Raw genomic sequence first — 230,686 nt, 5'->3', positions numbered from 1 at the left:
ACGGCAAAAGGTCGGCTGGATTGTCAGTCGCGAAACCAGCCAAATGGATCAGCGCCAGATCGTCAGCGCCACGATAGAATCAATGCTAGAGAATGGCAACGACGCGGTCTTTGGCGCGCTGTTTTGGTTTATGGTTGGCGGTGCCCCGGCGGCAGTACTGTACCGCCTCACCGACACATTAGATTCAATGTGGGGCTACAAGAATGAACGTTTTCTTCAGTTTGGCTGGGCCGCGGCACGGCTGGATGATCTACTGAATCTTATCCCAGCACGGCTGTGCGCCTTAACCTACTGTGCTTTGGGTAACTTCAGCAGCGGCTGGCGTTGCTGGCAAACTCAAGCCAAACAGTGCGCCAGTCCCAATGGCGGGCCGGTGATGACCGCTGGCGCCGGTGCTTTAAACATTACCATCGGCGGCGATGCCATCTACCACGGTAAACTGGTCCGCAAGTCCACCATGGGCTGCGGCCACTACGCCAACACTGGCGATATTGAGCGGGCGATTAATCTGGTCAACCGTGGCCAACTGTTGTGGTTATTGCTGCTGCTCGCCGTTACCTCTTTGTTCTACTGGCTATACCCGATTACATGACCCAACTTCATCACGGCGGCCGCCTAAGACAGGCGGCTGCCCAGCATCACATTCCACTGGGCCAATGGCTCGATCTCTCCACTGGGGTTGCCCCATGGCATTACCCTGCCCCGGCCATTAAGCCGCAGTATTGGAACCGCTTACCAGAGCAACATGATGGCTTAGAACAAGCCGCCAAAGAATATTACGGTGGGGCGTTTGAGCCATTGGTGGTGGCCGGCTCACAAGCGGCCATTCAGATGCTGCCGCAACTGCTTGATGGCAAGGTGGTGGCATTACCATTGGTGGGTTACAAAGAACATCAAAAAGCTTGGCAACAGGCTGGCTGGCAGCTGCGATTTTATCAAGGTTCACCCAGCGATGAGCTGCTGGCGGAAGTCGATGTGCTGGTGCTGATCAACCCCAATAATCCCAACGGCCACCTACATCCGCGCCAGCGGGTTCAGCAATGGCATCAGCAGTTAGCACAACGTGGCGCCACCTTGGTGGTCGACGAAGCCTTTATGGATCTGTGGCCGCAACAGAGCATCACCAATTTCAGTGGCCAAGCTGGGCTGGTGGTGCTGCGCTCACTGGGTAAGTTTTTCGGCCTCGCTGGGGCTCGTGTCGGTTTTGTGTTTGCCTGGCCGCAGCTACTGGCAGCGCTTAACAATCAACTTGGCCCATGGTGTGTTGCCGGCCCTAGCCGAATTGTCGCCAAAGCCGCATTGCAAGATGAGCCATGGCAACAGCAACAGGCTGAGCGGATCGAAGCGATGGCGTTGGCAGTGATGAACGTGCTCAAGCCATTAGCTGGCGAACAAGTGGCGCGTGGGTTGTTTATTACCGTCAAACACCCCAATGCCCAGCAGTGGCATCACGCTTTGGCTACACAGGGAGTGTTAGTACGTCTGACCGACGAACAGGATGGTCTGCGCTTTGGCTTACCGGCCGACGAGGCGCAATTGCTGCGGTTGCAGCAGGCTTTAACGACGCTACGGTAACTGCCGCGATAAACACATTGTTGGCTACGGCAATAGCACCGTAGCCAACATCGTTATCTCAAGATCGAAGCAAGAATCACCAATCAACGCCCTTCTGGGCTTTAATCCCCGCTTCAAACGCGTGTTTGGTTGGCCGCACTTCGGAGACGGTATCGGCCAATTCAATAATGCGACGATGACAGGCACGGCCGGTGATCACCACATGTTGCTGCGGCGGTCGATTCTCAATGGCGGCAATTACCTCATCCAGATCCAGGTAGTCGTAACTGAGCATGTAAGTCAACTCATCCAGCAGGATCAGGTTGACACTGGGATCGCTAAAGGCCGGTTTAATCTCGTTCCAGACTCGCTGGGCGGCCTCGGTATCCGCTTGCCGGTCTTGGGTATTCCACGTAAAGCCGGTGCGCATCACCGCAAAGGGGACGCCCAGTTTTTCCAAGACGTTCCTCTCACCGCAATCCCACTGGCCTTTAATAAACTGCGCCACTTGGCAGTTAAGGCCGTGACCGACCGCGCGCAGCACCGTACCGAAGCCAGCGGTGGACTTACCTTTGCCGTTGCCGGTAAGCACCAGCAATAGCCCTTTGTCGGTATCAGCGGCGGCAACTTTGGCATCGACGGTTTGTTTTAGCTTTTGTTGGCGCTCTTTGTGGCGTTGTTCATTACGCTCTGTCATGGTCATCCTTGTAAATTCAGTGTCGCCAGCAATAGCACCGGCGTCTGTAGTTCCAGCACCTGTTGAGTGGCTCCCAGAGTATCACCGGTATAGCCCTGAATATGGCGGCGCATTAACCGCACCAGCCACCACAGTGCCAACAGCCACCCTCCCAGTACCGTGATGGCTGCCGTCAGTGACTGCCATTGTGCCAGCAAAATCAACAACATCAACGCCGGAGCAAGCAGCACCGCAAGGTGCCATCGATCCAGCCGCTGATCCTTTTGCGGCGTCTTAGAGTTGCCGTCAATGCGGGCATAAGGCAACCACAGCGGCAACAATCCCGCCAGCGACCGGCTGCCGCAGTGACTGAGCAATAACGTCAGTGGCACCAGAGCTGGCGGCAATCCGGTTAAAGTAATAATCGGCAGCCCCAGCGCCACAATCAATGCGATGACCCCGTAGCTGCCGATGGCAGAATCTTTCATGATCTCCAGTTTGCGCTCGGCCGTCCAACCGCCCCAAAATCCATCACAGAGATCCGCCAGCCCATCCTGATGCAGCGCCCCGGTAAGCATGATGCTGACGACAATCGTCAGCCCAGCAGCGACACTTTGCGGCAGTAGCAGCGCGGCCACACTAAAGATCATCGCCGCAATCGCCCCGATAACCACGCCGATCCAGCTAAACCAGCGACTGGCGCGGCCAACATCGGCGCCCGTCAGCCAAGGCTCAGGCACCGGGATTCGGGTCAGAAATGCCAACGCCAACGCCCATTCACTGCGCAGTTGGCGCCACCGCTGTTTCGCCGTTAACGGCTTAGCCATTAGCGGCCACCAAGCGCGCAATCAACTTATCCAAGTCGATATGTTGCTCAATGGTTTGCGCCAGCCGATCCAGTCCTTGTTGTTGCAAAGCGCGCAGATCCACCGCCGCCGCATCGGTTTGGCCTGCCCACTGCAGCAATAGATCCGCCGCTTCAGGTAAATCAAACAAGCCGTGCAGATAAGTGCCGAGCACCTGATTGTCAGCGCTGATGGCACCATCCGCTTGGCCATTAAAGCGAAACGGTTGCGGGCCGCTCACGTCGCTAACTCCGGCGTGGATTTCATAGCCACTAATGGCCACCGTTTGTCCACATAATGCCAAGCTGCCACTACTCTGTCTTAGCTGTTTTTGCGGCTTTAGCACCGTAGTCAGCGGCAGAAACCCAAGGCCTTCGGAACTGCCTGGCTCGCCTTCAATGCCATCGGGATCGCTGATGGTTTGCCCCAGCATCTGTAACCCACCACAGATCCCGAGCACCTTGCCACCGTAACGCAGATGCTTAGCAATTTGCTGATCCCAGCCCTCGACTCGCAGCGCCGCCAGATCAGCCCGCACGCTTTTAGAGCCGGGAATGATGATCAGATCCGCCGCCGGCAACGGCTGACCTGGCCGGACAAACTGCAGATCTACCTTAGGATTAAGCCGCAGCGCATCGAAATCGGTGTGATTGCTGATCCGTGGCAGCCCCGGCACCACCACCTTAAACTGCTGGCCCACCGCGGTTTGGCTGGTTTCAATGGCGTCTTCCGCTTCGATATACAGCCCCTTCAGATAGGGCAACACCCCCAGCACCGGCACCCCAGTTTGCTGCTCTAACCATTCAAGGCCGCTGTCCAGTAACTTCGGATCGCCACGGAAGCGGTTAATCACAAAGCCTTTAACCCGTGCCTGTTCGCTTGGCGACAACAGCTTCAAGGTGCCGTACAGATGGGCAAACACACCGCCGCGATCGATATCGGCGACGATGATCACCGGGCAATCCGCCGCTTCGGCAAAGCCCATATTGGCGATATCTCGATCCCGCAGATTGATCTCCGCTGGACTGCCCGCCCCTTCAATCAGCCGGACATCGGCGATCTGGTGCAGTTGCTGGTAGCTTTCTAGCACTTTGGCCAGCAATTTCGGTTTGTGTTGGTGATACTCCTGCGCCTGCATATTGGTCAGGGCTTGGCCTTGCACTATCACCTGCGCACCAACATCGCTGTTGGGTTTTAGCAGCACCGGATTCATGTGCACCGTCGGGGCGATGCCACAAGCCACCGCTTGCGCCGCCTGAGCGCGGCCAATCTCGCCACCATCAGCGGTTACGGCACTATTCAGCGCCATATTCTGTGGCTTAAACGGCGCGACCTTATGGCCGCGACGCACCAAGGCTCGGCACAATCCCGCCACCAAGGTGCTTTTGCCGGCATCGCTGGTGGTGCCTTGCACCATCAAATCAAATCGTTTCATCGAACTCGCCATGGAGATAGTGTTCGGTCGCTGCATCCAGCGCCGTCATAATTTGTGAGTCGCTGCAGCCCAAATGCTGGCTTAGCCACAGCATCGCTCCGAGGCCGCAGCCTTCAACCACTTGCCCCTGCTCGTAACGGTGCAAGGCGTTGTGGCGCGACTGATAAAAATCGACTGTGGGCAGTTGCACCTTGCAATCGAATGCGAGCGCAAACTGTTGCTGCACTTGAGGGCTGCGCCACAGCCACTGAGTGGTCGCGAACTGAGTTGGGCAGCGGCCGGTTTGCGGCTGACACGCTAGCAGTGGCGCTAACAACATGATGCCGCCGGCCAATATCGGCAATGGCCGCACACTGGGCCAATGCGTTAACAGATGGCACAGCGCCCACTGCAGCGGATCATGGGCGTCTGGCTCGGTTAACATCCGCGCCAACTCAAAGCCCGCGCTCAAATGCTGTTTATCAAGCTCGGCTAACCGCCGTTGCCGACTGACCAACTTCTGCGACTGTAGGGTCGAGCTCGGCAGTTGCAGCGACGTGCCGGCCAGACCACTGAGCCACAAACTGGCCATGATCGTGCCGCCGACGCCGCATTCGGCCAACAGGCAATAGTCGGCTTGCTGTTGCAACAAGCAGTCAAGTAACTGTTGTGAAAGCGCCGCGGTATCGGCCTGCTCGCCGCCATAATGGCTTATCAGCCATGGAACCGGTTGATTAGTGGTTTTTGGTAGCGGCACGCCAAAGTTAAAACTGCGAAATTCCAGCTCGATGCCATGGCGATGCAATAGCCGAAACAGCCCATGCACCAACACCGCTGGCGAAACAGCGCCGTTACTAAGCAGACCATGCTCGCCACTTAGGGTCAGCGGCCGACCATAGAGGATAATTTCACTGTCTCGTGCCGGGGTTAACCGCATCAACCCCGCCCCAAGGCCGGCATCGGAGAGTCGATGCAAGTCATCAAGTGGCGCTATGGTGTTGATGATATTGAAGCAAACTTTAGTCATCGCGGCCGCCGCTTGGCGTCGGCAGCAGTGCCAACAACTGCGGCCACAGCGTGCCGTCATCATCACGAAACAAGCTAAGCTGCAGCTGACTGGCGTAGCCCAGTTCCAGCCGCGACAGATGGGCGTTGCCATCAGTTTGGCCAAACAGCCATGCCATCACCACCCGCAGCACGCCACCATGACAGATCACCAACACGCGCTCGGCGCTGTGCTCCGCTAATTCGGTCAGCGCCGCCACCACCCGCTGTTGCAGTGCCAACGTCGACTCGCCATTGGGTGGCGTATTGGTAAACGGGTTGTGCCAATAGCTGGCAAAATCGCCGTGCTGACCCTGCCATAACTCGGTAAGAGGCATTCCATCCCAGTCGCCGAAATCCAGCTCAGCAAAACGCGGCTCGGTGTGCACTAACAGTTGCTGCTTGGCGGCATAAACCTCAGCAAATTGCTGACAACGCTGACGCGGTGAACTGACCAGCAGATCAAAACGTTGACCCACCAATGCCTGTTGGCACTGACTAAAGCCCAACTCGGTCAACGCCGGATCGGCACGCCCCAGCAACAACTGACTGTGGTACGGCTGGCCATGACGCAACAGCGTGATAACGGTTTGGCGGCTCATCGTTGATCAGATCCGGCTTTCAATTCGGTGGCAAAGCCGCCAACGCACCAATGCACCTGATCGGCTAGCGCCGCAATCGCTTGATGCAGTTCGCCGGCGGCGACCACAAAGGCTTGGCTTAACGGGTCATCTGGGATCAGGCTGTGACCCACTTCGGTTGTCACCAACAACACCGAAGCAGGCGTTACCGCCAACGCGGTTAACAGCCGCTGTTGCTCCAGCGCCAGATCGGCATCCGCCAGTAGCTGATTGGTTAGCCACAAGGTCAGGCAATCAACCAAAATCACAGCGTTGGCATTGGCCTCGGTAAGCAGTTGTGCCAACGCAAGTGGCTCCTCAACACAGCGCCAAGTTAGCGGCCGCCGCTGTTGGTGCAGGGCGATCCGCGCCGCCATACTGCGGCTGGGGGTGGCGGTGGCCACATACACCACCTTCATTCCCTGCTGCTCAGCCTCAATTGCCGCCGCCTCCGCCAGCGCCGACTTGCCACTGCGGGCGCCGCCCAAATACAGCGCTAGCACGCCGGCGTCCTTGGCGGCCACTGCCCTTTCAACGCAAGAGGTTGGCCAGCAATGGTCATCAGCACGTTATCGCAGCACTGCCCCAGCGCTTGCAGCAGCCAGCCGTTTTCATCAACGAAACGGCGGTTGTCCTCGCCCAGCGGCACCACCCCTTGCCCTAGCTCATTGCCAATCAGCACCACTTCGCCCTGTCGCGGTTGTTGCAACAGCGTCACCAGCTCGGCTTTGCCTTGAGGATAATCGCCAGCAAACAGTTCATTGCACAGCCATAGGGTTAAGCAATCGACTAACAGCAATCGCTGGTGCTGATCGTGCTCGGCCAGCACCTTGGCTAACTCTCGGGCCGTTTCGACGGTCAGCCAATCCTGCGGCCGCTGCCGTTGGTGATGAGCGATCCGCTCTGCCATCGAGCCTTGACCGTGATGATTTTCGGCGGTGGCGATCACCACCACTTGGCCACCGGTTTGTTGTTGCCAAGCCAAGGCGTATTGCTGCGCCAAACGGCTTTTGCCAGAGCGAGCGCCGCCGATGATTAAGGTTTTGCTCACAAGTTGCCTCGACGTTTGAGTAAAAACAGTAAAAAGAACAGGCTGCCAAGCAGCGCAGTGATCACCCCCACCGGCAACTCTTGGTTTGGCAGCAAACGTCGCGCTAACAGATCCACCCACACCATCAGCAGTGCCCCAACCATGGCGGTGATCAACACGTGACGAACGCCACCGCTGCCAACCAGCATCCGCACAATATGCGGCACCATTAGGCCGACAAAACCGATGCCGCCACAATTGGCCACCAAAATGGCGGTCATCATCGCGGTTAATAGCAGCATCGCCAGTCGCAACGATTGCACCGCTACCCCTTGGGTATGCGCACTTTCATCACCCGCCATCAGCGCCAGCAGCGGCCGCTGTTGCTGACAGATCACCACTAGCGTCAACAGCAACATCAACGCCGGAGCCGTCAATGCCGACCAATCAGCACGGGCAAAACTGCCCAAGGTCCAAAACAGCACCGCCTGCACGGCGCGGGGATCGGAGAAATACAGCAGCAAATTGGATAGCGAACCAAGCAAGAATGACACCGCCACCCCAGCCAAAATCAAGCGTTCCACCTGACCATCGCGCGCCATGATCATCACAACCGCGACCGCCACCAACGCCCCAGCAAAAGCGGTAAACGGCAGCGCCAAGGCGCCAAAGCCAACGGTGATGGCCACCACCGCGCCCAAAGAGGCACCGGAGGAGATCCCGAACAGGTAAGGATCGGCCAAAGGATTGCGAGTCACGCTTTGCAGCACCAATCCGCTAAGCGCCAAACCGGCACCGCAGATCATCGCCATTAACACCCGCGGCGTCCGCAGTTCGATAACAATCCGCTCACCGACGTTTTGCGGTTCATGGCCACTGAGCAGATTCAGCAGCGCTTGCACTACGGTATTCAGCTCCAATGACGCACTACCACTGGCGATTGCCAACAGCGGCGACAGCAACAGCAGCGGCAGCAAGCCAATTAACAAACCGGTTTGATTAACGCGCATCGGCGTGACCCTGATAACTGAACGACACTCGCGGATGGCAACCGAGCGGATGGTTATCCACTTGGGTGTTGATGCCATACACCTTGGCGATGTTGGCCTCGGTCAGCACCTGCTCTGGGGTTCCAGCGGCAACGGTTTTGCCGTTATCCAACAGCAACAACTGATCGCAAAATGCCGCCGCCAAGTTGAGATCGTGAATGGTACAGATCACCGTGATCCCAAGCTGCTTTATCAGTTGCAGCACCTCAATTTGATAGCGCACATCCAAATGGTTAGTGGGTTCATCCAGCAACAACAGCCGTGGCCGTTGTAACAGCGCCCGGGCAATCATCACTCGTTGCTGCTCACCGCCGGACAGATGCTCAAAGCGTTGCTCGGCAAAGTCAGCCAAGCCCACACGAGCCAGCACCTCGGCGATGGCGATACGGTCAGCGCTGGGATCGGCCCATTGCCACAGCAACTTTTGCGCCAGTAAACCGGTGCTTAACACCTGCTCTACCGTCAGCGCAAAACCATCGGGCGCATGTTGCAACACCACCGCCACTTCGCGGGCAAACTGGCGTTGGCTCAGGCTTGTGCTTTGCCGTTGGTCGAGCAAAATTTGCCCATGACTTGGGGTGAGATAGCGGTACAAACAGCGCAATAAGGTGGATTTGCCGGCGCCATTTGGCCCGAGAATGCCGACCATGCTGCCCGCCGCGGCACTGAAGCTAACGTTATCGACAATAGCCCGGCCTTCACAGTGCCAGCTCAGCTCATGGACGGTGATCGCAGTCGCGGTGTTGGGGATGGTCATTCGGGATCGGTTAGCTCGGTTTATTGCCATTGGTCGGTGAACACAGCTCTGCGTGGCGAGTCGCTCAAGCCAGCGTGAGTTATGGCTGCGACGATACCACCCTTTGCATAAAATCTCAGTGCTTGCGTCGGTTACGGCGGTTATTCGCTGATAATCACAGCACTGGGCATTAGCCAGATGGCTGTAACTCAGGCCACTGGCAATGACGCAGCCGTTCAATAAACCACTGTGCTGCTTTGCCTAACGGTTCATTACGCCAAGCGATATAGAGGGTATTGTCCGGTCGTGGCACCGCGCACGGCCGTGCCACCAAACGTCCCGACTGCAGATAAGGTTTGGCAATATGCTCCGGCAGAAAACCGATCCCAAGCCCCATGGCCTGGCACTCGGCTTTAGTGGCCATGGATTCGACCCGCAATGTCTGCCGACTGACAAACAGGCCACTGTCACGACGCGGTAACCCTTGCGAACTGTCGGCCACCACCACCGCCGGATAATGGCGCAGATCAGTGGCTTCAATGTGGCTCTTGGTTGCCAGCGGGTGATCCGCAGCCACCACAAACTGATAACGCAGCTGACCAATCGGATGGGTGTGAAACAACCCCTTTGGCAATTCCCCGGAAACGCCAATAGCGATGTCGGTCCGGCGACTGTGCAAGGCATCCCAACCGCCGCCAAGCACTTCGCTACTGAGATCAATATCAACCGGTTGTGCAAGCTCGGCAAATTGCGCCAATAAGTGCAGCAACGGTTGACTGTCGATGACCGTATCGCGGGCGATCCGCAATTGCCGCTCCCAGCCACTCTCTAACTGCTGCAGATCATCCTGCAATCGCTCAGCCGCCAGTAGGATCTCCCGTCCTTGTTCAAGTACCAATTGCCCAGCATCGGTTAACACCGCCCGTTGTTTGCTGCGATCAAACAAACTGAGACCAAGTTGCTGTTCAAGGGTTTTGATGGTGTAGGTCAATGCCGATGGCACTTTATGCAAACTTTTGGCGGCAGCGGCAAAGCTGCCACAACGAGCAATCGCATCCAGCGCAGTAAGCGCTTCAAAACTGATCGGTTGAGTCACGACAACCACCTAATTCAAATTGTTTGAATATTGCCCTCAAAATGTTCCGATTTTGTTGCCGCAAAGGCAACCCTACACTGACAGTTAACCGTTACCCAGTCATAGGCACAAAGATGATCACCATTCACCCGGCCGCCGCTCGTGGCCGCGCCCAACTCAACTGGCTCGATAGCCGCCACAGTTTTTCATTTGGTTACTACTATGATCCCACGCGCATGGGGTGCTCGGCGCTGCGGGTATTAAACGACGACATCATCGCCGCGGGTACCGGCTTCGAGCCCCATGGCCATCGAGATATGGAGATCATCAGCTACGTTCGCGCCGGTCAGATCGTCCATCGCGACAACCAAGGTCACCAACAAACCATCACTGCCGGCGAATTTCAGTTGATGTCAGCAGCACAAGGCATTGAGCACAGTGAATTTAATGGCTCGGACAGCGAACCCGCGCAGATCCTGCAGATTTGGATAAAACCGAACCAATTGGGCGGCCAACCACACTATCAACAACGGCATTTCGGCCAGCAACAAGGACTAACCACCATTGCCAGTGGCGATGGCCAACAAGGCAGTTTCACCATCAAACAAGACGCCAAGCTGCAGCAGTTACATCTCGCACCGAACACCGCGATTAGCGTAACGCTGGCTGCCGAGCGGCAACTGTATCTGCATCAAGTCGATGGCGAGCTCATCGTTAGCGTTCCGGATGGCCTTCACTACCTAAGTGATGGCGATGGCGCTCAGATCAGCGAAGAGGCTGAAATCACCTTAAGCAACCACGGTTCGCAGCCGGTTATGGCGCTGCTGTTCGAACTGGCCAACGACTAACCTCAGACAATTCAAACTAACCGCATCATAAGGAGAATGAACATGGGATTATTAATTGACGGCCAATGGCACGATAAGTGGTATGACACCAGCAATACTCAAGGCCAGTTCCAACGGGAAGCGGCGCAATTGCGTAACTGGATCACCGCCGATGGCAGTGCCGGACCAAGCGGTGATGGCGGCTTTCATCCGGAATCTGGCCGCTACCACCTGTATGTCTCGCTGGCCTGTCCGTGGGCGCACCGCACGTTAATTTTCCGCCAATTGAAAGGCCTGGAAAGTCACATTGGCGTGTCAATCGTTAGCCCCGATATGCTCGAACATGGTTGGAGTTTCGATAAAGCGCAGCACAGCAGTGGCGATCCGCTCTATCAAAGCGAGTTTTTGCATCAGCTCTATAGCCGCAGCAACCCCAACTACAGCGGCCGAGTCACCGTGCCGGTGTTGTGGGATAAGCAACAACAGCGGATCGTCAGCAATGAATCGGCGGAGATCATCCGCATGTTTAATTCGGCGTTTAACTCGCTAACCGGTAACCAGCTGGACTTTTATCCGGCGGCGCTGCGCAGTGAAATTGATCAGCTTAACGACTTCGTCTACCACAACATCAATAACGGCGTTTACAAAGCCGGTTTTGCCACCAGCGAAGGCGCTTATCATCAAGCCTTTGAACAGTTGTTTAGCGCCTTAGATCAGCTGGAAACTCGATTAGCGAAGCAACGCTATCTGGTTGGCGATCAGCTTACCGAAGCCGATTGGCGCCTGTTCACCACCTTGATTCGATTTGATTCGGTGTACGTTGGCCATTTCAAATGCAATCTGCGCCAGATTGAACAATACCCCAACTTGGCTGGTTATCTGCGTGAGTTATATCAATACCCAGGGATCGCCGGCACCGTTGATTTTTACCATATCAAGCGCCACTACTATTTTAGCCACACCATGATTAATCCAACTCAGGTGGTGCCGCTAGGACCAGAAATTGATTATCTCAGCGCTCATGGTCGCGACCGATTAGGCCGCTAACTGGCGAAATCGATAGCGGTGCAATCACACGCGACATTGATAACGCGACATTATGAAAATCATTAGCAAAGGTCATTTCTTCCCAGTTGCCGCCATCACTACACTTAAGGCAATTTTGCATAACCAACTTGGTGTACCCCATGGATTTGAAACTTAACGATAAAAAAGTACTGGTTACCGGCTCGACCTCTGGCATCGGCAAAGCAATCGCTGCCGCTTACCTGAAAGAGGGTGCAGTGGTTTACATCAATGGCCGCAGTCAGGAACGTTGTGACGCCATCGCCGCCGAGTTAACGCAGCAGTTTGATGCTGCGGATCGCGTTAAAACCGCCGCCGCCGATCTGGCCGATGGCGTGGCGGCTGATGCACTGGTTGCCAAGTTACAAGCCGAGGGTGGCATCGACATTCTGATCAACAACACCGGCATCTTTGAGGTGAAGCCGTTTGAGCAGATCACCGATGCCGAGTGGATGGACTACTTCAACGTCAACATCATGAGCGCCGTACGTCTGTCCCGTGCGCTGCTGCCAACCATGCTGGAAAACGACTTCGGCCGCATCGTCAACATCTCCTCTGAGTGTGCGATTAAGCCGCTGGGTCAGATGGTTCACTACAGCGTCACCAAAACCGCGCTGCTGAGTCTGTCGCGCGCGCTCTCTGAACTAACCAAAGGCAAGAACGTAACGGTTAACTCAGTACTGCCAGGGCCAACCTGGACCGAAGGGGTTGAAAACTACTTCGACACCCTGTCAGTTAAAGAAGGCAAACCGGCCCAGACTCTGATCGACAACTACTTTGCCGAGCACGAGCCAACCTCGCTGCTGCAACGCTTTGTCTCTGTTGAGGAAGTGGCCGAGGCGACCGTATACCTGACCAGCAACCGTGCCATGAACGGCCAATCGCTGCGAGTGGAAGGCGGCATCATCCGCGCTCTGTAATCGCCAAAGCCATTACCACGGCAGCGAGCAATCGCTGCCGTTTTTGTTTGCGCCGTTCGCGATTCCTATTCGTGGCTGTGATACAGTCTCGCCCCAAATTTTCCATCGCACTAACGCCACCGCCGTCAGTGCCAGCAGTTGGAGCCAAACCATGGCCGTTGAACATGTAGTGGTTGTTGATGAACTTGGACAAGTTCTTGGCACGCAAGAGAAGATGGCCGCCCACCGCAGCGGCGTGCTGCACCGCGCCTTCTCTATCTTTGTGTTTAACTCCCGTGGCCAACTGATGCTGCAACAGCGGGCGCTGCACAAGTACCATTCCGGCGGGCTGTGGACCAACACCTGCTGTAGCCACCCCCGCCTGCATGAAACCTTTAAGCAAGGCGCCGTGCGTCGACTGCAAGAGGAGATGGGCTTGGAATGTGAACTGACCGAGGTGTTCCAGTTTACCTACCGCGCTGAACTGGATCAGGGGATGATCGAACATGAATTTGATCAGGTGCTGTTTGGCATTACCGATCAGCTACCAAAGCTCAACCCCGAAGAAGCCGCCAGCTTCCGCTTTATCAGCTTGGATGAACTGGATCAGCAGATGGCGCAGCAACCACAACAGTTCACCGCCTGGTTTCAAATTGCCTACCAACAGGTACGCCAGCACTGGTTGGCAATGACTGTCGCAGCCTGATCACCAACACCGATGATCATTGCAGTTTTTCACGACAGCAATGTCAGATCGCAAAATCAAATCCATTTGCGAACGGCATTTCATAATCGACTGGCGAATGTATCGGTTTAGTTAATCAACTGCGGTTGCTTTGCTATTAACCAGTTGCTGCTAACACCTTTTAAAACGCTTGCGCAAGCGTTTACATGCAGCGACGACTCAAAACTGATAACGGATTAACAATCTTGGACATTTGTCCTTAACCAAGTCGACACCTCGAAGTAGACTGCCGCCCCAAATTGCAACTGGCAAACTCCCCTTCGAGGAACACCCATTAATGAATGTGCTCGTAATTGACGGCCATCCGGATCTGACTAAGTCCACTGCTAACGCGGCGATTTGCCAACGTTTACAACAACACACTGACTGGCAGATCAATCATCTGGGCAGCGGTGCCTTCGATGTAGAGCAGCAGCAACAAGCGCTGCTGGCTGCCGATCTAGTGGTAGTGCAGTTCCCGCTGTACTGGAGCGCTTTCCCGTGCAACCTCAAGCGCTGGGTCGATGAGGTCTTTACCTACGGCTTTGCCTTTGGCCCACAGGGCAGCAAATTGGCGGACAAGAAGTTGATCTTCTCGGTAACCGCTGGCGCTAAAGGCCATTCATACAGCTATGACGGCTTTAACCTGATGCCATTTGCCGAATACCAAAAGTCTTTCGAGCACGCCTTTCGGGCGGCACAGATGCACATTTTGCCGACCCACATCACTTTTGAGATGAACGCTAACCCGAATGAGGGGGGCGATCTTCAAAACTGCCTGCAACTGGCAGAAATCCACGCGCAACAGTTGATCGAACAGGTCAACGGTTCTTTGTAAACACCCACAGGAAATTCTGATGTTTCAATCACTACTGGGCATTATTGTCCTGCTAGCCGTAGGCTACGCCTGCTCTGAAAACCGCAAAGCCATTCAATGGCGTGCCGTTGGTGGCGCTTTCGTCATCATTCTGGCCGTTGCTGGTTTCGTACTGGCCACCGACATCGGTGCTGGGGTTCTGCTGGCTATCTCCAACACCGTTGGTCAAGTATTTGCCTACGGTTCTGAAGGCATCAAATTCGCATTCGGTAGCTTGGTAAACTTCTCCGTTGAAGGCGTAGGCTTCATTTGGGCACTGCAAGTTCTGCCACAGATCATCTTCACCGCATCTCTGACTGCGCTGCTGTACTACCTGGGTATCATGCAGTGGTTCGTTAAGATCATCGGTGGTGGTCTGCAAAAGCTGCTGGGCACCTCTCGCGCCGAATCCATGAGCGCTGCCGGTAACATTGTACTGGGTCAAACCGAAGCTCCGCTGCTGGTTAAGCCTTACCACCCAGTGCTGACTCGTTCACAGCTGTTCGCGGTAATGGTTGGCGGCATGGCCTCCATCGCCGGTTCCATCCTGGCGGGTCTGGCTGGCATGGGCATTGATCTGAACTACCTGATCATGGCGTGTTTTATGTCTGCGCCAGCGGGTCTGCTGTTCGCTAAGCTGATGCTGCCAGAAACCGAAGAAACCATCGACGAAGTACCAGAACTGGAAGGCGACGAGAAGCCAACCAGCTTCGTCGACGCGATTGCCAAAGGCGCAATCTTGGGTATGAAGATTGCTGCAATCGTTGGTGCGGTAGTAATGGCAAGTATCGGTCTGATCGCTATGCTGAACGGCATGCTGGGCGGCATCGGTAACCTGGTTGGTTTTGAAAACCTGACCATCGACACCATTCTGGGCACCCTGTTCTACCCTGTTGCGTGGTTGATCGGTGTATCCGCTGATGAAGCGATGGCAGCCGGTTCTTTCCTGGGTCAGAAAATTGCCCTGAACGAATTCGTAGCATTCGCTAGCATGAACGCCATCGAACTGTCTGATCGCACCACTAGCATCATGACCATCGCCCTGTGTGGCTTCGCTAACATCGGTTCTGTAGCGATGGTAGTAGGTGCAATGAGCCAGATGATCCCGACCAAAGCGGGCGTTATCGCTGGCCTGGGTATGAAAGTACTGCTGGCAGCGACTCTGGCTAACCTGATGAGCGCAGCGGTTGTTGGCTTGTTCGTGTAAGCGAACCGAATAATCATCCGGCAACAAAGCCTGCTCAATTGAGCAGGCTTTTTAGTGAGAACAATAATGACCCTACAACCTCATATTTTGGTTAGTGCCGACCAGGTTAGTGACAAAGTCGTAGTTTGCGGTGAACCAGCTCGCGTTGATCGTATTGCCACCCTATTGGCCGATGTTGAGTTCCTTGCAGAAAATCGTGAATTTCGACTGCTTCGCGGCCACTTTAACGGCCACAACATTACCGTTTGCAGCACCGGCATTGGTGCACCATCGGCGCTAATCGCACTCGAAGAACTGGTGGCTTGCGGTGCCAAGCAACTGGTTCGAGTTGGCTCTGCCGGCGCTCTGCAGCAGCACATTGATCTGGGCGATCTGGTGATTGCCGAGGCGGCGGTACGTGACGAGGGCGGTTCCCACGCCTACGTTGGCGGCAACTACCCGGCCTACGGCGATATCGGTTTAACCGCTAAATTGATTCAGCACTGTCAGCAACAGCAGCTGCCATACCACAGCGGCGTAGTGCGTTCTCACGACAGTTTCTATCGTGATGACGAACTGGCGATCTGTGAGCAGTGGCACCGCAAAGGGGTGCTGGCGGCAGATATGGAAACCGCGGCGCTAATGACCGTTGGCCGCTTGCGTGGAGTGCAAGTGGCAGCGATTTTGGCCAACGTGGTGCGTTATCAAGCCGACGTAAAGGCCGGCGTGGCTGAATACGTTAATGCCGATCAACTGTTGGCGACGGCAGAACAAAACGCCATCAAAGCAGCACTGTCTGCGTTAACCGCATAACTTCGGTTCGAATACTGGTTAAAACGGTCGCAGTTGCGACCGTTTTTTGTTGCACATCATAGTCACAAGCGTTGCTTACGAGTAAGGTGATGGCATTGTTAATGGTTCACCTTGTTGCATGCGTCTAACCCCCTACCCTGATACCCGCTTTAGCGAGCACCTACAAAAACTCTATCCAGCCCTGCGCAGTGCCATCGAAGCCTGCGTTGTGCAAAGCAAAACCGTCAAACGGGGTGAGCCCTTATTGGAGCAAGGCCAGCGTGTCAGCCAATTGGTGCTGGTCAGCCAAGGCAAAGTATCGCTGCATACCAGCACCATTAATGGCCGCCGCTTCTTTCTAGGCGAAGTACGTTGCAACGACGATCTGTTTGGTGAAATTGAGTTTTTGACGGCCGATCCTTGTCAGTGGAGTGTGATAGCCGCAACGGAAGCGGAGATCCGCATTATCGATGCCAATAAGTTGCAGCAACAGTTGATGCAACAGCCAATGCTGTCGCTGTTTTTCTCCGCCGGCTTAGCGGTTGATTACCATGAATCACTGGCGATCTACACCAGCCGCTTACTGCACCCTATCGCCTACAACATCGCCTTTGATCTGTGGCAGCGCCACCACAATCCTGGCAATCTGGAAGCCTGCAACAACCTAGAGCAAGAAGCCGAGCGCTTTGGTACTTCCGCAAGAGCCTACCGGCGCGCGCTAAAAACCTTAACCGATGAAGGCATAGTGGAAAAATCCGGCCGCACCCTGACGGTGCCATGCTGGCAGAAACTGCAGCAATACCTGTCCCGCGCGGATGTGGATTAAGTTTCATTGCCCATTCAGCAGATACTAAAAAGGCGCTCTTATGAGCGCCTTTTTGCTAGCCAATGACCGCGAGCTTACTCGTGATCGTCAGAGATTGGCTTACGCAGCTGTACTGGCTCCACTTTGCCTTTGCGCAAGCGCAGGTTCAGCAGTTCCACAACCACAGAGAACGCCATCGCGAAGTACACGTAACCCTTCGGAATGTGAACGTCAAAACCTTCGGCAATCAGGGTCATCCCCACCAGTACCAGGAACGACAGTGCCAGCATCTTCACGGTTGGGTGGCTATCAACGAACTCGCCAATCGCTTTGGCAGAGAATAGCATCACACCCACCGCGATAATGATCGCGATCGCCATTACCATCAACTGATCGGCAAGACCGACTGCGGTGATCACCGAATCCAGTGAGAACACCACGTCCAGAATCGCAATCTGCACCAGGATCATGCCAAGGTTAGCGGCGCCAGTGGCACCCGTTTGCGCTTCCTCTTCGCCTTCAAGGCTGTTGTGGATCTCATGGGTGGCTTTGGCCAACAGGAATAGACCACCGCCAATCAGAATGATGTCGCGGCCAGAGATCGCCTGCTCCATCACAGTAAACAGCGGATCGGTCAGGCCCATTACCCAAGACAGGGAGAACAGCAGCGCTAAGCGAGTCAGCATCGCCAAGCCCAAACCAACACGGCGGGCGAAGTCACGCTGATGCGCCGGCAGACGGCCAACCAAGATTGAGATAAAGATGATGTTGTCGATCCCCAGAACAATTTCTAGGGAGGTCAGAGTCGCAAGCGCAATCCACGCTTCCGGTGAATAGATCCAATCAAACATGGAGAAAAACCACCGCCAATAAAAAATAGGGGCTAATCGTAATCGCCAAATGTGATTTCAGCACGGATTTTCGAGCAATAACCACGAAAAAACCGTCGTTGTTAGCGACGGTTCAGGTAAGCGTGGTGCAATAATCGCCGTTAGTTCAGATTTTGCCCGAATAGGCCGGATCCCAATCTTTCCACACTGGCTGCATCCCAATCGCTTTAATCGCCTCGGCCACCGCCTGTGGGCTGCGGTTATCGTCGATATCAAACTGGGCCAAATCGTCATTGGGGGTGGCATAACCACCGGGACTGGTGCTAGAACCGGCCGAGGCAGTAGTGACCCCCAATTGGAAAGCATTATCGCGAAAACGGGCGGACTCGCGAGTCGACAGCGACAGATCCACTTCTGGGGCAAACAACCGCAGTGCACAGATCAGCTGCAGTAACTGCCGCTCACCTACCGGCGATACCGGCTCAATGCCGCCGGTACAAGGCCGTAGCCGCGGGAACGACACCGAATAGCGGGTGCGCCAGTAGGTGCGTTGCAGATAATCCAGATGCGCCGCCAACAGCGCCGCTTCCACCCGCCAGTTAGCCATCCCCAGCAGCACACCGATCCCCACTTTATCAATCCCCGCCTGACCTAACCGTTCTGGGGTCGCCAGCCGATAGTCAAAATTGGTCTTGTTGCCGCGAAGATGGTGCTCGGCGTAGGTGCGACGATGATAGGTCTCTTGGTAGACCATCACCGCATCCAAGCCTAGGGTTTTCAGCTCGGCATACTCTTCGGTATCCAGCGGCTGCACTTCCATCATCAGATAATTAAAGTGCGGCTTGATCTGCGGCAAGGTACGGCGGAAATAGTCGATGCCTACCTTGGTTTCATGCTCGCCGGTCACCAACAACAAACTGTCAAAGCCCAGTTTCTTGATGGCGCCGATTTCGGCGCTCAGTTCATCATCGGTCAAGGTATGCCGCTTGAGCTTGTTGCTCATCGAAAAGCCGCAGTAATCGCAATCGTTGGCACACAGATTGGACAGATACAGCGGCACATACAGGCCGATATTGCGCCCAAAACGCTGCTGGGTCAGGCGTTGGCTGTTGATCGCCAGCGGCTCTAGGTAGCTGTCCGCCGCCGGTGACACCAGCGCCAGAAAATCCTGCCAATCCCGTTTCGGTTTGGCCAACGCGCGCTCGACATCGGCTGCGGTCTTACTGTTGATGGTCAGCGCCAGCTGATCCCAATCCAGCTTGGCAAGCTCAGCGGCAAAACTCATGACAGGCTATCCAAAAAGCCAGACAGTGGGCTGGAGGCATTGGCTTCGGTAGTTACTGCCCCCAAACCGGCTTCATAAGCGGCGCGGCCAATCTCAACCGCTTGACCAAAGGCGCGCCCCATCGCTACCGGATCGGCGGCAACGGCGATGGCGGTATTCACCAGCACCGCATCGGCGCCCAGTTCCATCGCTTTAACCGCGTGGGATGGCGCACCAATGCCGGCATCGACAATCACCGGCACCTTCGCTTGTTCAATGATGATCTTTAAAAACGCTTCGGTTTGCAGACCTTGATTGGAACCAATCGGTGCCCCCAGTGGCATTACCGCCGCACAGCCAACCTCTTCCAAGCGCTTACACAGCACCGGATCGGCGTGACAGTATGGCAGCACCACAAAACCCTTTTGCACCAACATCTCGGCGGCTTTAAGGGTCTCAATCGGATCCGGCAGCAGGTAGCGCGGATCGGGGTGGATTTCCAGTTTGAGCCAGTTGGTACCCAGCGCTTCGCGCGCCAACTCGGCAGCATAGACCGCCTCTTGCGCAGTCTTGGCGCCGGAGGTATTTGGCAGCAGCTTAACGCCCATGTTGTACAGCGGCGTGAACAGATCGCCATCGGCACCAGACAGATCAACCCGCTTTAGAGCCAAGGTGGCCATCTGCGAGCCGGAAGCGGCGATCGCTTCGGTCATCAGTTGGTTGTTGGCAAACTTACCGGTGCCGGTAAACAGTCGCGATGCAAAAGTGGTATCAGCAATGGTCAGCATGGTTAGCCTCCGGCAATCACAGAAAAAATATCGATTCGATCGCCAGCGGCGAAGCTGGTGGTGGACCAATCACTGCGACTGACAATCGCATCGTTCTTGGCCACCGCAACGCCCGGGCGGTCTTGCTTCAGTGCCGCAACCAGCGCCGCAATATGGTGATCGTCGCCGACCAGTTCAGCAGCGTCGGTTGGCTGCTGATTTAAGATGATGTTCATCGCGTTCTCTTAACACACTATCGAAAATTTACTGTCCACAAACCGGACAGGCGGCCGCAGGCGCCAAGCCGAAACCGTGCCAGCGCAGGCTGCGGCCATCAAAGCGGTGCAGCAAGGTTGGTACCTCGAGCCCCAGCAGCAGTCGCAGCGCCATCAGCACCTGCATGCTGGCAACGGTGCCAAGCACTGGGCCAACCACCCCGGCTTCACGGCAGCTTTGCGCTTCACTACCCCGCTCGCCATCAATGCAAGCAAAGCAAGGACCATCGGCGAGGATCGGCAGCAACTGCCCTGACCACCCCACCGCAGCCGCGCTTATCAGCGGCAGCTTGCGCCCTTTACAAAAACGGTTCAGCAGGTAGCGACAAGCAAAGTTGTCGGAGCAATCCAGCACCACATCGACGCCGGCCAGCAGCAACTCAATGTTGTCTTGGCTTAGCTGCTCGGCCACCGCGGTTACCTGAATATCCGAGTTATGGCCATTCACCCAGGCTTTGGCGGCCAGCACCTTGGCCTGTCCTACTTGCTCTGGTCGATACAGGATCTGCCGGGGCAGATTCGACAGCGACACCGTGTCGCCATCGATCAGGGTGATCCGGCCAACGCCAGCGCCCGCCAGATATTGCAGCGCCGGACAACCGAGGCCGCCAACACCCACAATAGCCACCTGCTGATTAGCAAGGCGCAGTTGCCCCGCCTCGCCCCACTCGGGCAACAGCAGCTGCCGACCGAAACGCAGGTATTGCTGATCGGTCAGCGCGGTTAACTTAGCCACGAGAGCTATCCTTGCGGGGGGCGTGCTCTCGGTAAGCTTGCTCCAGCGCCAACAGTGCCGCTTGCGGATCCTCAGCTTGAGTCACCGCTCGCACCACCGCAATGCTGCCAATGCCGGTGGCCGCCACCAATGGCGCACGGTCGATATCGATGCCGCCGATCGCCACCGTAGGGTAATGCGGCTGCAGCAAGGCGGCGTAACGCGCCAATCGCGCTAAACCCTGCGGCGCCGATGGCATATCTTTGGTTGGGGTTGGGAAGATATGCCCTAACGCGATGTAGCTTGGACCTATGCCATGAGCACGGGCGATCTCATAGTAACCGTGAGTCGACAGCCCCAAACGCAAACCGGCCTGTTGGATCGCCGCAAGGTCTGCCACCGCCATATCCTCTTGGCCAAGATGAACGCCATAAGCGCCATGCTTAACCGCCAGCGGCCAATAATCGTTGATAAACAGCCGCGCCTGATGCTGATGACCCAGGGCAATCGCCGCAGCGATATCGGCTTCAACCTCTGCCAGCGCCTTATCTTTGATCCGCAGTTGCAGGGTTTTAACCCCCATCTGCAGCAACCGTGCAACCCACTCTAGGCTATCGACCACGGGGTAAACGCCAAGCTCATGGGTATCGCACTCGGCAAACCGCTCGACCGGCAGTTTCGCCTCAGCGCAAATGCCGTAGGCGTTAGCCAGATCGGAGTTTTCCAGTGGGATGATTGGCAGTGATGACAACTCAGTTGGCCAACCGGTACGCGCCAGCGGCCCCGGGCCTTGGCCCAGTTGCTGGGATGCGGTTAAGCCGTTGGTCAGATAACCACGGGTAACGGTAAAGCCATCGAGCAGATCGTACCCCAGTGCCAAGGTGGTCGCCCACGCCGACGATAAGGTACAGCCACTGCCGTGGGTGTTGTTGGTAGCGATGCGCTTGCCGGCAAACAACTGCCGTTGACCGCCCGCCACAGGCTTAGCATGATAGAGCAGATCGACACATTGGTCGCCGTTAACGGCGATATGGTCAAAGTGGCCACCTTTGGCCAATACCGCATTGGCGCCGCGTTCTACCAGCTGCGCACAGGCCGCCAGCACCGCCTCTGGTGAATCAATCACCATCCCGGTTAGCGCTGCCAGTTCATCCCCATTTGGGGTGATCACCGTGGCAAATGGCAACAGTGGTTCAAACTGAGTCGCGGCGTCGGTGGCGCACAGCATGGCGCCGGAGGACGCCACCATCACCGGATCAAGGATTACCGGTGGCAGTGCTTGTTGATGTTTGGCAAACCACGCTGCCAGCGCGGCAATTTGCTCATCTCCCGCCAGCAGGCCAATCTTGATCGCTTTCGGCGGCAAGTCTGCCCACAGGGTATCAAGCTGAGCAATAAAGCCTGCGGTTGAGATCGCTTCAACGTGGTCAACCGCCACGCTGCTTTGCGCGGTAATCGCGGTGATCACGCTGCAACCGTGACCACCCAAATCGTGGATGGTCAACAGATCCGCTTGAACGCCTGCGCCGCCGCCGGAATCACTGCCGGCGATGGTCCATACAATCGGACGAGTAGTCTTGCTCATGGCAAGCGATTCTCCTAATTAGGGCGGCTAACCACAGCGGTTAACCGGCCCAAGATTGATATTACTTAATTGTCAGAATGGACAGTGTGATAGAGCTCACCGCCACTTTGACGAAACTCTTCGGCTTTAGCCTGCATCCCTTCACGGGCGCTGTCGTGCGCGCCAATCTCAATCGCTTGGCCATCGGCAAAGTTCGGATGAGCCGCGGCAAATTCGCGCACCTCTTGGGTAATCTTCATCGAGCAGAACTTCGGTCCACACATCGAGCAGAAATGGGCCACTTTGGCACTTTCTTGCGGCAAGGTGGCGTCGTGATACGCCTTGGCGGTTTCCGGATCGAGCGCCAGATTGAACTGATCTTCCCAGCGGAACTCGAAGCGCGCCAAGCTCAAGGCGTTATCGCGAATTTGCGCGCCGGGATGGCCTTTGGCGACATCGGCCGCATGCGCTGCAATTTTATAGGCAATAAGCCCCTGTTTAACATCTTCTTTGTCAGGCAATCCCAGATGTTCTTTGGGGGTCACATAACAGAGCATGGCGCAGCCGTACCAGCCGATCATCGCCGCGCCGATGCCGGAGGTGAAATGGTCGTAACCAGGAGCAACATCGGTGATCTGTGGCCCCAAGGTGTAGAACGGCGCTTCAAAACAGTCTTCCAGTTGTTTCTCCATATTGATTTTGATCAGATGCATCGGCACATGACCTGGGCCTTCGATGATGGTCTGAACATCGTATTCCCAAGCGATCTTGGTCAGCTCACCGAGGGTTTCCAGCTCGGCGAACTGGGCCCGATCGTTGGCATCAACAATCGCCCCTGGACGCATGCCATCACCCAGGCTTAACGACACATCGTAGGCGGCACAGATCTGGCAAATTTCGCGGAAGTTTTCATACAGGAAGTTCTCTTGATGGTGCGCCAAACACCACTTGGCCATGATCGAACCACCACGGGAAACGATGCCGGTCACCCGCTCGGCGGTCATCGGCACATAGCGCAGCAATACCCCAGCGTGGATGGTGAAGTAATCGACCCCCTGCTCCGCTTGTTCAATCAGGGTGTCGCGGAACACTTCCCAGGTCAGATCTTCCGCCACGCCGTTGACTTTCTCCAGCGCCTGATAGATCGGCACAGTACCAATTGGCACCGGGCTATTGCGGATGATCCATTCACGGGTTTCGTGAATATGACGGCCGGTGGAGAGATCCATCACGGTATCGGCGCCCCAGCGGCAAGACCACACCAGCTTTTCGACCTCTTCCTCAATCGAGGAGGACACCGAGGAGTTACCGATGTTGGCGTTAACCTTAACCAAGAAGTTACGGCCGATAATCATCGGCTCAGCTTCAGGGTGGTTGATGTTGGCGGGGATAATCGCCCGACCAGCGGCCACTTCTTGACGAACAAACTCTGCGGTGATGTTTTCTGGCAGGTTGGCGCCGAAGCTCTGACCCGGATGGGCTCGCAATAGAATCTCGTTGCGAACGCGCTCACGACCCAAGTTTTCGCGGATCGCCACGTACTCCATCTCTGGGGTGATGATCCCTTGGCGGGCGTAGTGCATTTGGGTAACGGTTTTGCCAGCAACCGCTTTGCGTGGTTTTGGCAGATGCTCAAAGCGCAGATGGTCAAAACCACCGTCCGCCAACCGTTGCTGGGTAAACTGCGAGCTCACATGAGCCAGCTCGGCGGTATCTGCACGCTCGGTAATCCAGTCGCGGCGCAGTGGCGCTAGGCCCATGCGCACATCCAGCTGCGACTCGGGATCGGAATATGGACCGGCGGTGTCATACACAGGGATCGGATCGTTATCGCGGGTAATTGGCGCATCTTGGCTGCCACCAATCACCGATGGCGATAAGGCCACTTCGCGCATACCAACACGAATGTCGCTGCGACTGCCCTCAAGGTACAACTTGGATGAGTTAGGGAATGGATGACCTTTGAGGTTATCCAGATAGGCTTGGGCATCGGCCCGAACTTGGCGTCTGTTCGACATAACAATCTCCTGCCATCAATGGCGTGCCCTTATGGGCGTGAATGGGAAATTGCCTGTCGGACGTGCATCCTGACAACAATGGCGGTGGGGCAATCAATTGCCAACACCTAATTAAGATGGGTACATCGTGTACCGTTGCGGCTTGGCCGCGCTCCTAACGTTACTTGTTTTCCTACGCCGGCATTACCCGGTTCAGGTTCCACGGATCCCGCTGATAGCGATCTCAGCCTCTACTGCAAATTTTGAGGCACTCCGACAAGACCGCAGCAGTATAGCCAGCGCTAAGACCTGGTCGCAACCGTGGCTTAAGTTATGACGCTTGCTACGATGGCAAGCCATTGCTACCGTTAGCAAAAATGCAACAATGGTTGGACGTATGAACATCATCAAACGGATGATCACCGACGAGTCGAGCACCGCGGGACGTATCTTCAACATCACCATTCAGCTGTTAATTGTGCTGTCGCTACTGGGTTTTTCGCTACAAACCCTGCCGGATCTGACGGTTCGCCAGCGATTGTTATTAAGAGCGTCAGAAACGGTCATCGTACTGATCTTCACCGCGGAATACCTGCTGCGCATCGCCTACGCCCCAGATCGGCGCAAGTTTATCTTCTCATTCTTTGGCATCGTTGATCTGTTGGCGATCCTGCCGTTCTATCTGATGCTCGGTATTGATCTGCGGGCGATACGGACCTTGCAGCTATTACGAGTGGTGCGGATCTTAAAACTGGCGCGATACAGCAAAGCGATGCAACGGTTAAGCCGCGCTTTTAAGATTGCTAAAGAGGAACTGCAGCTGTTTTTGTTCACTACCTTGGTGCTGTTATACCTGGCTGCTGTTGGCATCTACTACTTTGAAAACCCTGCCCAACCGGAAGCCTTTAGCTCCATATTCGATGCCCTATGGTGGTCGGTTATCACCTTAACCACGGTCGGCTACGGTGACATCTACCCCATCACCGCCGGCGGTCGCTTTTTTACCTTTATGATGTTGATCATTGGCCTCGGGATTGTCTCACTGCCAGCCGGTCTTATCGCCTCGGCACTCAGTGAAGCGAGGAAGATGGAAGATTAATCAAAAGCGACAACAACAAAGGCTGCTTAAAGCCCGCCACGCTGCTAAGAGCCATTGCACTAAAGACAAACACACTGCTACTCTTCGCACCCCGCTATTTTGGAGTTAGCTTGTGACCCCGTTGCTTGAACGCGATGTCTACCTGTTTGACCTCGATAACACCCTCTACCGCCCGCAAGAACAACTGATTGAGCAAATTGTTACGCGGATGACCGATTCCGTTGCCCGTCACCTGTCGCTTTCTGGCGAGCAGGCGTATCAATTGTGTGACGATTACTACCTCAAGTATGGCGGCGCCCTGCGCGGCATTCAGCTGCATCACCCAGAAGCGGATCTGGATGCCATCACCTTTGAAGCTCACAACGTTGATTTAGCCAACGTCGGCATCGATTCGATGTTGCAACGGGCGCTCGCGGATAACAGCAAGACTCGGTATGTGTTCACCAACTCGCCGCGGTTCTACGCCGAACGAGTGCTGGATCATTTGGGCCTGGCGCAGTACTTCGATGGCGTGTTTACCGTTGAACAAACCGGTTTTCAGATGAAGCCGGATCCCCATGCGTTTATCGAGATCAGCAAACACTTTGGTTTTAACGCCGATAATGCGGTGATGTTTGACGATCAACCGTCAAACCTGCTGACCGCACGCAATCTGGGAATGCGCACCGTATTGGTGAATCGTGATGACATTGAAAACCACGATGCCTGCTACCGCACCGAAACCCTGCCGGCCTTCTTAACCCATTTGAATCGCCGCTAACCAAATAAAACGGCTGCCGTTACTAGCGGCAGCCGTTGCTGATTAATCGCTTGGGTCATTTAAGCGACACGATGTACTCCACCAGCGCCGTCACTTCAGCATCGGATAATGGCATCGCTGGCATTGCTGGGGCATAGCCAGCAACAACTTGAGCATTGGGGTTAACGATCGCCACCCGTAGGTACTCGTCATCAGCAATGGCACTGGTGCCATCGGTAAATTGCCGCTCGCTGCCGGCGATCCCACCCCAGCCAGGGCCAATCATTTTCGCATCGGTGGTTGCATGGCAGGCAACACAGCCTTTGCTGCTGGCCAGTGCCTTACCATCAAGTCCGGTGGCCGCTTTGGCACTATCAAGCAGTTGATTGGCACCAGCGCTGGCTTCATCAACCACCTCTGAGACCGCTCCACTGGCTTGTTCGCCCAGTTGCGCGGCACCGTCTTTGACCGTGGCGACCGCTTGGTCAACTTGCGCACTAGCACTATCGACCACTTCGGCCGCTGCACTTTTGACCTCAGCGCTCAGTTCGGTTGAAGCGGATTTAGCTTGCGCGACCACCTCGGCGCCCTGCTGTTTCACCGTTGCCGCAACCTCTTGGCTCTTTGCCTTGGCATCCTCTAGTGCGGCATTGATCGCCGAGGGCGCTTCGCTCTCTTCCGCTGGCTTTTCAGAACATCCAACCAACGGCGTTAACAGCGCCGCCAGCAGTGCCGGCATCACAATCTGTCGTTTCATTCACTCATCCCTAACTTGAAATGGTAATACGATCAAATCCATCAAACCGCGTTGGACTACTGCATGATCAGACTCGCCCATCGCCAGCCTTAAAACCAAAGCTAACCAAGTTATCGCTTTACCGCCAGTTATCGGCTTATTGAGACCACAAAAAAACGCCGACTCCCAGAGACTTGGGAGTCGGCGTTGAAATAAACCTGCGGTTGCTCAGGCGCGGATCACTTCACCGTGTACTTGGCGAATGCTGCTTCGGCTTGCAGCGGCGCCATGGTGCCTTTTAATGAGAAGCGATAACCGCACAGTTGGAAATTGCCACGCATCGCCACGTCATACACCAAATCGGCGGTATCCAGTGCCGAGAAATAGGCCGAATAGATATCATCACCGGCAACGGTAACGGTGATTGGCCGGTAGCGATTGCCGTTGTTAAACACCACCTCAGCGCAGCTGCGCTCGCCAACGCCGCTCAGTTGCGACCACAACTCACCATGCGGCGCCGGATCGGCCGGCCAACGGATCAATAAGCTGTTACCCGCCAGCGCCAAGCTGAAGCTATCGGGCAACGTCACTTCACTATCGACGTCCGGTAATGCCGAACCAACCGGATCTGCTGCTGCCGCAGCTACGGCGACATTCGGCGCTTCAGTGACCTCGGCACTATCTTGCGGCGAACGGTTGGCAAACAGCGACAGCAGCACAATAACCAGTAACAGAACGACTGCGGCAGCACTTGCAAGCTGCCACCGTGCTTTAAGCTGGGTTAACCCTGCCTGCACCAAGGATTGCCAATCGACGCTGGCATCCGCCGCAGGCGCCGACGGCTGCCATTCCGGCGCACTGGTATCGGTTGCCAGGGTGATTGCCACCTGACCATCCAGTGATGGCTCAACCCGTGCGGCACTGACCGTCGCCACCAACGCCGGGCCACTGTAGCCCCATTGCCGCCGGAAGTTACCAGCACGATTTGGCAGTAGCAGCAGCGGCAGCGAACTTAACAGCGGCAGCAACAAGCCCCACCACGCCCAATTGCCGGCGAACAACTGCAGTGGCAGTTGGATAAGCCACGCCAGCAGCAATGGATACAGTAATCGCGCCGATTGTCCGGCTTGGTTTAAGCGACGTTTGCCGCTCAAAGTAGCGACGATGGTTGCCAACAGCGCCGTTAATGCGGTCGATGCCGCTTGCCAAGCGCTGCCATAAAACAAGCCAGCAACAATGATAACCACGCTGACCGCGGCCAGTTGAATCGCGATCAGTCGAGCGGGGGTATCCTGCCCTTGGCGGCAGATTAAAGTAGTAAACAGCGACATCCAGTGCCCTTATGTTGTCAATTCAGGATGGCGAGCTAATCTTCGCGAATTTGCACGGTAAAGGTGGGAACCGGCACCACCACCGATTGCACTGCGCGGTGCAACCACACCAGTTCACTTTTGTAACTGGCGGCCGAGGAGAAGTAGCACAGCTCTAATTCAAACTGACCGTCGTGATAGCCACAGGTGACGATTTCGGTTTGCACATCAGGGTGATCGACATACACCGACAGCGCATGTTCCACCGCATCAACCAAACTGCTGTCGAGTTCAAAGCTGACATCCAGTCGCATTAGAGAAAATGGAGCCGGTGCTTTGCCTTTGTAGTGCCCTTGCATGGTGCAGATCCTTAACGAGAAACTGCGGTCAGTCTACCCTACCCGAGGTAGTGGTAACACCGCCTTCGCCGTCATAAAAAACAGATTTTCTCTTGATTTTTTGGCAAGCCACAATAGCTGTTTGTTTCTCAAACACTCTCGCAAAACCACATCGAATTACTGCAATTTTTCGTGGAAACCACCGCATCAATTCATTAGACTCTGCGCCCCTTGATATAGGTCACAGACTCGGCATGCTTGGTGAGGCAGTTACATGAAAAAACAGTTTGAATTGGTGGCAGTGGAAGGCAACATCGGTGTGGGTAAATCCACTCTGGTGCCGAAACTGGTAGAGCACCTAAACCGCATGGATGATCGTCCTTGGAAGATGATCCTAGAGGATGTCGACACCAACCCAGAGTTCAAACGTCTACTGGCTGAGTTCACCCAAGATCCAACCAAGCGCATCAACTTCCAGCGTTTTATTACCAATCATCGCGCTGAACTGTGCGCCGATCTGGATCCAAACTACAACTACGTGCTGGAGCGCTCGTTGTACTCTGATCTGGTGTTCTGTCAGGCCAACCTGCAGGAAGCTTGCCGTCCAGACGGTGAAGATCTGACCTACTACTACGACATCTGGGACAAGTTGGACGCCTACCCACGAGTAACCTCGGTGATGTACCTGCGCTCCAACCCAATGATCGCCTTTAACCGGATGATCAACCGCGCTCGTGATGCTGAAAATGGCACCCCGCTGAGCTACATCAAGTTGATCTCCGACTGCCACGATACTTTCCTGCCGCACATTTGCGAGCGCAAAGGTACCCTGCTGCTGACCGAGCAGTGGGACAACTTCGGCGACTCCGAGCGTCTGGCCAAGCGCATTCTGCACAAGCTGTAATTCGCTTTAGGGTAAAACAAAACCAGCCACTTGGCTGGTTTTGTTGTTTCTGGGCAAGGCTACTGCAGTGGCAGTAGCTGCAGCGGCACTTGATGGGCGATAAGATGTTCTTGAGTGCGAGTTTGCCGATGTTGGCCCATGATTTTGAACGCCTTACTTGCCCAATCAGGTATATCCCTGTTAGAGGCAAAAGCGCCGAAATCTTGATATTGGTTTTGCCAGCGTTCCTCAAATCCCTCAAGATCTTGCCAGTTAGGGTTGCAGATCTCGTCCCAACGGGGTTCAGCGGGAAACAAGGCAAAATCAGCATGGCTGGTTAATGCAATTCTCAAACCCGCAGGGTCAAAATCGGCAAACACCACTTTCATTGGACAGGCCAGCTGCTTAAAGGCGTTGCTGGCCGCTTGGGTGCTGACATCCTTAATGTCACCACGATAGAGAAACAGCGCCTCGTTAAGCGCCTGTGGCAGTTGCAACCGTGACAGCGCCGCCATCACCGCCAAATTTTCCACCAACACCAATGCCGAATGCTCTACCGAATCGATTAAGCGATAGTCGAGCATCAGCCCGGCGCCAACAAACGGCAGTTTGGGGTAGCACTGTCCGTTAAGCTGCAGCTCGCCCAGGCTATTCACCAGCACCATATCAGCACTGATTTTGGCGCTGCCGCCCTTTTCGTCATTAAAGCGTCCGGCTTGAGTAATGCGATCGAGCGGCATGGTCATTACGACAGTCCTTTAGCGAAAACCGACGGTGATATTGCTGTAGGTGAAGTTGTTGTTGGTGCCATCCACCAGCGCTTCTTCCAGATCCAAATCCAAACTGCGCTGCAAGTCGATGCTTAGGCTGCAGTAGTAGCCAAACACCAGTTCAATCCATGGCTCTGGCGCCAACTGCCAGCCTTCGCTTTGCCAATGGTGTTGGCGCTGCTGCCAGAAGCTCAAGGCACTGATTGGCTGCTCGGCCGCCAGCGCCTGTTCAAAGTACAATTCAACCTCATCCAGCGCCCAATCGCTGATGTAGTTGAGTACCTCCAGCACCTCGGCCTCAACCTCAACACCATCACGGCCGCGGGTTTCATTGCTGGTTTGGGTTAATTTGCGCAGCTGCTGCACAATCCCCACCAGCGATTCCTCTTGGGCGGCGCTGCGCACATCCGGATAACCGCCGGTGGCCATCGCTGGTGCCAGCTTTAACTCCTGCGGCAGATCGTCGGCAAACGCCAGATCCGGCGCTAACTGATATTCCGGATGCTGACGCAAATAGCGCGCCATCCCTTTCAGCTGATTGGCCTGTTTTACTTGGCGGCGCAGACGGAACAGGCTTTGCCGCATCTTATCAATCACGTGTGCCAAGCGTTTTAAGGCATCGCGGTACCAACGGACGAAACCGGTAACCTTGCGGGCGAATTCGGTTGGCGCGGTATCAAAGATCCAGTCGTAACAGACTTCCGGCTCAATCTGCTGCAGCTCATTCAACAGCTTTTGGGCGTAGCTAAGCGCCTTTTCGTTTTCCCGTACCTTGGCGTTCAAGGTGCCGACAAAACCAAACTGGCTGGAGATGGCGTAGTGCATGTTATCCAAGCTGTTGTTAAGGCTATCGCGGGCCTCAAACACCAGATCATCAAACTGATCCAGATAGTGCTCGGCGTCGTCCCACTGCTCAGTCTCAAACGAATGGCGGTAATCGTGGATGGCATCTTCCAACGCCTCCATCACCTTGCCCATGTCGGTCAGCTGGCGATAGCTGCTTTGATGACGCAGCAGTTTGTTCAGCAGTCGCTTAAGATCCGCCGCCAAGCGATAATCGCCAAGCTCCTCCTCTGGCCGCAGCAACTTGGCTTTGTGCAGCGCCCGCAACTGACTGTCGTTGTCGCTGCCGGCGCTGACGCTGCCATCGACATAAGCGGTACTGAGCAGTTGGTCGGCCTGACCAATCTGCCGCAGTAGCGCCGCAACGATGTCTTTATCGTAGGCACTCATTACAGCAGCAGCTCCGCCTGTTGCTCCGGCTCTGCCACCTCAGGCAGTTCCAGTTTTTCGCTGTCGTTCAAAAACTCAATCAGCAGATAGATCAGATCAAACTTAGCGGTGGCGTAGTAGCTGTTGCTGCCTTGGGCGTGGCGCACCAGATAACCAAGCTCTTCCAAGCGGCTAAATACCGTGCCCAGTTGATCTCGCAGTTCAACCCGGCTGGTTTTAAACGGCGGCATGTTAGTCAGTCGGCGCAGCTGCTCAGCCAAGGTTTGGTCGTGCTCAAACACCTCTAATAGCGCGGTGAATTTGATGCTGTCTTTGGCTCGCAGAGGCGTATCGGCGCCGGTGGCTTGCAACAACATATCCAGCCACTCGACTAATGGCCGGAAGTGACTGCGCATGCTGGAAAACAGCTCGCTGATCTTTTGGCGGTTGCTGTCATCCACACTGTTGTAGGTGCAATAGAAGGCATCGGCGGACTCAAAGTGGGTCAGGCTGCGATCCAGCTGCTGTAAAAAGGCATCCACCTGAGCGCGGTTGGCTGGCACTTGCAGGTATTCAAACTGGTCGTTAAACGCGGTTTGGCAGATCACTTTGCCGGCCAGCAGGGTTTCAACGGTGTGCTTAAACATGAGAGGCCGCCTCGGTTGCATCGGTAGTGACTGACGGCTTGGCAGCGCGCGCCGCCATCAGTTGCTCCAGCTTCGACATCGGCACATGGGCCTGATAGATCTTGCTGTCTTTGAGCTTGTAGTGGTTTTTGTAAAGCGCCAACACTTGGCGATCGGTGGCAGGCGATGCCGACAAAATCTGAATCGCGTTGTCGTCGAACATGGTCAGCAGCAGCTTGATGTTCTCTGCCGCCAGTTCGCCCAGTTCATCCACCGGCAAAATAATGGTGCTGGCGCGCTTGTGGCCATCGTTACTGTCGCCGCGTAGCATCGCCAACAAGCCGGCAAACAGCGACAGCATCGCCAAGTAAGACAAGCCGGTGGAGCTGACTTTTTTCAGCTGACGGGCATTACGGGCTCGTTTTACTTGGCCTTTTTCAGTAATGACAAATTCCAAGTCGAACAGATCGTTGTGCTCCAGCAGCACCCCTTCGGATGGCAGCACCCGCGCCAGCGATTGCATCGCCGCGATTAAGTCGTCTGGGATCTCTTCGTTGATGTCCTGCAGCTGATCTTTGGCCATCTCGTAACATTCCGAGAAGCGCTTCAGCGGGCTCCAGTACTCCAGCTGATCCAACTTGGTGACGGTGCCAACACTGATCTCGGCAAAGGCTTCAAACTGCGCCAGTTTGGTGACTCGCTCCGACAACTTACGACCGACGTTCTTGATGCGGCGATCGAAGTTCTCCAAGTGCTGGTAGAACTCATTGATCATCGCCGAGTTGGTCTGAATTTGCAGACTGGTGGAGGCCTTTAACTGCCCTGCCCCAGCCAGCAAATCGCCGATTGGATCGCGGTATTTCAGCACCGCTTCGCTGCCTTGGTAGTGATCGTTATCCGCCACCAGCTTGACCCAAGATTCGTACAGGCTGCTCTTGCTGTGTTTGCTGCGCAAGGTGCTGGCAAACGCGCTGATCTCACGATTCAATGACTTTTCCAGTGCACTGAACTTATCGTGATTTTGCTTAACAAAATCCGCCAGCAGCGCCGCTTGATAATCCGGTAACTGCGGATCTTGTGCCGGGGTCAGCTCTAACGCTTCACAGGCTGCGGCGGCGCGCGACAGATGCGCCAGCAAATCTTCGATGCGTTGCAGCTTCTCTTTCGCTTTGTCCAGATCGCCGCGCTGCTTGTTGCTGCCGCTGTCGTAGTCGCTCTTCAGCTTGCTTTGGCCGTTCTCCAAACTGGTGACCTGCTGCTGCAGCTCCATCAGCTGCTGACCCAGTTCATCACGCAGATGGTATTGCTGGGTCATAAAGAAGCGGTAATCGTTGGCTTTTTGCTGGTATTCGCTGCAGGCCACCAGTTTGGCATTAAGCTGTTTGCGCAGTTGATGGCAACGATCGATCTCGCCATCGGGATCGACTTTATCCAGCGCCTGTTTTTGCTGGCGCTTGTAATCGCTGCGGCGTTCGCTGCTGCGCGATTCTAAGGTTTCCAGCTGGGCTTTTAAGGTATCAAGCTGGCTGTCGCGATCAGTCTCGACATCAGCGCGGGCCTCCAGCGACAGGTTATGCAGCTCGTGCTGCTGCTCTTGTGCCAGTTCGGTTTGGGTTTGCTGCTGCTGGGTTAACTGGGCTATGCGCTTACGCAGTGCCTCGGCTTCGCTGTCGAGCTCGACCAATTTGCGCTTAACGCTGTCATCGCGCAGTCGCAACTGTCGCTCTAACTGTTGTTGCAGTTGGTCGATTTGACCGGCAAAGCGTTTCTCTTGCGCCTGAGCGCCGCTGTGCTGTTGCCGTACCGCCGCGATGGTCTTCTCTTGCTCTTTCAGTAGCTGCGCCAATTGGCTTTCCAGCTCAGCGTGCTGCTGAATTTGCGCTTCGAGCTCGGCTAACTGCTCCCGCAGCTGCGCTTCATTGCGTGCCAGCGGGTTGTTGTGCTGCAGCGGTGCCAAGTCGAGCTTAACCCCATACAGGCTTTGCAGGCCGTCACCAAGCCACTCTGGGCTTAAGTCGGTACGAGACAGCAGCTGCGGCGACAGCAAACTGCCGATGGTCTGTTTCCAATCGGCAATCTCACTGTCATCCAAAAACTGCTGCAACGAACCGGCTTTTGGGTTCAGTTGCAGCAACAGGGTGTCGTGCGCGCTCTGCAGTTCATTACGGCGTTTGCTTTCATTGCTTTGGCGGGTCAGCAGGTGATCCCGTTCCCGCTCCGCCTTGCCCAGCTGTTCGGTTAGCTGCGACAACGCCAACAGGTGTTGGTTACGGCCAGACTGAGCATCAGCAAGTTGCTGACGGCACAGTTGCAGCGCGGTTTCCTGTTCGATATCCGCTTGCGGGTTGGCGCGGGCGTCACTGTTGATCTTGAGTTGATGCTGTTCGGTCAGCAGTTGCTCTTTCAGATCCAGCAAGATCCCATCTTGCTCTTGCTCCAGCTTACGGCGCTTTTGCTGGTAGTTATCGTTGATGGTGGTTAAACGCGCCGCCGCCGCATCACGAACCTCGCTCATCTGGCCATTGAGTTTGGCGCGCTCATTAGAGAGTTCTAGCTCGAGCTTATGCAGCAGCTCGCGATATTTATCGGCCACCTTGGCGACGTCGCCTTCAAGGCTCGACAGCAGCTGCTCAACGTCTTGCAGCTCGGCATTAAAGCGCGACTTCTCATCGGCTTTTAATTGGTAACTGGCGGCGTCATCGGCATCGAAGTCGGCTTTTTGATCGTCTAATCGGTCGCACTGGGCTTGTTTGGCCATCAACTGATCGCGAGCGTCGGTCAGCCGCAGTTGCAGCTGTTCACGCTCATCACGGTAGGCTTTTTCCAGTGCTTTGAGGCTATCACGCAGCGCTTTGATGGCGTGCTCTTGCTCGGTTTGCTGGCCGCTTAAGCTGGTTTGTTCGCGATTGAGCAATGCCAACAGGTGGCGCAGTTGCGCCAGATGCTGTTCCAGTTCGCTAAATTCACCCTGCCAACGAGTGATTTTGTCGCTAATGGCGTGCACTTCACGGCTGGCTTGTATATCGCTAAGCCAACTGCCGATCTCATCTTTATTCAGCTGCATCGGCTCGCGATGATCGCCGCCTTGACCACGGGCAAGGTAATCGGCAGTAATCGCCACCAACATCCGTTTGACCGCATCAAAATCGAGGTTTTTCTCGATGGTGCCGTTGACCACTTTATCGACGTGCGGCATCGGCACTTGGCTAAAGGCGAAGCGGCGCTGCAGCTCCCGAATGGCGGCGCTGGTGCGGCCTTCGCGCAAGTTTTGGATCACCTGACGATATTGGGCCACGTTCAGATAATTCGACTTATAGACGTTACGGCCGTAATTACGCTCGACTTCGCTGACCTTAAATGGCCGGTGATCACGGCCAATAAAGCAGTCCTGCTGATAGGGCGCATCAATCAGTTTGTATTGAATGGTACGGCCGCCGCTGGAGCTGGCCACCATGCAGCAGATCTGTTGCTGATATTGGTCAACCCGCTGGTATTCATACACCAGCAAACTGGATTCCCGCGGCAGGTAGTAATCGACGAAGTTTTTCGCCTGATCGACTTTCGATACGATGTCGCCTGGGCGCATCCCATAAAACAGCGGCAGCAATCGCATCAGCGAGGTTTTACCCGCGCCGTTGGTGCCCTCTAACTGGGTGTGGCCATCAAAGTTAATCTCGTTAACTTTGCCCTTCCAAAAGCTGTCGATGACGATGATACGACGCAGTCGAAACGTCTCTTGAGCCATGCAAAATCCTTACAAACCGTGGCGATGCCAAGCCCAGCACCGGGCGGCATAAAAGCAGATAGGTGAATCAATCAAGATTACCCTGCACGCTTGGGCCAAACAACCGCCCAACTGGGCTTAAAAAGCACGGCGCGAGACTTTGCCGAAAATAGCAGCAAGGATGAATCAAGCTCGTGACCAAGCAGGCGAATTTGCCAGCAACTTGCGCATAAAATCGACCAGCGATCGTCATCGCATCACGGTTATTACCCGCAACGGCCTTTTGGCAGTTGAGAAACTGACGCACCGCGTTAATATGGGCGATTCTCAGGGGATCTTGAGAGCCTCGGCTAAGCTGAGGTATCGGTAATTTCGAACTCGTTGGAGAACATTTCGAACATGACAGTGGCAACCATTGTTGAAGTCCTAAAAGGCGACCACGCGGTCGGCGCAGAAGTAACGGTACGCGGCTGGGTCCGTACTCGCCGTGACTCTAAAGCTGGCATTTCCTTCCTGGCCGTGTACGACGGCTCCTGTTTTGATCCAATTCAGGGCGTGGTACCTAACGAACTGCCTAATTACAACAATGAAGTGCTGCGCCTGACTGCCGGCTGCTCTGTTGAAATGACCGGCGAAGTGGTTGAGTCCCCAGGACAAGGCCAGCAATTTGAGATGAAAGTGACTGCCGTTAAGGTGGTTGGCTGGGTTGAAGATCCAGACACCTACCCAATGGCCGCTAAGCGTCACTCCATCGAGTACCTGCGTGAAGTAGCGCACCTGCGTCCACGCACCAACATCACCGGTGCGGTGATGCGCGTACGTAACTCATTGTCGCAAGCGATCCACCGCTTCTACCACGAGCAGGGCTTCATTTGGGTATCTACCCCAATCATGACCGCTTCTGACTGTGAAGGCGCTGGCGAGATGTTCCGCGTGTCCACTTTGGACATGAACAACCTGCCACGCACCGACAAGGGCGACGTCGATTACGACAAAGACTTCTTCGGTAAAGAGACCTTCCTGACCGTATCTGGCCAGTTGAACGCCGAAACTTACGCCTGTGCCCTGTCTAAGGTATACACCTTCGGGCCAACCTTCCGTGCGGAAAACTCCAACACTTCTCGCCACTTGGCAGAGTTCTGGATGGTTGAACCAGAGGTGGCGTTTGCCGATCTGGACGACGCCGCTAAGCTAGCTGAAGGCATGCTGAAGTACTGTTTCAAAGCGGTACTGGCTGAGTGCATGGACGATCTTAAGTTCTTTGAACAGCGCGTTAACAAAGAGGTGATCACTCGCCTGCAATCCTTTGTTGAAGCGGACTTTGCTCAGGTGGATTACACCGACGCGATTAAGATCCTGGAAGAGTGCGGCCGTGAGTTCGAATTCCCAGTATCTTGGGGCATCGACATGTCTTCCGAGCACGAGCGCTACTTGGCGGAAGAACACTTCAAAGCCCCAGTGGTTGTGAAGAACTACCCGAAAGACATCAAAGCGTTCTACATGCGCCAAAACGACGACGGCAAGACCGTTGCGGCAATGGACGTACTGGCCCCTGGCATCGGTGAGCTGATCGGTGGTTCCCAGCGTGAAGAACGTCTGGAGCTGCTGGACAAGCGCATGGAAGAGATGGGTCTGCCAAAAGACGAGATGTACTGGTACCGCGATCTGCGCCGTTACGGCACCGTGCCGCACGCCGGTTTCGGTCTGGGCTTCGAACGCCTGGTGTCCTACGTGACTGGCGTTGCCAACATCCGCGACGTGATCCCATTCCCTCGTGCACCACGCACCTGTAACTTCTAAGCGTTCGCTTGGAAGCAAAAACCCGCCGTTTGGCGGGTTTTTTGTTGGCCAATTACATCAAGTTAGTTAGATCGCTTTAAAGGTAATACTGAGCTTATCTTGGTACTTGCCCGCCCGCGGATGCGATTTGGGCTGAGTGCTGATTTGCAGGCGTACATCATTACTTAACAGCGGCCGCCAATAGGCGCTCTGTAAGGGATACGGCATTTTGTTAATGCTAATCCGGTAAGCGAAATACTGCTGTGACAGTGTGTCGTGCACCAGTTTTCCCCGGTTGTCGCTGTGCACCCGCATTAGCACCATGCTGTTGCTGCGCACTTTGAAGTCAATCTCTTTGGTTACCCCGTGCGTTAGCTCGCCTAGTTCGACTAGATATTGACGATGGCTGCCGCTGATCCACGGTTTCGGTAACACGGTAACCTCTACGCGTGGTGGCACGCGGTAGTGTACTTGCTGCTTTTGCACGCGGTTATCAACGCTGGCGGTAGCGCGAATAATCTGGCGGTAGTCCCCGGCCTCAGCCTGTCCGGCAGTTGGCAACCGCAACCAAAAGAGCGTAAGCCCAGATGGGTCTAAAGGCAGCCGATAGCCGCCGTTACCGGCAATCGGCAATTGCCGGTACTGATCATCCAGCAGATCCGCCGGTAACCGATGGCCGCGGCTAGTTAGACTTAGAGGGCGGCGATCCTCTGCCGATAAATTCATTGCCCGCAAACAGTCACGGGCGGACTTATCAACGTTGACACTCCCTTGCAGCAGCACCTGTTCGGAAGTCGTTAGCACAGTAGCCGATGCCGTTTCAAAATGCAGCCGCCAATTGCCCTGGCATTGCTCGCCCGCTAACAAAGGCAATGGCAACAACGCCAGTGCCCACAACATCGATTTAACGGTTTTCATGGTTGAACTCCTCAAAACGAATTAGCGGCAAGCGCATCAGCACCGGATCGGTTTCGTTTACCGTTAGCGTGGCGCGGTAATGGCCAAATTGAAGTTGATAGCGGCCAGCGGCAAGACCGTCTATCACAAAGCGACCGCCGCGATTGGTAAACAGCGAAGCCACCGCCTTGCCATCTTGGCTTAACTGGCCAAGCTGCCCAGCAATCGGCTCGTCACTGGCATTCACCGCAGTGGCAATCACCGTACGAATGGCGTCCGATCCCACCTCGATGTGATGCACGGTTAAACTTCCCGGCTGGATCTGTTCAACACCGGCGCCAAGGCTGTACCCCAGCGGCGCATTGGGGGCATCGACGGTGACAATGTTTTGCTCATGGGGGCGGCTTAGTGGGATCACCCCACCAATATTGGTGGTGGCCAATGCCTCGGCACCGTTCGCGTCGCCGTTGATCTCGACCACCGTGTCGCCCAAGGTGAGATGGGCACTGATCACCAGCGCCGGCCCATTACTTTCGCGGCCCCAACCCCACGCCCCATCGGCAAACACCAAACTGCTGTTTACGCTGCTGTACGCTTGATTGCTGTGCCGGTCGCCGCTGCGATCGTGCTGAAGCTCGACGGTGCCGCGCCAACGATTGGCGTTGTAGTCGGCAGCACTGCGGTAATGCTGTTGATTGTCTTGCCACTCGGCCGCCAGTTCATAACCCAGCTCACCAACGCGGTTTTCACTGAAACGGTCAAGCTGGACACGATTCAGCTCGTTATCGCCATCGTAGCTGTAGGAAAGGTTATGGCGGTTATCGATAAGGTCGAAATTCAGTTCAAGGTTGACGTAAAACTTATGATCGCGCACGCCATCCAACCGTTCCTGTTCAAGGTAGGCGGTTAGGTTTAGGCCGTCGCGCCGCCACGCGACACTTACGTTGGCGCGGTAGCTGTAGTTGTCGCGTTGATGACCTTCGTAGTAGCTGTACAGCCCAAGTTGCCACTGCTCTGATATTTCCCAGCGATAATCCAGCGCCGCCGATTGCATCTGCTCTAACACCGGATCCAACCACGGCGTATCAACAAAATCGTCGCTCCATTCATAACTTAAGCGCAGATTCGGCGAGCCATAGCCGCCACTACCAAACACTTGCTGCTGATAATCGATGCTGGCTTTGCTGCCGTTCACCTTAAGTGGATCGTACTGGCTGGCGCTAACGCGCAGCGCCACGTTACCCCAATCACTGCCAACAACCTGTGTAGTACCAACCACTGCGCCCAATTGGTGATATAAGCCATTGAACCCCAGCGTCCACCCATCACTTACGCCGTATTCCCAAAAGGCCGTGGCGGCTACATCGTCGTAATCGATGTCGTTTTCTAACTGGCTAGAGGTCGCCCCCAGATAGACACCAAAATCGCTGATCCCCTGCCGCAGCAACTGCGCGTTGTAAAACTGGCTATAACGCAGGGTTTGTTTTTCGCCGGAGTCGTAATCAATCTCGATGCGGATGTCATTGGCGCCATCATTAAGCGGCAGATCGCTTAGGTTGTAGCGGCCCGCCGTTAACCGAAGCCTATCGATATAGATGCCGTTAACGTAAATCACTACCGCCGCCGAATGGCTTAACTCAAAGAATTGACTGCCGTCGTTACGCAGTTCTTTATAAGGTTGCAACTGTTGATACAAGCGTTCCCAGCCAATACCGCCCAAGGCCACACTGGCCAAGTGGCCGCCACCGCCGGTATCCACATCCCCCAGCGTTACTCGCCACGGTTGTTCGGGGTTGTCGATATACAGTTGGGTGCTGGTGCGATACAGCTGCTGTTCGCTGTTGTCATCGCGGTAGTGCAGCCCATATTGCAAATTGATGCCGCGCTCGCCATACAAATTGACGGCGCCAAGCAGATCCGCGTCTAATTGGCGCAGGTCGTCGTTAAAGCCATGTTGATATCCCACATTCAGATTGTGCTGAATGCCCACGGTTGCTGCGGTTGAATAAACCGCGCTGTGGCCATTGCTGCTGGCAAAACCAATGTTGCGGGTGCGCTGCGATTCCGACGCCAGCGCTAATTGCAGTTCTAGCGTTTGCGGATCCAAACGAATATCAATGCCACGCTGCGCCAGCTGGATTGGGGTTACCTGCGCTTGCTGCGCCAGCCAGTCAAGCAGCGGTTGTGGCAAATGATGCCGTAACGTTTGCGCCACCTCTGGCCCCGATAACTGCTGCAACGCCATGCCATCGGTGGTGGCTAGCACCTCACCAACGGCAATGCCCTGCTCTTTGATCGGCAAGGCAATTTGCCACTGCGCCGCCACCACTGGTGCACAAAGCAGCGCCATCAACGCAACGGGTTTCATAACGGCTGTATTGCCACCGAATCCACTGCGGTTAACTTAGCGGGCACCACCGCAGTTAACGGCAGCAGTAAAGGCAGATTGGGCAATACGTAGTTGGCGGGGCTAACCGGAGAGATTTCTGACCACGGCAATTGAACTGTGTGGCCTTGATGGCCAAATTCAAACTGATAGCCATCTAGCGGTGCAACGCCATTACCAAGGTTATCAATTCGCAGTTTGCCATCAACAATCGACGCCGACAGGTTTAGCGCTGGTTTAGGCGGATCAACAAACACCAAGGTGGCAAAGTTAAACAGCATCTCCACCCCAGATTCAGTTGGTTTGTTATCAAGCGACACTTGCTCAAAACTGATCCGATACGATTCACTGGCGCTTAAGCCTGGCTCGCCGATGTAACGCACCCGAAACGATTGAAACTGCCCCGGCGGCACCATCGCTTGCGGCGGCAACACCATAAAATCATCGCTGGCAACCAGCTGTTCTTGATATTGCCCATCAACAAGTCGCTTGCTGATCACCACTTCAACCGCAAGCGGCTGGTCACCGGTGTTTACCACCCGATATTGCCCTTGGGATTTGGCGCCGGCCGATTCAAGCAGTTGCACCATCGGTTCGACTTGAAAGGCCAAGACTGGTAAACAAAACAGAATAGAAGCAAGCAAAGTAAATAGACGCATAACTGAACGCTCTAACTAACCAATGTCTGTTCCAGAAGGATGCAGAAACTGAAAAAATTTGATCTTGCGTCAGCGCAAAAAAAGCGTGCATTGGCAATGCACGCCTTTTATTAATAGTTATCATTTGGGGGTAATTGTTGCCGTGATCACATCAGAATAAATACCTGCAGCGGCGGTTGCAGCTGTACCAAGGGGTTTTATCTTGAATGATTTAGTTTGATGACCTACGTTCACATTTCCACTAATTTGAGAAATCATCTGTGGTGTTTTTAAAAAGAAGGATTTGCCATCGATTTCAGCTTCATATTCGATTTTGTCGCCGGCATCATTTAAAAAGAAACCATTATTTTCTGAAGTATATGTAACATTATTAGTGCCAGATTTATTATTACACCAAATAGTCACACTTGCAGTTGTTTGGAATGAGTTATCTACCAAATTTAATGAAGTGCTGCGATCGCCACCATCGTAAGTTTCCAACACACAACGTTCGTCGACCTGACCGCCAATTTTCCAATCGCTAGTATCACCACCATTTTCGTAATCAAACGCCATTGCCGAGCCGGCGACTGTGGTTAATACGATTGCTAATAGTGCCTTTTTCATGGTTGTTACCTCTCCGTCATTAATCAATTGCGACTCGTACATGAATGGTGTCGCGGTATGTTCCTGCTAATTGCCGACCATTGAGCGCAGGCGTGATGGAAAATTTGGTGTTTTGGCCACTCTGTTGCATTACCGAATGCCACTGCTTATCATCAATATCAAACTTATTACCGGCGATATGTGCAGTGTAATGAATCAGATTATCGCTACTGTCATCGTGGCGTAATCCGCCATTTTCAGAGCGGTATAAGGTTTCAATTCGGTCGCGACCATCATTACAAACAACCGTTATTTTTGCGGTTGCTTGGCGCTTTCCTTTGCTGCCATCAAGAGTTAAGTTGTCATGGTCTTTAATTGGCGTAACTTGTAACTGACAGCTTGCTTTAACGGTGCCAACAATTTCCCACTGTGAATGATGACTGTCACTGTGATCATGACTTTGCGCAGTCGCGCAAGTTGTTAGTAATATCAGTGCAAGCCATCGTTTCATCACGTTGTTAATCCGTGAGCAAAGTTGATGGCTAAAGTTTATAAACTGCGGTTATTGAATGGATCGGCCATGAGCATGATTTGCCAAAGCGTTGTGGGATGATAAAACCTAGCCGTCATTACAACTTTGTAACCCAATGCAACTTTGGCTTTACTTAGTGGGTTTCATATTGCAAAAGTTCTTTTATTAAGCCTTGGCGCGACTCAACCCCAAATTTAGCCAATAACTGCGATACGTGGCTTTTTACCGTATGAACGCTAATAAACAGCGTATCGGCAATCTCTTGATTACTTTTTCCTTGCAATATCTGTTGCACCAATTGTTTTTGTCGTTTGGTTAAATCCATTTGCGACAGCATAAACAACATGGTTTCAGGGCTGGATGGCGTTGATTGCTGGTAGCGCCGAATGGCAAAGGCGGTGACTTGCCGCGAAAACCAGATCTCACTTTTAATCAGACCACGCAGCACCCGTGGGTATCTGTCCAGCGGCATCGATTTGGCCACCACCCCAGCATAACCATCCAACAACATTTGGATCTGCACCTCATCTCCATCGCTATCGCATACCGCCAACCACTGCCATGCGCAGGTTTTAAACTGAGTCAGATCGACGGTCGCCAAGGTGCTGCAATCCACCACTACTATGTGATTGTCAGGACATTGGCGAAGGGCTTGTAACACAGATAAGTCTTGATGACAGTGGCGGCGTAGCTCCGGCATGCTGCCAGTAAGCACCATCTGCAGGTGCTCTAGCCAATAACGATCACTGGAAAACAGGTGAATAGAATGCAGCATGTGAAAGCCTTTTCACTTGGTCACATAAGCGTCTATGCAACAGTATCCAACTCTGCCTCGGCCAACATTGCGTTGGCGCAAGCCTAAGTTGTTAGAACCAATCCACTAAAAGCCAACAGGATCACACTTTTGTTATTTGCCATTGAACTTGAGCCACTTGCAATTTGATTCTGCCAAACCGGATCTATAGACTCGCGCCGCAAATTACATCCGCCGAACCACTGAGTTTTTCAGAGGTTCGGTTTTTTATATTTGCTCGCTTGCGTCCCCAGAGGAAGAGTTCATGTCCAAACCACAAGCATCCCACGCTGATTGCAACTTCAGCGCCAAACTCGACCAATTCTTCCAGATCTCCCTGCGTGGCAGCACTGTCCGCCGTGAAGTGATCGCCGGTCTGACTACTTTCCTCGCGATGGTTTACTCGGTCATCGTTGTTCCTTCGATGCTTGGTGCTGTGGGCTTTGATAGCACCTCAGTATTTATCGCCACCTGTTTGGTTGCGGCATTCGGTTCACTGCTGATGGGCCTGTGGGCCAACCTGCCAATGGCGGTTGGTTGTGCGATTTCCCTAAGTGCCTTCTTGGCGTTCAGCCTGGTGGCTGGTCAAGGCGTCGCTATCCCAACCGCACTGGGTGCGGTGTTCGTTATGGGTCTGGTGTTTACCGCCATTACCGTGACTGGCGCCCGTCAATGGATCCTTAATAACCTGCCAGCCGGTATTGCCCATGGCACCGGCGTCGGTATCGGTCTATTCCTGCTGCTGATCGCCGCCAACGGCGTTGGCCTGATTGTCAAAAACCCACACGAAGGTCTGCCGGTGGCACTGGGTGACTTCACCTCGTTCCCAGTGATGATGTCACTGTTTGGTCTGGCGGCGATTCTGGGCCTAGAGCAGCGCCGCGTCCCTGGCGCCATCCTGCTGGTGATTGTGGCAATTTCTGCCATCGGTCTAGCGGTAGATCCAAACGTGACCTTCCACGGCATCTTTGCCATGCCAAGCTTCTCTGCCGAATCTTCACTGATTGGTGCGATGGATCCGATGGCAGCGCTGGATCCTCTGGTACTGCCTGCGGTACTGGCTTTGGTGATGACCGCCATCTTTGATGCCACTGGCGCCATCCGCGCATTGGCTGGCCAAGCGGATCTGATCGACGATAAAGGCCAGATCATCAATGGCAACCAAGCCCTGACTGCCGATTCTGCGACCTCCATGGTAGCCGGTATGGTTGGCGGCTCCCCAGCGGCGGTTTACATCGAATCCGCGGCCGGTACTGCTGCTGGGGGTAAAACCGGTTTGACCGCGGCGATCGTTGGCGTGCTGTTCCTGCTGATGATCTTCCTGTCACCACTGAGCTACTTGGTACCAAACTACGCTACTGCACCAGCCCTGATGTACGTCGGTCTGTTGATGATCCGCAGCATCGCTAAGCTGGATTTCAGCGATTACGCCGATGCCATGGCAGGTCTGCTGTGCGCGGTATTTATCGTGCTGAGCTGCAACATTGTTACCGGCATCATGATCGGCTTTAACTGTCTGGTGATTGCCCGTCTGTTCTCCGGTCAATGGCGCAAACTGAATGCCGGCATCGTGATTTTGGCGGTGGTGCTACTGGCGTTTTATGCCGGTGGCTGGGCCATCTAAGCCGTTTACAACCTCGGTGACTCAACGATTGTCCTGATTAGAGAACAGTGTTATCGATCACATTTTAAGGATCGCTTGCCACCAAGCTCATCCAGTTGAGGTTTAATCGCTCGCCCGCCGGTGCTGTCACTGGCGGGTTTTTTATTTCTGTTTCAGAGCGAATCCGATGAAAGCCTCTCCTATCGCTGCCAAAGCGCGTAAGTCTGATAGTGAATATCAGCCAAAATCTTCATTTGGCCAGGCCCTTAACCGACTATTCGGCTTAACCGCCAACCGCACCACTCCATCCACCGAAGTGATTGCCGGCTTTACCACCTTTATGACCATGGTTTACATCGTCTTTGTAAACCCACAGATCCTTGGCGCTGCCGGCATGGATACCCAAGCGGTATTTGTGATCACCTGTCTGGCGGCAGCCATCGGCAGTTTATCGATGGGGTTAATCGCGAATTTGCCAATCGCCTTAGCGCCAGCGATGGGCTTGAACGCCTTTTTTGCTTTTTCCGTAACCCTTGGCCTTGGCGTTAGCTGGCAAGTGGCGATGGGCACCGTATTCTGGGGCGCCGCCGTATTCGCGATTATCTCCCTAGTGGGTGTTCGTCAATGGCTGTTGGAAAACATCCCAACTGGCCTACGCACCGGTATTCCTGCCGGTATTGGCCTGCTGATCGCCCTGCTCGGTTTTAAAAACACCGGCCTAGTGGTTGCCGATCCGAATACTTTGGTAAAGGTTGGCGATCTGACCTCACTGCCTGTGGTACTGGGCTCTTTGGGCTTCTTCCTGATCATCATTCTGGCCTACCGCGGGATTAACTCAGCGGTACTGATCGCCACCCTGGCTGTTACTCTGCTGGCGGCACTGTTTGGTGATGTTGAATACCACGGCATTGTGTCGATGCCACCGGCAATTGGTCACGTATTTGGCCAGCTGGACCTTAGCGCCATTTTTGACATCAGCTTGGCTGGAGTGATCTTCTCGTTCGCGTTGGTCAGCATGTTCGACAGCTCCGGCACCATGATTGCGGTAACCGAGCGCTGCGGCTTTAACGACAGCAAAGGCCGTTTCCCGAACATGGGCAAAGCCTTGAAAGTGGACTCTCTCTCATCCGTTGCGGGCGCCTACATGGGTACCTCTAGCGTAACCGCTTACATCGAAAGCTCTTCTGGTGTAGCCGTGGGTGGCCGTACTGGTCTGACTTCAGTAGTGGTCGGTCTGCTGTTCTTGGGAGTTATCTTCCTGTCACCACTGGCTGCGATGGTGCCGCCATACGCCGTTGCAGGCGCGCTGATCTACGTTGGCGTAATGATGACCGCGGGTCTGACTAAAGTTGATTGGGACGATCTTAGCGAAGCTGCACCAGCGTTTATTACCGCAGTGATGATGCCGTTCACTTTCTCTATCACCGAAGGTATTGCCGCTGGCTTTATCAGCTACTGCGTAATCAAAGCAGGCTGTGGCAAATGGCGTGATATTCACCCATGCGTACTGGTTGTGGCAGTGCTGTTTTTAATTAAATTCATCTTTATTGATGGTCATTAATTAACACTCTGTAAGTCACTGATAACAACGCCGTCGAATCGCCTTCGACGGCGTTTTTTTACGCTTAATTTCCGCATCAAGCTGGGTTGTTGCCGGCGTCGCCTTTGCCACAGGGGAGCTGCGCATTGGTCATCAATGTTTTCGATAGCGGTGTCGATGGATTGACTAAACCGAAATTATTACTCGGTATTTTCGAGTTGTCGCCGCGTTTGATTCGGGCAAACTGAAGTTAACCGAAACGATTAACATTTTGCTCACAAATTCAATGACTAATCGGAGTGAATCGACAAGCCTAAATAGCGAACTCGGTGGGTTTATTAGCAACATTGCAGTGCAACTCGCTGGCTTAAGCCCGAAAACGCCTATCGTTACCACTTGTCGCCGTTAACCGTTACACACTTTTGCCTAGCTACAGGCTCTGACGAGGAGAACTCCTATGAAAACACTCGCACTTGCCCTAACCGCATCGGCAATGATGATGGCACCGACTTCCGACGCCGTAGCGGTTAATAGCCTAACCGCCCAGCAACTGGCTGAGCACTGCGCTTATTACCCAAATGACACCGACAGCTTGCATGGCGAATTCTGTGCCCGTTACATCCAAGGTTTTGTTGATGGCGCCGCCGCCGCCGATGACCGGGTACTGCGTAGCATGGAAGCGGAGAGCAACCGCAGCTCCTTCGCTGACCGAGCGCTGCGCACTCGAACCCGCTACACTGCGGCATCGCGCTACGCTGAATTTTGCTTTGGCCAACCGGTACCGTTGCAACAGGTCGTGCTGACGGTGGCAACAGATCTTACCTCACAAGGTAATATCAGTGGCAGCGCCCGCGATGCGGTTTATCAGTCGCTAAAAACCCACTTCCCATGTCGATAGTAAAACTATTCAGCTAACTATTAGCCTCGTTAATTAGCAAAAAGCGGCAGACTCCTAAACAGAGCCTGCCGCTTTTTAATGGTACCGATAGTCTAGGGCGTGTTGACCTTTGCTGTATATTTTTGCGCCCATTGTTGGTTGTTTTTGACAGCGCATTGCTAATGGTCAGTTAATTTTGCTGCTCAGAGATCACTGAGGGGCGCCTTGCAGGGTCGGACTAGCGGCTGTCACTCTTCGTCATACGATTTCGACGTAGAGCCTCTATGCCTTCAATCGCAATCCTCGATTGACAGCCGCTATCCTCGACCAAATTCTGAACACCAAACGTCAACACGCCCTAATTACAACTCTAATTGTTGGCGCGTCATCCACACCGCCAAATTACCGTACATCGGCACCAACCATACGGCGGTCTTTTCATCTTGGTAAACTCGATAGAAATAGATTTCATTATCGAAAATCGAGTTTTTCCGTAGCATTAAATAGAAATCGGAAGCCGATTCACTCACCACATCAGGCTTAGTCAACTCTTTTGAGTCCAGCGTCACCTTAAACACTTCCACCTGTTTATCACCAATTTCGTGCATATAGCTCTTAAAGCTGCCACGAATATTGTATTTAACCGGCGTAGTGTCACAGCCCTGATCGCTTAGGCAAGTTGCAGACGAAAACTTACCAGAGGTGTCATCTTCGTACACCAACGACATACTGAAATCGGCCCGAACCAGCACCTTATTAGCAGTCGGGAAATAGATATTGCTGTGGTAGTAGTGCTCGGTTACATCGGAATCGTGACTGCGGCCCGCGATCTGAGGCAGGTTGTTGTAGTTGATCCGCCCCTCCATCAAATCACGGTATTGCAGAAAATGTTCGATGCTCAACTCCGCCGGCGCTTTGGTTACCGTCGAGATGTTGATCAGGTTTTCACCCGGGCAATAGCCAGTTTGATACTGCGGACACAACGCCATCGAATAGTTATTGCCATCGGTTGCTGCGAACCCTTTAAACGACGTCAAAAACTCAGGCGCGCGCTGGTTTGGCACTAGGTGCCGCTGCCACATATCAGAGCCGATACGACGGTGATCGCCATGGACGAACAGCTCGGTATCACCTGATACGCCGGCAACCTGTAAACTGAAGGCGTTGCCTTGGTGCCACGCTGATGAGTGCTGTAAGGCTCGATGCAGATCGCTGAAATACCATGCTAATAACGCCATCACTAGCAGTGTGCCGGCGACCAGCATCCACTTCGGCTGCGGTTTTTTTACCTTGGATAACGGCACATCCACTTCCGTGCCATTGACTTTAATTGGCGCCGGTTCTGTAAATTGCAACATGTAACCACGGCGCACCTCGGTACGCAGTTGCAACTCTTCAAACGGCTCAAGCTTCTTACGTAAGGTACTGATGCATTGAGTAATCGAACTGGACGCTACGACACAATCAGGCCAACCTTGGGCAAGCAGGGTTTGCTTACTGTGGATCACGTTTGGCTCGTTAATCAGAAACGCCAATACCGCCGCTTCTGCAAAGGTTAAGCCAATCTCTTCACCAGAACGGGTGTCGGTTAGACACTTGGTGGTCAAATCCAATTCTAGGTAAGCGGAAATCGGTGCCCTGCTCTCTCTCATGGTGCCTTACGTGGTTCGCTAAAGTTGCGATAGTTTTTGCGATCACGACAGTTATTTCTGTGAGCCATCACCCACATCACGCGACCGCATTAACTGAGTTTTCAATTTTTTGAAGCTCGTGAACTTTATTTGTGGCAATTATCCTGTTTTTTCATGCGAACTTAACTCATCTGCAATTTCATTGATGTTTATTAAGTAATAAAAAAGGCTGCGAGATAACTCGCAGCCTGAATATTATTCAGCGTCAATTGCGCTAACAATTAAGCTTAAATGGCGTTTAGCTGACCGGCGTACAGCAGGAACATACGCAGACACATCATGCCGCAAATAACACAAGCAGAGGTGGCGTACAGCGCGGTACGAGAATGAGCAAACTTGTGACCCAAGCCAAAGGCGAAGAATACCGGCATCACGAAGCCCAAGCCAACGACACCAAACCAGAACACGTTTGACCACACGCCTTCGCTGAAGGCACCAATCGCGGTTGCGCCGTCCAGACCACCAAAGATCAGGCCAGAGAACAGCATGAAGATAAACATCGCTTCTGCGCCCAGAATTGGCCATTCCGCTTTATGCAGGATGTTCATCTCTTCACTGTGCAGAGGTTCGTTGAAGAACTTAACCGCCAACAGTTTCGCTGCAGCAGCACCGGCTGACAAACCAGAAGCGATAAACAGCGCCGGCAGTACTGAAGTGTTGATCAGTGGGAAACGGATCAGCGCTGACACCAAGAAACCGGTGTAAGCACAAACCGCGATAGCCAGGATCAGGGTGGTCCACTCACATGGACGACGGATCCCCGCCAGTTTGTCCATAATGTCGTTTACCATCTTCATGATTGGCAGGCGAACAGACAGTACGGCGATCTCTTCACGCAGTGCCCAAGCGGCCAGCATCGCGGTCAGTGGGATAAACACCGACAGCGCAATTACACCGATGCTCATAACTGATTGGAAGTTGTAGAACACCAACATCTTCCAAAAGAACAGTGGGTTGGTTAAGTCGAATACCAGACACACCATACCCAGAGCGATGGTCACAAAGCCCAAAACGGTCGCCGCTTTTAGCAGCGGAGTGTTTTCAGTTTGGCCTTTGAAGAAGCGCATCATCAGCGCAATACACAAAGAACCGCCAGAGATACCGGCGAAGAACAGGTAAACTGCAATTGGCCAAGGCCAGGCGATGGTTTCACCCAAACCAGTAGTAAAGTCGATCATCGATTAGATCTCCGCCTTAGTGATGCTGATGTAACGCAGGCTTGGATCGGTGCCCAGATGTGGTTTGATCCGCTGGGAATCTTTCACTGCCAGGAACTTAGATACAAAGCTGTTGCTGTCGTTGGCATCACCGAAGATCAGTGCGCCATATTTACACGCTTGAACACAGCCAGGCAGTTCGCCTTTGGCCAGTTTGCTGTGCAGACAGAAGTCACAGTTGTCGGCAAAGTCAGTGTCTTTGTTGATCTGACGAACGTTGTAAGGACATGCAGTGATGCAGTACTTACAGCCAGCGCATTTGCTGCCGTCCATGCTAACAATACCGGTTTTTTCGTCACGGTAAGCGGCGCCAGTTGGACACACCATTACGCATGGCGCGTTTTGACACTGTTGGCAGGAAACCCGCACGTACTTACGGTCACAGTTACAATCGGTTTTGCCACAGGTAGGACACACTTCACCTGGAATGCGGTCAGATTGACGCTCCAGATTCAGGCGGGACATACCCTCTGGCAGATTGTTGGCTTCGTTACAGGCGTCTTTACAACGGCCACAACCAACGCATTTGGTTTGATCGAAAACCATTACGTAGTGCGGGCCTTGACCAGAGTGCTTCGGATCGGAGCTGCAACCCGCAAGGGTTACCGCTGCGGTAGAAGCAACCACGCCTTTAATAAATTGGCGTCTTGGTAACTCGATTAATTTCACTTTTTTACTCCATCATCATTCCCGCGACTGCTGGCTCTTAATAGCAGGGAGAGCCAGCAATTTGGGTTTATTGCGCCAGTCGGGTTTCGGCGTTGGTCTTGGCGCGTTCAATCGCGGACCTATCCAAGCCCGCTGGCGCTGCTGCCAATAACAGATCCCAATGGCTGATCGCCTTGGCGTAATCGCCACTGAGAAACGCCTGGTTGGCAAGCAGCATCTGGCTGTTCAGTTCCGCCGGCTCCAGCGCTAAAGCGCGAGCCACTAGCATTGAGGTATCGCCGATCATCAGGCGGCCATCGCGGTAGTACTGAAATGTGGCTAGTTGGCCAAGCCAATTGGCCTGTTCGCCATAGGTGTCGATCAGCAATGTCATGGTGATCGCAGCACCGGCGTAGTCACCAAGCTGTTGTTGCAGGCTAGCTTGGTGCTCTAAAGAGGCGGCAGTCTGTGGTTGCTGCGCCATCTGCTGCACTTGTTCACGCAGCAGGTAATCAAGTTGGTTGTTGACTTGGATGTTGTGGTGATCAGGGTAACGGCCTAGTACCGCATACAAACACCCACTGATCACCACAATGGCGGTTAGCAGCCACAGCGACATCCACGCTGATGGCGGCGTCTGAGTCGCACACACCAACCGCGACGCACCAGCGCCGGTAACCAGCGCTTGACGATATTGCCAAGCCATCAGCAAGCTGACGATGACTACGGTGGAGAGGAGACTCAGTAACAACATTTTTTGCTATTCCGCTTAAAGTAAAGTTTGGCTGTAGCCTTAGTGGCCCATCATGCCCATGTTCATGTTCATGCCGCCCATCGCGCCATGACCCATGCCCATACCACCGTGCCCCATGCCACCGGCACCTGGACGTGCGGTTTCCAGCAGTTCGATTTCAAATACCAGCGTGCTGTTTGGGGTGATCAGATCTTTACCTTCTGGGCCATAAGCCATGTGCGCAGGAATGGTAAAGCGGTAGGTAGAGCCCACAGGCATCAGCTGAATGCCTTCGTTCCAACCATCAATCACGTTGATCAGCGCCACTTGTGCTGGGGTATCGCCTTCACGAGAGTCGATAAATACACGACCTTCGATATCCATGCCCTTGAAGTGCACTTTCACCACTTCTTCTGGCTTTGGCTGAGCGCCATCACCTTGCACCAACACTTCATATTGCAGGCCAGATTCGGTGGTAGTTACGCCCTCTTTGTTGCCGTTAGCTTCCATAAAGGCGCGACCGGCTTCCAAGTTCTCTTTCGCCAGCGCTGATTTTTTCAGGGTTACTTTTTGGTTCAGCACTTCAGCGCGGTCATTGATCAGACCCACTAAGGTATCGTTATCCAGAGCCAGTTCGCCTTTCAGTGCTTCGGCGAAACCTGCTGCCACCATATCCATATCGGCGTTGACGCCCAGTTGCTGTTGGGTAGCCAGCTGGCCAGCCATGTATTTACCCATGCTGGCGCCAACGGCGTAGCTTTGTTTCTGCGCGTCGTTATCAAAGGTGGTCGCAGCCATAGCAGGCATTGCCAGAGCAGCGGCTAACGCTGCGGATACAACAGTGCGGGTAATGGTGTGTTTCATGGGACTTACTCTTAGTGTGTTAATACGAATCAGTGGGTGAGCGGTTAAGGCAGCTCGACTTTACGACCCGACATGCGCCAGCCAAAAATGCCATCGGGCATCTGGCGGACATTGGTGTAGCCCTTCTTCATAACCGCATAGGCGGCCAGCTCAGAGGCGTTACACAGACGGTTCGCACAGTAAAAAATCATCAGTTTGTTTTTGTCTTCTGGCAGCAGACGCTCCCAGTCTTCAACAAAGAAGTGGATGGCGTTAGGGATAAACCCTTCAGACCACAGTTCCAGAGTGTTGACGTCGTAGAACAGTACATCAGGGTTACCAACATATTGTTCCGCTTCGTGCATGTTGATGATGTTCAGCTCGAAGCGAAAATCATCGGCGGCGACCATTTCATCGCCAGCGCCCGCGTTAACGCTGCCACTAAAGGCAACCAACAGGCTAAAAATTAGAGAGATTGCAGTACGCATAGGGGATTCCTTGAAATCGCCTCGGTGGTTGCCCACCGAGGCGCATCAGGCATTAGCGATTACTTCTTGTCGTAACCAGCTTGGTCCATGGTTGCTTGCGCTTCCTGAACGTATACCCAAGCTTCGTTCATCAGACGCTTGGCCAGTGCAGGACCGTGAACACCCCAAGAACCGTCTTTGTCGATCTTGGCAACGTTGGCGCGGGCTTTATCAACCAGCATCATCACTTGCGCTTTGTCGGAGATAGACAGGCGGGTGATCAGCATCAGTTCGTCGATGCGAGCGATCTGCTTGTTCACCTTGGCGTGCAGTTCCTGTACCGGACCCTGCCACTTCATCACTTCACCGTAGATCTCTTGCTGATCTTCGAAGTGCAGGCCTTTATCCAGTTCAGATTGGAACTGAGAGTGACAGCCTTTGCCTTCCAGCACGTTGCGATCTTGGGCGGAAGTACGAGCACAAGACCACATCAGATCCAGGTACGCGTAGTTGTCTTCGTCTTTAGCAACGGTCCAACCTTTGGTGGTAGAAACACGCTCTTCACCCGCTGGCGGGTTCAGGGTCTTCTTGATTGGATCTACCTTGATGTTCCAGATGTGGGAAGCACGAACGTTGTCGAAGCCAGCCATGTCTGGGTACTGAATCGCGGTAAAGTTCTCACAAGAGCCCATGTTTGGCATGTGACAAGAAGAACAGGTGTTTTCGCCGTGAGGAGCAGAGGTCTTGTGGAACTCCAGCTGAGTCTCGTGACAGTCTTCACACTGCTGCTTCAGTTTTGGCTGAGACACGTGAGTCAGGTAGGAACCATCGGTCACTTCGTGTGGATCGTGACAGGTGGTACAACGCATGCCTTTCTCGTAGTGCGCAGAACCAAACATCTGGGAACCTTCGGTACCACAAGATGGGCAAGCAGACTTCATCTTCACGTTGAACGCGTCTTCTGGCTTAGCACCTGGGCCTTCTGCCAGTTCAGCAACGTAGTTGAAACGCTGGTGACAACGTTCACAGTTGGATGGCATACCGCCACCAACACCACCCTCTAGGTGAGCGCCAGCGCCGTGACACTCTTCACAAGAGATACCCTTGGAGATGGTGTGCTCACGCAGTGCTTGTGGGTTACCCAGGTCAGCGAAGAACTCTTCTTTGGTCTGGTAGTCGAACTTAAAGGTGTGACACACTTCACAGTAAGAGGAAGCTGGCTGGAACAAGAAGGACTTGTCCTGCTTAGCACCGTAAGAGTTCAGACCCCAAACGTTGGAACCAGAGTCACCGAAGTCTTCCATCTTAGTTGGGAAGGTTGGAATAACTTTCTGGATTTCAGCCGCTTTTTCTGGGGTGATGAAGGTCAGCCAGTTCACGGAGAACTGGTTAGAACCGGCGTGCAGGGTACCGGTGCCGTCTTTCAGCAGACCGCCACGAACGTGGTAAGAACCACGAACCAGCCATGCATCCAAGAAGCCGTACTTGGTACGTGGGGTACCAATTACTGCGTAGATGGAGTCCGCAGTGATACCTTCAGGCAGGATCGCTACGTCATTAGACAGGTAAGGCTTGGTCAGGTCGCCGCCCACTTCTTCCATCTCATCTGGGAAGCGAACCACTTTAGCGTGACGAGAGCGTTTCCACTTCTCGTACTGAACCGCGTGACACTCACCACACTTCTCTGGACCGATAAACTTGTTCGGGAAATCCAGAATGGACTTCGCGCCCAGACGGTACTGAACCGCAGAGATCTGACCCTCTTTGGAAGACCACTCTTCTGAGTTACCGGTGTGCAGGTACTCTTCACCACGGTCAGAAACGTGTGGCTTACCTACGATACGACCTTCTGGCAGGTAGGTCGTGAAAACTGGGTGGTTTTCAAACAGGTAATCCCACATCTCTTTTTCAGTGACGATGTAGTCGTGCAGGGTTTGCACGCCACGGGTTTCCATGGTGCCGGAACCTTTGGCGTAAACGCTTTGGGTCTGAGGGGACTGCTCATAACCCAGTGAGCTCTTAGCGTGACCTTCAGTCGCTTGCGCGCCGAAAGCAGCGGAGCACATCAGTGCAACTAAAGTTGCTTTGGTGTTCCAAGTTTTCATCATTAACTCCTAGTTAGGCGTAACCACTGTTGACCTGCTTATTTCAGTTGTAGGGACTGACGTCAGTTGGCCGACAGCAATCAACGGAGCAAATTGTGCCTCTGTGAATGATGAAAAGTTTGAGGGTGATCCACGTTTCTACCGCCCTTTACCGCCTCAACCGACGTAAAGAACCAAACCCTTTAAAAACAACAACTTAAAAACCACAAATTAAGTCATTTACGATAATTTCGCTGCGTTTTAGATATTTTTAGCTTTTGCGCCGTTGTGAAAAGCCAAAATGCGTGCGAGATCGCGCCATTTTTAGCGCCTTTGACCCCGTTCCAAAGCGTGTTTTACATCTAAAATTGGCAGCCGGTTTGGCCTTGCGATCTATCCAATTCGAGGTAGGACAAATTACCACCAAGGTGGTAATCAGATTCACTAGTTCTGACCACGACGGCTGATCAAACAACCACTAAATCGGCAGCAACATCGCCTCCCCTGCCGTCCTGTGGCAGATCATGAAACGTTGTTATCCGAACGACTTGGCTACAAAAAAGCCCGAGGGCAAATGCACTCGGGCTTTAGCAGTTTGCAGTTTGCAGTTTGCAGTTTGCAGTTTGCAGCGAAGAGCTTAGAAGTTCATGTAGCTGACGCCAACGTAGAACTCACGGCCAGGGGCAAAGTAGCCGTCATTGGTGATCGAGTCTTCATCGAGCAAATTATTGGCGTTAACTCGCAGCTGCCATCCATTAGCAAATGGGTAGCTAACGGACAGACCAACCAAATGATACGGGTCGAGTTCAACGCCGCCGTCGGTAGCTTTGCTTCGGAAGTTGTAACGGGCACCCAACTCAACTTGGTTCCATTGGTAAACGACTAACCCATTCAGGCTATGAGCAGCGCGGTTATCCAACGTTTTACCGGTTGAATCATCCGTGGCATCAAGATAGCTGTAGTTGGCATCAACAGACCAATTTCCTTGTGCCCATGCAACCCCAGTTTCAAAACCATCCAAAGAAGCTTTGGCGATATTTTCCGGCGGCCAGCCCGCAATCAAGTCATCAACATCCGTGGTATAGATACTGGCGAATGCACTCCAATTGGCTTGTTGATAGAGCATGTTGATTTCGCTAGAGCGAGAACGCTCGGCATTAACTGCTGGCCGATCTGGATCTAATCCTGGCCAATACAATTGATTAAATGTCGGCGCTTTAAAAGCCGTTCCGTGACTCACGGTAAAGCGCCACTCAGGCGCTAACTGATAGGCCGCGCTGAGGTTATAGGTGGTTTCACTATCAATATCACCCACCTCATCAAATCGGACTACCGCTTCGGTAGTTAGCTTATCAAGTGCATAAGCGGCTGAAGCAAATACGCCGTAATTATCGCGCTTGTCTTCCTCATAGGCCGAACCTGAAACTTGCTCTTGCGACAGGTCAAAACCGGTAGCCAGGGTTAGCGACTCTAACTTCGCCTGACCAATCCAGCTCAGCTGATCGCGTTCGGTAACAAAATTCGAATCCGCTACGCCGCTCTTGTAGGTCGTATTGTCATCCTGCATTTGTGAGATGGTTAAGCTGCTTTGCCAAATATCAAAACTAAAATGCAAACCCAGTTGATAGTGATAGTTCAAATAATCAGCAGCATCTGAGCCATCGTCATATGGCATGGAGCATGGCCAATCACTACTAAGGCAACCCTCCGAATCATAATCATACTCACCATCAGTCACTTGACCGACCCAGGTCATACGCCAAGCATCATTGAGGTGCTGTTCGCCATTAATTGCGAGCGACACTCGCTGATAACCATCTTTATCGAATTCAGCGTCGTCAGCGGCATCTATGCCATTACTGGTTTCACCATTAATACTTATGGTCGAGCTACCATCACCGTGACTGACACCAATCGCAGCCGTTAACCGTCCAAAATCGTTGCTGCCGGTCTCGCCACTGGCAGTCCACTCACCAGAGTGCAACTTCCGAGTAAATATTTGTACGACCCCGCCAATCGCATCACTGCCCCACATCGCGGCTCTTGGGCCGCGAAGCACTTCAACCCGTTCGATCATTTGTGGTGGTAGGCTAGATAAATCGGCACTGCCCGATGTCGCAGATCCAATGCGAACGCCATCTAACAACACCAACGTATGTCCGGTGTTTGCGCCGCGGATCGCTACCGTGGTGATCTGCCCTGCCCCGCCAGATTGCACGATATTAACGCTGGGCAAGGTCACCAATAGATCGGCAACAGATTTTGGGGCAATCCGTTCAATCTGGTCGCGATCGATCACTTCAATCAGCATCAACTGATCGTCAATCGATTGCTCAAAGCGAGAACCGGTTATCACTAGGGTTTCAATATCGTCACTGGCCAGCACTGGAGTGGCGCAACAACTTGCCACGGCGGCGGCAATTAGGGATTTGGTAAAGCGCATTCTTTTACTCTCTTAGCGTTATTTAAGAAGAGTCAACGCGCGGGAATGGGCGGCATCGTCGCCAACGTCCAGATAGATCAAGGCCGTTGGTGTCCGCCCACAGCAGACAGGCAAATTTAGAATAGCAGCCGTCAGCTCAAGTAACCCGCTTGAGTCAACTAAGTCGCTTCTAGGTAGGTCTCCTGGCTCTTTGGCATCCAGAGAGTGCGCCTTCCCAATCACCAAGGTGATCAGTGGCCTTGTGCGCTCTCGCTCCAAATTACAGTTGCAGGTACAGCCGCGGATTTACACCGCGTTCCCTGTTATGCGTGATTGCCCTTGCTAGCAGAGTGACAATCGTGCACCTAAAAGTCAGCGGCACTATAAACGACAAAGGGGGATATTGTATCCCCCTGTGCTTGAAATCTTATTGATGTATAAGCATTGCGTAATGGGCGACCGTCAACCGGACTGCTCCATCATAAAGGCGCGCTCGCCTACCATATTGAGCACTTCAGCTTCACCGCGCAGCACCGCGACAATCGATTTTCCATGACGAAAGGCATCCGGCAGGATTATCCGGCCGCCGGCTCCGGCGGGCAAGTTATGCAGCACCGCTTTGGAGAGCATCAGCGAATCATCATCAAAGTACAGAACAGTAACAGTATTAGACATAAGACCAGATCATCCTTAATCCCTGTGGATGCTTATAACCTTGCAACCTTATGATTTCAACGAATTAGTTACAAATTCACGATCTGGCGCGACAATTTAGGCAAACAAAAAGCAGCCGAAGCTGCTTTGACTTATCGATGCTAGAGACGCCGTTACGCCATCGCAACCAGACGTTTGGCAACCTGATAGCTGTCGACAAACGACGGTACCGGCAGGAATTCAAAGGCGCTATGGAAATTGTGGGCGCCGGTAAAGAAGTTCGGAGTAAATAACCCTTGTACCGACAGCGCCGAGCCATCGGTACCGCCGCGCATGGCGATGGTTTTCGCCGGGATGTTAAGCTCCGCTAGCGCCTGATAAAGGTTATCTAGGGCGCTGGTGTCGTCGCCCATCGCTTCGGCAATGTTACCGTAGGTATCGGTTAGATCCAGATCGATAGTCGCACGGGGATGTTTGTGCTGAAGCATGGTTAATACCTGCTGCAGATACGCCTTACGCGCTTGATAGCTGTGCTGGTTATGATCACGAATTTGCACCGTCACCTTAGCTTGGGTTTGGTTACCCTGAATGTCGATCACCCAGAAGTAACCTTCACGCTGCTCGGTGGTTTCCGGCAAGCCCCAGTCCGACACTAGATTGATCAAATCGTTGGCGATCAGGTTCGGGTTAACCAGCACATTTTTGGCGCTCATCGGATGGGCGGTAACCCCCTGAATAGTGAAGACCGCTTGGCCGGCGTTAAAGGTTTCGTACACCACTTCGCCGCGTTCGCAACAATCAATGGTGTAGCAATGGGTTACTGGGAACTTATCCAGCGGCATCACTTTAGAGCCGCGCAGCCCCACCTCTTCATCCGGTACAAAAGCAAAGTAGATGTCACCGTGGGATTCGCCGTTGGTTTTAAGTTGCTCGGCGAGGGTCATCATCACCGCAATCGCCGCTTTGTTGTCGGCGCCAAGCACACTGGTACCATCGCTGAACAGGATATCTTGGCCTTTATATTGCGCCAGCTCTGGCCGAGCCTGTTCATCGATGGTGATATTCAGCGCGTGGTTTAGGGTTAATGGCGCACCTTCATAGCGCAGCAACTGCGGTTTGATGTCGGCACTTAAGCCGACATCAACGGTATCTAGGTGCGCGACGAAACCTAAGGTTTTGGCACCGGCTTTGTTGCCCGGCAATTTGGCGATTAGGATCCCGTGTTCGGTAATTTCACTGTCGTGATAACCCAGTTGCTGAAGATCCGCTTGCAGCAACTTCGCCAGCTCTAGCTGACCGGCGGTGGTAGGCAAACAGCTCTGAGTGCCATCAGATTGGCTGGATACCGCAACATAGCGGCAAAACGATTGCACCAAGGCAGTGGCGATAGTCATAGTAAAAACCTTAAAAGGGGCCAATTGGCCCCTTACATTAAACAAATTAGTTGGCGCTGTAGGTGTAGCTGGCACCAAAGCCCAATGGGATCTCAAAGCCCCAGAACAGGAACAACATCGCAGTAAAGGCGATCAACAGGCCGATGGTGTACGGCAGCATCATCGATACCAAGGTTCCCACCCCGGCGGTAGTGCTGTAACGCTGCATGTAAGCGATGATCAGTGGGTAGAAGGCGAACATCGGCGTGGCCACGTTTACCGCACTGTCGGAGATGCGAAACGCCGCTTGTGTCAATTCTGGCGACAGGCCAACCATCATAAGCATCGGCACCAGTACCGGCGCCAAAATCGCCCACTTAGAGGAAGCTGAGGTGATGATCAGGTTGAGCATCGCCGTCAGCAAAATCACCCCTAGAATGGTCACCTGACCTGGCAGCGCCAGCGCTTTCAGCGCTTCCGCACCAGACAGAGCGATCAGCGCACCAATCTGCGATTGACCAAAACAGTACAGGAACTGCGCCGCAAAAAACGCAAACACGATGAACGAGATTAAGGTGGTGGTTACGTTTTCCATCGCCTTGGTGACGTCCTTCATGCTGCTGAAGGTTTTACTGACAAAGCCATACACTAAGCCCGGAACCGCGAAGAACAACAGCAACAGCGGTACGATCATCTGCATTGCCGGTGCTTTCGGGCTGGTTAGCGAGCCATCTGGGCCACGGAACATCGACGTCTCTGGCACCATCAACGCCACCAAAGCAACAGCAAAGGTGATGAAAGTAAGATTGGCCAGACGATACGCTTTCACTTCCAGCGCCGTTGGTTGTTCGCTGTGCTGATCGATCTGCTCTACGTCCACCGGCATTGACGCTTGCAGGCGTGGCTCAACGATCTTGTCGGTGATGTACCAACACGCTGCCAACACCGCAAAGGTCGACGCCACTGAGAAGAAGTAGTTACACAGCACGTTAACTTGGTAGCTTGGATCGATGATCTGCGCGGCGCTCTGGGTAAAGCCCGCCATGATCGGATCGATAATGGATGGCGTGTAGGACGCGGTAAAGCCGCCAGCCAAACCGGCAAAACCAGCCGCAATACCCGCCAGTGGGTGCTTGCCGGTCTTATAGAAGATGTAGGCCGCAACTGGCATCAAGATAACGTAGGCGGAATCAGACGCCACGTGCGCCAGAATACCGATCATGATCACCGACGGCGTCACCGCTTGTAACGGAACCACCGCCAACAGGCGCTGCAGAACGTTGCGAATGTAGCCAGAACTTTCGGCAATACCAATGCCTAAGGTGGCGGCAATGGTCATCCCCAGTGGTGGGAAGTTAACAAAGTTTTTCACCAGTGAAGACATCAATCCCATGATGCCACTGGCCGTCAGCAGGTTAACCACCGCAATCGGCTGTTGGGTAACCGGATGGATGTAATCGTAACTAAATAACGACAACAACCACGACAGCCCTAAACAGATTAGAGTTGCCATAAAAAACAGCATGGTGATGTCGGGCATTTTATTGCCGACATTCTCAATCTTATCCAGCAGCCCGCGCTTCTGTGGACTTTCTGCCTGCTTAACCATCTCTTCCTCGTTGTTTCTAACGCTTAGACACGTCTTTTTTAATATGCTTCACTACAGTAAGCGGTTAATAACCTTCAGTGAGTGATAGCAATCACAACTCAACAGCTTGAGATGATGGATTTAAGTCACATTGCAGTTATTTGCTCAAAAGCGCAGCAACTTTGCCGTCGCCAATAAAAAACGTCGCCTGATGGCGACGTTCTGTTGGTGGTGACAATTGCCCCTTAGGGCTGCTGCTCAACGTCGATGCGGTTGTCATCGAACTGATGTTTCTGCTGGGCTTTGCTCAGATGAATAATCTCGCCGTCGCGATTGATGGTTAGGTGATCTTGGTTGTCACCGTATTTGGCTTGCCACAGCATCAGCGCCTGCATCGCGTTTTCGCGCTGCTTTTCCGTTAACAAACTGCCATCTGGCCATTTACCGGTTTCCACCCCATCCTGCAGGCGCTGCAGCACCTCAGGGGTAAGACTGTCGATCATCTGCTGCAATTCCATTAGCGGCCTCTTTTATTCAATACGATACGAATACGGGTGACCAGGTAAAACACAAAACCCAGCGCCATCGAGCCAATACCAACTGGCTGGCGCCAATTATCTTGCGGCGCCCCGCCCCACCACCAAATGGCAAAGCCCGCCACGAACAACAGCAACGCCACAAAACTGTGATTCATTAACTGTTGTTGAGTCTTAATGGCTCGAATGCGCGCAGCCTGCGCCTGTTTTTCTGGATCATCAGAGATAGAAAAACCGCAATGCGGGCACGCCCCGGCCCGACTGGATATTTTTTTGCCGCAAGCTGCGCAGTGGATCAGCGCCATGAGTCTCTCCTTCTCTGTTACCGCTTCACTATACGTTGCCGCCAAATCCAGAACAAAAAAATCCAGCCACTTGGCTGGATTTTTGGTTCAAAAGCTGCGGAATTATGGCAGCACAACGCTGGTTACATTCAGCATCTTCTGCATCACCTGCACAACCTGACAGCTGTAGCCAAATTCGTTGTCGTACCACACGTACAGTACTGCACGGTCACCATCAACGATGGTCGCTTGCGAATCGACGATACCGGCAAAACGGCTGCCAACCAGATCGCTGGATACCACTTCAGTGGAAGCGGTGAAGTCGATTTGGTTTTGCAGATCAGAGAACAGTGCGGTTTGACGCAGGTACTCATTCATCTCTTCGCGAGTGGTTTCTTGCGCCAAATTCAGGTTCATGATCGCCATCGATACGTTCGGAGTTGGCACTCGAATCGCGTTGCCGGTCAGTTTGCCTTTCAGTGCAGGGAACGCCTTAGCAACCGCTTTGGCCGCACCGGTTGAGGTCAGCACCATGTTCAGCGGTGCGCTGCGACCACGACGCTCGGCGCTGTGGTAGTTATCGATCAGGTTTTGATCGTTGGTGTAGGAGTGCACGGTTTCAACGTGACCGTTGTTGATGCCGAACTTATCGTAAACCGCTTTCAGAACCGGGGTGATAGCGTTGGTGGTGCAAGAGGCCGCCGACAGGATCACGTCGGACTCTTCCACGTCGTTGTGGTTAACACCATACACCACGTTTTTGATGTCGCCGGAAGCTGGTGCAGTCAGCAGCACTTTGGACGCGCCTTTGGACTTCAAGTGCAGACCTAAGCCCGCTTCATCTTTCCAAATACCGGTGTTATCAACCACCAGCGCATCGTTGATGCCGTACTGGGTGTAATCGATTTCATCGGGTGAGTTGGCGTAGATCACCTGAATGTAGGTGCCGTTGGCGATGATGGCGTTGTTCTCTTCATCCACTTCGATGGAACCGTTAAACGGACCGTGGATGGAATCGCGACGCAGCAAGCTGGCGCGTTTTTCCAGATCGCCATCACGACCACCACGCACCACGATGGCACGCAGACGCATAGTGTTAGAAACGCCGGTGCGCTCAATCAGCAGACGTGCCAGCAAACGACCAATGCGACCGAAACCGTACAGCACCACGTCGCGCTGTTCCATATCTTTGCCAACCGCTGGCGCCAGTTGCTCGGCCATGTAAGCATCAATTTCTGATGCGTCACTGTGGTTGCGCCAGTAGTTGATCGCCAGCTTGCCAATGTCCACTTTGGCGTGCTTCACATTCAAGCGACCCAGCGCTTCAACGAATGGGAAGCTTTCACGCAGACGCAATTTGTCACCTTCATACTTAGCCACCAGACGGTGCGCTTTAGTGATATCGATAGTTGACGCGTTAAGCAGTGGGCGGCCGTAGATCAGTACTTCAACGCCTTGGTTGCGGTACAGTTTGCCAATGATGGGTTGCATCGCCTCGGCCAGCTCAAATCGTTCTTGCCAACTCTGAAGGTGTTTATCAGCGGTCATTATGCGCAGTTCCTACACTTGGGACCATGTGGCTTTCAAACATGGTCACATCCAATAGGTGAGATAGATTGTATTCGCTGCCGACCTTATCCATGACGGCAGCTGAAAGCGCCGCTATTCTACAGAAAAGTAATCTGTAGTTTCCAGCCAGCATCAACGACTCAATCTGTTGCAAAACAACAGTTTGAGCCGCTAAATTTGGCTTGAATGGTAATTTTATTTCATGAAAATCGTGCTGCTACTGGCGATAACTGTGACCATCTTAACTGGCTGCGACCGAACCCTAAACATCAACGAGATCTGTGCCAAACACCCCGCCCTCTGCGTTGAATTGCAGCAGAACGATCTTTGCCTGCGCGCCCGCTCTGACTTAATCCACGGCCGCCATAACTATCAGCAAAACCCGACAGTCGAGCTGCAATATCAGCTGCTATTGGATGCCGAGCGCTACCACGGCTGTATGGACAACGCCGCGCAAATGGTCGACCGCGATCACGCCACCGCCGAACAACGCAACCGCGGCCACTGGTTCCAGCAAGCGCACCAACTACTGCAACAATTAAAAGCAGAAACCCGCGACAACCCCTCGCCATTGCTTAGTTTGTACCACTGGCTTCGAGATAAAGACCGCGCGGCGCTCGCCCGCTTTTTAGCTGCCGAGCAGCAAGGCGCTATCAGCGGCAAAGCGGCCCTAACCCTTACCGCGAACTACTTCATCGACAGCGATCCCAACAAAGCACTGCACTACTTAACCCAGTTGATGGACAGGCAAGTGATTGATCCAAAATACGATAGACACATTTTGGAACTGGCGGTTAGCAGCCATCAACGCTTGGGACAGAATCAGCAGGCATTGTTGTTTGCACTTATTATCAATGACGATATTGACCAGCGAGCACTGGCGCAACACTACGCCATCAGCACCGATGTGATGGCCGCCATCGCCAGTCAAGCGGCTGAAGTAAAAACATTACTGATTGCTGGCGAATTCGACGCTAAGAGCTGGAAGTTGTAACTCAATTTCAATGAAAAAATTTGTGAAGCAGCTGTGCAAATTTGTTCACTGGGATCTGGTCAGCGTGGCCAGCAGATTGTTCTAGGGTTACTGTCTTGCGAAGCAAGTTAGAATTGTTGTTTTTTATCAATCAAAAGCCCGCTTAAGTCCTTGACTGAGGCGCTCTTTATTGTAATTTTACTACACAAACATCAGATCCAAAGGGATGATCACCATGATTAAAGTCGCGATTAACGGTTACGGGCGTATTGGCCGCAATATTGTGCGAGCTCTGTATGAAAGCGAGAAGGATTACCCAATCCAGATCGTGGCCATTAACGATCTGGGCGATGCCGCCATCAATGCACACTTGACCAAGTACGATTCGGTCCATGGCCGCTTCAACGCTAAAGTTGAGCACGAGCAAGGTGCCATCACCATCAATGGCGACCGCATTCAGACCTTCTCTGAACGTGATCCGGCGGCGCTGCCGTGGGCCGACTTAGGTGTTGATGTGGTATTTGAATGTACCGGCATTTTCACCACCAAAGAGTCCGCTTCTAAGCATATCCATGCCGGCGCTAAGAAAGTGATCATCTCTGCCCCTGGTAAAGACGTTGATGCCACCGTGGTTTACGGGGTTAACCACGACGTGATTACCAGCGACATGACCGTTATCTCTAACGCGTCCTGCACCACCAACTGTTTGGCGCCATTTGCCAAACCATTGCACGATGCCATCGGCATTGAATCTGGCCTGATGACCACCGTTCACGCCTACACTAACGATCAACGTTTGTCTGATGTTTACCACAGCGATCTGCGCCGTGCTCGTGCCGCAGCGGTAAACATGATCCCAACCAAAACCGGTGCCGCTGCTGCAGTTGGCTTGGTGATCCCTGAACTGGCTGGCAAGTTGGACGGCGGCGCGGTTCGCGTTCCAACCGTTAACGTATCACTAGTGGACTTGTCGTTTATTGCCGGTCGCGATACCACGGTTGAAGAAGTAAACCAGATCATCGAAAACGCCTGTGCCTCTGGTCCAATGGCTGAAGTGTTGGCGGTAAACCACGAGCCGCTGGTATCCATCGACTTTAACCACAGCCCAATGTCTTCCACTTTCGATGCCACTCAGACTCGCGTTGCCGGTCGTCTGGTGAAGGTGATGGCATGGTACGACAACGAGTGGGGTTTCTCTAACCGCATGCTCGACAACGCTGTGGTGTTGATGACCGCTAAATAATTCCTTTAGCAATTAGTAATAAACAAGCGCCGCTGGGAATCCCCAGCGGCGCTTTCGTTTGTCTGCTGCTGGTTACAGGTTAAGTGTCAGCCACAGCATATCTTGATGCTGAATGCCGGACTCCCAGATAGGCTCGGGGTAATTCTCGATAAAGTGATTTTTCAATACTTTATCTACCCTAAAACCGTGCCGCTGATAAAACGTCAATTGATGGCCAAATGTGCCAGTTCCCAGCTCAATCCGTTGACAGCCCTGCTGGCGCAAACTGGCGATCACAAACCGCAACAGCATCGCGCCAATGCCTTGCTGCTGATACGAAGGCGACACCGCGATATTTATCAGCTCGGCACTGGTGGTCGTTAATGGCACCGACACCGCTACCGCAACGGTCTCGCCGTTCAGAGCCACCCCATAACCTTGACCTCGGCTCAGATAACTGTTGATGTGTGCCACATCAGGATCCGCCTCTAACAGCAGTGCCAACGGCAACTCGGTGGCGGCAACGGCAAAACAGTGCAAGTTGTTCTTGTTCACTATTGGTTCCAACTAAAAAGCCTCGCAATAGCGAGGCTTAAACGTGCAAGCGACTTTAGGCAACAGCTTGCTGCGACAGCTCGGTAATGCGGGCCCAATCGCCCTGCTCTACTGCATCGGTTGGTGCCACCCAACTGCCACCAACACACTTAACGTTACTAAGCGCCAGATAGTCTTGATAGTTGCTCAGGCTAATGCCGCCGGTTGGACAGAAGGTCAAACCGGCCATTGGCCCAGACATCGATTTAAGTGCTTGCACACCGCCGTTGGATTCGGCGGGGAAGAACTTAACGTGGTCGTAGCCATGCTCCAATGCCACCATCATATCTGACACTGAGGCGACCCCTGGGATCAGTGGAATACTGCGGGCTTTGGCCGCTTGCAGCAGCGTCGGCGTGGTGCCAGGGCTGATGGCAAACTGAGCCCCAGCCTCGATCACTTGCTCCAACTGCGCCGTATTCAGCACGGTTCCCGCCCCCACCAGCGCTTCAGGCACCGCTTGACGGATAGCGCGGATCGCCTCCACTGCGCAATCGGTACGCAAAGTCACTTCCAAAATACCAATGCCACCGGCAACTAACGCCTTGGCCAACGGTACCGCTTGCTCCAGTTGGTTGATCACCATCACCGGCACTACTTTGCTGCGGGAGAACACCTCGGCGGGTTGCATTTGCCAGAGTTCGCTCATCATTAATCCTTATTTAAGTAGAGCCGATGCCCCGATACCAGGGCTTGCTAACAGAGTTCTAAACCGGGCGAACAGATCGCGCCCAGTACCAAAATCGTTGCCGGTCAGATCCGGCTGCTGTACCTGACGCCCAGCCAAAGTGGCCTCGTCAACCAGCAAAGTGAGTTCACCAGTGGCCGCATCCACCCGGATCATATCGCCGTTAGCTACCTTAGCTAACAAACCGCCATTGAGTGCTTCTGGGCTCACGTGAATAGCCGCTGGCACTTTGCCAGAGGCCCCCGACATGCGGCCATCGGTAACCAATGCCACCTTGAAACCGCGGTCTTGCAATACCGCCAGTGGCGGCGTCAACTTGTGCAGTTCCGGCATGCCGTTGGCTTGTGGGCCTTGGTAACGCACCACCACCACGCAGTCTTTATCCAATTCACCGGCACGAAACGCGACGTCGAGGCTTTGCTGATCTTCAAACACCACCGCTGGCGCTTCTATAACGTGGTGTTCACTGGCCACCGCAGAGACTTTCATCACCGCGCTGCCAAGGTTGCCACTGAGCAGTTGCATGCCACCGGTCGCTTGGAAGGGGTTGTCGATTGGTCGCAGCACGGTTTCGTCGCCAGACACCTGTGGGCCATCGAGCCACTGCAACTCGCCATCAACCATCGTTGGCACTTTGCAGTACAGCTCCAGACCTTCACCAGCGACAGTCTGAACATCTTCATGCAGCAGGCCACCGGCGCGCAGCTGCGCAATCAGAAACGCCATGCCACCAGCTTGATGGAAGTGGTTAATGTCGGCTTGGCCATTCGGGTAGACTCGTGCCAGCAGCGGGGTCGCTTGCGATAGCTCGGCAAAATCTTGCCAATCGACAATCACCCCGGCTGCACGCGCCATCGCCACTAAGTGCATGGTCAGGTTGGTCGAACCACCGGTCGCCAACAGCGCGACGATACCATTGACCACCGACTTTTCGCTGTAGATGTCGGCCATCCGGCCAGTGCCCTGCTGCGCCAAACGACACACCTGTTTGGCGGCAGCATCGGTCAAGGCGCTGCGCAGCCCATCAAAGGGTGGTACAAACGAGGAGCCCGGCAACTGCAGTCCCATCGCTTCGATCACCAACTGATTGGAGTTGGCGGTGCCATAGAAGGTACAGGTGCCGGGGCTATGATATGAGGCCGATTCGGCTTCCAGCAACGCGTCGTCATCGACTTCGCCTTTGGCGTACTGCTGGCGTACCGCCGCTTTCTCTTTGTTCGGCAATCCCGATGCCATCGGCCCCGCTGGTACAAACACCGTTGGCAGATGGCCGAAGCTCAGCGCGCCCATGGTTAGTCCGGGTACGATCTTGTCGCAGATCCCAAGCAACAATGCGCCATCAAACATGTTATGAGATAAGCCCACCGCGGTCGCCATGGCGATCACTTCGCGGCTCATCAGACTTAGCTCCATCCCTGGCTGACCTTGAGTGACGCCATCGCACATCGCTGGCACGCCGCCAGCAACCTGCGCCACGCTGCCAGCGTCACGACACGCTTTTTTGATCTGCTCAGGGTAAGTGGCATAAGGCTGGTGCGCCGACAACATGTCGTTATAAGCGGTGATGATGCCGATGTTGGATTTATTCAGCTGCTTTAGATCGTACTTATCACTGCCGACACAACCCGCGAAACCGTGCGCCAAGTTGCTGCAGGACAGCTGGCCACGCAGCGGACCGTCAGCTTGCTGCTGATCCATGCGCGCCAAGTATTGCGCGCGACTGGCTTTGCTGCGTTCGATGATCCGCGCCGTCACCTTAGCGATAGTTGGATGAATCATTACTGTTCGCTCCAGTAGACGTCGACAGGGGTGCGATGTTGATCCAAGAAAGCACGGATCGGCATCTGCATCACATCGCGACTGGTCAGTGCCTGTTCTAACACCGCTTTTTTCTCTGCGCCGCTGATGTGCAGATAGATCTGGCGGGCGTTCAGCAGCGCTTTTAAGCTAAACGAGATCCGTTGATGCGGAGCCGTGGTTGGGTGTGCCGCCAGCAGCAATTCGTCTGTACTGAGGCCGTCGGCTAACTGTTCGCTGCAAGGGAACAACGATGCTGTATGGCCATCATTGCCCATCCCCAAGATCACCACATCGAACGGTTTTGCCATGTGCGAGATCTTTTCCAGCGCCATCCCAAGCCCCTGCTCAGGAGTCGCGTGCATGGTCACCAGCCCAGCAAAATGGGCCGAGGCCGCTTTATTGGTTAGCAGATGTTGCCGCACCAAACGTTCATTGCTTTCTGGATCATCTGCAGGCAACCAGCGGTCGTCGGCAAGGGTAACGGTCACTTCGGCCCACTCAATGCCAATTTCACTGAGTTTGCGAAACAGCGGCAGCGGCGTGCTGCCACCACTGACCACCAACGATGCCCGTCCACGGGCATCAATGGCGTCTTGTAATTGCGCAGCGATCTTTTGTGCCAGCGTATCAACCAGTGCCTGCGCACCAGTAAACGACTTAAATACTGGCATGGCGATTGTAGTCATCTCACTCCTCCCAAGAGCGTCCATCTCGAGTGATTAGGGCGACAGAGGCAACCGGCCCCCATGTTCCCGCAGGGTAATTTTTCGGGGCTTCTCCGGTGCGTTGCCACGCACCAATGATTGAATCAACCCAGATCCAAGCGTGCTCTACTTCGTCGCGGCGGACAAACAGCGCCTGATTGCCGAGCATGCACTCTAGCAACAGTCGTTCGTAGGCATCGGCGATACGCTCGGTTTTAAAGGTGTCGCTGAAAGACAGATCCAGTTTGGTGGTTTGCAAACGGGTAGTTTGATCCAGTCCCGGCACCTTATTCATCATCTGGATCTCAACCCCTTCATGAGGTTGCAGACGAATGGTTAGCTTGTTCGGTGGCAACTGGCGATAGCTGTCGCGATATAGGTTGTGTGGTGGGTTCTTGAACTGCACCACGATCTCCGAATGTTTGGTTGGCATGCGCTTACCGGTACGCAGGTAGAACGGCACGCCAGCCCAGCGCCAGTTGTCGATGTCTACGCGCAGCGCCACAAAGGTTTCGGTATTGGAACCGCTGTTGGCGTCTTCCTCTTCCAAGTAACCGGGTACTTGGCCGCCTTTGAGGTAGCCGCCGGTGTATTGACCACGCACTGTGGTGTCGTACACGTTTTCCTGATTGATAGGGCGCAGTGATTTGATCACCTTTACCTTTTCATCACGAATCGAATCGGCATTCAGATTGACCGGTGGATCCATCGCTACCAACGCCAGTACCTGCAACAGGTGGTTTTGCACCATGTCACGCATCTGCCCGGCTTGGTCAAAGTAACCCCAGCGACCTTCGATCCCGACCTCTTCGGCAACGGTGATCTGCACATGATCGATGGTGCGGTTATCCCACTTGGAGGCAAACAACGAGTTGGCAAAACGCAGCGCAATCAAGTTCTGCACTGTTTCTTTTCCAAGGTAGTGGTCGATGCGGTAGATCTGCGACTCTTGGAAGTATTCCGCCACCTGATCGTTGATCACCTGACTGGAGGCCAGATCGCTGCCGATTGGCTTCTCCAATACTACTCGGGTATTGGCTTTGATCAGTTGATTGGCTTTAAGGCAACGGCAGATATCACCGTAAATTGAAGGCGGAGTGGCGAAATAGTTCACCATCACATTGTCGGGGTTGAGCTTACTGGCTAACTCGGCATAACCGGCAGGGTTAACAAAGTCGGTGCCGAAGTAACACAAGCGGTCACTAAAGCGTTGCCAGCAGCCCTCATCCAACGGCTCTTTGACGAAAGTTTCTAACGATTCACGTACTGCCGCCAGATAATCCTCTTGGCTACCAGATTGGCGGGCGATGCCAACAATGCGTGTTGACTGATGTAACAGACCGGCGCGATCCAGTTGGTACATGGCTGGCAATAGCTTACGCCGCGCCAGGTCCCCCTTGGTGCCAAACAGCACGAAATCGCATGGGGTGTCGGTCATATCGGAAATTGATGCCACTGTCCTCTCCTTAAACGGATTACTTCAGCCACCGATGTAATTAAACTACATTTAAATGAAAAATTGGGTTCAAAGCAAGGGCTTAGCGATCAGATCCCTAGCAAACTTTCAGTTTTGTTTGTAATATGTTCGCACCTGTTACGTAGACCACATTCACGCTATTTCACTGCCACCAGTATAGCGTTTGCCAGTAGGCAAACACCTTGGTCAGCGTCAACTTACAGCGAGCCGAACCGCGATGAACACCATTGATAAGATCCAAAAGAATCTAGCCAACTTCAGTAAGTCTGAACGCAAAGTGGCCGAAGTCATTCTAGCTGAACCGCAGATCGCCATTCAGTCCAGTATCGCGACCCTAGCCAAGATGGCAGATGTCAGTGAACCGACGGTAAACCGCTTCTGCCGCCGCTTGGATACCAAGGGCTTTCCCGACTTTAAACTGCATCTAGCGCAGAGCTTGGCAAACGGTACGCCTTATGTATCACGCCATGTTGAGGCCAGCGATAGCCCTGAATCCTACACCGGCAAGATCTTCGAATCGTCAATGGCCGCGCTCGACTCCGCCAAGCAGTCGATTGATCCACAACTGGTAAACCGCGCGGTTGACCTGCTCACCCAAGCCAAACAGATCCACTTTTTTGGCTTAGGGGCATCGGCAGCCGTAGCGCACGATGCTCAGAACAAATTCTTCCGCTTCAACGTGCCAGTGATCTGCTTTGATGATCCGCTGATGATGCGAATGAGCTGCATCAACGCCGGTGAAGGCACCGTGATGGTGCTGATCTCGCACACTGGCCGCACGAAAGCGTTGGTTGAGATCGCGGCGCTGGCGCGGCAAAACGATGCCCACGTGATCGCCATCACCACTAAAGACAGTCCGTTGGCGCGAGAATCCTCTATCGCTCTGACCATGGACGTGCCTGAAGACACCGATTTGTATATGCCAATGGCCTCACGTTTGGCACAAATGGTGGCGATTGATGTGCTGGCCACCGGCTTCACCTTGCGTCGTGGCGCCCGTTTTCGTGACAACCTAAAGCGGGTTAAAGAAGCGCTGCGAGAGTCCCGCTATGAAAAAGTGTCTCTGTAAGCTATTCAATTGCTTATAACAAAATAACGGAATCGCACAGTAATTCACGCAAGCCCGGTCGTTTGTTAAACGCTCCGGGCTTTGTTTTGCCAACTAGACTATTTCGTTAGCTAATGATTGATTCAAATAGCGTCAACGTGCTGTAATAAAATTACATTATTGTTCAATAATATCAGTTGGTTTTGGAGACTTGGTTACGGCACCCAGCGTAAACTGTCCCAAAACTGACGCCTAATGGAGAGCCTCATGCTTCGACGCACCAAGATTGTCACTACCCTTGGACCTGCCACCGATCGCGACAACAACCTCGAAAAAATCATCCTTGCGGGCGCTAATGTGGTGCGGATGAACTTTTCTCACGGCAGCCCTGAAGACCACATTGAACGCGCTAAAACCGTGCGCGCCATCGCCGCTAAACACGGTAAGCATGTGGCAATTCTAGGGGATTTGCAGGGGCCAAAGATCCGCGTGTCCACCTTTAAAGAGGGTAAAATTATCCTCGCCATTGGTGACAGGTTTGTGCTTGATTCGAACTTGGCCAAAGGTGAAGGAGACCAACAACAAGTTGGTCTGGACTACAAAGAGTTGCCCAAAGACGTGGTCAGCGGCGACATTTTGATGTTGGACGATGGCCGTGTGCAGCTGCAGGTAGAACGAGTCGAAGGCGATCGCGTCCACACCGTGGTGACTGTCGGTGGCCCGCTGTCAAACAACAAAGGGATTAACAAGCTCGGTGGCGGCCTATCTGCCCCCGCGCTGACCGATAAAGACAAAGCCGACATCGTTACCGCGGCGCAGATGCAAGTGGAATATCTGGCGGTATCGTTCCCACGCACCGGTGCGGACATCGACTACGCCCGTAAACTGGCGCAAGAGGCCGGTCTAAACGCCGCCATCGTTGCCAAGGTGGAGCGCGCCGAAGCGGTTGCCACCGATGAGGCGATGGACGATGTGATCCGCGCCAGTGATGTAGTGATGGTTGCTCGGGGTGATTTGGGGGTCGAAATTGGCGATCCAGAACTCATTGGGGTTCAGAAAAAACTGATCTCCCGCTCACGCCAATTGAACACGGTGGTGATTACCGCTACCCAGATGATGGAGTCGATGATCACCTCGCCGATGCCAACCCGAGCCGAAGTGATGGATGTAGCTAACGCAGTGCTGGATGGCACCGATGCGGTGATGTTGTCGGCAGAAACCGCCGCCGGTGACTACCCAGAGGAAACCGTCAAAGCGATGGCCAAAGTGTGTTTGGGGGCAGAAAAACACCCCCTAGTTAGCAACTCACGCCATCGCATCGATACTAAGTTCTCTGGCACCGAAGAGACTATCGCCATGGCGACCATGTACGCCGCAAACCATCTGCCTGGGGTGGCGGCGATCATCGCGTTGACCGAATCCGGTACCACGCCAACCCTGATGAGCCGGATCACCTCACAACTGCCGATCATCGCGCTGTCGCGCCACGCCCGCTCGTTGGCAAAGATGGCACTGGTACGCGGCGTTAACCCGGTACAGTTTGATTCCACCGTGTTCAGCGCCGAAGAGTTAGTCCCAGCGGCATTGGAAGCGGTCAAGCAAACCGGCGCCATTAACAGCGGCGATCTGGTGATCATGACCAAAGGCGACGCCATGGAAACCGTTGGTGGCACCAACACCACCAAGATTTTGCTGGTGCCGTAATAAGCAGCAGCGATAAAAAGGGGGCGAACCAAATGGTTCGCCCCCTTTTTTCTGTCCGGATTTTAGTTAACCGTCTCCGCCGGTTTATGGCTAAAAGCTGCTGCACGTTGCAATCGCTCTGGGGTTAACTCCACCGAATTCAGTACCTCGGTTAAACTGCGCTTTGCCAAAAACGGCTCTAACTCGGCCAGCATTGACTGCCAGCCCTGTTCGTCCATCGACGCCAGCACCTTAGCGACGGCACTGGCATGCTGCTCTAAAGGCAGGTAGTTGTGATACATCAGTACCACCGCTTTGAGCATATTCAGGTAGGGGCCAATATCTGTGGTGGTGGATAGCGCATCAGAATCGATCCAGCCGATGGCGGCTTTGTTGATGCGGTTTTCCCGTATTAGTTCGGCGCGCAGCAACAGTTCAATATCGAAGGCAAAGCGGTTCTCGATACGGTCGTATAACAGCGGCTCCAACACCGAGGCGCGAAACGCTTTAAAACCACACTGCGTATCAACAAGGAAATGCAGTTGCGGCAACATCTGTTTCCAAAGATAGATAAACAGCTTTCCTCGTTCATTGCGAGTACCTTGCTTTAGCACCACCGATTGCGGTTCTCGGCGTGAGCCGCAAGCGATATCGCAGTGACCGGCGCAGATTGGCTGCATCAACAAACCCACTTGTCCCAGATGAGTCGACAGATCGGCATCGGTATAACAGACGACATGGTTAGCACTGCGATTGCGCCGTGTCGCCAGCCACATGCCATAGGCTATCGAGCCGCCTTTTTGGCTATCACGAGCCTGCTGCATCCCCGCGCACACCGGCAACTGTGCTTTGATGCCATCTTCGAGGTAATGCACCCGGATCCGCCGCGATAACCCCATTTGATTGATCATTTCACGTGCCATCGCACCACTGCCATCGGGACAACCGTCATCAACAATATCGATGTACCACTGGATGTTGTCGATGCCATCAAATAGCCATTGCAGTTGCGCCACTTTACGGCGCAAAAAATCCTCGCCATGTTGATGGTTAGCGGCAGATTGCATCCGCTGCGTTTCGCCGTACATCGCAAACACCACGGTGAGTTCCATCGGCACCGAAATGGCTTCGACACAACGGCGTGAGATCGCCAATTTAAGCCCTAATTGCAGCCCCAGATGATTCTGAAAACGGGGATCGGATTCCTTTTCTCGCAGATCAAACAGCGAAAAAGGTTGCTCTAGTAAGCTTTGGGCGATTGCCGTCAATGCCGAAAGATCGTCTGTGCAGGTCAAGTCGAGCTGACTTTCCAACGCCTTGTACTTATTAATGAGATGGTTAAGTGTACTTTCCATTACTGTAACCCCGTCATTCGTCCATAATTGACTAGTACCAACGCTAGGTTAAATTAATAATTTTCGCCAAGGATGACGCGCACTTGCCTACCAAAATAAAAAGTTGTCTAGTTGTGTTTTATCAACTAACGATTAGCGGCCATTTAATTGCTAACGATGTTATGGCATCGCAATCTGAATATTATAAACATGCCGCAGAGCGCGCTCCGAAATCGCAATTAAATATGACTAATCGGCAAGCCTATTCGCGTTCATCTCGGCAAACCAATTCGGTTAACAGCAGTGAACAACTTTGGAATGGGGTCTCCTCCTCTTTCGCCCTGCCCCTTGAACAACTATTTGAACAAGACACTCCGTGGTATCAAGGGCTTTCAGGTAACTTCGCCCTAAATTGGCCGCTACGAGCCAGCGAAATAAGTGCTGACCCTAATAACAACAGTGGCGGGATCGAAGGGATCAATAAAAACCTCTCAGCCACGATAAAATACAATCCCATCGGCAACTGGTTTGCTACGGTGACCTTGACCCACTATCTCGATGGCGCCCTCCAGCAGCCTTGGGAACCAGACTATACTTATGTTTTTGGCTACAATGATTGGCGACCGTACACTTTAAGTTTGGTTTACGCTAACTATGGTGGTAATCGTTTTAGCCCAGAATCTGGACAGCGCTCGACCTATTTCAACCGTGGCACTTGGTCACTCGGTTGGAAATTTCCTGTGGCAAAAGAATGGATTAACTGGGCATCCTTATTTGATGATGCGGCATTAGGTTGCCAACTAGATTATAACTTCACCCCTGAGTATTTTGATTCGGCCAGTAGCCAATATAAAAAAGGCCAACAAAGCGTTCAACTAGGCTGCAAATATACTATCACCGGCAATTGGTACATCAACTGGGCGTTGTTTTATTATCCCCAAAAGTCCCAAAAGCAACCTTGGAGCCCCGATTTTACCTATGGCTTTGGCTATTTCGATTGGCGGCCTGGTACCTTTACCTTGCAATATAACAACTACAGCGGTAACCGTTTCCCTTGGAATCCTGATTCACCAGGTACAGGGCGCTTCAAAGATGGTGCTTTGATGCTCGCTTGGTCCTGGGCTTTCTAGTGATTGCTCCGCCAGCGCCACGCAGTAGTGGCGTTGATCGGCGCTTAGGGTGATCCAGCGATTAATGGTGGCAAACCCCGGCGTCGAAACACGCAGCAGATATTGACCCTGTGGCAATGTCATACCTTGAGTAAAACGCTCACGCACATTGAGCACCTCAACTTTGGCGTATTGCGGCAATGTACTGACTTGCAGCGCAATCAGATCCGCTGATTGCGGCGCCGACCGCATCACCGACGCTGCAGCTGTCGTCGATGTAGATTGGCTGGTCAGTGCCAGCAACTGCATCTTTTGGGTTGCTAGTTGATTGGTTTGCAGATCAACCCGCTGCTGTAGCAGCTGCAATTGTCGCTCCAGTGCACTGAGCGATTGGATAGCATCCTTGTGTAGGTGCTGCAGCTGTTGCAACTCTGCCAATAACCGCTGCGATTCAGTATTAGGCGTCACTACAGCTTTGTCATCCAACTGCGCTACGGTCTGGATAAGTTGTTGTTGGGTGCGGCTAAGCCGCTGTAACTGCGCCAGCAAACGAGTTCGGTACTCAAAGCTAAACGGAGTGCTGCTGGCCTCGCCTAACTGCCACCACTGCAACAGCAATTCGGCATCTTGTTGCCAACTTGGTTCTGCCTCAAGCTGGGCCACGTGCTGCCAATGCTCTATCTGTTGCCACGCGGCCGAGCGCGACGCTTGCTGACGCTGCTGCTGGTCTTGGCGAAGTTGGCGCTGCTCAACCATCACCACTATCAGCCCAAGCAGCAGCACCAACAACATCCATGTGATTGGCCGTCGCCACAAGGCAACATCCTGTTGCGCCATATTATTACCTCTGCACTCCTTTGCCACTGCAAGTGTAGTGCGCTTGCCAACAAGCGGCGTGGTCGAGATGCGGTTAAGGGCAACAACGTCGATAATTTGCCGGATGAAATAACCTCAACTAGCGTTACAGATAACTCAGCCTGTTCAGCCTTTAGGAAACGGATTTCCAAATGAAAGTTTTGCTGATCGAAGACGCCCGTGACGTCCGTCAAGTTCTAAAAGCGTCCCTCAGTCGCTACGGTTACCAAGTTTTTGACGCCGAACACGGCGCTGCCGGTTTGCAGTTATTGCAACAACATCCAGACATACAACTGGTGGTATCGGACGTGCTGATGCCGGTGATGGATGGTCACGAACTGTGCCGCGTGTTGAAACAGAAAGATTTTGGCCGTTTTGTCTATCTGATTTTGCTCTCCTCTCGCGACCAAGAACAGGAGATCATCGAGGGCTTAGAGCTAGGCGCAGATGACTTTTTGGCAAAGCAATCGCCACTGGCTGAACTGAACGCAAGAATGGGCGTTGGTCGGCGCATTATCGAACTACACAACGAGCTTAACCGGCAAAATGAAAAGCTCAATCTCGCTTACGACCAGATCAAAAAAGATCTGATGGTCGCTGCCGAAATGCACAGCAATCTATTGCCAACCCAAAAGTCATTTCCAGGCAGTCGGTTCGCTTGGTTGTGCAACTGCTGTGCTTTTATGGGCGGTGACATGTTCGACTACCAGCGTATCGACGAGCATGTAGTGGCGTTTTATCTGTTGGATGTTTCCGGTCACGGGATCCCATCGGCGCTGCTGTCATTCACCTTGAAATACGCGCTTTCCCCCAGCCATAAAGGCGCAAGCCTGTTAAAACGCTATACCGACAATCCCCCCAATTATGAAATTTTGCAACCGGTTGAAGTGGTCGCCAAGCTCAACGAGCGCTTTATGGCGCCAGGCAGCAGCAGCCAATACTTCACCATGATCTACGGCCTATTGGACAGTCGCAGTGGCCGTGTCACCGTGTGTCAAGCTGGTCACCCAGGCTTACTGCACCAACAACATCATGGCGACACCATTGAACGAAGCTGCAATGGCTTCCCTGTCGGCATGTTACCCGATGTCGAGTACGAACAATTTGAGTTTCAAATGACGCCAGGGGATCGATTATTTCTATTTTCTGATGGTGTGACCGAATGCTTTAACCCCGCCAAAGAGGAATACGGCACGGAACGTCTGATCAAGGTTTTGCAACAACACAAGGCGATGAGCATTGATCAGCAAGTTACCGAGGTGGAACGACAACTGGTGAGTTGGAACCAAAGCAACCAATTCGATGATGACGTATCGCTGCTCGCAATTGAGTGGCATGGACAATAGAGAAGGACGCTTCAAATGGAATTAATGACGGAACGAGTCGACGACCGAGTTGTAGTGCAAGTACAAGAGGCTCGGCTTGATGCCGCCTCGGCACCTAAATTTAAAGCCGCTATTGAAGCGGTACTGCAAGAGGGCGAAAAACGCATCGTGCTGGATCTATCACAGGTCAACTTTATGGATTCCTCCGGACTTGGCGCCGTTGTCGCCGTGCTGAAACAGTTGAACGGCGGAGAAATTCGAGTCGTTGGCCTGCAAAAAGCGGTTAAAGAGTTGTTTCGGCTGACCCGCATGGATCGCATTTTCCAATGCCATGAAGACCTTGAAAGTGCCATGGCAAGTTAAGGATCAACGATGCGAGGTATGATCCTAGGGGCGGGTAAAGGCACCCGTGTGAAACCCATCACCTTTAACATTCCCAAGCCGATGATCCCAATCTTGCGGCGACCGCTGATGGAATCGATCATCTTGCAACTGCGCAAGTTCGGCATCAATGAGTTGGTGATCAATACCAGTTACTTGGCACCGGTGCTCGAAAACTACTTTCGTGACGGGCTGCAGTATGGGGTCGATCTTTGCTACTCATACGAAGGGCAAAAGGTTGATGGCAAGCTGGTTGGCAAAGCTTTGGGCAGTGCTGGAGGCCTAAAGAAAGTCCAAGATTACGCTCACTTTTTTGATGACACCTTTGTGGTGGTTTGCGGTGATGCGTGGTTTGACTTGGACTTTGCTAAAGCGGTGGAGTTTCATCGGCGCAAAGGCGGTCTCGCGACCATCATTACCAAAGAGATGCCGGATGAATCGCTAAAGCACTATGGTGTGGTGGCAGTCGACGATATGGATCGGGTCGTTGGTTTTCAGGAAAAACCACCAGCAAATCGCGCCTGTTCTAATCAGGTCAATACCGGCATCTATCTGTTTGAACCAGAGATATTTAATTTTATTCCGGCCAATACGGTCTGGGATATTGGCGCGGATCTATTTCCAGAACTGGTGCGACTTGGCATTCCCTTTTACGCCAAAACTTTTGATTTTCAGTGGCTTGACGTCGGAAATGTCAACGACATCTGGCAAGTTACCGCCGATATTTTACTGGGTAAGGTGCATGGTTACCCGATCCCTGGCAAAGAGGAAGCGCCAGGGGTGTTCGTTGGCATCAACTGCCAATTGGACTTAGAACGGTTGGATATTCAAGGGCCGGTCGTGATTGGCAACGGCACCCGCATTGAAACCGGCGCGGTATTACGGGGGCCGCTAGTCATTGGCCAGAACTGTTACATCCAAGCTGGTGCCACCTTAAAACACTCCATCTTGGATGATTACACCTTCGTCTCTGGCGCAGCCAATGTAGATCAACGCATTTTGCATGGCGAGCACTGCATCGACCACCAAGGCAACCACTTCACCTTAGAGCAGATCGGCGCCAAATGGATTTTACAAGACACCCGAGAGCGCTACGTACCCGACCAAATAAGCCGTGAGTTTCTCCGAGCCGCTTCTGGGGTTGGTGACGACAGCATGGTTCAGAGGAACTCATGATGAACAAGGAATTGCAACTCTGCGGCGAAGCCAATTATGAAACCGTGGCCTTAATAGCCAAAGCGGTATCAGGGATGTATCACCTGACTGCCCTGCCCGCCGTCGACATCGATATGGTCGAACTGGCGGTGGTTGAAATTGGCAACAATGCCGTTGAGCACGCCTACGAAGAGCGCGCTGGCCATCAACTGTGGGCCGGTTTTAAGTGCAATGACAATCGGGTCACCATCACCATCTCTGACTGTGGCAGTTCAATGCCCAAGGAGATTGTTGAGGAGTTGCAGCAGCGTGATATCCCCGAATTGGATCCGGACGATCCCAGTACCTGGAACACCAGCGGCCGTGGCTTTGGCATCATCAACCAAGTGATGGATGAAGTGCTCTATTACCAAGAAGATGGCAAAAATCACTTTCGGATGATTAAGCACGTTACGCCCTAAATTTCCCCAACGATGTCGCAAGGATGCCAGCGCATGGGTTTTTATTTCGATAAGTTTGAACAACGTAAGCCACCAACACCACTGCCCTACAACCCCAAATTAGAGCTGCTTTGGCAATTTCTGATCACCGTTAATCTGGTGATCGGCGCATGGTACATCAGTTGGCGCTGGACCTCGTCACTCAATCCTGACGCCCTATGGTTTGCGATCCCGTTGGTGATTGCCGAAACCTGCGCTTACGTGGGTTTGGTGTTGTTCTCGATCAACCTGTGGAAGGTCAAAGATGTTCCCAAGCAGAGTCCACCAGCCACCATCAATGCCTGTTTGCGCCAGCCACTGGCAGAAGATCGGCCAATTCGAGTTGATATTTTCTTCCCCTCTTACGATGAGGAGGTGGAACTGGTACGACTTAGCATCGTCGATGCCCTAAAAATTACCTACCCGCATCAAATCGATAGCAAGATCCACATTCTCGACGACGGCAATCGGCCGGCGATGAAAGCCTTGGCTGCAGAGCTTGGAGTCAACTACATCACCCGCGACGGTAATATCGGCTTTAAAGCTGGCAACTTGCGCAATGCGATGGAGCAAACCGACGGCGATTTTATCGTGATCTGCGATGCTGATACCCGACCATTAGCAACCATCTTGCGTCACACCCTTGGCTATTTCCGCGATCCTGATGTCGCTTGGGTGCAAACCCCGCAATGGTTTTTTGACCTGCCAGAAGGCGAACCACTGAGCCACTGGTGCCACCGTAAGCTGGGCCGAGGCATCGCCAGCGTTGCCCGGACTATCGAGAAATTTTACGGTCCAATCATCATCGGCCAAGACCCATTCGTAAACGATCCACAGATGTTTTACGACGTAATTCAGCGTCGTCGTAACTGGGCCAACGCGTCCTTTTGCTGCGGTGCAGGCTCGATCCATCGCCGTGAAGCAGTAATGGAAGCCGCACTGAAGACCTATGCCGAAAACGTTGATAAGCAGCGCAAGCAACAGGACAAAGCGATCCAGAAACTGACTGGCGAACAGCAACTTGATGGCACCGTGACGGAGTTAATGGATCAACAAACGGTGCTCGACACCGAATTCACCCCCTATAAATTCCACGTTTCCGAAGATATCTATACCTCAATCGTGCTGCACGCCGATCCCGACGGCAACTGGAAGTCGGTATTGCACCCGCAAGTCGAATCGAAAATGCTGTCGCCGCAAGACCTGCAAACTTGGATGGTGCAGCGCTTTAAGTACGCCGGCGGCACTATCGACATCGCAGCTCACGATAATCCGGTGTTCCGCAAAGGGATGAGCCGTCCACAACAGGTAATGTACGCCGCCACCGTCTGGAGCTACTTTGGCGCCCTATGGAACATCGTCTTTCTATTGGCACCAATCATCTATCTGTTCACTGGTATCGCCCCGGTAGCCGCTTATTCGCAGGAGTTCTACCTGCACTTGTTGCCATTTATCATCACCAATGAACTGGCAACCATGGTAGCCACCTGGGGCATTGCGGGCTTTAAGGGCAAGTCCAATTATCTGGCCTTTTTCCCAGTCAACCTGCGGGCGATCTGGACCGTAATTAAAGGCGAGCAAATTAAGTTCCCATCGACCCCAAAAGACCGCCAAGAGGGTAACTTCTTCCATCTGGTGCTGCCGCAGTTCTGTGTCATGGTGGTCACCGCCATTGCGCTGCTGTGGGGCTGGTGCAATTACCATCTCAACTGGTACGGCGATCTCAATCTTTCTGGGCTGATTATTAACACCTTCTGGTGCCTAAATAACATCATTGCCATGGCAGGGATGGTGTTCTGTGCTTTTTGGCAACCACCCGCCGAACCACACCCGGCAACCGCACCGGTCAACGCCGCCACCACGTCCAGCTAAGGAGCTGCCACGATGTCGTTATCCAAAAACCTCATCAACGCCCGCCACCACCTAGTGTTTTTGCTGGGGCTTAGCGTTGCCTTTGGCATTGTCTTTTCTATCGAACAACGGCAATTTACCCACGATCTGGCGGCGGATCTGCGCTATAGCGAGCAGATCCCAGCGCCGAAGCCACGGCCGTTAACCGCCCAAGAGCGGCGCTGGGCCGAAGTCGCATGGCAGTATTTTGCCAACAACACCCAAGCCAGTGGCTTGGTCAATTCGGTCGATGGCTACCCATCAACCACACTATGGGACACCGCCTCTTATCTGATGGGATTAATTGCCGCCCGACGACTCGATTTGATCAACGCCAGTGAGTTTGAACAGCGTCTATCCAGCGCCCTAGATGCATTAGCGCAGTTGCCACTATATGACCAACAATTACCCAACAAGGCCTACGACACGCGCTCGTTAGCAATGGTGAATTACGACAACAGCGTTAATGAACGCGGCATAGGTTGGTCGGCCATCGATATCGGTCGACTGTTGGTGCCATTTAATATTTTGGTGTGGGACTACCCCAGCTACACCGATCAACTTAACCGTGTGCTGGCGCGTTGGGATCTGGCACCACTACTGCAACGGGGCTTGATGTATGGCGCCACCATCGCCAACGAACAAACCCAATATGTGCAAGAGGGTCGAATCGGTTACGAAGAGTACGCCGCCAAATCCTTAAGTCTGATGGGCCAAGACGTTTCCCAAGCACTGCGTTACACCGACTTTCTGGTATTTGAACAGATCGATGGCGTCGAAGTGCCGACCGATAGCCGCGATCCAAGCCGATATAAAGCCCATAACTATGTGGTCAGTGAAAGCTACATTCTTGATGGCTTGGAATTTGGCTGGGATCGGATCTCTCATGAATTTGCGTGGCGCGTCTACCAAGCCCAGTACGCCCGCTATCAACGCACCGGATTGCTGACGGCGGTCAGTGAGGACAACATCGACCGTCCGCCCTACTTTGTTTACAACACGGTATTTTCCGATGGCAAACATTGGAACGCGGTTGGTGACGATGGCAGCGACGCCGCCCAATATAAAACCCTATCGACCAAAGCATCGTTTGGCTGGTATGCCCTCTATCGCGATCAGTACAGCCAGCAGTTGCTAACCGAAGCCAGCAAACTGTTTGACCCAGATAAAGGCTGGTACTCCGGCAAGTATGAAAACTTTGATGAGATTAACCAAGCACTTACCGCCAATACCAACGGCATCATTCTCGAATCGCTGCTGTATATCCAACAAGGGCAACTGCTCAACATCGGCAGAATTGGCCCCGTGCAGCTTGCACAAAAAGAGGAGTAATCGATGCGATACGTTGTTGCCGCCAGCACGTTTATGCTCGCCCTTTCCGGTTGTCAAAGCCTAACGCCAATAGCCTCACCAGAGCGGCCGATTGAAGAGGGGGATGGCCTTGGGGTCAAGCGCGCTGAACCATCACCTCCGGATATTGGGGTACCGCAGCCGCGCCAAGGTCAACTTAGCGAACGGGAGATGGCAATGGCGCGCACCGCTTGGAAATACTTTGAAAATAACTACCAGCCAAGCACCGGTTTGGTTAATGCGGTAGACGGTTACCCATCTACTACCTTGTGGGACACCGCCTCCTATTTAGGGGCATTGGTTACCGCTAGGGAGCTTGCGATCATCGACAAGCTAACTTTCGATGAGAGGATGGTGCGATTTATCAAGACCCTAAACACCATGGATCTTTATCGCGGTGAGGTACCAAACAAGGCCTACAACACCCAGAATGCCGCCAAAGTAAACTACGCCAACCAACCCGGCGAGATTGGCTATTCGGCACTCGATATTGGCCGTTTCCTAACCTGGCTATGGATCATTAAAGAGCGTTACCCCGAACACGCGCCGGGCATAGACGCTGGCATTTTACGCTGGAACTTCTGCAACGTCGTAGATGAGTACGGCACCATGTTTGGTGCCTTGGCCGGCCCAGGCGAACCGACCCAATATCTGCAAGAGGGGCGCTTGGGCTACGAAGAGTACGCTGCCAAAGGCTTCCAACTTTGGGGCTTTCACACTGAACGAGCATCAAAACCCGACCCTTACGATGTGATCAATATGTACGGCTATGACATCCCTTACGACAGCCGCGATCCACGCAAGTTGGTGGCCCACAGTTACGTGGTGACCGAAAGTTACGTTTTAGATGGCATTGAGTTTGGCTGGGATCACCCTTGGGACAGCAGTACCAGCGAGACCGATTTCAGCCATCGCTGGGTCGCGGATTTTGCCCAGCGGATCTATGCGGTTCAAGAAGCTCGCTATATGCAAACTGGGATCATCACCGCCCGCACTGAGCACCAACTCGACCAAGCCCCGTACTTTGTTTACGACACCATCTATACCGATGGTTATGCTTGGAACACCATCTCAGAGAAAGGCGAGTATCTGCCGCAATACGCGGCGGTGGCCATTAAAGGGGCCATCGGCATGTGGGTGTTGTGGGATACCCCTTATACCGATCTGGTGTTTGAACACGTCGCCGATCTTTATAACCCCGACAAAGGATTTTACGAAGGGATCTACGAAAACGGCACCGGCCTAATCAACACCTATACTTCTAATAATAATGGGATTTTAATGGCCGCCCTACTCTACAAGCAGCAAGGGCAGCTGGTGGTTGAACATCCTTGGCATCCACCAAGTCGCTGGGAAGCGGTAATTAATGACGAATTTAGCCCGCATCTACGGCAGTGCTTGCCGTCTTCGCATAATTGCAGCAGTTGTCGTTAGCGCACTTATCGTTAGCGGCTGTGGGGTCATCAGTAAAAACACCAGTGACGGTTGGCAACGTTTTCGCAACTCATCGTTGTTCTGGTTTGGCCGTCATGGCGATCTGACTGAAACCGAATACGGCTGGGCGCAAACCGCATGGCAATACTCGGTTAACAATACCGATCCCAATACTGGATTGGTCGCGGGCATTGATCGCTACCCGACCGCCAGCATGGCCAATATCGCTGAAGCCTTGGCCAGCCTGCATGTCGCCTATCAGCTTGAAATGGTCGATGACCTTAACTTCGATGGCCGCTTGTCCGCCCTGCTGCACTTTCTTAACAGCATGGATCTGTTTGACAATAAAGTGCCCAATCGCAACTACCATACCCAAACCGGCAAGATGGTCACCCTAACCGGAGAACCCGGGCAAATTGGCTGGTCTGGGCTGGATATCGGTCGACTGCTGATCTGGCTTAACCTGTATAAACGATTTTACCCCGCCTATGGCGAGTACATCGATAAAGCGATCCTACGCTGGGACTTTTGCACGTTATTGGCCACAGACGGCACCATTCAAAGCGGCCGATTAAGCAACGGTCAGCTGACCGTCCGCCAAGATGGTCGTCTTGGTTTTGAAGAATACGCGGCTTATGGCTACGCCTTATGGGGATTTAACAGTAGCAAAGCGCAGCTACTACTGCCTTATCAAGTATTTAATCTGTACGACATTCCGTTTTTAGTTGATGGCCACGATCCCCGCGTCGATGGCGTTCCCAACCCCTTGGTGCCGACCTCCTTTTGGTTAGCGGGGATTGAGTTTAATTGGGATCTGGCCAACGATAATGACGATGATCACCATCACCACAGCGCCCCAGATCTCGCCCAACAAGCGGCACAGTTATACGCGCTGCAACAGGCACGATTCGAGCAAGACGCGCTACATACCGCGCGAGCCGAGCACATTCTTAGCAGCGCGCCGTGGTTTTTATACGATGCAGTCTGGGGCCATGGCAGCGCCTTCCCATCGATCGCCGATGACGGCAGTTTTCATGATCAACTGGCGTTAGTCTCCACCAAAGCGACCTTTTTAATGTGGGCATTGTGGGATACCCCCTATACCGACGAGCTAATGGTATTAGTCGAGCCTTTACACGACCCACAACGCGGCTGGTTTGAAGGCCGCTACGAACGCAGTGCCGGTTATGAAAAAGCGATCTCGTTGGCAACCAACGCTGCGGTGCTAAAAAGCCTGCTGTACAAGGTTCAGGGTAAGTTGATGCACCAACCCTATCCCAGCGCTCGGCTAGAGGTGGTGCGCAATAACGAATTTGAACATCCCGGCCGCTGCCAACCCCAGTGATAGCACAGCTACCACAAGCGTAAATCAGTGACCGTCAGTTCAATCGGCTCGGCACTGCTGTTTATCAGCACCAAATTGATTTCGCCAACCGCTTGCTCACTCCAGATAACCCCTTGTTCGCCTTGATAGCGGCGCCAGCCCTCAGCCAACTGTTGACTATCAAACTGCACCCGATAGTCACCCTCTTCGCCAATGGCATACGCCAACAAACGAGCACTGCGCATCGCGCCGTTGCTGTCGATTAACGCAATCTCAAGCTGGTCATCCAACGGCCGATCACTGCCAAGGGTAAAACTGGCGTGGCGAAAGCGCTGCAGCGGCGTCAACCACAGCTGTTGCCACTGCATTAACGATTTAGCGGCTGGCGCAAAGCGCGGATGGGAGATCCGCCCTATCGGCAATTGGAAGGAAGCGGTCTGCTGTTGCTGCTGCCACTGTAGTGATGCCGAAAAATTGCCGCCAACACCGCTGTAGTTGTCCCAAAATAGCGTGGCGCTATCGCCTGCCCCCTGCTGTTGCCACAAGACCTCATCCCCTTTGCTCACCCTCATCTGCCACCGCTGCCACCGATCAAAGTGAAACTGAAACTCGGCGCTACTGCGACCAGTCTGTATTTGAAATTCGGTTAATTGAGCGGGTTGCGCGTCCATCGAAGGCAGCAGCATTGGTGCCTCGGCAAGCTGCTGCCAGCGCTCAAACGCCAACTTGGGCTGATAGTTAGCATCGAGCAGGCCAAAGCTGGTCTCAGCATCTGCGAACCAGCCGATTTGCGCCGGTTCATCGACCGCGGAAAACCAGTTGATGGCGAACAGCCCGTACCCCCGCAGTTGTGGCAAGTAGGCTTGCAGCTTATCCAACTCCAGTCGCTGTCGGCGCTGCCAATTGGGTGCCGATGCGATAGCGGCATACGCCAACATCCATGGCTTGGCAAATCGTTGTTGCAGTTGTTGCCCTAACCTCAGGCTACGGATCCAAGGCGACCAATCGGGGTCGCTATGTGCCGATTCGGTGTAGTTGGCGATCATCAGCATCGAGCCAATAAAATCGCTTTGTTCAATGGTCATCAGTGACGTTTCGTATGAGCTTTGCTGACCAGTACCGTCCCAATCCCCCAACACCAAACCGACCTTCACGTTTGGCAGTTGCTGTTTTATCAGGGCCACCACCTGCGACATCCGTCGATCCCAATCTGGCCAGCTTTCAATGCCGTTTTTATTAAACTCCGGCTCCAGCAACAGGTAGGCTTGTGGCAAGGTGCGCAGCAATGGGATCAATCGCTGTTGGATCATCTCCAGATACGGTTGCCAATGCTCGGTGACAAACTCAGGGCTTATCTCATCACCGAAATACCACAGTGAAATCATCGGCGTATAACCCGCCTTGGTGGCCATGGTGAGCAGATCCGACTGTAACCAACGCCAGTCCGAGTGACGGGTGATCCACAGGGTTAAGCTTTGTCCGGCGAATTCAGTCAATGGCGGCTGTCGCCACAACGGCCGATGGTTGTGTCCCGATCCAGCCGGACGGTCGATGTTCAGCCGTGAACCGCTGCCCCAAAGCAGTGGCGTCAGCGGCTTTGCTGGTTGCTGCAACAACAGTTTGCTTGCGTCTAAGCGCAGTTGCCAACTGCGGCTAAGCAGATCGTCATTGGCAAACCAACCACCATCCAGCGCCTGCTGCATCGATTCCGCTTGTTTTTTTGCCTGCGATAATCGCCCAAGTCGATGCAAGCAGTAGATGGCGCCAAGGTGGGCGGCATAGAGATCATCACCTCGTTCAAACTCGGTTATCAGCTTTCGATATAACGTCAGCGCCGGTTTTGGGCGATTCTCCATCTCTAACAACGCGTGCGCCTGCAACAACCGCGCTTTGGCTATCAGCATCGGATCGGCATCACTGGCCAGAAACTGCCGCAATCGCTGTTGTAGTTCGGCTAAGTCGTCCGCATCGCGCAGGCGCCACAATTGGTAGTAATCAGCAAACCCCTGCCGCGCACCAAAGCGGCGCAAACTGTTAAATAGCGAGCGTGCCTTTAAACGGTGAACGTTGCTTTGTGGCAGTTGCAAGTAGTTGCGCAGCAGCTGCTGTCCGGCGCGATAATTGCCCAGGTCCAGCTGCACCAGCGCCGCCAAATAGAGCCAATCACCGCTTAAGGAATCGCGGGTCAGCACCTGTTGTTGCTGTGCCGGTGACAACTGTTGGGTGAATGCCGCCTGCATCAGTGGCGCCAGCTCTTGCGCTCGGCCTACGCTGGAGTGCGCCACAGCAACGGCAACCAGCGCCTTTAGCATAACCACCGCAACCTTAAACCAATTGGTTTTCATCGTCGGTTACCACCGTTTCAAACCAATCGAGGTTTTGCTTTATCACCTGTAAGCGCAGCTCAAGCTCAGTGTCTTGTTGCTGGCTATGCAGTTGCTCTAACGCTAGTAGATTCTCTTTAAGCCCCATCACCATAACTTGAATACGGGCACTGCAATCATTAATCGACTCCGCCAGTTCATGCATATCGTCGCCTTGACGCAACACCACCTCAGCTGCCAAATCGCCAGCAGCCAGACGTTCCAACGCGCGGCGAATAGCGTATATCGGCCCCGCCATACGACTAGTCAACCAGATCACCCCTGTTAGGGTGATCACCGTTTGACACAGCACCAAGGCCACCAACCAACCCGCCATCGCGCCATGCAATGACGGCAAACTGTTAGACACCAGCACTAACTCATCCGGCAACAGTTGCAGTGATAACGATTGCGCCAAGGTTGCCAGTAAGCGGTCGTAAAACAGATAAAACAGCGCGGTCGTTGCAGCCATCCCGACCACAGCAATAGCGCAAATACGCCAAACCAACCGCAGCGAAGAACCCTGCCGCAGTGAATCAAACCAATGAACTCTCCGTCGTTGCATGGCGTCCTCTCCTAGCTGATTAACATTGATGACCGACTGGCCCAGCAGCGAGCGCCAACAAGCCCCTATACTTGCGATGACGAGGTAATGGAGTACCAATCATGAAGTTGTTGGGCAAAGGCATCGCCCTGTTGTTTGCTGTCGGCCTAGTCGCTGGCTGCCAAAGCAACCACTCACTGTTCTCATCACTTGGCGGTAACGATGATTGCTGTTGCTGTAAAGCGGTAACCATTGGCACCACTGAACGCGACAGCTTATGGGCGCAAATGCAGCGTAATCGCGCCCAATCATTGGCTGCCCAGCCACAAGGCCGCGAATGCACCGCCAGGCGCTGTGAAGCTGGTGCCTGTCGCACTCGGCTATAGTCATTAGTTTCACTGCTTTGCTGCATCGCTAACTGCCGCCCCAGCGCGGCAGGTAGCGCTGCTGCGGATCAACCTGCTGCGGCGATAGCGCCTGTTGCTGCTGTGGCCCGTGGTATTCCAGCAGCTGCAGCTCTTCCACCAACCACTGCATCAACAACCAGCGCTGCCGCTGCTGACGGTTCAAGTGCTGACCGGCGCCGCTATTGAGCCATTGCCGCTGTTGTTGATATTGCCTACTAAGCGCGATTTGCCGTTGCGGCCAGCTTTGCTGCTGCGCCGCCATCAACAATTGTGCCTGTTGCCACGGCAGCTCTGGTTCAAGACTTAAACGACTGGCTATGATCAATGCCAAACTGCGATCGCCATCTTCAGTCAATAAGGCATATTGCTGCCACGGCGCGCTGGCATCTTGCTGGCTCAACCATAACTGCTGTGACTGCGCTGCGGTTTCCAGCGGTAGCCCCCACAGTAATGCGGCCATCAGGGTACCTAGCATTATTGCTGCGCCTGCTGCTGGCTAACGCCATCGGGATTGGCTAACAACGCGCCAAGGCCAATCGCTGCGGCGTTGTAGTCAATGGCGAACTCATTGACCGAATAATCTTTGGCGTCATCGACATAACTGCGCATCCCCAACGCTTTAGGGGCAAATCCCGCTTGCGCGTCTTGATTGGGGCCGCCAACCAACATCCCTGGCGGTACAAATCCGACGGCTCTGCCCCAAATGTGGTGCAAATTTTCAACCGCGTGTTCGCCGACACCGGTAACGTAGCTAAGGCCAAACGGGTTGATACCAAACAGATAGTTCCACTGACTCCAGGCCAAATTGAGGTACTCGGCATCGCCGCTTAGGCGATAGCAGTAGCCAAATAGAATCCCCTCCTCCGCCACCATTTTGTTAGAGCCCCAAATAAAGCGCTGATTAGCGACTTGGAACTCGCCGCGATAGGCATTTTGCCGCAGTCGCTGACAGTGACTGTTAAAGCGCAGTTGCAGCGGCTCAGTAAGTTCCCCTGCATGACCACTGATCAACAGATGCCACATTCCCAGCACCGACGGATCTTTCCACTCAAAAATGCTCACTACCGGCGGCAAATGCGTCTGCAGATAGCGGTAGTATTGACTGTCGTCGGTTGCCAGATAGAGCTCTACCGCGGCCCAGAAGCGATCGTCCTCATCGTGTTGCAGCGAACTCTGGGTATCCCATTGGTTATACATATAAGGGCCCGAGCCGCCATCATCGCCAGCCTGCCAGTCGATAAACTGCTGTGGCTGCAAAGCCAGCCATTGCCAACCTAATTGCGCTTGGCGCAGATAACGTTGTGACCGCTGTGGATCGTCATCCATCAACATCCGCGCCGCCTGTGCCAGCGCCGCCACCGCCTTGGCGCTGTCTGGGGTGGAAACCCCATAGACTAAACGCACTTGCCGATCTTGATGAGGCGGCACCAACGGCGGCCATTTTTCTGCGCCAATTTTGCGGTAAAAAGCGCCATCGGCACGCTGCATCCGTGCCAGCCAATCAAGGCCGATCAACGCCTCTTGCCGCAAGCGCTGTTGCAGCGTTGGCTGTTGACTGTCGACAGCAGCATCCAGCATCCGCGCCGCCGTAATCGCCGTGGTTGCCACATACTTGCCGTAATCGCCAGCGTCATACCAACCGCCACTGCCATCAAATCGATCGCCGGCTTGATTGATCTCATCATCACGGGCGATCACCCCATCATTTAGGTGGGCCGGCGGTCGCTGTACCCCAGAAACCACATCACGGATGGCAACCCCTGCGTGCTGATAGCGAAACGCCGCCAACAGCGTTGCGACGGTGTTATCCAGCACCGCGTCACTAACCTCAAACACCGCGGATTGCTGACTATCGCTGTGCAGTTGATACCAGCCCGCTGGCAACTGTTCTGGCAGATACAGCGCTTGATTGGCAGCGGTTACTTGATAACGCTTAATCACCTTGGCGCTGACCACATCAAGCAACTGCAATTCGCCCACCTGCGAGGGGTAAAATGCCTTCGTGCCATGACTTTGATAACCCGCTTGATTGACCCGAACCTGATACGCGCCGGCAACATCGGCAACCGGTTCAGCGGCCAACGCGCTGGCGGTTAACCACATCATTAGCACACTGCTGTACTGCCTTGCTTGGGGCTTAGTCATCGCTTACCTCAAATTCAAATTGTGCCTGACCTAGTAGCTTGCGGGCGCCATCAAACACTTTGGCCTGCAGCTGATAACGGCCAATCGCTAAGGCGCTCGGCACATAATCTGCCAGCTGCAAGACACTGTCGGGTTCAATCGCTACCGCTTCGCTGCGGCTATCGAGAAGCTCGCCATCAAAGCGAAGTTGCAACTGCAGCTGCGCCTTGGCAAAACCACGGGGGTAGTCATTAATCAGATACACCGGCAAACGGATCGGCTGATGGCGACTAAAACGCTGTTGATGGTGATAAATGCTCGGCAGGAGCGGTTGGTAGGCGGTTTGTAGCGCGTGGTAGCCACGCTTGGGGTTACGGTTAAAATCCAATACCCCCCAATTTGCCGATGGCCAATGCTCGACCAACATAAATTGGAAAATGGCACCGACCGGCTGATATTTCTGACGCCGATAACTCTCCGCAGCGTAACGGATAAGCTTTGCCTGATAGCGCTGGGTATTTTCAATCAGCTCTGGCACCGTTGCAGCGCGCTCGACTCCAGCGATATCAAAAGTCTCTTGTGGCTGAAAGTTGTGAAACTGCCACTGGCTGAAATCCTCAGGCAGCGCTAAATCATCAGCGATATCCACTACCGCCGCCCACACCGGAAGATCCGGCAGAGCCTGAGCGCCAAATTCGGTGATCAGCGCCTGCTCACTGGGCTTGCCGTAGTCTTGCCAACTGCCGCTATACCAACCAAGCCAGGGATGTTCTTTGGTTAGCGAGGCAACGAACGCCGGGCGACTGCGATCGACCGAAGTTAATGTGGCGTACAGGCCGAGATCCAATTGCCGATTTTGCTCTGGATGGTAATCGGGATACTTCCAACGCATCCAGTCGGCATCCCACGGCGGTTCGTTATGTGCCGCCCACGCCACAATCGCCGGATGATGGCCAAACTGATACAGCATCTGTTTCAGTTGCCGCTGCGCCTCGGCGTGAAATTCGGCACTGTCGATGTAACCCCACTGCAACGGAAAGTCTTGCCACACCATCATCCCAAGTTCGTTGGCAATTTGATAAAAGCGCTGCGGTAGCAGCATGGCGTGAACTCGAACGATATTGATATTGGCGGCAGCCATCAGCGCCAGATCGCGGCGGATCAGTGTCTCATCGACCTCGCTCATATACAGCGATGGGATATAGTTGGTGCCGCGCAAAAACAACCGCTGTTGATTGAGATACCACTGTCCTAACTGGCCGTCGTAATCCATCTGCCGAAAGCCGACGGTAAGCGCTTTACTTAAGTGGTAGTCACCGTCGATTTTAGCCTCGATCCGCAGCCGGTATTGATTGGGCTGACCATATTCCCGTGGCCACCACAATCGCCACGACTGCCATGGCAACAACAAGCTTTGGGTCGCACCGGCGTTAGCGGCAAACTCAAACTGTCGTTGCTGTTCAAAGCCAACGCCATTAAAGGTTAAGCGCCAGCCTTCGACGGAGCGGTTATTGTCGATACGAAACTGCAGTTGCCCCTGCGCCTGCTTGTCCTCAACCTCGGTGCGCCAGCGCAGTTCAGTTAGCGGCACCACAGGCTTGGCAATCAAGGCCACCTTGCCCCAAATGCCACCGCTATTGCGCTCTTGCCCCCGCACACTCCAAGCGCCACCAGGGCGGGTGTCATGATGACTTAGCACGCCCTTAATTAAACGCTTGTGCAGTGACCAACTGGCATCCGTTTGCGCCTCAAGAGGACTGTCCACCAACACCGCTAGAGTGTTGGTGCCAACAATAAGATGATCGGTTACCTCAAAGGAGAATGCGGCAAAGTAACCTTGGTGAGCCCCTAAGTACTGACCGTTTAGCCACACCTTAGCCTGATAGTCGATCCCCTCAAACGCCAGTTGCAGCGCTTGCTGCGGCTGTTCAGCTAGCTGAAACTGCTTACGAAACCAATGCTTGCCGTGGGTATCAAAACCATCACGATACCAGTTGCCCGGCACCGTGATCAGTGGCCAATGGCTATCATCAAATTCGGCGGTTAGCGGTGATAGATCCTCGCCGTCACTAACGGCCGCATCGAAGCGCCACTGACCGTTCAGCGACGGTAATGTCGAAAGCAAGGATGTTGCAGGAGTATTTTGACAGCCGCTCAGCAGTAACATCAGCGCCGCAGCCCAAAGCAGTGGTTTCATGCCATCCGTAGCAATAGGAACCTTGCTAAAACTGTAGGCCAACAAAACAAAAAGGGAGCTCAATGAGCTCCCTTTATCACCATTTACTGGGCTTAACCGATGTGGGTCAAACCGCCCATGTATGGTTGCAGCGCTGCAGGAACCGCAATGCGGCCATCAGCTTGCTGGTTGTTTTCAAGGATCGCCACCAAGGTACGACCCACTGCCAAGCCTGAGCCGTTCAGAGTATGCAGCAGTTCTGGCTTCTTAGCACCAGTGCGACGGAAGCGCGCTTGCATACGACGGGCTTGGAAATCACCCATGTTGGAGCAAGAGGAGATCTCACGGTACTTGTCTTGGCTTGGTACCCATACTTCCAGATCGTAAGTCTTAGAGGAGCCAAAGCCCATGTCGCCGGTGCACAGCAGCACTTTGCGGTATGGCAGTTCCAACAGCTGCAGCACTTTTTCAGCGTGACCGGTCAGCTCTTCCAGCACTTGCATCGAGTCTTCTGGCTTAACCAGTTGTACCAGTTCCACTTTGTCAAACTGGTGCTGACGGATCAGGCCACGAGTGTCACGACCAGCGCTGCCCGCTTCAGAGCGAAAACATGGGGTGTGAGCGGTCATTTTCACTGGCAGATCCGCTTCGTCGATGATCTCATCGCGAGCGAAGTTGGTCAGTGGCACTTCCGCGGTTGGGATCAGCGACAAACGACGATCGCTGTCTTCAGACAGTTTTTCGGTGTGGAACAGGTCTTCACCAAACTTTGGCAGTTGGCCAGTACCAAACAGGCTGTCGGAGTTAACCAAGTACGGTACGTACATTTCGCTGTAGCCGTGCTGCTCGGTGTGCAAGTCCAGCATAAACGCCGCCAGAGCGCGGTGCATGCGCGCTACTTGGCCACGCATTACGGTAAAGCGAGCACCGGACAGTTTCACGCCCATAGCGAAATCCAGACCGTTTAGGGCTTCGCCCAGATCAACGTGGTCTTTAACTTCGAAATCAAACTGCTTTGGCTCACCCCAAGTGGAGATCACCACGTTGTCGTTCTCGTCAGCGCCCTCTGGACACTCTTCGGAAGGCAGGTTTGGGATCGCAGCAGCGATCGCATCCAGTTCCGCCAGCAGTTCAGTCAGTTCGGTTTTCTTTTGCTCTAGCTGCTCGCCCATGTCGGACACTTCAGCAAGCAGCGGCGCGATATCTTCGCCACGGGCCTTAGCTTGACCGATGGACTTGGAGCGACTGTTTCGATCTGCCTGCAACTGCTCGGTTTCCACCTGCAGCGACTTGCGGCGCTCTTCCAGTTCGGTCAGGCGGGTTACATCCAGGATAAAGCCACGGGTGGCCAATCGTTGCGCGGTTTGCGCCAGTTCGGCACGCAAAAATTTGCTATCTAACATTGTCGCTCTTTTGATTAGCTGTTGGCTGAAACTAACTGCTGCCCTAGCACAACCATGCTAAAGCAGACGGTAACGTTCAGCAGTACGTTAAGTAACGCTTTGCCCCACAGGCCTTCTTGCATAAGAAGCACCGATTCATTGGCAAAGGTGGAAAAGGTGGTAAGTGCCCCAAGCAGGCCAACGCCGATAAACGCTTTCACCGTTGGAGACACATTGGCGGTCATGGTTAACGCGTACAATGCGCCCATGGCCAGCGAGCCAACCCCATTCACTATCAGTGTACCAAAGGGAAAGCCGGTTCCGAATAGCCGCAACGCTAATAAAGAGGTGCCATATCGCAAAGTTGCGCCTAAAGCACCACCTAAGGCGACCGCCAACAGGTTATTCATAGCGTTTACGCTCGCTAAGTTCGTCTAACTGACGCAAGTAACGCAGTTTTTCTGAGATTTTTTTCTCAAGGCCACGCTCAGTTGGCTGATACAAGGCGGTGCCGGCAATCGACGCCGGCAGGTAGACCTCGCCATCAGCATAGGCGTTGGGCTCATCGTGAGCGTAACGATACTCGGCGCCGTGGCCCATCTCTTTTAACAGTTGCGTAGGGGCATTGCGCAGATGGATTGGTACTTCCAGATCTAACGTTTCCCGCGCCAACTGCTTGGCCGCCGAGAACGCGGTGTAAACGGCGTTACTTTTCGGGGCGCAGGCCAGATACACCAAAGCTTGGGCAATGGCTCGTTCCCCTTCGGCGGGACCGACTCGATGGAAACAGTCCCAAGCATTGAGCGCCACTTCCATGCCGCGCGGATCGGCGTTACCCACATCTTCTGAGGCGATCGCTAATAGCCGCCGTGCCACGTACAGTGGATCGCCGCCACCGGCCAAAATGCGCGCGTACCAATACAATGCACCATCGGGATTAGAGCCGCGCACCGATTTGTGCACCGCTGAGATCAAGTCGTAATAGTGATCGCCTTTGTTATCAAAGCGCGCCACCGGCTCACCGGCCACTTCCGCCAGTTGCCCCAGAGTCAACTGCTTATCGGTGGTAAGTTCAGCCATCATCTCGAGTAGATTAAGCGCTCGACGGGCGTCGCCATCGACATGGCGGGCCAACGCCTCGGCCACGTCATCCGGCAACTGCAGCAGTTCTCGGCCTAGGCCACGTTCGCTGTCATTAAGTGCTTGTTTGAGGATCTGGACAATCTCATCGCTTTCCAGCTTCTTAATCAGGTGCACCCGCGCCCGCGACAGCAACGCGTTGTTCAATTCAAACGATGGGTTTTCAGTAGTGGCCCCCACAAAGGTCACGGTGCCATCTTCGATGTGCGGCAAAAACGCATCTTGCTGAGACTTGTTAAAGCGATGCACCTCGTCGACAAACAACAGGGTACGGCGACCGTGCATCGCCGCCACTTGCTTGGCTTGATCAATTGCCGCGCGGATCTCTTTAACCCCAGAGGTGACCGCCGAAATACGCTCGACATGAGCATTACAACTGTCGGCGACAATTTCCGCCAAGGTAGTTTTGCCGGTACCCGGCGGCCCCCACAGGATCATCGAGTGCGGCCGTCCAGCCTCCAAGGCACGGCGCAGCGGCTTACCTTCCGCCAACAGATGCGCTTGGCCGATATATTCCGCTAGGTTGCGAGGCCGCATTCGCGCCGCTAACGGGCGAAAATCCGGTGAGAAGTCAAACGACATCGAGCTCATTGCTGACGCCGATCATCCACAAAGGTGCCTTCCGGGGCGACAAACTCAAACGCCGTATCCTGCGGCGCTTCGTTGGTAAATTCACTTAAGGTCATCAGGGTGCGATTGCCTTGAGCATCAATCATCTGCATCGAGGCAATCTGCTCCCCCGCAAAACAGACCTGCATCTGCACACCATCGGCCTGACTCAGCGCAAAGCAATCATCTTGCTGCGCCACTTGCCACTTCGCCCACAACTGCGGATCTTGGCTGGAAAGCAGTGGCAGCGGCGTTTGCTCTAACACATCACTGATGGCATTGATGGTTACTTGCTCTACGTAAGGATCGTAGTACCACACCGCTTCGCCGTTTGAGGTTAACAGCAGTTCATCGTCGGCAGTTTGATGCCAACGAAAACGCAAAGGCGCTTTCAACGCCATAGTACCGCTGCTTTGCGCTACCAGTTGGTTATCAAAATCAAACGCTTGCTGGCTAAAGTTAGCGCTAAATTGCGGTAAGGCTTGCAGTCGTTGCTGCAGCTGTGCGGTGGCATCGGCTGCCAACGCCAGCGGTGACCACAGTGCGCTAGCGCACAGCAGTGACGACACTAATTTTTTCATTCGGATCTTCCTGGGACCAAAACTTCGCGGTTACCGTTGTGCGCTGGGCGACTAACGATCCCCGACTCTTCCATCTGCTCAACCAAACGAGCGGCGCGGTTATAGCCAACTTTCAGGCGGCGTTGCACGCTGGAGATCGACGCCTTGCGACTGTCGATAACAAAGGCAACGGCCTCGTCATACAGCGGATCTTGCTCACCATCGCTGGTTTCCGCCGCTTCGCCCGGCAGCAGTACCGCTTCGCCACCGCTTTCACCGGCCAAAATCTCATCGATATACACCGGCTTGGCGCGGGCACTCCAATCGGCAACCACTTTGTGTACTTCATGGTCATCAACAAAGGCGCCATGAACACGGGTCGGTACGCTGGTGCCCGGTGGCAAGTACAGCATGTCACCTTGGCCCAGCAACTGTTCGGCTCCTTGCTGATCCAAAATGGTACGCGAATCGATGCGGCTGGATACTTGGAAGGCAATTCGAGTTGGAATGTTGGCTTTAATCAAACCGGTGATCACATCCACCGATGGTCGCTGCGTTGCCAGAATCAAATGAATACCGGCAGCTCGGGCTTTTTGGGCGATGCGAGCAATCAGTTCTTCCACCTTTTTACCAACAATCATCATCATGTCGGCAAATTCATCGACCACCACCACGATTGCTGGCAGTTTTTCAAGCTCTGGCGCACTGGCGTCCATTGACGATTCGGGCGTCCACAGCGGATCGGTGATCGGCTCACCGCGTTCTTTGGCTTCCAGCACCTTGGCGTTGTAGCCCTTAAGGTTACGAACCCCCAAAGCCGACATCAGCTTGTAGCGACGTTCCATCTCACCGACACACCAGCGCAGCGCATTCGAGGCGTCTTTCATGTCGGTAACCACGTCACACAACAGGTGTGGAATGCCTTCATAAACCGACAGTTCCAACATCTTTGGATCGATCATGATCAGGCGAACGTCTTCTGGGGTCGACTTATACAGCAGACTCAAAATCATCACGTTCACACCAACCGACTTACCCGAACCGGTGGTGCCGGCAACCAGCAAGTGTGGCATCTTCGCCAAATCAACAATCACCGCTTGGCCGGAGATATCCTGCCCAAGCACCATGGTTAGATCTGAACCGGAGGCTTCAAAACGTGGATCACTCAGCACATCACGCAGGTATACGGTTTCACGGAAGTTGTTTGGCAACTCCAAACCGATCACGGACTTACCGGGGATCACCTCAACCACCCGCACCGACACCGCCGACAATGCCCGCGCCAGATCTTTGGCCAAGTTGGTAATTTTTGAAACTTTAATGCCCGGCGCTAAGTCCAGCTCAAAGCGGGTGATCACCGGCCCAGGGTGGACATCGACGACGTTGGCTTGAATGTTAAAGTCCAGCAGTTTGGCTTCCACCAAACGGGCGATGCCATCCAATTCCTCTTGGGTAATGGGATTTTGGCTCTTATTTGGGCGATCCAACAGTTCCAGCGTTGGCAGTGGTGTAGTTGGCACCGGCAAAGGTTCTGGCGCGTGGGGATTTTGTTTGGCCAGTGCTTCGGCTAAATAGGGTTCCAACGCCGCTTTGGGCTCGGCAGTGGTAGTCGTTGCACTAGGCAAAATGTCAGCGCTTAGCCGCTCATCGTTAACATCAATTTTCGGTTCGGCCGCCACGGCATCAAAGCCGGCGTCAGCGCTGCCAAAATAGGGTTCGTGAATGAAATCGTCCTGAGCCTCGTCATTACGGCTATCCAGCCATGGTGGCATAAAGGCTTCTTCCGGCGAACCCTGTGGCGCGCTTGCTGGCTCTGCCATTATCGTCGCCAGAGGTTGTGATTCAAGCTGCGGTGGTTGAACCTCGGATCGGCGTTTGCCGGTCTCTTTCTGCGGCGCTTGGAACTCCTCCACCACATCCAAAAACTCTTGGGTATCTTCACTGTCCGCCGGTTCACGATCAAACCGTGCTGGCAACGCCATCAGCCATTTGCCCGCAAAAATTACCCCTGCACCGATCACCTCCGCCACCGTGACCCAAGAGATCCCGGTAACTAAGGTGAAACCAGAAGCGATAAACGCCAACAGGATCAGTGTGGTGCCAATAAAGTTAAAAATTGGCAGCATCGCCTCGGCGATGATGTCACCGACCAATCCGCCAGCAGAGAAATAGTGGACATCATCCGCATTAAGGGTCGCAAGGGTTGCCACCGAACAGGCGATCAACAGAAAACCAACAATCCGCAGACTGATTGAAAAGTAATCCAAACTGTCAAGGTAACGCGCCTGATGAAAGGTTAACCAGCCCACCAGTGCCAACACAAATGGGATCACATAAGCGGTTAAGCCAAAGCCAAACAGCAGCACATCAGCCACCCAAGCCCCAGCCAATCCCATCGCGTTGAGGGTTTCAGTCCCCCACGCCACTTGGCTCCAACCTGGATCGGTTGGGTAGTAGCTCGCTAAGGCAAATAGGACAAACAAAGAGCCGACGGTAGTGGTAATCAAGCCCACATGACACAGTCGTTGTACCCAAGTGAGCGGGGTAAGTTTTGAATCTGACAAACGAATGTCCTGAAAAATGCGCGCCAACGGTTATCGGCTAACTCTATCAAAAGCGTTGGTCGGTTGCATCGACTTGCAGAGCAACTGCTTGGCAAGCAAACAAAAAGCGCCATAGTTGGCGCTTTATTGGGTTACTGAGGCGAGCGTCTGTTTAAGAGGCCACTTTCGAGGCAATCTGCACGCGACTGGTTTGCTTAACCTCTTCCATCACCACGTAGGTACGAGTGTCCTTCACCGATGGCAATTTCAGCAGCGTTTCTGAAAGCAAGCGGCGGTACGCGGTCATATCACTTACCCGAGTCTTCAGCAGGTAATCGAAGTCGCCAGAAACCAAGTGACACTCTTGCACGTCTTCTAACTGCATCACGGCTTGGTTGAAGTTGTCGAACACTTCTGGGCTGTCGCGATTGAGGGAGATCTCTACGTACACCAGCAGCGAGGCGCCAAGGTAATGGGGGTTAACTTGAGCGGTATAGCCGAGGATAAAGCCTTGACGCTCTAAGCGCTTTACGCGCTCGAGGCAGGGAGTTGGGCTAAGACCAACGCGCTTGGATAACTCTACGTTTGAAATCCGCCCATCCTTTTGCAGTTCATTTAGGATGTTGCGGTCGATTCGATCAAGTTCTTTCAACGGCTTTTTCTTGTTATACGCCATATTAACTTCCTTAGGCTTTAAGTGGCAGCAGTATAAAGTTCCGTATATACGCAAATATAGTGAGGGAAATGCTCCCCAACGCTGATTATACTGATTTCGCTGCTAACACCAAGTAAAACATCACAAAAATTACCCCAAGCAGTCACATACCGATAACGAACACTAAAAGGCAGGATGCTAGCGATGATTTTAGGCGTACCAAAAGAGATCAAAAACCACGAGTATCGAGTCGGCATGGTGCCAGCGAGCGTGCGTGAATTGACCCAACGAGGCCACCGAGTCATCGTCGAAACCCAAGCTGGGATTGGCATTGGCTGTAGCGATCAAGATTACCTGGACGCCGGTGCTGAAATCGCCGTAGACGCTGCCACAGTGTTTGCCAACGCCGAGATGATCGTCAAGGTCAAAGAACCACAGGCGATCGAACGCAAGATGCTGCGCCCAGAGCAGATCCTATTTACCTACCTTCACCTCGCCCCAGACGCACCGCAAACCGAAGACTTGGTCAACAGTGGCGCGGTGTGCATCGCCTATGAAACCGTCACCGACAACAACGGCGGTTTGCCATTACTGGCACCAATGTCTGAAGTGGCTGGGCGGATGTCGATTCAAGCCGGAGCGCAAGCGCTGGAGAAGTCCAATCAAGGCCGCGGCATGCTATTAGGTGGTGTTCCCGGGGTCGAACCCGCCAAGGTAGTGATTGTTGGCGGCGGCATGGTTGGACGTAACGCGGCATTGATGGCAGTTGGTATGGGGGCCGATGTCACCATCTTGGATCGCAACGTTAATGTGCTGCGTGCGCTTAATGCCCAATTTGAGAATCGCGCTAAGGTGATCTATTCCACCGCAGAAGCGCTCGAAAAACACATTATCGAAGCCGACTTGGTGATCGGTGGCGTATTGATTCCCGGCGCTGCGGCGCCAAAGCTAATCACCCGCGAGCACGTTCGCCAGATGAAGCCTGGCGCGGCTATCGTTGATGTCGCCATTGACCAAGGCGGCTGCGCCGAAACCTCGAAAGCCACAACCCATCAAGATCCGGTTTATCTGGTTGATGAGGTGGTTCACTACTGTGTGGCCAACATGCCAGGTGCGGTGCCACGCACCTCCACCTTTGCCCTGAATAACGCCACCCTCCCCTACATCATCGCCTTAGCGGAAAAAGGCTATCGCCAAGCGTTGCTGGACGACCAACATCTGCTTAACGGCCTCAACGTCATTGCCGGTCAGGTCACCTGTAAAGAGGTCGCCGAAGCGCTGAACTACCCGTTTGTAACGGCACAGGCGGCGCTGGCCTAAAGCAGAGCACAGCTATCAGCCTTATCGCTTTTATCGATAAAACGGGAGCCCTTGCTCCCGTTCCTTTTATTAGGGCTTTTCCTTACAATCCAGCCATGCCAATCGAACTACGGAGTAACCGATGAGCGACGTCAAACATTGCCAGCTATTGATTTTGGGTTCCGGCCCAGCTGGCTATACCGCGGCCGTGTATGCCGCCCGCGCCAACCTCAATCCGGTGCTGATCACCGGCATGCAGCAAGGCGGTCAGCTCACCACCACCACGGAAGTGGAAAACTGGCCCGGCGATGCCGCTGATTTGACCGGTCCGGCGCTGATGGAGCGTATGCAACAGCACGCTGAGCGCTTTGAAACCGAGATCATCTTCGATCACATCAACGAAGTGGATCTGCAAAATCGTCCATTTCGTCTCAAAGGCGACAGCCAAGAGTACATCTGCGATGCATTGATCATCTGTACCGGTGCCAGCGCCAAGTACCTTGGTCTGGAATCGGAAGAAGCCTTCAAAGGCCGCGGCGTGTCCGCTTGCGCCACCTGTGATGGTTTCTTCTACCGCAACAAACCTGTGGCCGTCGTTGGTGGTGGCAACACCGCCGTCGAAGAAGCATTGTATCTGTCTAACATCGCCTCTGAAGTGCACCTGATCCACCGCCGCGACAGTTTCCGCGCCGAGAAGATCCTGATTAAGCGCCTGATGGACAAGGTAGCCAATGGCAACATCGTGCTGCACACCGATCGCACCCTTGATGAAGTATTAGGCGATCAGATGGGCGTTACCGGCGCTCGCATCAAGGCAACCGACAGCGAACTGACGGAAGAGTTGACTGTAGATGGCGTATTCATTGCCATCGGTCACAGCCCCAATACTGATATCTTCAAAGGCCAATTGGAGATGCAAGATGGCTACATCAAGGTGCAAAGCGGCCTGAACGGTAACGCCACCCAAACCTCGATTGCGGGCGTTTTTGCCGCCGGCGACGTTATGGATCACACTTACCGACAAGCCATCACCTCTGCCGGCACCGGTTGTATGGCGGCATTGGATGCGGAAAAATTCCTCGACGCCTTAGCTGATAGCTAACCGTTAATTTCGGTCTTAGATAACGGGGGCTTCGGCCCCCGATTTTGTATGGATAAACACGCCCAACAGCGCAACTTGCGCTGGCTCAAACAGCACGCCTATTTAGGCCGTCGCTACCTGCTGCTGTCGGTTGTTGCCGGCAGCTTCAACGCCTTAATGATTGTCTTGCAAGCGTGGCTGCTTGCCGCCATGTTGCACGGGTTAATTATCGATAAACAGCCACTTGAGCAGTTCTATCCCAATCTGATCGCACTTGCAGCATTGGTCCCATTTCGCGCCCTAAGCTTGTGGGCAAAAGAGCATTTTGGCTTTACTGCCGGCGCCACCATTCGCCAACACCTACGGCGGCAACTACTGCAAAAAATCGCCCGCCTAGGTCCCGGTTACATTGCCACCCGCAACAGTGGCAGTTGGACTACGGTGCTGTTTGAGCAGGTGGAAAAACTCAACGATTACTACAGTCGTTATCTGGTGCAGATGCGGTTGGTGATGATCATTCCGCTGGCGATTGTGCTACTGATTTTGCCGACCAACTGGGCAGCAGTCATCGTCTTCGTATGCACTGCGCCACTGACCATTGTGTTTATGGCGCTAGTGGGGATGGGCGCAGCCGATGCCAATAAGCGCAACTTTATGGCATTGGAACGACTGTCTGGTCACTTTCTTGACCGATTAACCGGTCTGTCGACGATTCGTCAGTACGACCGCATAGAGGCAGAAGCCAGTAAGATGGATCGCGCTTCCGAGCTATTTCGGGTGCGCACCATGGAAGTATTGCGGATGGCGTTTCTCTCCTCGGCGGTGCTGGAGTTCTTCGCCTCGATATCGATCGCCTTAATCGCGGTGTACTTCGGTTTTAGCTACCTTGGTGAACTTAACTTTGGTCATTATGATCGTGGCGTCACCCTCTTCAGTGGCCTATTAGTGCTGTTTTTAGCACCTGAGTTTTTCCAACCATTTCGTGATCTTGGCGCCTACTACCACGCCAAAGCCGAAGCCGTTGGTGCCGCTGAACAACTGCAGCAATTTATGCAGATTGACGAAGCCGACGACAGCCAGCGACTGCGCCCTGCGGCGGCGACACAGATCGCCATTCGAGCTGACAACCTAGTAGTGCAAAGTGTCAACGGTACCCCGCTAACGGCGCCCATCAGTTTTGTTCTGAACAGCGGTGATTCACTGGCCGTTGCCGGCGTCACCGGCGCCGGTAAAAGTTCGCTTGTAAATGCGCTGATGGGCACCTTGCCCTACCAAGGCAGCTTGACCATCAACGGTGATGAGGTGCAGCAACTTGACCGAGCATGGCTACTTGAGCATCTGACTTGGCTTGGCCAAAACCCCAATTTGCAGAGCACCAGCATCAGGCACAACTTACTATTGGCCAAAGCCGATGCCGATGACAACCAGCTGTGGCAAGCGTTAGAGCGCGCCCATGCTGCGGAATTTGTGCGCCAGTTGCCGCAACAGCTCGATTACCAAGTGGGTGATGGCAGCACTGGCCTGTCGGTGGGTCAAGCACAGCGAATTGCCTTAGCCCGAATGCTATTAAAGCCCGCACCGCTAGTGCTATTGGATGAGCCAACGGCGAGCCTCGATGGTGCCAGCGAACAGGCAGTGCAGCAGACTCTGGCGCAGTTTGCCAAGGGGCGTACGGCGTTGATCATCAGTCACCGTCAGGGACAACTACAACAAGCGGATCAGCGCTTAACGCTGATCCCAGCCGAGGAGCCACACCATGGCTGAACTGTTTCTGCAACTACGGCCATTTTTACACCTCTACCGCCAACAGTGGCGGCGGATGGCGTTGGGGCTGGGCCTGGCAATTTTAACTCTGCTGGCATCCATCGGCCTGCTGTCGGTATCCGGCTGGTTTATCAGTGCCACCGCCGCCGCTGCACTGTGGATCACCCGCAGTGCCGATTTTAACTATCTGTTGCCCGCTGGCGCCGTGCGGGGGCTATCGGTGGCCCGTACCGCGTTTCGTTGGTGTGAACGGGTGGTAAGTCACGATGCCACCTTTCGGCTGCTTGCCAATCTACGTGGATGGTTTTTCCGCAAACTGGCGCCGCAACGAAGCCAGCAGCTAGGGCAACTGCGCCAAGGAGATCTGCTCAATCGGATGGTGGCGGACATCGATGCCCTCGATCACATCTACCTGCGGCTAGTGACGCCAATGATCGCCGCGGCAGTCACCATTGTCTTTGTCAGTGCTTTGGTCGGCTACTTCGCTGCCACGGCCGGGCTAGTGCTGTTTATCGTCCTAAGCCTGTTGCTGCTGACTGTGCCAGTGGTGTTTTATCGACTTGGCCAAGCCCCCAGTCGCGCCGTTGCCAACGAACAGCAACAGCTTCGACAACATCTGCTTGATTACCTGCAAGGTCATAATGAACTGCGAGTGTTTGCCGGCATCGACAAGCAGTTGGCGCGGATCTCCAGCAGCGAAACACAGCTGATTAGTCAACAGCGACGGATGGCCAGCCTGACCGGCTTGTCACAAGGGTTGATGATCCTCTGCAACAGCTATCTGGTACTGGCGTTGCTGGTACTTGGCTACCAAGCGTTTGCTGCCGATAACGCGGTTGGACCGCTGCTGGCGCTGGTCGTGTTCGCTACCATGGCCAGCCTTGAGGCGATAGCACCCGCCGCGGGGGCGTTTCAACATCTGGGCCACACCGCCACCGCAGCCAGCCGCTTAAACCAAGTATTGCAACAACCGGATCAGCTGCAATTTGGCACGCTTGCGGCCTGCAATCAGTTTGAACTGCAGATCCAGCAACTGCAATTTTCCTATCAGCACAATCCAGAGCCGGTACTTGTCGAGGTTAACCTAACCATCAAGCCTGGTGAGAAGGTGGCGCTGGTGGGGCAAACCGGCTGCGGTAAATCAACGCTGCTGCAACTACTAACCCGGGAGTTGGATGCTAGCGCTGGCACCATTAACCTCGCCGGCGAGGCCATTGCCGCTTATTCACAAACTGCATTGCGGCAGATGATCACCGTGGTTAGCCAACGGGTACATGTATTTAATGATTCACTTGCCAACAACTTGCGCATTGCCAACCCAGCGGCGAGCGATCAACAGTTAACCGCGGTGCTTGAGCAAGTGCAGCTGCACGGGCTGTTAAAAGGCGATGGCTTAAATCAGTGGCTTGGTGATGGCGGCCGGCAGTTGAGTGGCGGCGAACAACGCCGCTTGGGGTTGGCTCGCGCCCTGCTGCACCCTGCCCCTCTGCTGCTGTTAGACGAGCCAACCGAAGGCTTGGACGACAGCACTGAGGCCGCAATTATCGCTGAGCTTATCGACAACCAGCCGCAGCGCAGCATTCTCTACGTCACCCATAAACCCGCCGCACTGGCAAAGATGGATAGCGTTTATCAAATGGAGAACGGCACTCTGCAACCGCTGTAGGGCATCACTACCAACAACAACGGGATCAGCAACTGATCCCGTTTTTTATTGCAGGGGTTAACCGCTACATCGCCCGGTCTACCCGCACTTGCCCACCCTGCAGGTAAACCACTCTGACGGTGTTACCGCTGCTAAAGCGCATGCCAGCGTCACGCTGCTGCAGCACCATAAGTTGGCTACCATCGCTCTCCAAGCGGATCAGCAGTTCATCCAACTGCTGCACCACCACTTGCTGCGATGGGCTGTGGCGATTAGCAATTCCTGCCCCAGCAAGAGCACCCAGTACCGTCGCCACATCTTGGCCACTGCCACCACCAAATTGGTGACCAATTACCCCACCAAGTACGGCGCCACCGAAGGTCTTCCAACCGGAATATTGGTCGCGCCGGATCTCCTCAACATCAACTTGCCGTACCGAGATCACCTCACCATATTCAACCTTCTGCACCGGCACCGCTTGGTTGCGCGGGATTGCGGCATTCGCGTAGGTTGCTGCGGTTGCCGATACCAAAAATAGTGCCATGATAACTATCGAGCGGATAACCTTTGTCATACCATCTCTCCTGTAGAACCTGCCTTTGGCGTTGATAGTTAGAATACCATGCTGCAGCCGCAACAATACCTCGATCTTCATAATGGTGGATTTCCAAGCCACGAACTGGCGCTCACCGATCCTGACGGACTGTTAGCCGTTGGTGGCGATCTGTCACCAACTCGGCTGATCAGCGCTTATCGTCAGGGGATTTTTCCTTGGTTTAATGTCGGTGATCCGATCCTGTGGTGGTGTCCGGCCGAGCGCGCGGTGTTCGACCCACAAACAATCCACCTGTCACGCTCCAGCCGCCGTTTGGCCCGCAAACGGCAATATCGCTACAGCATCAACCAAGCCTTTAATGAGGTGATGCGAGGCTGCGCCGAGCCACGAGCCAGCCAAGCTGGTACCTGGATTTGTGCGCCGATGCAGCAAGCCTATTGGCAACTGCACCAACAGGGGGTTGCCCATTCGCTGGAGATCTGGGACGGCGAAGAACTGATTGGTGGGCTCTATGGGGTTGCCGTCGGCGGGGTGTTTTGTGGTGAATCGATGTTTCATCGGCAAACTGGTGCCTCAAAACTGGCGATCTATCTGCTTGGGCAACACGCCAATCAACTTGGGGTGCGGTTAATTGATGCCCAAATTGAGAATCCTCATCTAAATTCGTTGGGGGCAACCGTCATTAGTCGCCAGCAGTTTTTAGCGCAACTGCACACGCTTCGTGACCATGATATCGTCTGGCCATCATTAGGGATCCGTCGCATCGATGTCTAAGCAACAACAGATAAAAATCGGTTTAAGTAGCAGTTTCCCTTGCAGCTATTTGCCGGATAAAAGCGAAACACTGCTGCTGTGCTGTCAACCTATTGATGTGGTTCAGTTTGAACAGTTATTGGAACTGGGTTTTCGCCGCTCTGGCGATCAGATCTACCGTCCCCACTGCCAAGAGTGCCGCGCCTGTGTGCCACTGCGACTGCCGGTGCAGCGTTTTCAACCCAGTCGCTCGCAAAAACGGATTATCAGTAAAAACCGCGATGTGGTGTGGTCGCTGAAAGATGAACCACAAAGCGATTATCGCAGCCTGTACCATCGCTACATCAGTGGCCGCCACCAAGATGGCAGCATGTACCCCCCAAGCAACCAGCAGTTCGACCAATTTTTAATGAGCAAACAGTTGCCGGTACTCTACATTGAGGGTCGAATAGACCAGCAATTGGTGGCCGTCGCCGTTACCGATCTGCTGCTTACCGGCCTTTCAGCAACCTACACCTTCTTTGAGCCAACCATGGCGGCGCGCTCGCTGGGCAAACGGGCAATCCTAGAGCAGATTGAAGTGGCCAAGCGACTTAAGCGCGACTTCCTCTATTTGGGTTATCAGATCGATGCCTGCCGTAAGATGGCCTATAAATCGGAATTTCAGCCGCTACAACGCTTTGACGGCACACGCTGGCAGGATGATTCCTTTACTTAAGCGGCCAATTGCGGCATGATACCGCCGATTTTTCATAAGCAAATTACAGGATTTTTCCTCGATGGCAAAAGAAGACAGTATCGAGATGCAAGGCACCGTCCTTGAGACACTGCCTAACACCATGTTCCGCGTAGAACTGGAAAACGGACACGTGGTTACTGCCCACATCTCTGGCAAAATGCGTAAGCACTACATCCGCATTCTGACTGGCGATCAGGTAACCGTAGCACTGACCCCATACGATCTGACCAAAGGTCGCATCGTATTCCGTGCGCGTTAATCGGCTCTGCCACAAAAAAGCCCGAAGCTAAGCTTCGGGCTTTTTTGTCTCTACTTTAAATAAAGTAAAACCGGCATCGCTGCCGGTTTTTTGATGGTTATTTACGAGTGTTTACGCGTTGGCTGGTGCCTTGGCCTCGCCATAATCGAAGCTAAGCTTGCCATCGACCATGTCGATCTGCACGTTACCGCCCTTTTGCAAGCGGCCAAATAGGATTTCGTTGGCCATCGGCTTTTTGATCTCCTCTTGCACCACCCGCGACATCGGCCGCGCGCCCATATTGCGATCGTAACCCTTTTCTGCCAGCCACAACCGCGCCTCGGCAGACACCTCCAGTTGTACCCCGCGCCCATCCAACTGCGCTTGCAGTTCCACCAAGAACTTGTCGACCACTTTAGCAATCACCGACATATCTAGGTGATTGAACCAGATAATGCCATCCAAGCGGTTGCGGAACTCTGGGGTAAATACCTTGTTGATCTCGGCCATCGCATCAAAGCTACTGTCTTGCTGCTTAAAGCCTATCGATTGGCGCACGGTTTCCTGTACGCCGGCGTTAGTGGTCATCACCAAGGTGACATTGCGAAAATCCGCCTTGCGGCCGTTGTTGTCGGTCAAGGTGCCGTGATCCATCACCTGCAGCAGCAGGTTATAGACGTCGCTATGGGCCTTCTCAATTTCATCTAGCAGCACCACTGAGTGCGGGTGTTTCAGCACCGCGTCGGTCAACTGACCGCCCTGATCGTAGCCAACGTAACCAGGAGGCGCCCCTACCAAGCGACTGACACTGTGGCGCTCCATATACTCGGACATATCGAAGCGGATAAGCTCGACCCCTAATTGCCGCGCCAGTTGCTGGGTTACCTCCGTTTTACCAACCCCAGTTGGGCCAGCAAACAGGAAGCTACCGACCGGCTTGCCTTCGTTACCAAGGCCACTGCGTGACAAACGAATCGCCGAAGTGAGCGCATCGATGGCTGGATCTTGGCCAAACACCACCATCTTCAGGTTGCGGTCAAGATTCTCCAACACCTCTTTGTCGGTGGCCGATACCGACTTAGCTGGGATCCGCGCTATCTTGGCAACGATCTCTTCAATGTCACTGACCGAAATCGTCTTTTTACGTTTCGACGGCGGCAGCATCGCCATCCGTGCACCCGCTTCATCGATCACATCGATGGCTTTGTCGGGCAGATGACGGTCATTGATGTGTTTGTCCGATAGGCGCGCCGCAGCGTTCATCGCCGCTTGGGTGTAGCGTACCTGATGGTGCTCTTCGTAGCGGCTCTTAAGTCCCATCAAAATTTGGGTGGTTTCCGCCACGCTTGGCTCCGGCACATCGATTTTTTGGAAGCGCCGTGCCAAAGCGCGATCTTTTTCAAAGATCCCTTGGTATTCCTGATAGGTGGTCGAACCGACGCAGCGCAGTTTGCCAGAGGACAATAACGGCTTAAGCAAGTTGGAGGCATCCATCATCCCACCAGAGGCCGCACCGGCACCAACGATGGTATGGATCTCATCGATAAACAGCACCGCTTTGGGATCTTTTTGTAGCTGCTTTAACACCGCTTTGAAGCGCTTTTCGAAATCACCGCGATACTTAGTGCCCGCCAGCAGCGCCCCCATATCCAGGCTGTAGATGGTGCAATCGGCCATCACCTCTGGCACGTCGTCGTTAACAATGCGGTAAGCCAATCCCTCCGCGATGGCGGTTTTACCAACGCCCGCTTCGCCAACCAGCAGTGGATTGTTTTTGCGACGACGGCAAAGCACCTGCACGGTGCGTTCCACTTCGTGTTCGCGGCCAATCAACGGATCGATCTGCCCTTGCTTCGCTTGCTTGTTGAGGTTGGTGGCGAAGTTTTCTAAGCGCTCGCCCCCCTCCTCGGGTTTGTCCATCGAGATGCTGCCGCTGTCGTGCTCGTTATCTTCTTGGGCGTCGTTATCATCGCCGCCCTCTTTTTTAGATACGCCGTGGGCAATGAAATTAACAACATCAAGCCGTGTTACATCTGACTTGCGCAGCAGATAAACCGCTTGCGACTCCTGTTCAGAGAAGATCGCCACCAACACGTTGGCGCCAGATACCTCATTACGACCGCTGCTCTGCACATGGAACACCGCCCGCTGCAACACCCGCTGGAAACCCAAAGTTGGCTGAGTTTCTCGTTCACTGTCATCCTGTGGGATCAGCGGCGTTGTCTGTTCAATAAACAGGTCGACCTCTTGGCGAAGGTTGTCCAATCGCGCCCCACAAGCCAGCAACGCTTCTTGCGCCGACGGGTTGTCCAACAGCGCCAGTAGCAGGTGCTCCACGGTCATAAACTCGTGGCGATTGCGACGCGCTTGTTGAAACGCGTTGTTCAACGTGACTTCCAGATCTTTGTTCAGCATGTCGCTCTCTCCCCTATCAATTAGGCCAGCTCAATCGAACACAGCAGCGGGTGCTGATGCTCGCGAGCATAATCGTTTACCTGAGCGGCCTTGGTCTCAGCGATATCACGGGTGAATACCCCGCAAATCCCTTTGCCCTTGTAATGCACCGTTAGCATCACTTCAGTGGCTTTTTCGGTGCTTAACGAGAAAAACTTTGTTAACACTTCGACTACAAATTCCATTGGGGTGTAATCGTCGTTGTTAAGAACAACCTTATACAGTTTAGGCGGCGCTACACGCTGTTCTTGCCGCTCTTGTTCAAGGATGTCGTCGAGTTGAAATTGCCTACTCATGGTTTAAAGCTTAGCCATTGTTTACGTTTGCGGATTGAACCCAGATCCAATTATTCCTTGACCAAGATGTTATCCATTTGTTAATAGGTATTACACGGCAGACACACTGCCGGCAACGCTGCTCTGTCTAACTTAAGTTATATGGGCGTAGGTTGATGATTACAAGACACACGGGAAGGACTCAGAGGAAGGAAGTCGGGTTATGGCTCAAGGAACAGTAAAGTGGTTCAACAACGCAAAGGGCTTTGGCTTTATCTGTCCTGAAGATGGCGGTGAAGACGTTTTTGCGCACTACTCCACCATTGAGATGGACGGCTATCGGACCCTGAAGGCAGGTCAAGAGGTGCAATTTGAGATGGAACGCGGCCCGAAAGGGATGCACGCTTCTAATATCCGTTCCGCGGAATATTGATTCGAACCTACGACCGACAGTAAAAAAGCAGACTCGATAATGAGTCTGCTTTTTTATTTATTGCCACAATCGAAAAATCCGCTGCTTTGGCAGCGGATTTTTTAACATTGACGCTTACATGTTTTCGATGATCGCGTCGCCAAAGGCCGAGCAACTGAGCAAGGTGGCGTTATCCATCAAGCGATCAAAGTCATAAGTTACGGTCTTCGCCGCAATCGCCCCTTCCATCCCCTTAACGATCAGATCTGCCGCCTCGGTCCAGCCCATATGACGCAGCATCATCTCACCGGACAGGATCAACGAACCGGGGTTTACCTTATCTTGACCAGCGTACTTTGGCGCGGTGCCGTGGGTGGCTTCAAACAGCGCGACACCGTCACCAATGTTGGCTCCTGGGGCGATACCGATACCACCAACCTGCGCCGCCAAGGCATCGGAGATGTAATCTCCGTTGAGGTTCATGGTGGCAATTACGTCGTATTCTGCTGGGCGCAATAAGATTTGCTGCAAGAACGCATCAGCAATGACATCTTTTACGATGATCTGTTTGCCGGTTTTCGGATTGTTAAAGGCACACCACGGGCCACCATCCAACAATTCGGCACCAAACTCGCGCTGCGCCAACTCGTAACCGAAGTCTTTAAAAGCGCCTTCGGTAAACTTCATAATGTTGCCCTTGTGCACCAAGGTTAGAGAGTCACGGTCGTTATCGATGGTGTATTGAATCGCGGCGCGCACCAGACGCTCAGTACCCTCTTTGGAGATTGGCTTAATGCCAATACCGCAATTCTGCTCAAAACGGATCTTACTGGCGCCCATCTCTTGGGTAAGGAACTTGATCACCTTATCCGCTTCAGCAGTACCGGCCTGCCACTCAACGCCGGCATAGATGTCTTCAGAGTTTTCCCGGAAGATCACCATGTCGGTCAATTCCGGCTGCTTCAGCGGGCTCGGGGTGCCTTGGTAGTAACGCACTGGGCGCAAGCACACGTAAAGATCGAGCTCTTGTCGCAATGCCACGTTCAACGAACGGATGCCGCCACCAACTGGGGTGGTAAGTGGCCCTTTAATGGCGACCTTGTACTCACGCACTGCATCCAAGGTTTCCTGTGGTAACCAAGTATCGGCGCCATATACTTGCGTCGATTTCTCTCCGCAGTAGATCTCCATCCACTGGATCTGACGTTCGCTGCCATAGGCTTTGGCAACCGCCGCATCCAACACTTTGATCATCGGCGGAGTCACATCAACACCGATGCCGTCACCTTCGATGTAGGGAATGATTGGCTTATTTGGAACGTTCAGTGCCCCATTTTCCTCAACAGAAATAACTTCTCCGTTCACTGGGCGCTGGATCTTTGATTCCATAGGGTTCTCCTTGTTATTGCCGACGTCGGTCGGTTAAATCTCCATATGCGCAGCCATCTTAAAGCAATCATTGGTTAAGGGGAATTAGCCGATAAGTTACCGAACATTTACCACAGGTAACGTTTGGGTAAGTTCTGTTACAGCAACTGGGCCTGCATGCACCATGCTTACCACTACCAGCAACCGCTTCACGCCCCTATAATGGCGGGCATGAAAGTAAAGACATCCTTCAGCGCCAATCGCACCGGTGCTGGTGCTTCTGGCAGCAACAAACCTGGCGGTTACGATAAGCGCCGCCGACCAGCGGCTAACAACTACCGTACAGGCCAGGCCAAGGGCCTGGTAAACCAGCGCCAACGTAACGGTGCCAGCAAACCCGCGACGCGGCCCAAGGGGCCACGCCAGGTGCTGCTGTTTAACAAACCATTTGATGTGCTGACCCAATTCACCGACGGCGACGGCCGACAAACCCTCGCTGACTTTGTGCCAATCAAAGCGGTCTATCCCGCCGGACGCTTGGACCGAGATTCTGAAGGGTTGGTGCTGCTGACCAACGATGGTCAACTGCAAGCCAAACTGACCCAGCCGGGTAAAAAGACCAGCAAAACCTATTTTGCCCAAGTTGAAGGGATCCCATCTGACGCTACCATTGCCGCACTGTGCCAAGGGGTTGAATTAAAAGATGGTATGACCTTGCCGGCCAAAGTCGCCTTAGTAGCCGAGCCCGCTTGGTTGTGGCCACGTAACCCACCAATTCGCGAACGCGCCAATATCCCCACCTCGTGGTTGTCGATCACCATCATCGAGGGACGCAATCGCCAGGTACGGCGGATGACTGCCCACATTGGCCACCCGACCCTACGTTTGGTGCGCTACCGTATCGGCAACTGGACTTTGGATGGTCTAGCTCAAGGTCAATATCGCGTCATTGAGCAAAATACAAACAGCGATAATTGAAGCGCTTAGCAACTTTATCTCGGTGAAGCGTTGAAAATTTACCACAACGCCCCGAGATAGCCGCTATCACTGGGTTGGCGACGGCGAATACAGCCGTGGTAGAATGCCGACCCTCTAATTTCAAGCAAACACAACGTCAATTACCCTTATGACTGAAAACCGCAACAAAAAGGTGATCGTCGGCATGTCCGGCGGCGTGGACTCGTCAGTATCCGCTTATCTACTGATGCAGCAGGGCTATCAGGTAGAAGGCCTGTTCATGAAGAACTGGGAAGAGGATGACAACGATGAGTACTGCGCGGCAGCCAGTGATCTGGCGGACGCCCAAGCGGTGTGTGACAAGCTAGGGATTGAACTGCACAGCGTAAACTTTGCCGCCGAATACTGGGACAACGTATTTGAGTACTTCCTTCAAGAATACAAGGCCGGTCGTACCCCAAACCCAGATATTCTGTGCAATAAAGAGATCAAATTTAAAGCGTTCTTAGAGTTTGCCGCCGAAGCGCTGGGTGCCGATTACATCGCCACCGGCCATTACGTGCGCCGCCGTGTTAATGCCGATGGCAGCGTCGAGATGCTTCGTGGTCTCGATAACAACAAAGATCAGAGCTACTTCCTGCACGCATTGCACGAAGGTCAAATTGGCCAAAGCTTGTTCCCTGTTGGCGAACTGGAAAAGCCGGAAGTACGTCGGATTGCCGAAGAACAAGGCCTGATCACCCACGATAAGAAAGATTCCACCGGCATCTGCTTTATCGGCGAGCGTAAATTCAAAGACTTTTTGGCTAAGTACCTGCCGGCGCAACCAGGCCCAATCGAAACCACCGAAGGTGAAGTGATCGGCCAGCACGAGGGCTTGATGTACCACACCCTGGGTCAACGCAAAGGCCTAGGCATTGGTGGCATGAAAGACTCTGGCGCCGAACCGTGGTATGTGGTCGATAAAGACGTGGCGCGTAATGTTCTGATCGTTGGCCAAGGCGCCAAACACCCACGCTTATTCTCAAAAGGGTTGGTTGCCAACCAACTGTGCTGGGTTGACCGTAAAGGGCCACAGCAATCGGTACAGATCAGCGTTAAGACTCGCTACCGCCAGCAAGACGTGCCGTGCACCGTAACTCCGTTGGCGAACGGTGAAGTGGAAGTGATCTTTGATGCACCGGTTAGTTCAGTAACCCCTGGCCAATCCGCGGTGTTCTACCACGGCGACGTGTGCTTAGGTGGCGGTGTTATCGACCGCGTGATTCGTTAAGGTAAGCCATGAACCCATTACAACAACGCACAATGGCATTGGCAGGGATCTGCTATGCCATTGATCAGGTTCGTCATATTGCTCGTCACGGGGAAACCGACGAACACGCCTTGGCCATAAGTTTGGAATCGGTGTTGATCACCGATCCAGAACGTCCTGAGGATGTCTTTGCCGGTGCTGACTTAAGCGAGGGTTACCAGATCATCGTCGAGCAACTGGGCGATAAAAGCCGTAAAGACGTTGACCTAACCCGCTACCTAGTCGGTGTATTGGCGCTGGAGCGTAAACTTAGCGCCAAACCGGCTGCAATGCAGATGTTGGCTGAACGCCTTAGCCAGGTAAAACGCCAGCGCCATCACTACCAATTGCTAGATGAGCAAGTGCTGGCCAACCTGGCGTCGGTGTACTCTGATGTGATCAGCCCTCTTGGCACTCGCATTCAAGTGGTTGGCACCCCAGCGCAACTGCAAAATAAGCTGAATCAATATAAAATCCGTGCGCTGCTGCTAGCAGCGGTTCGCTCTGCGGTGTTATGGCGACAATTGGGCGGCAAGCGTCGACAATTGATGTTGTCCCGCAAAGCGATCGTCGAAACGGCCGCACGCGCTCGATAAATAACGATAAATAACAACTACCCTACTTTTCCTCAAGGAGCCTAGATGGAACTCTCAGCCCTAACCGCGGTGTCCCCGGTTGATGGCCGTTACGGCAGCAAAACCACCGAATTGCGTGGGATCTTTTCTGAGTTTGGCCTGATTAAATACCGCGTCCAAGTGGAGATCAGCTGGTTAAAACTGCTGGCGGCTTGCCCAGAGATCGCCGAAGTACCTTGCTTTAGCGAAGTGGCCTTAGCACGGTTGGATCAGATCACCGAACAGTTCAGTGAAGCCGATGCCGCGCGCGTCAAGGAGATTGAGCGCACCACCAACCACGACGTTAAAGCGGTTGAGTACTTCATCAAAGAGCAGATCGCTGATAACGCCGAACTGCACGCCATCAATGAATTTGTGCACTTTGCTTGTACTTCTGAAGACATCAACAACCTGTCCCACGGTTTGATGTTGCATGAAGCCCGTGAGCAAGTGCTGTTGCCATACCTGACCCAGCTTATCGACGCCATCAAGCAACTGGCGCGCGATAACGCTGCGGTACCGATGATGGCACGTACCCACGGCCAGCCTGCGACCCCAACCACCTTGGGCAAAGAGATGGCCAACGTGGTTGCCCGTTTGGAGCGTCAACTTAAGCAGATCCAGCAGGTTGAACTGTTGGGCAAGATTAACGGTGCTGTCGGTAACTACAACGCGCACCTTTCGGCTTACCCAAGTGTTGATTGGCACCAGCTGTCCGAACGTTTCGTCACCAGCCTTGGCCTGACTTGGAACCCGTGGACCACCCAAATTGAGCCGCACGATTACATCGCGGAACTGTTTGATGCCATCGCTCGCTTCAACACCATTTTGATCGATTTCGACCGTGACATTTGGGGCTACATCGCCATGGGTCACTTTAAGCAGCGCACCATCGCTGGCGAAATTGGCTCCTCCACCATGCCGCATAAAGTGAACCCAATCGACTTCGAAAACTCCGAAGGCAACTTGGGTCTGGCGAACGCCTTGTTCCAACACCTAGCGGCAAAACTGCCAGTGTCCCGTTGGCAGCGCGATCTGACCGATTCCACCGTATTGCGTAACTTAGGCGTTGGCATGGGCTACAGCCTGATCGCTTACCAGAGCACCCTGAAAGGCATTTCCAAGCTGGAAGTAAACGTGCAGAGCTTGGCGGACGAATTGAACAGCAACTGGGAACTGCTGGCTGAGCCAATCCAAACCGTGATGCGTCGTTATGGCATCGAGAAGCCATACGAAAAACTGAAAGAACTGACCCGAGGCAAGCGCGTCAACCAACAGATCATGGCCGAATTTATCGACGGTCTTGAGCTGCCAGACACCGTTAAGGCCGAGCTGAAGTTGCTGACTCCAGCAAACTACACCGGCTACGCCGCTAAGTTTATGGATAACTACTAAGCCAAGGCTTAAGCCACTGTTCTAAAAACCAAAGGCGCTCAAGTGAGCGCCTTTGTTACATCTGCGGCTTGTTGCTCAACTGAGCTTGCTTGGCATCTCGCCCCACAGGCGTTTATCACCGTGCATCTTCATCAGCGCTTCCGCTCGACTCACCATTAGCTGCGCCAACTTAACTTGGGTCTGATCGCCACTGCGTAGCAATTTTTCCGCCTTAAGCTGCCACAGCATCGAGAAATGATGCACTGCATCGCGGGCGTTTTTAGCAACGGACTCAGCAACGATATCGGTCGGCAAATCGCCACTTAAGACCCAGTAGCGACGGCGATGTGGGCTGGCATCTTCCATCTTCCAAACCGCCACAAAGGGCACCAAATAACGCGACTCTTTGAGAATCACCTTGCCAGGTAAAACCCCCTTCTCTGCCATATGTTTATTGGCTTTTTGATACTGGACACGGAGCCACTGCTGTTGCTGAGCTTGGATTTGCTCAGGAGTGGGTTGCGATCCGGTCGCTGCTGCGGTTTGCTCAGCCATACTGCTATCCCTGTAATGCGATTGTTATATCGTTGTTATTCATCAAAAACTGTCTATGACCTTGGCGCTTATGTCAAGCAGACGTGCCATTAGTTAACGTTTACGTAACCTCGGCATTTTTGCTAGAGCGCAATCACCACTGATAAGGTTGCGCCACACTTACACAGGAAATAACAAGCGGTAGCAAGCCGCGAGTGACGGCAGGGAGACAGCAGCGTGGCGATTTTTTCTCACCCATCTTACGACAACCATGAAAAGGTGTTGTTTGTCACCGATGAAGCATCGGGGCTCAAAGCAATTGTGGCCGTGCACGATACCACCATGGGACCGGCCGTAGGCGGCTGCCGGATGTGGCCTTATGCCTCCGACGAGGAAGCGGTCAACGACGTATTACGATTATCGCGGGGCATGACCTATAAAAATGCCCTCGCCGGGCTTGAATTTGGTGGCGGTAAATCGGTGATCATTGGCGATCCGCGCAGTGATAAATCGGAAGCCCTGTTCCGTGCCTTTGGCCGGGCCATCGATGCCCTTGGTGGCCTCTACTACAGCGCCGAAGACGTCGGCATTACCACCAGCGACATCATGATCGCCCATCAAGAGACGCCATACATGATGGGGCTTGAGGGCAAAAGTGGCGATCCCTCTCCCTACACCGCATTGGGCACCTTTCTAGGCATCAAAGCAGCAATCAAATACCAACGCGGAATTGACGATCTGCGTGGCATTAAAGTGGCGGTTCAGGGGCTTGGGCACGTTGGCTATTACCTTTGTGAACATCTGCATCGTGCCGGCGCCGAACTTATCGTCTGTGATCTAAACCAACAGCAACTGGAGCGAGCGCAGCAGCACTTGGGCGCCACCGTTGTCGACTTGGATGAGATCTACAGCCAGGATGTGGATGTTTATGCGCCATGCGCATTGGGGGCCACCATCAACGACCAGACGATCCCGCAGCTGCAAGCCACCATCGTCGCCGGTTGTGCCAACAATCAGCTTGCAGAAGCCCGTCACGGTGAAATCCTGCGTGACAAGGGGATCTTGTACGCGCCGGACTATGTCATCAACGCTGGCGGCATCATCAATGTCTCCTTTGAAAAGGATTACAACGCCGACGCCGCCGAGGCCAAAGTACGCAAAATCTATCAGACTCTACTGGATATTTTTGCCAAAGCCGAGCAAAGTGGCAAAACCACCGCAGTGGTCGCCGACGAGATGGCTCGGGCGATCATTGCCGCCAACAAATAACGCGGCGCACCAACATGCTAGTGTGGGGAGCTTCGGCTCCCCTTGTTGATCGCATTAAAGATGAAATTTTCCACCAAAAACGCTAAGGTGAGCGCCGTTGAATTAGTTACTGCGAGATCTCACTATGTCGACCCTACCGGTCCCCGATCACTCCACGTTGCAGTCGTGGCTAAACCAGTTTGAGATCGAATATTTCATGTGCGGCAGTTGTGAGGGCTTGCACCTGCCGATGCTGCAAGATCATCCGATGATCTACGACGCCAAGGTCGAAATTGAGGGGGACTTTGTTTACCTGACCTCATCAATTGAATTGAAGCCTACCGGTCTAATGCAGGCCTTTGCCGAGCTCAGTCGGCTTAATAGCCACTACCCGACGTTGAAAATTTTCATCGAAATGACTGACGATTCGCTGCCACGGCTGATCATCGCCCACAATCTGGCCTTACTGCCGGGGATCGCCATCGAGCAGTTTGAATTCTTTGTTCGAGATTGCGTTGACCAGATGCAACAACTCGCCAATGAGGTTGCCAAGTTGCAGATCAACTTCGTTGAGGATGGCATCGAAGAGATTGAGATCGAAACCGTGCCGGCACCGATGATGATGCACTGAGTTAGCCACTCGCATCGTGCCACTGACCCACAAAAAACCGCCGCTTCAGCTGTTGCTCAAGCGGCGGTTTTGTTGTGGCTACAGCGACTACAACGTACCGAAGTTGTGTTTCTTGCCGCAGTCCGACAGATGGCTAACGTCATCGCTCATACAACTAAAGAACGCCCGTACTTCACCGCGGCTACGCTGACACTCTTTTTCGGTCAACCGCCAGCCGATCTCCTGCAACGCCTGATTTAAGGTTTGGAAATTCTTCTTCGGAATATACCCTTTTTGGAAGTTCTTCTGATTAACCGAAATCATCTTCTGCAGCGAGGTTTTAGCGTTGTTGGCGGCGACCTTGCAATTTAAGCCATCATCAACGGCCAACGGCGTGCGATTGCCACTCTTAGCCACTTGTGCCGGTTGGCTTAGCGGCTTTTTGGTCACCGCTTGCGCTTTGTCGGTAACCGCCGTTACCGGCTGCTGGGACTCAGCCGGCACCGGCGTAGCGGTAGCCACCTCGGCAGGGATTGGCAATGGCTGCTCTTTTGCCGGAGCCAGTGCCGGTTTTTCGACGTAGCTGTTATCAAACAGCTGCTGTTGCCGCTGCGCGGCTTCCAATTTTTCGGTGGCAATTCGAGCGGCTTCCAACGCTTTGGCTTCCGCTTCGCGCGCTCGCTCTAGCAGCGCCATCATCTCTTCCCGTGCTTGGCGCAAATCTGCCGCCGCTTGCTGCTCCGCTTCCGCACGAGCTTTGGCGATACGCAGCTCCTCAGCCGCGCGCGCTTGTCGCTGTTGCTCGGCCTCGACTTTAGCTAACCGCTCGGCCTCCGCCTTAGCTGCCTTTTCAGCCTCGATTTGCGCTAACCGTTCAGCCTCCGCCTTAGCTGCCTTTTCAGCCTCGATTTGTGCTAACCGTTCAGCCTCCGCCCTAGCCGCCTTTTCCGCTTCGATCTGCGCTAATCGCTCGGCCTCCTCCCTAGCTGCCTTTTTCGCTTCGAGTTGCGCTAATCGTTCTGCTTCCGCTTTGGCCGCCTTTTCCACTTCGATCTGCGCTAATCGCTTGGCTTCGGCTTCAGCCGCTTGCTGCGCTTCAGCTTGCTGTTCTGGCTGGGTAATCGTGCGGGTTTTTACCACCTTGAATGGCTTTTGCTTATCCGAAGGTGACGGCTCAACCTTAAGGGTTTTGACCGCATTGGCTGGCTCTTCTTCGGTTTCATTGGTTTTAAGCACCAAACCACTGCGGCGCATCTCCAACTGATCACTTTTCTGGCTCTGCTGTGGTGGCTTTTTATCGGAATAGTGCACCTTGCCGTTGGCATCCACCCAACGGTACAACGCCGCTTCTGCAGGCAGAACCAACAGCGTCATTAACATCAGCATCCTTGCTTGCACGGCTATCTCCCTGATTGACTCTGCATTTGCGCTCGACTTAGCGAACCGCAACGTTAACAAGCGCGAAACATTTTCACTCTAGCTAAGAGGCCGCGCAATTAAAACCATTAATTCATATAAGTCAGCAAGTTAACTACATACAGCAATCACTTCATTCGAGTCTTCAACCAACCAAAATCCAATTGCCAGTACAAACAACTAAGAACGCTGGTCTCGCACACGGTTTCACTAGTGATTTGCGCAAGCCAAGCAACTGTCACTTTTCAAACCACAGCCCTACTACAAATAAGGATATTAACCACGTTTAACCTTGCGACGGTTAGAAAATGGGAGATAAACCATGCGGAATGACCGCCCAAACTGTTATTCTGATGTTGTTTAGTTGTTGTTTATAGAGGACTAATGGATCCGCTCACTATCACCATTCCGCTGCTGGCAGCTCTGCTGATCTCGGCCATTGGTCTGCCACCGCTTATCGGGTATCTGATTGCCGGTTTTATTCTGTTCGCCATCGGTATTGACCAACTGCAACTGTTACAACAATCCGCCGATCTGGGGGTTATGCTGTTGCTGTTTGCTATTGGCCTAAAACTCGATTTACGCAGCCTGTTGAAAGTGGAGGTCTGGGGGGTAGCCAGCGGTCATATGGCATTGACTATCATGGCGATGATGGCGCTATTTAAATTGTTAGCGCTAAGCGGCATCGGTATGGTTGGCGAGCTGGCAACCGAACAAGCTCTGGTGATGTGCTTTGCGTTAAGTTTCTCTAGTACCGTGTTTGCTATCAAGGTACTGGAACAAAGCGGCGATACCCAGTCACTGTATGGCCGCACCGCCATCGGCATCCTAATCATGCAAGACCTGTTTGCGGTGTTGTACCTTACCGCCAGCAAAGGAGCGCTGCCCTCACCTTGGGCGTTAGCATTGCTGGCATTGATCGCCGCCAGGCCACTATTTGTGTGGCTTTTAGATCGCTGCGGCCACGGCGAGATGTTGCTGCTGTTTGGATTAACGATGACGCTGATGCCTGGTGCGGCGCTGTTCGAGTTAGTCGGCCTAAAACCGGATCTGGGCGCGTTGGCGATGGGAATGCTGCTGGCTGGTAGTAGCAAATCTTCAGAGTTGGCAAAGTCGCTGTTTCTTTTCAAAGAATTACTGCTGGTGGCATTTTTCTTAAGCATCGGCCTGAAGGGGATCCCCACCTGGGCGGAGGTTGAAACCGCCATCGCATTGATGCTGGTGTTGCCGCTCAAATTTGCACTGTTCGCCGGCCTGCTGCTGCTCGCGCGGTTCCGGTTGCGCTCAGCGGTAATGAGTGCGATGAGTTTGGCCAACTTCAGTGAATTCGGTCTGATCGTAATGGCCGCGGCGATCGCCAGCGGCAGTTTGGATGACAGTTGGCTTCGGATCATCGCCCTTTCGGTAACCTTAAGCTTTGTCCTCGCAGCGCCGCTGATCCGTCTGGCACACCCAATTTACCAACTACTACATCGGCTGTTGCCTAACCTTGAGCGCCAGCGCTTACATCAAGAGGATCAGCCGATCGAAATCGGTCACCCAAAGATTCTGATCTTCGGCATGGGACGAATTGGTTCTGGTGCCTATGATGGACTTAAAGAGCAATATGGCGACGTGGTATTGGGAATCGATCACAAAGCGGACATCGTCGAGCGTCATCATCAAGAGGGACGCAATGCCATCATCGGTGACGGAACCGACAGCGACTTTTGGGCAAAGTTGGTGCCCAGTGACAGCATTGAGCTGATCGTATTAGCGATGCCATCCCACCAAGGTAATCTGAGCACCGCCGAATTGATTGCCGAAAGCCGATACCAAGGCAAGGTTTCCGCCATCGTCCGTTACGAAGATGAAACCACAGCGCTGATGGAGACCGGTGTGCACAACGTTTACAACATTTATCAGGCGGCCGGCACCGGTTTGGCAGACAACATCATTGAAACTCTGCCTCCGGATCTTGATCGGTTACGGTCGATGTAGGTGCCTCCATCGTGAGTGTCACCAGTGGCGTCGACTGCGACTGGCTTATCAATTGCTGGGCGGTCATTAGCCCTATCGCAGCTTGGCCGCTATCGGGTTTAAACTGCTGCAACTGTGCCAACAACAACCGCTGATGCTCAGGAAACTCGGCGGTGAAGGTGCGAGCGTGGCGGCACTGGGGCAATAACCAAAACGCCTTGTCACCAGTCGCGGCAGAGAACAGTTCGAAGCCACGTTGTGACGGGATTAAGCCATCGCTTTGGCAATGAGCAATCAGCAGCGGAATGTCGTCAAGTTGGGCAATTTGATCTTTGGGTGAATGTTGGTCAGAGACAAAGGTGCGAGCCATTGAGCTCAGCCAGCGCCCAAATGGATACCGACTAACCACATCTCCAGCCAGCAACGAGTACTGGTCGAACGAACTGTCGACCACCAGCAGGTCAAACTGCTGTTGTAATCCCGAGCTTGCGAGGGCGTCGACAACAACCGCGCCCCCCATCGAAGTGCCAAGTAAATATCGCTGTGAGTGCCTGACATCGGTCCAATTCACGACGTGGTTAAGTACGCTGATGCCATCTTGTCGCAATGCCTCGCGGCTCGCTCGGCCTTGGCTTTGACCGTAGCCGGAGTAATCGAACAGCAGCACGTCATAACCATGTTCAACCAACCACACTGATTTTTCCGCGGTTTTGCTTAGGTTGCCAGCGTTGCCGTGAAAGTGGATTAATAAACTGGGTTCGGGCTGGCTGCTGCGATGGTATTGCAGATGCAACGAGTTTCCGGAACTTGAACGTAGGTAATAGTCAGTGACCTGATGGGAATAATCTTTGGCAAGCATGCGGATCTCTTGATCCGGAGCATAAAACGGACTGCAACCTGCAAGCGACCACAGCGCTATCAGCATTAACCAGCGCATCACTACCTCAAACTTCTGCTGAACACCGAAATCATTACGCGACCTGCGCAGGAGTGATCAGTCAGAATGAGGGTAGTAGCTCTACAAATTGTTGCATTAATTTAACTTTATCCGAGACCAATGCCAGAGTGCAATCGGGTTCAACCTCGCCGACCCAGTAATACCACCCTGGTGCCAGCGTCATCAGGCGATAGGCCTGCAGTTGCGTCGGCCGAGTAACCAAACATCCAGCCTTAAAAGCCGCTTCGTAAATCGTCCAATAACGATAAAAGTCTGCTTCGTGGCAACGGTACATCTCTGCCAATTGGGTCACACTATGCCGTGATAGCTGCCACTGCACATCGATGCCTATCTGCCCCGTTTTGCTGTAGGCCAGCGCTACGGTTTGTTCGCTGTGGCTAATGGATAAGCCGCCAAGAGGCCAACACGGAACCAACGGACGCCCATCATCTCGTTTGTACCAACCCGCTAACGCCGGCTGCTTCAACGTCACTGCGCTGAGCAACTGCCGACTAACGTCAAACTGCCGTCGTTTATTTTGAACTCGCGAATCTTGCATCGCAAACTTTCCAATTAGCAGGCCGTATTGTTTTCTCGCAATATTTATTACCAAAGTTAAATCATTTGGTAATTTAAAATCACTATATTCTAAAGACATCTGACCGGATATATCACAAGCAACCAATTACATTACTAAGTTTAATTTCATTGTTACTCACAACAACCACAACAATCACCATAAACTTCAACAAAAACAAGGCAAAAAGACCAAGAATAAAATCATAGAAAAAAGTTTCGATCTGTCCCTGAGAACCTAAAGTCAACATCACAGCAACCATTCAGCACTTTCAAAACCACCGAGTAACTTATTGCACTATGTAATCTTACTGGTATTCTAACTTCCAGTAACACAGCACCAACCAACAATTCACGGATGAATTAATTGATGTCTACCATCTCTGTGCCGCTGCGCCAGTGGCGTTATTGGTACCCATCGTCGGCAACGGTTTTAGCGTCACCTTGGCAAGTCAAAACAGGTAAAAATCACCTGCCAGCACTGCCTTTTGTGGCACCAATGGCACGGCGACGGTTAACCCGCCTAAGCCAGATGGCATTGGCCGTGTCACAACCGCTGATAAATGACACACAAACAGTAACGGTGTTTGCCTCAACGCACGGTGAAGTCAGCCAAACCACTGAGTTGCTGTCAACCTTGGCGCAACGCCAACCATTATCACCAACCCGCTTTAGTCAGTCGGTTCATAACACTGCTGCTGGAGCCTTTGGTATTCAATTTCAACACACCGCAGCAGCCACCGCGATTGCAGCCGGAGAGCAAACCCTATTTGCTGCCTTGGTCGAAGCTTATGGCCAACTACTGCAACAACAGTCGCTATTGCTGGTGTTTGTCGACGATCCACTGCCAGAACCATTGCAACACTTTCAGCCGCCACTGAAACCACTGGCACTGGCGCTAGAGCTCGGTGCTCCTGCCGATTTTCAATTAACCATCAGCAAACAGGCAGTTGCTTCGTCCGATTGCGTCTCGTCACTGGCTTGGCAACTGCTTGATACCCTTAAACACGGCGGCGGTACCGGCCAATATATCGGTCAACATGCCCACTTTCAGTGGACGCTGCAGTGATGTTAGCGCACCTGTATTACGGCTATCGAATTGTCGCCACCGGCAGCAGTTTCGCGCTCTTTGGTATTGGTGGTCTGGTTACCGGCTTAACGTTATTCCCGTTATTAAACTGCTTACCTGGGGATCGTTTAACTAAAGAGCGACGTGCCCAGCGATTAGTGCATTTGATGTTCCGCGGTTTTGTTGGCTTTTTGCAACTGCTGTGGGTAGCCAAAGTCGAAGTACACCAGCAACAGCAATTGGCCAGAGCCACTGGCACGCTAATTATCGCCAACCACCCATCGCTGCTGGACGTGGTAATACTGATTGCCAGCGTACCGCACACCAACTGCATTGTTAAAGAATCGTTGTTTCATAATCCTTTTACCCGATTTGTACTTAAAGGCGCCGGCTATATCGCCAACAACGATCCAGAGCAGGTGATCAGCGCCTGCGAGCAACGCCTTCGTTGTGGCGACAATCTGATCATTTTTCCCGAAGGCACCCGCACCACACCTGGCCGCCCGCTTAAACTGCAACGGGGCACCGCAAGGATAATGCTTCGTAGTAAACCTCCGGTAATCCCCGTGATCATCGATTGCACACCAACGACACTAACCAAAGGCACCCCTTGGTATCAGGTAGCACCGCGCCGTTTTACGCTGACGTTGTCGGTCGCTGCGCCATGGCGATACCCAATCGCTCAACACCTACCGGAAAGCCGCCAAGTGCGCCAATTAACACGGGCGATTGCCACCAAATTCAATCAGGAGTTATCCATTAATGAATCAATTAGAACAACAAATTAAACAACTGATTATCGATTGTCTGGAACTTGAAGATCTCACCCCAGAGGAGATCGATAGCCACGCTCCGCTGTTCGTTGACGGATTGGGGTTGGACTCGATCGATGCATTGGAATTAGGCGTTGCCATTAAACGCCAATATGGCATCAAACTTGACGCCAACGCTGCCGATACTCGAGCCCATTTTGCCAATGTCGCTAGCCTCGCCACTTTTATTCGATCGCATCAAACCGCTGAGGTAGCCCAATGACTCGTGAACAACTGTTGAATCAACTGCGCGATATCTTGGTTGAAGAGTTCGAGATCAATGCCGCTGATATCCAACCGGGCACCCACCTATACGAACAACTGGATCTCGACAGCATCGATGCGGTTGACCTGGTGATCAAACTGCAACAGGTGACAGGGGTAAAAATTAACCCCGATGAATTCAAAGCGGTACGAACGGTAGATGACGTGCTTGATGCATTGGAGCAGTTGGTTAGCGCCTAGATGAAAAGGTTGATTATCCCATTGCTAGCGGTCGCCACGCTGGGGTACCCGTTTTTGGTAGTGGGAGCACTTAGCTATGGCCTTGGCGAATGGTTAGCAATGGTGATGCTTGCCCTATTGCTGCTGCGAAGCTGGCTACAACCACAACAGCGCCTGATCAGTTTGGCAGGGATGCTATTAATTGGTGCGTACGCCATTACCCGCAATGAGGTTTTGTTGCATTGGTATCCGGTGTTGATCAACGCGACCATGTTACTGCTGTTTGCCTTAAGTCTGCGCCAACAGCAGTCGATGATTGAATGCTTGGCACGGCTGCGTCAGCCAACGTTACCGGTTGCGGCGCGCCCCTATCTGCGCCGCGTTACCCAAGTATGGTGTGGTTTCTTCGTCATCAATGGCAGCATTGCCGCAACCACCGTACTGCTTGCTAATCAGCAGTTGTGGCTCTGGTACAACGGCTTTATCGCTTACTTGTTAATGGCGTTGCTGCTGCTCGCCGAATGGCTAATTCGGCCTAAATCGGAGCCCGCCAATGACCATTAAGCGTGCCTTATTGGCCAGCGACGAACAGCTATTATGCTTGACTGAATGTGGGCCGGTTAGCCGCGATCAGTTACGGCAGCAAGTCGCCGCTATGCAAGCCACTCTGGCTTCTAGCGGCCAACGAGTGCTGTTATATCACCCCTGCAGCTACCACTTTTTAGTGCAACTGTTGGCATTGCTCGGACTCGGTAAAACCATCGTGCTGCCAGCCAACGATGCCCCACAAACCCTTACGCAGCTGACACATAGTGTGGATCTGGTACTACATCGACAACCGTTACCAAAGGTGCAATCGCCGCGCCCACCACAGTGGCAAACCGGCGCTTCGCTGCAGATCTACACCTCTGGCAGCAGCGGCGAGGCCAAAGCGGTCGAGAAACAACTGGGACAGATAGAAAGGGAAATTTGCGCACTCGAATCCCTGTTTGGGCAACAGTTGGGAACCAGTCTGGTGGTGGCGACCGTCAGTCATCAGCACATCTACGGCTTGCTATTTCGGTTGTTATGGCCTTTTTGCGCTGGCCGCCCATTTTGGGCGACAACCCTGGCATACCCCGAACAGATTGCTGCGATCCAGCAACATTATGGCGCTATATCCTTGATCGCCAGCCCCGCTCTTTTGTCGCGGCTCGACCATGAAATCACGCTCGCACCACAGGTCACTTTCAGTTCGGGCGGGCCATTGCCGAGCCACTGCGCGATGCAGTTAGTAAAACGTTGGCGTAATGGCGCCATTGAGGTGTTTGGCAGCACCGAGACCGGTGGCATCGCCTGGCGTCAGGTGAGCACCGAACAGCCCTCACCACTGTGGCAACCGCTACCGGGAGTGATCATTGCCAGTCAGCAACAACGATTACAGATCCAGTCGCCGTTTTTGGCCGACAACAATCGATACCTGACCGACGACTTGGTCGAGCTTTCAGGGCAACACTTTGAGCTGCAAGGCCGCGCCGATCGCGTCATTAAGCTTGCCGAAAAGCGTCTATCGCTGGCGCAAATGGAGGCACATCTGCTCGCCCACCCTGAGGTCGAACAAGCGGTATTAGTGCCGCTTGCCCACGTCAGACCACAACTTGGCGCGATATTGGTACTTACCACAACAGGCCAACAACGACGGACGCAATTAGGTAACCATCGCTACGCGCAAAGCTTAAAACAGCATCTGCTGCAGTATTTCGATCGCACCACCTTGCCCCGGCGCTGGCGTTATTTGAATGCCCTGCCGTACACCGCCCAAGGCAAGTTGCCGCAGCAGCAGTTAAGAGAAATATTTGATGTTTAACCAAATTGAGCCAATCTGGCTGGATTACCAGCAGTCCCCCGGACGGTGGCATTTACCGCTGCGGATCCAACCGCAACTGGACTATCTGCGCGGTCACTTCCAGCAAGCCCCAGTGTTGCCAGGGGTGGTGCAGATCCACTGGGCTATCCAGCAAGCGCAATTACGCTTTGGCTTCGGCCGACAGGTGGCACAGCTAGAAAAAGTAAAGTTCCAACAGGTGGTACATCCTGATGAAACGCTGATTTTGGAGCTAGAGAGAATCGGTGATCGCCGCATCGGTTTTCGCTTCTTCCAAGACCAACGTCGTTTCTCCAGCGGCGTTATCCACTTTGTCGAGCCACGCCCATGAAATTGTGTGTCCTGATCCCCCACTTTAACCACAGTCAGCAACTCGCAGCGGTGTTGCCGCGGTTAGCGGCGTATCAACTGCCCTGCGTGGTGATCGATGATGGCTCAAGTGAGCATGAGCAGAACCGGCTGAAACTGCTGCTAGCAGCATACCCAACGGTTACCTTGGTACAACGCCCTTACAATGGGGGGAAGGGCGCAGCGGTAAAAACCGGGCTTCGTTGGTGCTATCAGCAAGGCTTTAGTCACGCGCTGCAGTTGGATGCTGACGGCCAACACGACTTAGCCGACATCCCCGCCCTTATCGCCACCGCCAATGCCAATCCCACGGCAATGATCACCGGGGTACCGCAATACGATGACAGTGTGCCAACGCACCGCTATCTCGCACGTTACCTGACCCATTTCTGGGTTTGGGTAGAGACCCTGTCACTGGAGTTGCAAGACACCATGTGCGGCTTTCGCGTCTATCCATTGGCCAGCACGGTGACGTTGCTGCAACAGCAACCTATCGGTGACCGGATGGACTTTGATACTGAGATCATGGTTCGGCAGTTCTGGCAGCAGGTGCCAATTATTCAACGGCCAACCGCAGTGATCTACCCCGAACAAGGGCGATCCCATTTTCGTGCCGTACAGGACAACTGGCTCATCAGTAAAATGCACACCAAATTGGTTTTTGGCATGCTGGCACGATTGCCAACGCTGTTACGCCAACGGCACCGCAGTCCACGTCACTGGAGCCGCACCAATGAACGCGGCGCGCTATGGGGATTAAAAGCTGTTCTATGGCTTTACGGCCACGGCGGACGACTATTGTGCCACGCGGTGATGCCATTATTAATTAGCTATTTCTATCTAACTGGGCGCGAGGCACGTACCGCATCATGGCAATATCTCGCCAAAGTGCGCGCCATAGATCCTAATCACCCACAATTATCTGGCGATGCAAATCACTTTGATAGCTATCGTCATTTTTTGCGCTTTGGTTATGCAACGCTGGCCAAATTGGATGCATGGAGTGGCCATCAAACCACCAACAATGCGCAGTTTCCAAACCGGCAACAGCTTATCGACCAGCTTGAAAGCGGCCAAGGGGCAATGATCATCACCGCCCACCTCGGTAACATCGAGCAGTTTCGTGCCAGCGCCCAGAGTCGCTACCGCCGCCGCATTACGGTATTGGCATTGACCCGCCATGCCGCCAAATTCAATCAAATCATGGCCGAGCTTAACCCTGAATCGCAGTTAGAGTTGCTGCAGGTTGATGATCTTGGCCCCGACAGCGCCATGTTATTGCAACAGCGCATAGACCAAGGCGAACTGGTGTTTGTCGCCGGTGATCGAACCTCTGCGGGAAACCAAAGCCGGGCCCATTACGCCAACTTTTTAGGCCATCCGGCGCCATTTTCAATCGGTCCCTATGTACTGGCGGCAGTATTGAACTGCCCCATCTACATCATGCTGGCCGGTTGCGACCATCGTGGCCAGCCGCTGCTGCACTTAGAACAGCTAACAGACCGAATTGGTGGGCCCCGTCAGCAGCGACAACAGCAGATCAACGACTGCATCGAACGTTACGCCCAAAGCCTGCAAACCCAGACACTGCAACAACCACTCAACTGGTTTAATTTTTACGATTTTTGGCAGCCGGTCACGGCGCCAGTTACAACCCGACCGTGCAAGGAAGCATCATGACTCAACCGTTGCTATCAGCATCCTCCGCCACCATCGCCCTAGGGGATAGGCCACTGACTATTAAAACAGTCAATGCCATCGCCGCTGGCGCTAAAGTCAGCCTAAGCGACAATCCCGCCGCATTAGCCCGGATCAAAGCCAGCGCCGACCTGTTAGACACCCTGCTGCGAGAGGATGGTGCCATTTACGGCGTCACTACCGGTTACGGTGACTCCTGCACCGTGGCGATCCCCAACCATTTAGTGGATGAATTGCCGCTGCACTTAACCCGCTTTCATGGCTGCGGCCTGGGCCGCCACTTTAGCCCACAACAGGGCCGTGCGGTATTAGCAACGCGCTTGGCATCACTGGTGATTGGTCGCTCCGGCGTAAGCTTAAGCCTGCTGCAACGACTGATAGATCTGCTTAATCACGACATCATTCCAATAATTCCAGAGGAGGGCTCGGTCGGTGCCAGTGGTGATCTGACGCCACTATCCTATGTCGGTGCGGTATTGGTGGGTGAACGCCAAGTTTATTACCAAGGTCAGGTACGCGATACCCAAGATGTTTACGCCGAGTTAGGCTGGCAACCATTGACGCTGCGCCCCAAAGAGGGGTTGGCATTGATGAACGGCACCGCAGTGATGACAGCTTTAGCCTGCGAAGCGTTCGCGCGAGCCGAATACCTAGCGCAACTGTGCAGCCGCTTAACCGCGATGTGTTCAGTGGCACTAAAGGGTAACCCCTATCACTTTGATCCACTCCTGTTTGCCGCCAAACCTCATCAAGGACAAGCGCAGGTAGCGCAGTGGATTTACAACGATCTGGGTGGCAATGCCGGCGAACGTAACCCCGAACGCTTGCAAGATCGTTATTCATTGCGCTGCGCGCCCCATGTGATCGGAGTGTTAGCCGATGCCCTGCCTTTTTTTGCTACCACCATCGAAACCGAGCTGAACAGCGCCAACGATAACCCCATTATCGATGGCGAAGCGGGCCGTATTCTTCACGGCGGTCACTTTTACGGCGGTCATATCGCTTTTGTCATGGATAGCCTGAAAAACACCGTCGCCAACCTTGCGGATCTGATGGATCGCCAGTTGGCACATCTGGTTGACGTTAAATTCAACAATGGACTACCGACCAATTTATCTGGTGCCACCGGTCCTAGAGCGGCCATCAACCATGGCTTTAAAGCGGTGCAAATTGGGGTGTCAGCTTGGACAGCGGAAGCGCTAAAACAGACCATGCCAGCCTCGGTGTTTAGCCGTTCAACGGAGTGCCACAACCAAGACAAGGTCAGCATGGGCACCATCGCCGCTCGTGACGCGCTTCGGGTATTAACACTAACCGAACAGGTCGCCGCAGCACTGCTGTTAGCCAGCGCCCAAGCCGTACAACTGCGGCAACGATTAGAAGCCAACACCCAATTAACCTTGCCACTCCAAGCGTTGTTAACACAGGTACAACAGCGGATGGATCTGCTGGTAGAGGATAGACCGCTTGAGATGCTGCTGCGACAAACCTGCGAAGCGATCATCAATCGTCATTGGGAGGTAGCGCCATGGTCGCAATCCTAGCCGCCACGGCGGCCGTGACCGTGCCCTTTCAAGATTGCGATCCGATGGGCGTAACCTGGCACGGTAACTACCTACGCTACTTCGAAGAAGCACGGCGGGCGCTATTTACCCAGATCGACTACGGCTATCAACAGATGCAGCAGTCAGGCTACGCTTGGCCAATCATCGACTTGAAGATCCGTTACCCCCACCCTACCACCGTCGACCAACAGTTGCTGGTGAAGGCTGAGTTATTGGAGTGGCAGCACCGACTGCGGATCCGCTATCAAGTCCACGACGCCGATACCGGTAAGCGCTTGGTTAAAGGGGAAACCGTGCAAGTTGCGGTAGCAATCGCCAATGGCGAAATGTGCCTCCAAAGTCCCGCAATTCTGCAACAAAAGTTGGCACCATGGCTCGATTGACTACGGTAATTTTGTTGCTGCTTAGCCCAGTCTGCGCCGCTTTAGATTGGCAACAGTTGCAGCTAGCAACCTCACAACCGGTGCGAGGCCATTTTGTGCAGCACAAAGCGCTGCCATTTTTAACCGCACCGATGCAATCAAGCGGTGACTATTTGATGGTGCCGGGGCTCGGCTTAAAGTGGCAGCAGCAACAGCCTTGGGCACAAACCACCTTGGTCAAGGGCGACAGTGTTTGGCAACAACATCAACAATTAACGTTGGCTGACAGCGCCTTTAGCGATCTACTCAGTGGCTTGCTCAGTGGCGACCTTGAAAAACTCGCCAACCACTTTGCCATTACAGCGAGTGGTGAACTCGACCGCTGGCAACTACAAATGACGCCAACCACAGCCAAGTTAATCCCGTTATTTGAGAAAATTGAACTGACTGGCGCAGTTCACATCGAGCAAATTATCCTAACCGATCCCAGCGGTTCCAACACCAACATCACCCTGCACAATGTCACGGTAACCGTGCCAACGGAGTCAGAGCGTGCCGAACTTCGATAACTACGCCGCCAAACTATGGCTACTGTTTGTGCTGGCGGCGGCGGCATTGTTGTGGCTGCGATTTGACCAACAGGGGCTGGATACCGACATCACCCAGTTACTACCAGACGCCACCAGCACTGAGATCAGCAAGCGTTTAAGCGCTAATAATGAACGGCAACTGATACTGCTACTGCAAGCCAAACAGCCACATCAATTGCAGATGGCTGCCGAACAGTTACAACAGGTTATGGCCTCCTCTGGCGCAACTTTAACGCCACCGCCGCAACAATTAGGACAGCAACTAGGGCAATGGTTGCTGCCATTTCGAGGCGGTTTACTAACAGTAGAGCAACAACGACGGTTAGAAAGCTCACAGCCGCAGTTGTGGTTACAGAATCTCTACCACGCATTGGCAACCCCCGCCGCAACGCCGGCAGCGGCACTATTTAGCCAAGATCCGTTGTTATTGTTCCCTGAATTTTTACTAGCGCAAGCCGGCAACGAGCGCCGCTGGCACACAACCGAATTAGGGTTAACCCAACATTGGCAGCAACAGCACTGGCTGTTACTGCGCTGGCAACTTCCGACAAGCCCATTTGATAGCGATCTGCAACAACGGCTTAACTCTGCTCTGACGCCAGCTATTGCGGCCTTACAAACCCAGCAGGTTAAGGTTCACCGCGCGGGGGTGGTGTTCCATGCCATCAAGGCCAGCCAGCAAGCCCAACAAGAGATGACTCTGCTTGGCAGCTTATCGCTGGTGTTGGTGCTTATCCTTGGGCTATTGGTGTTTCGCCACCCGGCTCCACTAGGCTGGCTGTTGCTGGTTATCACCAGCAGTTTGGTTGTTGGCGCTTGCGCCTGTTGGTGGCTGCTTGGCAGTTTACATGCCGTTACTGTAGTGTTTGCCACCACTCTTATCGGCATCGCCGTCGACTACACCCTACATCTCTGTTGCCATCCTAGTGCTGATGCCAACGTTGCCAGCCAACAACTGCGCCAGCCAATGCTGTTGGCATTAACCAGCTCGATTTTGGCTTACGCCGCTATGTTGTTGCTGCCATTTCCGGCACTGAAACAGATGGCGGTATTTTCGATTACCGGGCTCTGCTGGGCCTTTTTAACAGTACAGTGCCTGCCCAACCTTGGCTTCAGGCAACACTCCCCACCTCGCAAACTGCTTATTCGTTGCCAAAAATTGATTAGCTATTGGCGGCCAAGGCTGCTGCGGCGGCGCAATGCCTTCGCCGTAGTGTTGGCGCTACCGCTGCTGACGTTGGTGCATATTGACGACGACATTCGAAAGCTGCAGCAACTGGATCCGCAACTGATGGCAGAACAGGCTCAGTTGGGGCAACTGCAAGCACTACCCGAAGAAAACCGATTTTTATTGCTGACGGCAACCAGCCCAGAACAGTTACTGCAACTTGAAGAACAACTGCACGCGCCATTGGCTAACGCCATTAGCAAAGGCCAACTACACAGTTATCGCGCGGTCAGCCAAAGCTTGCCGTCACAACAACGACAGCGGTTCAACAGGCAGCTGTTGAAACAGCGCTATGACGATCCCGCCCTTGCACAACAACTACAACAATTGGGAATCGATCCAGCGCAGCTTAGTCGCGCTCGCACCGAGCTAAAACGCGCGCCGTTGTTGACCCCAGAGCACTGGTTAGCGCAGCCGCTGTTAGCGCCTTGGCATGGTTTATGGCTTGGCCAACAGCAACATCAGTGGCGCTCGGTAATGTTGCTCAGCCAAGTCAATGATGTTGAGGCATTGATGGCAATCGCCACCAATGCCTCTGGCAACAGCAATGAGGTTCGCTATCTGGATCGGATCAGCGAATTGAACCAGATGATGGCTGATTACCGATTCGGCCTCACCCTGCTACTCGCATTGGCGGTTGTCAGCGCGACGCTGATTATTGGCTACCGCCATCGGCTAAGCCGGATGTTACGAATCGTGCTGCCACCAACCACTGCAATGCTACTGACGGTGATGGTGTTAGCACTGTTAGGCCAACCCTTAACGCTGTTTACTCTGCTGGGGTTGCTGTTGCTGTTTGGTATCTCTTTAGACCAAACCCTGTTTTACGCCCACAACCCCGATCACAGCCACACTACCGTGGCCATCTGGCTTAGTGCGGCCTCCACCCTAGCCGCCTTTGGCTTATTGAGTCTGTCGGCAACCCCTGCCCTTGCGCAATTTGGCCTAACCCTCGCCATCGGTTTGGTATTAGCACTGCTACTAGCGCCCATGGCCTGTCAATCATCAATGGAGCAATCAGATGTCCGTGAGTGAAACCCGAACTGTAGTCATTATTGGTGCAGGGCCTTCTGGGGCAGTTGCCAGCGCCATCCTTAACCGCCTTGGCCACGATGTGCTGGTGCTTGAAAAAAGCCATTTCCCGCGGTTTTCCATTGGCGAAAGTTTGCTACCACACTGCATGTCAGTGTTAGCCGAAGCGGGCATGCTTGAGGCCGTCAACAATGCGGGTTTCCAATTTAAAAACGGTGCCACGTTTCATCGCGGCAACCAACAAGTGGAATTCGATTTTACCAACAAGTTCAGCCCAGGCCCCGGCACCACATTTCAGGTTCAGCGCGGCCCATTTGACCAGTTACTCGCCCAGCAAGCGCAGCAGCAAGGGGTCGAGATCCGCTTTGGTCATCAGGTCGATGCCATTGAACTGCAAGCCGGTGGTGCGCGATTGCAGGTAAGCTGCGACCAGCGGCAACGTTATCAACTGGATTGTCAATTTGTACTCGATGCCTCCGGTTTTGGGCGAGTGCTGCCGCGTCTACTCCATCTCGAACGTCCCTCAACTTTCCCAGTTCGCCAAGCGCTGTTTACCCACATTGCCGATGGCATCGAGACAACCAGTACCACTTTCGATCGCAACAAAATTTTGATCACCGTCCACCCTGAACTAGCCGACGTGTGGTTCTGGCTGATCCCCTTTAGTAACGGTCGCGCTTCGCTTGGGGTGGTTGCCGCCGAATCGCGTTTTCAGCACGCACCAAGCGATAACGCCGCGGCCTTAAAAGAGTGGGTAGCCTCAACCCCGAGTCTGGCCAATGTCCTTGGTAACGCCAAATTTGATACTCCTGTCAATGCCCTAAAAGGTTACGCTGCCGATGTCACTACCTTGGCCGATCACCGCTTCGCACTGCTAGGCAACGCTGGCGAGTTTCTCGACCCGGTATTTTCCTCTGGGGTCACCATAGCCATGAAATCCGCCAGTTTCGCCAGCCAGGCTCTTGACCGGCAACTGCGCGGCGAAGCGGTTGATTGGCAGCGCGAATATGCCGAGCCACTGCGATTTGGGGTCAACGCGTTTAAAACCTATGTTAGCGGTTGGTACGACCAGAGCTTTCAGAAAGTGGTGTTTCATCCTGATCCTAATCCGCAAGTTAAGCAGATGATCAGCGCGATTTTGGCCGGCTATGCCTGGGACGCTGACAACCCGTTTGTTCGCCACAGCCAGCGGCGGCTACAGACCTTGGCCGAGCTATGTTAACGATGCGGCAATTGGGGCTGATGTGCACGCTGTTGCTGCTTGGTGGATGTCAACTATTGCAACAACCCCACTGTGGCGAACTGGTGGCCGGCATTAACTATTGCTTAGCGCAGCCCAGCGGCGAGGCACAGCGACGTCAGCAGCGGATCGAACTGCACTACCCCAGTGGCAAATTGGTGCTGTTCGGCGTTGAAGAACAATCACCACAACAGTGGGTTCTGGCCGCCAGCGGCCCTTTAGGTCAACCAAGTCTGTCGCTTCGATGGGACGGTGTCACCCTTGCGGAACAGATCAATGGCCTTGATGGTCCACTGCCTCCGCAATGGCTGTTGGCGATGGTGCAAGTGATGCAGCAGCCAGATCGCTTACAAAGCTCAACGTCGCACTGGCGCCCCTGCCCTAATGCCGATCGTTGCCAACAATTGTATCAAGATCAGCAGTTGCTGCTGACCGTCAAAGGTAGCCACCAATCGCGGCAAATCAGCCACCACCCCTATCAATTGACACTAACGGTTACCACTTTGCAGGAAACGCCACTATGAGCCACCGATTATCCCAACCAAGTATGATCTCGGCGCTGGGGATGACCCCAGCCGAAAGCTTAACGGCGCTGCTAAACCACGACCAACGCGGCTTGGTTTGGCGCGATGACCTGCACCCAGAACAGTCGGTATTGGTTGGCCAAGCCGCCCCGTTAACCACACCTTTGCAAGGCAGCCTTGCGAAGTGGGATTGTCGCAATAACCGTATGCTCAACTACTGCTGCGAACAACTGATGCCGCAACTGCAACCGCTGCTCAACGATTTCGGCGCCGATCGCATCGGGGTAATAATTGGCACTTCTACCTCGGGCATCGCTGAATATGAACTGGCATTGGCACATCAACAACAATTTGGCCAACTGCCCAACGATTACCACTATCGCAAGCAGGAGATCGGCAGTGGCGCCCAGTTCGTGGCTGACCGTATCGGTGCCAATGGGCCGGCTTACACCATCTCGACTGCGTGCTCCTCTTCCGCTAAAGCGCTGGCAGCGGCAGCGCGAATGCTCGACAGCGGCTTGGTCGATGCGGTTGTCTGCGGCGGCTGCGACAGCTTAAGTCAGCTTACTATCAACGGCTTTTGTGCATTACAGTCATACGCCCAGGGTCATTGTCGGCCACTGGCAGAGGATCGTGATGGCATCAATATCGGTGAGGCAGCGGTGTTGTTTGTCATGACCCGCGATAGCGGTGGGATTCAACTGGCGGGCTTTGGTGAGTCCAGTGACGGCTACCACGTTTCCGCCCCAGAACCACATGGGCGCGGCGCCGAAACCGCGATGCGACTAGCGCTTGAATCCGCAAACTTATCCGCCGCCAAGGTCGATTATCTCAATTTGCACGGCACCGCCACACCTCTGAACGATGAGATGGAATGTCTAGCGATCTACCGATTGTGTCGCGATAAGGTACCGGTAAGTTCAACCAAAGCACTGACCGGCCATACCTTGGGCGCGGCGGGAGCGTTGGAAGCGGCGTTAGCGTGGTTGCTGCTTAGCGACCTCAATCACCAGCGCCAATTGCCGAGTCACGCCAACCACTACCCGCTCGATCCCACACTGGCGCCAGTACTGCTGGCCAGTCATCAACATCGGTTGCCTGCCAACGGCGGCACCATCTTAAGTAATTCGTTTGCCTTTGGCGGCAGCAACATCAGCCTGCTGATCCGCCGCTTGGAGTGATAATGACCCACCCATTAGCTAAATACCTTGCGCACCGACCGCCGATGATTTTGATTGATCAACTGGTCAATTACCAACCTGATCAGCTGACGGTCGCGGTAACGCCGAGCCCGCACGCGCCGTTTTTCGACGACGCCATTGATGGCGTGCCCAGTTGGGTGGGTATCGAATATATGGCACAAGCAGTTGCCACCTTGGCCGGCATCGAAGCCGAGGCTAACGGTGAACCGATCCGCATCGGCTTTCTGCTTGGTACTCGCCGCTATCAAATCCATCAACCCCAGTTTGATCGCAACTGCTGCTATCACGTGAGCGTCAACCGCCTCTATCAAGATGACGATGGCATGGCAGCCTTCGATTGCCTCATCCAGCAGCAACAACAACCTGTTGCTGAAGCACGGATCAACGTGTTTCAGCCACGAGATCCCAATCAATTTTTAGGACAATCAGCATGAGTAAACGGATCTTAATCACCGGAGCTGGCCGCGGCATTGGCCGTGCCATCGCCCTGCGCCTGGCCAGCAGCGATCACCAACTGGTGTTGCACTACAACCAAAATCTGGCCGCCGTTGAAGGGGTCGCCGCAGAGGTGCGAGATCTTGGCGGTCAAGCCCACTTGTTGCAGTTTGAACTTAGCCAAGGCGAACAAGTACGCGCTGCAATTAGCGCCGATATCGCCGCCAACGGCGCCTACTATGGGGTGATCTGCAATGCGGGGATAAGCGACGACAACGCCTTCCCTGCGATGTCGGCCGAATCCTGGGACAAGGTACTGCGCACCAATCTAGATGGCTTTTACCACGTGGTACACCCCTGTGTAATGCCGATGGTGCAAGCTCGCCAAGGGGGCCGGATCATTACTCTGTCATCGCTTTCCGGCATTGCCGGTAATCGCGGCCAGGTCAACTACAGCGCATCTAAAGCGGGGATCATTGGTGCCACCAAAGCTTTGGCGTTGGAACTGGCCAAACGCAAAATCACCGTAAACTGCGTAGCTCCAGGGCTTATCGCCACTGAAATGACCGATCAACTGCCGAGCCAAGAACTGTCAGCGATGATCCCACTACGCCGCTTTGGCCAACCGCAAGAGGTTGCCGCCGCCGTCGCATTTTTGATGAGCGATGATGCCAGCTATATCACGCGCCAAGTCATTTCAGTTAATGGAGGCATGCTATGAAACGAGTCGTCATCACCGGCATGGCTGGGATCTCGCCATTAGGCCAAGATTGGCCGACCACGTTTACGCGACTGCAGCAATACCGCAATGCCGTAGTACCGATGCCATCGTGGGACAAATTTGAACGGATGAATACCCGCCTTGCCGCCCCGGCGCAATTTAGCAAACCCAGCCACTACGCTCGCAAAGCGGTGCGTGCCATGGGACGGGTATCCCTAATGGCGACCCGCGCCACCGAACTAGCGCTGGCGCAGGCCGGTCTGCTGGACGATCCACTGATTCAAACCGGCTGCATGGGGGTAGCCTATGGCTCCTCCACCGGCTCGACAGATCCGATCCGTGTATTTGGCAATATGCTGCAAAGCGGTGATATGACCGGGGTTACCGCCACCAGTTATATTCAAATGATGGCACACACCACAGCGGTAAATATCGGCGTATTTTTCGGTCTTAAAGGGCGCGTCCATACCACCTCCAGCGCTTGTACCTCAGGCAGCCAAGCTATCGGTTACGCCTTTGAAGCGATTCGTTCGGGTAAGCAGACATTAATGGTAGCCGGCGGTGCCGAAGAGTTATGCCCATCGGAAGCCGCAGTATTCGATACTCTGTTTGCCACCAGTATTTGTAATGACCAACCGCAATCGACTCCGCGTCCATTTGATGCCCAACGAGATGGCTTGGTGATTGGCGAAGGGGCTTGCAGCTTAATTTTAGAGGAGCGTGACCACGCCATCGCCCGCGGCGCCACTATCTATGCCGAGATCGTTGGCTTTGGCACCAACAGCGATGGCAGTCATGTTACCGAACCTAATCAAGCAACGATGGCAATTGCCATGCAACAAGCACTGGATGACGCCAATCTGAGCGCCGAGGCTATTGGTTATGTCTGTGCCCATGGCACCGCAACCGACAAAGGCGACGTTGCCGAAAGCCAAGCAACCGCCTTGGTTCTGGGCCACAAACCCATCAGTAGCTTAAAAAGCTACGTAGGCCACACCCTAGGCGCCTGCGGTGCTTTAGAGGCGTGGTGGAGCATCGAGATGATGCGCGCCAATTGGTTTGCCCCGACGCTAAATCTTACCGAGGTCGATCCCCGCTGTGGTGATCTTGATTATCTGCGGGGAGAAGGCCGTCATCTGGATTGCGAGTGGATCATGAGCAATAACTTCGCCTTTGGCGGGATTAACACGTCGTTAATCTTCAAAAGGGTACGTTGATGCCGCAACTTGTCATCATCTCGGCCAATCGCCACTGCAGCCCCTATCCAGTCTACCCGCTGGCGCTAAGTTATCTTAAAAGCTACCTACAACAAGCGTGGCCTGCACTGCAAATTTCACTGCTGGACCTGAACTTAGCGGACGACAGTCAATGGCAACAGCAACTGGCAGGCGTTAATCCCGATTATGTGGCGCTATCGCTGCGCAACATCGATGACACCGACTCGCAAAGCCAACGAGAATTTATCAGCGGCTACCGCACTCTAGTCGCCACGCTACGATCAGTAACGAAAGCACCGCTTATTTTAGGTGGTGCAGGTTACTCGCTATTTGCCAAAACCTTATTAGAACAGCTTGATGGCGATTACGGCATCGTTGGTGAAGGCGAGTTAACTCTGTTGCAATTACTGCAGCGATTAGAACAGCAGCGACCCGTCAATGGCATCGAGGGACTGTTGTGGCACAATCAAGCTGCCGCAGACTTTGTACCAAGAAAGACCTTTATTGACGATCCACAACTGCAGTTTGATGCCGATCTGGTGGCACACTATTGGCACCACAGCGGTATGTTGAATATCCAAACCAAACGCGGTTGCCCCCATCGCTGTATCTATTGCAGCTACCCCAGCATCGATGGAACAACCGTCCGGCAATTGCCAATTCCACAAATTGTCGAAAGCCTAAAGCAAGCTTGGGATCAGCACGGCATCGACTACGTCTTTTTTACCGATTCGGTATTTAATTTAACCCCCGACTTTAATGAAGCCTTGGCTAAAGCGCTGATTAAGACAGGATTGCCGACAAAATGGGGCGCATATTTTGCCCCCCATCGTCTCAGTTCTAGGCAGTTAGCGCTGTATCAGCAAGCCGGATTAACCCATTTGGAATTTGGCACTGAAGCGTTATCCGACATTACCCTTGCAAGCTACCAGAAACCGTTTCGGTTAAAACAGGTGCTGCGCACAGCCCAGTGCGCCGCTGAACTGGGACTGCATCAAGCGCATTTTTTAATCGTTGGCGGATGGGGAGAAAACCAAGAAAGCCTTAAACAGACCTTAGAGAATGCCAGTTTACTACCACCGACTGTACTGTTCCCCTACTTTGGCATGCGCATCTATCCCGACACTGGGTTAGCAATGCAGATGACCCAACGCCATCTATTGGCAGCCGAAACCGATCTGCTTACACCGCAGTACTATCTCAGCCCAGCGTTTAACCATGCCCAGTTTCAACAAGCAATCGAAGGCCATCAACAACGCTGGATATTGCCAGATGACGACCTTAGCGTTGGCATCGCTCAACTGCGGGCACTAGGAAAAAGGGGCCCATTATGGGAATACCTATAGCGACGTCCGTCTTACAATCACAATAAGGAAGTGAACCATGAAAAAAACCACCACCGCTATGCTTGCCGTTGCCACGGCGTTGACCTTAAGCGGCTGTGCCGCGCGCCAAGACATTACCGGCTTTACCCAACCGCAAAAACCAACCGAAGTCTGCATTGCCAAACACGATGCCGTTCGAGATGGCTTTCTTCGGGCGATGGAACGCGGCTTTGCCGCCAACGGCACCACCACCAAGGTTATCTCTGCCAGTTACCCGCAAAAACACGCCGCATACCAACCACAGATCAGCGATGCCGATAAACAACAGTGCCAAGTCATCGCCTATTACACCGCCAACTGGGCATGGGATCTGGCCACCTACTTAGCCTACGCCAACATTTGGGTTACCGATAATCAACAGAATCCGCTAGGCCAGGCCAGCTACCGTACCGGCGGTGGTTTGGATAAATTCATCGACGCAGAAGCTAAAGTTATCGAACTGATCAGCAGCATGTACCAGTAACGGAACGACAATGGGCCATCGACGGATGACGATGGCCCTGTTTCTCACAGTTTCACCACCGTACCGACCATAGTCACACCTGCCATGAGATGGCCGGCACCACACTGAAATTCAGTGGCAGAGCGAAAGTCCTGCTGCTTATAGTTAGAACGAATATTGACTACCGCATCACCGCCCTGTTTGCGCGCCCGATTTTGCAATGATTTAATCGCCGATAAAAACGCCCAATGACAGGCCTCCATATCGGTCTTATTAAAGGCATTGGTTTTCTTATTGGCAGTGTATTCTCCTATGCGTTTGGTGCCACTTATCAGACTGTCTTCACCAAATCGCAACTGAATATCCGTGGCAATAACGCCTTTATTTCTACCTTCTGCCAACGCCATTTCGATATTAAAATTTTGGCGAGAATCGCGGGCCTGCGCAGCAAATGAGGTGATGGTAAGCATTGTCACCCATAGCGTCCATTTAACTAACTTCATAGTTTCTCCTTGCTTAGAATTGATAGCGATAGCCCAATACCACCGGAATATCGAAGCCATCATTTAGATCGTCCAAATTAGCATTACTATAGTGCCGATAAATAATATTAAGTTGATGTCGATAGCCTTGCCCAAACCTTAGCCCAGCCGAGATTTGCGCTTGCAGAGCGAAATGCATGCCCTGCTGTCGTAAGCCCAAGCGTTTCTCAGATAGATAAGTTGGTCCTAGGGCACGAACCTGAAACAACGGCAGCATGTTGCGCCACGGTTCGGCCAGTAAAGTCAATTGCGGCACGATCGAAAACGCCTCTAATTGGCGATTGTAACCGTCAAGATTATCGCCAGAAGCCCTCAGATGCGAGTAGGAAAAACCAAGCGAGAATACCTGTTTAGGCGAACGTTGATAGTCCCACGCAAGCCAATCAATGCCGACCATATGATTGTTTTGATCAGCACCAGGTTGCGGCCCGGTTCCAGCATAGAGCCAAATTTCATTAGCTGCTGCTGGCAGCGCGAGCGCCCCAAGTAATAATAATCTAGCTAATGCTATACCCATAAAATAACTGGCCAAACACGTTGATTATTTCATGCAAATGGTAAAGCATTGCTGCAAAGCAAACCAGTTAAATATAGACAAGTGACAAATCAAAGGAGTGACGAATGAAAAAGTGTTGGTTTAACTTACTGCTGATATTGGCACTTAGCCCAGTAATGGCCGCCGAAAAATATGACCAAGCTTATTACCAAAGCATCTTTGAACAGCCCCACGCTCGCATGCATATTGATGCGGCATCAAGCTTACAGTGGGCCGGACTGAGCGATCCTGCACTGTTTGATCTGGTAGCAAAACGTCTGGAAGAGGTCGCGCCGTTTGCTGACAGTAAGCAAAATATCGACCACGCTGCGTGGTTAATAAAAGCCCTTGGATTTTCCGGTAATGAGAAATATCGAGAAGTATTGGTTCAATACCAAGGCAACAATTTTCATAAGAAACTGCGTAAATACGCCAATCAAGCCAATACACAATTGAGCCTACACGCCCAGTGGAACCCGATCATCAACGATCGCAAATTATTTGATGACCAGCAATCTTTGCACCACAACCGGCTAGCCAATATGCTGCGCAGCGATCAACTTGAGCTAAAACGGATCGCCGCCAAGCGCATACATTACGACCATTTCTACACGCCATACTTGCTTAACCTACTTGAACAACAACTTAAGCAAGAGGTAGCAACCATGGGCGGTAGCAAATTGGCCATCGACACTTACGCTTGGATGACCAAAGCACTGGCAGGTTCCAGTCAATATAAGTATCGGCCAACGGTGCAGGCTATCGCAGATCAAGCGCCGGAACGAAAGTTGCGAAAATACGCGAACCGCTATCTTAACTATTTCAAGTAGTGACAATAGCCAGCGCCGCTAGGCAATCAAAGCGGCGTTGGCTTAGCGCTCACGGGGAACCCGGTGGCGTTTTCACCCACAGACGCTTTGCCAATACGAGTCTGCGGTTACCACCGTCAATCATACGATGTCGAGCTCGCGCCGCTGCGACCAGGCCGGTAAGCATTAACGTAGTGCAGCGCTACATAAGATACCGCAAGGGTCGCAATTGCCAGTTCGATGTCCGCCATCGCATGCAACTGCTGATGCATCGCCAAGCCCCACTTTTCGGTCGCTAGCGCAAACTGGTATAGCGCTGCAGAACTTATCACCAATGGAAAGGTAAAGGCCGCATAGGCTGGGCTGAACTTCAGCTTGAGTAGATGAAAGAACGCGCCGTACACCACCATAGTCATCAGCAGCGCCACCCCAAACAGCAGCATCAGCACAATCGCAGACGGTTGCTGCACCATTTTCAAGTAACCCACCATCGACAAGCTGGCCGGGGCAGCCAAAATCGCAATGGTTGGTTTGGCCGCTTCAGCAATGTTGGGATGGAAAATTAATCGGTACAGCATCGCTGGCAGCAGGATGGCAAAAGCGACCATACCGAAGTACAACAACGCAGTAGCAATGCCCGCGTATTCTGGGCTTGGGCATGAAACAGCGGCGACAATGATCCCAACCGGTGGCACAAACCAGCTTGGCACCATGTGGCTCCAGATTGGCTCACGAACGCGGTGAAACACAAAGCTGGCCAACAATAACAAGTGCAGCAGCACCGCCAATGGCCACAGCACTTGGGTTACTCCAGGCAACAATGGCTTTACGGTCGCGGCAATCAACATCAGCGCCATCGCTGCGGTTGGCAATACGCTACCAACAACCGCATGGGCGAGATCGGCTTTTAACAGTTTTGGCGCCAGAGCAAATTTCAGTGCCAACGCCAGCAACAGTAATGCCGAAATGGAGGCAGTTACCAGAGCCAGCTGACCATCAAAGGTAAAACGGCCATCAATAATACCGCCAAGGCTGGCGATCCCTAATGCCAATCCCGCAATTGGGGTGGGAACTTGTTTAATGACGTTAGTGACTGACATGGCGCTGACTCCTTAAATTTCGGGTGCCATTATGTCAGCTTCCCCATTTAGAAAAATCGAAATAAACTAAAACGCCCATTTAGAAAAACTAAATAGAGTATCCGTTGATGCAACAGCTCTCACTACGCCAACTGCAGATGTTTCTGTCCGTCGCCCAAACTTTGAATTTGGGCACCAGTGCCGAGCAGATGTTTGTCACTCGCGGGGCGCTGTCGCAAGGGATTAAAGCGCTGGAATCGCAACTGTCGGTGTCACTGTTTAGCCGGGTCCACGGTCGGTTGCAATTGAACAGCCACGGCCAACAGTTGCTGCCATTGGCACAAGAACTGTTGGCGCGCGAACAGCAATTACTTCAGCAATTTAATCAAGGCAAGCCACTAAGTGCGCTGCGACTCGGTGCCAGTGGCACCATCGGCAACTATCTGCTGCCGCAATTATTAGCACGCCAGTGGCCAGACGATTGGCCGTATCCGAAGGTAACTCTGGCTAACAGCCAGCAACTGCAGCAGCAACTGCTGGATAACCAGTTGGATTTGGCGCTGATAGAGACCGATAGACCGCACCCACAACTGGAGTTTGTCCCTTGGCAGCAGGATCAGATGATCGTCATCGCTAATGCCAGCCACCCATTAGCCAACAGTGCAGTTAGTTGGTCGCAATTAAGTCAGCAGCCTTGGGTTTTACGTGAACCCTACTCCGGCAGTCGCGACCAGTTTGACTATCAGCTGGCGCCGCGACTTAAACGCATCAACTTGCGACTGGAATTATCATCAATTGAAGCGGTGATCGGCGCAGTCGAAGCCGGCCTTGGGATCAGTCTGTTATCAACGTTGGCCTGCCAACGACCGCTGCAACACGGGCGCCTTAGCCAGTTGTCGCTGCCAATGCCATTACCGCGGCGACTGTCCCTGTGCTTTGCCCGCAGTAATCAGCATTCGCCGCAATTGCAGCAATTAATCAGGCTGCTTTGCCAGCCGCAATAAAAAATCCCCCAAGGTTGCCCTTGGGGGATTGTTAGCTAAGTCGATTAACCGATGAAGCGAGTGATAAAACCGCTGATGGTTGAACTTGAACCGATCGCCATCACAATCACAATGAATGCGCCCAGCGAGGTCAGCCACATTGGGTGGCGGTAATCACCAACGATATCTTTGCGGCGACTGGCGATCAGGATCACTCCTAGTACTACCGGCAGGATCACACTGTTTACCAAGCCCGCCAGCATCAGCAGGAACACTGGCATGTTGATGCACGCAGTACCAACAGTGGTCAGCACGATAAAGCCAACACACCAGTACTTTTCATTACGTTCGATGGTTGGGAACAGGGTTTTAACCAGCGAAATCGCCATGTAAGAGTTGCCCACCACCGAAGTGATTGACGCTACAAATAGCACCAAACCAAAGATGTAGTAGCCCACAGAGCTGGCGCCCTGACGGAACGCATCCGCCGCAGGGTTGGCTTTATCCAAAGTCGCGCCCTGAACAATCACGCCCAGTACCGCCAAGAACAGCAGAATGCGAATAACTACCGCGATGCTGACGCCCATGATCGCCGCTTGGCTGATAGCTTTCAGTTGGTGTTGCCCTTTCAGGCCAACATCCACCAGACGCTGGGCGCCGGTGTAGTAACCACCAACGGCACCACCAACGATGGTTAAGGTTGGCAGCAGCAATGAGTTAACGTCGGTTGGCATCATCCCCGCTGCTACTACTGGCGCCAATGGCGGCATGGTGGTCATCGCCACATAAGCGATCAGCACGATCATCAGCAGACCAAGGTAACGCGCCATGCTATCGATGTGTTTCGAGGCGTTGTGGGCCAAGAACAGTACGCAGCCAAGCAGACCAGTAAACAGCGTCCCCCACAGGGTATCGGCGCCAGTCAGCACATTCAGGCCCAGCGCCGAGCCAGAAACGTTACCGAAGTTAAATGCCACGGCCCCTAAGGCCAACAGAATGCCAACCGCGTAACCCAGACCCGGAGCCACCTTGTTCGCAATATCTTGAATACGCAGACCAGAGACGCCAACCACCCGCCATAGGTTCATAACGATACCGAAGGTGATCAGAATCGACGCCAACACCGGGAATGCCATATCAATCTGATACAGATTGGTAAATACGGTGGTTTGGGTCAGAAAGCCAGGACCAACTGAAGTGGTGGCCATCAGAAAGGCGACACTCAGCAGCGCTTTTTTATTGATGGTAGAGGCCTTGCTTGGCGCAGGGTTCGAAACCGATTCGCCGTTAGCGATGGTCGAAGAGAGGGTATTGTTAGACATGGGCGCTCTGCAAAAAGTTGATGTTTCCTATTTATAAAAAAGGAAACACAACCGTCAGAGACAGTTGTCCTAGAGTGGCGATGGACGCCTTTAGATTTTAGAAACAACAGCTTAGCGAACAGCCACTGCGATTTCGGCGCGCATCTTAATCACCAAATTGATTAATGTCTAGCACTTTTCTCAACTGAAATTATTTGGCTGGTGAACCACCATTCCGACGGCCCCAATGGTGTTAATCCTTGTGAGAAAATGACTAGCCTCACCTTAACTCTGCCGCCATCAATGCGTGAACCGCTGCCATCGGCATCGTCGCCCTCCACTGCACCAAAGCTACAATCACAACCGAAAGCATCTAACAACAAACACTTAGTGTAAAAACAGCAGATTGTGTTAGCAGCAGGTTAACACCAAAGAGATAGTCACCAACTAATGCCATCTAGCTCACAAATTCCAATGTGATCAATTGTGAATTTCACAACCGTGCGTATTGTGCTCGCCAATTTGTTATTGCTCGTATGCGTTTATTTAGGGGAACAGCAGTGAAAACAGCTAATGGTAAGTTGTCGCTGATGATGTTTATCGAATGGTTTATCTGGGGTGCGTGGTTCGTACCGCTGTGGCCGTTCTTGAATGCCAATGGTTTTACACCAACCGAGATCGCTTGGTGTTACGCCTCCAGCGCCATCGCCGCAATCATCTCGCCAATTCTGGTGGGCTCGATCACTGACCGTTTCTTCCCAGCGCAAAAAGTACTGGCGGTGTTAATGGTTGTGGGTGCGGTGCTGATGTATCTGGCGGCGCAGCAACTGACCTTTGCCACCTTCTTCCCACTGCTGCTGGCATACAACCTGACCTACATGCCAACCATCGCGCTGACCAACTCGATTGCGTTTTCCAACGTGGCCGATGTTGAGCGTGATTTCCCACGCATTCGAGTACTGGGCACCATCGGCTGGATCGCTTCCGGCGTGGCCTGTGGTTTCGTACCAACTTGGCTGGGCTACGGCGACATCTCTGCCTCTAACATCCCACTGTTGATCACCGCTGCAGCGTCGCTGGCACTGGGTCTGTTTGCCATCATGCTGCCAAACACCCCACCAAAGTCCACCGGCAAACTGAGCCTGAAGGTGATGCTGGGTCTGGATGCGCTGGTGCTACTGAAAGATCGCAACTTCCTGGCGTTCTTTGTCTGCTCCTTTATGTTCAGCATGCCATTGGCGTTCTACTACATCTTTGCCAATGGCTTCCTAAGCGAAGTTGGCATGAGCAACGCCACCGGCTGGATGACCTTAGGTCAGGTATCTGAAATCTTCTTTATGCTGGCGCTGCCGTTCTTCACCAAGCGCTACGGCATCAAGAAAGTACTGCTGCTGGGTCTGATCACTGCGGGCATCCGTTACGGCTTCTTCGTGGTAGGCTCTGCCGACACCTGGTACCTGTACTCGCTGCTGTTCGCCGGTATTCTGCTGCACGGCGTAAGCTACGACTTCTACTACGTTACCGCCTACGTATACGTAGACAAGAAAGCACCACCACACATGCGTACCGCCGCTCAGGGTCTGATCACCCTAGGCTGTCAGGGCATTGGCAGCTTGCTGGGTTACCGCCTCGGTGGCTGGATGATGGAAAAGATGTTCGCCTACGACACACCACAAAACGGCCTAACCTTCGACTGGGCAGGCATGTGGGGCTTCGGTGGCCTAATGATCATCGTCATCTTCGTCCTGTTCTTCTGGTTCTTCCGTGAATCCGACGGCGAAATCAGCGCCATCAAAGTTGATGAAAAACAAGCGGCTTAATCCGCACTGAATTAACTACCAACCCGCAAGGTACCTACCCTGCGGGTTTCTCTGTTTCTCAAGGTAACTAACACTATGCTGACTCAACATAATCGAATCCTCGGCGCGTTCTACGGCCAAGCATTGGGCGATGCCATGGGTATGCCATCGGAACTGTGGCCACGCAGCCGCGTTAAAGCCCACTTTGGTTGGATCGATCGCTTTTTAGATGGTCCGGCGGAAAACAACGCCGCTTGTTACTTTACCGCGTGCCACTTTACCGACGACACCTCAATGGCACTGGCATTGGCCGATGCCATCATCAGCCACGACGGTCAGATCGTGCCAGAAACCATCGCCCAGAACGTGCTGGATTGGGCTGAAGGCTTCGACGCCTTCAATAAAAACGTGTTTGGCCCGACCTCAAAAGTAGCGATGAACGCCTTTAAAGCCGGCACCCCAATCAGCCAACTGGATAACATGGGCGTTACCAACGGTGCCGCCATGCGCGTATCACCACTAGGCTGCTTACTGCCAACCAACAGCCTGCCGCAGTTTGTCAGCGAAGTGGCACTGGCTTCCAGCCCGACTCACAAATCCGACATCGCCATCGCCGGTGCTGTGGCCATTGCCTGGGCGATCTCCAAAGCGATTGAAGGCCACAGCTGGACTGTGATTGCCGATCAACTGCCGGCCATCGCCAACGCTGCTCAAGCCCAGTGCGCTAACACCTTCAGCGCCTCTATGGGCGCCCGCATTGAGCTGGCGCTGGATGTGGCCCGCCAAGGCAACGGTACCGAACAGACTATGCAGCGGATCTACGATCTGGTTGGCGCTGGCACCAGCACCATCGAATCGGTGGCTGCCGCGATTGCGATGGTGGAACTGGCCGAGACTTGCCCGAACCGCTGCGCTATTTTGTGTGCCAACTTGGGCGGTGACACCGACACCATCGGTGCCATGGCGGTGGCCATTTGTGGTGCCCTAAACGGCGAACAAGCGATTGACCGCGATCTGAAAGCGCAGATGGATGCCGCCAACCAACTGGACTTTGACGGTTACGCCACTAAGTTCTTGGCGCTGCGCCAACAGCGAGAAGCCGCCCATGCTTAACGGCACGCCAGCGCAATTACTGCGCAATAAACTGGCCAGTCTGCAGAGCCAGCAACCTTTATGCATCCTCGGTGCGGCGGTGATTGATGTGGTGGTTAGTACCCCACGCCTGCCAAGCAGCGGCGATGACATTGCGGTCGAGGAAAAAGGCATTCATGTTGGTGGTTGTGCATTAAACGTCGCCATTGCCTTAAAACGATTGGGCATCGATTCGGTTAATGCCCTGCCACTGGGTAATGGTCGCTGGGCCGATCTGGTTCGTAGCGATCTGGCTAGCCGCGGGATCAGCACCGCCCTGCCGGTTGATCCAACCATGGATAACGGCTGGTGCATGGCGCTGGTTGAACCCTGCGGCGAGCGCACCTTTATCTCCGTGACTGGGGTTGAGGACAACTGGAGCCAACAGACCTTAGCCAGCCTTGGTCAGCTAATCGGCTACATCTACGTCTCTGGCTACCAGCTTGCCGGTCGCAGTGGTGAACTGCTGCTGACCTGGCTAGAGCAGCAAACCGATGCCACGGTAATGGTCGATTTTGGTCCTCGCCTGCTGGACATCAGCGACGCCTACATGACTCGATTGATGGCGCTTAATCCGATTGTCACGGTCAATCGCGATGAGGCCACGGCGCTAGGAATGGATGGCAGCGTTGCCGCCTTTGCCCTTTCCTGGGTCGAAAAGCACGGTGGTCAACTGATTGTCCGTCTGGATAAAGACGGGGCTTATGTGCTTTGTCGTGACAACAACGGCAACCTGTGGGGCGAGATAGTCGAACCATTTGATGCCACCGTCGTCGATACCATCGGCGCCGGTGACAGCCACGCAGGTGCCACCTTGGCCGGTCTTGCCAGTGGCTGGTCATTGGCGGAATCGGCATTACTCGGCAATGCGGTAGCCTCTTATGTTGTCAGCCAGCAGGGCGGCGACTGTGCCCCATGCTCGGATACGTTAAGCGATTACCTCAGCCGCTACTAAGGGCAATAAACCAAGCCAAATATCAAAGGAAGCCCAACGGCTTCCTTTGTGGTTTTCTGAGCGATTAATTCAGTCAATGTTTTATCAATGATTGAATTAAATGCTCGGCATATTAATCAGTGATTCAACTTAAGCGTCAACAGCGCTGCGAAAATTGCTCATTTAGACGTCAATTGCATCTCGGTTGCTCTGAAAGTTCGACAATGTGCAAGACTTTTCAGCTTGTCTAACGAAATTTATTACCGTTTCGCCCCATTTCTGAAAGTCCTTAATTCAGTTACAATTTTGGCCTTTTCGCGACTTGCCGCTGGCCCGTGGCTATGGGATAACAAGCGCGTTTTACAAGCCCCAAATTAACCGGTCTAAGCAGGTAATTGGGGATTCTGATGCAGTATTTTCAGGAGTTCAGATGCGGCAAATGCGCACTCTTGCCTCGGCAATTGCAGCCACGCTGTTGGTTGCCAGCGGCACTTCTTACGCTCAAGGCCCAGGTGCCCCACAAAGCGTACCGGTCGATGTCATTAACGTTGTCAGCGCCCCTCAAACCATCACCATTGAGCTGCCAGGCCGTAGCCACGCTTATCAGCAAGCAGAAGTGCGCCCTCAGGTTAATGGCTTGATCGAATCGCGGCTGTTTGTTGAAGGCGGCAAGGTGACTGCCGGTCAGTCGCTGTACCAAATCGACGATGCGTTATATGAAGCGACTCTGGTCAGCGCTAAAGCTCAGCTAGAACAAGCCAAAGCGCAACTGGCGTCCACTAAGGCCACCGCCGATCGTTACCGTGATCTAGTAAAAACCAACGCTGTCAGTCAGCAAGAGTTTGACCAAGCGGAAGCGGCTTACCTGCAAGCGCAAGCTGGCGTAGCGGTAGCTAAAGCCGCCATCCACACCGCTGAGATCAACCTGCAGTACACCAAAGTAGAAGCACCGATCTCTGGTTACATCGGCAAATCTGCGGTTACCCCAGGTGCACTAGTGGGTGCCGGCCAAGCGCAAGCGTTGGCGATGATCACCCAACTGGATCCAATTAACGTTGATATGGTGCAGTCCAGCGCCCAGATGCTGCGCCTGAAGCAGCGTCTAGCCAGCGGCGACCTGGTTGCTGCCGAAAACGATGCCATCACCCTGATTTTGGAAGATGGCAGCGTGTACCCTCACACCGGCAAACTGCAGTTCTCTGAAGTGACCGTCGATCAAGGTATGGGCAGCGTAGCCCTGCGTGCCGAGTTCCCGAACCCAGATGGCCTGCTGATGCCAGGCATGTTTGTGCGTGCCCAAGTCAATGTTGGCACCGCACCAAACGCCATTTTGGTACCGCAAAAAGCGGTATCTCGCACCCCGAAAGGCCAAGGTATGGCGATGGTCGTGAGCAAAGACAACACCGTTGAAGCTCGCCCGGTACAAACCGCCGAAGTGATCAACAACCAATGGTTGATCACCGATGGTCTGAAGGATGGCGACCAAGTGATCGTTAACGGCCTGCAGAAGATCCGCCCAGGCGCGCCGGTTGCGGCAACCGAGATCACCACCGTCGCGGCTCAATAAGGTAAAGGCAGGTTTATGGCTCGCTATTTTATCGATCGCCCCATTTTCGCGTGGGTGATCGCCATCATCATTATGCTTGCGGGGGCCTTGGCAATTACCAAATTGCCGGTGTCCCAGTACCCAAGCATTGCCCCGCCAACGGTGGCAATTACCGCTAACTACCCGGGCGCGTCGGCTAAAACCGTAGAAGACACGGTGACGCAGGTGATTGAACAACGGATGACCGGTTTGGATCATCTGCGCTACATCAAGTCCACCAGTGACAGCTTTGGTAACGCCGAAATCACCCTGACCTTCAACGCCGAAGCGGATCCAGACATCGCCCAAGTACAGGTGCAGAACAAACTGCAGCTGGCGATGCCATTGCTGCCGCAAGAAGTGCAGGCACAAGGTGTGAGCGTGGCTAAGACCAGTGCTGGCTTCCTGCTGGTACTGGGCTTCGTGTCGGAAGACGGTTCGATGAACGAATCGGACATCGCCGACTACGTAGCCGCGAACGTACTGGATCCAATGAGCCGCGTGGCTGGTGTTGGTGACGTACAGCTGTTCGGTGCCCAGTACGCCATGCGTGTTTGGATGGATCCGCTGAAACTGGAGCAGTACTCACTGACCTCCAGCGACATCGTGATGGCCATCCGTGAGCAAAACGCCCAGGTATCGGCCGGTCAGCTAGGTGGTACCCCGTCCGTCTCTGGGCAGCAGCTCAACGCCACCATTTCCGCGCAAAGCCGCCTGCAAACCGCCGAAGAGTTCCGCCAAATTGTGCTGAAGTCGGACGCCAACGGCGCCAAGGTATTCTTGGGTGACGTTGCCAAGGTGGAAGTCGGCGCTGAAAACTACATGGTGCAGGCGTTCTACAACGGCAAACCAGCATCCGGTATGGCGATCCAGCTGGCCACCGGCGCTAACGCGCTGGCCACCGCCGAAGCGGTAATGAACCAAGTGGACGAGATGCGCCCATTCTTCCCAGAAGGGTTGAATGTGGTACTGCCGTTTGACACTACCCCGTTCGTCAGCAAATCGATCGAAGGCGTGGTCAAGACCCTGCTGGAAGCGATCGTGCTGGTGTTCCTGATCATGTACCTGTTCCTGCAGAACTTCCGCGCGACCCTGATCCCGATGATCGCGGTACCGGTGGTATTGCTGGGTACCTTCGGGATTTTGTTCGTTGCCGGTTTCTCGATCAACGTACTGACCATGTTCGCGATGGTACTGGCCATCGGCCTGTTGGTGGATGACGCCATCGTAGTGGTGGAAAACGTTGAGCGAGTGATGTCCGAAGAGGGTCTAAGCCCACTGGAAGCGACTCGCAAATCGATGGGCCAGATCACTGGCGCACTGGTGGGTATCGGTCTGACCCTGTCGGCGGTATTTGTACCGATGGCATTTATGGCCGGCTCTACCGGGGTTATCTACCGTCAGTTCTCGATCACCATCGTTTCCGCGATGGCGCTATCGGTACTGGTAGCAGTAATTCTGACCCCTGCCCTGTGTGCCACCATGCTCAAGCCAATTGAGAAAGGCCATGGCCTGACCAACAAAGGCTTCTTTGGTGCCTTTAACCGCTGGTTTGATCGCCTGACCAACCGCTACGAAGCGAGCGTGGCGTCGATCATTCGTCGTACTGGCCGAGTGTTCATCATCTACTTGGTGCTGGTAGCGGCGACCGCGTGGGTATTTACCCGTCTGCCAACCGCGTTCTTGCCGGATGAAGACCAAGGGGTAATTTTCAGCCAGGTTATCCTGCCGGCAAACTCTACCCAAGAGTCGACCGTTAAGGTGATGGATAAAATCAGCAACTACATGCTGGAATCCGAAGCACAAAACGTTCAGTCGGTATTTGCGGTATCGGGCTTCTCGTTCGCCGGTATGGGTCAAAACATGGGTCTGGCGTTTATCGGCCTGAAACCGTGGGATGAGCGTACCGAGCCAGGTCAAGATGTACAGTCAGTGGCTAACCGTGCCATGGGCTACTTCATGTCCATCAAAGAAGCCTTTGCCTTTGCCTTTGTACCGCCTGCGGTAATGGAGCTAGGTACGGCCGGTGGTTTCGACTTGTTCTTGCAAGATAAGAACGGTCAAGGCCACGAAGCGCTAACCAATGCCCGTAACCAATTGCTGGGCTTGGCGGCTCAGAATCCCAACCTAGTGGGCGTGCGCCCGAACGGTCAGGAAGATGCGCCACAGTACCAACTGGATATTGACCACGGCAAACTGCGCGCCCTGGGTCTAAACATCAATGACGTTAACGCCACGCTGGCAACTGCTTGGGGTGGCGCGTACGTTAACGATTACATCGATCGCGGCCGCGTTAAGAAGGTATTCGTTCAAGGTGAAGACCAGTACCGGATGCAGCCGGAAGATCTGGACAAGTGGCACGTACGCAACAACCAAGGTCAAATGGTGCCGTTCTCGGCATTCGCCACTGGCCACTGGGAATACGCTGCGCCTCGTCTAGAACGCTTTGGTGGTGTACCTGCGATGAACATCCAAGGTGCCACCATTCCGGGCTTCAGTACCGGTGCGGCGATGGCCACCATGGAAGAGCTGGCGCAACAGCTGCCGCCGGGCTTTGGGATCTCTTGGAACGGTCTCTCTTACGAGGAACGTCTGTCTGGTAACCAAGCCCCTGCCCTGTACGCGCTGTCGATTCTGGTGGTGTTCCTAGTACTGGCAGCACTGTATGAGAGCTGGTCGGTGCCGTTTGCGGTAATTCTGGTGGTGCCTCTGGGGATCATCGGTGCGCTGCTGGCGACCTACGGCCGTGGCCTAACCAACGACGTATTCTTCCAAGTAGGCCTGTTGACCACCGTGGGTCTGGCGACCAAAAACGCCATTCTGATTGTGGAATTCGCCAAGGAATACTACGAAAAAGGCGACTCGCTGTTCGATGCGACTCTGCACGCAGTACGCGTACGTCTGCGCCCAATTCTGATGACCTCGCTGGCGTTCGGTCTGGGTGTTGTACCACTGGCGATCAGTACCGGCGTAGGTTCTGGTGCTCAGAACGCGATTGGTACCGGCGTATTCGGCGGCATGATCAGTTCCACCTTCTTGGGGATCTTCTTCGTACCGCTGTTCTTCGTGATTGTTGAGCGTCTGTTCAGCCCACAAGAGCGTCAGCTAGCCCGCGAGCAGAAACAAGCCCGCAAACTGGCCAAGCAAGCGGCTAAAGGCCAATAAGCCTTAACCTGAGCTTTAGAACAACAAAGCCCCGCCAATGCGGGGCTTTTTAGTATTTAGCAACTCATGCCTGCTATGGCTTGGGCTCTAGCTGTGGCTCTTACTAACAACTAATCACTGACAACTAACTACTGGTCACTGACGACTAACAGCTAATCACTGGCAACTAACGACTACTCACCAATAACTGGCAACGTCAATCAAACGTCTGCGGCCGCAACAAAGGCGATCTCAACCAGATAGTCCGGATCCGCCAGTTCCACCTTCAAACACGCACGGCTTGGGGCGCAGCCCTGTGGCAGCCACTGCACCCACAGCTCATTAAAGGTCGCTAAATTGGTGAAATCGGTAACGTAGATGGTGACCGAGATCAGCTTGGACTTATCGCTGCCCACCAGTGCCAGATTCTGTTCCGCTTGCGCAAACAGTTGCAGGGTTTGACCTGCAAAGTCAGCGCTGGTGTCTTCAGCCACCTCAACAAAGTGGGCCATCTGGTTAAACACGGTCACATCCGACCATTTTTCGCTTGGATTAATACGGGTGATGCTCATTACGACCTCTTTTCTAATAACAAAAAGGCAGCCTCGTGGCTGCCTTAAATCGTTTGCTGCCTGTTGGCAATTATGCGCTAACTGGACCAATCCAGTGGTAGTGGTTGTTGGCTTTTTTGCCCAACATCCCTTCATTGATCAGCTCGATAAACAGCTGATCGACCTCTTCGTTGGTCAATTTAAAACGACGGGCTACCGCCTTTTTAGTGCAGGTAATGTTGCCGCTGGCCAACGCCTCACGGATCTGCTGCTCGCGGCTTGGCTGCTGCGGCTGGGATTGCGCTTCTGCGGCCATCGCCGTTGGCTCGACCACAATGGTTGCCTCTGCAGCCGCGGTTGCGGTATCGCCAACCACCGAGTCATACACCACGTTCGGCTGCGCCGCCGGACTGCCCTGCTCGTAACTTGGCAGGTAGAACGAACTGCTGGTGGCGTACACCTCACTGATGTCGTCAATGGTCATCATCTGATTACGCTGGTAGTAATGGCGGAAACGCACCTCTTCACCAATCACGCCAACGAAAAAGGCCGCGAACAGATCCAGCAAAATTGACAAGAACACCACCAGCAGCAACTGCGCCTGCGCGGATGTGGTGCCCAAGGCCTTGGCCAGGCTGTCAATCAGCCCCAGTACTGATCCCTGTGCCACCGGTGGCAGCGCATCACGCTCTTCCGCCAAACGCTGTTGTTCGGCCCGCAGCTTTTTATTCTCGGCTTGGATCCGCGCTACGCCGTTGGCGATGCGCTCCATCTCGATGTATTTAGCCGCCGCTTGGTTGTTTAGCTCGATCTGCTGATCGATGGTTTCAATCTGGTGGTTGTAAGAATCGATTTTCGACTGCGCTACCGCCATATGGCTTTGGGCGGTATTAGTGGCACTGTTGATGCCGCCAATACTGCCACCAATCGAGATGATCGCTAACACCAGATAGAAACCAAAGGCGTTTAACGCGCCAAACAGATTGCCGTGAGAACGACGCTCGCCGAACTCGTACCAGGCGTAGAACTTGCCGGCTTCAAAGATGATCGCCAAGCCACCAAACAGCGCTTTCATCAATGGATCGTCATCAATCGACAAAAATAGCAGCAACGAGAAAATGGTAGAGGTGACGATCGCCGCGCCAGTAAAGGCGTAAACGCTGGCCATGGCAAACCCGCCTTTAGGGTAGCGATGGCTAAGTTGATGTTGGTAGTTCATTGAATGTATTCGGTGTTGCCGTCCTACGACCAGCCAAAACCGCCGCAGAAAAAAAGAGGAAAAGCCCACCAAAACCGCGCCAGCGCTGGTTTTTAGTAAAAGCTCAAGTGCCGCGAGGCTATAGAAAAGTGTCGAAAAAGTAAATCAATCCACCTGTGGCAAGGTACTTAACGCTCAGCAATACAGCAACTTGCTGACAATAACGACAACTTGGATGAATTTACTGGCACTTAAAACGAAAACGCCCCCAAGCCGCAAAGTGCTTGGGGGCGAGCGCATTCTCAATCGTGCTAGACAATAAACGCCAAGAACCCTTGCAGAATGATCAGGTTAACGATGTCGATAAAGAACGCCCCGACAATCGGCACCACCATAAACGCCTGTGGTGACGGGCCATAACGGTTAACCACTGAGCCCATGTTCATCACCGCCGTCGGCGTTGCCCCAAGGCCAAAGCCACAATGACCGCTAGCGATAGTGGCCGCATCATAGTTGGCCCCCATCACTCGGAAGGTGATCAGGTAACAGAACAGACCGATGGCGATGGACTGAATGGTCAAAATGATCAGGAATGGGATCGCCAGATCAAAAATGTTCCACAGTTTCAGGCTCATCAGCGCCATCGCCAAGAACAGCGACAGCGACACCGTACCCAGTACGTCCAAGGTTTCCGCTTCGATTTTGCGAACCTTGGTCACTTCCAGCAGGTTGGTGATCACCACCCCGATAAACAGCGCGTACACGAAATCTGGGATGTTCAGCCAAGCAATGCCAAAGCCTTTGACGAAGCCTTCAAGGTACTTAGCGCCGTTAACACACAACAGCATGATGAACAGCAGCTCAATCACCTTCTTAGCGGTGACTTTGTCTTCTTCATACTCGTTGTAGGTCACCTCTTCTGGGTGCTGGCGACGATTATGGCTGGAACACACGTAGCCAGATTTCAGATTGCGTTTTTCGATCAGACGCTGCGCCACCGGCGAACCGATAATGCCGCCAGCAATCAAGCCAAAGGTCGCGGAGGCCATGGCGATCTCAAGGGTATTGCTTAACCCGTAAGTATTCTCCAAGGTCGCCGACCACGCGGCACCGGTACCGTGGCCACCAGACAGGGTGATGGAACCGGCCAGCAGGCCCATTAACGGATCCAGCCCCAGCAGCGATGCCAATGACACGCCAATCACGTTCTGCATCACGATACACAGTGATGCCAAGCCTAAGAACAGAAATACCTTAGCGCCACCTTTAACCAGCTGGGTGTAATTGGCCGCCAAACCTACGGTGGCGAAAAACATCAGCATAAAGGTGTTTTGCAGCGGCAGGTCGAAGGTCAGATCAACGCCATTAAAGTGCAATGCCGTAATACCGCAAGCAACCACCAAACCACCAACAATCGGCTCAGGGATGTTGAAACGTTTTAATACTGGCAGCCAAGAGCTGATGATATGACCGAGAAACAGCACGCTGATGGCAATCATAAATGATTCCAGCGCGCCGACAGAAATTACCTGATTCATAAAGTCACAAACCAAACTTAAATTGCGCCGGCGTCCCTTCGATGCGCTTGTTATTATGCTTAAGCCAACCGTATTACCTTCCTAGCGATACGACATTAACGCTGGCCTAGCACTAAAAAGCTATCATCAATGCGCCTCGCCAACGTTCGCAAGCGAAATCTACCGCCATAGCGCGAGTCAACAAAGTAAACTTTGAAGTCACCCGCACTTTTGAACAAAACAGCCACTAAAGTTGCGCAACATTTATCCGCCAATTTCGATAACTTGCACCGCAACTATGGTCAAAGGCGATAACAAATCACTCAGTTTTTGACCATTTTGGTTGAATTTTGCGCCAATTTTAGCAGAAGAAACTGAACGATAGTTCAATCTGTCAGGAAACTCTGACGCGGCAATATCATCAGATTAATCGCTCAATTAAGACAACAGCGGCAAATCATCATCGCCTTAAAGCAATAGTCAACTGAGCAAGAGATGGTAATAAGAGGAGTAGCAGGTGCAAACAAGCAACTGCCGAAGCAGAACCCGACGCCTTGGTTAGCAGAGTGATTCGGCGTCGGGTTCGCCACCAGTGTGAAAGCACGAAAGTCACGTGGTGGCAGAGGCGCGAGGTCGCTGGTAAGTGACGGTAGAGTGATACAAGGGGTATGCCACTCTGGATAACGCCTTTCAACTGCAGTCTACTGCGCAATAATTAAATAACCACCATTTAATTGCCAACGCCAATGCGCTAGCGCAAAGAAATGGCGCAGCAGACTAAGTTAGGTGTCACTTAATTAATAAGTCCCTTAGCGTGCAGATCAGCAAACAGCAGTTGCACCACTACCGAGCACTTAGCTAGGTCGCTGCTATCCAGCCATGCCATCTCGGCAATTTCCGCAGCGCAGGTTAGCTCACCACTAAAATCGGCCTGATAAGCACTGACTTTAACCAAGGTTCCTACTGGCTTGCCGTCAGCCTGAGCGCTGAATTGTCCATAAGCGCGCACAGACTCCGGCAACAGCTTAACCTGCAACTCTTCCTCAATTTCCCGCAGCAGCGCCTGCTGATCAGTTTCCCCCGCTTCACGTTTACCGCCGGGAACGTAATACATCTGCTTGCCATGGGAGCGCACGCACAACACTTTACCGTCTTTGATATGCAGCCAAGCTAATTTATCAATATGATTTGCCACGATGATCTCCTTAAAAAATGCGCCAGCACCTTACTCGCTTGTGGCCAGTGACACCAGTGTTGCTATCACCACTGTCGGTTGATTTGGCGCAAGATCACGGCGCGCTAATTGTGGTGACATAAGTTGAATTCATTCTGAACCCAACGGTTCAGCGACAGCCGCTCGCGGCGCTAGGAGGCAACATGAGTCACTATCAAAAGGTATTGCTTGCAGTCGATTTTCACCCCGACAACGACGCCGTTATCGCAAAGGGGCACGAGCTTGCCGATAAGTTTGGCGCGGAACTGCATCTGCTGCATGTGATGGAGCCGATTGGCGCCGAATACACCGTCGAAGGATTGGGGTTTGCTGATCAGATCCTGACCATGGATAAACGGATGCACGAGCACTATCAAGGCAAGCTACAGCAGATGGCGGATTCACTGCGAGTTGGCACTGAACAGCAACACTTGGTCGATGGTCATGCCTCGGTAGAGATCACCAAACTGGCGAAAGCGCTAAAGGTCGACCTGATCGTACTTGGTACCCACGGGCAATCCGGTCTGCGGTTGCTGCTTGGCAGCACCGCCAATTCGGTATTGCATCACGCCCATTGTGATGTGCTGTCGGTGCGTCTAAAAGGCTAGTTTTTTCAAATAGGTGCCAACTAATAACTAGGGCGTGTTGACGTTTGGAGTTCAGAATTTGGTCGAGGATAGCGGCTGTCAATCGAGGATTGCGATTGAAGGCATAGTGGCTCTACGTCGAAATCGTATGACGAAGAGTGATAGCTGCTAGTCCGACCCTGTAAGGCGCCCCTCAGTGATCTCTGAACAGCAAGATTAACCGACCAAGAGCAAATTGCTGTCAAAAGTAACCAACAATGGGCGCAAAAATATACAACAAAGGTCAACACGCCCTAAAAAGGCCAAGTGCACTGCACTTGGCCTTAATTGCTTTATTGGTCGCCTAAACCGTCAACAAACTCCAGTTCCAGCTCAATGCAGGGCTCATGAGATTGCAGCCACAAGCTCAAGCCGCGACGCCAAGCGGCACTGTCGACGAACGCCTTACCCAACAAACTGTGGCGGATGCTCTCTACCGCACTGACGATCGGCAGCTCAATCTCATAAAATCCGGCTTCGCCGTCATCCCATTCGCAGTGATGGCTGATGATCCCGCAGGCGGCGTTAACCACCCCAGGCTCTTGCAAGGGGCTGGCGACCTCCTCTGGATGTAACGCCCAAGCAGCGGCGTGCCACAGTTCAGTCCAAATCGCCTCTAAACGGTCGCTGATGGAGACATCCCCCATATGTTGGCGATGCGCTGGCCCGGATTCGAGCTGTTTAACGTCACTGCTATTGCTAACAAAACATTGTGACCAATCGTGGGCGGCAATCTCATCCAGTAACGGTTCGTAGACCAATTGACACCACTGATCACGCCAATCGGACAGATCGGGCATCGCAATTGGGCTAACCTCGGCACCGATCTGATGCCGCTCTACCGCCAGTTCTGCGCGGATCGCCGCCAACTGCTGACGCCACTGATTGTGCATTGCGGCTCGTTCATCACTGTGGGGCAGCACCAAATGGGCGCAGCGCCACAGCTGCCAACTGTGCTCGCTTAGCCACTCTAACCACAACGCTTGCGCACGCGCAGCTTGGGTAGCAGTGCTGATCTCCAGTTCCGCTTCCAACAGCGACACCGCCGCCCAACGTTGGGCTTCACCGCATTGCACAAACATCTGTTTCAGTTGCTGCAGTACCTGTGGGTAGGATAATCCGTCGAGAAGCGATGCCACGTCCGGCAACGTCAATTGAGGGTGGCATTCAGCAATGCGGCCGTGTTCGATCCGCAGTTCTAGCTGGCCACGAGATGGTGTCATTGGCTGGCTCATGCCCTTCCTCCTTGCATGCGATTGGCGCTTTAGTCACAACCAAAACGTTCGCAGTGGCATTCCGCCCTAGCCTCTGGCAGCAGCGGACTCACCCAACGAATCACTTTGCTGACCAAGCACTGAATTGAGTACAGCGACGTTCGCTAATACTTAGCCAACTGTAGAGCAACCCTGACCATCAGAACCTTGTTTTAGATCGCAGCTGTGATTGTTAACGCCGATGAATTTAATAAGATGCGAGGACTCTCACCCTTGACCACCAGCACTGGGCTCAGATCCAACTTTTTTCCCTAAATGAATCACACAAATTGACAGCAGCAACAAACCTAGGCAGGGAGCCACTCAACCCAAACTGAATAACATTCGGCAAATTAGCGATCTGGGGCACAATTTCGACACAATTGAACATGGCTTCACAGGCGTTGGCGGTTACACTCGCTGCAACTTAAGTACGGTGTTTCGTTATGTCTTTAGAACAACTACAACAAGCTGCATTAGCGCAGATCTGTAACCCAAACCTAACCCAAGGGCAGAAGCAATTGGCACTGGCACAATTGCTGGAAGCGGCGATGCCAAAGCCGAACTTTAGCGCCGAGGTGGAGCAAGCCTTTGCTGATGGCATCTTGCATGACATGCACGAAAGCCCAACCCCATTTAAGCCACGCTACGTGCTGCCAGATTACGCCGTGGCAATGAAGCAAGGCAGTGAATTCCTAGAATTGGCGCCACCAACCAATTTGGATGAAGCGATCAACTTCCTGTCGATCCTGTACCAAAACGTGCCATCAGTGACCACCTACCCGGTGTTCTTGGGCCACCTGGATCAGCTGCTGGAGCCGTTTGTTACTGCCGAGCACAGCGACGAAGAGTTAGAGCAGAAGATCCGTCTATTCTGGCAATACCTTGATCGCACCCTGCCGGACTCCTTCGTGCACGCCAACTTAGGGCCAATGGATAGCCGTATCGGCCGCACCATTTTGAAAGTGGATGCCAGCCTAAAGCAGTCCGTACCAAACCTGACTTTCCGCTTCAGTTTGGAAGAGACCCCAGAAGAGTTGCTGCAGGTGCTGGTGAACAACATCATCGAATGCAACAAGCCACACATCGTTAACCACGATCTGGTTAAGCACGACTTCAATAACGACGTCTGCAGCGACTACGGCGTAGTAAGTTGCTACAACTCGCTGCCACTGGGCGGCGGCAGCCACACCCTGCTGCGTCTGAACCTGATGAACAGCTTTAAGTTGTGTGATGGCACCGTCGCGGATTACCTCAACAACACCGTACCGCAGTGCGCCAAGCTGATGGACGATGGCATGCGCCACCGCATTCGTTACTTAGTGGAAGAGTCCAAGTTCTACGACAGCTATTTCCTGTGTAAGGAAGGGGTGGTATCGCTCGAGAAATTCTCAGCGATGTTCGGGATCTACGGTCTGGCGGAATTGGTAAACCAACTGATGGACGCCCAAGGCAAATCTGGCCGTTACGGTCTCGATCAGGAAGCCACCGATCTGGGCGAGCAGATCATCGCCGCCTACCGCGCTCAGGTAGACAACATCGAGATGATCTACTGCATCGGCAATAAACCGGTATTCCACAGCCAATCCGGGATCTCCTCCGACGCCGAAGAGACCGCAGGCACTCGTATCCCAGTAGGTACCGAGCCAGACACCGTATCTCACATCAAGAGCTTGGCACCGCTGCATAAGTACTTCGATGGCGGCGTATCTGACATCTTCCCGCTGGAGCCAACCGTACGCTCCAACCCAGAAGCACTAACCCGTCTGGTTAAAGGCGGGTTCAAACTGGGTCTGCGCATATTTACCGCCAACCTGTCGGACGTGGATCTGATCCGCATCACCGGCTTTATGGTGCGTCGCTCGGATATCGAGAAACAGCGCCAACAGGCGGAGCGTCACAACTCCACCGTGCTGGGTACCGAAGCGGTTGATGTGGTGAAGATTTTGGATCGCCAGTTCCGCACCGTCAGCCACGAACAGCACCCATCGGCGCTGTGGTAACACAACAGTGGTAATGCAATTTACCGCGCTGAAGCCATTGGTGCCGCTGGCCACTGCAGCGGCGCCAGGCAACCGCTTAGGCAAAGTAAAGCTGGGGCCAATCGGCCACATCAGCCGTTTGCTGCCATTTAGCGTGGTTGATGGTCCCGGCAGTCGTTTGGTGTTGTTTATGCAGGGCTGCAATATGAATTGCGGCAACTGTCATAACCCACAAACCATTGGCCAGTGTAACAACTGCCACGACTGCCAAAGCCACTGCCCGGCCAACGCCATTCGCTTTGTCGATAATCAGCGTCAGTGCGATCTGCGGGCCTGCCAAAGCTGTGATACCTGCGTGCAGCAATGCCCCCGTGGCGGTAATCCAACCGCCCAGTACCAGAGCGTCAGCCAAGTTGTTAACGAGATCGCTGCGCAAGCGCTGCTGCTCGATGGCATCACCTACTCCGGTGGTGAAGCCAGCTTGCAAGCGCCGTTTTTGGCCGAACTGTCGAAACAGTTGGCGGTGCATCCGGATACCAGCCATCTGACCCGATTGCTGGACTCTAACGGTCTGGTTAACGACAAGCGTTGGCAGTTGCTGCTGCCACACATCGATGGCGTGATGCTGGATATCAAAGCCTTTGATGATGACACCCATCGTTACCTGACCGGCCGCAGCAATAAGTTGGTGTTGGCCAGTGCCGAAATGCTGGCTCAGGCCAACAAACTGGCTGAGTTGCGTTGGTTGGTGATTGAAGGAGTCAACGACTCTGAGGCCGAAATCGCGGCGATGATTGCGTTGTATCAGCGACTGCCAAACTTGCCGGTGCTGCGACTAAATCGCTTCCACCATCATGGCATCCGGGGCGAGTTTGCCGCCAAGCATCCAGCAACCTCAGCGGCACGGATTGATGCCATTGAGGCGCAACTGAATCAGGCAGGAGTGCCAACCAAGGTGATCCGCGTCGATTAATCGAATCGGCTTTGTCCGTGTAACTGAACCGTCATTGATCTAGATGCCGCCCCCGTAAGGTTGCGGCATTTTTTGTTAATCAATTTGCTGTTTGCACGCTAATCTGTTGGTCAACATCGGTTATTTTGTTACTTCCCATGGGGGTTTATGACTACCTCAGCCAACAAGGTGTTGCTATTGATGGCACACCCAACCAACCATCGCTCCGAGATCAACGCGCCGATGTTTCAAATCGCGCAAAAAATCACCGGCATTACTGCTGTCGATCTCTATCACGAGTACCCGCGCTTTAACATCGACATCGACCGTGAACAGCAGCGCTTGCTTGAACACGACACCATTCTGTTTCAATTCCCGCTGTACTGGTATTCCACCCCAGCGATTTTAAAAGAGTGGCAAGATTTGGTGCTGGAATATGGCTTTGCCTACGGCCGCGATGGCACCGCCCTGCACGGCAAACGCTTCGGCTTGGTGCTAACCGCCGGCGGCAAAGCCGATGCCTACCACGCCGAAGGCTATAACCACTTCACCATTGACGAGCTAATGCGGCCACTGGAGCAGATGGCGCGGATGACCGGCATGGAATTTCTGCCCCCATTTGCCCTGTTTGGCGCCCGCACCGCCCGTGATGATGGTGGCCTAACACAGCACTTGGTGGATTGGCAGGTGCACTTAAATCAACTGGTTGGAGGCGCATAATGACCGGCTATCTTCTGCAAGCCTTTATCTATCTGTTGGCGGCAGTGATCGCCGTACCGCTGGCTAAGCGCTTAGGCCTCGGTTCGGTGCTCGGCTACCTCATCGCCGGGGTGGTGATCGGTCCGGTCGTCGGCTTAGTCGGCGATGAAACCGTCACCATTCAGCACTTTGCCGAATTTGGGGTGGTGATGATGCTGTTTCTGGTGGGGCTGGAGTTGGAACCGAAGATGCTGTGGCAGATGCGTAACCGTCTGCTAGGCCTCGGCGGCCTGCAAGTGGGCTTAACCGCCGCCGCGGTCGGCGGCATCACCTACCTGTTGAATCAACCCTGGCAAGTGGCGGTAACTATCGGTCTGCTGCTGTCGCTCTCCTCCACCGCGATTGTACTGCAAACCTTTAATGAGAAAGGCTTAACCCGCACCGAGGGCGGCCAAAACGCGTTTTCGGTATTGCTGATGCAAGACATCGCGGTGATCCCGATGCTAGCCGCTATTCCACTGCTGGCCATTCCAGAATTGGTCGAGGCGGCATCGACCTTACAAGCCAGCGCCGAACATCACCCAGAGCTCAGCTTGGTGGCCGATCTACCAACCTGGGGCTACGCCTTGGCAATCGTCGGCGCTATTGCGGTGGTGATTGTTGGCGGTCACGTGTTAACGCGCCCACTGATGCGCTACGTCGCCGCATCGGGACTGCGTGAGATCCTTACTGCCACCGCGCTGTTGATGGTGATTGGCATCGCCGCGCTGATGTCGCTGGTGGGGTTATCCCCTGCTCTTGGCACCTTCCTCGCTGGTGTGGTGCTGGCCAACAGTGAATTTCGCCATGAACTGGAATCGAGCATCGATCCCTTTAAAGGCTTACTGCTGGGGCTGTTCTTTATCACCGTTGGCGCCGGCATTAAGTTTGAGATCCTGTTCGACCAATTTGGCTTAATCATCGCCATCACCCTCGGCTTGATGCTGCTTAAAGGGTTGGTACTGGCGCTGTTAGCGGTGATCTTCCGGATTAAACGGGCCGATCGCTGGCTGTTTGCGCTATCGCTGGCACAAGCCGGTGAATTTGGTTTCGTGCTGCTGTCGTTCTCTAGCCAAAACCACGTATTACCAGCGGATCTGGTGGAAACCTTAAGTTTGGTAGTGGCACTGTCGATGTTCCTTACCCCAGCGTTATTTATCCTGTTTGATAAGGTGATTCTGCCGCGTTATCAGAAGCAGAGTAACGATCGCGAAGCCGACACCATCGATACCCAAGGACCGGTGATCATCGCCGGCATTGGCCGCTTCGGCCAGATCGTTAATCGTATGCTGGTGACCAACGACATCCCCACCGTGGTGCTGGATCACCAAGCGGATCAGATTGATCTACTCCGGCAGATCAACATCAAGGCGTATTACGGCGACGCCACCCGACCGGAGCTGCTGCACACCGCCGGCATCGACAACGCCAAGCTGCTGGTCGTCGCCATTGACGATCAAGAAGCGGCGATCACCTTGGTTAAGCACGTTCGTCACGCCCATCCGCATGTGCGGATCTTGGCCCGCGCGTACGATCGCGGCCATGCCTACCGCCTGCGCCAAGCGGGCGCGCACACCATCATCAAAGAGACGCTTTGCAGCGCGCTTGAGCTTGGTGCCAGCGCCATGCGCGAACTGGGTAATCACCCTTATCAAGTTGAGCGCAAACTGGCGACCTTCAAAAAGATCGAACGGCAAGGCTCGGATCAACTGTACGCCGCCTGGTTGGATGACAGCAGCGGCGAGCGCTTTGATAATAACTACCGCAAGCTGTTTATCGAAGTAGAGGACCAACTCCGACAGGCGATGGGCACCGATCAATACAACCAAGAAACCAGCACCGAACGGGCGTGGACGCCGCCACCTAAAGGCTACGCCGACAAGTTCTAGATAGAGAAAGAACCCAAAACAAAGGGCGCTGGTTACAGCGCCCTTTACTTGTTGTTGGTTCTATTCTTTGACCGGAGTGATATCGGCTAGCACCGTCTGGTTGGCGCCCATGCCGCCAAGCAGATACCAGCGACCAGCGACATCAACCGCACCACGCAGATCCATCACTGCACGATTCATCTTCAGCGGCTCAAGCCATTGATTCGCGCCAACGTCAAAACGGGCGATTCGCGCCGACGCTGCCGATGGCTGGCCGTTATAACCGATACCATCGTAGTTGTAGGGGTTATCACTGCCACCGATAAACCACAACTGTTGCCCTTGGTGGCCCGCCACCGCCGCCATCCGATAGTGGCTATTGCCATCGGGGTGTGGCAGCACACGCCAATCAATGCGGTTGGGGTTATCGACATCAATCTCACCGCGATAACAGGCAGCTTCGTCGCTGAACTTGCGGCGCTTGTCGGCAAAGTAATCCACCTTCACCCCATCACAGACAACCATGGAATGGCCGCTGAGTGCACCAGCCGCGCCAAACACCGGCTTACCGGGAAATGGGCTGGCCTGTGACCACTGGTCGCGATGGCTGTCATACAGTTGCACCAAGTTAACATTGCCGTCGTTATGCCAACCGGAGATCAGATAGATGTAGCGATTTTGGTAGGCGATGGCGACCGCATCATCCACCGGTACTGGCATCGGCGCCAACCGTTGATATTGCTGAGTCCGCGGCTGGTAACGATAAACATCCGGCAGCGACACCTCACTATGATCGGCCTCAACCGTATAGCCGCCAAACAGATAGGCGTATTGGCCAACGCCTACGGCGACCGATGCCAGTCGCCCTTGGCGCGAGTCCGGCAGTGGCGGCAAGCGCTGCCATTGGTTATCGCCCAGCTTTAAGCCAAAGCCTCGTGCGTGCACATCCTGGTAACCTTTACCGCTACCTAGCCCATTAAAACTCAGCAGATATTGCTGATCGTCTACCCTCACCGTGGCAACCGCATTATTGGCTACCGGCTCTGGCAACGGCGGCAGTGACGTCGCCATCGTTGGCAGCGCTACGGCCACCGCTAACATTGAAATCCGTTTCATATAGTTATCCTTATGTTGGGGTTATTTCGCGACCGGCAATCGCCGTTGTAGCGAGGTTGGCATTTGCTTTACCAGCAGTGCCCGCAAGCGGTGCCAACCGATCGACAAGGCCACCAAACCAAGCCCCAACACCAAACCGGTGACGGTAACCCCTTGGCCGATAAAACCGCGATCGTCCAGCAAGGTCGCCAGCGCCGAAATCACATACACCAATGCCGATACCAACATCGCCCGTCGATCAATCAGCAATGACACCACCGCCAATGCCATGTACACCAACAAGATCGCCACCGATTGGCCGATGCCAATGTCGATATCAAAGGCACCACAGGCGTAGAAAATCGGATGCACAATCAATGGTGAGGCGATCAAATGCAGCCAAAACGCCACATCCGAGCGATAGTTACGACGCTCGCGATCGCTAAAGTCCCACCATAGTGCCCAAGCGAACAAGCCTAAACCGGTCACCAAGCAGATCACATTGAGAGAGAAAATCGCTTCTGGGAACGCCGCCAATAAACTGGTTGCCACCCCGACAACCAACGCTAAGGCGCCAACCGCAACGGTCACTGGCACTTTAAAGGTGCGCCAATGGATAAAGGCCGCCAGCGCCGCCGCAATGCCCGCCGGTACTGCCCGATCCGCCGGACTTAGCATCACCATCAGCTCTTCAACCGAGCTGTAAACGCCCCAAACAAAGGCCACCAGCAACGCAATCGCCGGTAGCGCCATCTTTTTGCGCAGCACAAAAAACAGCGCCAACAGCCACGCCGCGATGGCGGTCGCCGCCCCCGATAGTCCAGCAACCCAGCCGTCGGCCAGTGACGCAATACCGGTCAGCAAAATCACGCAGGCGATCACCACAAAGATGTCGTTAAAGCCGGTCACTAGCTTAAAGTGTTCACCATCAACATGGCTGCTGTGATGGCGTTGTTGCCAAAATTGGCGCAGCGCTTCAGCGCTTTGCTGGCTGATCACCTCGGCTTTCACCGCGGCGTCTAAATCATCGTCGCTATACATCGAACATTCCTAAATTTGATTCGGTGGCACACTACCATCATCACTAGTTGGTTGCATTTACTTGGCCAAAGTTCACCAAAACCTAGCCCGAAGCCACACTAGACTGCTTGCAAATTAGTCAGTTAGCTAACCTTTAACGGTGCTTTCACTTGGCCTTTGGTACACTTTGGCGAAAGTTTCTGCAAATGAGCGCACCGATGACAAACAAAATTGTGTGGGCGGTGATCTTCACCGTGGTAATGCTGTGGTCTGGCTACCATCCCAAAGACCAGTTCACCTGGTTTTTAGAGGTACTGCCAGCGATGATCGGAGCGGTAATTCTGCTGCTGACCATCAACCGCTACCCATTAACGCCCTTGTTGTATCAATTGATTTTACTGCACTGCGTGATTTTGATGATCGGCGGTCACTATACCTATGCCGAGGTGCCACTGTTTGATTACTTTAAAGAGTGGTTTGGCTTTGAGCGCAACAACTACGACAAAGTAGGCCATCTGGCCCAAGGCTTTATTCCGGTAATGATTGCCCGCGAAATCTTTATCCGAAATCAGGTAATTAACGGTGCCGCTTGGCGTAACTTCCTCGCCGTCAGTTTCTGTCTGGCCTTTAGTGCCTTCTATGAATTGATTGAATGGTGGGTGGCCGCGGCCACCGGCGAAGATGCCGAGGCATTCCTCGGAACCCAAGGCTACGTTTGGGACACTCAATCGGACATGATGTTAGCGCTGATTGGCGCCATCTTAGGCTTATTGCTGTTGAGCCGCCGCCACGACCGGCAACTGGCATCACTGAGCTAACCGATGATAAGGCGACCATAAGGTCGCCTTGTTTCTCTATGCTCAACGGTCAACGACTGGCACCACGAGTCACCCAATGGGCAGCGCAGTTAATCAGCAGCGCCCACAAGCCGCAGTTAACCAGCAACAGTAACCATTCAAAGCTGTTCGGTAGGTGCGTCGACGCCCACGGGGTCCACAACCATCGCGTTGGCCAAGTTAACAACCCAACGACTGCGTCACAGCCCCACTGCAACCAAGAAAACTGGGGCTGTGCTGATTCAAATTGCGCCATGCCGATGCTAAAACTGATGATGCTTGCCACCAGCAGCAATGCCAGAATTAGCAGCGTCAGTAACGTTAGTCGCAACAACTTCATCGGCGCCCTAGCCTCCAAAATGCGCGATTGCGCTCACTGCCAGCACCAACGTCAAGGCGCCAATAAGCGATAGCGCCAGATCGGCGGCAACGCTGCTATGGTGGAGATCCCTTAGTGGCCGTCGTGGGTAGCGGCCAAACGTTAGCAACCGCACCAGCCCCCAACCGATGCAGTAACAGACGGTGTCGAATATCACTTCAATCACCAGGTAACCTAAATAGCGTCCGATGGTCCTTATCAGCTTTAGTAATCCTGCGCCGATTACCTCTTCCATTGCGTCTCCTTTCGACTCCAATAACAGCAACTAATCATGGTGTTACGACGGTTAGCAACCGTGATTTGTAAGTTGATTTTGCGCGAAAGCAGCGAAGATGTGTCAAAACTGACATAGTTCTAGACCGTAGCTGTCGATAAACTTAACCAAAGCTAGACCACAACACTGTCGGGCAAATATACTGTCGAGCCTGTTTTAACTTAGGAAAACCCAGTGGACCCCAACCCCGATCGAATGTGTAGCTTGTTGACCTCTTTCTCCCAACTACGAGGCGGCTACCATGATTGAACCCCTCCTGACACTTCTTTTAGGCCTGTCGATCATTCTGGCAATTATCGCCGCTAACGGTTATTTCGTTGCCCAAGAATTCGCCTATATGGCGGTCGATCGCGCCCGCTTAGCTGCTCTGGCTGACAGCGGTGACAAAGCCGCCCAACGGGCACTCGCCGTTACCAAACGCACCAGCTTTATGCTCTCTGGCGCCCAGCTCGGGATCACCGTAACCGGTCTGGTACTGGGTTTCGTTGCTGAACCACTGGTGGGTAAAGCGATGGGCGAACTGCTGCAAAACTTCGGCTTTACCTTAGAAGCTGGTACCGCTATCGGTACCATCGTCACGCTGGTATTCGCGATGTTGGTGCAGATGGTCTTTGGTGAGCTTTATCCAAAGAACTTGGCCATCGCCAACTCCGAACCGATGGCGCGTCTGTTGGCTCGTTCGACCTTGATCTACATGTCGGTGTTTGGCTGGATCATCAGCTTCTTCGACAAAGCCGCTAACCTGCTGTTGCGGGCAGTGCGCATTGAGCCGGTCCACGATCTGGACGTCAGCGCTTCAGAAGAAGATCTGCACCACATCATCGCCAACTCCCGCGACAGCGGCGACATCCCAGTAGAGCTGTCGCTGATCATGGATCGGATCCTCGACTTCCCAGAGCGCGACGTCGAACACGCGATGGTGCCACGTTCACAGGTGGATTGGGTTGAACCAGAAACCACCCTGACTGATCTGCTGGCGCAGATGGCCAAAGCCCACACCCGCTACCCAGTAGTGAACGATGACGATGCCCCAGTTGGCGTAGTGCATCTGGCTGACGTACTGGCGCGCATGGAAGATGGCAATCACGATGGCACCGTTGCTTCGGTAATGCGTCCGGCCACGGTACTGCCGACTCTAATGCGCCTGCCGGAGGCATTAAAGCAGTTAGAAACCTCCACCGGTCAACTCGCCTGTGTTATCGACGAATACGGCGGCTTCGCTGGGGTACTGTCGATTGAAGATCTGGCGATGGAAATTGTTGGCGAAATCACCGATGAACACGACGCCGATCAAGGCGACGCGGTCACCTTTGAAGGCAACAACACCTGGTTAATGGACGGCGACGTTCACTTGGACGAAGTTACTCGCGCCATCGATTACGATCTGCCGGAAGGCGACGTTGAAACCATCGCCGGTCTGCTTATCGCCGAACTTGGCGCCCTGCCTGCCGAAGGCGATACCGTAACCATCACTCTGCCAATCGACCCATCTGAGCTGGCCGCTGGCGAGCCAATGCTGCGTCAACTTGAGGTAAACGTTTTGCGCATCGAGCGCCATGTACCAACCGAGGTACGCGTTAAACTGCTGGAGCAACCAATGCCGGAGGGTGAACAATGAACGATCCAATCATCGTCACCTTAGTGACCATCGCCCTGATTGTCCTCAGTGGTTTCTTTGTGATCATTGAGTTCGCCCTACTGGGTGCTCGCCGTCACCGCTTGGAAGAGCTGGCGCTGGAAAGTGCCTCGGCTCGCGCCGCCCTGCGTGGCATGAACGATCTGACCATGATGTTGGCCGGTGCCCAATTGGGGATCACCTTCTGTACCTTTGCCTTGGGTGCCATTACCAAACCGGCGGTCGATCAATTCTTAGGTCCGGTGCTGCTGGGCATGGGGCTACCAGAGTGGCTGGCTGACGGTGCTGCCTTCGGTTTGGCGCTGTTCATCGTAACCTTCCTGCACTTGGTGGTCGGTGAGATGGCGCCAAAATCGTGGGCGATTGCACACCCTGAACGCTCTGCATTGGCGATCGGCATTTCAGCGCGCGCCTTTGTCTGGCCGCTGCGACCGCTGCTGAACGGCGTAAACCACGTGGCCAACCGACTGGTACGCGCGTCAGGCGTCGAACCGGTCGACAGTGCCGCTGTGGGTGGTCGCGACATCAACACCATTCGTCAGTTGGTAGAGCATTCAGGCCAAACCGGTACGCTTAACACCGAGACCCAACGCCAGCTCTCTGGCCTGATCGATCTCAGCTCGATCCCAGTGGAATCGCTGGTCACTGAAGATCAGGTGATGGCCCACGTCGACAAAAACGCCACCGTCGCCGAAGTTCGCGCCAAAGCGATGGCATCCGGTCACATGCGGATTCTGGTGTCTGGTAAGAAAGGTCTTAAGCCACTGGTGGTACACGTACGTGACACCCTGCTGGAGCCAGCCGAGCGCCCAGCGCAAGAGATCGCCCGCAAAGCCTTTGTGCTTAACGCTAATACTCCAGTGTATGAAGCGATGGCACGGATGCGCGAAGCCAGCGTGCAGCTGGCAGTGGTACGCAAAAACGGGCAGATGATCGGCATCGTGACCTTGGCCGATATCCTCAAACGGGTATTGCCAAGCAGCGTTAAAGCGGCAACCGCAAGCTAACCGCTGACGCAAATACCGCTTAATCCTCACAAGCACGGCCTCGGCCGTGCTTTTTTATTTCCTTACAAAACTTCCTTACAAAACAATGCCCTTCAAACCACTTCCGGCTGTGATTTTATTTGAGGCAACAATTTACATGCCGTAGGTTAGCGACAACTCGATGAACAACAGGAACAAAGGAATGAAAAAGCTGTTGAAAATAGTTGGTGGCTCACTGCTGACGGTTACCGTCGCCGCCGGCGGATTTGCCGCCCACGAATGGTACGCCGATAAACCGGTATTTTTACGCTCGCTGCTGGATCGCGAACTGATTAAAGTCGGCATGCAAAGTCCAGAAACCCTCACCTCCTTGGGCTTTCTCGAATCCCTCGGCATTAAAGGCCATAACGCCGAACTGGATGATGCCAGCCCAGAGTCCGCCGATAAGCTCTATCAGCAAATTCGCGATCTGAAATACTCGCTGAGCTTGTATGACAATCTGCCGGTCGATCAGCAGCTCAGTGCCGATGTGACTAACTACCTGCTGGATTACGCCCTCGAAACCGAAGCGCTGCGCTACCACAACTACCCAGTTAACCAACTGTTCGGCCTGCAAAATGGTTATCCGACCTTTATGGATGCCCAGCACTTGGTCACCGACGCAGAGGACGCTGACAACTACAACGCCCGTCTGCAAGCGGTAAAAACCAAGTTTACCCAAGCGTTGCAAGGGCTGACCCTGCGCGAACAGAAAGGGATCATCCCGCCGCGGTTTGTGATCGACCGAGTGCTGGATGAGATGACCGCCTTCGTTGCCACACCAGCCAGCGACAACATCCTCTACACCTCGTTGGCGACCAAACTGGCGGATACCGAACTGACCGAGGCTGAGCAACAGCAGCAGTTGGCCACCGCCGCCAGCAACATCGAGCAATGGGTCTATCCAGCCTATCAACTGCTGATCGACTATTTCACTGAATTAGCGCCGAAAGCGGGCAACGATGATGGCTTCTGGCACCTACCTAACGGCGAGGCCGCCTACGCCGCATCTTTGAAACTGTTCACCACCACCGATTACACCCCAGACCAAATCCATCAACTGGGCTTAAGCGAAGTGGCACGATTACAGGCCGAGATGATGCAGATCTTGGCCGCCGAGGGCATCGATATTGAGCCGGGCTTTACCGCCGCGATGGCAGAGTTAGCCGCCGATCCCAAACATTACTACCCCGACACCGATGAAGGTCGCGCCCAGATCTTGGCCGACTATCAGGCGATCATCGATGAGATCGACGCTGGCATCGACAGCGCCTTTAACATTCGCCCCAAAGCCACCGTCGAAGTGCTGCGTATTCCTGAATTCAAAGAAAAAACCGCCCCCGGCGCCTACTACCAACAACCGGCGCTCGATGGCTCGCGCCCCGGCCGTTTCTACGCCAATCTGTGGGACATTAAAGCCACTCCGAAATACGGCATGCGCACCCTCGCCTACCACGAAGCGGTGCCCGGCCATCACTTCCAAGTTGCCATCAGCATGGAACTGGAAGGACTGCCGTTCATTCGCAAGATGTCGCCATTTACCGCTTACGTCGAAGGCTGGGCGCTGTACGCCGAACAAGTAGCGTGGGAGATGGGCTTTCAATCTGAGCCACTGGATAACCTCGGTCGCTTAGGTGGCGAGCTATTTCGGGCGGTACGATTGGTGGTCGACACCGGTATCCACCACAAACGTTGGACTCGCGAACAAGCGATTGAGTACATGGCCGCCAACACCGGCATGGCCCAATCCGACGTGGTCTCTGAGATCGAGCGTTACATCGTCATGCCCGGCCAAGCCACCGCTTACAAAGTGGGGATGATTAAGATCTTAGAACTGCGCGAGCGCAGCCAGCAGGCACTGGGCGATGACTTCGATCTGGCCGAGTTCCATGATGTAATCTTAAAAGACGGCGCGCTACCACTGTCGCTGTTGGAGCGTAATGTCGAACGCTATATCGCCGGCAAGAATCAACTGGCCGCCAAAAGTTAAGACGCGATATAACCAGCGCAACAAGCACAAAAAACGGCACCCAGGTTGGGTGCCGTTTTTGCTATTCGTCACTTGTTCGCGCTTACTCGCCGTTTTGCTGCTGGTACGCCTGCAAGGTGTTACGCAGCAAACAAGCGATGGTCATTGGCCCGACGCCGCCCGGTACTGGGGTAATAGCGCTGGCGATCGGCGCCACCGAGGCGAAATCAACATCGCCCACCAGTTTGAACTTGCCGTCGCGCTCGATGCGGTTGATACCAACATCCAATACTACTGCGCCTGGCTTAACCCAATCGGCGTTGACCATCTCAGGGCGGCCAACCGCCACAATCAGAATGTCCGCTTGGCGGCACAGCACTTCAATGTCGTTCGAGCGTGAATGCACCATGGTCACGGTGCAGTGCTGTTGCAGTGCCAACAGCGCCGCTGGCTTACCGACGATGTTAGAGCGCCCGACCACCACCACATGTTTACCGGCAAGATCCAGCTCAAGGTGTTTCAGCATCAGCAAACAGCCCAGCGGCGTGCACGGGATAAACGCCTCGTCGGAACCCGCCAGCAGCAAGCCCATGTTGTGTGGGTGGAAACCGTCAACGTCTTTGCTGGCATCGATGGCGTTGATCACCGCTTGCGGATCGATCTGCGCTGGCAGCGGCAACTGCACCAAAATGCCGTGGACGCTGGCATCTTGGTTTAGCTCGTCGATCACTTGCAGCAGCTCAGCTTGGCTGGTGCTCGCGTCCATTTTGCGCTCAATGCTGACAATCCCCGCCGCCTCGCATTGCAGCAACTTATTGCGCACATACACTTGGCTGGCTGGATCTTCCCCCACCAACACCACCGCCAAACACGGCGCTGCTTGGCCTTGCGCGGTCAAGGCGCTGACCTCTTGCTTAATCTGCAGCAGCAGTTGTTGAGATAGGGCTTTGCCGTCGATCAGTTGCGCGCTCATCACTGTTTCCTGTTCGTTTCTGTTGTTCTAAAGGAATTTCGCGCCACAGAGTAACAAAGCGCGTATCAAAGTAGGCAATTAAATTCGCCAGCAGCGCCGCAACGGCCATCCTCTTATCGCTATTACCGCGAGTGATATAAGCCAAGATTATCAAGCCAATGGCGAAACAGTTTTGCCCATTACAACGGCTGTTATCGGCGCACAACAGCCCATCAATGGAAGACAACTATGGTAGTCTTGCTAGCTTCGGCGTTTGCGTGTTGAATGCGCTTGTTGGCGCTTGAACGAACGCCCCGCAAAGGAAATTTATGTCTCTTTATCTGCAACTTGGGTGGTTTTTCCGCCGCCACAAGTTTACCTACCTATTGGCCATCGCCATGCTGATTGCGGTGGCACTGTTGGAACTGTCGGTGCCCTATCTGGTGGGGCAAACCCTCGACGGTCTGCTAGCAACCGATCTCGAACATTGGGATAAGACCAATCTGTACCTGCTGGCGGGAATTGGCTTGGCGCTGTATCTGCTGCGCTTTGGTTGGCGGATGGTGCTGTTTAGCGCCTCTTACCGCCTTGGCAGCCACCTGCGTAATCACTTTTTTACCCGCTTGACCAAGCAAGGGCAGGCGTTTTTCAGCCAACACAGCACCGGCGATCTGATGGCACAGGCCACCAACGACGTTGATGCAGTCGAGATGGCCGCCGGCGAAGGCATTTTGGCCGGTTTCGATGGCCTGCTGATCTTTATACTGATCCTAACCATGATGCTGTCGGTGATTGACTGGCGCTTGACCTTGGTGGCGCTGATCCCATTCCCGTTTATGGCTTACAGCTTCTATCGGATCTCCAACACCCTGCACCACCACTTTAAAGATTCGCTGGATAAGTTCTCAAAACTGAACGAAACCACCCAGCAAGCGATTGCCGGCATTCGTTTGGTTAAAGCGATGGGCCGCGAGCAGGTGGAAAGCCGCGCTTTTGGCAAGATCACTGACACTACCGCCCACAGCAACTTTTTGGTGGCTCGCAGCGAAGCGATGTACGACCCTGCGGTATTCCTAAGCTTAAGCGCCGCCACCGCGCTGACCTTGGGCTTTGGCAGCTACTTGATCATTAACGATCAACTTTCCATCGGTCAGCTGACCAGCTTCACCATGTATTTGGGGCAGTTGATCTGGCCGATGTTTGCCTTCGGCTGGGTGCTGAACATCATCGAACGGGGCAGCGCCGCCAACAACCGCTTAACCAAACTGATGTCACGGCCGGATTCGGTCGCCGACAACGGCAGCGCTGAGCGTCAGGGCAGCAACTTAGCGCTGGATAACGTCAGCTTTAGCTACCCAGAGGATAACCACCCAAGCCTTGAGCAGATCAGCATCGACCTGCCTGCCGGCAAAACCTTGGCGATCGCCGGGCCGACCGGTTCAGGGAAAACCACCCTGCTGAAACTGCTGCTACGGCAATACGACACCGCGGGCATCACCCTTGATGGCACCCCACTGGCGGATTACCAGCTGCAGCAACTGCGCAGCGCCTACGCCTTGGTACCGCAAGATCCGTTTTTGTTCTCCGCCAGCATTCGCGACAACATCGCCCTTGGCCGTCCCGATGCCAGCTTTGAACAAATTTGCGAAGCCGCCCGTCTGGCCGCAGTCGATCAAGACATTCTGCGCTTTCCGCAAGGCTACGACACCGAAGTGGGCGAACGCGGCGTCACCCTATCAGGTGGGCAACGCCAGCGGATCGCCATCGCTCGGGCGCTGCTGATGGATGCGCCGATTTTGCTGCTGGACGATTCGCTGTCGGCGGTCGACACCAGCACCGAACAGCAGATCCTTAACCACCTGCGCAGCCGCGACAGCCAGCAAAGCCGGATCATCATCGGCCACCGCCTGTCGTCACTAATGGACGCCGACGAGATCATCGTCTTAAACCATGGTCACGTCGCCGAGCGCGGCAGCCACCAACAACTGATTAAGCAAGACGGTTGGTACGCCCGCATGTGGCAATACCAGCAGATGGAGGCGCAGCTGCATGACCACTGATACCGAGCAACGGGGCACCAACGCGCAGGCCAAAAGCGCCGAGCAATCGAGCCAGCGCAGCACCTTCCAACTGCTGTTTAGCTACGTGTTGGCCGACAAGCCGCTGCTGTATAAATCGCTGGCGCTGTTGGTGCTGGCGACCATTGGTGATGTCGCCGGGCCCATGCTGGCCAAGGTGTTCATCGATGATTACCTGCTGGCGGGCAACCTTGATCCACAACCATTGGCGCTGCTGCTGATCGCCTACTTAGTGCTTCAAGTGAGTTCGGCGGCACTGCGCTACATGCAGGCGCTCAGCTTCACCAAGATGGCCCTATCGGCAGTACAAGACATTCGCCGACGGGTGTTTGAACGGGTGGTGCGCCTGCCGATGAGCTACTTCGATCACGCTAGAACTGGCCAATTGGTTAGCCGCATCACCAACGACACCGAAGCGATCAAAGACTTGTACGTGCAGTTTTTGTCGAACGTGCTGGGCAACGTGTTGCTACTGATCGGCATCTTGATTGCGATGGCGATCCTCGACATCAAGCTGATGCTGATTGCGCTGGGGCTGATCCCAGCGGTACTGCTGATCATCTACCTGTATCAAAAGATCAGCGGCAAGGTGGTGGCCGAAAGCCGCGCCCTGCGCTCGGACATCAACGCCAACTTGGCCGAGTCCATCGGCGGCATGACGGTACTGCAAGCCACCAACCAGCAGCCGCGTTTCGGTGCCAAGTTTGCCGCACTGAATGACAGCTACTATCTGGCGCGGATGAAAACCATCAAAGCCTCAGGACTGCTGCTACGTCCGGCGATCTCGTTTATGAGCGTGATGGTCACGGTATTGCTGCTGTATGTGTTTGGTGAGCAGGTGATCAGCGGCGTTGCCGAAATTGGCGTGCTGTACGCGTTCTTAAACTACATGGGGCGCTTCACCGAGCCACTGGCGGAGATCACCCAGCGCTTTAACCTCTATCAACAGGCGATGGCCGCCGGTGATCGAGTCGCGACCTTGCTGGATGAACCGCAGCAGCACTACGGCGAAAAACATCAGCAGATGCTGGATGGCAGCATCAAGGTCAACCAGCTGAGCTTTGCCTACGGCGAGGGCGCACCGGTACTGAAAAACCTGAATCTAACGGTGCCTGACGGCGGCTTCTACGCCATCGTCGGTCATACCGGCTCGGGCAAAAGTACCCTGCTGAGTCTGCTGCTGGATTTCTATCCGGTCGCCGAAGGACAACTGCGCATCGGTGGCCACGACATCAACCACTACAACCAGCAAGCGCTGCGCGATGGCATCGGCCTGATCCCGCAAGAACCGTTTATCTTGGCCAGCTCGGTATTTGACAACATCGACATGGGCCGTGGCTTGAGCCAAGCGCAGGTGGAACAGGCCGCCAAAGCCGCCGACCTGCACCACACCATCGAACGCTTAAGCGAAGGCTATCAAACCAACCTTGGCGAAGGCGGTATGCGCTTATCCACCGGCCAACGCCAGCAGTTAGTGATTGCTCGCGCCTTGGCGGCGCAGCCGAAAATCCTGCTGCTGGATGAAGCCACCGCCAACGTCGATTCGGAAACCGAACAGGTGGTGCAACAAGCGCTGGATAAGCTGCGCGGCAACATCACCATCATCGCCGTGGCCCACCGGTTAAGTACCATCAGCCACGCCGACGAGATTGTGCTGCTAAGCCACGGTCAGATCAGCGAACGCGGCAGCCACCAGCAACTGATGGCGATTGCCGATGGCACCTACCGCGCCATGTATCAGTTGCAACAGCAAGCGGCGCGGGTCGAACAAGCCGAGCAGTCGGCGTAACTTTCCGTATCACGGCGCAGTAGATCCTCTATTGCGCCGTTTTTCTTTGTATTCGTAAGCGTGACTGATAGCCTTGCGCCGTTATCCCCAAATCAGATTGTTATGAGCCAAGTTACTCGCCGCCCACTGCCCTACCCTTGTGATCCTCTGCCACTGTTTGCCCCGCTCAGTGAGCTGCCTTGGGCGATGCTGCTCGACTCCGCCATTGCCAGTGACAGTAACAGTGCCAGTGCTAGCACACTAAGCCAACGCCATGTGGACGCCCGCTATGACATCATCAGCGCCGAGCCGCTGGCGACCTTGGTAACCCGTGGCCTTGAAACCGAGATCCGCATTGGCGAGAACCACCATACCAGTGGCGAGGATCCGTTGGCGCTGCTGCAACAACTGCAGCAGCAATTACTGCCGACCATTGACGATGTTGAGCTGCCATTTTGCGGCGGTGCCATCGGCCACTTCAGTTACGATCTTGGCCGTCGTTTTGAACGACTGCCCGCCACCGCCGCCGACGACATCGGCCTGCCGGAGATGGCGGTTGGGATCTACAACTGGGCGCTGCTGTTTGATCATCAACAGCAGCAGCTAGAACTGGTGGTCATTGGCGACGAACAAGCGTGGCAGCAGCGACTCAACTGGCTTGAACAGCTGTGGCAACAACCGCTAAATGCAGCCAACGACTTTGCCTTAAGCGGCCCGTGGCAGCACCAAATCGACCGCCAACAGTACCAGCGTCAATTTGAGCAAGTGCAAGCCTATCTGCGCAGCGGCGATTGCTATCAAATCAACCTAACCCAACGCTTTAGCGCCGGTTATCAAGGCAGCGAATGGCAGGCTTACTGCAAACTGCGCCAAGGCAATCTAGCGCCGTTCTCCGCCTTTATCCGGCTGGCGGATGCCGCCATTTTGTCGGTATCGCCAGAGCGATTTTTGCAGTTAGACGGTGATGCCATTCAAACCAAACCGATCAAAGGCACGCGCCCTCGTGGCGCTACAGTGAGCGAAGATTTGGCCAATGCCGACGCGCTGCGCAGCGCCAGCAAAGATCAGGCGGAAAACCTGATGATTGTCGATCTGCTGCGTAACGATCTTGGTCGGGTTGCCAGCGCCGGCAGCGTGCGGGTACCAAAACTGTTCGATATCGAAAGTTTTCCCGCCGTGCATCATCTGGTGAGTACCGTTACCGCCACCCTCGCACCGCAATACCATGCGGTCGATCTGCTGCGCGCCTGTTTCCCTGGTGGTTCCATCACCGGCGCGCCGAAGATCCGTGCGATGGAGATCATTGAACAGTTAGAACCCCATCGACGCAGCCTTTATTGCGGTTCGATTGGCTATCTGTCGGCCAATGGCAAGATGGATACCTCGATCACCATCCGCTCGCTGGTGGCCAAAAATCAGCAACTGTATTGCTGGGCTGGCGGTGGCATCGTATTTGATTCGGTCTGCAATGATGAATATCAAGAAATTTTCGATAAACTGTCGCGGATTTTGCCCCGTTTACAATGAAGTAAGCTGGGATCCGCCGCGAACACGCGGGTTGTTTGAAGTGATATAAGGCAAAGGGATTGCTATGAAAATCAGGATTATCGTCGCGTTTTTGGTGCTTATCGGCTGCTTTGCTGGGCCATCGGTACTGGCCAGCGACCGCCTCAGCAGCAGTAATGAGTCCACTCCAGCGGTGGACTTTCCGCTGCAAGTTAACGGTGCCGACTCCCTGTTGGCACTGTCGCAGCAAGGCTACGTCTACCTCGATTTCTGGGCCAGTTGGTGCGGCCCTTGTCGCTATTCGTTCCCGTTTATGAACCGCTTGCATAACGAACTGGGCGATAAACTAACGGTGGTCGCAGTTAACATCGATGTCGAATCAAGCGATGCCGAACCGTTTCTACAACAGTACCCCGCCGACTTTGCCATTCACTACAACCCCGACAGTGACATTGCCGAGGCTTATCAAGTACGCGGTATGCCTTCCAGTTACCTGATTAAAGATGGCCAGATAATCTTAAAACACGTTGGTTTTCGTAAAGAAAAAGCCGACGATATGTTTAATCAAATCGCCGACATCGTGAAGTAACTCACCACCCCATGCAGCAGTCCGAATTTCTCCAGCGCTTTTTGCTTAATCCGCTGCCAACACTGGAAGATCCGCTGGCATCGCGATTAAGCCAGCATCCACAGCTGCGCGATGCTGCCGTGTTGATTGCGTTGGAACCAAGCCCACAAGGGCTGCAACTGCTGCTTACAGAGCGCACCAGCGAGATGCCAACCCACGCTGGCCAAATCGCCTTTCCCGGTGGCAAGGTCGACCACAGCGATCGCGACTACTGGCATACCGCCAGTCGTGAAGCATGGGAAGAGATCGGCCTGCCAACCAGCCACCTGTACCGCATCGGTGAATTAGCGCCGTTTCACACCATCAGTAAATTTCGGGTTAGCCCGCAAGTGGCGTTAGTCACCAAACCCTTTACCGAAGTGCTATCCCAGCGTGAAGTCGCCCGCCTGTTTCGCGCGCCATTAACCGATTTTTTGCCGCAACAGCAACGCAGCTTTGTTCGTTTAAACCGCCAAGACCAACTGCATCAGGTGTACTTTATGCCCCACAGAGTCTGGGGCGCCACCGCCGCCATATTGGAACAACTGGTTAAACAGCTTGGGTTTGGAGCGGCGGGGAATGATTTGAGTTAGGGTAATGCCTTACTAATAGGCGCATAAACGCTCGGCTAAAATTAGCGAAAAAGGAGCGCAAGCCAAGCGTTTTGCGCCCTTTTAAGTAACTTGTTAGGTAACCTTGCCCACATTTTTCAAATGTAAAACAACATGAAAAATGCCTATGAACAAAGGGCAAATAAAAATATAACCAAACAAATAAACTGTTGCATCATCATGAAGGTTAAGCTGAATGTAGCTACCATTGAATAGCCACAAAGAAGCAACCAGTAAAGAACCTACGCCACACAAAAGAAACCAAAACCTTTTACGATACGAGATTTTTAAACCCCAACATACTGAAGTAGAGCCAACAAAGCCTAATATGCCCATAACGCCAAGCGCCACAAAAGCAATTGCCATAGGGAACGCTTTATCGAATAAACTTAGTGCACCTGAAAAAACACCTAAGCAGGCTAACGCAACCAATATCAACGATGGCACCCAGCCAAATATGATTGAAATACCAATTATGAGTTGATTGCGGAATTCCATTTGTTACCTAACGCCCTAATAATGGGTGAAAACAGTTTGCTAAAATGTTGAGGAACGAAAACAGCAAACTGTTTTTGCCCAAATTAATTAGCTTGTTATAACTATAGTGACTCATGCTCAAAATATACTGACACATAGTCACCATTTATTAATAAATTTTTCGCATCCAACTTTGATATGGCTTGTCGCAATTCTGGACTAAAGTGCTTATTAACATCGAAATTTATAAAAGTTTTCCGACCGCATTCATTTGTTATTTCATTAGCGGAGTTAACCCATTTTATGTACTCAACTTTACTGCCTGAGTAAATAATTACTTGCTGAATGCTTGGTGCAAAGTCAATATCGGAACCTGAATGGTACATTTTTACATTACCATTTAGTAAAACTGATATGTCCTCAACACATTCTGGTTGCACAATGAATGGTACAACTAAATTTTCGTCAGGAGATTCTTTTGGGATTTGAAATCCAATAAAAACACCGACAAAAAGAAAAGTAATTGTGGTTAGCAAGAGTTTAATTTGAAGCTCCATTTGTGAAGTAGTTATAACGCCCGCATAATGGGCGGATAATGCTTGGCTAAAATTAGCGAGGAACGAGCGTCAGCCAAGCATTAGACGTCCATTCATTAATGCGCTTGTTAGGGTTACTGCGATACTTGATAACCCAATGATTTTACTTCCTGAATTGTGTCATAAACTACTTTGTTTTTAGCTGATTTGTCAACCTGAATCATAACCACAACAGATTCACAAGACTGCTTAACCAATTGATGTTTTGAATGAAGTAAACTCTCAGAAAAATGTGAGCTACCAATTGTTACCTGGTTATCGTTTGAAATTGACACCCAAACACTTCCTTCTGAAACGGTACCAGTACAAGTAACGATATCAAATGGCTTTTCACTGCAACCGACACAGCCAAAAACAAATATTAAACAAATGAATCGGAATTTTTTCACTTACTTTCCTTGTAACCCTAACGCCCCAATAAGGGGCTGATAAATGCTTGGCTAAACTTGTGTAGCGAAGCGGAACCGAGCCAAGCTTTAGCAGTCCCGCACTTAATTGGCTTGTTAGTTGCTGTTTTGAGCCCAAACAGGAATTCGTAAGTTTTTTGAATTATTTACGATTGTTTTTTGAAATGAGCTTAACTCTTGCCCTTCAACATTAACAGTTAAACTTAAAGCAACGAAACCTTCAGGCATATATTCTGAAACTACAAATTTAGTTCCAACTGGAAAGTTAATACCCGATTGAGTGCTTAAGTTTTTGTTTGAAACCCATACTTCCGATGAGTCTTCTTGAAAATGTGGATAAGCAAAAACTGTTATTGCTCCAATTACAATTCCTACAAACAGGGTTAATAAAGACTTCATACTTTCCTTAGCAACTAACAGCTTATTAGGAGGCGCAATTCCTCCTATCCATCCGTTTCCAAGCATCCTAACACGCCATCTCAATCGGCATCACACTTGAAATTTAGTTATTATATCAATAGCTTACCTTTAATATCCACGACAATTCTCGAACAAAAAGAAGACGCGAGCAGCCAAAAGCGAGAATGCAACAATTTATCGAGAATTTGAGGCGGACAACCAGCCCACTAGCAATCACCTACTAAAAGGACGTCAATAATGCGCCCTTTTTGGGGTAATTTCTCCGGTTTAGTCAGGCAGGACTGTAAGCGCGTTGTCCTGCCACACCATGCGATGTACCCGTACCTTATTTAAATAGCGATTCGGTTCGTCGTAGAACGAGGTGCGAATATTATCCACTCCATCCCAGATGGTCGGCACATTGTGGAAGGCGACTTCAAATTTGTCGGCACTGACGGTGGCGATGCCAACGCCATGCTCCCACATTCGCGCAAACTGCAGCTGCGACGTTTGCCCCGGTGCCTTACTGGAGTTAACGGCAATGGTGTCGAAGAAATATTTGAGCATGCTGGCTTCTTCCGGCACATCACCAAGCTGACTGAGCAGCCCGGTTAAGCCTTGATCTAAGAACGAGCCAAAGGTGCCGGAGCTAACAGATGAGGTAGTAAAATCGACCGAGCCATTGCCGCTGTTCGGATCAAGCGCGTGAGTACTGACAAGGTTGGCGTGAATGTCGCCCGCTAGGGTGATTGTGCCAGTCGGCGCCAGCAGTTGTTGCACCAAGCTCTGTTTGTATTGTGGCAAGCCATCCCAGTGATCGACGTTCAGGTAAAACTGTTGTTTCAGGGCGCTAGGCACCAAATCGGAATCGAGGATCGCCTCCAACTCGGCAACGCCGCTGTCAGGTCGAGAGGGCGACAGATCCGCCAGCAATGGCGCAAAAGAGACCGAGCTGGCCATCACTTTATGGCTGGCATCACTTTGGCTAAGAACCCCAGTTAGCCACGCTAATTGCTGTTGATCGTAGGCGCTCTGCACACTTTGACCTTGTTGTTGCGCTTGCCATTCCATAAACCCAGCGAACAGATCAAAGGTCGGTTTCACCACCAGATAGCGTGCCCCCAGATCCGAGAATAAGGTGGTTTTACCCATGGTGTAGTAGGCCAAGCCGGTCTCGCCGGTTTGTTCCGGCAAGGCGGGCAGCGCCAACAGTGGATGACCACTCGGTAAGGACGCTTGCACTGCGGCCAAGACTTGATTGAGGTAGCTGCTGGTGAGCTTACCTTGCACAGCAGCACTGGCACGGATCGCCGCTTGGCTGGCGGACTCGGCGGGTTCCAAATTAAGCCAGTTGATCAACTCTTGGGTGTACAGATCGGTGAATATCTCAGTAAACGCCGCCTTATAAGGCGCCATCTCTGCGGCATCAATGTCGATCACTGGGCTCATCTGCGCCAACACCCCCGCCACCGCTTCGCTGGCCATGCCGGTGGCGGTTAAAAAAGCGGTTAAGGTAGTTTGATCAAGAGCAACTGCCGCAGGGAAAGCGTCTTCGGCGATCAAGTGGTCCGGGCGGAAGGTACGGTAATCCGTTAGTGCGAGGTGTAGATGTTGGCCAAACCGCAATTCGCGGTAAATCTTGGTATTGGGAAACAGCTGTTCTTCGCTCACCGTCATCTGGCCGGCGCTGCTGTCGCCGTGGGCCTGCAGATGATCAATCGGCATAAACTCAAAATAGGCTTGCTCGGCGCGACGTTTACGTTCGGCATTAAGCTCTGATGTACTGCCATCCAGATAGGTGCCATTGGCTTGCCAGCTGTCGTCGGAAAATTCGTGATCGTCCCAAATGGCCACCAACGGGAAGCGTTCATGCAACTGCTGCAAGATCGGATCGCTGCGGTAGGTTTCATACAGTTGGCGGTAGTTATCTAAGCTCGATGCGGCGTAATAAGGGCGTTCGGGATCGCCAAGGGCAATCGCCCCCGCTTGGTCACGGAATTGAATACGACGTTCATCACTTTCGTCTTGAAAGCCCGAATCGCCAACGGTTTCGTAGATGTAATCACCTAAGTGCAACACAAAGTCGAGATCGTCTTGAGCCAGCATCGACAGATAGGTGTTGTAGTAACGGCCGGCAAAATCTTGGCAAGAGGCAAAGCCAAACTTTACCGGGCGATCGGCATCCACCGCTGGTGCGGTTTTAGTGCGGCCAAGATTGCTGTGGTACCAGCTGTCACCTTGTTGGTAGAGGAAACGGTAGTAATAGTGTTGATCGGCGGCCAGATCCGTCACTCTTACTTTGAGGCAGTGGCCATGCTCGGCGCTAACGTCGAAGGCTTCATCCACCAGCAGTTGCTCAAAGTCGGGACTTTCGGACACTTGTAAAATCAGACTGAGGTCGTCATCCCCATCGACACCGCGAGTCCACAATATGACCGAATCAGGGCGTGGATCGCCGGACATAACCGATTGCGGAAAAAACTGCGGCCCCGGTTGTGGCGTGATTGCCGGATCAGTGTTGTTGGTCGGTATCGGCTGTTGCTCATTATCGTCGGATGAGCAGGCGGTTAAACCAGTCAAAGAGAGTGCACTGGCGGAAACCACCAAGGTGTGCAAAAAGCGGCGTCGTGTGAAGGTCATGTTCCGTCCTTAGTCCAAAGCATCTACTAGGGCGCGACATCAATAAAATCGCAAGAGATAACACTTTGGTATCAGATCGTTACGTGAATGTGAACCGTTTTGATAAGGGCAGAACGCAGGGAGTGGTGGATGCTCTTACTCGTCAAACTCAGTGAATCGCCACCTAGACGAGCAGCTAGCATCATTCAGCCTGTTTAAGACGTTGCAAAATACTGCAATCCTGAACTTTGTGGCTATCGCAGGTGGTCAACGCAGTCAGGGTCGACTCTAGCTTGGCTAGCTCCCGCTGGGTTTGCTGAATCTTCGCCAACTGCTCAGCAATAATGTCATCCACCACCGAGCAACAGTCCTGAGGCTGCTTTTGCACTTCCACCAACTTGCGAATATCGCTCAAGGCGATATTGAGCGAGCGACACCTGCGGATAAACACCAACGTATCCACATCCTGCGGCCCATAAAAACGGTAACCATTGGCACTTCTTTTGGCCTCTGGCATCAGGCCTTCCTGCTCGTAATAGCGAATGGTCTTGGTAGGAACCTGAGTAACAGCAGCCAGTTCGCTTATTTTCATTGTTGACCTTCCAGTGGCTGTAACCTTTAGCCTGCATCTTATTGTTTAACCTTTGTTTAACACCATGGGTCACAGCAAGATGGCTAAATTATCTCCCGTAACTCTACTGTTACTCTCCCTGGGCGGTGCTTCGGTTGCCACAGGTGCACTTGCCGATAACAACACAAATAGCAGCACAAATAACAGCGCAGACAAAGCCCACGCCAGCGAGGCTCATCACAGCCAAGATCACTCAGAGGCTGAACATAAAGCTCACGCAGATAAAGATGAGCATGGGCATGACGAGCACCAAGGCCACAAAGACGAACACGGCGATGACCACGGTCATGCTGACGAGCATGGACATGACCACGAGATAGAGCGGATTGTGGTGCAATCCACCCGCCTTGGCCGAGTCATCGATGACCAGCCTATGCGGGTTGAAGTAATCGCTCGTGAGGAGATTGAAGAGAAAGCCGCCATGCGTCCCGGCAACATCTCTATGTTGCTGGCCGAAACCGGTGGCGTACGGGTACAAACCACCTCGCCGGCATTGGGCAGCGCCAATGTACGCTTGCAGGGCTTGTATGGTCGTTATACCCAACTGCTGGCCGATGGCCTGCCACTATATGGCAACCAGGCTTCCTCTCTGGGGCTGCTGCAGATCCCACCGACAGATCTGGGACAGGTCGAAGTGATAAAAGGCTCGGCCTCATCCCTGTATGGCGGCTCGGCACTGGGCGGGGTGATTAACCTGATCTCAAGAAAACCGGGCGATGAGACAGCTGGCGAACTGCTGCTGAATGCCACTACCGAGAATGGCCAAGATATTACCGCCTACGGTGAGGCGCCGATAACAGACTCGCTTCAAGGCTCCATTACCGCCGGCGCGCACTATCAAAGCCTTGAAGATATCGATGGTGACGGCTGGGCCGATCTGCCTGAATATGAACGCTATACCCTGCGCCCAAGAGCCTTCTATCAAGGTGATGCCGGTGACACCCTGTATGCCACAGCAGGCTTTATGACTGAAGATCGCCGTGGCGGCACCTTGCATAGCTATACCGTTGCCGACGGCAACCCGTTCGTGCAAAAGCAAGATACCCAGCGTTTTGATGGTGGTTTGGTCTACTCCCGTCCGGTGGCAGAAACCCTGACCTTCAATACCCGCGCCTCTGCCATGGTGCAGGATCATTTCCACGCCTATGGTGTGGATCAAGATAACGACCAGCACAGCAACTATCAGGTCGAAGCCAGCATGTCGGGTTATCTGGATAATCTGGATTGGCTGGTCGGCGCCGCATACCAATTGCAGGAGTACGAATCTGATAACTACTCGGTTTTCGACTATCGCTATGAAGTGCCGGGCCTGTTCGCCGTGGCGGATTTCCACATCTCTGATGACTTAATCGCATCGGTTAGCGGCCGCTTCGATGACCACAGTGAATATGGCAATCAATTCAGCCCGCGCCTGTCCATGCTCTACACCCTGGATGACCTGACCATTCGCGGCTCCTGGGGCCAAGGATATTACGCCCCCACCCCATTTGTGGAGGAGATTGAAGCCGCGGGTTTGTCCCGACTGGAGCCATTGGGAGATCTGCAAGAGGAAACCGCAGAAACTGCATCGCTGGATTTCAGCTATCGCTTCGATGACTTGGAAACCAGCCTGACCCTGTTTGGTTCGGATATCCACAACGCCACCGAGCTGGAAGCTTTCTCCTCTACTCCTAATGGCCCATTGGATAGCGTGCGTCTGGTTAATGCCAAGGGGGAAAGCCAAATTCGTGGCTCCGAAGTTTTGCTGCGTTACTACCTAGGTGATATCAAGCTGACCGCCAGCTATTTGTATCTGAATGCCACCGAGCAGGAGGCTGATACCGGTCAGCGCCAGCAAATGGCATTGACGCCTGAGCACTCCGCAGGCTTTGTCGCCATGTGGGAGCAACACGGCAACTTTCGCGCTGGGTTCGAGGCCTACTACACTGGCACTCAACGCCTAAACGACAACCCCTATATGGATAAGTCAGAGCCATACTGGCACTTAGGGTTATTGGGGGAGATCACCACTGGCCGCTTCAGCTGGTTTATCAATCTGGAAAACCTGCTGGATATTCAGCAGAGCGATAGCCACCCTCTACTACTACCTGAACGCGCCCCATCCGGACAGTGGACTACAGATATCTGGTCCCGCAACGACGGCTTTATTGCCAATGCAGGGGTTAGGATTAAATTTGGCTAACTTGGATATCTAGCCAACTGAGGCAGTTGGCAGCCGGACCACGGTTAAATTGGAAGGTTTTGGAACGTCATTTTAACGCGTGATAACTGCATGCCACGTCCCGCTTTAACATGGATAGCTTTAACCTACCCTATGGCAGCAACGGTACTGAGGTAACAGCATCGTTGCTGTCTTTAACAACAATGGTACTGCCTAAGGTAATTGATCAGCTTCAGCAATAGTTGCGCCCAGCAACATTGAAGCGGCCAACAAGCAAGAAGCAATCATTTTGCTGACATTGTCTTCAATCAGATAGTTAACAGGCAGCTACCATCACGCCCAATTAAGGTGTGAAGCACGCAACCACGAAACCCAACCATACCACCGTAAACACAAAACCCAACGATGGAATGAAAAATGCCAAGCGTTGGGAATTTGTCTTAAACGCTTTGTGAGGCAATTTTAAAATGGCAATATTTTATCAGTCATAACATCTGCCGCATATAATTCTTTTTCTAAAGATAGAACTTCATTTTTAAACTTACTTTTATCGAACGAAGTTGATAATTTTCGACAAACTTTCCTCTGCTGAGCGAGACTTTTAATTAAATAATCAATAGACAAAACAAAGCTACCATTTAAAGTTTGAAAACTTTCATAATCCTCTTGCTCACAGTACGAAATACTCTCGGCAATATCTCGGCTAATTAGACCCAGGTAGTCTGATATAACATGCTTTGCGTACGTAGAATATTCAACGTATAATACCGATGACAAAGTGTCACCCCAATAAAATTCTTCTACATTACCATCTTCATCCACTCTGACCTTTGAATCTCGGCCGATCAAATTAAGTAAAGAGCTATAGTTAATTGACACCTTTCCATTGGAGTCTAAGCATAATACTGTTTTCTTATAAGGAATTAAGAAATATTTTGTATAATTTCTCGCATCGATTGTATCTAAAAATGATAATACATTCTGCCACTTTCTAAACTCATCAAAATTATCAATTACCATTTGATAAAATTTCTTTTTTTGGCTTTCGCTTAACCTATGAATAAATACGGCTGAGAAATATTCCTGTATGCTTTTATGTGTGTAGGAATAATCATCAAATCCATCCCTAACTATCAATGCAGTAATACTAGATATATCATCAATCAAAGCATCTTCTAAATTATCACCCAACCTTTCAAGCTTAGAGGCGTCTTCTAAATACCGCCTAAACTTATAAGAAGTAAAGCGAGTATGGTTATCATTTAAAGATAAAAAGCTTAAACTATCAAATAGCCTTTGCATTTGGTAATCAGTAAGCCCTGATTTCCTTTGTCTCTCAAAACCTATTTTCATACGGTCATGCCGATAAAGCATAGTTGGAAAAATTAAGCTATAAAATTCAGAAAGGCTATCTGGTTTAAATTGCCGCGCATTATATGTTATAGAAAATAAAGTTAGTAACAGTGGTGATGTTGTTACGTCAGAAAGAAAAGGACTATCATTTAAAATTGAGTTAACACTATCAGACTGCGCTTTTGATCTATAAATATGCTCTATGAATTCATTTTGAACTGATAAGCTCATGGGCTCTATTCTTAATTTTGAGAACTAGAATGATGAACCCATTCCTGAATCAGGACGTGAAGAAACGACTATTCGTAAATCAGAAAAAGTTCTAACTATATTTTCTAATTCACGAGCAGTCTTAGAACGTTTTTCATTAGGTATTTCATCAAATCCATCCAAAAATAGAACAACTTTACCTGATTTAGCTAAATAATCAAAAGTTGAAATATCTAAGGTAACACCTAACTCGCCAAGAGCAGATATTAACTCATGCTTCAAAGACTTTTCATATTTTAAATTTCTAAATTCAATAAAAATAGGTATATATGAACTACTTTTTGATTCATTAATACATATCTTACGCAAAAATAACGATTTACCTTGCCCCGGACCACCTTCAACCAAAATGTGTTTTTTCCCAAATTGACTGAATGTATCTATATTGTGCCCGTCGAAAGATACAGCCTTATCAAAGAAGATATCATTTAATGAAACTATTGAGTCAGGATTTAATATAGTTTTTACTTGCCCAACTCTTTCAATATTTTCTTTGAAAAATTTCAGTTTTTCTATAGCAAAGACTTCTGAAATTTTTTCTTTCACCTTCCCTGAAGCAGCTTTAACAAGATCATCAACCAAACCATCTAAGCCACCGGTTGCCTTATTAATTATTGTATCCAGCATAAGCGAGCCCTTTCTTTGAATTTCATCACGTACCTACTCTGCTGCCTAGCAGCTTATTAGGAGGCCAAATTCCTCCTATCCAGCGGTTTACAAGCATCCTATCATGCCATCTCAATCGGTATCATACTGGAGATTTGGCAAATTAGATCAGTGTCTTACATTACATGATCTCGGTAATTCTCGCAGAAAAGGCAGACGTAAGCTGTCAAAAGCGGGCGTGCGACGGCTATCCTGCCACTTTTAATAATCGTTGTAGTGTTCAGACCGCTGGGCATGGGAGTTACGCCCACTTGCAGCCATTGTGATTTTTGCGACTGATGTAGTTGACGACCCAATCTCGCACTGGGTTTTCTTTGTCATCAATCCACGCCACACAACACAGTGGATGCTCTGGCTTCACTTGCAGTGGTTTCTCGATCAGACAGCCTGAGGCAATGAGTGGATCCGCAAGATGCGAAGGCATACTTCCGATGCCAATCCCCTGCACAAAAAGCGGAATGGCACTGGACCAACTGGGGGTAGTTAACCGTCTTTGGTTATCAAATTGCCAGGCCGCATGTTTAAACAATACTGCCGATGAATCCTCGGTTCGAATAAACGGATATTGAATAATCTGCTTTGAGGTTAACAACCCTGTCTCAGCGGCTAGAGGGTGCTCTTTAGCGACCACAAACTTCCAATGACCGCGCGCCAGCTTTTGATGTTTTAAATGTCGAATGATCGGCACAGCAAACGTAGTCCCAAGCACCACATCGGCCTGCTCATTGGCAATGGCATCCCACATTCCGTTAAACGACCTTGAGGAGATCATCAATTCAACGTCTGAATACTCGGCATAAAAGTCGGCAATTAACTGGTTGAGTTGATCTTCACTTATCGCATGGTCGATCACTATCGAGATACCGCTCACCCAGCCATTAGCGACCTTTCTGGTTTGCAGTTTCAGGTTGTCTAGCCTGGAGATAATCTCTCTGGCTTCCTCAACAAAAAAGGCACCAGATGGGGTTATCTCAATTGATTTGTGATGGCGCACAAACAGCACCACCCCCAACTTCTCTTCCACCTGTCTAACCGTATAGCTGACGGCGCTAGGCACCTTATGCAGTTCGTCCGCCGCTGCGGCAAAGCCACCATTGCGACTAACCGACTCAACCACTTGCAACTCTTGATAGGAGAACATCTTTCAACCTATAGCACATAGAAAATGAATCAAAATTTTTGATTCTTGGAGCGAAAATTTAGTGTTTCACAAGCCCAAACACAAACATTACCTTGTCGCACCTTCTGAAATTACAGGCTTTTAGAGTGAATAATTTTGTATCAAAGATGACCTTCATCTGGTTTTCTGGACTGAGCATGTTGAGTTATCTAGTAACAGACATGTACTTGCCGGCGTTCGAGTTCATTCGTATCGACATGAGCACCTCGGAATCCGCTGTCGGCATGTCGTTAACTGTCTTTCTTGCTGGCATGGCCATCGGCCAACTGATCTATGGCCCTTTGTCCAATAGATACGGACGCAAGCCAGTGCTTTTGATTGGTCTTGCCATTCTGGCCTGCTCCACTGTGGTGATCGCGCTTTCCAGCAGTATTGAAGTGTTTCTTATCGCTAGATTCATTCAAGCAATCGGCGCTTGCAGTGCATCAGTGATTTGGCAAGCGGTAGTGATTGACCGCTATCAAGGTAGGGAATCCCAGAAATTGTTCGCGATGATCATGCCACTAGTCGCACTATCACCGGCGCTGGCGCCTTTACTGGGGGCGGTGCTTCAATCCCACTTTGGTTGGCGAGCGATCTTTGCGGCCATCATCGTAATCACCTTACTCATTATCTTGATGACCCTAAGAGAAAAAGAGAGCTACCAGACAACCAAAAAGATTGCGACTGCGAAACGATCTATTCTGGCGGATTATAAAAGCATCATTACCTCGAAAAAATTCACGGGGAATATGCTGTTATCCGCTGCTGCCTCTGCAACATTTTTTGCATGGCTAACCGGTTCACCATTCGTTATGAACAGTATGGGGTATTCACACAATGAAATTGGGTTGTGGTATATCCCGCAAACCATCGCGTTTATTGTTGGCGGTTACACCTGCAAATCACTATTGGAAAAATATAAAGACTCACAAATTTTACCGGTATTTATTCTACTATCTGTGGTCAGCATTCTATTGATTTCAATCTACGCCTACCTAGTTGCAGCGACCACCATTGTACCTTATGTCGTGGCCTTTTGTTTTATCGCTATTGGCAATGGCGCAATCTACCCATTAGTTATCAATCGCGCACTGGAGGACTTCAAACAATGCAGTGCCACGGCCTCTGGACTGTTTAACTTTTTACAAACGGTATTTTGTTTCGCAGCCAGTGCATTTGTATCTGCCTTTGCTGAATACGGGATTCACGCAATTGCCGCCGCTATGTCGGCGATGCTGGTGATATTTTTTGCTGGCAGCAACATGATCATGCCAGTCATTAGCTTCAGAAGACGCACAGCCTAATTGTTGCGCTACCGGAGGATATGGATGGTCTCCGGTAGTCGAGCGGATAAGCCCACTCCCTTCCCTTTAGCTGCGCTTTTACTTGCGCCACTTGGCATTATTGCTCGCAGGCAAACGCTATCATCGTGGCAGTTTATCCATCAGTTGCTATCCGGCTAAAGCGCCTTGTTAAAAGTCTTTACTAATCACCGCCTCCGGCACCATCATCCGAGCCTCCTCCATCAAATCCACTAATTGACGAAGAGGAAGGACTCGATGACTCGATCAACAACGATGAAAATGAGAAGTCACTTGCTCCGTTAAACAGGAGTGCTGAGATATCACTTCTCATGCTTCCATAATTACAGGTCTCACCTAACTCCTGATGAATCCGGTCGAACTCTTCTTTAGTGCAATACATCGCATAGGCAAAGCAATGAGTCGTTGTCGCCGTAGAGCTAGAACCCAACCTCTTTCGCTTTATTGCAGAATCCACCTCTAGCTTTGTGTAGTGATTTTTCCAACCATACTGAGCCTTCAAGTCCTGAGGAAGTTTTCGTGCGTACTTCTTTATTCGACGATTTTTGAAAAAACTTTGGAGCATACTCGGTCTTCCCTAGACACTTAACGCCTCAATAACCGGCGTGCGTCCGGCGCTGAAGGCACGTAGTTGATTGTCTTATTATACATTTTCATAGTTGAACCAACAAAAGCAAACAACCAAAAATTATCGTAATGATAATGAAAATCTTCCCTAACTAAGCGCCACCTTGCATTTCCATTTGATATTTTTCAACAAACTGCGTTAATTCTCGACCATCATCAATGTTGCCACAACGAGGAAATTTGCCAATTTTTTCTTCAAATTTTCTGGTACAACGAAAACATTTTATTATCTTCTTGAATTTCTTAAAATAGGGAATTTGGTACATCAGTATTTTCTTCCTTGATTATACATAACGCGCCACTTTGCGGGAGCAGCTTGCCCGGCTAAAATTCGCGAGGGACGAGCGCTGCCGGGCTGGTTTAAATCCGCCTACAGTGCCTGGTTACATGCTATAAATCGCTAAATATTTGGTTCACTGTCAAAATTTTGGTATATAGCTTATTTAGGTCATTAAAGACTACACTGTCTCCTTTATGTTCACGAATAAAGGAAATTAGATCGTTCACCTCGTTATCGTCATTTATAATCAGATAGCTAATATGTTCCATATCGAACTTTAGCTTTTGAGAAGCAATTTTATCCATTGCCTTCTCTCTCAACATCAGCTCCTTCTTATCCAATCCGTTATATATATCTTCCCCCATAACCATTAGGCAGTCAGCATCTATTGGAGGCACATATCTCCACTCTCTTTCATCATAAAAACGATATTGCCTATGTGTTTCTGTTTTTCTTATAAGATCTGCCTGATAATTCTTAATATACCTAAATGTGTCATAAAAACATCTATTCGGCCTACTTAAATCATCAATATTACCATCCTGCTCATGAACAAAAGCATCGTAGGCAATATCAAGACACCGACCAAGACTCGCCTTAGAGTCGATATATAAAACAGGATTTAGGCCTGATTTAGTTGCCCAATCACGTGTTAGCCCTATTCCATAGTTTCCATACTTTTTTATGTGATCTTTTACTTGTGATAGTGGAATATCACAAAAACTAACCATGGGGATATACATAACATAATTATGACCATTAAGGTAGATTGACTCTCGGCAGTAGGTCACTTTAAAACCGTCTTTCAATATACCAAGAAGTGAATCTACAGAACTAGTATAATGTATTAGTGAACTTGCACTTATAGCCATAAAAAATCTCCACACTATGTAATTTTAAAAGTCTAAGGTCCATTATTGATTCATTTCGAAGAATAACCGAACTTGATCAAATTAAGATGATGATATTTATCAAGCTTGATGTGGCTCATAACACGCTGATTCTGATATGCAATCGAGCATGTAACGCTCTGCTAAGGGGTGAGCGATGCGATACCGAAGGCGCTGCAAACCACCTTAATCACTAAATTCAACGCATAGTGAAAATGCCACGCGTTGCGAATCCCTCTTGAGCAGTTTGTTAAGCATTTACCTGAGTGAGCTTCGACCACTCTTGCTTTGTACCAACTGCAAACAAACTACCTATCAACAAACAGGTACCTGAACTTATCAGCCAAAAAGTTAAGGTATTATCTGGGAAGCTTGGCATTAGTACTGAGAATGAAAATGCTCTGAGGAGAAAAACACTTGTTATCACTACTAAAATGGGACGCGTAAAAGGAAGTTTCTTTATTACGCCAGCCCCCGCTAACGCAAAAATACCCCAAAGGCACAAAATTACTGCTATTGAGAGCGTGACCAGTGTAGGATACCAAAGCCCTTGCTCTGCCATTTGTGCCATCGCTTCTCCGGCTCCGAGCATTCGATACCAGTCAGGCCCAAATACAATACATCCCAAATGAGCTAATGCTGCAAAAAAGCAACACGCTGAAGATGCTATGAGGCATCTGTTCTCTTGACGATTCATTCATCCTCCTTGATGCCTAACAGCTTATTAGAAGGAACGATTCCTCCTATCCATCGGTTTCCTTGCATCCTATCGTGACATATCAACCAACATAGAATCGGTAAAATTTTCATTTGGATTCGTAATTTAAATGAACCTACCAGCTATGATTTTAGAAATAAAGCGAACGTGAGTTGTCAAAAGTAGGAAACCAAGCTCGCCGTGATGCATAGTCACTTGACTGGAATACAATCCCTGCTGTTTTTACGGTGAACTGCAGTGAAGAAATCCTAGCTACTGGGATTTGTCGACATGATGGATCGACTTTCGCTCGGTTAACTGCGCTTTTACTTGCGCCACTTGGCATTATTGCTCGCAGGCAAGCGCTATCATCGTGGCAATTTATCCATCAACTCGTTAACTATGACCAGTATCTATCAAACGCTGTTGGCGCAAGCGCCGCAGGATCTGCCTAATGTCAAAGCCATTCATATCGCCAAAGATGACAACCCGAATGCCAAGTTCGCTGCCATTGAGTTGGACGACGGCACCATTGGTTTAACCTACACCAAGCTCGGTGGTGCCTTTGCGAAATTGCAGGATGAAAACCTGTATCAGGCGTTTATCGGCAAAAGTGTCCGGGAACTGGCGGCGATCAGCGACAGTGAGCAAGACTGGCAACAGGTTATCGGCGCTGGCGCGATTAATGCCATCAGCCAGTTGATGCTAAAGCAGCGCGGCTTTCACTACGCCAAAGCCGAAGACACCCTAGCCATGCTTAACATCCAACCCGGTGAACAGGTCGGCATGGTTGGCTTTTTTGCGCCATTGGTTGAACAGTTGCGGGCGGACGGCATTAAGGTAACCGTGATTGAACTGCGCCAAGATCTGGTGCAGCAGGCAGATAACTTTGAGGTTACCACTGACGCCAGCAAACTGAGCCAGTGCGACAAAGTGCTGATCACTGGCACCACCTTGATTAACCACACCATCGATGGTTTGTTGGCGCACTGTGGCAACGCCAAAGAGATTGCGGTGGTTGGCCCCAGCGTTGGCATTTTGCCGGAACTGCTGTTCGATAAAGGGATCACCATCGTCGGTGGCCGCGCGGTTATTAACGGCGCGCTGTTTATGCAGCGCTGGCGCAGCGGCGACAAGTGGAAAGAATCGGTGGTGCGCTACTCCTTAACCAAAGCCGATTACCGCGTTTAAGCCGCACACAACCAATAAAAAAGCACGGCGATTGCCGTGCTTTTGTCTATCTGCGCTGCGATTACAGCCCTTTGTGAGGGCCAAACACTTCGTAATGAATGTTGGCTTCAGCCACACCCAATTGCAGCAGCTGCGCCTTCAAATCGCTCATAAACGCTAGAGGACCACAAAGGTAGAAATCGCCGCTAATGGTCAGTTGATCGGCAACCTCAGCCAGCTTCATGGTGCCAGCAAAATCATACTGCTCGCTTTGAACATCGTCGGTTTGCGGCTCGCGGTACCAATGGTAAGCGGCAAAGTCCGGATACTGCGCCTGCTTACGCTTAATGTCGGCAGCAAAGGCGTGCACAGCACCATTATCACAAGCGTGCAGCCACACAGTGTTGTGGGGTGCTTGTGGCAAACGCTGGTTGAGCATACTCAGCATCGGAGTTAAGCCCACCCCCGCGGAGATCAGCGTTACCGGCGCGGCATCGTCGCTTTTAAGGAAGAAGTCCCCTGCCGGTGGGATCAGCGCCACTTCATCGCCAACTTGATAGTGATCGTGCAGCAAGTTCGAAGCAATGCCGTTGGCTTCACGCTTAACGCTGATGCGGTAATGCTGACCATTGCTGGCGTCCGACAGCGAGTACTGACGGATCTCGATATTTTCCAGCGTAGGATGTTCCAGTTTCAGGCTGAGGTATTGGCCAGCGTGATAAGCCACCACCGCTTGGCCATCAACCGGAGTCAGTTCAAAAGAGGTGATCAGCGCCGATTCTTCGGTTTTGGCACTGATCTGGAACTGGCGAGTACCACGCCAACCACCGGTCGCCGCCGCAGCGTCGTTGTAGATCTGCGCTTCGCGGTTGATGAAGATCTGCGCCAGCACGCCATAAGCCTTACCCCAGGCTTCCAGTACCTCTTCGGTCACCGCTTCGCCGCCCAGCTCTTTTAGGGTCTCCAGCAAGTGAAAACCAACCACATCGTACTGCTCTGGGGTGATCAAAAAGCCGGTGTGCTTCTGGGCTATCTTCTCTACCGCGCCCGCCAAAGCCCCAAGGTTGTCGATGTTGCTGGCGTAGGCCGCTACCGCGTTAAACAGTGCCACCGGCTGATCGCCTTTATGTTGATGCGCCAAGTTAAAGGTGTCTTTTAGCTCTGGATGATGGCGGAATAAGCGTTGATAAAAGTGCTTGGTCAACTCCGGTCCTGCGGCAACCAACAGAGGAATGGTGCTTTTAACAACGGCGATGGTTTTTGAATCCAACATAGAGTGCGGCCTTAATAGGTTTTTGTTTTACATGTTTAAATTCAAGGTAAAGGTGCATCCGCTATCTATCAATTAGATTTAAATGCCAATTTACAATCTAGTGAGCCCGATCTCTAAAAAGAAAATCAGTAACTTAGTCCGGCAACAAAGGCGTGGGCGACGATGAAATAGCGGTGTATGCTGATGCGTTACGCCGTTTTCCCTGACACACTGCCGCGCATTTTACTAGCGATTTTTTTTGCCAACGACAACTGGTTGGATTTGCACCGCTCTGGCTGCGATTAGCCACGCCTATAAACCTCTATTTGCGCACTGTTGTTTATCCACTAATCAGCCGATTAATGTCGACTGGACAGCCCTTGTGCGCTTAGTTAGGGTGGCCAAGACCCTTCACTTTTGGACCCCGCACTTGAATCCCAACGACGCCCACCACGACTTTCATATCGAATACGACGACGAGCCACTATCTGACCGTACGAAGGGCCGTGGCAAAGGGGCAAATCGTGACGATCTCGATGACAGCAAACCAAGCGGTCGTGCCAAGCCAAGCGGCCCACGCCAAGCCAAAAGCGTCGATAACGTCATCAACAGTGCGATTTTTCAGCTGTCGCAGCGGGATCACACCATCAGCGAGTTACGCAGCAAACTCGGCCGTAAAACCGATAATCCAGAATGGATTGAACAGGCGCTGACTCGCTGCTTGGAACTGGGTTATCTGCGCAGTGACGAGCAATTTGCCCGTTACTTTTGCGAGCAGGCCTACAGCAATCTGCGTGGTGCGGCGTACATTCGCAAGACGCTGGCGAAAAAAGGGATCGACGCGGCGGTGATTGAGCGCAGCATCATCACCGCCAGCAGCGAAATGGGGATTGATGAAGCGGTGATGGTGGCGCAATTGTTGGCGGAATACCCAACGCTGGAAACCATCAGCAAAGAGGCGTTAACCAACCAGTTTTATCGCCGTGGTTTCAGCGCTGCCCAGCTTAATCAAACACTGGCCGAGCATCCTGAGCGGCAGTTGCTTAAGAGCAAAGCCCAGCTTAAAGGCGCCAAGGCCAGCCTAGAGCGAGAACTGTTGAAATTGGTGCGTAAACACAAAGGGCTTGCGGTGATCCGCCAAGAGCTGCGCGCCAAACATATCGATATTGATGGTTTAGAGGCGTTGGTCGATAAGCTCAGCCGCAGCGGCGACATCGATCTGTTTGAAAGCGCTAAAACCTGCCTTGAACGCAAACGGATGGCGTTAGATAGCCATCAAGATCGCAGCAAAGCCTACGGCTATCTGATGCGTCGCGGCTTCAACAGCGAACAGGTGAAATACGCCATTGAGGAGTTAAGCCAAAGCGAATAGCCTCAGCTTAGGATCCCCTGCTCTACCGCTTGTTGTAGCTTAGCCTCAAGGTTGTTCCACAACGCCTTGCTGCCAGCGCTAATGTGGCGCTGATTCAGTTCAAACACCTGCGCTTTACTGATGTTATTTCGCTGCCAACTGAAGCCATTATCATTGAGGTTTTGCAGCAGCGGTGGCACCCGGTCGATCGCTTTGGCAAAACATGCCTCTGGGCTTTCACCTAAATTAAACTCTTGGTAAAGCGCCAACATCTCAGCCGCAATCGACGCCGGAAGCGGCGTTAGCAATTCGTGAAAAGCGCTAAGCTCCGCTTGTTTATGGCTGGCGTTTTCACTGGCATAGACAATCTTATCGCCAGCGCCTATCTCCCCCAGATCGTGCAGCAGCATCATCTTAATCATTTTGTTCACATCAACCGCTTGGTTAGCATATTGCGCCAATGTCATCGCCAATAAACAGACATGCCAACTGTGTTCTGCCGAGTTTTCCAACCGGTTAAGACCAACTGGCCGAGACTTGCGCTCCACCGCCTTCAACTGCTCAATAGCCATCAGAAACTGCAAAATACCGTCCAATTGATTCATAAAATCTCCATGTAAAAAAACGCCCCGACATCAGTCGAGGCGTTGTTTGCTAAATCGGCCACGTTAGGCGGCTTGCTCTTCTCGCAGGGCGCGGCGGAGGATCTTGCCAACGTTGGTCTTAGGCAGTTCATCGCGGAACTCAACGTAGCGCGGCACCTTGTAAGCTGTTAGGTTTTCGCGACAGTAAGCGATCAGTTCCTTATCGGTCAGGCTGTCGTCACTGCGTACCACCACCACTTTGACCACTTCACCGGCCTTTTCATCTGGGGCGCCAATGGCCGCCACTTCCAGCACTTTATCGTGGCTAACCACCACCTCTTCCACTTCGTTCGGGAACACGTTAAAGCCGGAAACCAGAATCATGTCTTTCTTACGGTCGACAATAGTGAAGTAGCCCTTTTCGCTCATCACGCCGATGTCACCGGTCGACAGCCAGCCGTCTTTCAGCACTTCGGCGGTGGCATCTGGACGTTGCCAGTAACCGGCCATCACCTGCGGGCCTTTGACTTGGATTTCGCCGCGCTCATCGCCGCTGATTGGATTGCCCAATTCATCCACCAAGCGCATCTGTGTCGATGGCAGTGGCATACCGATGGTGCCGTCGTAACCGGGACTGTTATAAGGCGCGAATGAGGCCGCTGGCGAAGTTTCAGTTAGGCCGTAGCCTTCCAGCAAGCGACTGCCGGTTACCTTTTCCCAATGCTCGGCAACCGCACGCTGAACCGCCATACCGCCGCCCAGTGCCAGTTTCAGCTTAGAGAAATCAACCTGATCAAACCCTGGGGTATTCAGCAGACCATTAAACAGGGTGTTTACCCCGGTAATGGCAGTAAAGCGGTTGTTCTGCAGCAGCTTCACAAAGGCCGGCATATCCCGCGGGTTGGTCACCAATAGGTTGCAGCCGCCGATCTTCATAAACAGCAGGCAGTTCGCGGTAAGGGCGAAGATGTGATAGAGCGGCAAGGCGGTGATCACCACCTCATCGTTTTCAAGAATGTCGCTGCCAAGGTAGGCGCAAACCTGTTCAAGGTTGGCCACCAGATTACGATGGATCAGCACCGCGCCCTTAGATACGCCGGTGGTACCACCGGTGTACTGCAAGAAGGCGATGTCGCTGTTGTTGATCTCTGGACGCTGATACGGCAGTGATGACCCCTTGGCCAGCGCCTGATTAAATGGCACGGCTTTCGGCAAGCTAAAGGCTGGCACCATCTTCTTGACGGTCTTCACCACAAAATTAACTAGGGTGCGTTTCGGGAAACCGAGCATGTCGCCCAGCTCGGTCAAAATCACATGCTCTACTGGAGTGTGTTCAATCACCTGCTCTAGGGTCGAGGCGAAGTTGGCGACAATCACAATCGCTTTAGCGCCAGAGTCTTTCAGTTGGTGCTCTAGCTCACGGGCGGTATACAGTGGGTTGACGTTAACCACCACCATCCCCGCACGCAGCACGCCCCACAGCGCCACTGGGTATTGCAGCAGATTAGGCATCATCAATGCAACCCGATCGCCCTGCGCTAGTTTTAAGTCGTTTTGCAGGTACGCCGCAAAGGCTTTGGATTGTTGATCCAGCTCGTTGTAGCTGATGCTTTTGCCCATGTTTGAGAACGCCGGTTTGTCGCCATAGTCGGCGATTGAGCGTTCTAGAAGGTCAACAAGGGAATTGAACTGATCTGGATTGATCTCAGCGGGGACATCGTCGGGATAGCTTTGCAGCCACGGAAAATCCATTTTTCCTCCTCTGCGGCCGTTTTCGGCCTGTGCTTCTGGTTCTTGAACCGTCGTGTTCAAACGATCGTTTTAATGGATAATGTGATTGCGCTCACCAAAAATCAACCATATTTCACAATCCGTTACTCAGGCGTCACAGGTTCGACCAGTAGCATCTCAGCAGATCTCACTGGCAATAAAAAAGGAAGCCGAAGCTTCCTTTTTTACAATCTCATTTCGCCTTAGCGAAGTACCAGTTTCATCAATGGTTGGGCGCAGATCTCACCACGCCAACCCTGCAGCAGATCCGGAGTCTTACCAAAGCAGTCTTGCCAGATGTAGTTAACGTATTGGCTAACCAACTTCTTCGACGCGATAAATTCCGGCTGCACCTGATGTTGCTCGGCCAGCTTCAGTACGAGTGTGCGTACTTCAGCAACCGCTTCCCGAAAATCAGGATCTAATCCGGTCGGATCGATAGGCTCTGGCGGGTTATCGAGATCCGCCCGCGCTACCGCGCCTAAAATCGAGCGACCGTAACGCTGGAAAGTACGCGCGTCGAGTCCCTCTAGCTGCTCTAGATAAGCCAGTGAACGCGGCGCTTTTTTGGCGATATTCAAAAGCAGCGCATCTTTGATAACGAAGTTAACCGCCAAATCTTTGCGGATCGCCACTTCCAAGCGCCAGTGTGCCAGCGACTTTAACACCGCCAGTTGCTTCGGCTTCAGCTGAAAAGCGTTTTTAACTTTCAGGTAGGCCTTTTCAGGGCGTTCAGGATCCAAACGACCACGACAAGCGCGTTCGCCCTCTTGCCACAGCCAATCCAAACGACCGGCCTCGGTGATCGCCGCCAGCATGGTTGGGTAGATCTGATGCAGATACAGCACATCGGCAGCTGCGTAGTTGAGCTGGGCGTCCGACAGCGGCCGCTTTAGCCAATCGGTGCGGGACTCGCCTTTATCCAGATCGATATCCAGATAGTGCTTAATCAGCTTGGCGTAACCCATCGCCGCACCAAGATTCAACAACACCCCAGCCACTTGGGTATCAAACAGCGGTTTCGGTACCACGCCACCGCGCTGGGCGAAGATCTCCAGATCCTCGCTGCCGCTGTGCAATACCTTAACCACCGACTCATCCGCCAGCAGCTGCCAGAATGGGCTTAAATCAGTAATCGCCAATGGATCAATCAACGCTAAGTTGACGCCATCGTACAGTTGGATCAATCCCAACTGGGCGTAGTAGGTGCGAGTGCGGACAAACTCGGTATCAATCGCCACAAAATCTTTGCTGCGGCTCTCTAAGCACAACGACGCCAGTGCGGCGTCGTTGTCAATCCACTGCCATTGCAGTTGACTCATTTAGCTTCCTCTTGTTCGCGCAGAACGCGACGTAAAATCTTACCGACGTTGCTCTTTGGCAATTCATCACGGAATTCTACCAGTTTTGGCACCTTGTAGCCGGTCAGATGTTTACGACAGTGGGCGATCAGCTCTTTGTCGGTCAGCGATGGGTCTTTGGCAACCACGTATACCTTCACAATTTCGCCAGACACTTCGTGGGGCAGGCCAACCGCGGCTACTTCCAGCACTTTATCGTGCAGTGCGATCGCGTCTTCCACTTCGTTCGGGTAAACGTTAAAACCAGACACCAGAATCATGTCTTTCTTACGATCAACGATGTAAAGGTAACCATCGCTGTCGATACGGGCGATATCGCCGGTGCATAGCCAACCATCATCGAAGGTCTTTTCGGTCTCTTCTGGACGTTCCCAGTAGCCCTGCATCACCTGTGGACCACGCACTTGCAGTTCGCCGATTTCGTCGATGCCAACCACTTCGCCAGCGTCGTTAACCAAACGAATGTCGGTGCTTGGGAATGGCAAACCGATGGAGCCGTTGTATTCGGTTTGATTGTAGCGACCAGCAGCCACTACCGGTGAACATTCGGTCAGACCATAGCCTTCCACCAACGCTACGCCGGTGATTTTCTGCCATTTTTCCGCCACCGCACGCTGTACCGCCATGCCGCCGCCAACGGTCAATTTCAGGTGCGAGAAATCAACATTGTTGAACTCTGGGTGGTTGATCATCGCGTTAAACAGGGTGTTTACCCCGGTAATCGCGGTGAACGGGTACTGTTTCAGTTCGCCAATGAAGTTATCCAGATCACGCGGGTTGGTGATCAGCAGGTTCTGCGCGCCCTTTTTCATAAACAGCAGCAGGTTTACGGTGTTGGCAAACACGTGGTATAGCGGCAGCGGGGTTACCACCAGCTCTTTGCCCTGCTCTAGCAGCGGCCCAAAGAAGGCATCGGCTTGCAGCATGTTGGCCACCAGATTGCGGTGGCTGAGCATGGCCCCTTTGGCCACCCCAGTGGTGCCACCGGTGTACTGCAAAAATGCAATGTCGTCGCCTTTGATGTTCGGCTTGATGTACTGCATGGTTTGGCCTTTGGCCAACACTTTGCGCATCGATACCGCGTGTGGCAGATGGTATTTAGGCACCATCTTCTTCACGTACTTCACCACAAAGTTAACGATGGTGCGTTTTGGACCGGAAAGCTGATCGCCAATTTTGGTCAGGATCACGTGCTTTACCGCAGTTTCGTGGATCACCTTTTGCAGGCTTAAACCGAAGTTGGTTACCGCCACAATCGCCACCGCACCGGAATCGTTCAGCTGATGCTTTAGCTCGCGCGGTGTGTACAGCGGGTTAACGTTCACCGCCACCATACCAGCGCGCAGAATGCCCATCAGAGCGATTGGGTATTGCAGTAGGTTTGGCATCATCAACGCGACGCGATCGCCTTGGCGCAGCTTCAAATCATTTTGCAGATAGGCAGCAAACGCACGGCTTTGCTCTTCGACACGACGGTAGGTCAGTACCGCGCCCATGTTGATGAACGCCACCTGATCGGCGTAATCGCGATAGCTGTGCTCAAACAGCTCCAACAGGTTCTGATATTGATCTGGGTTGATCTCCGCCTCTACCTGAGACGGGTAACTGGCAAGCCAATGTTTTTCCACGCTGTTCTCCTTTGATGGAACAGTACTGCTGCGGTTAATACTGCGGCGTTCGTAACTGTGTAATTAGGTGTTCGCTCGGCAAGGTTAGTGCCGAGCGAGAAATTCAATGATCGCCGTAGCGGTTTGTTGCGGGTGGGTCATATGGCAATGATGGCCACCGGCAACGTCAATTCGTGTTCCCTGTGAAAACCAGCTTTGGCGGCTAGGCCAAGCCTGTTTCAGTGTAGAGAATCCCTGCTCTGCCAGCAGGATAAGTGTCGGCACCGTCAGTTCCGACAGCCACTGCTGCGCTTGCTGATCACTCATCAGCAGCAACGAACGCTGGCGTAAGCGCGGATCGCTGCGCCAACGATAGCCGTTATCACCAGGCTGCAGATTGCGCAGCAGTAACGGCTCTAACAATGCCTCTGGCAAATCGGTCAGCGCCTTACGGGCGGCCACCAATCGCGCCAACTGCAGGTTGTCATCCGGACGGCGGCCCTTAATGCGCGATTCGATCCCTTGCCGAAATTGCTTAGCGGTCTGCTCTGGGGTTTGGGTTAATGGCCCCAGCGCTTCAATCGACACCAGCGCCGAACACTGCTGTGGATAGCTGGCCAGATAAAGGCTGGCGAGAATGCCGCCCATCGAATGGCCAATCAGGCACACGGGCGCGCTTGGCAGTTGCAGCATCAATTGATGCAGTTCGTACAGGTAATCCAGAAACGGATAACTGGCACCGACGCCGCGATGATCGGAATGACCGTGACCCGGCCAATCAATTGCCAGCAGTTGATAACCTGCAGCCACCAGATAAGGCGCTAATGGCGCAAAGCTTTCGCTGTTATCTAGCCAGCCATGCACTGCCAACAGCATTGGCGCGTCATCATTGCCCCAGTGCTGTGCCGCGATATTCAAGCCGTCCAGCTGATATTGCCGCGGTGTCGGCGGCGCCAAGGTTGCCACAGAGGTCATCCTGAATCCTGATCAACTTCACAATTTTGATGGCGATTGTAACTGGTTGGAGCAGTCATGCCAATTTAGCTAAACCTTTGATTATTAACTGCTCGCAATGGCACAACTGTGCACTGAAACTGCTTCAAAAACGGGGTAGGAGAAACAACTTGTAACCAATTAGGGCGTGTTGACGTTTGGTGTTCAGAATTTGGTCGAGGATAGCAGCTGTCAATCGAGGATTGCGATTGAAGGCCCTCTCTTCTGAAATCAAAATCAGGGCTCTACGTCGAAATCGTATGACGAAGAGTGACAGCTGCTAGTCCGACCCTGCAAGGCGCCCCCAGTGACCCCGGAACAGCAAACAAACCGAGCAAGTTCAATTTACTTTCAAAAGTCGCCAAGAATGGGCGCAAAAATATACGGCAAAGGTCAACACGCCCTAACAACCACTGTCGACAATCCCTATGGTAGGCGCGAAACCGTCATGGCGATTGCTGTAATAGGCGTAACACTGGTCGTTCAGTTTCATTCCCTTAAGCCACACCAACACCAAACCACGACTGTTATTCGGCGGTTCTGGGAAACCCGGTGCGGTGCGTTGGTTGCCGACCCCGCACAAATCGTTTTTGCTGCAGATCTGATTGGTCTGGGTGAACTCAATGGTTTTGCCAAGATCCAGAATGTAGGTCCACGCTTTATTCCAGTGGCCCTGCACGTAGCCGTTGTAGACGGTAACGGTGGTGCCAAATTCAGGCAGGGTTACTTGATGCACCTTCAGTGAGTCGGTGCTCTGATCAGCCAGCAGCACTTTTTCGGTGCCAGGTAAGTAGGTTTTAATCCGGATCTGCTCGGCGCCGCCTTTCATCGCCGCCGCCACCGCTTTTAGGGTGGCAATCCGAGCATTGGCACTCAAATCGACGTACTTCACTGAAGCCACCACCGCCAGCAGCGCTATCAGTAACAGGACGATCACCAACTCCACCAAGGTGAAGCCCCGCAGCAGCAGCCGCCCATTGCCATCAGGTTTCCTGTTCATCCCTGCCCCCACTTATTGCCACCCTTTGTTACCTGATAGTAAGCCCCGCCAGCCCGTAAAAGATAGCCATGCCATCAAAGCACTGAGGAAAAGCCGCAGATGCTGCTCATACAGCGAAGGAGATGACTACTCTTGCAAAGCAATGATCGCCATTGGCCAATTGGTATTATTACAGGATGGTAATAGTCAATTGCCAGATATGGGAATTATCAACTCGTTTGTGACCAATATAATGGCGCCATCAACCGGACGATGTGCCTTATCCATCGTCAACGAATTCTCACTAACGTGATATCAGGAAGCCGAAATGACTGCACAACCGATTCAGTGTAAAGCGATGGTAGCGTGGGCCGCAGGCCAACCTCTGAAAGAGGAAATCGTCGAAGTGGCGCCACCGAAAGCCGGCGAGGTACGGGTCAAAATCATGGCCACCGGCGTGTGCCACACCGACGCCTTTACCCTATCTGGCGATGATCCAGAAGGGCTGTTTCCGGCGATTTTGGGCCATGAAGGCGGCGGCATCGTTGAAGCCATCGGTGAAGGGGTGACCAGCGTTCAAGTCGGCGATCACGTTATTCCGCTGTACACCCCAGAGTGTGGCGAATGCAAATTCTGTAAATCGGGCAAAACCAACCTGTGCCAAAAGATCCGAGAAACCCAAGGTCGCGGCCTAATGCCAGACGGCACCAGTCGTTTCTCTATCAATGGTCAACCGATCTTGCACTACATGGGCTGCTCCACCTTCAGCGAATACACCGTGCTGCCGGAGATCTCTTTGGCCAAGATCAATAAAGAAGCGCCATTGGAAGAGGTGTGCTTACTGGGCTGTGGTGTGACGACCGGTATGGGCGCGGTAACCAAAACCGCCAACGTACAACCGGGCGACACCGTTGCGGTCTTTGGCTTGGGCGGCATTGGCCTGTCGGCGATTATCGGCGCGCAAATGGCCGGTGCTGGCCGGATCATTGCCATCGACATCAACCCAAGTAAGTTCGATCTGGCCCGCAAGTTAGGCGCCACCGATTGCGTTAACCCAAAAGAGTTCGACAAGCCGATTCAAGAAGTGATCGTCGAAATGACCGATGGCGGCGTCGATTTCTCGTTTGAGTGCGTGGGTAACGTCCATCTGATGCGCAGCGCACTGGAGTGCTGCCACAAAGGTTGGGGCGAATCGGTGGTGATTGGGGTTGCCGGTGCTGGGCAAGAGATCTCCACTCGTCCGTTCCAGTTAGTGACCGGTCGGGTATGGCGCGGTTCCGCTTTTGGTGGCGTTAAAGGCCGCTCTGAGCTGCCGGATTACGTTGAACGTTACATGAACGGCGAATTTAAGTTAGACGACTTTATTACCCATACCATGTCGTTGCAGGACGTCAACAAGGCCTTTGATCTGATGCACGAAGGCAAAAGCATCCGCACCGTGTTGCACATGAACCGTTAAGTTTTACCCACTGAGGAGGGCATCCCCTCCTCAGTGTTTTCAAATTCACTCGACGGCGCTGTGCTGGCGCCGTCATCGCCACTTACCCGTAGCCTGTTGTTTAAGCACTTCCCCCCAAGTGCGGCGAAGCGGTGCACGCGAACCAAGGTAGTTAGGAATCAAAATGAACAAAATCGTAGTTATCGGCGGCGGCGCTGGCGGTATGGAGTTGATTACCAAACTGGGTCAACAACTGGGCAAAAAAGGCAAAGCCGAAATCACCTTGGTGGATCTCGCCAGCCACCACATCTGGAAACCGCTGCTGCATGAACTGGCCACCGGCAGCTTGAATGAGGGCACCAATGCCCTGGATTATCAGGTTCACGGCACCCACAACGGCTACCTGTTCCAGCGTGGCGCTTTAACCGCAATTGATCGCGACAATCGTCAGGTTATCTTGGCACCGTTGTTCGATCGCCACGGCAACCAAGTCTTAGCTGAGCGCCGTCTCGATTACGATTATCTGGTGATCGGCATTGGTGCCATCAGCAACGATTTTGGTATTGCTGGGGTTAAGGAGCACGCCTACACCTTGGATCTCACCGAACAAGCGATGGCATTGCGTGAACGGATCCAAAACCAATTTATGCAGCACGCCAGCGGTCAGCGCACTGGCAAAATGAAGGTGGCGATTGTCGGCGCCGGTGCCACTGGGGTGGAAATGGCCGCCGAGCTGTTTCACATGGCCAACACCCTGCGCGGTTACGGCTACCAATTAGAATCCGATTTGTTGGACTTAACCGTGGTTGAAGCCTCCGATTCGGTTATGCCGGCGCTGCCGAAATCGGAACTGCGTCAAGCGGTCCACGATAAGCTGATTGAAATTGGCGCCAAGGTCGCCGGCAATACTCAAGTAACCGAAGTGACCGCACAGGGCCTGACCACCAAAAATGGCGAGCTGATTGAAGCGGACTTGGTGATCTGGGCAGCCGGTGTTAAAGCCCCTGAAGTGCTGGCTACTCTTGGACTGGAACACAACCGCGCCAATCAGTTGCTGGCCGATGCCAGCGGCCGCAGCTTAAGCGATGAGCGAATTTTCACCTTTGGCGACTGCGCAGCCATCCCCCAAGCAGATGGCAGTTTCCTGCCACCACGGGGGCAGACTGCCCGCCAGATGGCGCTGCTTGTCGGCTATAACTTGATCCGCTTACTGCGCGATCCCGAAGCAGAGCTAGATAGTTACGTCTACAAGGATCTCGGCAGCTTCGTTAACTTGGCCCACTACAAGACCGTCGGCAACATGTTCTCGTTCTTGCGTGGGGGCTTGCAGGTAGTTGGTTGCCCAGCACGGTTTGTGTATGCCTCGCTGTACCGACGCCACATCATCGCCCTGCATGGCCCAATCAAGGGGGCATTGATGCTACTGCTGTGCGGCCTTAGCAGTGTGGTTCGACCGCGTCTAAAGCTGTGGTAAGCCAATCCCACTAATCAACTAATTAACTATCTATGCCGCTGCCAAATGTCATTGGTAGCGGCGCTGACCGTTTTTTTTCGCCAGCGTTCTACTGGCGTTATCGCGGCCTAAGTGCCGCTTTTGCTGTGCTTATTACCCATTCACAGCTACGAAAGGTTATTTTGATGCAACCAACCTATCCACGCCTACTGGCGCAATTAGCCCAGCACCCAAACCGCCACAACTTGCTGTCGATGCAGCGCGGTTTGGAAAAAGAGGGACTGCGGGTAAATCCCAACGGCGAGTTGGCCGAGAGCGGCCACCCGAAGGCGCTGGGGGCGAGTCTGACCCACCCATCGATCACCACCGATTTCGCCGAATCGATGTTGGAACTGGTTACCGACGTAGCGATAACCCCAGATGCGGCCATCGCCTCACTCGAAGAGCTACATCAAGCTGCGCTGTCACAACTGCCTGCAGGCGAAACTCTGTGGAACAGCAGCATGCCTGCCCGCCTTGGTAATGATGAACAGATCCAACCCGCTTGGTTTGGCCACAACAACGCTGGCTATCAGAAGCATCTGTATCGCCAAGGGTTAGCAAGACGTTACGGCAACAAGATGCAAACCATTGCTGGCATTCACTATAACTTGTCGCTTAGCGATGAGTTCTGGCAATGGCAACAGCGCTTGATTGGCCATGGCACCGCAGCGGCTAGTGAAAGGCAATCAAATGGCTATATGGGGCTGATCCGTCAGTTCCGCCGGTTGGCGTGGTTGCTCTCTTATCTGTTTGGGGCGTCACCAGCGGTGGATCGCAGCTTCTTTGGCGCGGCGGTACCGGCCCAGTTGCAACAACTTGATCTCGATACCTTCTACCTACCGTGGGCGACGTCGCTGAGAATGAGCGATCTGGGTTACAGCAGCAATGCTCAAACTGCCTTAGCGGTGCACTTTAATTCTCTGGATGAATATATCGACACCATCGCTGCAGGACTGCAAACCCCTTATCCGACCTATCAGCAATTTGATAATCAAGACGGTACCGCACTGACTCAGCTCAACAGCAACTTGCTGCAGATTGAAAATGAGTTCTACAGCATTATTCGGCCAAAACGGGTAGCAGAAAAAGGCGAGAGCCAACTGCTGGCGATGGCGCGCCGCGGCGTCCAGTATATCGAGGTGCGTAACCTTGATATCAACCCATTACTGCCGCTGGGCATTGACGCGCAACAGGCGCACTTTATCGAGTTGTTTTTACTGTACTGCGCGCTGCAACCCAGCCCACAGATTGATGCTGTCCAGCATCAACGTAACCTCGATAACTTTGCTTTAAGTGTGCAACAAGGGCGTAAGCCCGGCCTGTTACTGCAAGATGGTGATCGCCGCAAAACCCTGACCGACTGGGCCACGGAGCTACTGCAACAGATGTTGCCATTGGCCGAGCTATTGGATGAGGTGCATGGCACCGACGCCTATCGCAATAGCTGGCAAGCGCAGCTGGACAAATGCCAAGACGTCAGTTTAACGCCTTCGGCGCAACTGTTAGCCAAGCTGCAGAGTGGCCAGTCCTATCTGGCGCTAACTCATGATCTATCAAAGCAGCATGCGGCGACACTAACCGCGTTGCCGCTGACTCCAGAACGGCAGCGGCACTATCAACAGCTGGCTACGGAATCGCTACGACAATTCGAGCAGCTGGAAACCCAGCGGCAGATCCCATTTAGTGAGCACTTAGCCCAGTTGCAACAGCGCCACCAACAATTGCTTAAGCGCCACATTAGTGCCGCGTAATGCCCCAACAAACAACAAAGCCGAGCAACCTAAGTTGCTCGGCTTTACTAGATGACTAGCCGTTAGATTTCTGGCTTGTAGAACTTCAGGGTCATGCGGTCGGACTCGCCAATCGCTTGGTACTTGGCTTTGTCTTGGTCTTTCAGCGCCAGTACCGGCGGCAAGGTCCAAACCCCACGGGGATAATCCTTGATGTCTTTCGGATTGGCGTTGATTTCGCTGGCAACCGCCAAGCGGAACCCCACTTTTTCAGCCAAGGCGATCACCGCATCCTGCTCCATATAACCGCTGGCGTAGTTGTCGCCGGATGGGCCTCGGTGCTCAACCACCCCAAACACGCCACCGGGGGTTAACACATCAAAAGCGGATTGAAACACCTGTTCTAGGGTACCAGCCTTGGCCCAGTTGTGCAGATTACGGAAGGTCAGCACCATATCAACACTGGACTCTACCCCCAGCTTGGCATCGGCTGGCGGGTTAAAAACGATCACCTCGGCATCGCCGTAATTGGCCGGATCCGCGCTCAACTTCTGTTGGTACTTTTTACCCACCCGAACTCGGTAACTGTCTGGCTTGCCCGAGGTATCAAAGCTGGCGGCAATAAACTTGCCCGATGGCTTTAGATAAGGCGCCAGGATCTCACTGTACCAACCGCCACCGGGCCACAGCTCAACCACCGTCATATCAGGGTGGATCCCAAACAGTTCTAAGGTTTCCACCGGATGGCGGAACTGGTTACGTTCGATGTGAGCTGCGCTGCGATGATTACCCTCCGCTACCGCGCTCAAGGTTGGCTGGGTTTCTGCCGCCAACGGCGCCGCTAGGCTTGCCGCCAACATCGTCATCGCCACGGTGATTTTATTGGTTAGTGCCATGATTCCTCTCCATGATTTCAGCTACGCCAAGCTAACAAACGGCCATAAAAAAACGCAACCACCAATGGCTGCGCTATTTCGAATAAGATTGCTGAGACTGTAACAAAGTGCAACTACACCCACATATCCACTCCCACCATCTGCTGCAGTTGTTGCCGCAGCGGTTGTTGGGCAATTTGGGTGTAAACGTCGATGCCGCGGTTAAGCGGTTTATCCAGTTGCAGACAGTTGCGATGCTGCTGAAATTGGGCCCAATCCTGCGTTGAGCTTGGCAGCACCAAGGCCTGATTGACGCTGGCCGCCGTCGCCGAAGTATCAATCACCGCCGCCGAGCGAGCGCCGCTGACACTGCTAGGTTGGCTTGGTAATCGAGTTAATCCAATCGGCGTCAGCATCATCCAATCCTTAGGTTACATCTTGCAGCCCTTAACCAATCTCGCTTATTCGCGACCCGGCAGTTTTTTCCAAGCGACCTCGTTACGCAGGTAAACCGGTTCAACCGCTTCAACTGGTACCGCATCGCCTTTGGCAAAACCGAACTGTGCCAGTGGCATCATCATCGCCGCGCTTGGCAAACGGCAGTCAGCATTGATGCTGATCAGCGGGTTTTGCAGCAGCTGCGGGTAGGTTTCAAAACCGGTACCAACCGCCACAGTGGCAACATCAATGGCATCCAGCTGCGCTTGAATCGCTTCTGGGCGGATAACCACCTCTTCACCCACCAGTACCGCCAAGCCATCAACCGCACGGTAGTGGCCGAAATAGACCTCATCCATACGGGCATCAATAGCAGCAATCACCTCGCTGGCACCGGCATTAATCGCCCCTTGCGCCATCGCCGCTAAGTTGGATAGCGGCACCACTGGCTTATCGGCGCCCAGCGCCAACCCTTGCACCATCGCGGTGCCGATGCGAATGCCAGTAAAGCTGCCTGGGCCGCGGCCAAAGGCGATGGCATCGATGTCGTTCAAGGTAATACCAGCTTGGCTTAGCAGGCTTTCCACCATCGGCAGAATACGCTGGCTGTGCTCCCGTGGCGCTTCGGCTTCATCGGCAAACAGTTGCCCTTGGAAAGACAGCGCCGCAGAGCAATTTTCGGTGGCGGTATCGAGGATCAGGATGGTGTTGGACATTAAAGTTCTCTTAATCTTGCTATGGCGTGCGCCAATTCGCGGGTGCGAGCCATTGGCGGCAAACTGGTTAAAAACAGCTTGCCGTAGGGACGATGAACTAGGCGAGGATCGCAGATCACCATCACCCCTTGGTCTTGTTCGCCACGGATCAGGCGACCGACACCCTGCTTCAACGCAATCACCGCTTGCGGCAACAGCACTTCATGAAAAGGATCGCCATTGCGGCGCATCACTTCATCTGAGCGTGCCTTAATCAGCGGATCATCCGGCGAAGCAAACGGAAGTTTGTCGATGATAACACAGCATAAAGCGCGGCCTCTAACATCAACCCCTTCCCAAAAGCTGGAGGTGCCCAGCAGCACCGCATTGCCCAGTTGTTGAAACTTGGTCAGCATGGTGCGCTTGGAACCCTGCCCCTGCACCAACAACGGCTGGCTAAGGCGGCGTGACAAAATAAGCCCCACCTGATGCATCACCCGATAGCTGGTGAACAGCATAAAGGTGCGACCATCGGCGGCCTCAATCAGTTGCTCGGCGACCTTGGCGATCTGCTCTGGGGCATTGATAAGATGTGGCTCCGGCAGATCCCGCGGCACGCACAGCAGCGATTGCCGCTGGTAATCAAACGGGCTGTCGAGGATCAGCTCTTTGGCGTTATCCAAGCCCATTTGGCGGCTAAAATGCTGGAAACTGCCGCCAACGGTCAAGGTGGCGCTGGTAAACACCCAACTGCCACCAAAGCGGCGGTAAAAGTCACGGCAGTGCTCCGCCACCGACAGTGGACAACTGCGCAGTACAAAGTGATTACGGTGACACTCGACCGTTAACGCTTGCTGCGACGGCGTTAGGAACCGCTGCAGTCGTTGTAAGATCAGTGGCAGCCGTTCAAAACAATTATCGACCATCTCATCGCGACCAAGTTGCGGCTTAATCACGCTATGGCAAAACTGCAACGCCTCGATAACCCGTTCAAGCGCGGCGACTACCTCAGGATTTTGCAACAACTGCCGCCAATCGCTGCCGCGATCCAGCAGCTGTTCATACAGTTCAGCGTAGGCCGCTTTTAACCGCTGCCCCGCCGCCTGTAGCTGACGGCAATCGCGCAGACTGCTGAAGTAGGCGCGCTCCAGTTCGCGACTGATTTCCGCCAAGGTGCGCGAGCTCACCGATTCGGCAAAATGGTTCAGCGCCACATCCGGTAGCTGATGCGCTTCGTCAAACAGGAACAGTTCAAATTCCGGCAAAATCTCGCCAAATCCACCCTCTTTCAGCGCCATATCGGCGAAGAACAGATGATGATTGATCACCACCAGATCGGCCTGATGGGCTTTTTCGCGGGCGGCTTTTAAGCAGCAGCGATCGTATTCGGGACAGCGTTTTCCGAGACAATTATCGTGGCTAGAACCGGCCATTGAGAACGCCACTGAACCCTCTGGCACCGAGGTCACTTCGGCAAAATCGCCCGATTCAGTGCCGGATGACCACGCCCGCAGCCGCATCAGTTGATCGACCAGTTGTGGATCCTCCGGCAGATCCGCCAGCCGTCGATTTAGGTGGTAATGACACAGATAGTTGCTGCGCCCCTTTAACAGCGCCACCAACGGCGGCTGGGGAAACAGCGACAAAATAGCGGGAACGTCTTTGAAATAGAGCTGATCTTGCAGGTTTTTACTGCCGGTGCTGACCACGGTTTTGCGCCCGCTCAGCAGCGCTGGGATCAGATAGGCAAAGGTCTTGCCAATGCCGGTACCAGCTTCGGCCAACAACCGGTTGGTGGCAACCGCGTTTTTGCTGGCCGCGCGTTTGCCTTGGCGGTTTTCAGTATCGCTACTGTTGCCATCGCTGCTTTTGGCGTCAATAGCGGCACAGATCTGCGCCGCCAACTGCTGCTGCACCGCTCGCGGTCGATAACCGCTAATGCCACTGGCCAACATCCCATCTGGCCCTAAGGCCAAGGCCACCTCTTTCGCTAACCGACTCATCTGCGCCCCAAAAATAAACTGCGGGCATTATGTCATAGCCGCTTGCAGGCGCCGTTAAAAAAAGCCGAAATTGGCTATTGCCAAGCCAATTAGGCTGTATTAGCGTAAAAAGCATCTGATCTGTGGCGAATAGCTAAACGCCCACAGCAACCCAATTTCAAGGATTCAACAACGCCATGTTTATCAACGCTATCGCTCACCATCATCATCACATCAAGCGGTAGCCGTTGGCGTTTCGCTGGTGGCTGCTATTTACGGCACCGCCAGGCATCAGTCCCAATGACAAATCCCCTGGCAAGTGCCAGGGGATTTTCGTTTTACAAGGACAACAAAGATGCAAACCAATCGCTTACGAATCGCAATGCAAAAATCCGGTCGGCTCTCAAAAGAGACCGAAGCGCTGCTTAAACGCTGCGGCCTGAAACTGAATTTTCGCGAGAATCGGCTGATAAGCCCGGTCGAGAATCTGCCCATCGACATTCTACGAGTCCGCGATGACGACATCCCCGGTCTGGTGATGGATGGCGTGGTCGACTTGGGCTTTATCGGCGAAAACGTGCTGGAAGAGGAACGCCTCGAGCGCGCCGCCTTGGGCCAAGCCACCGAATACAGCGTACTGCGCCGGCTCGACTTTGGCGGTTGCCGCCTCTCCATCGCGGTACCCGAGGACAACAACTACCAAGGCGCCGGCGATCTGCAAAACTGCCGCATCGCCACCTCCTACCCCAATCTGCTGCGCCGTTACCTCAGCGATCGCGGCGTGATGTTCGCCAGCTGCATGCTCAAAGGCTCGGTCGAAGTTGCTCCTCGTGCCGGGCTGGCGGATGCCATCTGCGACTTAGTCAGCACCGGCGCCACCTTAGAAGCCAATGGCCTGAAAGAGGTCGAGGTAATTTTCAAATCCAAAGCGACCCTGATCCAAGGGCCAAGGCCACTGACCGACGAGCAACAGTCGCTAGTCAGCAAACTTTTGGTGCGTACCAACGGCGTCATTCAAGCCAAAGAGAGCAAATACATCATGCTGCACGCGCCTAAGGCCAAATTGCAGCAGGTAATCGATCTGCTGCCCGGAGCGGAGAACCCCACCATTTTGCCGCTGGCCGAAGACGACAGCCGAGTAGCCCTGCACGCGGTATCCAGTGAAACCCTGTTCTGGGACACCATGGAACAGTTAAAGACCTTAGGGGCCAGCTCCATCTTGGTGCTGCCGATTGAGAAGATGTTGGGGTAAACCGCAATGCAGATTTTACGCTGGGGTGAACTGACCCCAACCGAGCAGCAACAAGCCTTAGCCCGCGCCCAGTGCATTAGCGACAGCGCCTTAACAACGGCTGTCTCAGAAATTTTGGCGGCGGTAAAAACCCAAGGCGATCAAGCTCTGGCGGATCTGAGCGCCAAGTTCGATGGCGGCTTACCTGCACAATGGCTATTTGCGCCCGAACAGTTCGGTGAAATTGGCCAACAAACCGCGCCAGAGCTACAACAAGCGATTGATGCGGCGCTTGCCAATATCGAACGATTCCACGCCGCGCAATTGGCCGAACCAATGACCTTAGAAGTGCAAGCGGGCGTGCGCTGCCAACTGCGCAGCGAACCACTGCAGGCGGTTGGTTTGTATGTCCCCGGCGGCAGTGCGCCGCTGATCAGCACCGTGATGATGCTGGCCAAACCGGCGCAGTTGGCGGGCTGTGCCCAGACGGTCTTAGTAACGCCGCCGCCGCTGAATCCGGCCATCGCCTATGCCGCCAGCCAATGCGGCGTCAGTTTGATCGCCACCGTTGGCGGCGCCCAGGCGATTGCGGCGCTGGCCTATGGCACCGCCAGTATCCCAAAGGTGGATAAGATCTTTGGCCCCGGCAGCCGCTTTGTTACCGAAGCCAAACAGCAGGTCAACCAACAAGGCACCGCCATCGATATGCCCGCCGGCCCATCGGAGGTGTTAGTGCTGGCCGATGACAACGCCAATCCGGCTTTTGTTGCCGCCGATCTGCTATCGCAAGCTGAACACGGGGAAGACAGCCAAGCACTATTGGTGACCGATTCCATCGCCTTGGCCGAGCAAGTGGCGGGCGAGGTAACCCGCCAGCTAGCGCAATTGTCACGCCAAGCGATCGCCACCGAGGCACTGAAGCAAAGCCGAGTTATCGTTGCCGACGACCTCAACCAAGCGGTGGCCATCAGCAATGCCTACGCCCCAGAGCATCTGATCATCCAAACCGCCAACAGTGAACAGCTGGTCAACCAAGTGCGCGCCGCCGGTTCGGTGTTTGTCGGCCAGTGGAGTCCGGAATCGGTCGGTGATTACGCCAGCGGCACCAACCACGTGCTGCCAACCTACGGCGCTGCCAAGACGGTATCGAGCCTGTCACTGGCGGATTTTCAGCGCCGCTTTACCGTGCAGCAGCTTAGTCGCCAAGGTCTGCTGAACTTAGCCGAAACCGTGACTACCCTCGCCAACGCCGAGGGGCTCGATGGTCACGCCCGCGCCGTCACCATTCGTTTGGAGGCACAAGCATGAGCCTAGTTAGCCGTTTAGCCCGATCAGAGATGCTGGCGCTGGTGCCCTATTCCTCGGCTCGGCGGGAATTTTCCGGTGGCAGTCTGTTTTTAAACGCCAACGAATCGCCGTGGAACAACACCGATGTGGTCAACGCCAACCGCTACCCCGATTGTCAGCCACCACAACTGCGCCAGCAATACGCCACCTTTGCCGGGGTTAACCCAGAGCAAGTGCTGATCACCCGCGGCGCCGATGAAGGGATCGATCTGCTGTTTCGCGCCTTTTGCCGCCCTGGCGTCGATGCCGTCGGCTGTCTGACCCCAAGCTACGGCATGTACGCCATCAGCGCCGCCACCAATGCGGTCGAATGTCGGCAAATTCCGTGGACCGCGGAGTATCAACTGCCAACCGATTTTGCCGAGCAAAACCAGCTGGATAGCAAGCCGAGCAAATTGGTGTTTGTCTGTAACCCCAATAACCCCACCGGCACCGTGATAAGCGTTGCCGCCATTGCCGAGCTTGCCGCCAAGCTGCCAGATTCGCTGCTGGTGGTGGATGAAGCCTACATCGAGTTTGCGCCAGAGCTTAGCGCCGTCAGCTTACTTGAGCAGTTCGATAATCTGGTGATTTTGCGAACCCTATCTAAAGCGTTTGCGCTGGCCGGGGCGCGCTGCGGCTTTGTTCTTGCCAGTAGCGAGATCATCGCCCTACTGGAAAAGGTGATCGCCCCCTACCCGGTGCCAGAGCCTACTGCCCAACTGGCGATTGCCGCCACCAGCGATAACGGTATTACCACCATGACCGCGCAAGTGGCCGAGCTCAACCGCCAGCGCCGCCGCTTAGTCATCGCGCTTGATGAATTGGATGGGGTTGGCTCCGTGCTCGATAGCCACGCCAATTTTGTCCTGTTTGCCTGCCGGCAGAGCGAACAGGTTCATCAAACCCTCGCCGCTGACGGTCTGCTGATCCGCCGTTATCAAGCCGATAACCTGCAAGGTTGGCTGCGCGCCAGCATCGGCAGTGATCGCCAGATCAGTACCCTTATCAGCGCGCTGCAAGCGGCGCTGGCTCAATTTGCCCCGACAACACAAAAGGATGCGGTGTAATGCGTCAACCAATTCTGTTTATCGACCGTGATGGCACCTTGGTCGAGGAACCGGCCATCGACAAACAACTCGACCGCCTCGACAAGCTGGTCTTCGAGCCGATGGTGATCCCAGCGCTGCGACAGTTACAACAAGCGGGCTATAAGCTGGTGATGGTGTCCAACCAAGATGGCCTCGGTACCGCCAGCTTCCCGCAAGCCGACTTTGATGCGCCACACCAAGCGATGATGGCGCTGTTTCAAAGCCAAGGGATTGTGTTTGATGAGGTGCTGATCTGCCCTCACTTTGACCATGACAACTGCAGCTGCCGCAAACCCAAACTGGGGTTGGTACAACGCTACCTGAGCGAAGGCTTAGTCGATTTTCAGCGCTCGGCGGTGATTGGCGACCGCCAAACCGATCTGCAATTGGCCGAGTCGATGGCGATTCAAGGCGTTCGCTATGACCGCGAGCAAAATAACTGGCTGAGCATCGTCAAACAGCTAACCAGCCAAGACCGCACCGCCAGCATCCGCCGCACCACCAAAGAGACCGACATCGGGGTCAGCGTTAATCTCGATGCCGCTGGGCCGCAGCAGATCGCCACCGGCATCGGCTTTTTCGATCACATGCTGGAGCAGATCGCCACCCACGGCGGCTTCGCGCTTAAGGTTAAGGTGGATGGCGACTATCACATCGACGATCACCACAGTATCGAGGACACCGCCTTAGCACTGGGTGAAGCGCTGCGCCAAGCCCTTGCTGATAAACGTGGTATCGGCCGCTTTGGCTTTGCCCTGCCTATGGATGAAGCGCAAGCCCAGTGTTTACTGGATCTCTCTGGCCGCGCTTATCTGCGCTTTGAAGCCGAGTTCAGCCGCGATGCGGTCGGCGGCCTTAGCACCGAAATGGTGCCGCACTTTTTCCGCTCGCTGGCCGATGGCCTGGCGTGCACCCTGCACCTATCGGTTAATGGCAGCAATGAACACCACAAAGTGGAAGCGCTGTTTAAGGTGCTGGGGCGCGCGCTACGACAAGCGATCGCCAAACAAGGCAATGAGTTGCCCTCCTCCAAGGGGGTGCTGTAATGACGGTGATTATCGATACCGGCTGTGGCAACTTTGCCTCGGTGCAATTTGCTCTGAAGCGCCTGGGTTGCAACGCCATCTTAAGCGACGACCCCAGCACCATCTTAAGCGCCGATCGCTTGATTTTACCGGGGGTAGGCTCGGCACAAGCGGCGATGCAAAAGCTGCGTGAACGCCAGTTGCTGCCGCTGCTTGCCCAAATCGAACAGCCGCTGCTGGGGATCTGTCTGGGGATGCAACTGCTGGGTGAATATTCGCAAGAGGGCGACACCGCTCTTACCGGGCTCTTGCCCTGCAGCAGCCAGCGCTTAGAAACCGCCGGCCATCCGCTGCCACACATGGGCTGGAACCAACTGACCGTCAGCGATCATCCGCTGTTTCACGGCATCAACAACGGTGACTATGTCTACTTCGTTCACAGTTATGGTGTGCCGGTTGGCGAACTCACTCTAGCCAGCAGCGATTATGGCCAACCGTTTTCCGCCGCCATCGGCCGTGACAACCTGATGGGACTGCAGTTTCACCCAGAGCGCAGTAGCGCCGTGGGCGCAAAGATCTTACAAAACTTTTTGGAGCTTCAAGGATGATCATCCCAGCCATTGATCTGATTGGCGGCAACGTAGTTCGCCTGAAACAAGGCGACTTTAGCCAAGTGACCAACTTCGATATCGATGCCATTGCCCAGCTGAGTCGCTATCAGCAAGCGGGCAGCCAGCAACTGCACTTGGTCGACCTTGATGGCGCCAAAGATCCCAGTAAACGGCAACTGGATGCCATCGCCACCATCGTTGCTAATGTTAAGGCGCCAATCCAAGTGGGGGGCGGCATTCGCACCGAAGCGGAAGTTGAGGCGCTGCTGAGCCTTGGGGTCAACCGTGTGGTTATCGGTTCGCTGGCGGTCAGTCAACCGCAATTGGTTGGCGGCTGGCTCGAACGTTATGGCCGCGAACGCTTCACCATCGCCTTGGACGTCCGCCTCGATAACGACGGTACCCCACAAGTGCTGACCCACGGCTGGCAGCAAGGCTCGGGCAAAAAGATGAGTGACGCCATCGACCCACTGCTGGCGGCAGGCATGAGCCACGTGCTGTGCACCGATGTCGATCGCGACGGCATGATGTTTGGCCCCAACTTTGATCTCTACGACCGACTGCAACAGCAGTTTCCAATGCTTAAGTGGCAGGCCTCCGGCGGCATTCACCAGCTTGACGATCTGGCTAAGCTCAAACAGCTTAACGTTAGCGGGGTAATCATCGGCAAGGCGCTGCTGGCAGGCACCTTTACCATTGAGGAGGCGCTGGCATGTTGGCAAAACGCTTGATCCCCTGTCTGGACGTGCGCGATGGCAAAGTGGTCAAAGGGGTTCAGTTTAAAAACCACCAGATTGTCGGCGACATCGTGCCGCTGGCGGCGCGTTACGCCCAAGAAGGCGCCGATGAGTTGGTGTTCTATGACATCACCGCCAGCGTCGATGGTCGCACCGTGGATAAAAGCTGGGTGGCACGGGTAGCCGAACAGTTAGATATCCCATTCTGCGTTGCCGGTGGCATAAAAACCGTCGCCGATGCCGCGCAGATCTTGGCCGATGGCGCTGATAAAATTTCGGTCAATAGCCCTGCCCTTGCAGATCCCGATCTTATCAACCGCCTTAACGACCGCTTTGGCCGCCAATGCGTGGTGGTCGGTATCGACAGTTGGTTTGATGCCGCCAGCAATCAGTACCGCGTTAAGCAATACACCGGCTCCGAGCAGTCCACCATTGAGGCCGGTTGGACCACTCTAGAATGGGTGCAAGAAGTGCAGCGCCGCGGCGCCGGCGAAATCGTACTGAATACCATGAACCAAGATGGCGTGCGCCAAGGCTATGATCTTACTCAGCTCAAGCTGGTGCGCGAGGTATGCAAAGTGCCCTTGATCGCCTCCGGCGGCGCTGGCACACCCGCCCACTTTGCCGATGTATTTACCCAAGCCAAGGTCGATGGTGCACTGGCCGCATCGGTGTTTCACAAAGGGATCATCGCCATCCCAGAGTTAAAAGCCTATCTTCGTAAGCAACAGATTGAGATCCGTCCATGAAAGCAAACTCTGAGCTCACCGTTGAACAAGTCAAAGTGGACTGGGACAAGGTCGCCAATCTCGTGCCGGCCATCGTCCAACACCACTTAACCGGCCAAGTGCTGATGCAGGGCTACATGAACCCTGCAGCGCTGGCGCACACCCTGGAAACCGGCTTGGTGACCTTCTATAGCCGCTCTAAGCAACGACTGTGGACCAAAGGGGAAGCGTCCGGCAACACCCTAAGCTTGGTGACCTTGGGTTCCGATTGCGATCACGACAGCATTTTGATCCAAGCCCTACCCGCCGGTCCCACTTGCCATTTAGGCAGCAACAGTTGCTTTGCGGATGGTGACAATCAGCCGATGCTAGGCAAGCTTGCGAACGTTATCGCCGCTCGTCGCCACGCCGATCCCAACAACAGTTACACCGCCTCGCTGTTGCAAGGGATGCCCCGCCGAGTCGCGCAAAAAGTCGGTGAAGAAGGGGTCGAGGTGGCGCTGGCCGCCGCCACTAACGATAAAGACAACCTGAAGCAGGAAGCGGCGGATCTGCTCTATCACCTAACGGTGCTGCTAGAACAACAGCAAGTCAGCTTCGAAGAGGTACTGCAAGTGCTACTGCAGCGCGCCAAATAAGCGTTTGCTGGAACAACAATTGGTAGTAGCTAACAAGGCGTTGAAGCCCCCCACAATGGAGCTTCAACGCCTTAAATTTTCGGCTGCGCCAGATCGCCTCTTAGGAACGTTTAATGCATTACTGCATTACCGTACAAGGAGCCGCCTTTGGAGCCGGTAAATCGTTTTCTCTGCTACCTAAACCATTATCAGAATCAGGATCTTGAGGCTGTATCGGCGATGTTTGCTGATGATGTCCAACTGCGGGATTGGAAAATTTCCGTGGTAGGCAAAGCCGCGGCAATAAGCGAAACCGAGAAAAATTTTGCCAATGTCGACGGCATCACCATTGAGGTGTTATCGACCATGGTTAACGCTAATGCCGTTGCCGGTGAACTTATAATCGTAGTCGATGGCAGCGAAGTGCTGCACGTTGTTGATGTTATTCGCTTTAATGAAGCAGGCTTAGTGACATCGATTCATGCCTATCTTGGCCGCTCGAACTAGAGCGTGTTGACGCCATAAAAAACGCCGCTTCAATTGAAGCGGCGTTTGGTTGGTGCGATCTGTGCTTCGGCTTAGTTGCCGTGCAACAGTTCCGATTCTTCGATGCGGGCTTTGAGCTTCTGTCCTGGACGGAAGGTCACTACGCGACGAGCGGTAATTGGAATATCTTCACCGGTTTTTGGGTTGCGTCCTGGCCGCTCCGTCTTTTCCCGAAGATCGAAGTTGCCAAAACCGGACAGTTTCACCTGCTCGCCGGCTTCCAAGGCTAAGCGGATCTCTTCAAAAAAAGCTTCCACCAGATCCTTGGCGTCGGTTTTATGCAGATTCAGTTCCTCAATGAGGATCTCTGCCATATCGGCTTTGGTCAGAGCCATTTTTTTAATCCCTCAACTGTGCGTTGAATTCGGACTTCAGGGTTGCAACGATGTTCTCAACGGTATCGGCGATCTCTTTCTCTTCCAGAGTACGGTCGACCGCTTGCAGCGTTAGAGCGATGGCCAAACTCTTATGGCCTTCGGCAACACCTTTACCTGTGTATACGTCGAACAAGTTTACGGCAACCAGTTGATTTCCGCCAACATTTTCAATCATTTTGGTAACATCGCCAGCACCGATTTGATCCGCTACCACAACCGCAATATCGCGACGGTTAGCAGGGAACTTAGACACTGGAGCCGCTTTTGGCAGCTGACGGTCAACGATCGCGGCTTGAGCAATTTCAAACACCACGGTACGGCCGTTCAGACCCAGTTTCTTTTCGTGCTGTGGGTGGATAGCGCCGATCAGACCAACCACTTCATCACCTTTTAGGATCTCAGCGGTTTGACCTGGGTGCAGCGCGCTGTGGCTTGCCTTGCGGAAGCTGAACTGCTCTGGGGCATTGGTCAGTGCCAGTACCGCTTCCAGATCGCCTTTCAGATCGAAGAAATCAACGGTGCTGGAAGCCATGTCCCAGTGCTCTTCGCTCTGGTTACCAGCGATAACGCCGGCCAGCATTGGCTGCTGTACCCAACCGTCAACCACGTAGCTGCCCGCAGGCGCATTGCCGTTGTCTTTGGTAAAGCGCAGACCGGATTCAAAGAAACGAACGCGACCTTGCTGACGTGCTTGGTTGTGCGCTACTGCACCCAGCAGACCAGTCCACAGCGATACTCGCATCGCCGACATTTCGGAGCTGATTGGGTGTGGCAGGATCAGCGCTTCATCCTGAGGGTGCAGACGCTGCTGCACTTTTGGATCAACAAAGCTGTAGGTGATCGCTTCTTGGAAGCCACGATCGACCAGCAGGCTGCGAATGCGTGCCAGCGGCAGTTTGGCTTCTTGATGGTTGGTCATCTTCAACTCGGCGGTTGGTGCCAAGTTCGGGATGTTGTTGTAGCCGTAGATACGAGCCACTTCTTCGATCAAGTCTTGCTCGATCGCCATATCGAAGCGCCAGCTTGGGGCAATCGCTTGCCAATCGCCGTCAACCACGGTTACCTGACAACCCAGACGGGTCAGGATCTCGCTCACATCGGCATCGTCAATCTCGTGACCCAGCAGCGCGTCCAGCTTCTCGCGGCGCAGCAGGATGTTGGCTTGCTGTGGCAGATGCTCATCAGATTTCACTTCAACCACTGGGCCAGCTTCACCGCCGCAGATCTGCAGCAGCAGCTCGGTCGCACGCGCCATCGCTTTGGCTTGCAGCTGAGAATCCACGCCACGCTCGAAACGGTGCGACGCGTCGGTGTGCAGACCGTAAGCACGGGCTTTACCGATGATTGACAGCGGGTTGAAGAACGCACACTCCAGCAGCACATCGGTGGTGTCAACGGTCACGCCGCTGGCTTCGCCGCCGAAAATGCCCGCCAGTGCCAACGGACCATTGTCATCGGCGATCAGCAGGGTGTCAGCTTTGATCTCAACTTCGTTGCCATCCAGCAGAGTCAGCTTTTCGCCGGCCTCTGGCATACGAACTTGGATATCGCCTGCCAGCTTCGCCAAGTCGAAAGCGTGCATTGGCTGACCCAGTTCCAGCATCACAAACGCGGTGATGTCGACTACTGGATCGATGCTGCGAATGCCGCTACGACGCAGACGCTCTTGCATCCACAGCGGGGTGGCAGCTTTGACGTTAACGTTTTTGATCACGCGGCCTTGGTAGCGTGGGCAGTGCTCTGGCGCCAGCACTTTGATGCCATGGGTAGCATCGATGGTGGCGGTCACTTCAGCGACGGCTGGCTCGTTAACGGCGATGCGGTTCAGTACGCCCACTTCGCGCGCCAAACCAGCCAGACCCAGACAGTCTGCGCGGTTTGGAGTCAGATCGACTTCAATGATGTTGTCGTTCAGCTCTAGGTATTCGCGGATGTCGGTGCCCAGCGGTGCGTCTTCTGGCAATTCGATGATGCCGTCGGATTCGATGTTGATGCCCAGCTCTTTGAATGAGCACAGCATGCCGTGGGATGGTTGACCACGCAGTTTGGCTTTCTTAATTTTGAAGCCGCCTGGCAGTTCTGCGCCAATGGTCGCCACCGCGACAGTCAGGCCCAAACGACAGTTAGCCGCACCACACACGATATCCAGCAGCTCTTGTGCGCCGATATCAACTTTGGTTACGCGCAGCTTGTCCGCATCTGGGTGTTGGCCACACTCCACCACGCGACCAATTTTCACGCCGTGGAAGTCACCAGCCACTGGCTCTACACCGTCTACTTCCAGACCAGCCATGGAGATCTGCTCAGACAGCTCTTCGGTGGTCAGCGCAGGGTTGGCCCATTGACGTAGCCAAGATTCACTGAATTTCATCTTCTCTAATTCCTTAACTTGGCTTACTGGAACTGCTTCAAGAAACGCAGATCGTTCTCGAAGAAGGCACGCAGATCGTTAACGCCGTAGCGCAGCATGGTCAGACGCTCTACGCCCATACCAAAGGCGAAGCCGGAGTATTTCTCAGGATCGATGCCAACGGATTCCAGCACCTTCGGATGCACCATGCCGCAACCCAACACTTCCAGCCACTTGTCGCCTTTACGACGCACGTCCACTTCCGCAGATGGCTCAGTGAATGGGAAGTAAGATGGACGGAAACGCACTTCCAAGTCTTCTTCAAAGAAGTTTTGCAGGAAGTCGTACAGCACGCCTTTCAGTTCAGTGAACGATACTTTTTCCGCCACCAGCAGACCTTCTACCTGATGGAACATCGGGGTGTGGGTCATGTCGTAGTCATTACGGTATACGCGGCCTGGGCAGATGATGCGGATTGGCGGCTGTTGCTTTTCCATGGTGCGGATCTGCACACCAGAGGTGTGAGTACGCAGCATCAGATCAGGATTGAAGAAGAAGGTATCGTGATCGGTACGAGCTGGGTGGTGCGCCGGGATGTTGAGCGCGTCGAAGTTGTGGAAACCATCTTCGATCTCTGGACCGGAAGCCACTTCAAAGCCCAGATCAGCAAAGAACTTCTCGATGCGTTCGATGGTGCGGCTTACTGGGTGCAGGCCGCCGGTGCTCAGCTTACGACCTGGCAGGGTGACGTCTACGGATTCCGCCGCCAGCTTGGCGTTCAGCGCTTCGCTTTGCAGCGCTTCAATGCGCGCGCTCAGGGCTTGCTGCACCTGTTGCTTGCCGACGTTGATCTGTTGACCAG

General features: G+C 53.3%; 216 protein-coding genes and 2 riboswitches (2 of these 218 running past the window's edge). Of the genes, 104 read left to right on the top strand and 112 right to left on the bottom strand.

Going from position 1 to position 230,686, the window contains the following annotated elements; genetic code table 11:
- Both cbiB and cobD read left to right on the top strand, forming a co-directional pair.
- On the top strand, nucleotides 1-592 hold the 3' portion of the coding sequence (cbiB, locus tag G506_RS0101620; RefSeq protein ID WP_035386885.1) for an adenosylcobinamide-phosphate synthase CbiB. It extends 332 nt beyond the left edge of the window; only the last 592 of its 924 coding nucleotides appear in the window; its start codon lies beyond the left edge, outside the window; the stop codon is at nucleotides 590-592.
- On the top strand, nucleotides 589-1,575 hold the full coding sequence (gene cobD / locus G506_RS0101615; protein ID WP_035386884.1) for a threonine-phosphate decarboxylase CobD: 987 nt from the start codon (nucleotides 589-591) through the stop codon (nucleotides 1,573-1,575). Before cbiB ends, cobD begins: the two co-directional genes overlap by 4 nt.
- Nucleotides 1,576-1,651: 76 nt before the next feature.
- Here cobD and cobO read toward each other — a convergent pair whose 3' ends face one another.
- From cobO to G506_RS0101565, 10 genes are all read right to left on the bottom strand, one after another.
- Nucleotides 1,652-2,251, bottom strand: a complete 600-nt coding sequence (cobO, locus tag G506_RS0101610; RefSeq protein WP_205619447.1) for a cob(I)yrinic acid a,c-diamide adenosyltransferase — start codon at nucleotides 2,249-2,251, stop codon at nucleotides 1,652-1,654.
- 2 nt (nucleotides 2,252-2,253) lie between these two features.
- A complete protein-coding gene (cobS, locus tag G506_RS0101605) occupies nucleotides 2,254-3,057 on the bottom strand; it encodes an adenosylcobinamide-GDP ribazoletransferase (RefSeq protein WP_035386883.1) in 804 nt (267 codons plus the stop codon).
- The gene (locus G506_RS0101600; protein WP_028115353.1) at nucleotides 3,050-4,510 is read right to left on the bottom strand and encodes a cobyric acid synthase; all 1,461 of its coding nucleotides are present in this window, start codon (nucleotides 4,508-4,510) and stop codon (nucleotides 3,050-3,052) included. The genes cobS and G506_RS0101600 overlap by 8 nt, the downstream gene beginning before the upstream one ends.
- Nucleotides 4,497-5,516 carry a nicotinate-nucleotide--dimethylbenzimidazole phosphoribosyltransferase family protein gene (locus G506_RS0101595; protein WP_028115352.1) on the bottom strand — a complete coding sequence of 340 codons (1,020 nt, stop codon included), beginning with the start codon at nucleotides 5,514-5,516 and terminating at the stop codon, nucleotides 4,497-4,499. The genes G506_RS0101600 and G506_RS0101595 overlap by 14 nt, the downstream gene beginning before the upstream one ends.
- Nucleotides 5,509-6,135: a histidine phosphatase family protein gene (locus tag G506_RS0101590; protein ID WP_028115351.1), complete on the bottom strand. Its 627-nt coding sequence runs from the start codon at nucleotides 6,133-6,135 to the stop codon at nucleotides 5,509-5,511. The genes G506_RS0101595 and G506_RS0101590 overlap by 8 nt, the downstream gene beginning before the upstream one ends.
- The gene (cobU, locus tag G506_RS0101585; RefSeq protein WP_028115350.1) at nucleotides 6,132-6,656 is read right to left on the bottom strand and encodes a bifunctional adenosylcobinamide kinase/adenosylcobinamide-phosphate guanylyltransferase; all 525 of its coding nucleotides are present in this window, start codon (nucleotides 6,654-6,656) and stop codon (nucleotides 6,132-6,134) included. Before cobU ends, G506_RS0101590 begins: the two co-directional genes overlap by 4 nt.
- Nucleotides 6,650-7,204: a bifunctional adenosylcobinamide kinase/adenosylcobinamide-phosphate guanylyltransferase gene (locus tag G506_RS0101580; protein WP_028115349.1), complete on the bottom strand. Its 555-nt coding sequence runs from the start codon at nucleotides 7,202-7,204 to the stop codon at nucleotides 6,650-6,652. Before G506_RS0101580 ends, cobU begins: the two co-directional genes overlap by 7 nt.
- A complete protein-coding gene (locus G506_RS0101575; protein WP_028115348.1) occupies nucleotides 7,201-8,193 on the bottom strand; it encodes a FecCD family ABC transporter permease in 993 nt (330 codons plus the stop codon). Before G506_RS0101575 ends, G506_RS0101580 begins: the two co-directional genes overlap by 4 nt.
- Nucleotides 8,183-8,989, bottom strand: coding sequence for an ABC transporter ATP-binding protein (locus tag G506_RS18430; RefSeq protein WP_051201808.1), 807 nt, complete (start codon nucleotides 8,987-8,989; stop codon nucleotides 8,183-8,185). Before G506_RS18430 ends, G506_RS0101575 begins: the two co-directional genes overlap by 11 nt.
- 169 nt (nucleotides 8,990-9,158) lie before the next feature.
- Entirely contained in the window at nucleotides 9,159-10,064 is a 906-nt protein-coding gene (locus G506_RS0101565) for a LysR family transcriptional regulator (protein WP_028115347.1), read from the bottom strand.
- A 113-nt stretch (nucleotides 10,065-10,177) separates the two neighbouring features.
- Here G506_RS0101565 and G506_RS0101560 point away from each other — a divergent pair, with 113 nt between their 5' ends.
- The 8 genes from G506_RS0101560 (at nucleotide 10,178) to G506_RS0101525 (ending at nucleotide 17,218) form a co-directional block, all read left to right on the top strand.
- Nucleotides 10,178-10,891: a pirin family protein gene (locus tag G506_RS0101560; protein ID WP_028115346.1), complete on the top strand. Its 714-nt coding sequence runs from the start codon at nucleotides 10,178-10,180 to the stop codon at nucleotides 10,889-10,891.
- A 42-nt stretch (nucleotides 10,892-10,933) separates the two neighbouring features.
- On the top strand, nucleotides 10,934-11,917 hold the full coding sequence (locus G506_RS0101555) for a glutathione S-transferase family protein (RefSeq protein WP_028115345.1): 984 nt from the start codon (nucleotides 10,934-10,936) through the stop codon (nucleotides 11,915-11,917).
- A gap of 140 nt (nucleotides 11,918-12,057) precedes the next feature.
- Nucleotides 12,058-12,855, top strand: a complete 798-nt coding sequence (locus G506_RS0101550) for an SDR family NAD(P)-dependent oxidoreductase (RefSeq protein WP_028115344.1) — start codon at nucleotides 12,058-12,060, stop codon at nucleotides 12,853-12,855.
- A 151-nt stretch (nucleotides 12,856-13,006) separates the two neighbouring features.
- Nucleotides 13,007-13,540 carry an isopentenyl-diphosphate Delta-isomerase gene (gene idi / locus G506_RS0101545; protein ID WP_028115343.1) on the top strand — a complete coding sequence of 178 codons (534 nt, stop codon included), beginning with the start codon at nucleotides 13,007-13,009 and terminating at the stop codon, nucleotides 13,538-13,540.
- A gap of 316 nt (nucleotides 13,541-13,856) precedes the next feature.
- Nucleotides 13,857-14,396, top strand: coding sequence for an NAD(P)H-dependent oxidoreductase (locus G506_RS0101540; protein WP_028115342.1), 540 nt, complete (start codon nucleotides 13,857-13,859; stop codon nucleotides 14,394-14,396).
- 19 nt (nucleotides 14,397-14,415) lie between these two features.
- Nucleotides 14,416-15,621, top strand: a complete 1,206-nt coding sequence (locus G506_RS0101535; protein ID WP_028115341.1) for a NupC/NupG family nucleoside CNT transporter — start codon at nucleotides 14,416-14,418, stop codon at nucleotides 15,619-15,621.
- A gap of 66 nt (nucleotides 15,622-15,687) precedes the next feature.
- Entirely contained in the window at nucleotides 15,688-16,413 is a 726-nt protein-coding gene (locus tag G506_RS0101530) for a nucleoside phosphorylase (protein WP_028115340.1), read from the top strand.
- A gap of 118 nt (nucleotides 16,414-16,531) precedes the next feature.
- Nucleotides 16,532-17,218 (top strand): Crp/Fnr family transcriptional regulator, encoded by a 687-nt coding sequence (locus tag G506_RS0101525; RefSeq protein ID WP_028115339.1) that lies wholly within the window; start codon nucleotides 16,532-16,534, stop codon nucleotides 17,216-17,218.
- A 74-nt stretch (nucleotides 17,219-17,292) separates the two neighbouring features.
- Here the strand turns inward: G506_RS0101525 and G506_RS0101520 are convergent, their stop codons facing one another.
- The 7 genes from G506_RS0101520 to thiC all read right to left on the bottom strand — a co-directional run bounded on the left by G506_RS0101520 (nucleotide 17,293) and on the right by thiC (nucleotide 24,630).
- Nucleotides 17,293-18,048, bottom strand: coding sequence for a TerC family protein (locus G506_RS0101520; protein WP_028115338.1), 756 nt, complete (start codon nucleotides 18,046-18,048; stop codon nucleotides 17,293-17,295).
- Between the two features lie 145 nt (nucleotides 18,049-18,193).
- Entirely contained in the window at nucleotides 18,194-19,312 is a 1,119-nt protein-coding gene (gene thiH, locus G506_RS0101515; RefSeq protein ID WP_028115337.1) for a 2-iminoacetate synthase ThiH, read from the bottom strand.
- Nucleotides 19,309-20,079, bottom strand: a complete 771-nt coding sequence (locus tag G506_RS0101510; protein ID WP_028115336.1) for a thiazole synthase — start codon at nucleotides 20,077-20,079, stop codon at nucleotides 19,309-19,311. The genes thiH and G506_RS0101510 overlap by 4 nt, the downstream gene beginning before the upstream one ends.
- Nucleotides 20,080-20,081: 2 nt before the next feature.
- Nucleotides 20,082-20,294, bottom strand: a complete 213-nt coding sequence (gene thiS, locus G506_RS0101505) for a sulfur carrier protein ThiS (RefSeq protein WP_028115335.1) — start codon at nucleotides 20,292-20,294, stop codon at nucleotides 20,082-20,084.
- Nucleotides 20,295-20,322: 28 nt separating this feature from the next.
- Nucleotides 20,323-21,069 carry a HesA/MoeB/ThiF family protein gene (locus tag G506_RS0101500; RefSeq protein ID WP_169628058.1) on the bottom strand — a complete coding sequence of 249 codons (747 nt, stop codon included), beginning with the start codon at nucleotides 21,067-21,069 and terminating at the stop codon, nucleotides 20,323-20,325.
- A complete protein-coding gene (thiE, locus tag G506_RS18425; protein ID WP_035386881.1) occupies nucleotides 21,062-22,633 on the bottom strand; it encodes a thiamine phosphate synthase in 1,572 nt (523 codons plus the stop codon). Before thiE ends, G506_RS0101500 begins: the two co-directional genes overlap by 8 nt.
- 65 nt (nucleotides 22,634-22,698) lie before the next feature.
- A complete protein-coding gene (thiC, locus tag G506_RS0101490; protein ID WP_028115333.1) occupies nucleotides 22,699-24,630 on the bottom strand; it encodes a phosphomethylpyrimidine synthase ThiC in 1,932 nt (643 codons plus the stop codon).
- A gap of 151 nt (nucleotides 24,631-24,781) precedes the next feature.
- Nucleotides 24,782-24,895, bottom strand: a riboswitch (TPP riboswitch).
- Nucleotides 24,896-25,006: 111 nt separating this feature from the next.
- Here thiC and G506_RS0101485 point away from each other — a divergent pair.
- Both G506_RS0101485 and G506_RS0101480 read left to right on the top strand, forming a co-directional pair.
- A complete protein-coding gene (locus tag G506_RS0101485; protein WP_028115332.1) occupies nucleotides 25,007-25,708 on the top strand; it encodes an ion transporter in 702 nt (233 codons plus the stop codon).
- 112 nt (nucleotides 25,709-25,820) lie between these two features.
- Nucleotides 25,821-26,468 (top strand): pyrimidine 5'-nucleotidase, encoded by a 648-nt coding sequence (locus tag G506_RS0101480; protein WP_028115331.1) that lies wholly within the window; start codon nucleotides 25,821-25,823, stop codon nucleotides 26,466-26,468.
- A gap of 55 nt (nucleotides 26,469-26,523) precedes the next feature.
- On the opposite strand, the gene G506_RS20255 is transcribed toward G506_RS0101480, so the two are convergent.
- The 3 genes from G506_RS20255 to G506_RS0101465 all read right to left on the bottom strand — a co-directional run bounded on the left by G506_RS20255 (nucleotide 26,524) and on the right by G506_RS0101465 (nucleotide 28,852).
- Entirely contained in the window at nucleotides 26,524-27,204 is a 681-nt protein-coding gene (locus tag G506_RS20255) for a c-type cytochrome (protein ID WP_051201807.1), read from the bottom strand.
- 218 nt (nucleotides 27,205-27,422) lie between these two features.
- Nucleotides 27,423-28,514: a hypothetical protein gene (locus G506_RS0101470; protein ID WP_028115329.1), complete on the bottom strand. Its 1,092-nt coding sequence runs from the start codon at nucleotides 28,512-28,514 to the stop codon at nucleotides 27,423-27,425.
- Nucleotides 28,515-28,549: 35 nt separating this feature from the next.
- Nucleotides 28,550-28,852 (bottom strand): hypothetical protein, encoded by a 303-nt coding sequence (locus G506_RS0101465; protein ID WP_028115328.1) that lies wholly within the window; start codon nucleotides 28,850-28,852, stop codon nucleotides 28,550-28,552.
- A 253-nt stretch (nucleotides 28,853-29,105) separates the two neighbouring features.
- Between G506_RS0101465 and G506_RS0101460 the strand changes: the two genes are divergently transcribed.
- On the top strand, nucleotides 29,106-29,735 hold the full coding sequence (locus tag G506_RS0101460; RefSeq protein WP_028115327.1) for a deoxynucleoside kinase: 630 nt from the start codon (nucleotides 29,106-29,108) through the stop codon (nucleotides 29,733-29,735).
- A 59-nt stretch (nucleotides 29,736-29,794) separates the two neighbouring features.
- Here the strand turns inward: G506_RS0101460 and G506_RS0101455 are convergent, their stop codons facing one another.
- From G506_RS0101455 to G506_RS18420, 4 genes are read right to left on the bottom strand one after another with little or no spacing between them, the layout of a single operon-like run.
- A complete protein-coding gene (locus tag G506_RS0101455; RefSeq protein ID WP_028115326.1) occupies nucleotides 29,795-30,460 on the bottom strand; it encodes a DUF7281 domain-containing protein in 666 nt (221 codons plus the stop codon).
- 12 nt (nucleotides 30,461-30,472) lie between these two features.
- Nucleotides 30,473-31,717 (bottom strand): hypothetical protein, encoded by a 1,245-nt coding sequence (locus G506_RS0101450; protein ID WP_028115325.1) that lies wholly within the window; start codon nucleotides 31,715-31,717, stop codon nucleotides 30,473-30,475.
- Nucleotides 31,717-32,343, bottom strand: a complete 627-nt coding sequence (locus G506_RS0101445; protein ID WP_028115324.1) for a condensin complex protein MksE — start codon at nucleotides 32,341-32,343, stop codon at nucleotides 31,717-31,719. Before G506_RS0101445 ends, G506_RS0101450 begins: the two co-directional genes overlap by 1 nt.
- Nucleotides 32,336-36,067 carry an ATP-binding protein gene (locus tag G506_RS18420; protein WP_051201806.1) on the bottom strand — a complete coding sequence of 1,244 codons (3,732 nt, stop codon included), beginning with the start codon at nucleotides 36,065-36,067 and terminating at the stop codon, nucleotides 32,336-32,338. The genes G506_RS0101445 and G506_RS18420 overlap by 8 nt, the downstream gene beginning before the upstream one ends.
- Before the next feature lie 160 nt (nucleotides 36,068-36,227).
- Here G506_RS18420 and G506_RS20815 point away from each other — a divergent pair, with 160 nt between their 5' ends.
- Both G506_RS20815 and asnS read left to right on the top strand, forming a co-directional pair.
- Nucleotides 36,228-36,416: a hypothetical protein gene (locus tag G506_RS20815; protein ID WP_156904754.1), complete on the top strand. Its 189-nt coding sequence runs from the start codon at nucleotides 36,228-36,230 to the stop codon at nucleotides 36,414-36,416.
- Between the two features lie 29 nt (nucleotides 36,417-36,445).
- Complete coding sequence (gene asnS / locus G506_RS0101435; protein ID WP_028115323.1) at nucleotides 36,446-37,846, top strand: asparagine--tRNA ligase; 1,401 nt, start codon at nucleotides 36,446-36,448, stop codon at nucleotides 37,844-37,846.
- A 66-nt stretch (nucleotides 37,847-37,912) separates the two neighbouring features.
- Here asnS and G506_RS0101430 read toward each other — a convergent pair whose 3' ends face one another.
- From G506_RS0101430 to G506_RS21200, 6 genes are all read right to left on the bottom strand, one after another.
- Complete coding sequence (locus G506_RS0101430) at nucleotides 37,913-38,743, bottom strand: hypothetical protein (protein WP_028115322.1); 831 nt, start codon at nucleotides 38,741-38,743, stop codon at nucleotides 37,913-37,915.
- Nucleotides 38,730-41,090 carry a fimbria/pilus outer membrane usher protein gene (locus G506_RS0101425; RefSeq protein WP_028115321.1) on the bottom strand — a complete coding sequence of 787 codons (2,361 nt, stop codon included), beginning with the start codon at nucleotides 41,088-41,090 and terminating at the stop codon, nucleotides 38,730-38,732. Before G506_RS0101425 ends, G506_RS0101430 begins: the two co-directional genes overlap by 14 nt.
- Nucleotides 41,087-41,698 (bottom strand): fimbria/pilus periplasmic chaperone, encoded by a 612-nt coding sequence (locus G506_RS20250; RefSeq protein ID WP_169628057.1) that lies wholly within the window; start codon nucleotides 41,696-41,698, stop codon nucleotides 41,087-41,089. Before G506_RS20250 ends, G506_RS0101425 begins: the two co-directional genes overlap by 4 nt.
- 189 nt (nucleotides 41,699-41,887) lie before the next feature.
- Nucleotides 41,888-42,373, bottom strand: a complete 486-nt coding sequence (locus G506_RS0101415) for a hypothetical protein (RefSeq protein ID WP_028115320.1) — start codon at nucleotides 42,371-42,373, stop codon at nucleotides 41,888-41,890.
- 19 nt (nucleotides 42,374-42,392) lie between these two features.
- Nucleotides 42,393-42,863: a hypothetical protein gene (locus G506_RS0101410; RefSeq protein WP_028115319.1), complete on the bottom strand. Its 471-nt coding sequence runs from the start codon at nucleotides 42,861-42,863 to the stop codon at nucleotides 42,393-42,395.
- Nucleotides 42,864-43,017: 154 nt separating this feature from the next.
- A complete protein-coding gene (locus G506_RS21200) occupies nucleotides 43,018-43,659 on the bottom strand; it encodes a helix-turn-helix transcriptional regulator (protein WP_028115318.1) in 642 nt (213 codons plus the stop codon).
- Between the two features lie 283 nt (nucleotides 43,660-43,942).
- Here G506_RS21200 and G506_RS0101400 point away from each other — a divergent pair, with 283 nt between their 5' ends.
- The 3 genes from G506_RS0101400 to G506_RS0101390 all read left to right on the top strand — a co-directional run bounded on the left by G506_RS0101400 (nucleotide 43,943) and on the right by G506_RS0101390 (nucleotide 47,718).
- Nucleotides 43,943-45,301, top strand: coding sequence for an NCS2 family permease (locus tag G506_RS0101400; protein WP_028115317.1), 1,359 nt, complete (start codon nucleotides 43,943-43,945; stop codon nucleotides 45,299-45,301).
- Nucleotides 45,302-45,467: 166 nt separating this feature from the next.
- Nucleotides 45,468-46,841 (top strand): NCS2 family permease, encoded by a 1,374-nt coding sequence (locus G506_RS0101395; protein ID WP_035386879.1) that lies wholly within the window; start codon nucleotides 45,468-45,470, stop codon nucleotides 46,839-46,841.
- Nucleotides 46,842-47,277: 436 nt separating this feature from the next.
- The gene (locus G506_RS0101390; RefSeq protein WP_051201804.1) at nucleotides 47,278-47,718 is read left to right on the top strand and encodes a Rap1a/Tai family immunity protein; all 441 of its coding nucleotides are present in this window, start codon (nucleotides 47,278-47,280) and stop codon (nucleotides 47,716-47,718) included.
- Between the two features lie 341 nt (nucleotides 47,719-48,059).
- Here G506_RS0101390 and G506_RS0101385 read toward each other — a convergent pair whose 3' ends face one another.
- From G506_RS0101385 to G506_RS0101320, 14 genes are all read right to left on the bottom strand, one after another.
- Nucleotides 48,060-49,349: a winged helix-turn-helix domain-containing protein gene (locus tag G506_RS0101385; RefSeq protein WP_028115314.1), complete on the bottom strand. Its 1,290-nt coding sequence runs from the start codon at nucleotides 49,347-49,349 to the stop codon at nucleotides 48,060-48,062.
- Nucleotides 49,350-49,615: 266 nt separating this feature from the next.
- A complete protein-coding gene (gene nrfD / locus G506_RS0101380) occupies nucleotides 49,616-50,566 on the bottom strand; it encodes an NrfD/PsrC family molybdoenzyme membrane anchor subunit (protein ID WP_028115313.1) in 951 nt (316 codons plus the stop codon).
- 3 nt (nucleotides 50,567-50,569) lie between these two features.
- Complete coding sequence (locus G506_RS0101375) at nucleotides 50,570-51,274, bottom strand: 4Fe-4S dicluster domain-containing protein (protein WP_028115312.1); 705 nt, start codon at nucleotides 51,272-51,274, stop codon at nucleotides 50,570-50,572.
- A 67-nt stretch (nucleotides 51,275-51,341) separates the two neighbouring features.
- Nucleotides 51,342-52,007 carry a hypothetical protein gene (locus tag G506_RS0101370; RefSeq protein ID WP_028115311.1) on the bottom strand — a complete coding sequence of 222 codons (666 nt, stop codon included), beginning with the start codon at nucleotides 52,005-52,007 and terminating at the stop codon, nucleotides 51,342-51,344.
- 39 nt (nucleotides 52,008-52,046) lie between these two features.
- Nucleotides 52,047-52,850, bottom strand: coding sequence for an FKBP-type peptidyl-prolyl cis-trans isomerase (locus tag G506_RS0101365; protein ID WP_028115310.1), 804 nt, complete (start codon nucleotides 52,848-52,850; stop codon nucleotides 52,047-52,049).
- 44 nt (nucleotides 52,851-52,894) lie between these two features.
- Complete coding sequence (locus G506_RS0101360) at nucleotides 52,895-53,317, bottom strand: rhodanese-like domain-containing protein (RefSeq protein WP_028115309.1); 423 nt, start codon at nucleotides 53,315-53,317, stop codon at nucleotides 52,895-52,897.
- A 59-nt stretch (nucleotides 53,318-53,376) separates the two neighbouring features.
- Nucleotides 53,377-55,401, bottom strand: a complete 2,025-nt coding sequence (locus G506_RS0101355) for a cytochrome c (protein WP_028115308.1) — start codon at nucleotides 55,399-55,401, stop codon at nucleotides 53,377-53,379.
- A 616-nt stretch (nucleotides 55,402-56,017) separates the two neighbouring features.
- Complete coding sequence (locus tag G506_RS0101350) at nucleotides 56,018-57,691, bottom strand: TonB-dependent receptor domain-containing protein (protein WP_240473377.1); 1,674 nt, start codon at nucleotides 57,689-57,691, stop codon at nucleotides 56,018-56,020.
- Nucleotides 57,692-57,978: 287 nt separating this feature from the next.
- A riboswitch (cobalamin riboswitch) is annotated at nucleotides 57,979-58,186 on the bottom strand.
- A 78-nt stretch (nucleotides 58,187-58,264) separates the two neighbouring features.
- Complete coding sequence (locus tag G506_RS0101345; RefSeq protein ID WP_028115306.1) at nucleotides 58,265-58,477, bottom strand: TIGR02922 family protein; 213 nt, start codon at nucleotides 58,475-58,477, stop codon at nucleotides 58,265-58,267.
- A gap of 152 nt (nucleotides 58,478-58,629) precedes the next feature.
- On the bottom strand, nucleotides 58,630-59,850 hold the full coding sequence (gene pepT, locus G506_RS0101340) for a peptidase T (protein WP_028115305.1): 1,221 nt from the start codon (nucleotides 59,848-59,850) through the stop codon (nucleotides 58,630-58,632).
- A 46-nt stretch (nucleotides 59,851-59,896) separates the two neighbouring features.
- Nucleotides 59,897-61,438 (bottom strand): AbgT family transporter, encoded by a 1,542-nt coding sequence (locus G506_RS0101335; RefSeq protein ID WP_028115304.1) that lies wholly within the window; start codon nucleotides 61,436-61,438, stop codon nucleotides 59,897-59,899.
- Nucleotides 61,439-61,662: 224 nt separating this feature from the next.
- Nucleotides 61,663-61,935 carry a YeaC family protein gene (locus tag G506_RS0101330; protein ID WP_028115303.1) on the bottom strand — a complete coding sequence of 91 codons (273 nt, stop codon included), beginning with the start codon at nucleotides 61,933-61,935 and terminating at the stop codon, nucleotides 61,663-61,665.
- Nucleotides 61,935-62,258 carry a hypothetical protein gene (locus G506_RS0101325; RefSeq protein ID WP_028115302.1) on the bottom strand — a complete coding sequence of 108 codons (324 nt, stop codon included), beginning with the start codon at nucleotides 62,256-62,258 and terminating at the stop codon, nucleotides 61,935-61,937. Before G506_RS0101325 ends, G506_RS0101330 begins: the two co-directional genes overlap by 1 nt.
- A gap of 102 nt (nucleotides 62,259-62,360) precedes the next feature.
- Nucleotides 62,361-63,785, bottom strand: a complete 1,425-nt coding sequence (locus tag G506_RS0101320) for a glyceraldehyde-3-phosphate dehydrogenase (RefSeq protein ID WP_028115301.1) — start codon at nucleotides 63,783-63,785, stop codon at nucleotides 62,361-62,363.
- A 223-nt stretch (nucleotides 63,786-64,008) separates the two neighbouring features.
- Here G506_RS0101320 and G506_RS0101315 point away from each other — a divergent pair, with 223 nt between their 5' ends.
- Nucleotides 64,009-64,800 carry a DUF2989 domain-containing protein gene (locus tag G506_RS0101315; RefSeq protein ID WP_028115300.1) on the top strand — a complete coding sequence of 264 codons (792 nt, stop codon included), beginning with the start codon at nucleotides 64,009-64,011 and terminating at the stop codon, nucleotides 64,798-64,800.
- Nucleotides 64,801-65,014: 214 nt separating this feature from the next.
- Nucleotides 65,015-66,022, top strand: coding sequence for a type I glyceraldehyde-3-phosphate dehydrogenase (gene gap, locus G506_RS0101310; protein WP_035386948.1), 1,008 nt, complete (start codon nucleotides 65,015-65,017; stop codon nucleotides 66,020-66,022).
- A 72-nt stretch (nucleotides 66,023-66,094) separates the two neighbouring features.
- Here the strand turns inward: gap and G506_RS0101305 are convergent, their stop codons facing one another.
- Genes G506_RS0101305 through zwf form a run of 5 tightly spaced genes read right to left on the bottom strand, consistent with a single transcriptional unit; the run spans nucleotide 66,095 to nucleotide 71,225 of the window.
- Complete coding sequence (locus tag G506_RS0101305) at nucleotides 66,095-66,556, bottom strand: GNAT family N-acetyltransferase (protein WP_240473367.1); 462 nt, start codon at nucleotides 66,554-66,556, stop codon at nucleotides 66,095-66,097.
- Between the two features lie 55 nt (nucleotides 66,557-66,611).
- Nucleotides 66,612-67,247, bottom strand: a complete 636-nt coding sequence (locus G506_RS0101300) for a bifunctional 4-hydroxy-2-oxoglutarate aldolase/2-dehydro-3-deoxy-phosphogluconate aldolase (protein WP_028115297.1) — start codon at nucleotides 67,245-67,247, stop codon at nucleotides 66,612-66,614.
- Nucleotides 67,248-67,253: 6 nt separating this feature from the next.
- On the bottom strand, nucleotides 67,254-69,059 hold the full coding sequence (edd, locus tag G506_RS0101295; protein WP_028115296.1) for a phosphogluconate dehydratase: 1,806 nt from the start codon (nucleotides 69,057-69,059) through the stop codon (nucleotides 67,254-67,256).
- A gap of 2 nt (nucleotides 69,060-69,061) precedes the next feature.
- Complete coding sequence (pgl, locus tag G506_RS0101290) at nucleotides 69,062-69,769, bottom strand: 6-phosphogluconolactonase (protein ID WP_028115295.1); 708 nt, start codon at nucleotides 69,767-69,769, stop codon at nucleotides 69,062-69,064.
- Between the two features lies 1 nt (nucleotide 69,770).
- Entirely contained in the window at nucleotides 69,771-71,225 is a 1,455-nt protein-coding gene (gene zwf, locus G506_RS0101285) for a glucose-6-phosphate dehydrogenase (protein ID WP_035386877.1), read from the bottom strand.
- A 256-nt stretch (nucleotides 71,226-71,481) separates the two neighbouring features.
- Between zwf and G506_RS0101280 the strand changes: the two genes are divergently transcribed.
- On the top strand, nucleotides 71,482-72,333 hold the full coding sequence (locus G506_RS0101280) for a MurR/RpiR family transcriptional regulator (RefSeq protein WP_028115293.1): 852 nt from the start codon (nucleotides 71,482-71,484) through the stop codon (nucleotides 72,331-72,333).
- 246 nt (nucleotides 72,334-72,579) lie between these two features.
- Complete coding sequence (gene pyk / locus G506_RS0101275) at nucleotides 72,580-74,016, top strand: pyruvate kinase (protein WP_028115292.1); 1,437 nt, start codon at nucleotides 72,580-72,582, stop codon at nucleotides 74,014-74,016.
- A gap of 62 nt (nucleotides 74,017-74,078) precedes the next feature.
- On the opposite strand, the gene G506_RS0101270 is transcribed toward pyk, so the two are convergent.
- On the bottom strand, nucleotides 74,079-75,350 hold the full coding sequence (locus G506_RS0101270) for a glycosyltransferase family protein (RefSeq protein WP_028115291.1): 1,272 nt from the start codon (nucleotides 75,348-75,350) through the stop codon (nucleotides 74,079-74,081).
- Nucleotides 75,351-75,433: 83 nt separating this feature from the next.
- Here G506_RS0101270 and G506_RS0101265 point away from each other — a divergent pair, with 83 nt between their 5' ends.
- Nucleotides 75,434-76,459, top strand: a complete 1,026-nt coding sequence (locus G506_RS0101265; protein WP_028115290.1) for a hypothetical protein — start codon at nucleotides 75,434-75,436, stop codon at nucleotides 76,457-76,459.
- Here the strand turns inward: G506_RS0101265 and G506_RS0101260 are convergent.
- Nucleotides 76,397-77,275, bottom strand: coding sequence for a carboxypeptidase-like regulatory domain-containing protein (locus G506_RS0101260; protein ID WP_028115289.1), 879 nt, complete (start codon nucleotides 77,273-77,275; stop codon nucleotides 76,397-76,399). The genes G506_RS0101265 and G506_RS0101260 overlap by 63 nt on opposite strands.
- 170 nt (nucleotides 77,276-77,445) lie before the next feature.
- On the opposite strand from G506_RS0101260, the gene G506_RS0101255 reads away from it, so the two are divergent.
- Genes G506_RS0101255 through G506_RS0101220 form a run of 8 tightly spaced genes read left to right on the top strand, consistent with a single transcriptional unit; the run spans nucleotide 77,446 to nucleotide 86,652 of the window.
- Nucleotides 77,446-78,639: a PP2C family protein-serine/threonine phosphatase gene (locus tag G506_RS0101255; protein WP_028115288.1), complete on the top strand. Its 1,194-nt coding sequence runs from the start codon at nucleotides 77,446-77,448 to the stop codon at nucleotides 78,637-78,639.
- Between the two features lie 15 nt (nucleotides 78,640-78,654).
- Entirely contained in the window at nucleotides 78,655-78,981 is a 327-nt protein-coding gene (locus tag G506_RS0101250) for an STAS domain-containing protein (protein ID WP_051201802.1), read from the top strand.
- A 9-nt stretch (nucleotides 78,982-78,990) separates the two neighbouring features.
- Nucleotides 78,991-80,175 carry a nucleotidyltransferase family protein gene (locus G506_RS0101245; protein WP_028115286.1) on the top strand — a complete coding sequence of 395 codons (1,185 nt, stop codon included), beginning with the start codon at nucleotides 78,991-78,993 and terminating at the stop codon, nucleotides 80,173-80,175.
- Complete coding sequence (locus G506_RS20245; RefSeq protein WP_051201801.1) at nucleotides 80,175-80,615, top strand: ATP-binding protein; 441 nt, start codon at nucleotides 80,175-80,177, stop codon at nucleotides 80,613-80,615. Before G506_RS0101245 ends, G506_RS20245 begins: the two co-directional genes overlap by 1 nt.
- Before the next feature lie 33 nt (nucleotides 80,616-80,648).
- Nucleotides 80,649-82,505 carry a glycosyltransferase family 2 protein gene (locus G506_RS18405; RefSeq protein WP_051201800.1) on the top strand — a complete coding sequence of 619 codons (1,857 nt, stop codon included), beginning with the start codon at nucleotides 80,649-80,651 and terminating at the stop codon, nucleotides 82,503-82,505.
- 12 nt (nucleotides 82,506-82,517) lie between these two features.
- Entirely contained in the window at nucleotides 82,518-83,855 is a 1,338-nt protein-coding gene (locus G506_RS0101230) for a DUF3131 domain-containing protein (RefSeq protein WP_028115285.1), read from the top strand.
- 3 nt (nucleotides 83,856-83,858) lie between these two features.
- On the top strand, nucleotides 83,859-85,307 hold the full coding sequence (locus tag G506_RS0101225) for a DUF3131 domain-containing protein (RefSeq protein ID WP_028115284.1): 1,449 nt from the start codon (nucleotides 83,859-83,861) through the stop codon (nucleotides 85,305-85,307).
- Complete coding sequence (locus G506_RS0101220; RefSeq protein ID WP_084631061.1) at nucleotides 85,240-86,652, top strand: DUF3131 domain-containing protein; 1,413 nt, start codon at nucleotides 85,240-85,242, stop codon at nucleotides 86,650-86,652. Before G506_RS0101225 ends, G506_RS0101220 begins: the two co-directional genes overlap by 68 nt.
- A gap of 8 nt (nucleotides 86,653-86,660) precedes the next feature.
- Here G506_RS0101220 and G506_RS0101215 read toward each other — a convergent pair whose 3' ends face one another.
- Entirely contained in the window at nucleotides 86,661-88,976 is a 2,316-nt protein-coding gene (locus G506_RS0101215; RefSeq protein WP_028115282.1) for a tetratricopeptide repeat protein, read from the bottom strand.
- Nucleotides 88,957-89,559, bottom strand: a complete 603-nt coding sequence (locus tag G506_RS0101210; protein WP_084631059.1) for a HAMP domain-containing protein — start codon at nucleotides 89,557-89,559, stop codon at nucleotides 88,957-88,959. The genes G506_RS0101215 and G506_RS0101210 overlap by 20 nt, the downstream gene beginning before the upstream one ends.
- Before the next feature lie 101 nt (nucleotides 89,560-89,660).
- Between G506_RS0101210 and G506_RS0101205 the strand changes: the two genes are divergently transcribed.
- Nucleotides 89,661-89,924 carry a hypothetical protein gene (locus tag G506_RS0101205; protein WP_028115280.1) on the top strand — a complete coding sequence of 88 codons (264 nt, stop codon included), beginning with the start codon at nucleotides 89,661-89,663 and terminating at the stop codon, nucleotides 89,922-89,924.
- A 28-nt stretch (nucleotides 89,925-89,952) separates the two neighbouring features.
- Here G506_RS0101205 and G506_RS0101200 read toward each other — a convergent pair whose 3' ends face one another.
- From G506_RS0101200 to lrp, 9 genes are all read right to left on the bottom strand, one after another.
- Nucleotides 89,953-90,420: a hypothetical protein gene (locus tag G506_RS0101200; protein WP_028115279.1), complete on the bottom strand. Its 468-nt coding sequence runs from the start codon at nucleotides 90,418-90,420 to the stop codon at nucleotides 89,953-89,955.
- Nucleotides 90,420-92,090: a glycoside hydrolase family 9 protein gene (locus tag G506_RS18400; protein WP_084631057.1), complete on the bottom strand. Its 1,671-nt coding sequence runs from the start codon at nucleotides 92,088-92,090 to the stop codon at nucleotides 90,420-90,422. The genes G506_RS0101200 and G506_RS18400 overlap by 1 nt, the downstream gene beginning before the upstream one ends.
- The gene (locus G506_RS0101190; RefSeq protein WP_035386875.1) at nucleotides 92,083-94,266 is read right to left on the bottom strand and encodes a glycoside hydrolase family 2 protein; all 2,184 of its coding nucleotides are present in this window, start codon (nucleotides 94,264-94,266) and stop codon (nucleotides 92,083-92,085) included. The genes G506_RS18400 and G506_RS0101190 overlap by 8 nt, the downstream gene beginning before the upstream one ends.
- Nucleotides 94,267-94,358: 92 nt before the next feature.
- Nucleotides 94,359-95,648 carry a serine--tRNA ligase gene (gene serS / locus G506_RS0101185; RefSeq protein ID WP_028115277.1) on the bottom strand — a complete coding sequence of 430 codons (1,290 nt, stop codon included), beginning with the start codon at nucleotides 95,646-95,648 and terminating at the stop codon, nucleotides 94,359-94,361.
- Nucleotides 95,649-95,662: 14 nt separating this feature from the next.
- Complete coding sequence (gene crcB, locus G506_RS0101180) at nucleotides 95,663-96,037, bottom strand: fluoride efflux transporter CrcB (protein ID WP_028115276.1); 375 nt, start codon at nucleotides 96,035-96,037, stop codon at nucleotides 95,663-95,665.
- Nucleotides 96,030-97,358, bottom strand: coding sequence for a replication-associated recombination protein A (locus G506_RS0101175; RefSeq protein ID WP_028115275.1), 1,329 nt, complete (start codon nucleotides 97,356-97,358; stop codon nucleotides 96,030-96,032). Before G506_RS0101175 ends, crcB begins: the two co-directional genes overlap by 8 nt.
- Nucleotides 97,355-97,957 (bottom strand): outer membrane lipoprotein periplasmic chaperone LolA, encoded by a 603-nt coding sequence (gene lolA / locus G506_RS0101170; protein WP_028115274.1) that lies wholly within the window; start codon nucleotides 97,955-97,957, stop codon nucleotides 97,355-97,357. The genes G506_RS0101175 and lolA overlap by 4 nt, the downstream gene beginning before the upstream one ends.
- Nucleotides 97,954-100,500, bottom strand: a complete 2,547-nt coding sequence (locus G506_RS0101165) for a DNA translocase FtsK (protein ID WP_028115273.1) — start codon at nucleotides 100,498-100,500, stop codon at nucleotides 97,954-97,956. The genes lolA and G506_RS0101165 overlap by 4 nt, the downstream gene beginning before the upstream one ends.
- 151 nt (nucleotides 100,501-100,651) lie before the next feature.
- The gene (gene lrp, locus G506_RS0101155; RefSeq protein ID WP_028115272.1) at nucleotides 100,652-101,155 is read right to left on the bottom strand and encodes a leucine-responsive transcriptional regulator Lrp; all 504 of its coding nucleotides are present in this window, start codon (nucleotides 101,153-101,155) and stop codon (nucleotides 100,652-100,654) included.
- 183 nt (nucleotides 101,156-101,338) lie between these two features.
- Between lrp and ald the strand changes: the two genes are divergently transcribed.
- The 4 genes from ald (at nucleotide 101,339) to cydC (ending at nucleotide 106,944) form a co-directional block, all read left to right on the top strand.
- The gene (gene ald, locus G506_RS0101150) at nucleotides 101,339-102,454 is read left to right on the top strand and encodes an alanine dehydrogenase (protein WP_028115271.1); all 1,116 of its coding nucleotides are present in this window, start codon (nucleotides 101,339-101,341) and stop codon (nucleotides 102,452-102,454) included.
- Nucleotides 102,455-102,575: 121 nt separating this feature from the next.
- Complete coding sequence (trxB, locus tag G506_RS0101145; RefSeq protein WP_028115270.1) at nucleotides 102,576-103,535, top strand: thioredoxin-disulfide reductase; 960 nt, start codon at nucleotides 102,576-102,578, stop codon at nucleotides 103,533-103,535.
- Between the two features lie 48 nt (nucleotides 103,536-103,583).
- Nucleotides 103,584-105,278 (top strand): heme ABC transporter permease/ATP-binding protein CydD, encoded by a 1,695-nt coding sequence (gene cydD / locus G506_RS0101140; RefSeq protein ID WP_028115269.1) that lies wholly within the window; start codon nucleotides 103,584-103,586, stop codon nucleotides 105,276-105,278.
- Complete coding sequence (gene cydC / locus G506_RS18395) at nucleotides 105,271-106,944, top strand: heme ABC transporter ATP-binding protein/permease CydC (RefSeq protein WP_035386874.1); 1,674 nt, start codon at nucleotides 105,271-105,273, stop codon at nucleotides 106,942-106,944. Before cydD ends, cydC begins: the two co-directional genes overlap by 8 nt.
- A gap of 64 nt (nucleotides 106,945-107,008) precedes the next feature.
- On the opposite strand, the gene G506_RS0101130 is transcribed toward cydC, so the two are convergent.
- Nucleotides 107,009-107,497, bottom strand: coding sequence for an outer membrane lipoprotein (locus G506_RS0101130; protein WP_028115268.1), 489 nt, complete (start codon nucleotides 107,495-107,497; stop codon nucleotides 107,009-107,011).
- Nucleotides 107,498-107,548: 51 nt separating this feature from the next.
- Here G506_RS0101130 and aat point away from each other — a divergent pair, with 51 nt between their 5' ends.
- The 3 genes from aat (at nucleotide 107,549) to infA (ending at nucleotide 109,230) form a co-directional block, all read left to right on the top strand.
- Nucleotides 107,549-108,253, top strand: a complete 705-nt coding sequence (gene aat / locus G506_RS18390) for a leucyl/phenylalanyl-tRNA--protein transferase (RefSeq protein ID WP_420806068.1) — start codon at nucleotides 107,549-107,551, stop codon at nucleotides 108,251-108,253.
- Nucleotides 108,246-108,950 carry an arginyltransferase gene (locus G506_RS0101120; RefSeq protein ID WP_084631055.1) on the top strand — a complete coding sequence of 235 codons (705 nt, stop codon included), beginning with the start codon at nucleotides 108,246-108,248 and terminating at the stop codon, nucleotides 108,948-108,950. Before aat ends, G506_RS0101120 begins: the two co-directional genes overlap by 8 nt.
- A 61-nt stretch (nucleotides 108,951-109,011) precedes the next feature.
- The gene (gene infA, locus G506_RS0101115) at nucleotides 109,012-109,230 is read left to right on the top strand and encodes a translation initiation factor IF-1 (protein WP_028115266.1); all 219 of its coding nucleotides are present in this window, start codon (nucleotides 109,012-109,014) and stop codon (nucleotides 109,228-109,230) included.
- 111 nt (nucleotides 109,231-109,341) lie between these two features.
- Here infA and clpA read toward each other — a convergent pair whose 3' ends face one another.
- Nucleotides 109,342-111,624: an ATP-dependent Clp protease ATP-binding subunit ClpA gene (gene clpA, locus G506_RS0101110; RefSeq protein WP_028115265.1), complete on the bottom strand. Its 2,283-nt coding sequence runs from the start codon at nucleotides 111,622-111,624 to the stop codon at nucleotides 109,342-109,344.
- Between the two features lie 20 nt (nucleotides 111,625-111,644).
- Nucleotides 111,645-111,959: an ATP-dependent Clp protease adapter ClpS gene (gene clpS, locus G506_RS0101105; protein ID WP_028115264.1), complete on the bottom strand. Its 315-nt coding sequence runs from the start codon at nucleotides 111,957-111,959 to the stop codon at nucleotides 111,645-111,647.
- Nucleotides 111,960-112,161: 202 nt separating this feature from the next.
- Between clpS and cspD the strand changes: the two genes are divergently transcribed.
- Complete coding sequence (gene cspD, locus G506_RS0101100; protein ID WP_028115263.1) at nucleotides 112,162-112,371, top strand: cold shock domain-containing protein CspD; 210 nt, start codon at nucleotides 112,162-112,164, stop codon at nucleotides 112,369-112,371.
- Nucleotides 112,372-112,485: 114 nt separating this feature from the next.
- Here cspD and icd read toward each other — a convergent pair whose 3' ends face one another.
- Nucleotides 112,486-113,739: an NADP-dependent isocitrate dehydrogenase gene (gene icd, locus G506_RS0101095; protein ID WP_028115262.1), complete on the bottom strand. Its 1,254-nt coding sequence runs from the start codon at nucleotides 113,737-113,739 to the stop codon at nucleotides 112,486-112,488.
- Between the two features lie 210 nt (nucleotides 113,740-113,949).
- On the opposite strand from icd, the gene rluE reads away from it, so the two are divergent.
- The 4 genes from rluE to purB all read left to right on the top strand — a co-directional run bounded on the left by rluE (nucleotide 113,950) and on the right by purB (nucleotide 117,975).
- Nucleotides 113,950-114,696, top strand: coding sequence for a 23S rRNA pseudouridine(2457) synthase RluE (rluE, locus tag G506_RS18385; RefSeq protein WP_035386942.1), 747 nt, complete (start codon nucleotides 113,950-113,952; stop codon nucleotides 114,694-114,696).
- Nucleotides 114,697-114,844: 148 nt separating this feature from the next.
- Nucleotides 114,845-115,948: a tRNA 2-thiouridine(34) synthase MnmA gene (gene mnmA, locus G506_RS0101085; protein ID WP_028115261.1), complete on the top strand. Its 1,104-nt coding sequence runs from the start codon at nucleotides 114,845-114,847 to the stop codon at nucleotides 115,946-115,948.
- Between the two features lie 8 nt (nucleotides 115,949-115,956).
- Nucleotides 115,957-116,562 carry a high frequency lysogenization protein HflD gene (gene hflD, locus G506_RS0101080; RefSeq protein ID WP_028115260.1) on the top strand — a complete coding sequence of 202 codons (606 nt, stop codon included), beginning with the start codon at nucleotides 115,957-115,959 and terminating at the stop codon, nucleotides 116,560-116,562.
- A 45-nt stretch (nucleotides 116,563-116,607) separates the two neighbouring features.
- Nucleotides 116,608-117,975 (top strand): adenylosuccinate lyase, encoded by a 1,368-nt coding sequence (gene purB, locus G506_RS0101075; RefSeq protein WP_028115259.1) that lies wholly within the window; start codon nucleotides 116,608-116,610, stop codon nucleotides 117,973-117,975.
- Nucleotides 117,976-118,050: 75 nt separating this feature from the next.
- On the opposite strand, the gene G506_RS0101070 is transcribed toward purB, so the two are convergent.
- On the bottom strand, nucleotides 118,051-118,509 hold the full coding sequence (locus tag G506_RS0101070) for a DUF4826 family protein (protein ID WP_028115258.1): 459 nt from the start codon (nucleotides 118,507-118,509) through the stop codon (nucleotides 118,051-118,053).
- Nucleotides 118,510-118,725: 216 nt separating this feature from the next.
- Here G506_RS0101070 and G506_RS0101065 point away from each other — a divergent pair, with 216 nt between their 5' ends.
- Nucleotides 118,726-119,757 (top strand): Glu/Leu/Phe/Val dehydrogenase dimerization domain-containing protein, encoded by a 1,032-nt coding sequence (locus G506_RS0101065; protein WP_028115257.1) that lies wholly within the window; start codon nucleotides 118,726-118,728, stop codon nucleotides 119,755-119,757.
- Nucleotides 119,758-119,881: 124 nt separating this feature from the next.
- The gene (locus G506_RS18380; RefSeq protein WP_051201796.1) at nucleotides 119,882-120,367 is read left to right on the top strand and encodes a YbjN domain-containing protein; all 486 of its coding nucleotides are present in this window, start codon (nucleotides 119,882-119,884) and stop codon (nucleotides 120,365-120,367) included.
- Between the two features lie 87 nt (nucleotides 120,368-120,454).
- Here the strand turns inward: G506_RS18380 and G506_RS20240 are convergent, their stop codons facing one another.
- Entirely contained in the window at nucleotides 120,455-121,720 is a 1,266-nt protein-coding gene (locus G506_RS20240) for a DUF4124 domain-containing protein (protein WP_169628056.1), read from the bottom strand.
- 426 nt (nucleotides 121,721-122,146) lie between these two features.
- Between G506_RS20240 and G506_RS18370 the strand changes: the two genes are divergently transcribed.
- Nucleotides 122,147-123,742, top strand: coding sequence for a cation:proton antiporter family protein (locus tag G506_RS18370; protein ID WP_035386873.1), 1,596 nt, complete (start codon nucleotides 122,147-122,149; stop codon nucleotides 123,740-123,742).
- Here the strand turns inward: G506_RS18370 and G506_RS0101045 are convergent.
- Together G506_RS0101045 and G506_RS0101040 are read right to left on the bottom strand one after the other, a co-directional pair.
- Entirely contained in the window at nucleotides 123,696-124,658 is a 963-nt protein-coding gene (locus tag G506_RS0101045) for an alpha/beta hydrolase (RefSeq protein ID WP_028115256.1), read from the bottom strand. The genes G506_RS18370 and G506_RS0101045 overlap by 47 nt on opposite strands.
- 61 nt (nucleotides 124,659-124,719) lie before the next feature.
- Nucleotides 124,720-125,316: a 4'-phosphopantetheinyl transferase family protein gene (locus G506_RS0101040; protein ID WP_156904750.1), complete on the bottom strand. Its 597-nt coding sequence runs from the start codon at nucleotides 125,314-125,316 to the stop codon at nucleotides 124,720-124,722.
- Between the two features lie 288 nt (nucleotides 125,317-125,604).
- Between G506_RS0101040 and G506_RS18365 the strand changes: the two genes are divergently transcribed.
- From G506_RS18365 to G506_RS0100935, 20 genes are read left to right on the top strand one after another with little or no spacing between them, the layout of a single operon-like run.
- The gene (locus G506_RS18365; protein WP_084631052.1) at nucleotides 125,605-126,303 is read left to right on the top strand and encodes a beta-ketoacyl synthase chain length factor; all 699 of its coding nucleotides are present in this window, start codon (nucleotides 125,605-125,607) and stop codon (nucleotides 126,301-126,303) included.
- A complete protein-coding gene (locus G506_RS0101025) occupies nucleotides 126,303-127,091 on the top strand; it encodes a lysophospholipid acyltransferase family protein (RefSeq protein WP_035386872.1) in 789 nt (262 codons plus the stop codon). Before G506_RS18365 ends, G506_RS0101025 begins: the two co-directional genes overlap by 1 nt.
- Nucleotides 127,066-127,338 carry a phosphopantetheine-binding protein gene (locus G506_RS0101020; protein WP_028115253.1) on the top strand — a complete coding sequence of 91 codons (273 nt, stop codon included), beginning with the start codon at nucleotides 127,066-127,068 and terminating at the stop codon, nucleotides 127,336-127,338. Before G506_RS0101025 ends, G506_RS0101020 begins: the two co-directional genes overlap by 26 nt.
- Complete coding sequence (locus tag G506_RS0101015; protein WP_028115252.1) at nucleotides 127,335-127,580, top strand: acyl carrier protein; 246 nt, start codon at nucleotides 127,335-127,337, stop codon at nucleotides 127,578-127,580. The genes G506_RS0101020 and G506_RS0101015 overlap by 4 nt, the downstream gene beginning before the upstream one ends.
- Nucleotides 127,581-128,123 carry a COG4648 family protein gene (locus G506_RS0101010; protein WP_028115251.1) on the top strand — a complete coding sequence of 181 codons (543 nt, stop codon included), beginning with the start codon at nucleotides 127,581-127,583 and terminating at the stop codon, nucleotides 128,121-128,123. It begins immediately after the preceding gene.
- Entirely contained in the window at nucleotides 128,113-129,405 is a 1,293-nt protein-coding gene (locus G506_RS18360) for an AMP-binding protein (RefSeq protein WP_035386871.1), read from the top strand. Before G506_RS0101010 ends, G506_RS18360 begins: the two co-directional genes overlap by 11 nt.
- Nucleotides 129,398-129,754: an ApeI family dehydratase gene (locus tag G506_RS0101000; protein WP_051201793.1), complete on the top strand. Its 357-nt coding sequence runs from the start codon at nucleotides 129,398-129,400 to the stop codon at nucleotides 129,752-129,754. The genes G506_RS18360 and G506_RS0101000 overlap by 8 nt, the downstream gene beginning before the upstream one ends.
- Complete coding sequence (locus G506_RS18355; RefSeq protein WP_051201792.1) at nucleotides 129,751-131,451, top strand: glycosyltransferase family 2 protein; 1,701 nt, start codon at nucleotides 129,751-129,753, stop codon at nucleotides 131,449-131,451. Before G506_RS0101000 ends, G506_RS18355 begins: the two co-directional genes overlap by 4 nt.
- Nucleotides 131,448-133,013 (top strand): HAL/PAL/TAL family ammonia-lyase, encoded by a 1,566-nt coding sequence (locus G506_RS0100990; RefSeq protein ID WP_028115249.1) that lies wholly within the window; start codon nucleotides 131,448-131,450, stop codon nucleotides 133,011-133,013. The genes G506_RS18355 and G506_RS0100990 overlap by 4 nt, the downstream gene beginning before the upstream one ends.
- Nucleotides 132,998-133,417 (top strand): acyl-CoA thioesterase, encoded by a 420-nt coding sequence (locus G506_RS0100985; protein ID WP_028115248.1) that lies wholly within the window; start codon nucleotides 132,998-133,000, stop codon nucleotides 133,415-133,417. The genes G506_RS0100990 and G506_RS0100985 overlap by 16 nt, the downstream gene beginning before the upstream one ends.
- Nucleotides 133,405-133,965, top strand: a complete 561-nt coding sequence (locus G506_RS0100980; RefSeq protein ID WP_028115247.1) for an outer membrane lipoprotein carrier protein LolA — start codon at nucleotides 133,405-133,407, stop codon at nucleotides 133,963-133,965. Before G506_RS0100985 ends, G506_RS0100980 begins: the two co-directional genes overlap by 13 nt.
- Complete coding sequence (locus G506_RS0100975) at nucleotides 133,949-136,249, top strand: MMPL family transporter (protein ID WP_028115246.1); 2,301 nt, start codon at nucleotides 133,949-133,951, stop codon at nucleotides 136,247-136,249. Before G506_RS0100980 ends, G506_RS0100975 begins: the two co-directional genes overlap by 17 nt.
- Nucleotides 136,236-137,468 carry an NAD(P)/FAD-dependent oxidoreductase gene (locus G506_RS0100970; protein ID WP_028115245.1) on the top strand — a complete coding sequence of 411 codons (1,233 nt, stop codon included), beginning with the start codon at nucleotides 136,236-136,238 and terminating at the stop codon, nucleotides 137,466-137,468. The genes G506_RS0100975 and G506_RS0100970 overlap by 14 nt, the downstream gene beginning before the upstream one ends.
- Nucleotides 137,469-137,524: 56 nt before the next feature.
- Nucleotides 137,525-138,010: a DUF3261 domain-containing protein gene (locus G506_RS0100965; RefSeq protein ID WP_169628055.1), complete on the top strand. Its 486-nt coding sequence runs from the start codon at nucleotides 137,525-137,527 to the stop codon at nucleotides 138,008-138,010.
- The gene (locus G506_RS0100960; protein WP_028115243.1) at nucleotides 138,007-139,191 is read left to right on the top strand and encodes a beta-ketoacyl-ACP synthase; all 1,185 of its coding nucleotides are present in this window, start codon (nucleotides 138,007-138,009) and stop codon (nucleotides 139,189-139,191) included. The genes G506_RS0100965 and G506_RS0100960 overlap by 4 nt, the downstream gene beginning before the upstream one ends.
- A 2-nt stretch (nucleotides 139,192-139,193) precedes the next feature.
- A complete protein-coding gene (locus tag G506_RS0100955; RefSeq protein WP_035386870.1) occupies nucleotides 139,194-139,646 on the top strand; it encodes a hotdog family protein in 453 nt (150 codons plus the stop codon).
- Nucleotides 139,643-140,368, top strand: coding sequence for a 3-oxoacyl-ACP reductase FabG (gene fabG / locus G506_RS0100950; protein ID WP_028115241.1), 726 nt, complete (start codon nucleotides 139,643-139,645; stop codon nucleotides 140,366-140,368). The genes G506_RS0100955 and fabG overlap by 4 nt, the downstream gene beginning before the upstream one ends.
- Nucleotides 140,365-141,585: a beta-ketoacyl-ACP synthase gene (locus G506_RS0100945; RefSeq protein ID WP_028115240.1), complete on the top strand. Its 1,221-nt coding sequence runs from the start codon at nucleotides 140,365-140,367 to the stop codon at nucleotides 141,583-141,585. Before fabG ends, G506_RS0100945 begins: the two co-directional genes overlap by 4 nt.
- Nucleotides 141,585-142,931 carry a lipid biosynthesis B12-binding/radical SAM protein gene (locus G506_RS0100940; protein WP_035386869.1) on the top strand — a complete coding sequence of 449 codons (1,347 nt, stop codon included), beginning with the start codon at nucleotides 141,585-141,587 and terminating at the stop codon, nucleotides 142,929-142,931. The genes G506_RS0100945 and G506_RS0100940 overlap by 1 nt, the downstream gene beginning before the upstream one ends.
- 37 nt (nucleotides 142,932-142,968) lie before the next feature.
- Complete coding sequence (locus G506_RS0100935; RefSeq protein WP_028115238.1) at nucleotides 142,969-143,433, top strand: Sbal_3080 family lipoprotein; 465 nt, start codon at nucleotides 142,969-142,971, stop codon at nucleotides 143,431-143,433.
- 44 nt (nucleotides 143,434-143,477) lie between these two features.
- On the opposite strand, the gene G506_RS0100930 is transcribed toward G506_RS0100935, so the two are convergent.
- Nucleotides 143,478-143,915: a hypothetical protein gene (locus tag G506_RS0100930; protein WP_028115237.1), complete on the bottom strand. Its 438-nt coding sequence runs from the start codon at nucleotides 143,913-143,915 to the stop codon at nucleotides 143,478-143,480.
- A 13-nt stretch (nucleotides 143,916-143,928) separates the two neighbouring features.
- Nucleotides 143,929-144,486 carry an acyloxyacyl hydrolase gene (locus G506_RS0100925; protein WP_156904749.1) on the bottom strand — a complete coding sequence of 186 codons (558 nt, stop codon included), beginning with the start codon at nucleotides 144,484-144,486 and terminating at the stop codon, nucleotides 143,929-143,931.
- A gap of 89 nt (nucleotides 144,487-144,575) precedes the next feature.
- Between G506_RS0100925 and G506_RS0100920 the strand changes: the two genes are divergently transcribed.
- The gene (locus G506_RS0100920; protein WP_028115235.1) at nucleotides 144,576-145,319 is read left to right on the top strand and encodes a hypothetical protein; all 744 of its coding nucleotides are present in this window, start codon (nucleotides 144,576-144,578) and stop codon (nucleotides 145,317-145,319) included.
- A gap of 116 nt (nucleotides 145,320-145,435) precedes the next feature.
- On the opposite strand, the gene G506_RS0100915 is transcribed toward G506_RS0100920, so the two are convergent.
- Nucleotides 145,436-146,398, bottom strand: a complete 963-nt coding sequence (locus G506_RS0100915; protein ID WP_028115234.1) for a TDT family transporter — start codon at nucleotides 146,396-146,398, stop codon at nucleotides 145,436-145,438.
- 107 nt (nucleotides 146,399-146,505) lie between these two features.
- On the opposite strand from G506_RS0100915, the gene G506_RS0100910 reads away from it, so the two are divergent.
- Nucleotides 146,506-147,381 (top strand): LysR substrate-binding domain-containing protein, encoded by an 876-nt coding sequence (locus tag G506_RS0100910; protein ID WP_035386868.1) that lies wholly within the window; start codon nucleotides 146,506-146,508, stop codon nucleotides 147,379-147,381.
- Between the two features lie 44 nt (nucleotides 147,382-147,425).
- Here the strand turns inward: G506_RS0100910 and G506_RS0100905 are convergent, their stop codons facing one another.
- Complete coding sequence (locus G506_RS0100905; protein ID WP_051201790.1) at nucleotides 147,426-148,682, bottom strand: NRAMP family divalent metal transporter; 1,257 nt, start codon at nucleotides 148,680-148,682, stop codon at nucleotides 147,426-147,428.
- Between the two features lie 539 nt (nucleotides 148,683-149,221).
- Here G506_RS0100905 and G506_RS0100895 point away from each other — a divergent pair.
- From G506_RS0100895 to G506_RS0100875, 5 genes are all read left to right on the top strand, one after another.
- The gene (locus G506_RS0100895; protein ID WP_028115231.1) at nucleotides 149,222-150,481 is read left to right on the top strand and encodes a nucleoside permease; all 1,260 of its coding nucleotides are present in this window, start codon (nucleotides 149,222-149,224) and stop codon (nucleotides 150,479-150,481) included.
- Nucleotides 150,482-150,556: 75 nt separating this feature from the next.
- Nucleotides 150,557-151,573, top strand: a complete 1,017-nt coding sequence (locus G506_RS0100890; RefSeq protein WP_028115230.1) for an ADP-ribosylglycohydrolase family protein — start codon at nucleotides 150,557-150,559, stop codon at nucleotides 151,571-151,573.
- Nucleotides 151,566-152,546 (top strand): PfkB family carbohydrate kinase, encoded by a 981-nt coding sequence (locus G506_RS0100885; protein ID WP_051201789.1) that lies wholly within the window; start codon nucleotides 151,566-151,568, stop codon nucleotides 152,544-152,546. The genes G506_RS0100890 and G506_RS0100885 overlap by 8 nt, the downstream gene beginning before the upstream one ends.
- A 409-nt stretch (nucleotides 152,547-152,955) precedes the next feature.
- Entirely contained in the window at nucleotides 152,956-154,092 is a 1,137-nt protein-coding gene (locus G506_RS0100880; RefSeq protein WP_028115228.1) for an efflux RND transporter periplasmic adaptor subunit, read from the top strand.
- Nucleotides 154,093-154,107: 15 nt separating this feature from the next.
- Nucleotides 154,108-157,275, top strand: coding sequence for an efflux RND transporter permease subunit (locus G506_RS0100875; RefSeq protein ID WP_028115227.1), 3,168 nt, complete (start codon nucleotides 154,108-154,110; stop codon nucleotides 157,273-157,275).
- 200 nt (nucleotides 157,276-157,475) lie between these two features.
- Here G506_RS0100875 and G506_RS0100870 read toward each other — a convergent pair whose 3' ends face one another.
- The 4 genes from G506_RS0100870 to G506_RS0100855 form a co-directional block, all read right to left on the bottom strand.
- Entirely contained in the window at nucleotides 157,476-157,826 is a 351-nt protein-coding gene (locus G506_RS0100870; RefSeq protein WP_028115226.1) for a RidA family protein, read from the bottom strand.
- 70 nt (nucleotides 157,827-157,896) lie between these two features.
- Nucleotides 157,897-159,024 carry a bZIP transcription factor gene (locus G506_RS0100865; protein ID WP_028115225.1) on the bottom strand — a complete coding sequence of 376 codons (1,128 nt, stop codon included), beginning with the start codon at nucleotides 159,022-159,024 and terminating at the stop codon, nucleotides 157,897-157,899.
- Nucleotides 159,025-159,314: 290 nt separating this feature from the next.
- Complete coding sequence (gene gltS / locus G506_RS0100860) at nucleotides 159,315-160,541, bottom strand: sodium/glutamate symporter (protein ID WP_028115224.1); 1,227 nt, start codon at nucleotides 160,539-160,541, stop codon at nucleotides 159,315-159,317.
- 772 nt (nucleotides 160,542-161,313) lie between these two features.
- On the bottom strand, nucleotides 161,314-161,715 hold the full coding sequence (locus tag G506_RS0100855; protein ID WP_205619445.1) for an NUDIX hydrolase: 402 nt from the start codon (nucleotides 161,713-161,715) through the stop codon (nucleotides 161,314-161,316).
- A 182-nt stretch (nucleotides 161,716-161,897) separates the two neighbouring features.
- On the opposite strand from G506_RS0100855, the gene G506_RS0100845 reads away from it, so the two are divergent.
- Nucleotides 161,898-162,341, top strand: coding sequence for a universal stress protein (locus G506_RS0100845; protein ID WP_028115222.1), 444 nt, complete (start codon nucleotides 161,898-161,900; stop codon nucleotides 162,339-162,341).
- Nucleotides 162,342-162,652: 311 nt separating this feature from the next.
- Here the strand turns inward: G506_RS0100845 and G506_RS0100840 are convergent, their stop codons facing one another.
- The gene (locus G506_RS0100840) at nucleotides 162,653-163,594 is read right to left on the bottom strand and encodes a hypothetical protein (protein ID WP_028115221.1); all 942 of its coding nucleotides are present in this window, start codon (nucleotides 163,592-163,594) and stop codon (nucleotides 162,653-162,655) included.
- 464 nt (nucleotides 163,595-164,058) lie between these two features.
- On the opposite strand from G506_RS0100840, the gene G506_RS0100835 reads away from it, so the two are divergent.
- The 4 genes from G506_RS0100835 (at nucleotide 164,059) to G506_RS0100820 (ending at nucleotide 169,173) form a co-directional block, all read left to right on the top strand.
- Nucleotides 164,059-165,615 (top strand): YjjI family glycine radical enzyme, encoded by a 1,557-nt coding sequence (locus tag G506_RS0100835; protein ID WP_028115220.1) that lies wholly within the window; start codon nucleotides 164,059-164,061, stop codon nucleotides 165,613-165,615.
- A 13-nt stretch (nucleotides 165,616-165,628) separates the two neighbouring features.
- Nucleotides 165,629-166,567 (top strand): YjjW family glycine radical enzyme activase, encoded by a 939-nt coding sequence (locus tag G506_RS0100830; protein ID WP_051201788.1) that lies wholly within the window; start codon nucleotides 165,629-165,631, stop codon nucleotides 166,565-166,567.
- A 147-nt stretch (nucleotides 166,568-166,714) separates the two neighbouring features.
- The gene (locus G506_RS18350; RefSeq protein WP_051201787.1) at nucleotides 166,715-167,266 is read left to right on the top strand and encodes an NAD(P)H-dependent oxidoreductase; all 552 of its coding nucleotides are present in this window, start codon (nucleotides 166,715-166,717) and stop codon (nucleotides 167,264-167,266) included.
- Nucleotides 167,266-169,173 (top strand): monovalent cation:proton antiporter-2 (CPA2) family protein, encoded by a 1,908-nt coding sequence (locus G506_RS0100820; RefSeq protein ID WP_028115218.1) that lies wholly within the window; start codon nucleotides 167,266-167,268, stop codon nucleotides 169,171-169,173. Before G506_RS18350 ends, G506_RS0100820 begins: the two co-directional genes overlap by 1 nt.
- A 60-nt stretch (nucleotides 169,174-169,233) precedes the next feature.
- On the opposite strand, the gene G506_RS0100815 is transcribed toward G506_RS0100820, so the two are convergent.
- Both G506_RS0100815 and G506_RS0100810 read right to left on the bottom strand, forming a co-directional pair.
- The gene (locus tag G506_RS0100815) at nucleotides 169,234-170,268 is read right to left on the bottom strand and encodes a Kelch repeat-containing protein (RefSeq protein ID WP_240473366.1); all 1,035 of its coding nucleotides are present in this window, start codon (nucleotides 170,266-170,268) and stop codon (nucleotides 169,234-169,236) included.
- Nucleotides 170,269-170,289: 21 nt separating this feature from the next.
- On the bottom strand, nucleotides 170,290-171,288 hold the full coding sequence (locus G506_RS0100810) for a hypothetical protein (RefSeq protein WP_028115216.1): 999 nt from the start codon (nucleotides 171,286-171,288) through the stop codon (nucleotides 170,290-170,292).
- Between the two features lie 197 nt (nucleotides 171,289-171,485).
- Between G506_RS0100810 and G506_RS0100805 the strand changes: the two genes are divergently transcribed.
- Nucleotides 171,486-172,085 carry a DUF2238 domain-containing protein gene (locus tag G506_RS0100805; RefSeq protein WP_028115215.1) on the top strand — a complete coding sequence of 200 codons (600 nt, stop codon included), beginning with the start codon at nucleotides 171,486-171,488 and terminating at the stop codon, nucleotides 172,083-172,085.
- Nucleotides 172,086-172,134: 49 nt separating this feature from the next.
- On the opposite strand, the gene G506_RS0100800 is transcribed toward G506_RS0100805, so the two are convergent.
- A complete protein-coding gene (locus tag G506_RS0100800; RefSeq protein ID WP_028115214.1) occupies nucleotides 172,135-172,443 on the bottom strand; it encodes a hypothetical protein in 309 nt (102 codons plus the stop codon).
- A gap of 7 nt (nucleotides 172,444-172,450) precedes the next feature.
- Nucleotides 172,451-172,717, bottom strand: a complete 267-nt coding sequence (locus G506_RS18345) for a hypothetical protein (RefSeq protein ID WP_035386867.1) — start codon at nucleotides 172,715-172,717, stop codon at nucleotides 172,451-172,453.
- Nucleotides 172,718-172,997: 280 nt separating this feature from the next.
- Here G506_RS18345 and G506_RS0100790 point away from each other — a divergent pair, with 280 nt between their 5' ends.
- From G506_RS0100790 to G506_RS0100780, 3 genes are all read left to right on the top strand, one after another.
- A complete protein-coding gene (locus G506_RS0100790) occupies nucleotides 172,998-174,374 on the top strand; it encodes a hemolysin family protein (RefSeq protein WP_028115213.1) in 1,377 nt (458 codons plus the stop codon).
- Complete coding sequence (locus tag G506_RS0100785) at nucleotides 174,371-175,399, top strand: hemolysin family protein (RefSeq protein WP_028115212.1); 1,029 nt, start codon at nucleotides 174,371-174,373, stop codon at nucleotides 175,397-175,399. The genes G506_RS0100790 and G506_RS0100785 overlap by 4 nt, the downstream gene beginning before the upstream one ends.
- 181 nt (nucleotides 175,400-175,580) lie before the next feature.
- Nucleotides 175,581-177,407, top strand: coding sequence for a DUF885 domain-containing protein (locus G506_RS0100780; protein WP_028115211.1), 1,827 nt, complete (start codon nucleotides 175,581-175,583; stop codon nucleotides 177,405-177,407).
- 82 nt (nucleotides 177,408-177,489) lie between these two features.
- On the opposite strand, the gene folD is transcribed toward G506_RS0100780, so the two are convergent.
- Together folD and G506_RS20810 are read right to left on the bottom strand one after the other, a co-directional pair.
- A complete protein-coding gene (folD, locus tag G506_RS0100775; protein ID WP_028115210.1) occupies nucleotides 177,490-178,359 on the bottom strand; it encodes a bifunctional methylenetetrahydrofolate dehydrogenase/methenyltetrahydrofolate cyclohydrolase FolD in 870 nt (289 codons plus the stop codon).
- The gene (locus G506_RS20810; RefSeq protein WP_156904748.1) at nucleotides 178,301-178,585 is read right to left on the bottom strand and encodes a hypothetical protein; all 285 of its coding nucleotides are present in this window, start codon (nucleotides 178,583-178,585) and stop codon (nucleotides 178,301-178,303) included. Before G506_RS20810 ends, folD begins: the two co-directional genes overlap by 59 nt.
- 82 nt (nucleotides 178,586-178,667) lie before the next feature.
- Here G506_RS20810 and G506_RS0100765 point away from each other — a divergent pair, with 82 nt between their 5' ends.
- From G506_RS0100765 to G506_RS0100745, 5 genes are all read left to right on the top strand, one after another.
- Nucleotides 178,668-180,398: an ABC transporter transmembrane domain-containing protein gene (locus G506_RS0100765; protein ID WP_028115209.1), complete on the top strand. Its 1,731-nt coding sequence runs from the start codon at nucleotides 178,668-178,670 to the stop codon at nucleotides 180,396-180,398.
- Nucleotides 180,388-182,205, top strand: a complete 1,818-nt coding sequence (locus G506_RS18340) for an ABC transporter ATP-binding protein (protein WP_084631046.1) — start codon at nucleotides 180,388-180,390, stop codon at nucleotides 182,203-182,205. The genes G506_RS0100765 and G506_RS18340 overlap by 11 nt, the downstream gene beginning before the upstream one ends.
- Nucleotides 182,206-182,307: 102 nt before the next feature.
- Nucleotides 182,308-183,711 carry an aminodeoxychorismate synthase component I gene (pabB, locus tag G506_RS0100755; RefSeq protein ID WP_028115208.1) on the top strand — a complete coding sequence of 468 codons (1,404 nt, stop codon included), beginning with the start codon at nucleotides 182,308-182,310 and terminating at the stop codon, nucleotides 183,709-183,711.
- Between the two features lie 64 nt (nucleotides 183,712-183,775).
- Nucleotides 183,776-184,279, top strand: coding sequence for a TlpA family protein disulfide reductase (locus G506_RS0100750; RefSeq protein ID WP_035386866.1), 504 nt, complete (start codon nucleotides 183,776-183,778; stop codon nucleotides 184,277-184,279).
- 11 nt (nucleotides 184,280-184,290) lie between these two features.
- A complete protein-coding gene (locus tag G506_RS0100745; RefSeq protein ID WP_028115206.1) occupies nucleotides 184,291-184,890 on the top strand; it encodes an NUDIX hydrolase in 600 nt (199 codons plus the stop codon).
- A 93-nt stretch (nucleotides 184,891-184,983) separates the two neighbouring features.
- Here G506_RS0100745 and G506_RS0100740 read toward each other — a convergent pair whose 3' ends face one another.
- From G506_RS0100740 to G506_RS0100725, 6 genes are all read right to left on the bottom strand, one after another.
- Complete coding sequence (locus G506_RS0100740) at nucleotides 184,984-185,406, bottom strand: hypothetical protein (RefSeq protein ID WP_028115205.1); 423 nt, start codon at nucleotides 185,404-185,406, stop codon at nucleotides 184,984-184,986.
- A 101-nt stretch (nucleotides 185,407-185,507) separates the two neighbouring features.
- Nucleotides 185,508-185,942 carry a hypothetical protein gene (locus G506_RS0100735; RefSeq protein WP_028115204.1) on the bottom strand — a complete coding sequence of 145 codons (435 nt, stop codon included), beginning with the start codon at nucleotides 185,940-185,942 and terminating at the stop codon, nucleotides 185,508-185,510.
- A 113-nt stretch (nucleotides 185,943-186,055) separates the two neighbouring features.
- Nucleotides 186,056-186,370, bottom strand: a complete 315-nt coding sequence (locus G506_RS20805) for a hypothetical protein (protein WP_156904747.1) — start codon at nucleotides 186,368-186,370, stop codon at nucleotides 186,056-186,058.
- Between the two features lie 114 nt (nucleotides 186,371-186,484).
- Nucleotides 186,485-186,853, bottom strand: coding sequence for a hypothetical protein (locus tag G506_RS20800; RefSeq protein ID WP_156904746.1), 369 nt, complete (start codon nucleotides 186,851-186,853; stop codon nucleotides 186,485-186,487).
- 222 nt (nucleotides 186,854-187,075) lie between these two features.
- Entirely contained in the window at nucleotides 187,076-189,427 is a 2,352-nt protein-coding gene (locus G506_RS18335) for an alkaline phosphatase D family protein (RefSeq protein WP_051201786.1), read from the bottom strand.
- A gap of 181 nt (nucleotides 189,428-189,608) precedes the next feature.
- The gene (locus G506_RS0100725) at nucleotides 189,609-189,998 is read right to left on the bottom strand and encodes a MerR family transcriptional regulator (protein WP_028115203.1); all 390 of its coding nucleotides are present in this window, start codon (nucleotides 189,996-189,998) and stop codon (nucleotides 189,609-189,611) included.
- A 79-nt stretch (nucleotides 189,999-190,077) separates the two neighbouring features.
- Between G506_RS0100725 and G506_RS0100720 the strand changes: the two genes are divergently transcribed.
- Nucleotides 190,078-192,219, top strand: coding sequence for a TonB-dependent receptor domain-containing protein (locus tag G506_RS0100720; RefSeq protein WP_028115202.1), 2,142 nt, complete (start codon nucleotides 190,078-190,080; stop codon nucleotides 192,217-192,219).
- 441 nt (nucleotides 192,220-192,660) lie between these two features.
- On the opposite strand, the gene G506_RS21065 is transcribed toward G506_RS0100720, so the two are convergent.
- The 3 genes from G506_RS21065 to punR all read right to left on the bottom strand — a co-directional run bounded on the left by G506_RS21065 (nucleotide 192,661) and on the right by punR (nucleotide 195,628).
- The gene (locus tag G506_RS21065) at nucleotides 192,661-193,782 is read right to left on the bottom strand and encodes an NACHT domain-containing protein (protein WP_205619444.1); all 1,122 of its coding nucleotides are present in this window, start codon (nucleotides 193,780-193,782) and stop codon (nucleotides 192,661-192,663) included.
- 24 nt (nucleotides 193,783-193,806) lie between these two features.
- On the bottom strand, nucleotides 193,807-194,448 hold the full coding sequence (locus G506_RS21060) for an NACHT domain-containing protein (RefSeq protein WP_205619443.1): 642 nt from the start codon (nucleotides 194,446-194,448) through the stop codon (nucleotides 193,807-193,809).
- A gap of 280 nt (nucleotides 194,449-194,728) precedes the next feature.
- Nucleotides 194,729-195,628 (bottom strand): DNA-binding transcriptional activator PunR, encoded by a 900-nt coding sequence (punR, locus tag G506_RS18325; protein ID WP_035386865.1) that lies wholly within the window; start codon nucleotides 195,626-195,628, stop codon nucleotides 194,729-194,731.
- Between the two features lie 146 nt (nucleotides 195,629-195,774).
- On the opposite strand from punR, the gene punC reads away from it, so the two are divergent.
- Nucleotides 195,775-196,953: a purine nucleoside transporter PunC gene (gene punC, locus G506_RS18320; RefSeq protein WP_035386864.1), complete on the top strand. Its 1,179-nt coding sequence runs from the start codon at nucleotides 195,775-195,777 to the stop codon at nucleotides 196,951-196,953.
- Nucleotides 196,954-197,134: 181 nt separating this feature from the next.
- On the opposite strand, the gene G506_RS21290 is transcribed toward punC, so the two are convergent.
- The 4 genes from G506_RS21290 to G506_RS0100685 all read right to left on the bottom strand — a co-directional run bounded on the left by G506_RS21290 (nucleotide 197,135) and on the right by G506_RS0100685 (nucleotide 199,465).
- Entirely contained in the window at nucleotides 197,135-197,536 is a 402-nt protein-coding gene (locus G506_RS21290; RefSeq protein WP_028115201.1) for a DUF6559 family protein, read from the bottom strand.
- Nucleotides 197,537-197,690: 154 nt separating this feature from the next.
- On the bottom strand, nucleotides 197,691-197,864 hold the full coding sequence (locus tag G506_RS20795) for a hypothetical protein (protein ID WP_156904745.1): 174 nt from the start codon (nucleotides 197,862-197,864) through the stop codon (nucleotides 197,691-197,693).
- A gap of 124 nt (nucleotides 197,865-197,988) precedes the next feature.
- Nucleotides 197,989-198,750 carry an abortive infection system antitoxin AbiGi family protein gene (locus tag G506_RS20235; RefSeq protein ID WP_028115200.1) on the bottom strand — a complete coding sequence of 254 codons (762 nt, stop codon included), beginning with the start codon at nucleotides 198,748-198,750 and terminating at the stop codon, nucleotides 197,989-197,991.
- 268 nt (nucleotides 198,751-199,018) lie between these two features.
- Nucleotides 199,019-199,465 (bottom strand): hypothetical protein, encoded by a 447-nt coding sequence (locus G506_RS0100685; protein WP_028115199.1) that lies wholly within the window; start codon nucleotides 199,463-199,465, stop codon nucleotides 199,019-199,021.
- Between the two features lie 402 nt (nucleotides 199,466-199,867).
- Between G506_RS0100685 and G506_RS0100680 the strand changes: the two genes are divergently transcribed.
- On the top strand, nucleotides 199,868-200,656 hold the full coding sequence (locus G506_RS0100680; RefSeq protein ID WP_156904744.1) for a Rossmann-like domain-containing protein: 789 nt from the start codon (nucleotides 199,868-199,870) through the stop codon (nucleotides 200,654-200,656).
- 61 nt (nucleotides 200,657-200,717) lie between these two features.
- On the opposite strand, the gene hmpA is transcribed toward G506_RS0100680, so the two are convergent.
- Entirely contained in the window at nucleotides 200,718-201,908 is a 1,191-nt protein-coding gene (gene hmpA, locus G506_RS0100675; protein ID WP_028115197.1) for an NO-inducible flavohemoprotein, read from the bottom strand.
- Between the two features lie 376 nt (nucleotides 201,909-202,284).
- Between hmpA and G506_RS0100670 the strand changes: the two genes are divergently transcribed.
- Nucleotides 202,285-203,259, top strand: coding sequence for a RecX family transcriptional regulator (locus G506_RS0100670; RefSeq protein ID WP_051201785.1), 975 nt, complete (start codon nucleotides 202,285-202,287; stop codon nucleotides 203,257-203,259).
- Between the two features lie 2 nt (nucleotides 203,260-203,261).
- Here G506_RS0100670 and G506_RS0100665 read toward each other — a convergent pair whose 3' ends face one another.
- From G506_RS0100665 to G506_RS20230, 6 genes are all read right to left on the bottom strand, one after another.
- Entirely contained in the window at nucleotides 203,262-203,843 is a 582-nt protein-coding gene (locus G506_RS0100665) for an HD domain-containing protein (protein WP_028115195.1), read from the bottom strand.
- A gap of 63 nt (nucleotides 203,844-203,906) precedes the next feature.
- Complete coding sequence (gene fadD, locus G506_RS0100660; protein WP_028115194.1) at nucleotides 203,907-205,574, bottom strand: long-chain-fatty-acid--CoA ligase FadD; 1,668 nt, start codon at nucleotides 205,572-205,574, stop codon at nucleotides 203,907-203,909.
- Between the two features lie 221 nt (nucleotides 205,575-205,795).
- Complete coding sequence (gene rnd / locus G506_RS0100655; protein ID WP_035386863.1) at nucleotides 205,796-206,914, bottom strand: ribonuclease D; 1,119 nt, start codon at nucleotides 206,912-206,914, stop codon at nucleotides 205,796-205,798.
- Nucleotides 206,911-208,581 carry a long-chain-fatty-acid--CoA ligase FadD gene (gene fadD / locus G506_RS0100650; protein ID WP_028115192.1) on the bottom strand — a complete coding sequence of 557 codons (1,671 nt, stop codon included), beginning with the start codon at nucleotides 208,579-208,581 and terminating at the stop codon, nucleotides 206,911-206,913. The genes rnd and fadD (G506_RS0100650) overlap by 4 nt, the downstream gene beginning before the upstream one ends.
- A gap of 84 nt (nucleotides 208,582-208,665) precedes the next feature.
- Complete coding sequence (locus G506_RS0100645) at nucleotides 208,666-209,535, bottom strand: alpha/beta fold hydrolase (protein ID WP_035386862.1); 870 nt, start codon at nucleotides 209,533-209,535, stop codon at nucleotides 208,666-208,668.
- A 421-nt stretch (nucleotides 209,536-209,956) separates the two neighbouring features.
- Nucleotides 209,957-210,553: a prepilin-type N-terminal cleavage/methylation domain-containing protein gene (locus G506_RS20230; RefSeq protein WP_051201784.1), complete on the bottom strand. Its 597-nt coding sequence runs from the start codon at nucleotides 210,551-210,553 to the stop codon at nucleotides 209,957-209,959.
- A 307-nt stretch (nucleotides 210,554-210,860) separates the two neighbouring features.
- Between G506_RS20230 and G506_RS0100635 the strand changes: the two genes are divergently transcribed.
- The 3 genes from G506_RS0100635 (at nucleotide 210,861) to gshA (ending at nucleotide 215,216) form a co-directional block, all read left to right on the top strand.
- The gene (locus G506_RS0100635; RefSeq protein ID WP_028115190.1) at nucleotides 210,861-211,991 is read left to right on the top strand and encodes an S-(hydroxymethyl)glutathione dehydrogenase/class III alcohol dehydrogenase; all 1,131 of its coding nucleotides are present in this window, start codon (nucleotides 210,861-210,863) and stop codon (nucleotides 211,989-211,991) included.
- Between the two features lie 163 nt (nucleotides 211,992-212,154).
- Complete coding sequence (locus tag G506_RS0100630; RefSeq protein WP_028115189.1) at nucleotides 212,155-213,444, top strand: NAD(P)/FAD-dependent oxidoreductase; 1,290 nt, start codon at nucleotides 212,155-212,157, stop codon at nucleotides 213,442-213,444.
- A gap of 164 nt (nucleotides 213,445-213,608) precedes the next feature.
- Nucleotides 213,609-215,216, top strand: coding sequence for a glutamate--cysteine ligase (gene gshA / locus G506_RS18305; protein ID WP_169628054.1), 1,608 nt, complete (start codon nucleotides 213,609-213,611; stop codon nucleotides 215,214-215,216).
- Nucleotides 215,217-215,278: 62 nt separating this feature from the next.
- Here the strand turns inward: gshA and G506_RS0100620 are convergent, their stop codons facing one another.
- The 4 genes from G506_RS0100620 to G506_RS0100605 all read right to left on the bottom strand — a co-directional run bounded on the left by G506_RS0100620 (nucleotide 215,279) and on the right by G506_RS0100605 (nucleotide 219,206).
- Nucleotides 215,279-216,091, bottom strand: coding sequence for a class I SAM-dependent methyltransferase (locus tag G506_RS0100620; RefSeq protein ID WP_028115188.1), 813 nt, complete (start codon nucleotides 216,089-216,091; stop codon nucleotides 215,279-215,281).
- 113 nt (nucleotides 216,092-216,204) lie between these two features.
- Nucleotides 216,205-216,486: a hypothetical protein gene (locus tag G506_RS0100615; protein WP_156904743.1), complete on the bottom strand. Its 282-nt coding sequence runs from the start codon at nucleotides 216,484-216,486 to the stop codon at nucleotides 216,205-216,207.
- 45 nt (nucleotides 216,487-216,531) lie between these two features.
- Entirely contained in the window at nucleotides 216,532-217,224 is a 693-nt protein-coding gene (gene tsaB, locus G506_RS0100610; RefSeq protein ID WP_028115186.1) for a tRNA (adenosine(37)-N6)-threonylcarbamoyltransferase complex dimerization subunit type 1 TsaB, read from the bottom strand.
- Entirely contained in the window at nucleotides 217,224-219,206 is a 1,983-nt protein-coding gene (locus G506_RS0100605) for a DNA repair helicase YoaA (protein WP_035386861.1), read from the bottom strand. The genes tsaB and G506_RS0100605 overlap by 1 nt, the downstream gene beginning before the upstream one ends.
- 334 nt (nucleotides 219,207-219,540) lie before the next feature.
- Between G506_RS0100605 and hisG the strand changes: the two genes are divergently transcribed.
- The 9 genes from hisG to G506_RS0100560 all read left to right on the top strand — a co-directional run bounded on the left by hisG (nucleotide 219,541) and on the right by G506_RS0100560 (nucleotide 227,058).
- Complete coding sequence (hisG, locus tag G506_RS0100600; RefSeq protein ID WP_028115184.1) at nucleotides 219,541-220,437, top strand: ATP phosphoribosyltransferase; 897 nt, start codon at nucleotides 219,541-219,543, stop codon at nucleotides 220,435-220,437.
- A gap of 6 nt (nucleotides 220,438-220,443) precedes the next feature.
- Complete coding sequence (hisD, locus tag G506_RS0100595) at nucleotides 220,444-221,724, top strand: histidinol dehydrogenase (protein ID WP_028115183.1); 1,281 nt, start codon at nucleotides 220,444-220,446, stop codon at nucleotides 221,722-221,724.
- Nucleotides 221,721-222,812 carry a histidinol-phosphate transaminase gene (hisC, locus tag G506_RS0100590; RefSeq protein WP_028115182.1) on the top strand — a complete coding sequence of 364 codons (1,092 nt, stop codon included), beginning with the start codon at nucleotides 221,721-221,723 and terminating at the stop codon, nucleotides 222,810-222,812. Before hisD ends, hisC begins: the two co-directional genes overlap by 4 nt.
- Complete coding sequence (gene hisB / locus G506_RS0100585; RefSeq protein WP_028115181.1) at nucleotides 222,812-223,879, top strand: bifunctional histidinol-phosphatase/imidazoleglycerol-phosphate dehydratase HisB; 1,068 nt, start codon at nucleotides 222,812-222,814, stop codon at nucleotides 223,877-223,879. Before hisC ends, hisB begins: the two co-directional genes overlap by 1 nt.
- Complete coding sequence (gene hisH, locus G506_RS0100580) at nucleotides 223,879-224,466, top strand: imidazole glycerol phosphate synthase subunit HisH (protein WP_028115180.1); 588 nt, start codon at nucleotides 223,879-223,881, stop codon at nucleotides 224,464-224,466. The genes hisB and hisH overlap by 1 nt, the downstream gene beginning before the upstream one ends.
- Nucleotides 224,463-225,200, top strand: a complete 738-nt coding sequence (hisA, locus tag G506_RS0100575; RefSeq protein WP_028115179.1) for a 1-(5-phosphoribosyl)-5-[(5-phosphoribosylamino)methylideneamino]imidazole-4-carboxamide isomerase — start codon at nucleotides 224,463-224,465, stop codon at nucleotides 225,198-225,200. The genes hisH and hisA overlap by 4 nt, the downstream gene beginning before the upstream one ends.
- Nucleotides 225,182-225,955, top strand: a complete 774-nt coding sequence (gene hisF, locus G506_RS0100570) for an imidazole glycerol phosphate synthase subunit HisF (protein WP_028115178.1) — start codon at nucleotides 225,182-225,184, stop codon at nucleotides 225,953-225,955. Before hisA ends, hisF begins: the two co-directional genes overlap by 19 nt.
- The gene (hisIE, locus tag G506_RS0100565) at nucleotides 225,952-226,572 is read left to right on the top strand and encodes a bifunctional phosphoribosyl-AMP cyclohydrolase/phosphoribosyl-ATP diphosphatase HisIE (RefSeq protein ID WP_028115177.1); all 621 of its coding nucleotides are present in this window, start codon (nucleotides 225,952-225,954) and stop codon (nucleotides 226,570-226,572) included. Before hisF ends, hisIE begins: the two co-directional genes overlap by 4 nt.
- Nucleotides 226,573-226,719: 147 nt before the next feature.
- Nucleotides 226,720-227,058 carry a nuclear transport factor 2 family protein gene (locus tag G506_RS0100560; RefSeq protein ID WP_028115176.1) on the top strand — a complete coding sequence of 113 codons (339 nt, stop codon included), beginning with the start codon at nucleotides 226,720-226,722 and terminating at the stop codon, nucleotides 227,056-227,058.
- Nucleotides 227,059-227,129: 71 nt separating this feature from the next.
- Here the strand turns inward: G506_RS0100560 and G506_RS0100555 are convergent, their stop codons facing one another.
- The 3 genes in view from G506_RS0100555 to pheS are tightly spaced (at most 23 nt apart) and all read right to left on the bottom strand, a layout consistent with a single transcriptional unit that may run on beyond the window.
- On the bottom strand, nucleotides 227,130-227,432 hold the full coding sequence (locus G506_RS0100555) for an integration host factor subunit alpha (RefSeq protein WP_028115175.1): 303 nt from the start codon (nucleotides 227,430-227,432) through the stop codon (nucleotides 227,130-227,132).
- A gap of 4 nt (nucleotides 227,433-227,436) precedes the next feature.
- Complete coding sequence (gene pheT / locus G506_RS0100550; RefSeq protein ID WP_028115174.1) at nucleotides 227,437-229,845, bottom strand: phenylalanine--tRNA ligase subunit beta; 2,409 nt, start codon at nucleotides 229,843-229,845, stop codon at nucleotides 227,437-227,439.
- A 23-nt stretch (nucleotides 229,846-229,868) separates the two neighbouring features.
- Nucleotides 229,869-230,686 carry the 3' portion of a phenylalanine--tRNA ligase subunit alpha gene (gene pheS, locus G506_RS0100545; RefSeq protein WP_028115173.1) on the bottom strand. The gene runs 166 nt beyond the window's last position, so the window shows 818 of its 984 coding nt (coding positions 167-984); its start codon lies off the right edge, out of view; it ends in the stop codon at nucleotides 229,869-229,871.

It is taken from the genome of Ferrimonas senticii DSM 18821, assembly GCF_000422665.1.
Taxonomy (GTDB): domain Bacteria; phylum Pseudomonadota; class Gammaproteobacteria; order Enterobacterales; family Shewanellaceae; genus Ferrimonas; species Ferrimonas senticii.
Note: the sequence above shows the minus strand (reverse complement) of the source record. Positions and strands in the feature narration are given on the sequence as shown.

Bases quoted from the DNA above. Each gene is read 5' to 3' on its own strand.
- G506_RS0100725 (WP_028115203.1), bottom strand. From the start codon at position 189,998: ATGAAAATAAGCGAACTGGCTGCTGTTACTCAGGTTCCTACCAAGACC.
- thiH (WP_028115337.1), bottom strand. From the start codon at position 19,312: ATGAGTTTTGCCGCTGAGCTTGCCAAGCTGGATTGGGATCAGCTGGCG.
- cobO (WP_205619447.1), bottom strand. From the start codon at position 2,251: ATGACAGAGCGTAATGAACAACGCCACAAAGAGCGCCAACAAAAGCTA.
- G506_RS0100910 (WP_035386868.1), top strand. From the start codon at position 146,506: ATGCAACAGCTCTCACTACGCCAACTGCAGATGTTTCTGTCCGTCGCC.
- G506_RS0100875 (WP_028115227.1), top strand. From the start codon at position 154,108: ATGGCTCGCTATTTTATCGATCGCCCCATTTTCGCGTGGGTGATCGCC.
- G506_RS0101430 (WP_028115322.1), bottom strand. From the start codon at position 38,743: ATGAAAACCGTTAAATCGATGTTGTGGGCACTGGCGTTGTTGCCATTG.
- G506_RS0101225 (WP_028115284.1), top strand. From the start codon at position 83,859: ATGCGATACGTTGTTGCCGCCAGCACGTTTATGCTCGCCCTTTCCGGT.
- G506_RS20815 (WP_156904754.1), top strand. From the start codon at position 36,228: ATGAATCAAGCTCGTGACCAAGCAGGCGAATTTGCCAGCAACTTGCGC.
- G506_RS21060 (WP_205619443.1), bottom strand. From the start codon at position 194,448: ATGCTGGATACAATAATTAATAAGGCAACCGGTGGCTTAGATGGTTTG.
- G506_RS0100815 (WP_240473366.1), bottom strand. From the start codon at position 170,268: ATGAAACGGATTTCAATGTTAGCGGTGGCCGTAGCGCTGCCAACGATG.
- G506_RS20245 (WP_051201801.1), top strand. From the start codon at position 80,175: ATGAACAAGGAATTGCAACTCTGCGGCGAAGCCAATTATGAAACCGTG.
- cobS (WP_035386883.1), bottom strand. From the start codon at position 3,057: ATGGCTAAGCCGTTAACGGCGAAACAGCGGTGGCGCCAACTGCGCAGT.
- G506_RS0101370 (WP_028115311.1), bottom strand. From the start codon at position 52,007: ATGTTGTTACTGAGTCTCCTCTCCACCGTAGTCATCGTCAGCTTGCTG.
- G506_RS20800 (WP_156904746.1), bottom strand. From the start codon at position 186,853: ATGCTTGGAAACGGATGGATAGGAGGAATTGCGCCTCCTAATAAGCTG.
- G506_RS0101190 (WP_035386875.1), bottom strand. From the start codon at position 94,266: ATGAAACCACTGCTTTGGGCTGCGGCGCTGATGTTACTGCTGAGCGGC.
- G506_RS0100820 (WP_028115218.1), top strand. From the start codon at position 167,266: ATGACCGGCTATCTTCTGCAAGCCTTTATCTATCTGTTGGCGGCAGTG.
- G506_RS18360 (WP_035386871.1), top strand. From the start codon at position 128,113: ATGACCATTAAGCGTGCCTTATTGGCCAGCGACGAACAGCTATTATGC.
- G506_RS0100620 (WP_028115188.1), bottom strand. From the start codon at position 216,091: ATGGCACTAACCAATAAAATCACCGTGGCGATGACGATGTTGGCGGCA.
- G506_RS0101020 (WP_028115253.1), top strand. From the start codon at position 127,066: ATGAATCAATTAGAACAACAAATTAAACAACTGATTATCGATTGTCTG.
- G506_RS0101530 (WP_028115340.1), top strand. From the start codon at position 15,688: ATGACCCTACAACCTCATATTTTGGTTAGTGCCGACCAGGTTAGTGAC.
- punC (WP_035386864.1), top strand. From the start codon at position 195,775: ATGACCTTCATCTGGTTTTCTGGACTGAGCATGTTGAGTTATCTAGTA.
- G506_RS20230 (WP_051201784.1), bottom strand. From the start codon at position 210,553: ATGAACAGGAAACCTGATGGCAATGGGCGGCTGCTGCTGCGGGGCTTC.
- G506_RS0101045 (WP_028115256.1), bottom strand. From the start codon at position 124,658: ATGCGCTGGTTAATGCTGATAGCGCTGTGGTCGCTTGCAGGTTGCAGT.
- G506_RS0101520 (WP_028115338.1), bottom strand. From the start codon at position 18,048: ATGTTTGATTGGATCTATTCACCGGAAGCGTGGATTGCGCTTGCGACT.
- G506_RS0100735 (WP_028115204.1), bottom strand. From the start codon at position 185,942: ATGGAGCTTCAAATTAAACTCTTGCTAACCACAATTACTTTTCTTTTT.
- rluE (WP_035386942.1), top strand. From the start codon at position 113,950: ATGAAAGTAAAGACATCCTTCAGCGCCAATCGCACCGGTGCTGGTGCT.
- G506_RS0101015 (WP_028115252.1), top strand. From the start codon at position 127,335: ATGACTCGTGAACAACTGTTGAATCAACTGCGCGATATCTTGGTTGAA.
- G506_RS0101215 (WP_028115282.1), bottom strand. From the start codon at position 88,976: ATGAAAACCAATTGGTTTAAGGTTGCGGTGGTTATGCTAAAGGCGCTG.
- fadD (WP_028115194.1), bottom strand. From the start codon at position 205,574: ATGGATTTTCCGTGGCTGCAAAGCTATCCCGACGATGTCCCCGCTGAG.
- cspD (WP_028115263.1), top strand. From the start codon at position 112,162: ATGGCTCAAGGAACAGTAAAGTGGTTCAACAACGCAAAGGGCTTTGGC.
- G506_RS18370 (WP_035386873.1), top strand. From the start codon at position 122,147: ATGGATCCGCTCACTATCACCATTCCGCTGCTGGCAGCTCTGCTGATC.
- hmpA (WP_028115197.1), bottom strand. From the start codon at position 201,908: ATGTTGGATTCAAAAACCATCGCCGTTGTTAAAAGCACCATTCCTCTG.
- G506_RS0100865 (WP_028115225.1), bottom strand. From the start codon at position 159,024: ATGAACTACCAACATCAACTTAGCCATCGCTACCCTAAAGGCGGGTTT.
- pyk (WP_028115292.1), top strand. From the start codon at position 72,580: ATGCTTCGACGCACCAAGATTGTCACTACCCTTGGACCTGCCACCGAT.
- G506_RS0100790 (WP_028115213.1), top strand. From the start codon at position 172,998: ATGATTGAACCCCTCCTGACACTTCTTTTAGGCCTGTCGATCATTCTG.
- G506_RS0100810 (WP_028115216.1), bottom strand. From the start codon at position 171,288: ATGTATAGCGACGATGATTTAGACGCCGCGGTGAAAGCCGAGGTGATC.
- folD (WP_028115210.1), bottom strand. From the start codon at position 178,359: ATGAGCGCGCAACTGATCGACGGCAAAGCCCTATCTCAACAACTGCTG.
- G506_RS20255 (WP_051201807.1), bottom strand. From the start codon at position 27,204: ATGAAACGACAGATTGTGATGCCGGCACTGCTGGCGGCGCTGTTAACG.
- G506_RS0100915 (WP_028115234.1), bottom strand. From the start codon at position 146,398: ATGTCAGTCACTAACGTCATTAAACAAGTTCCCACCCCAATTGCGGGA.
- G506_RS18430 (WP_051201808.1), bottom strand. From the start codon at position 8,989: ATGACCATCCCCAACACCGCGACTGCGATCACCGTCCATGAGCTGAGC.
- G506_RS20795 (WP_156904745.1), bottom strand. From the start codon at position 197,864: ATGTACCAAATTCCCTATTTTAAGAAATTCAAGAAGATAATAAAATGT.
- cobD (WP_035386884.1), top strand. From the start codon at position 589: ATGACCCAACTTCATCACGGCGGCCGCCTAAGACAGGCGGCTGCCCAG.
- G506_RS0101470 (WP_028115329.1), bottom strand. From the start codon at position 28,514: ATGTCGCTGTTTACTACTTTAATCTGCCGCCAAGGGCAGGATACCCCC.
- G506_RS0100885 (WP_051201789.1), top strand. From the start codon at position 151,566: ATGCTTAACGGCACGCCAGCGCAATTACTGCGCAATAAACTGGCCAGT.
- G506_RS0101465 (WP_028115328.1), bottom strand. From the start codon at position 28,852: ATGCAAGGGCACTACAAAGGCAAAGCACCGGCTCCATTTTCTCTAATG.
- G506_RS0101415 (WP_028115320.1), bottom strand. From the start codon at position 42,373: ATGAAAAAGGCACTATTAGCAATCGTATTAACCACAGTCGCCGGCTCG.
- purB (WP_028115259.1), top strand. From the start codon at position 116,608: ATGGAACTCTCAGCCCTAACCGCGGTGTCCCCGGTTGATGGCCGTTAC.
- crcB (WP_028115276.1), bottom strand. From the start codon at position 96,037: ATGAATAACCTGTTGGCGGTCGCCTTAGGTGGTGCTTTAGGCGCAACT.
- G506_RS0101535 (WP_028115341.1), top strand. From the start codon at position 14,416: ATGTTTCAATCACTACTGGGCATTATTGTCCTGCTAGCCGTAGGCTAC.
- zwf (WP_035386877.1), bottom strand. From the start codon at position 71,225: ATGACCGACACCCCATGCGATTTCGTGCTGTTTGGCACCAAGGGGGAC.
- G506_RS0101455 (WP_028115326.1), bottom strand. From the start codon at position 30,460: ATGACCATGCCGCTCGATCGCATTACTCAAGCCGGACGCTTTAATGAC.
- G506_RS0101250 (WP_051201802.1), top strand. From the start codon at position 78,655: ATGGAATTAATGACGGAACGAGTCGACGACCGAGTTGTAGTGCAAGTA.
- G506_RS0100990 (WP_028115249.1), top strand. From the start codon at position 131,448: ATGACTCAACCGTTGCTATCAGCATCCTCCGCCACCATCGCCCTAGGG.
- G506_RS0101070 (WP_028115258.1), bottom strand. From the start codon at position 118,509: ATGGCTGAGCAAACCGCAGCAGCGACCGGATCGCAACCCACTCCTGAG.
- G506_RS0100750 (WP_035386866.1), top strand. From the start codon at position 183,776: ATGAAAATCAGGATTATCGTCGCGTTTTTGGTGCTTATCGGCTGCTTT.
- G506_RS0100645 (WP_035386862.1), bottom strand. From the start codon at position 209,535: ATGACCTCTGTGGCAACCTTGGCGCCGCCGACACCGCGGCAATATCAG.
- hisG (WP_028115184.1), top strand. From the start codon at position 219,541: ATGCAAACCAATCGCTTACGAATCGCAATGCAAAAATCCGGTCGGCTC.
- G506_RS0101270 (WP_028115291.1), bottom strand. From the start codon at position 75,350: ATGGAAAGTACACTTAACCATCTCATTAATAAGTACAAGGCGTTGGAA.
- G506_RS18345 (WP_035386867.1), bottom strand. From the start codon at position 172,717: ATGGAAGAGGTAATCGGCGCAGGATTACTAAAGCTGATAAGGACCATC.
- idi (WP_028115343.1), top strand. From the start codon at position 13,007: ATGGCCGTTGAACATGTAGTGGTTGTTGATGAACTTGGACAAGTTCTT.
- G506_RS0101280 (WP_028115293.1), top strand. From the start codon at position 71,482: ATGAACACCATTGATAAGATCCAAAAGAATCTAGCCAACTTCAGTAAG.
- G506_RS0100870 (WP_028115226.1), bottom strand. From the start codon at position 157,826: ATGAGCATCACCCGTATTAATCCAAGCGAAAAATGGTCGGATGTGACC.
- clpS (WP_028115264.1), bottom strand. From the start codon at position 111,959: ATGAGTAGGCAATTTCAACTCGACGACATCCTTGAACAAGAGCGGCAA.
- G506_RS0101330 (WP_028115303.1), bottom strand. From the start codon at position 61,935: ATGGAATTGCAGCAGATGATCGACAGTCTTACCCCTGAGGTGCTGCAG.
- G506_RS0101025 (WP_035386872.1), top strand. From the start codon at position 126,303: ATGTTAGCGCACCTGTATTACGGCTATCGAATTGTCGCCACCGGCAGC.
- pabB (WP_028115208.1), top strand. From the start codon at position 182,308: ATGAGCCAAGTTACTCGCCGCCCACTGCCCTACCCTTGTGATCCTCTG.
- G506_RS0100630 (WP_028115189.1), top strand. From the start codon at position 212,155: ATGAACAAAATCGTAGTTATCGGCGGCGGCGCTGGCGGTATGGAGTTG.
- G506_RS0101560 (WP_028115346.1), top strand. From the start codon at position 10,178: ATGATCACCATTCACCCGGCCGCCGCTCGTGGCCGCGCCCAACTCAAC.
- G506_RS0100955 (WP_035386870.1), top strand. From the start codon at position 139,194: ATGACCCACCCATTAGCTAAATACCTTGCGCACCGACCGCCGATGATT.
- G506_RS0100840 (WP_028115221.1), bottom strand. From the start codon at position 163,594: ATGAGCCAGCCAATGACACCATCTCGTGGCCAGCTAGAACTGCGGATC.
- G506_RS0101230 (WP_028115285.1), top strand. From the start codon at position 82,518: ATGTCGTTATCCAAAAACCTCATCAACGCCCGCCACCACCTAGTGTTT.
- serS (WP_028115277.1), bottom strand. From the start codon at position 95,648: ATGTTAGATAGCAAATTTTTGCGTGCCGAACTGGCGCAAACCGCGCAA.
- G506_RS0101040 (WP_156904750.1), bottom strand. From the start codon at position 125,316: ATGTCTTTAGAATATAGTGATTTTAAATTACCAAATGATTTAACTTTG.
- G506_RS18355 (WP_051201792.1), top strand. From the start codon at position 129,751: ATGAAATTGTGTGTCCTGATCCCCCACTTTAACCACAGTCAGCAACTC.
- pheT (WP_028115174.1), bottom strand. From the start codon at position 229,845: ATGAAATTCAGTGAATCTTGGCTACGTCAATGGGCCAACCCTGCGCTG.
- G506_RS18350 (WP_051201787.1), top strand. From the start codon at position 166,715: ATGACTACCTCAGCCAACAAGGTGTTGCTATTGATGGCACACCCAACC.
- G506_RS0101260 (WP_028115289.1), bottom strand. From the start codon at position 77,275: ATGGCGCAACAGGATGTTGCCTTGTGGCGACGGCCAATCACATGGATG.
- G506_RS0101130 (WP_028115268.1), bottom strand. From the start codon at position 107,497: ATGACAAAGGTTATCCGCTCGATAGTTATCATGGCACTATTTTTGGTA.
- G506_RS0101205 (WP_028115280.1), top strand. From the start codon at position 89,661: ATGAAGTTGTTGGGCAAAGGCATCGCCCTGTTGTTTGCTGTCGGCCTA.
- G506_RS0100555 (WP_028115175.1), bottom strand. From the start codon at position 227,432: ATGGCTCTGACCAAAGCCGATATGGCAGAGATCCTCATTGAGGAACTG.
- G506_RS0101550 (WP_028115344.1), top strand. From the start codon at position 12,058: ATGGATTTGAAACTTAACGATAAAAAAGTACTGGTTACCGGCTCGACC.
- G506_RS0101400 (WP_028115317.1), top strand. From the start codon at position 43,943: ATGTCCAAACCACAAGCATCCCACGCTGATTGCAACTTCAGCGCCAAA.
- lrp (WP_028115272.1), bottom strand. From the start codon at position 101,155: ATGGCGTATAACAAGAAAAAGCCGTTGAAAGAACTTGATCGAATCGAC.
- G506_RS0100935 (WP_028115238.1), top strand. From the start codon at position 142,969: ATGAAAAAAACCACCACCGCTATGCTTGCCGTTGCCACGGCGTTGACC.
- G506_RS18335 (WP_051201786.1), bottom strand. From the start codon at position 189,427: ATGACCTTCACACGACGCCGCTTTTTGCACACCTTGGTGGTTTCCGCC.
- G506_RS0101445 (WP_028115324.1), bottom strand. From the start codon at position 32,343: ATGTTTAAGCACACCGTTGAAACCCTGCTGGCCGGCAAAGTGATCTGC.
- G506_RS0101245 (WP_028115286.1), top strand. From the start codon at position 78,991: ATGCGAGGTATGATCCTAGGGGCGGGTAAAGGCACCCGTGTGAAACCC.
- G506_RS0100685 (WP_028115199.1), bottom strand. From the start codon at position 199,465: ATGAATCGTCAAGAGAACAGATGCCTCATAGCATCTTCAGCGTGTTGC.
- G506_RS0101575 (WP_028115348.1), bottom strand. From the start codon at position 8,193: ATGCGCGTTAATCAAACCGGTTTGTTAATTGGCTTGCTGCCGCTGCTG.
- rnd (WP_035386863.1), bottom strand. From the start codon at position 206,914: ATGAGTCAACTGCAATGGCAGTGGATTGACAACGACGCCGCACTGGCG.
- hisH (WP_028115180.1), top strand. From the start codon at position 223,879: ATGACGGTGATTATCGATACCGGCTGTGGCAACTTTGCCTCGGTGCAA.
- G506_RS0101210 (WP_084631059.1), bottom strand. From the start codon at position 89,559: ATGCAACGACGGAGAGTTCATTGGTTTGATTCACTGCGGCAGGGTTCT.
- G506_RS0100615 (WP_156904743.1), bottom strand. From the start codon at position 216,486: ATGCTGACGCCGATTGGATTAACTCGATTACCAAGCCAACCTAGCAGT.
- G506_RS0101590 (WP_028115351.1), bottom strand. From the start codon at position 6,135: ATGAGCCGCCAAACCGTTATCACGCTGTTGCGTCATGGCCAGCCGTAC.
- G506_RS0101325 (WP_028115302.1), bottom strand. From the start codon at position 62,258: ATGGCGCTGATCCACTGCGCAGCTTGCGGCAAAAAAATATCCAGTCGG.
- G506_RS0100635 (WP_028115190.1), top strand. From the start codon at position 210,861: ATGACTGCACAACCGATTCAGTGTAAAGCGATGGTAGCGTGGGCCGCA.
- G506_RS20235 (WP_028115200.1), bottom strand. From the start codon at position 198,750: ATGGCTATAAGTGCAAGTTCACTAATACATTATACTAGTTCTGTAGAT.
- G506_RS0101220 (WP_084631061.1), top strand. From the start codon at position 85,240: ATGACGAATTTAGCCCGCATCTACGGCAGTGCTTGCCGTCTTCGCATA.
- asnS (WP_028115323.1), top strand. From the start codon at position 36,446: ATGACAGTGGCAACCATTGTTGAAGTCCTAAAAGGCGACCACGCGGTC.
- G506_RS0101595 (WP_028115352.1), bottom strand. From the start codon at position 5,516: ATGACTAAAGTTTGCTTCAATATCATCAACACCATAGCGCCACTTGAT.
- G506_RS0101510 (WP_028115336.1), bottom strand. From the start codon at position 20,079: ATGCTGACCATTGCTGATACCACTTTTGCATCGCGACTGTTTACCGGC.
- G506_RS0100765 (WP_028115209.1), top strand. From the start codon at position 178,668: ATGTCTCTTTATCTGCAACTTGGGTGGTTTTTCCGCCGCCACAAGTTT.
- mnmA (WP_028115261.1), top strand. From the start codon at position 114,845: ATGACTGAAAACCGCAACAAAAAGGTGATCGTCGGCATGTCCGGCGGC.
- hisF (WP_028115178.1), top strand. From the start codon at position 225,182: ATGTTGGCAAAACGCTTGATCCCCTGTCTGGACGTGCGCGATGGCAAA.
- G506_RS0101320 (WP_028115301.1), bottom strand. From the start codon at position 63,785: ATGACCGCTGATAAACACCTTCAGAGTTGGCAAGAACGATTTGAGCTG.
- G506_RS0101120 (WP_084631055.1), top strand. From the start codon at position 108,246: ATGTCTAAGCAACAACAGATAAAAATCGGTTTAAGTAGCAGTTTCCCT.
- hflD (WP_028115260.1), top strand. From the start codon at position 115,957: ATGAACCCATTACAACAACGCACAATGGCATTGGCAGGGATCTGCTAT.
- G506_RS0100830 (WP_051201788.1), top strand. From the start codon at position 165,629: ATGCAATTTACCGCGCTGAAGCCATTGGTGCCGCTGGCCACTGCAGCG.
- G506_RS20240 (WP_169628056.1), bottom strand. From the start codon at position 121,720: ATGACGCTGTTGGTTCTGCCTGCAGAAGCGGCGTTGTACCGTTGGGTG.
- gshA (WP_169628054.1), top strand. From the start codon at position 213,609: ATGCAACCAACCTATCCACGCCTACTGGCGCAATTAGCCCAGCACCCA.
- G506_RS0101385 (WP_028115314.1), bottom strand. From the start codon at position 49,349: ATGAGAGAGAGCAGGGCACCGATTTCCGCTTACCTAGAATTGGATTTG.
- G506_RS0101355 (WP_028115308.1), bottom strand. From the start codon at position 55,401: ATGAAAACTTGGAACACCAAAGCAACTTTAGTTGCACTGATGTGCTCC.
- G506_RS0100745 (WP_028115206.1), top strand. From the start codon at position 184,291: ATGCAGCAGTCCGAATTTCTCCAGCGCTTTTTGCTTAATCCGCTGCCA.
- G506_RS0101200 (WP_028115279.1), bottom strand. From the start codon at position 90,420: ATGCTAGGTACCCTGATGGCCGCATTACTGTGGGGGCTACCGCTGGAA.
- G506_RS18365 (WP_084631052.1), top strand. From the start codon at position 125,605: ATGTCTACCATCTCTGTGCCGCTGCGCCAGTGGCGTTATTGGTACCCA.
- G506_RS0100785 (WP_028115212.1), top strand. From the start codon at position 174,371: ATGAACGATCCAATCATCGTCACCTTAGTGACCATCGCCCTGATTGTC.
- G506_RS0101410 (WP_028115319.1), bottom strand. From the start codon at position 42,863: ATGAAACGATGGCTTGCACTGATATTACTAACAACTTGCGCGACTGCG.
- G506_RS0100960 (WP_028115243.1), top strand. From the start codon at position 138,007: ATGAGCCACCGATTATCCCAACCAAGTATGATCTCGGCGCTGGGGATG.
- G506_RS0100940 (WP_035386869.1), top strand. From the start codon at position 141,585: ATGCCGCAACTTGTCATCATCTCGGCCAATCGCCACTGCAGCCCCTAT.
- ald (WP_028115271.1), top strand. From the start codon at position 101,339: ATGATTTTAGGCGTACCAAAAGAGATCAAAAACCACGAGTATCGAGTC.
- G506_RS0101425 (WP_028115321.1), bottom strand. From the start codon at position 41,090: ATGAAACCCGTTGCGTTGATGGCGCTGCTTTGTGCACCAGTGGTGGCG.
- G506_RS0100680 (WP_156904744.1), top strand. From the start codon at position 199,868: ATGACCAGTATCTATCAAACGCTGTTGGCGCAAGCGCCGCAGGATCTG.
- G506_RS0101600 (WP_028115353.1), bottom strand. From the start codon at position 4,510: ATGAAACGATTTGATTTGATGGTGCAAGGCACCACCAGCGATGCCGGC.
- pgl (WP_028115295.1), bottom strand. From the start codon at position 69,769: ATGACTACAATCGCCATGCCAGTATTTAAGTCGTTTACTGGTGCGCAG.
- G506_RS0100845 (WP_028115222.1), top strand. From the start codon at position 161,898: ATGAGTCACTATCAAAAGGTATTGCTTGCAGTCGATTTTCACCCCGAC.
- G506_RS0101345 (WP_028115306.1), bottom strand. From the start codon at position 58,477: ATGTCTAATACTGTTACTGTTCTGTACTTTGATGATGATTCGCTGATG.
- G506_RS0100740 (WP_028115205.1), bottom strand. From the start codon at position 185,406: ATGGAATTCCGCAATCAACTCATAATTGGTATTTCAATCATATTTGGC.
- nrfD (WP_028115313.1), bottom strand. From the start codon at position 50,566: ATGATCGACTTTACTACTGGTTTGGGTGAAACCATCGCCTGGCCTTGG.
- G506_RS0101360 (WP_028115309.1), bottom strand. From the start codon at position 53,317: ATGCGTACTGCAATCTCTCTAATTTTTAGCCTGTTGGTTGCCTTTAGT.
- fabG (WP_028115241.1), top strand. From the start codon at position 139,643: ATGAGTAAACGGATCTTAATCACCGGAGCTGGCCGCGGCATTGGCCGT.
- hisIE (WP_028115177.1), top strand. From the start codon at position 225,952: ATGAAAGCAAACTCTGAGCTCACCGTTGAACAAGTCAAAGTGGACTGG.
- gltS (WP_028115224.1), bottom strand. From the start codon at position 160,541: ATGAATCAGGTAATTTCTGTCGGCGCGCTGGAATCATTTATGATTGCC.
- G506_RS0100930 (WP_028115237.1), bottom strand. From the start codon at position 143,915: ATGAAGTTAGTTAAATGGACGCTATGGGTGACAATGCTTACCATCACC.
- G506_RS0101460 (WP_028115327.1), top strand. From the start codon at position 29,106: ATGAAAAAACAGTTTGAATTGGTGGCAGTGGAAGGCAACATCGGTGTG.
- G506_RS0100905 (WP_051201790.1), bottom strand. From the start codon at position 148,682: ATGTCTAACAATACCCTCTCTTCGACCATCGCTAACGGCGAATCGGTT.
- hisB (WP_028115181.1), top strand. From the start codon at position 222,812: ATGCGTCAACCAATTCTGTTTATCGACCGTGATGGCACCTTGGTCGAG.
- trxB (WP_028115270.1), top strand. From the start codon at position 102,576: ATGAGCGACGTCAAACATTGCCAGCTATTGATTTTGGGTTCCGGCCCA.
- G506_RS0101300 (WP_028115297.1), bottom strand. From the start codon at position 67,247: ATGATGAGCGAACTCTGGCAAATGCAACCCGCCGAGGTGTTCTCCCGC.
- tsaB (WP_028115186.1), bottom strand. From the start codon at position 217,224: ATGTCCAACACCATCCTGATCCTCGATACCGCCACCGAAAATTGCTCT.
- thiS (WP_028115335.1), bottom strand. From the start codon at position 20,294: ATGAACATCATCTTAAATCAGCAGCCAACCGACGCTGCTGAACTGGTC.
- G506_RS0101335 (WP_028115304.1), bottom strand. From the start codon at position 61,438: ATGGTTAAGCAGGCAGAAAGTCCACAGAAGCGCGGGCTGCTGGATAAG.
- G506_RS18400 (WP_084631057.1), bottom strand. From the start codon at position 92,090: ATGACTAAGCCCCAAGCAAGGCAGTACAGCAGTGTGCTAATGATGTGG.
- G506_RS0101555 (WP_028115345.1), top strand. From the start codon at position 10,934: ATGGGATTATTAATTGACGGCCAATGGCACGATAAGTGGTATGACACC.
- G506_RS0101365 (WP_028115310.1), bottom strand. From the start codon at position 52,850: ATGAAACACACCATTACCCGCACTGTTGTATCCGCAGCGTTAGCCGCT.
- G506_RS0100805 (WP_028115215.1), top strand. From the start codon at position 171,486: ATGACAAACAAAATTGTGTGGGCGGTGATCTTCACCGTGGTAATGCTG.
- G506_RS18420 (WP_051201806.1), bottom strand. From the start codon at position 36,067: ATGGCTCAAGAGACGTTTCGACTGCGTCGTATCATCGTCATCGACAGC.
- G506_RS0100945 (WP_028115240.1), top strand. From the start codon at position 140,365: ATGAAACGAGTCGTCATCACCGGCATGGCTGGGATCTCGCCATTAGGC.
- G506_RS0101525 (WP_028115339.1), top strand. From the start codon at position 16,532: ATGCGTCTAACCCCCTACCCTGATACCCGCTTTAGCGAGCACCTACAA.
- thiC (WP_028115333.1), bottom strand. From the start codon at position 24,630: ATGTCGAACAGACGCCAAGTTCGGGCCGATGCCCAAGCCTATCTGGAT.
- G506_RS0100920 (WP_028115235.1), top strand. From the start codon at position 144,576: ATGAAAAAGTGTTGGTTTAACTTACTGCTGATATTGGCACTTAGCCCA.
- G506_RS18340 (WP_084631046.1), top strand. From the start codon at position 180,388: ATGACCACTGATACCGAGCAACGGGGCACCAACGCGCAGGCCAAAAGC.
- G506_RS0100970 (WP_028115245.1), top strand. From the start codon at position 136,236: ATGTCCGTGAGTGAAACCCGAACTGTAGTCATTATTGGTGCAGGGCCT.
- infA (WP_028115266.1), top strand. From the start codon at position 109,012: ATGGCAAAAGAAGACAGTATCGAGATGCAAGGCACCGTCCTTGAGACA.
- G506_RS0100780 (WP_028115211.1), top strand. From the start codon at position 175,581: ATGAAAAAGCTGTTGAAAATAGTTGGTGGCTCACTGCTGACGGTTACC.
- G506_RS0101315 (WP_028115300.1), top strand. From the start codon at position 64,009: ATGAAAATCGTGCTGCTACTGGCGATAACTGTGACCATCTTAACTGGC.
- G506_RS0101485 (WP_028115332.1), top strand. From the start codon at position 25,007: ATGAACATCATCAAACGGATGATCACCGACGAGTCGAGCACCGCGGGA.
- G506_RS0101255 (WP_028115288.1), top strand. From the start codon at position 77,446: ATGAAAGTTTTGCTGATCGAAGACGCCCGTGACGTCCGTCAAGTTCTA.
- gap (WP_035386948.1), top strand. From the start codon at position 65,015: ATGATTAAAGTCGCGATTAACGGTTACGGGCGTATTGGCCGCAATATT.
- G506_RS0101350 (WP_240473377.1), bottom strand. From the start codon at position 57,691: ATGCTGATTGAAGTGATCGATCGCGACCAGATTGAACGGATTGCCCCA.
- G506_RS0100800 (WP_028115214.1), bottom strand. From the start codon at position 172,443: ATGAAGTTGTTGCGACTAACGTTACTGACGCTGCTAATTCTGGCATTG.
- G506_RS0100980 (WP_028115247.1), top strand. From the start codon at position 133,405: ATGGCTCGATTGACTACGGTAATTTTGTTGCTGCTTAGCCCAGTCTGC.
- G506_RS0100720 (WP_028115202.1), top strand. From the start codon at position 190,078: ATGGCTAAATTATCTCCCGTAACTCTACTGTTACTCTCCCTGGGCGGT.
- icd (WP_028115262.1), bottom strand. From the start codon at position 113,739: ATGGAATCAAAGATCCAGCGCCCAGTGAACGGAGAAGTTATTTCTGTT.
- cydD (WP_028115269.1), top strand. From the start codon at position 103,584: ATGGATAAACACGCCCAACAGCGCAACTTGCGCTGGCTCAAACAGCAC.
- G506_RS21290 (WP_028115201.1), bottom strand. From the start codon at position 197,536: ATGCTCCAAAGTTTTTTCAAAAATCGTCGAATAAAGAAGTACGCACGA.
- G506_RS21200 (WP_028115318.1), bottom strand. From the start codon at position 43,659: ATGCTGCATTCTATTCACCTGTTTTCCAGTGATCGTTATTGGCTAGAG.
- punR (WP_035386865.1), bottom strand. From the start codon at position 195,628: ATGTTCTCCTATCAAGAGTTGCAAGTGGTTGAGTCGGTTAGTCGCAAT.
- G506_RS0101395 (WP_035386879.1), top strand. From the start codon at position 45,468: ATGAAAGCCTCTCCTATCGCTGCCAAAGCGCGTAAGTCTGATAGTGAA.
- G506_RS0100835 (WP_028115220.1), top strand. From the start codon at position 164,059: ATGTCTTTAGAACAACTACAACAAGCTGCATTAGCGCAGATCTGTAAC.
- G506_RS0101010 (WP_028115251.1), top strand. From the start codon at position 127,581: ATGAAAAGGTTGATTATCCCATTGCTAGCGGTCGCCACGCTGGGGTAC.
- cydC (WP_035386874.1), top strand. From the start codon at position 105,271: ATGGCTGAACTGTTTCTGCAACTACGGCCATTTTTACACCTCTACCGC.
- G506_RS21065 (WP_205619444.1), bottom strand. From the start codon at position 193,782: ATGAGCTTATCAGTTCAAAATGAATTCATAGAGCATATTTATAGATCA.
- hisC (WP_028115182.1), top strand. From the start codon at position 221,721: ATGAGCCTAGTTAGCCGTTTAGCCCGATCAGAGATGCTGGCGCTGGTG.
- pepT (WP_028115305.1), bottom strand. From the start codon at position 59,850: ATGACTATCGCCACTGCCTTGGTGCAATCGTTTTGCCGCTATGTTGCG.
- G506_RS0101000 (WP_051201793.1), top strand. From the start codon at position 129,398: ATGTTTAACCAAATTGAGCCAATCTGGCTGGATTACCAGCAGTCCCCC.
- G506_RS0100985 (WP_028115248.1), top strand. From the start codon at position 132,998: ATGGTCGCAATCCTAGCCGCCACGGCGGCCGTGACCGTGCCCTTTCAA.
- G506_RS0101450 (WP_028115325.1), bottom strand. From the start codon at position 31,717: ATGAGTGCCTACGATAAAGACATCGTTGCGGCGCTACTGCGGCAGATT.
- G506_RS0101175 (WP_028115275.1), bottom strand. From the start codon at position 97,358: ATGAGCTCGATGTCGTTTGACTTCTCACCGGATTTTCGCCCGTTAGCG.
- lolA (WP_028115274.1), bottom strand. From the start codon at position 97,957: ATGAAAAAATTAGTGTCGTCACTGCTGTGCGCTAGCGCACTGTGGTCA.
- G506_RS18380 (WP_051201796.1), top strand. From the start codon at position 119,882: ATGTCGACCCTACCGGTCCCCGATCACTCCACGTTGCAGTCGTGGCTA.
- hisA (WP_028115179.1), top strand. From the start codon at position 224,463: ATGATCATCCCAGCCATTGATCTGATTGGCGGCAACGTAGTTCGCCTG.
- G506_RS0101390 (WP_051201804.1), top strand. From the start codon at position 47,278: ATGAAAACACTCGCACTTGCCCTAACCGCATCGGCAATGATGATGGCA.
- G506_RS0100890 (WP_028115230.1), top strand. From the start codon at position 150,557: ATGCTGACTCAACATAATCGAATCCTCGGCGCGTTCTACGGCCAAGCA.
- G506_RS0100665 (WP_028115195.1), bottom strand. From the start codon at position 203,843: ATGAATCAATTGGACGGTATTTTGCAGTTTCTGATGGCTATTGAGCAG.
- G506_RS0101540 (WP_028115342.1), top strand. From the start codon at position 13,857: ATGAATGTGCTCGTAATTGACGGCCATCCGGATCTGACTAAGTCCACT.
- G506_RS18405 (WP_051201800.1), top strand. From the start codon at position 80,649: ATGGGTTTTTATTTCGATAAGTTTGAACAACGTAAGCCACCAACACCA.
- hisD (WP_028115183.1), top strand. From the start codon at position 220,444: ATGCAGATTTTACGCTGGGGTGAACTGACCCCAACCGAGCAGCAACAA.
- G506_RS0100605 (WP_035386861.1), bottom strand. From the start codon at position 219,206: ATGAGTCGGTTAGCGAAAGAGGTGGCCTTGGCCTTAGGGCCAGATGGG.
- G506_RS20250 (WP_169628057.1), bottom strand. From the start codon at position 41,698: ATGGTGCAACTGCTTGAATCGGCCGGCGCCAAATCCCAAGGGCAATAT.
- thiE (WP_035386881.1), bottom strand. From the start codon at position 22,633: ATGAGCAAGACTACTCGTCCGATTGTATGGACCATCGCCGGCAGTGAT.
- clpA (WP_028115265.1), bottom strand. From the start codon at position 111,624: ATGCTGAACAAAGATCTGGAAGTCACGTTGAACAACGCGTTTCAACAA.
- G506_RS0100880 (WP_028115228.1), top strand. From the start codon at position 152,956: ATGCGGCAAATGCGCACTCTTGCCTCGGCAATTGCAGCCACGCTGTTG.